The sequence below is a fragment of the Paenibacillus sp. J22FR83 genome (assembly GCF_059691955.1).
Genome location: NZ_JCAUAM010000010.1, coordinates 173015 through 334629, shown reverse-complemented (window position 1 = coordinate 334629; position 161615 = coordinate 173015). Strand labels below are relative to the sequence as shown.

The following is a 161615-nucleotide window of genomic DNA, read 5'->3' as shown; positions in this document are numbered from 1 at the left end:
TGTTCTTTTTTTCGTTCTTTGGAGCCGTATGGGGGTGAGAACCTCTGAGGGGTTCGCCCGCGCGGACGGAGCGTAGCGGAGGAGCACGGCGTCTGAATCTACCGCTAAAAGTCCTCGTTGAGTAAACTTCATCAGCCATTTAAATCAGGATTCGGACATCCCTTGTCGGGTTGCCATCCAAGTGTCAGCCTAGAGGCTCCAAGACATGTCATCGGACATGTTCTTTTTTTCGTTCTTTGGAGCCGTATGGGGGTGAGAACCTCTGAGGGGTTCGCCCGCGCGGACGGAGCGTAGCGGAGGAGCACGGCGTCTGAATCTACCGCTAAAAGGCCTCTTTGAGTAAACTTCATCAGCCATTTAAATCAGGATTCGGACATCCCTTTCATGGGTTGCCATGCAAGTGGCAGCCTATTGGCTCAACCACTACGCAATAAAAACCCTCTTTTAGCGGTTTTGTATTTTGCCTTGAAATACCTCTTACACCTTTAGCGTTGATTATTAATGAGACAAATTTGCATATTAATACGACATTTCATTACCGAGGTAACAATCTAGTAACATTCGGTAAAATTGATACCCAAAAGCTCAATCAATAACGAATAAAAACAAAAACTGCCAAGGTAAATTCCCCTGACAGCTATTATTAGTTAATGAGCTTGACTTATTTTCTTAAGTTCCTCAATTGAAAGTCCTGTTAATTCCGAAACGGACTCCATGTCCATTCCTTTTGCCAGCATTTTATTAGCTACTCCAAGTTTTCCTTTTAATTCGCCTAGTTTTTCTCCTTCTTCTCTCGCACCCTCCATAGACGAAGCTTCATCATGTAAAGCCTTTTGTCTCATTTCGTAAAGTCGACGAGATTCCGCATCTTGACTGAGAAACTCCAAAACTGTCATTGCTTTACCAAGTTCAGGTTCCTGCATTTTGAGCACCTCCCAATTTTCAGTATTGTCGCTTTTAAGAAAAAGCAACCAATTCAATAACCCTCCAGTAGTTGTTGTCCTTTGATAACTCAGTTTGGAAAGTTCTAGAAAATGAATTTCTAGGTCATCTAATAATGGAACGCCAGAAAAATCTTCTCGCAAATGAAAAACATTATGATAACGTTCATTAGGTATAATGGAGAAGTTAAGAATATTAATGGTTACGCACTTCTTAAGCTTCTTATAGGATTGTCCTTCTTCAAGTTGACTCGCATATTGCTTACTCCAATAATACAAAGTACGCTTCTCATTGTCATATCGATTGAATAACTGCATTTCAATATTAATCAGTTTGCCATCTACAGTTTTTGCTTGGATGTCAAATATGGATTGCTTATCATGAGGTGAATCTTTATCAGTGTATGGATTCATAAGTACGATTTCGGTAAGTGGCTGCTCACCTGCTTCTTGAAAAGTATGATTTAGGAAAGCCAACAGTAAATCTTTATTTTCTTCGCTCCCGAATATTCGTTTAAAGACAAAATCGTTCTTAGGGTCAAGTAAATCTCTCATACAAATCCCCCATTCATATGGATTAATTATAACATGAAGCTACTGACAGTTGTATGTATATAAACTTCCGGCCAATATCCTTGAGCATATACCATTATTTTGCTAGAATAGCGTCAATATATTTGCCATAAATATGATAAACATAGATAGAAGATCATAATAATTAGTAATTTTCTTGTATTGGCACAAGAAGGAGTTGCCCCTTGAATAGAAAAGGCATAAAAATAACTGTGATAAGTATGATGATCGTCACACTGCTAGTTGCTATTGGCTTGATGTTCCCTACTTGGACGCCTGCTATTAAAGGCGACAACAGCATAAGTTTACTAGAGCAAATTGAGATCAATGGTACAGGGCATGAAGTAATGATCAGGGGCAGTGACAAGCACAATCCGATCATAATTTTTGTTCATGGTGGTCCAGGCTGTTCTGAAATTCCGTATGTTCGGAAATATCAAGATTTGCTTGAGAGAAATTTTACAATTGTACACTATGATCAACGAGGCAGTGGGAAATCTTATCATTTCTTTGAAGACTACTCCAATTTATCAACAGACTTGCTTGTAGATGACTTACTTGAGCTCACGGATTACGTAAAAGAATTGCTGGGACAAGAGAAGTTGCTGCTAATTGGCCATTCTTTCGGTACATATATCGGAATGAAAGCTGCGGCTAAAACACCAGATAAATTTGTTGCTTACATCGGTATTGGGCAGGTGGCTGACCATGTGCAAAGCGAACTGGACAGTTTGGCCTATACGCTCGTACAAGCAAAGCAAACAGGCAATTTAGAAGATGTAGCACGATTAGAACATCTTCGTGATTCGATTGAACGGGGTAATCAATTAACGCCGAGAGATATGATACGGAAATACGGCGGAGCAGCTAGATTAATCAACGATAACAGGGATTATTACACAGGCTTTCTTCTTAATCGGGAATATAATTTACTTGATGTCATTCGTTATTTGAAAGGAGTTTCAATCTCGCAGCAAATCTTATTGGAGGAAGAGTCAAAAAAACCGCTTACAGACGTTGTCGATAGATTAGTGATTCCATTTTATTTTGTTATGGGTCAGTATGATTATATGACATCCGTAAATGCGGCAAAGAACTATTACAATACGTTGAAAGCACCCCAGAAAGAACTTGTTATTTTTAAAGAGTCCGCTCATTATCCACAGTTCGAGGAAAAAGAGTTATTTGCAGAATGGTTGAACACGACATGGCTTGAGCTGGATCTCTAATTATAATTTCAGAGCAAGTAATCCCCTACCCTCCATACATACAACAAATGGTTTGAGGAAAAGATCCTCAAACCATTTATTCAACAACCCATATGGGCTCATCATTAATCCCCGTTAAATGCCCTTTGCAATTCCGCGATATTGAACTTCTTCATCTTCATAAAAGCGTCCGTTAGACGAGCCCGCTGCTCCTCGGTGCCCCCAGTTAACATCTCATCCATGATGGCGGGAGATATCTGCCAGGACACACCGAATTGGTCTTTGAGCCAGCCGCACTGCTCAGCCTCAGGCACATGGGAGAGCTTGTCCCAATAGTAGTCAATTTCTTCCTGTGTCTCACAATTGACTAGAAGTGAAATGGCTTCATTAAATTGAAAATCGTGCTTGTACGCGCTGTCCATTGCCGTAAACCACGTATTTTCCAGCATAAAGTCGGAGAACATTACCGTTCCTTCCTGATCCGGTTCCACACCAGGACCATAGCGTAATAGAGCGCCAGGTTGAGAATGGCGGAAAACCGAAAGATAGAATTCACGGGCTGCCTCCGCCTTGCCGCAGTTGTTGCCCACGAATAACATGGAAGGGATAATCGCAGGACGAGGCTCTCCATACGGATTCGTCAGCATAAGCTGCCAAGACACACCATACTTGTCCTGAATCCAGCCATACCTTTTGCTGAATGGGTACTCACCAAGCGGCATAAGAGCGGTTCCGCCTTCAGACAGCTTGTTCCACACTTCGTCGATCATAGCTTCTGCATTCACGTCCCGAGAGGGATCGAAATTCACGATAAATGAGATTGCAGGATTGATCTTGAAAAGCGGTCCAGCAGAAATGGCCATAAATGGCTGTCCCCAAATTTGAAACGATACTAGGTCACAATCGCCTGAAGGTGTCTCATACAAAACCGTCGTGTTTGTGATGTTGGAATGAGGGAATACTGCGCAGTAAAATTCTGCGGCTTGTTTCGCTTCCTTGTCGAACCATAGGTGCGGCGTAATCAATGGCGTACTGCTACTTTTGGCATCCATATTCAAAACGAGCTCCTCCCTTGGAATAAAACTTCTTCCTAATTTTAACATAGATCTCTCAAAAATGGAAACAAACGTTCTGCCACCCCCTTCTCGCCCCCAGCTCCATCCATCTTTTCAACTCTACAAATCATGCATCGTCACTTCACTTCTAACTAAAAATCTTGCATTGATACCCGTCTGCCCAATTCCCTTGGATATGTAATAAGCTCCGTATTGTGTTGTATGTAGCCCCTTATATATGCCCATGCGAGGCAACTTGCCAGCATCTTTCAGTCTAAATAGAAATGGTAGATTAAATTGTTTCCCATGCAAATGTCCAGCCATTAAATAATCGTAGGGCTTATTTAAATCAAGAACAATGTTAGGATCATGCGTAATAACGACTTTAGGTCTAGTTAGATCAACATTTTGATACGATTTTTCTATGTCGCTTTTACCCGAATCATAATCATCAATGCCAATGAGTTCAATCTGATCTAAATGAACTGATTCATTTCTTAATACATGTAACCCATACTTTCTTAGCAAATTAATGACATCCATGACATTTTTTTGCTGATAATCATGGTTGCCGAGCACACAATAAATAGGTACATTGCAAATTGTCATAGCTCTTAGATACTTTTCAAGTTTGACGAGACTCCTGCGTTGTTTGGTAAAATCGCCTGTTATACAGATAAGGTTAGGTTTTTCAGTTTGGATAATTGATGCAATCTTAGTTGGACGGATTCTTAATCGTTCTACATGCAAGTCACTAATCTGAAGGATTTTCAAATGTAAATCCAGCGGATAATGGATCCGTTCAATTTTTAGCCATTGTGTAGGTAAGATCAAAAGCATATAACCCAATAGGATTAAAATCAGTACATAAATAACGATCATTTCTGCATTCTCCTCACATACAAGATTCATCATGATGAAGTAATATGTATTCAAAATAATTCAGAATATCCCCATGCACAGACGTATTTAATTGGGGAATACTCAACGACTACTCACAGGTTTGTGTAGCCGAAAGCAAGGTCATACTAGAACTTATTACATCTTAAGGAGTTTGAATACTTGTGGTAGATCGAATCGTATTAATATCCGCGTGGTTTGGAGCCATATTGCTCTTAGTTCTATTCACACCTCGAAATAAAATTAGAGAAGCAAATATCGTTTTCTTATTTAAACAACTCATCACTTGGCCGATTGGATTAGCTGTTGTCGAATTTCATTTGATTGAATATCCTGTTCGCGGATTTAAAATTGCAACGCAGACAAGCTTTTCTTTCGAATATTTTATCTTTCCTGCAACATGTGTGATTTATATACTAAGGTATCCAGAAAATAAAAGCAGACTGATAAGAATTGGTTGGCAGCTATTCTGGCCTACATGGATGACCATAATTGAAGTGATAATTGAGCGGTACACGAACTTAATCCATTACATCCATTGGGAATGGTACTGGACTTGGCTCTCCCTTTCGGCTACATTTTTAATATCTCATATTTATTATAAATGGTTCTTGAGAAAAGGGATTGAGAAAGCATCCACGTAAATGTGCAATCATCCCTTCATCCAAATCGTCTTCATGAAGGAGGTTGATTATGATTAAACGTTATCATCTTGCTTGTATGAGCCTAATCTTACTACTTGTACTACCCGCCTGCCTATGGTCTCAAGATTCAGAACCTTCCACCGCGACTTCAACTTCGATTGCGACATCGAATAGCATTTCGCTGAACGCAGTGTTCGCACCCAACAACTTCGATCATCCTGTAGGCATTGAGCATCGTGTCAACTCACCACAACTCTTATACATTGTCGAGCAACCGGGTAAAATCGTTAGTGTGAACGTTGAGAAACCACAAGATAAGCCCTCTCTCATTCTCGATATTACGGATCGTGTCAATGATAGTGGAAACGAACAAGGTTTGTTAGGATTGGCCTTCCATCCGAAGGATCCCACTTTGGCTTATGTCAACTATACGACGGAAACCCATACGGTCATCGCTCGCTACAAGACACTGTCTACCAATTCTGCCCTGCTGGATCCTGCTAGCGAGCAAGTGCTACTTACTTTTAAGCAACCTTATGCGAATCACAATGGCGGGCAACTCGCTTTCGGCCCAGATGGTTACTTGTACATTGCAACGGGAGACGGTGGCAGCAGCGGAGATCCGCAGAATAACAGCCAGAATCTTCAGTCACTGCTAGGCAAAATACTGCGTATCGACGTAGACAAGCAGGATACTGGTCTTCACTATGCAATCCCTGCCGATAATCCTTTTATTAGCCAGGGTGCTAAGGAAATCTATGCCTACGGACTACGGAATCCCTGGCGATTCAGTTTCGATACTGCTACTGGAAAGCTCTGGGCAGCTGATGTTGGCCAGAATCGATTTGAAGAAATTAATCTCATAGAAAAAGGCAAAAACTATGGGTGGCGTATTCAAGAAGGTTTCGAATGCTACGAACCAAAGACAGGCTGCACTAAAACTGGCTTAGAGCAGCCTCTGTTTACTTATGGTCGTGATCAAGGTGTATCGATTACGGGCGGTTATGTGTATCGGGGCGCGAAGCTCCCTGAACTTAATGGCTGGTATGTGTACGCAGATTACGGGACAGGAAACATTTGGGCGATATCTCAACTGAAAGATGGAACGGTCACGAACCGAACCTTACTCAAATCAGGTTTGAATATTGCGTCATTCGGAACGGATGCGGCAGGCGAGCTTTATCTTTGCACACAAGACGGAAAGATTATGAAGATAGTTTAGCTTCTCGAACGACACGAGGCAGAGCCAAGCCACGTATGTGGATTTCCTGCCCAGCACCAGCCCAGCTTTGGCTTTTTGTCACTAATCCATAGCGCAGTGACTCTCCGGTCGCCACAACGAGAACCGAGTAGTGAGAAGCCATTATTTTTGCGCAACCTATCAGGAAAATGGGTAATCACACTAATCCCCTCTTCCAAAGTGAGCGGAGAACGATTTTCTTGCGCTATGATAGCCAATGCTGCGTTTGGTGTCACGTTTAATGTGCTTGTGCCCGTATCAATATCCCACAATAGATAAGCCCTCCCCTTAGGGAGCTCAATTCCCTCAATAGGCTGAAAGCGATTAATCTCCTGGGTATCCATGACGCTGAACCCCTGCTTCCCTTCTCGTTCCACTGCCTGCATCGCCTGTCCAGGATCTAACCAATCACTCCTAATCACAATGACAAAAGGAATCTTACTTGCTTCAATATCCATTTGGACTGGACTCATTTCTGAAATCATATGCTCGAGCGGTTCTAATTCCTGTGTAAATTCAGCTACGGTTAATCCTACTAACGCAGGATATTCTTTATGAACAAGATTGCCAACTTGCCGTTCGAATTCTTCATTCAACATAAGTTCATGTGTCCCCCTTAAAGAAATGAAAGATCGTCACTTTACAACATAGCAAACAAATGTAACAAATGCACACTTCATTGTTGACGATTGGTTATATTTGCTATATGATCATTTTGTACCGATGAGTACAGAAAGAGTGATCACCACATGGTTCGACCGCGGGAGTTTGATGAACAGCATGCATTGGCTGCAGCCATGCAAGTTTTTTGGGAAAAAGGATATGAAGCGACATCCATGAGTGATTTGACTACTCAAATGAGCATTCAGCGTCCCAGTCTTTATGCAGCATTTGGGGGAAAGAAAGAATTGTTCGAAACTGTGCTTCACAAGTATGCAGACATGAGCCTCTCTTTTATTCACAAGAGGATGCAGAACGCAGTTTCAGTGAAAGAAGCGCTGCGCTTGTATTTCCAAGGGATCATTGAAGGTGTTGGTGGGAGTAATCCTGACTTAGGCTGCTTATGCATGAATACGATGGTGGAGCTTGCACCTCACGACGAAATTTTTGCTAACATTACGAAGGATTTCCAGGTGAAGCTAACCGAAATGATCCAACAAATTCTTGAAACGGGAATCCGAACGGGGGAACTCTCGCCTTCGTTAAATGCAGTTGCCGTATCGCGTTTATTGACGATTTCAGCTATTGGCCTTTCGGTTACGATGAAATCACGGCCAGAACGATCGTACGTTGATAGTGTGGTAACGGAGATATTAACTGTGCTCGAATGAGCATTTTTTTACCCATTTTGTACCGATTGGTATATAACTAGTATCATAGGAGGTAGACATGAAATGACGAAAAAAATTGCATTAATTACAGGAGCAAATAAGGGAATAGGTTTAGAAATCGGCCGCCAACTTGGCCAGCGAGGTATCCTTGTACTACTTGGAGCCCGTGATGTGCGTAAAGCAGAGAGCGCTGCGGAGCAGCTGCGTGCTGAAGAAATCGAAGCTTATCCGATCGAATTAGATGTGACGAATCATGCGCATATTGGGCAGGTTGTTGCGAAGATTGAGCAGGCATACGGAAGGCTTGATATTCTTGTTAATAATGCGGGCACTTATTTGGACCATGAAGGCAATAACACCGATGTCATGCGACGTACTTTTGACGTTAATATATTTGGTGCACATGCGTTAACCGAAGCGCTTCTGCATCTTTTGAAGGCGAGTCCTGAGGGACGCATTGTGAATCAATCCAGCATCCTCGGGTCGATGACCACCATTCTAACCAATGAGATGTATGCTGGTGCTGCTGCACCTGCGTACACGGTATCGAAAGCAGCGCTGAATGCGTGGACCGCGCAGCTATCCATTGCACTTCGAGGCTCCAACTTAAAGGTGAACGCTTGCCACCCGGGGTGGGTAAAAACAGACATGGGTGGCCCCGCTGCCCAGATGGAAATTCATGAAGGTGCTGAGACTGCTGTATATCTAGCGACATTACCTGCTGATGGTCCCTCTGGTGGTTTCTTTCATAAATCGGAGACACTGCCTTGGTAGATTCAGACATAGCTCTTGGCTTGGTTTAGATTGATTCTTGAATGGGCTAACGGACACACTCGATGATCGCATGGTGGGATTAGTTCAATTGCGCTTGTTGTGTCCGTTCCCCCTCTGTCATCTCTATCCCCATGCTCCCATCTTCTTCAACGTTGTCACCACTTCAATCAAAGCTCTGTAGCTTCTAACAACAGCTGTACTCGAACCGAAGTTCATCACGATATGCGTTTCGGTCTCTGGATGGCTGAACATATGCGTGCCGAGTATCCCACTGTGGCCCTGAAGCCTCGGTAAACCTCGGAGTAAGAAGAAAAACCCCTCGAAATGAAGCTCCATCATCCCCAAACCATATTGAATGCCATTCCGGAACTTATGTGTGAAAGTTGTCATCGCTTGTAAGGAAGCTGTATCCAGGCATGTTCCGTGCCAGAGCGCTTTTTGAAAAAGCAGCAGATCCTCAGGTGTTGTGACGATGCCTCCGCCTGCCCAATCGCAGCTTAAACATGGAAGGCGACTGATTTCTACCTTGTTCAACCAAATATCTTGAATAGGTTCTCCGGGTGTATGTTTTGGCTGCGAATAGAACATGAAATAGGAATCGTTCATTTGCAGTGGAAGAAAGATTTCATCATGAAGAACATCGTGAAAGGATTTTCCCGTAGTACACTCAATGATTCTTCCTAACAGGATATAACCGGTATCCGAGTAATGGAAACGCCCCTCCGGAGGTCCGAAGCTTCGTTGGTTGTTCCTCGAAAATGTAAGTAAACTCTCCGGTGACCATGATTCCTGCGGATTGGCAACAATTCGCTGAATGAACTTCGGCCTGTGGATGACAGGGTCCTCGAAATAGTCCGCCACCCCTGATGTATGCCCAAGAAGTTGTTTGACCGTCACTTGATTGCTGTAATCAACACCGCGATGTACGAACAGATTTTCCAACTCAGACGGTGGCAGAATAGTCGCAACAGGCGAATTTAACGTGAGTTCCCCTCTCTCTATCAGCTTCATAATTAACACGGCGGTAAACACTTTTCCAATACTTGCAGTATGAAAAGGTTGATTAGGAGCGATCGCTGCGCCATTGCTTGCTGATATTTGCCCTGCGGCATACCGATATGTAAATCCTCGGCTGTCCACCATTACTTGCACACCTGTCTGATGTCGACTGCTCTTGCTTACTTTCGTGAAGTAAGAATCAAGATGTTGTGAGACTGTCTCATGGCTCCATGACTTTCGTGCAAACATCGCGATGTGAATCCCCCTTAGAACCAATTGTATTCACCAATGAATAATGTTACTATTAGTAATATAACTAATCGTAATGTAGAGACATGTTGGATGTCAACAGGAATAAGGGGACTCGCTAAATGGAATTTGTCATTCTGGGTTTATTAATTATGAAGAATCAGACTGTGTATGAGCTTAATAAAGCATTTCAACAAGGCATTGCCTTGTTCTATAGTGCCAGTTATGGCAGCTTGCAGACGGCTTTAAAAAAATTGCTTCTTCAGGGTGATATTGGCTATGAGGAGGAAGTCGACCGCGGGCGCAACAAGAAGGTGTACGTGATCTCTGAGAAAGGCCGAGAAGCCTTCTTTACGTGGATGGGTTCAGAAATACCTACAAGCAGATTAGAATCGATAGCCTTAGCGAAAGTGTTTTTTCTGGGATTAATCGAATCCGATCAAGATAAACGTGCCATCCTTCAACAAATTATTATGCAGATTGAACAAGTTGAACAAGAACTCCAGCATATGGATGAAGGGCTCCAGAACATTCAAGTCCCAGAACCCTATGCAGCAATTCTTTCGTACCAAATCAAGACCCTCGATTATGGCATCCGTTCTCATACTTTTGCCAAGGAATGGTTCAAAGCCCTGCTTGCTGAGCTCCCTGCACATACACCATAACCAAGGGATAAATTTCTGTATCTCCTGCATATGTTTATATCTTTAACGCAAACTAAGATGTCTTGCTAACCCAAACAAACTTGGAGGAGTGATGTTCATGCGCGAGGGATTGATTCCTGCTGTTCTCGGAACTGTCGTTTCTGCATCTGGTGCTACTATGCTAAAAAGCAAATATAAGCTTCTTGGTGTTGGTGTGCTTGGCTTTGGGGTTGCTCATGTAATTCTAGGAGCAATTGATTTGGTGGAACATCGTTAGGTTGGTAAGATCAAGAGGGAGGTCCTTAGGGACTTCCCTCTTGCTAATTCAACTAATTGATTTTCAAGCACAAATAATTACGCTAACTTCGTTCCAAACTGCTTTACTTTCTCCAACCATTGGGCTCGCTTCTCAACTGAAGATGATTTTATCGGTCCAATCTCCGTTAGTCGTACAGGCGTAATTCCGCAGAACCGCAAGATATTATTTTTCATTACACGGTAACCTACATGCCTATTAATCCATCGACTGTACCATCCTGGTGTATCTGTTGTGACGATGAGATGGGCAGATTTCCCTACGAGCAGCTTATCCCATAGCGCAGACTTTTCACGATATTTGAAAGCGAAACCTGGCAAGAAGACTCGATCAATAAAACCCTTCATCAACGCCGGCATCCCTCCCCACCAGGTTGGATAAACGAAGACGATATGATCAGCCCAGCGTATGAGCTCTTGCGCATGTAACAAGTCTGCCTCAAGCTCTGTACGTTTCCGATAACCAAACTGCAGATTCGGATCAAATGTTAAAGCATGAATGTCGATGCTCTGAATTTCGGCCTTCGTGTGTGAAACCCCACCGATATATGCGTTCGTTAGGGCTGCACAGTAACTCAGTGGATCTGGATGTCCATTAATAATAAGAATATTCGATTTCAAGATGATTTCCTCCCTATTTGCGACTATAATCAGCATAGAATGATTACGGTTTGATTTGAATGATGAAACACGCAAACCAATTGCTGATTTACGCAAAGGAGAGATTTAAACTTGAAAAGCAAAGGTATTGCCATTTCTATGGTATATCCCATTATGAAGACGGTGGTGCAAAAAGGCTTTGATTCAGAGCAATTTTGTAAATATGCTTCGTTCGACGCAAGTCTTCTCCAGGATGTAGAGGCACGCATCTCAGGCCAAGAATTGGAGCGACTAACCATTGCCGCAGCCGAGTTTACGGAGGATTCCCATTTTGGTTTACATCAAGGTCAGATCATGGAATTCGCCGATATGGGCATCCTTGGCTATGTCATGATGCATTCCCGATCCGTCGTCGATGCATTAACGGCTTACCAACGATATAATGTGCTGCTCTGCAGTGGCTTTAATTTGGATTGGGACGTAGAAGGTGATGATGTACGGGTATCCATGTTTCTTCAGCATCCCGGTCAGGGAGAGATGTCCCGTCATTGTATTGAAGATATGGCAAGCTCATTATTTCGATTGATCAGCAGACTCAGCAACCGAGCAATTCCTCTACTGGAGGTAGCGTTTCATCATGAAGCAACAGCCGATCTAGCTCCCTATCAGCCCGTATTTGGACGCATCCCCCGCTTCGCCGCGCACAGCAATTATTTGCGTTTTAGCAAGGATGTCCTCCAGTATCCTGTCCTATATTCCGACGCTAAGTTACTGAGCATATTTGAGAATATCGCACAAGAAACGAGTCGAGAGCTTACACAATCTAGCCGATTTACGGAGCAAGTTATCCAGTGGATACGCACATCCATGCCTTCCTTTTTCCCAACTTTGCAACAAACTGCCGAATCCCTCCAAATGAGCGCACGAACCCTTCAGCATAAATTAAAAGAAGAGAATACAACGTACAACGATCTCACGATTCAAGTCCGCAAAGATTTAGCCATGGGCTATCTTCGCAAATGGGAGTTCTCCGTGGGTGACATCGCTTATGTACTGCATTTCTCAGAACCCAGCGCATTCCAAAATGCATTTAAGAAATGGACTGGCGTCACACCTGGTCAATATCGAGCCAATTTCCAAAGCAGAGAAGTGCGTTTGAATGGATGAATCGTGCTGCAATTATAGGGTATACACACACTACAGGGGTAAGAGTGCTGTTGCGGTCGGGCATCTGTTAGAAATGACGCTGTTAGGAGTTTGGTTCCTGTGGCGTCTTTGTTTTTGCCTATTTACAAACCGACGGTCTGTTTATATAATGAAGATAGAATAGAATTGGGGGAATTCCCCAGCAAGAAGTGGAGGATTAGACTTTATGAAGAATGAGGAACGCAGAGAAACTACCACACGTAAGCTCCTCGAAGCGACGAAACAGTTGTTGAGGTTAAAAAGCTGCCACGCCATCACGATGAAAGATATCATAGACCAATCATCACTTTCCAAAGGAGCTATCTTTCATTACGTGAAGAGTAAGGATGAAATATTTGCAATGGTGCTTCATGAACGACTCGAAGAAACGAATTCGAAATTTATGCGGGAGACGGAACATGCAACGAAGACTTTTGATGGACCGATGCAACGTATTTCTCAGAATCTCATCGCGCTAGAAGATCCCCATGAGATTACGAATAAAGTGCTCAAATACTTACTAGGCAAGGAAGAAGATCCGACTGTAGCGGACGTACTGCAGCACTTTTATGAACGATCCGTATCATTCGCCAAAAACTGGATCACGCTCGGCCAAGTTCATGGTGTCATTATGGCAAACATTGACCCTGAACAGACAGCTGAAATGTTCGTCCTGCTATCCTTGGGATTGCGCGTCCGCTCGTCTTTTGCTTCGACTACCGCGCAGTTCTCCACTGAGGTGTCTACATTTATGTCGACCATTTTGAAAAGCCAATCCAAATAATCTCTAAAGGAGGTACTCGCATGGCACCATTTGTTGCGTTGTTGTCATCTTTTCTTGTTTTGCTAGGAATAGGTTCTCTGGGGTGGTCCTATTTCGATGATTGGCACACCGCGCTGCAAGGCGCAGTCGCTATCATGTTTCTCCTTACAGCCTCTGCACATTGGGGCAAAAGACGACCAGATCTCATTCGCATGGTCCCTCCCTCGTTCCCAAGACCCGCCTTGATCGTAACGATTACCGGCTACTTAGAAATTGCCGGTGCCATCGGGATTCTCATTCCCGTGATGTCGCTGACTGCATCCATCTGTTTATTCCTCATGCTGATCGCTATGTTCCCCGCAAACATTTTCGCGGCTCGCAATAAATTGACGATTGGCGGCAAGCCAGTTCCTGGATTAGGGATTCGGGTTATGTTGCAGCTCGTCTTTATCGGAGCCGTTGTGTTGGCATCGCCTTGGTTTGGGAGTTAGATGCGTTACAGTTTCAGCTGCGATCCGCATGAATTCATCAGCATTTGTGTTACAATACCTAATAAAAAGGAGCTGCTGACATGCAAAAAATCTCTCCATTCCTATGGTTCGACGGCAATGCCGAAGAGGCAATGAACTTCTACACGTCCATATTCAGCGATTCCGAAATCGAAAGTATCCATCGTTCTGGGCCTGAGGGAAGAGTTATTTCAGGAACATTTGTGCTTGGTGGAGTGCGGTATATGGCATTAAATGGCGGACCACATTTCAAATTCACACCTGCCCTATCACTATACGTAAACTGCGAAACGCAAGAAGAAGTCGACACGTTGTGGGCAAAACTTTCTGAAGGCGGCCAGCCTCAGCGCTGTGGTTGGGTACAGGATAAATTCGGCCTATCCTGGCAGATCATTCCCAGCATCTTGGGGGAACTGCTCAACTCGACGGATCGCGTAAAAGCTGCCCGTGCGATGAACGCAATGCTCGGCATGCAGAAGCTAGACATCGCTGCGCTTAAGCAAGCATATGAGGGGTAAAATCCAAAAAGGAGCAAAGCACGTTTTGTGCTTTGCTCCTTTTTTGGCGTAAGAGCTGCCGCTGAGGAAAATCAGCGGTACAGCTCTTGCTCGCGCCCGGCGGCGGGCGGTTCCCAATCAGCGGTACAGCTCAGCTCTTGCTCTGCTCTAGCCCTTCCCCCCATACCCGCGTAAGGTGGAATGCCCAAAGATGCAAAAGTACAACCATTTTCGAGGAAAATGGCTGCATATCGATAAATGCGTGCGTATGAGCATCCTTTTGCGCCGAAATGCTCCAAGATGGCTAGTATTCACTAAAATAGATGCTTATTTGCAACTTTTTCAGATAGAGAGGTCATTTCGATTGAAAAGGTTGCACATTTGCAATTTACACTCTTCATAACGACTAAAGTGGCAACTTGATCCAACTAGTTTATGGAGAATTTCCACACAATGCGGCCTACTTGCGCTGAGCTTCGAAACCGTCGACTAACACCTTGAGTCCGAACAGGAACTCTTCATCCCAATTGACTGCTGTCGTATAGGGCAACAGTCGAACAAAATGGGGATAGTGCTCCGCGGACAACGACTGAATATGTGTTGCTGGGGTTTCGCCGATTGTGTCTACTGACTCAACTGCTTCTGCTCTTGCCGTTAAGCGATTCTCCTCTTCGACGAAGCTATAGATGTAGTTCTTAATCATACTGGCGAACCATGGAATGTGCGGATCACGGAAGCCTGATTGGGCAAATAATCGATATAGAAACTCGATATGCGCTAACCGTTTGGGGCTGCCAGCCATCGTTGCACTCATGATCGATATCGCATCTCGATACCGATGCAGCACGAGTCGGAAATGGATCGCCCACTCGCGAAGTTGCTCCTGCCAATCCAGACTTTCATCTGGCAATCTCACATCAGAACTAATTTGCTCGGCAAGCAGATGCATTAATTGCTCTTTGTCCTTGATATGGTAATACAGAGAAGCTGCCTTAACGTCTAGGGAATCAGCAATTTTTCGCATACTGATTGATCCTATCCCCTCATCACGCAACAGCGCTAGGACAGCTTGAATAATACGTTCACGATCTAGTGGGGTGTGTACATCGGATGCCCCTCGTCCTTCATTGGTCCCCTCCGTTTGTAGGGGATGAATTCGTCTACGCGCCATGTTCGACCTCCATTTTCTCTTGACAATTATACCACAATAAATTAATCTAACATCATTAAATAAAAATTCTAACAACGTTAGATAAAATGAAAGATGGTGTTCCTTTATGACCAACAACCTAATCGATCCTATATTCCGAAAAGCTGAAAGCCAGCTATCCGAATCATGGAAATCGGTATATGAGAATAAACAAACTGAACTCATTGCGATGTTTAACCAATACGGGGATCGTGCGTATGGTGTCTGGATCCAAGACTTCATGGCACATGTTATTGAACCTTTTCAAGAAGGAGGCTACCAGATTAAAGCTGGTTTTAATCGTCATAATTCGGTCGAGAACTGGGGCCCACCCGAAGAGCGTGAACGCTGCGCTTGGTACCTCATTCATGATCATGAAGGCAAGCCTGTCGGCACCTTGGTTCTTCAAGTCTATCATTCGCATCGATCCTTTTTCGTGCCACGGGCACCTCAGCTGCTTTTGCTGCAAGTTACGGAAAGAGAAGATATCTTATCTGCATTATCCCAAGCCACTACACGGGTTAGATGGGATCGTCCTGCAGTTCGCAATCTTTCTCAAACCTCTCACCAAACAACGCAATGGGAATACGCCACCGATGTCTCCTTGGCCGATTGTCTGGGAGCAACAATGTCTGAACATAGCAGCTGGTCACTAGATGAAGCGCTATCTCACTGGGGACGGTATGGTTGGGAACTTATCACTGTTGCGCCAGCGGATGGGAAAATGATCGCTTGTTTCAAACGCCCCGTTCACGCTATCTAATTTCCAACATTTGACGTGCTAATTTGCGATCCATTATGATAGGGGAGGTACTACCAAATAACTCATTGAGGTGATTCTATCGTGGCCATTCAATCAGATAAAATTTTCGTTAATTTACCTGTAAAAGATTTGGACAAATCGGTCGCTTTCTTTACTTCTATGGGATTCACGTTCAACCCCCAGTTTACGGATGAAAATGCAACTTGTATGGTGATCAGTGAACACATCTATGTCATGCTTTTGGTCGAGAAGTATTTCCAAACCTTTACGAAAAAACAAATTTCCGATGCTACGAAAACGACAGAAGTACTCGTTGCTTTAAGCTTCTCTAGTCGTGAAGAAGTCAACGAACTCATTGAGAAAGCCGTAGCCGCTGGAGGTACACTTTATAGTGACCCTAACGATCTCGGTTTCATGTATCAGCACAGCTTCCAAGATCTTGACGGCCATCAATGGGAATTGTTCTGGATGGATCCAAACGCTGCGAATCAATAAGCCTACCTGAGGTGGTGAGCGTATCTCACGCCTCTTTTTTTTTCCTTTCTGCTTTTTACCTTCCGCCTACTTTCTGCTCTCTGCTCTCATCCCCTCCGACTACTACCTTCCAACTCCCTGCTTCCCCACATCCCCCATCAAATGACCAAGCATATTCTTTGTTTTATACGGCATATTCTTTGAAATGCCACGCTGCCGCCTTCTCTCTCTAGCAGGATAACTGCCGTCATTGTATGATAGAGGGGATTCCTAATCCTAGAAGTTGAGGGCATGGTGTGACATCGATGAAACTTCGCAGTCCAATTAAGACTCTGCGCGGAAAGATTCTGATCTCCTTATTTTTCCTGATCATACTTCCCGTTGTGATCATTCTCTACCGATTCTATAAGTCATCCGAAGATATTGTGCAAATCCAGCTCAACCAATCCAATCAAGCCGCCGTATCCCAGAAAGCTACAGCCATGAACGAGATGGCCGTTCGCATGATCACTGCTTCCAGTTTGATTATTAACGATCCGGAAACGGAGAAATTCCTGAAAGAACCTGCAGATTGGTCGAATAATTATCTCTCCTTCATTCAGCTCACGAATCTGCACAAGAAAATGTCCAACGTCAAAGATCTTCTTCTCGACAGTACTACACAACTTGGGTTATATGACAATAGAGGGTTTACGCATACCACATGGTCTGCCGTTACACCAACGAAGATCGAAACATTCTACAAGGAAAGCTGGTATGAACCAACGCTTAAACGCAATGGCTTCCCCTACTGGACGGTTCCCTACTCGCTTCCTTCATCTACGAACAAGCAAGATTTAATCGTCATGACGAGACAAATTAATGGCGAATACACGAGTAATTATGGTGTCTTTTTCATTAGCGTACCAATTCCCGTTTTCTTCTATCCGAATGTCGAAATCCAGCACCAACAAGCTTCAGGTATAACCTCTGCCCTCATTGATGAAGACCAAAAGCTCTTAATCGGTGATCATGCCGCCGCAGATTTATTAGCCAATCATGCCCTCCAGCATGTGCGTACCAATGAAAATGGCATTCAAGAGGTGAAAATCAAAGACCAAGTCTATTTTATCAATGACGCTTACGTGCCACAGTTAGGTTGGCGGCTCGTCCAATTCATGAATCAGAAGGATTTCGCTACACAACTTAGTCGGGAAAAAGACAAATCCATCACTTGGGTTGTCGCTTGGTTCCTTTTATTTGCCATCGCTTTCATTGTTCTGATGCTTCGAGTAACGAGTCCTTTCAAGCAATTGGCCAAATCCATGACCAAGGTGGGCAAAGGGGAGTTTAATACGCTGGTTACGATAAAAGGCGAAGACGAGATTGCCATGCTCGGCAATTACTTCAATCGCATGGTGCTGCATCTGCAAGATCTCATTTCAGATTTATATGATGAGCAGCGCCGCAAGCAGAAAGCTCAGTTCCAGGCGCTTCAAGCGCAAATTAATCCGCATTTTTTACTCAACACACTCAACTCTATTAAATGGATGGCGCTGCTCTCTGGCGCAGATCATATCAGTGAGATGATTACCAAACTGGGGAAACTGCTGAATTTCACCATGCGGAATGAACAAGAATTCGTCACGTTGCAAGAAGAACTGGACTATTTGCAGGTCTACCTCTCGCTCCAAGAAATTCGGTATCATGATCAGATCACGTTTACCTATAGCATCCCTGAAACACTGCTGGATTGTGAAGTGTTGAAATTTACGCTGCAGCCTGCCGTAGAGAACAGCATTATCCATGGTAATCGGTTCCCGCTTCTTATCGAACTTCAAGCTGAAGAGGTTGGTGGGAATTTGCATATTGTGATGCAAGATAACGGAGTGGGCATGAGTATGGAGATGATTGAGAAGGTGGAGTCTTCCCTCAACCAGCCTCACGCGAAGTTCAGCGGTATCGGCATACGCAATGTGAACGAACGAATCAAGCTCCACTTTGGCATGCAATACGGTATGCAGATCTCAAGTGTGGAAGGCGAAGGAGTCCGACTACGATTGGTGCTGCCTTTGAAAAGGAGGAATACAGATGCTGAGAATTCTGATCGTTGACGATGAAATCCTTGTGCGTATTGGCCTTAAAACAATCATCCCTAGAGATAACGACGAGTTCCAGGTTATTGGAGAAGCTTCTAATGGATTGGAGGCTTTGAAAATACTAGAATCGCAAGCCTGCGATGCTGTACTTACCGATATTCGTATGCCGGAGATGGATGGGCTTGAATTATTGCGCCGAATTCGGGAACGCTGGCCAGCGATGCCTTGTCTTATTTTATCCAACCATAACGACTTCAACTATGTCCAGCAGGCATTACGCCTAGGCGCCATAGAATATGTCACGAAACTAGAAATTAACCCATCCGAGCTGATGGAGAAGCTGCGCGCAATCCGGGATCAATTGCATAAGGAGAGACAAGGCCAGAATGCCCGAACACAACTCGAGCAGAAAGTAAATCAATACAGTAATGAGGTCAAAGAAAAACGGTTGCGCGAGCTCCTCCAAGGTCATGTATCACGCGGAGAAATCGAACAAGTCTGGCATGAATTCCAGCTGGAACTTTTCACAGCGCCCTTGACTGCAGCCGCGATTCAGATCGATGCCTATGAGGAGTTAACGCAGAATAATCGCTTCCAGAGCGATCGACTTTTGACCTATACGGTGAAAAATGTTCTCAATGAGATTCTCAAGAAATATGGCAATGGAGAGCTGGTTGAGATGGCAGTTGGGAAGTTCTGCGTCCTGACAGGCCAAATGAACACGAACATGCTAGTCGAAATGCAGAATGCCGTACAGGTTTTTCTGAAAATCTCACTGGCCATTGGTGTTTCCCCTTCCTACGAGGATACCTTTGCGCTCCATCCCGCTTATGAAAAAGCAGATCATGCCTTAAGCTACCGATTCTACTATGGGGATTCCTGCATCGTTTACTATGATCATTTGCAGGCTGCACCTCCAACCTTATCTGAGCCATGGCAGGAAGAGGATTGGACGAAACGTATTGAAGAAGGCGACAAAATCAGCTTGCGCGAGAAAATTATGGCATGGACCGAGGAGCTCTGCCGCAATAAGAATATTCCCCCCGCCCTATTGCGAGAGCAGTGGCTGCGTTTGCTTCATATTTTCGCGCGTTGCTTGAAGGCAGAAGGCGGCGATATTTACTCGGTTACCCTGCATGAGCAGCAGTATCCCTACCATGTCATTCGCAATGCTGAAACCGTGCAGGCATTATCTACCTGGTTCATCGGATGGCTCCCCGTCTTCCTAGCCTACAAGCGCGAGCATGGGAAGGAGAAGTTCCGACCTGAGATTCAACTTGTGATTCGTCAGATTATGGAGAAGTATAATTTACCGCTCAAAGTAGCTGATTTGGCTAGCACCGTTGGGTATACCGAGAATTATTTGAGCATTTTGTTCAAAAAAGAAACTGGCAAAACGATCACTGATTATATGACCAATGTTCGCATGAAAAATGCCCGCGAGCTGCTCAAGAATCCAGATTACAAAATTTTCGAAATCTCTGAGCTCATTGGTTATGCCGATCCCAATCATTTCAGCCGCAGCTTTAAGCAAATGGAAGGCATGTACCCTACCGAATTTCGAAAGCTCGTCTTCGGTCATCGAACATCATAGAATAATGCTTACTTCGTAAAGAATACTCCGTGTCTTTTTGGGAAAAATTGCATTACGATTTAACTACCAAAAGAAAAGGGGATGAACAAATGAAAAAAGTATTTGGCATGGGGGCATCAATCGCCCTTGCTGTAAGCGTTCTCGTAACCGGTTGCTCCAAAACACCTGAAGCTTCACCTTCCGCAGCTGCGTCCGTCGCACCTGCAGCAACAGTAGCAGCAACTACTCCAACACCTGAAGCACAGAAACCAGTTACCCTTAAATTCTGGGGAGGCGTTCCGCCAGAAAGCGGACCACAAGATGCCGTTGATGCATGGAATAAAGCGAATCCTACGATTAAGGTCGAATATACACGCTATGTGAATGATGATCCAGGTAACCTGAAGTTGGAAACAGCCCTGCTCTCGAATACCGATGCACCTGACCTCTATATGAACTACGGCGATGCCTACATGACGAAACGACAAGCAGCAGGAATGGCGGAACCACTCGATGACCTTATAGCCAAAGGCGGCTTTGATGTTGAGGGAATTATCGGAGCGGCGAATATCAAGAAGTTCGCAGATGGGAAATATTATTATCTGCCAGCGAATAAGAACTTAGGTGCAGTACTTTTCAATATGAAAGCATTAGAAGCAGCCGGCGAGAAACTGCCAACCGCATGGACTTGGGATGATTTCAGTGCAATGGCCACCAAGCTTAACAAAGGAGCTATGAAGGGGACTATGCTAGATCCGGCTCTTGGGTGGTTCGGTGATACCGTCCTGCAAACGGCCAAACCGCAAGACTGGGTCATCGCTGCCGATGGTACATCCAACTTTAACAACCCAGCCGTGAAGAAGGGCTTGGAAATGCAGAAGAGCTTGGAAGACAAAGGCGTCATGATGAAGTATTCCGAAGCGGTTGCTGGTAAAATTACTGTACAGAATGAACTTCTGACAAGCAAAGCGGCTATGATGGCTTCCCAAATTTATATCATTCGTTATATTAAAGACATCAAGAGCTTCCCGCATGATTTCAAAGTCGCATTTGCTCCATATCCGCAATTCACTGCTGGGGGCAATATTAACCCAGGTGGCGGTATGGGTGATTACATGTCCATCAATAAAAACAGCAAAAACAAAGAAGCTGCTTTTAAATTCATCTCATGGTATTTACAAGAAGGTAATATGGCTATGGTTCCAGGCGGCCGGATCCCTACGAACAAAAAAGCCGATGCTGGTAAAATCGCCTCCATCCTCATTGGAGATGCGAAAGATCTGATTGACGAAGCTTCCTTGAAAGCGCTGCTGGCTGGCAACTACACATTCCCAACATCCTACAACGTACCTGTTCCAACCGAACTTAGAGCGATCTTCAAAGACGAGATGGAGAAATATCTGCTTGGTGCTCAACCAATTGACAAAGCCATAGAAACGATGAAAACGCGTGCCGACACGACGATCAAAGGCGCCAAAAAATAATACGCAGCACTTCGAAAACCTCTAGCATCTTCTTGCTGGAGGTTTTTTCAATGAAACTACAGAAAGGGTCACGTTCACGCTATAGGAATTCACTCACTCGCTTGGTAAAGTTACATTAACACATGATTTCGAAAGGGTGGCTTACGAATGAAAAGACATTTCTGGCATAACGCCAAATTCAGGGAAAACCTTGCTGGCTACCTATTCATTTTGCCCAACTTCTCGGGGTACCTCATCTTTATATTGCTGCCGATCCTATTCAGTCTTTATCTCGTATTCGTGGATTGGGAATATCTCAAAGGGTTCGCAGGCATCGAATGGGTCGGCTTCGATAATTTCAAAGCACTGGGCAGTGATCCCAAATTCGTGAAAGCGCTGAAAAACAACTTAATCTTCACCCTGGTCAGCGTTCCCGCTTCCATTCTCATAGGACTCCTGTTTGCTGTCGTTCTGAACAAATATGTGTTCTTCAAGCAAACATTGCGCACGTTGATCTTCCTGCCCTACGTCAGTTCGCTCGTTGCCGTATCCGTCATTTGGAGCATTATGTACCGTGCTTCCGATGGTCCAATCAACCAAGTGCTAAAATCCGTTGGCATTGATCATCCCCCAGGCTGGTTGTCGAGCCCGAATTCTGCTCTTTTTGCAATTATCATCATGCAGGTATGGGTAACGATTGGGTACGCCATGGTCATTTACTTAGCTGGACTGCAAGGCATTTCCAAGGATTTGTACGAGGCTTCCGATATTGATGGGGCTTCGAAAGTACGCCAGTTTTTCCAAATCACCATTCCGATGCTCACACCAACCACCTTTCTCGTTGCCATAACACTCATTATCGGCTCCTTCCAAATCTTCGGCCCCGTCAACATTATGACACAAGGCGGTCCTATAGATTCGACAATGGTATTATCCTATCACATCTACTTACTCGCATTCCGCTTCTACAAAATGGGTTATGCCGCTACCGTCTCTTGGGTGTTATTCGCCATCATCTTCGTCGTTACCATCATTCAATGGCAAAGCCAGAAACGTTGGCAGCAGCACTTCTAATTGGAAAGGAGATTCTACTGTGGAAACTACTATTGTATCTACGCAATCCTCACGGAAAATAGCCATTGCCAACATGAGAAAGGGCAGTTTCTGGCTTAAGCTCTTCGTCACTCTCCTCGTAGGCGCGATCTCCATCGTGATGATTCTGCCTTTCCTATGGATGATATCGACTTCCTTCAAAATTAATGGCGAAGTATTCCAATATCCGATTGATTGGATTCCGAATACATGGCACTTTGAGAATTATAAGAAAGTCTGGGCGGGCGCAGATCCCTTCTATTTATTCTATTGGAATTCGATTAAAATCACGGGCATTACCGTTGTAGGTAATCTATTGACGAGTTCCATGGCTGGCTACGCGTTTGCCAAGATACGCTTCAAAGGCCGCAACTTCCTGTTTCTACTCTATTTGTCTACGATGATGATTCCAGGTCAGGTTTTACTTGTCCCACGCTTTATCTTATTCGATCAGTTGCAGTTGATTAATACACACGCTTCCATTATTTTACCAGGTTTATTTTGGGTATTCGGCACGTTCTTGATGCGTCAGTTTTTCACTACCATCCCTGGTGAACTATTGGAGTCAGGGCGCGTTGATGGCGCCAGTTACTGGCGGACATTTTGGCAAATTTGTTTGCCCTTAACCAAACCTGCACTCGTCACGCTCTTAATCCTCTCCTTTACTTGGCACTGGAACGAGTATGAGAACCCTCTTATCATGCTGCGGGAGAAAGATTTGTACACGATACCACTTGGCTTAACGAGTTATGTAGAGGAGTTTGGTACGAATTATGTACTCACCATGGCAGCTTCCGTATCGGGGCTTGTTCCCCTGCTCATCGTCGTAGCAGTATGTCAAAAGTGGTTCGTAGAGGGCATTGCCAGCTCGGGATTGAAAGGCTAACTTCACATGCGAAAAAGCTATCTTCGTAGATTTACTACGGAGATAGCCTTTTGCATTTCTATTTCGGGTAATAAGAGAACCCCGGATATTTGACGACTGGCCATTTTTCCTTCCGCAGCGCATTCAATACTTCAGGGCCGACATTCAAATTCGTACCCACCAGCTCGCGAGGTGTAAGCGCCATCCATTGGTTTAGCGAGACATCCTCAAACCGATCACTCTTAAACATTTCCAGGAACCATAGGGATTGCGTACCGGTATTTTGTATATAATGTCCCAGTGCAAATGGCACATAACCAACATCACCAGCACGGTAATCGAACGTACGAGCATTACCATTCCCAGCGAAAACGGTCATACGCCCCTGACCCGTCAGATAGTACTGCCATTCATCATTATTCGGATGCCAATGCAACTCTCTCATTCCACCCGGTTCTATCTCAACAAGCGCTGCAGCAATATTTTTGGATATCGGAAAATTCGTTGAGTCAACGATTCTTACACTCCCTCCTGGCGTTTTAATCGGAGTTTGTGCGAGCAGTTGATGCTTAAAGCTTAGGGGAATGGTCCCGTAAGGAGACTGAACTTTCTGGCTATCAATGGGACCAGGAACCTTGTCTTGATAGATGTAGACTTGCTCTTTGGGAATGTTGTTAAAAGCACGGATAGGAACGCCAAAATTGGCAGATAGCACATCTTTCGGTGTTCGTGAGAACCAATCGGAGATGGATATCGTATTCAAATCCGAAAAGTTACCATCATCGAATACAAGCAAGAATTCACAGTGCTCTAATCCTTGAATGGAGTGTGGAAGTCCCGGCGGGAAGTACCATAGATCCCCTGGACCTACATCGGCAATATAATTCCGCCCCTCTTGGTCAATTGATGTAATTCGAGCTGAACCTACTATCATGTAAGACCATTCTGCTTGTTGGTGCCAATGCAATTCGCGAACACCACCAGGTGTCAAACTCATGTTTACCCCTGCCATCGTTGTCGCTATGGGTAATTCCCTGACCGTGACTTCTCGCGACCAGCCCCCGAAATTTAATTTCATCGATGTGTCTGAGAAAGAGAATTTCAAATTCGGAAGCAAGCCAGAATCTGTTATTGGCGGAACCAACATGTTAGGATTTTCCATATCCCGCATTATGTCCCGCGGACCCGTATCCATCCCACCGGCACCATCGGGTCGAATCGGCTGTGGCACATTGCCATACGCGGGTTGATTCCTATTCGGAGTATCCATGCGGTCATCCCCCTTTATTAAGGTGAACTACGTTGTAACTCATCCTAATTGGTATATGAGAGGATTTCAGCGTTCATTACTTTAGAATCACCGAAACACACACATAATTCCCTTGAGAATTGGAATAATAAACCTGCATACCTAACAAATAATAGAAGGAAATTTTGTATGGATATACAAAAGTTATTACGGAAGAGTAGGAGATCAGCACCTCCGCTGGCACCAACGGCTAGCCCGCCTCCCTCTTCAGTCGAATTCCCTCTGACATTATCCTTGGAGGAAAATAGAAAATGGATTGAGCAAAAACTTGCGAATTGTTCCGATATTTGCTATCTGCCTCGATTTTTTGGTGCCCAATTGCAATACGGAGCACTTGTTGTCTATTGCGATTCACTCATAAACGATAAAGAATTGATTTTTCTAAAGGACGTGCTTCAAGATCTTGTTTTTCAAGAGGCAGGCTTTGATGCAGCTACCATTGAACTGAACAAACTGATTTCATTCATTGAGAATCATGGTGTCTCTTCTCGAAACGTGACAATTATTGATCAATTGCCAACTGTAGAAGAGAATATCCTGCTTGGACAAGTTGTGATTTTGTTGGATCAGTGGAACAAGGCGCTGTGCTTTAATGCGCTTACTTTAGAATCTAGACAAATTGGCGAACCCATGAACGAACCGGTAGTTAGGGGACCTCAAGAAGCTACGGTGGAGAGCCTGAGAATTAATCTAGGATTACTGCGGAATCGTTTGAAAAGCGGTAATTTTAAGATTGAGAAGTTCGTGGCAAGCGGAGAAACACGGACCGAGATTGCCGTCGGTTATTTAGAAGGAACTGTAAACCCGCGAACCTTATCAGAATTTAAAAACCGTTTCGAATCTTCCATTCAAGAGGAAATTTTGGAAGTCGCCTATATCGAAGAATTAATTGAGGACTCTACGTATTCGCCTTTTCCACAATATCGACATACCGAACGTACGGATACGGCTGTTGCTGCTCTGCTTGATGGGAAAATCATTGTTCTTACCTCTGGTTCTCCGTCCATTATGATCTGTCCTGGTCTCTTTATCGAGTTTTTCCAATCGAGTGAAGATTACTACATTCGTTCCCTGTATTCCTCACTGATTCGATTACTTCGCCTATTCGCATTCATCATGGCTCTTACATTACCGAGCCTCTATATTGCTATCTCAACTTTTCACTCAGAGCTCATTCCCACTGTGTTGCTGCTAGCCATTCTAGATACCCGTGAGGGTATCCCATTCCCCGCGTTCATCGAAGCTTTATTGATGGAATTCTTCTTTGAAATCATGCGGGAAGCCGGTATCCGTCTGCCTAAACCCGTGGGTTCAGCTGTGAGTATCGTCGGAGCTCTTGTCATTGGGCAAGCAGCTATTGAAGCCAAAATCGCTTCCCCCATCATGGTCATCATCGTGGCATTGACAGGTATCGCTTCTTTCTCGTTACCCAATTACAATATGGCTATCTCTCTACGTATCTTGCGCTTTCCCCTCATGTTCCTTGCAGCAAGCTTAGGGGGATTCGGATTCATGATTGGCTTTCTGTTTATTTTTCTACATTTAGTTAGCCTACGCTCTCTGGGACAGCCCTATCTGACGCCATGGGCTCCTCTAATCATGAATCAATTAAAGGATGGATTCGTACGAGCTCCCTTAAAGGTTCTCCTTCGCTCACCGCGAAACCGACATCGGCTTAACCGTTCCAAAAAGTAACGGCATGACAGAGAAAGAAGGAAATACAACATGAGATGGTTAATGGTGACGACATTATCTGGACTGTTATTATTTTCTTTAACAGGCTGTTGGAACAAGGCTGAACTGGTCGAATACGCCTTCGTACAAGCGGTTTCGCTGGATCTATCTGACGAAGGCAATATCAAATTAACCACACTTTTCTACAAGCCAAGCGGCAGCAGTGCATTATCAAAGGGGACTAGTACGAAATCCTCGTTCACGATTAAGACAGAAGGCGAGAATGTTTTTGATGCTATTCGGGACGTCACCATCCACTTAGGACGAAAAGCCAAATGGGATCACATGCGTGCCGTTCTTGTAAGTGATGAGGTGCTGAAGACACATGATATAGGTGTTATCCTTGATTTTTTCAGACGAGATCATGAACCCCGACCAACCAATTTACTCTTAGTGACGAAAGGGAATGCCGGTGCGTATTTATCATTAGAACCGTTTATTGAATATACCTTAGGCCAACAATTGCGTTCAATGGATGAGGGATCTTCGCGATTCGCTGCTAAATCAATGAATCAGAACATCTTGAAAGTTATGATTCAAATGAAAAGCGAAACGGGCGTTGCAGAAATTCCTTACTTATATTTGGATGAAAAACGTGGGAGTGTTCCGAACATTGCCGGCGTCGTTGTCATCAAAAATCAAAAAATCGCTGATATTATTCCACCAGATGAATTAAAAGCCTTCCTTTTGCTCAATCATCAATTTCGAGGTGGTATTATCATTACGTCTTGTGAAGGGAACAATGGTGAGGGAGATCACGCGCTGCAGGAAGCATTCGAGATTTCCCAGGGAAGTACGAAAGTCACCACCTCACTTAAGAATGAAGCGGTAATCGTGAATATCAAAGCCAAGTTAACCGGAGCTGCTGGGGAATTAAGCTGTTCGAATACGAACACAGCCCAAGAAGAACTTGCTTACAAAACTCGTTTAAGTAACCAAATTAAGAATGAGTTTCTTACATTGATTCATCATCTACAATCAAAAAAACTAGATGCCCTCGGCATCGGCAACATGATTTATGCCAAAAATCCTCATCAATGGCTTGCATGGAAAGAAGATTGGGGAGATCGATTTGCAGACGTTCAATTTAACATCGAAGTTGATGTGACGGTTGCTAACTCAGGAATGAGCGGCGGTAAACCTCTAGTCAAATGAGTAACTGAAGATATCAACGAGAGGACAAGATTACCTATGATGCTAAAGCTGATACTCCTACTCATCACTTGTGTCCCGTTACTGCTATTTGATTTGGTCAATTTCAAAAAAGAAACTGCCCGCGCCAAACTTGTTTATGCCTTCTTCATTGCGATATCGCTCTATCTTGGCAGTATTTTTGTTTTAGAATTACGTTGGCCAATTCTCTATGATACAGCTGAATTCTTACTTGGCGAACCTGCTCGTCTGATTGTTGCGTTCTTACATGTCACTCCTCACTAACTGCAGTAATCAGGAAGATTAAGGAAAGGAGGGGCATACAATGAGAATTGATGAAGGAATAAGTTCTGGCCAAATGTCCGTCTTGTTTTTTATCTATTTAACAGGTTCTTCAATCATTAACATTCCTCAACCTTTAATTAGCTACGCCAATAATGGTGCTTGGCTATCACTTATCCTCTCCTACCTATTAAGCCTTAGTTTTCTAGGTTGTATCTTGTATATGCACGGAAAATACCCAGACTTGACCTTTATTGAATATAGTAAGAAAACGGTTGGCACATGGATGACAGTTCTCTTCGCAATCCCCTTCATTTCCTTTCAGTTCCATATGGCTACGGGTATTGTTATTGATATAGGATTATTCATGACCACAACGCTAATGCGAGAAACGCCCATCTATGTATTTAACTCACTCATATTTCTACTGATTTATGTTACTGTCAGAATGGGCATTGACGTCATGGCACGGATGTTTGTTTTACTTTCAGCTATGGTCATGGTGTATGTCATTCTCATTTTAGCTTTGGCAAGTTTCAACTATCATCCCTCTTACCTCTTGCCTGTCATTCCCTTTGGCTTCAAACCTATCTTACTTGGAAGTTATTTTTCTTACGGGTTTCCGTATGTTGAAATCTTTCTCTTCAGCATGATTCTTCCCTTTGTCTCCACAAACCAAAATAAACCACTGAAACGTGGTTTATTTCTAGCTCTATCCATCAACGCTTTAAGCTTGATTACTGTCACGCTATGCACCATTATGACCTACGGACCTATCGCTGGTGAGCGTAAATATGCGATGTTTCAGTTAGCTCGAACCATTGAATTTTACGAGTTATTTCAGCGTATTGAATCTCTCATCGGTATTTCACTGATTGTAGCCTCCTATATGAAAGCTGCAATCGTTATATTTGCCTTAAATTTGACGTTCACCCACTTGTTTAATTTACAAAATAACCGCTTACTCATCTTACCTATCACCATGATTTGCTGTTTGCTATCCTTTACTACCCCTGTGAAAGGAGAAGCTTTCTGGGGCAATTTAGTATCCTTTATCCATCCCTTGTGGGGAACTATCGGATACCTACTCCCTGTTTCGATCGTGATGCTAATTCATCTCGTGAAGCGGAAGAGCAAATCTGCTCTAACATCTAATAACTAGACACACTCTCCTAGAATGCTTTGCTTAACCATAAACCCGGATCTCAACTACCTCAGCACACGGGCAGCCATTCGTCGCCTCCACGACAAGTCGCAACCGATCCGTCGCTAAAGCTGCCTCCAACTGCAATCTACTTGACCGTTTACGGTTGTTCGTTACACGCTGTAGAAGCACCCAATCACCACCCATCCAAGCTTCCAGGCGATAGTCCTTCACTAACTCCGGTCTAACTTCCTCACTCGTCCTGAATGCGTGAAGATTAATTAAATCCTCGTGCACGTTATCATTAAAAGTTACTTGTAGATACCGCAGAGTTTGAGTTTCGTCCCAACTCAGTTCCACCCACTCCTCTTTCGTTGGCACCATCGGCTCCGACATCCATTGATGTGGCGCTCCATACGGTCGCAAATACCCATCCGTTACCTTATCCGCGGAGAACGCGTTCGTTTCTGACGAAAGTCGGAAACAGATTGGCTTGCGATCTACACCATTCTTCATACTCCACTGGACGACAGGCTGGTCCGGTTGATGATTCTCCAGCTTCGGATCAACAATCGGCTTCGCACCTCGTACGAAAGCAATTGCTCCCGTGTGCTGTTGATCAGAATGGTACACAACAACGTGTTTATTCGCTCTGATAATCACGAACGCATTCTGCTCCTCGTCAGGTTGCCAACACAGCGGGAAGCTAATCCACTGCTGTTCCCCAGCTTGCACTGCTGTCTGGGTCTGCATGATCATCGTCGCAGGCACATAGTTCTCGGCCCGCCCCGTCTCCCACAGCTCCACTTGCATCATCGTCGTTGCTTCACTCACGTCAACCAGCAGTTCGAAGCCCTCCAACTGCGGCGCAACTGGAAATAGAACTGCGACATCATCGCTTAATCGCCTAGGCTCCACAGCATGCGATACGCTCAGCTTTGTTAGCGTTGAGGATGCCTTCAGCTTGGCCATTCTCGCAAGATCCTGCCCATCTTCATTCCGAATGCCAATCAACGCCGCATCCTGCCTTAGCAGCACCTGTTGTAGTTCTTTCGTGTGGTGCTGATATAGCTCACGCGGTGTAATATGTTTCTGGACGCATAACGCCGCACCAGTTCCAGCCCCTTCTCCTATTACAGCGCAAGTCGCCATGACGCGTGTCGTTCCGAAGGCCACATGCGATGCGCTTATATTTCGTCCTGCCATCAGCATATTGGACACGTTAACGGAGTAGAGACTGCGAAACGGAATATGATAAATGCCATCCGCGTGCAGATGCTTGGAGCCGCTCTCCGTCGAATACATCCCCTGCGGCGGGTGCAGATCGATGGACCAACCGCCGAAAGCGACGGTGTCTTCGAACTTCTTTTGAGCCAGAATATCATTCTGATTCAGCATATAGTCTCCGATGAATCGGCGATATTCTCTTTTGCCAGGTAACGCCCCTACCCACTCTAGCGTCATATTCGCTGAATCGAATTCCCCTGAATTTTTGATATAATCCCAAATCCCATAAATAACCGACCATAATTCATCGCGAATGCGCTCGTTCTCATGCACAGTATCCAGCTCGCCGCCCCACTCAATCCACCAATAATGACAACCCGAATCGCCGCTTCGAATGACACGCTTGATCGGAATGGAAGTCGCCACGATGTCTTTGGCGAAGCTTGGCGCATGATATTTAACCGGGTGACCCACGTCTTTGGTATAAAATAAAATCGTACTCCCGAGTGTAATGTCATCTGCGATCTCAGGCGCCCACTCCTCTTGAAACTCTTCTCGTGCCTCGCGGCCGACACGAAATTTGGCACCCGCCAAGAATCCAACGAGGCCATCACCGGTACAATCTAGAAACACCTCGCTCTCGAAACGAATGCGCCGCTCCGAGCCCATCATCCAGCCTGTAACCGAACGAATGATTCGATTGCTTTCATCCCCATCCGCCTCCACTTCATGCACATCGGTGTTAAGGAAAAGCTGTATATTCGCCTCAGCGCGTACAGCTTCCAGCACGATAATATCCCAAAGATAAGGATTCCCATCGGGATTTTGGAACTGATTTTCTACGAACAACTCCCCCATAATCCCCGTTTCGCGTGCGTACCGATTAATGCCATGCGCCGTTGCACCACACACCCACACACGGACTTCACTTGACGAATTCCCCCCGAGTACGGGACGATTCTGAATCAATGCGACCGTCTGACCTAATCTTGCAGCGGCTATGGCAGCGCATACGCCTGACAGTCCGCCTCCAACGACCGTAATATCTTTAATTACGATTTCCTCTCGCATACGATAACCTCCATGGAAATTAGTGATTACCTTTATTTTAAAAGATTGGCAGCGCTTAAAACCATGCACACTATTAACATAAACTTATACAAAATTTCATTATCAAGCTATCTTCGAGGAAGCCTTTCCATTATGATGAAGAGACAAGAAACGAAAAAACATGAGAGGGGAAGGCCGGCATATGCAATCCTTCGAAGCATCAGGTGCACGACCTAAGCTGCTCAGTCACATGTACTGGAAAGAAAAGGTCGCCTTTCAACTTCACGAAGATGCGAATGAATGTTGGGTGCTATTTGCAGTAGAGAATGGGAGCTTCTCCTACCAGATTCAAGAACAAGAGGGGACAGCTTCCTTCGGCGATCTAATCGTATGTCCACCTGGGGTTATTTTTCGGAGGGAAGTCATTCAGCCCTTATCCTTTCACGTCTTGCTGCTGGATTGGGTCGATGAGGCCGATTGTCCACTGTCTACTTCCAACTCCATGCCATCAGGAAAACAAACCATTCACGATCTCCATCGGTTGTCCTCGAACTATGCCTACTTGAAAAAATGGTTTCAGCATGAAAGCACCGTCGCCTCGTCTCTGCGTCAACATGTGCTTACAGACCTCTGGATGCTGGTTGTGGAAGAGGCTTATTCGGCAAGCCCCGCATCGGCTTCTCCTTGGACATCTACTGGAACGAATAGCAGGGATGCTCTGATTGAAGAGGCTGCACAACGCCTGCGAGCACAAGCGGGTTCCACCTGCATTTTGAAAGATATCGCGAGTGAACTCGGTTTGACACAGGTGCAATTTACCCGTAGATTCAAAAAATCGACCGGCATTCTGCCGATCGATTACTTAACGGCACTCCGTATCCAGAATGTACAAAAACTGCTGCTCGATAGTGACATGACCCTCGTGCAAATTGCGGGGCAGTGCGGCTTTGAGAATGAGTTTTATTTGAGCCGTGTATTCAAAAAACGCATACAAATGACGCCATCTTCCTATCGCAAGTTACACCGCCTATGAAGGGCAGCATTCCATAACAAATGCATCTATACGAGAACCATTTAAGTTTAGTATGATACTAGCATCAATCTATTTAGAATGAGGGTTGGAAGTATATGACAGAACGACTATTGAAATTGCCCCAATGGACCGGATTTCTCATCATTTTGGCTATTCTATCCCTCGGCACCACACTTACCGCCTTCTCACCTCTGTACGCTAATGGAATTATTAATGTTGTTATCCCGATTTGCATTTTGTTTACCTTACGATCAGACTTCTTCGAAAAATTAAAACTATCAACCTTGGTCATTGGGAGAGTATTAGTTGTATTGACGTTCGTAGGATACTTCCCTAGTGAATGGCTAGTGCCAATTATCGTGTGGCTGCTGCGGATTAACATTTTGGAAGCGACATTGACTGATTGGAAGAACAAGAATTACTACAATGTCATTTCGGGACTTCTTCTAATCGCAACGTCATTCGTCATCACGGGAACATGGCTAGGAAGTTATTACATCACCGTTAATGAAGCCATGATTTTCTGGGCCATCGCTTATACGCTTTGGAACTGGGATTTTGTCATATACGAATTTAAGCAGCCCCTTGGATTTTATCATCTCGCTGTTTTGACTACTCCGCTGCTCATTGTTTGCCTTACTTTGAACCCAGGGCTATGGCTGATTATGCGTGCCAATTCATTAACGTTCGCGGGTATTATTCAAATATCAGGAAAAACGTATATCGAGTCTTATCTTGCAAGTCCTGCCATGATTACCTTTATTACCACTGTCAAAAAGCACCCCCTACAAATCAGCATCATGATGATTAACACGATACTGTGTCTCTTATCCGTTCTGCTCTCTTAATTTATTTGCGAAAGGTGGCACCCATCTATGAACGTTCTCATCTTTGGTGCAACGGGGATGGTCGGGCAAAGCGTGTTGCGTGAGTGTTTGCGTGATCCTCAAGTTAACAATGTCGTTTCGATTGGTCGAAGCGACACACAGCAGACTCATTCGAAGTTCCGTGAACATGTCCTCAAGGAAATCACCAATTTATCCCCATTAACGGATGAGCTTTCAAGTATTGATGCTTGTTTCTTCTGTCTCGGTGTTTCATCTGTAGGTATGAGCGAGGAAAAGTATCATGCGATCACCTACGATTTGACCATGTCGATCGCCACAACGTTGGTCCAAATCCAACCCAAGATGACCTTCGTCTATGTGACAGGTGCCAGTACAGATAGTACTGAACAAGGCAGCAGCATGTGGGCACGTGTCAAAGGCAAAACGGAAAATGCGCTCCTCAGGCTTCCATTCAAATCAGCCTTCATGTTCCGTCCTGGCGCGATACTGCCGAAAAACGGTGTTAAATCCAAAACCAAACTATACCAAACTTTCATCGTCATCTTAAGCCCAATTTTCCCACTTCTGCACAAATGGTTTCCGAATTCCGTCATCGATTCCGAGCAAATTGGCCGTGCCATGATCACTGTCGCGAGAAGTGGATATGAGAAGGCAATACTGGAGAGCACCGATATTCGTGAGGCTGCTGGGAGGACATCGGGTCTATAAATGTTCCCTAGTGCAATCGGCGGATTTCCATTATACTGATAGGTAAGAGACGAAGAACGTCCCTGTCCATTTCTAATATGGCACAGGGGCGTTTTTTTCATTTTCAAGAAGGGATTGATGCTATGAGTTTCGACCACGACCATGCTTCATGGATACAGAACCATTTGAACCAGAGAACCGGAGAACGTAGAGGCCGATTGGAGCGCGGACATCAGGAGGCAGAAAAACTATTCTGTCAGAGCGTCTGGTGGGAGCTCCGTGGCAATTTCGATGAGTTGCACCCCGAATTCGAAGTATTGGATTGGCGCGGACGTTCGTATTTCTGTGATTTTGCTTGGCTTACCTCCTTTGTGAAATTGATCATCGAGATCAAAGGATACGGCCCTCACGTGCGCGACATGGACAGGCAAAAATACTGCAATGAGCTTAATCGAGAAACTTTTTTGGCTGCGATGGGGTATCAGGTGATTTCATTTTCATATGATGATGTGGCCAATCGCCCTGAACTCTGCCTTACACTACTTCGCATGTTGATTAGTCGCTTTCAGACTAGCACCTCGCCTGTCCGCTTAGATAATGTGATGGAACGGGAAATCATTCGCCTTGCCTACACGCTCGCGCAGCCAATCCGTCCAATTGATGTAAGAACGCATCTATCTATCAACTACCGTTCGTCCGTCCGCGTGCTCCAGTCCCTCTGCGACAAAGGCTGGTTTATCCCGCACGCCGGAGCAGAAGGCAAACACGTCCTTCGGTACGAGTTAGTAAAACGGGAGCATATTCATTTGATGTGACGAGGTGACGGGTTGGGTTGGGTTGGGTTGGGTTGGAGTCTGGGAGGCGAGTGGCGGGGATGTGTGGAGTGGGAGCATGGAAGAACTGGTGGCGAGGTAGCTAGTTGCGATGTGTGACGAATGCGATAGATACTGGTGGATTATGAAAACGTGAGGGTAAGTAGTAGAGATGGTTGTGCGATGTGGTGGGATATGGAAAAGACTAGTTGCGTAGTCGCGGTAGCAGTGGCTGGTGGGTAAACCCTCTCCCCAAAAATGCAAATATACAACCTTTTCTCCTCAATCACCTCCAAAATTGGGAAATAAGTGCAAATAGGCATCCTTTTTATCGATTTTCTCGGATATCACGTTAAAACTCATCAAATAGATGCCTTTTTGCATCAATTTCGAATAATTGACCGAAAACCGTGTTCCAAAAGTGCTTTTTTGCATTTTTGACAATTAGAATTGAGGGCCAGCTATTCATTGGCGTTGCTTCCACACTTGCAGCTTCACCAGCATGTTATCTTGACCTGTATGTTATCATTCGTTGCTCCCAAGCTCTTTTACTTCACATATTCTCATTCCACTCCCGCTTCACCCTACTTTACTTTCCTCGTCTCATCCCATTCCCGCATCACCCTACTCTACTATCCTCAACTTTCTTCTCCAGCTCCCCCACGGCAAACCATTTACCCAGTTATCCCCCAGTCACTTAATTACCAACTACTCAATTCCCTTCCATATCCCTTCTCCTCATTCACCTAACACGGCCGTCTAGCGATACTTCCCCCGTTACCACTTGCCGCCTAATCCCCATCACAAATTAATTCTCCCCGCAACTTCTCATATTTTCTCTCCATGCTAATTGACATTGAATTTCAGGGATGTTATAAAGTTAGTGTATAGCACTCACAGTGTGCGAGTGCTAATTATCAACCTGGTACATATCGAAAGGAGATCTATCCGTGGAAAAGAAACAGTTTCAAGCCGAATCCAAGCGTCTTTTGGAAATGATGATCAATTCGATTTACACACAACGTGAAATCTTTCTAAGAGAGCTTATCTCCAACTCCAGCGATGCGATTGACAAAATTTACTACAAGGCGCTTACAGACGACTCGCTCGTTTTTGACAAAGATAGCTACTTCATCAAAATTACAGCTGATAAAGACAAACGTATCTTAACGATTCGCGACACGGGGATCGGGATGACGAAAGAAGATCTTGAGAACAACTTGGGGATTATCGCGAAGAGCGGATCTCTTGCTTTTAAGAAAGAGAACGAAAGCAAAGACGGCCACAACATTATTGGCCAATTCGGGGTAGGCTTCTATTCCGCGTTCATGGTCGCTGATCACATCGCCGTAACGAGTAAAGCTCTTGGCAGCGACACAGCTTACAAATGGGAATCCGATGGCGCAGACGGGTACACCATTGCACCAGCAGAGAAAGATTCAATCGGTACGGAGATTGTCCTTTCAATCAAAGCGAATACCGAAGATGATAACTATGACGAATACTTGGACGAGTATCGCCTGAAAGCGATTATCAAGAAGTATTCCGACTTCATCCGTTATCCGATCAAAATGGACATCACTAGCAGACGTCTACAAGAAGGCAGCGAGAGCGAATACGAGGACTTCCAAGAAGAGCAGCACGTGAACAGCATGGTGCCGATCTGGCGCAAAAACAAAAGCGAGCTTACGCCGGATGATTACGAGAAGTTCTACCATGAGAAACACTATGGCTTCGACAAGCCGCTTAAGCATATTCATGTGAGTGCCGATGGCGCGGTCGTTTACCAAGCAATCCTCTTCATCCCTGAAAACATGCCTTATGACTACTATTCCAAAGAATACGAGAAAGGCCTTGAGCTTTATGCTAACGGCGTTCTCATTATGAATAAATGTGCGGACCTGCTTCCTGATTACTTCTCCTTCGTAAAAGGGATGGTTGATTCCGAAAGTTTGTCACTCAACATCTCCCGTGAGATGCTGCAACACGATCGTCAGCTTAAATTAATTGCGAAGAATATTTCCAGCAAAATCAAAGGCTCGCTTCAAAGCCTCCTGAAGGACGAGAGAGAGAAATACGAGCAATTCTACAAGTCCTTCGGCAGACAGCTTAAATTCGGTGTTTACAGCGACTACGGCACGCATAAAGAGCTTCTGCAGGATCTATTGATGTTCTCCTCCTCCAAAGAGAAACAACTTGTTACATTGGACGAGTATGTTGCGAGAATGCCAGAAGATCAGAAGTACATTTACTATGCTTCCGGTGAGTCCATTGAACGCATTGATAAACTTCCACAGACGGAACTTGTCACCGATAAAGGCTACGAGATCCTTTACTTCACAGATGATATTGATGAGTTCGCGATCAAGATGATTATGACCTACAAAGAGAAGGAATTCAGATCAGTATCAAGCGGGGATCTGGGTATTGATGTAGAGGATAACGCCAACGATTCTGAGTCGGATAAAAAGGAAAATCAAGACCTTTTCGACTACATGAATGGTTTATTGGCAGGCAAAGTATCAAGCGTCAAAGCTTCCAAGCGTCTGAGAAAGCACCCAGTATGCTTATCCACAGATGGCGATGTAACCATCGAAATGGAAAAAATCTTGAACGCGATGCCGAATAACCCGAACGTTAAGGCAGAGAAAGTATTAGAAATCAACGTTAACCATGACGTATTTGCTTCCTTGAAGGATGCTTTTGAAAAGGATAAAGAAAAATTGAATCTCTACACAGCGCTCTTGTACAACCAAGCTCTTCTCATTGAAGGCCTGCCGCTGCAAGATCCGGTTGAATTCACGAACGATATTTGTAAAATCATGGTGTAATCCTTTGCATGTAGGCACTGCAACTTCCCTGTTGCGGTGCTTTTTTACGTAAGACGTATGTATGTTAGCACATATGCTTAGGACGCATCCGAAGGCGTTGCCGGTTCATCCGCCAGATATGCGTGAATAGCCTCTGGTCGATTATAAACATATGCGAGTAAACGAGCCTGATCAAGACCAAGCGCCTCTGCTACCTTAACAATATCCAATTCGTGTGAAATTTTACTTAATTTTGCGCTTTTGACGGACATATGCTTCAACCATCCTTCGAATTAATGTAATTAATAGCACGTTAAACCGAACATGTGATATAGTTTTCATAAGACGTTATCGGTTGATAAGGGCAAAACCGCTGAAAAGTGGTGACGCAAAGCTAAAGGGACTAAATTGGCAATGATATCCCATACCCCAATCCAATATGTCAGCCAGCTACCGCCTCCATCCGATAATGGCAGTTCGACAAAGGAGGAATTTCAACTTGAATAAAATGGTCATTGACGGCAATATGAACACAGACGTAAAACACTTAATCGACAACTTGCATCTACCTGATGATAGTATTATGGACATGTTCTCTTTTTCATTCAGTGGTAACGTATTAACATGCGATGAAGCCATCCGATTTATTCATTTTCTTCGAAGTGAATTGGACAAACGCACTCAATAACCGAATTATGCCTTATCGCTTTCAAAAATACAGTCGGTTGATGTCATTAGAATAATTTTTTTTCAAATACTCATGAGGGCGCGTCATGATTGACTTTCTCTGATGAAACAACGAAAGACAGCGCATTTGGCGCTGTCTTTTATTTATTTTTTGTCACATTTCGAAAAAAAACAAATCAATTCGTGTCACCATCTAATTGTCCCAAGCAAACTAGCTATTTCGAACATAATATATATGAAATACTAGGATTACTAGAGTAACACACAACTCTCCCTGAAAGGAGGACAACCATGAGCGAACACTTGATTCCCCTTCATTTAACGGCGACTAGTGTCGTGACAGGAAGTATTACGACTACAACGACTACAACCCTTATTCCAGCTGTCAAACGTTTCACGGCCAATGTCGTATTGGGAAATATTCTTGGAGGCGTGACGACGATCCTTTCCTCCAGCTTTCGAGATGACACAGGAGCTAACTTGGCAGCCAATAGCCTGACGGTTCCCGGCAGCAACGGGTATTACAATGTATTCGTGAATGGTGCCCTTCTCTTAGGCTACTTAACGACATTAACGACAGCTAGTTTAGTGATAAACACGGGACTCACTATTGGAGTGACAGTCTGCTTAGAAACATTATCGTTCACTGCTTCCTCCTCCTCTACCTCAACAACGAACAATTTGGTCGTGACGACAACAATTAATACGTATTAGCTCATAAGGTTAAAAGTAAACCAACAAATATAAAGCCGCGCCGCCTCATGAAATCATCCATGAGACAACGCGGCTTCTATTTCGAACATATGCTGCTTATTTATCGCGGAGCAGCCCGACGTCATGCTTTCCCAATATTTGCGTTAACTCCTTCAAAAACATGTTAATGTCTTTGAACTGCCTATATACAGAGGCGAAGCGAATGTAGGCCACTTCATCGACGGGGTACAATTGCTCCATCACAATTTCACCAATGCCAAGGCTATCGACTTCAGCATGTGCTGTCGTACGAAGCTGCATTTCGACTTCGGAGACGAGCATCTCTAAACGCTCCATGGAAACGGGCCTTTTTTCACAAGCACGAATTAAGCCACGTAAAATTTTCTCTCGACTAAATTCTTCCCGGCTTCCATCTTTTTTAATCACAATTAGCGGTGTTTCTTCTACCATTTCGAAAGTCGTGAATCTTCTCGCGCATTTCTCGCACTCACGGCGCCTCCGAATGGATTTATTCTCATTGGCAGACCTGGAATCAAGCACTTTCGTACCAGAATGGTCACAGAATGGGCATTTCATTCGCTTTCATCTCCTTTCTCACTTGGAAATATCATTACCAGATGTTACATGTCTTGAAGTTCGAGGTTCTGCACACAATAGATTTACCAACCGACAAGGAGGTGAACAGACATGAGTTCAAACAAAAGCAGTAATACTTTAGTCGTTCCACAAGCTAATGCAGCCTTGGATCAGTTGAAGTACGAAGTAGCTCAAGAGCTTGGTATTGCTATCCCACAAGATGGCTACTATGGCAACATGACTTCTCGTGACACTGGCTCTATTGGTGGAAGCATTACTCGTCGCCTGGTGCAAATCGCAGAACAATCTCTAGCAGGTCAATTCAAGTAATCTTGAAGAACACACGCTAATGACTCTGCAAAACAGGAAGTATTGGACTTTGCGCTCCATTCGGAGCTAGTCCAATGCTTCTTTGTTTTATTCGGAGCTAAACGCCTTCACCTTGCCATTGTTCCGTGTAAAGATTCGTGTACTTCTCATAATAATAGAGAACACGTTGCACATAATGACGAGTTTCACCGAAAGGGATATCACGGATCTTATCTTCCGAACCGTCCCAGACGTTGTTATTTTTCCACTTATTCACATTACCTTGACCCGCATTATACGCTGCGATGGCGTAGACCAAATTCCCATTATAATGCTTAATTAACCAATTTAGATACCATGATCCCAAATAAATATTAATATCGACACGAAGCAAATCTTCTTGTGTATGAGGCCCTAAATTCGAGGATTCAACAATCCAATCAGCGGTGTCTGGCATCAACTGCATGAGCCCTACTGCGCCTTTGTTTGATTCTAAATGATATTTATAATTCGTTTCGACGCGAATAATGGCAGCAATAAGAAAAGGATCTACATTGTGTTTCGCCGCGCTTTGCTTAATCTCCTGCTGATAGTAGATGGGATATAGCTTTCTGCCTATAATTGCGCTATTCATGAAGAGAATCATGACAAATGCGATCAACAGAAGAGCAAACATTCGTTTTTTTCGAAAGAACGTCATGCCAATCCCTTCCCTACCCAGAACAGCTCCACCCTCATGTTGGTTTCTTCCCAAGTCCCGCTATTATCAATTACGATATCGGCGAACTTTCGTTTCTCCTCAATTGACATCTGTGCGTCCAGTCGAAGCTGGGCCGTCTCTTCGGACAAGCCATCTCGCTGCATCAGACGTTCCAACTGCATGTGACGCGGAATATAAACAACCATGATCTCCTCAAACATCGAGACCAAATTCGATTCTATGAGTAAAGGAACATCGACCACCACCAGCTTGGTGGGGTAGTCCCGTTCATACAAAGTCATGAGTTCACGCATTCTCGCCCGGATGGGGGGATGCAGTATGCCTTCTAGCTGCTTTCTCGCTTCAGGCGATCCAAAGATCATTTCACCAAGCTTCTTACGCTGCAAAGATCCGTCGGGGCCAATCACCGCTTGTCCAAAATGAGCAGCAACCTGTTCAAGAACAGGGCTGCCAGGCTCCACGACATCACGAGCTATCTGATCGGCATCGATTAAAAGGGCACCACGGCTAACCAACATGCGGCTAACCGTACTTTTTCCACAGGCAATACCACCTGTTAAGCCGATATTCATAAGTGCTTCTCTCCTAAAGGTTCATTGTGAGTGAACTATAGCATTTTCAAAAGTCCCATGACAATAAGTACGCAGCCTGGGAGAATAGATAACTTCTTCATCCAGTTCATTTCGGCATAACGGAAACCAATCCGTAAGCCGACAGCCAGTAAAGATCCACTTGAAATCGAAATAACAGAAGCCGTCAATAACGGCACGAAACCGATAAGTGCAGCCCCAATTCCAGCTCCGAAGGCATCCAATGAAAGCGCTAAGCCAAGCAAGGTAGCCTCCGAGGCTGAAATATTGCCGGACTTATCTACATCCGCTATAGATGGCGTTCGCAGTATTTGAATCACAAGCCCAAACCGTTTCAACTCAATACTGAGAATCTCCTTGGTCCGCTGCAACGTGTCGAACGTCACCGGTTCCACATAACCCGAGTTGCGAATCTCTTCGTAGGGCATAGAGCTAACCATGGCTTGATCTGCCGCAGGAGCTTCTTGTTGCGTTTGGTTTTTCTGCCCTTGTCTCATTTGTACAAGAGCCCATACACCAATGCCGATTAAGATGATTGCCCCAATACGCTTGGCAACCATAGGTGACATGAAGGAAGACATCAAAACGCCGATCTGCATCGATGTAAAAATAATGATACCAGACCAAAGCGATATAATTCCAATTGAGATAAGTGGAATGCGGATTTTGCGTAATCCATACATCACACCAACACCGAAACCGTCCAAAGAAACTGCGAATGCCAAAATGAGCAGAGATATGACAGGAAGCATACAAACCCTCCTAAGCGTTTTACCCAACTAACAGGCCTTATGGGCTGTTACCTAGGCTAAGTACTCCATATCATATGGGGAGGGTACGCTTCTCGTGCCTATTTCTCAGACTTCTTTCGCGACCGCTTGGGCTTTAATGGTTGGCAAGTGAGACATAGGTGTGTCCCTCTGCCTCCCACGACGGTCTTCACAATTTCTTGTCCGCACGTTTTGCATGGCTGTGTTTGTCTGCCATAAATGTTCAATTGATGCTGGAAAAGGCCAATTTCGCCTTGTCCATTCACATAAGATTTAATGGATGATCCGCCAACTTCAACGGAATCTTGGAGTGTACGGATAATCGCTTCATGCAACAAACCGAGCTCTTTCTTACTCAACGAGGAAGCTTCCCGTTCGGGATGAATTCCTGCCAAGAAGAGGGACTCGTCTACATAAATATTCCCAATGCCCACGATATATGCTTGATTGAGCAGGAGCGGCTTGATCTTCGTAGCACGATGCCCAATCACCTTGCGAAATGCTTCAAGGGTGAAAGCTTCATCCAGCGGCTCAATACCTAGTTTCACCAAAGGTGGTTGCGTAAGCTCTTCGCCCTTCGGGAATAGATGCATCGTGCCGAATTGCCGCACATCCTTGTACCGCAGTTCACTCTCGTCTGTAAAACGAAACAACACATGGGTATGCAGCTCGAGCGAGTCATCACCTGCGTACAAGCCATATCGGCCTTCCATGCGCAAATGAGAAACCATCACATAGTCTGTGAGCACGAAGCGCAGAAACTTCCCCCTACGTTCAATCGTTTCAACGGTTTGCCCTTGCAAGAGCGTTTCAAACTGCTGAATGTCGTCGGGTTTCTGGATAATGCGAGGCAGCCTTACCTCAACACGGGCGATCGTTTTCCCTGTAATGAGCGCATTGAGTGTTCGTTTGACGGTTTCGACCTCGGGTAGCTCAGGCAAGGTGTTCACCTCCTTCTTGAAATTGGGAGCGGCAGTTCACGCCGCTCCCCACTTGTTACTTGGCATCATACCAAGTCAAACCGAAATCAACGTCCGCACGTAAAGGAACGTCCAGCTTCAAAGCAGACGCCATGACTTCTGGCACCAGTTCCTTCATCGTTTCAAGCTCATCCTCCGGCACTTCGAAAACAAGCTCATCGTGTACTTGAAGCAGCATGCGGCTCTTTAATCCTTCTTTCGCTAATCTGTCAGCCATTTGCACCATTGCTAGCTTGATAATATCTGCCGCGGTTCCTTGAATCGGTGTATTCATCGCAGTACGCTCTGCGAATGAACGTATATTAAAGTTCGAATGTGTAATTTCAGGTAACAAGCGTCGACGTTGAAGCAATGTCGTGACATATCCGTCACGACGAGCATCTTTGACGATGTCATCCATATATCGACGAACCCCTTGGAACACCGCGAAATACTGTTCAATGAACTGAGCGGCTTCCCGGCGGGTAATATCCAGGTTCTGAGACAGGCCGTAGTCGCTAATGCCGTATACGATTCCGAAGTTAACGGCTTTCGCTTGACGACGCATATTGCTGTCAACGGCACTTTCCTCCACGCCGAAGACGTCCATCGCTGTCTTCGTGTGAATGTCCATATTCTGAAGGAACGCTTCCTTCAGCTTCTCATCCTGCGAGATGTGCGCCAGCACGCGCAGCTCGATCTGAGAGTAATCCGCTGCAAGCATGTACCATCCTGGTTCGGATGGTACGAAAACCTTGCGGATCTTGCGCCCCTCCTCCAGACGAATCGGAATGTTCTGGAGGTTCGGGAATTGGGAGCTGAGGCGTCCCGTCGCGGCGATCGTCTGCCGGTAGTAGGTGTGCACCTTACCGGTCTCCGGCCGCACCTCTTTGAGCAGCCCCTCGACGTATGTCGACTGCAGCTTCGCTAGCGAGCGGTAGTGCAGGATCTGCCCCACAACTTCGTTGTAAGGGGCCAAACGTTCCAGCACCTCGGCATCCGTCGAGTAGCCGGTCTTGGTCTTCTTCGAAGCTGGCAGCCCCAGCTTCTCGAAGAGAACCTCACCGAGCTGCTTCGGTGAGTTGATGTTGAACTCGACGCCGGCGAGCTTGTAAATGCTGGACATGATCGTGTCCAGCTGCTTGCCAAGCTCCACGCCGAGCGTTTTGAGCCCTTCGGCATCGACGGCGATGCCGCGTATCTCCATCTCCGCCAGAACGGCGGAGAGGGGCAGTTCAAGCTCGTAGAAGAGGCGATGCATCTCGCCCTTCTCTAATTCATCGCGCAGCACGGGTACCATGCGCGCCATAGCCATCGCTTTGCGACCCACATGGTCGCTAAGCGCGGCAAGTTCCGGCAGGCGAAACTTCGCGCCTTTGCCGAACACATCCTCGTCTGCCTTCACAGATGGCAGACCGTACTTCGCTGACAAGGCGCTCAAGCTGAGATTCGAATCCGTCGGATCGAGGAGGTAAGCGGCCAGCAAGACATCGAAATCCACCCCTGCCAGGTGGATGCCCTGCCAGGCGAGCGCGAGCTGCGCGCGATGCAGGTCGAAGAGCTGCTTCTTCTTGGAAGGGTCGCTGAGCCAATCGCGCAGCGGTTTGCCTGCATCGCTTTGCAGCAGGTCAAACGGCACGTAATACGAGGTGTTGTCAGCACCATCATCGATAAACCAGACAACCCCAACCATCACAGCTTGATGAGGATTCTCTCCAACCGCTTCCACATGAATGGCAGCGTGATCATCTAATTTGTCAATCAACTCACGAATATTCGCTTCTGTAACCGCAACAGCTTCCAGACTCTCGACAACGAGATCTTCGGCCTCCACGCTAACGGCACCGAAATCCAGCTTCTCTAGCAGCGACTTGAATTCTAGCTTGCGAAACATCGTGGACAACGCTTGTCCATCAAAGCCATCATAGCGGAACGACTCCCATTCGGTTTCCATTGGAACCTCACGATAGATCGTCGCCAGCTCTTTACTCATAAGAGCGCTCTTCGCATGCTCCTCCACTTTTTCTTTCATCTTGCCTTTCAGACTGGCAGTGTTCGCCAACACGTCTTCCACAGTGCCAAAGTCATGCAACATTTTGAGTGCAGTCTTCTCACCTACGCCAGGAATCCCTGGGATATTATCAGACGTATCGCCCATCAGACCTTTCAAATCAATGATTTGATGCGGCGTAAGACCATATTTCTCTTTAATAGCTTCCGGATCAAAGCGATCCATTTCGCTAATTCCCTTGCGGGTAATCGCAACAGTAACCTGCTCAGAAGCAAGTTGGAGCATATCTTTATCCCCAGACACGAGAAGCACTTTCTCTCCTCTTGCATCTGCCGCTTTCGTCAACGTTCCGATAATATCATCTGCTTCATAACCAGACAGCTCAAACTGCGGGATTTTGAAAGCTTTCAGCAATTCTTTAATTAACGGGAATTGTTCGGAAAGCTCTGATGGCGTCTTCTGACGACCACCTTTGTATTCACTATATTCTGTATGCCGAAACGTAATTTTCCCTGCATCAAATGCAACAAGAAAATGAGTTGGTTTTTCTTCTTCAATCAATTTCAACAGCATGGTCGTAAAGCCGTATACCGCATTGGTATGTAAACCACTTGAATTGCTGAGCAGCGGCAACGCATAGAAAGCACGAAACGCGATTGAGTTCCCATCAATAATAATAAGCTTATCCATAAGTTCACCCCAATTTTAGACATACTTCCATAATCATAGCATACGAAATTAAAATAAAAAAACGGTTCCCTACATAAACATGTAAGGAGCCGATATTTTACAAGTCAGGACGGTCAGGTCTTCAGAGGGAGGTTCTCCGTATGAGTCCTTTTTTCTCACCCACACGTAAAAAGCTTATTTTTTTTGATATGAATAATACGATTCTTGATCGCAGACAATGCTTCGACTCCGCTTTCCTTGAAGTTATGCAGGATTTCACGGCACGGTGGGAAACAGAGGATTCGAAACTGACCGCGCAAGAGGCACTGCTTAGCTATAAGGCTGAGTGGAGCCGCCATCGCAAAACACCTATCCGAAGTCCCATCTCGCCAGACGAGTTGCGGCATATTTGTTTAATGAAAGCACTCCATCCCTATCCAATGGGAGTGAGTACCGCGTTCACGCGAAATTTTTTCCATCAAATCGAAGAGAAAGAAGACCATTTCGTCGCTTTATTTCCAGGGGTAGAAGATACACTAGAGGTGCTCTCGCGTCAATATAAGCTAGCCATTATCAGTAACGGGAATCGGAATCGACTGCAGCGTAATTTGGAGAAAATGAAGTTAACTTCCTGGTTCGACCAAGAGCGTTTGTTTACAACAGAGAATGATGGACCACGAAAGCCGCATCCTGCGATTTTTGAGGGAGCCCTGAAATCGATGAACACGGCTGCGAGCCAGAGTGTGATGGTTGGTAATTCGTGGCGTAACGATGTGGTAGGCGCTGCTTCTACCGGGATGGATGCGGTCTGGATTCACCCTGCTAATATTAAGAAAATCTCAGAGAGGCGAATCGGCAAGCAGAAAGTGATTATCGTTCGTTCATTTAAACAATTAATCTATACCTTTTGAAACTTTTCTGACATCTGTTAAATACAAGACTAGCCAATGGTTTGAAAACAATAAATACTGCCTTGATGCGATTTGGCTTTCTTCTTGAGCCCAGCCGCCGTTTGAGAAATATAGTCTAGTGAAATAGGGGACTCACAACTGCAGATGACCAAAGATAAGGACACCGTGACCCCTTCGCTTTTCACTTGCTGACCACTTCGATCCACGACATACTCCCATTCTTCGCCCTCATAGAACATACGGACTCCCGATTCGAACCGAAGGATGATTTCCTCACACAGGTGTTTCGGCGATAGTGAAGAGGATATTGCAATAAAATCATCACCGCCGACATGTCCGACAAAATCGGTTGGAGTTCCATAGAACGCGATCGCTTGCTGCATTAAATCAGCCATATATTGAATTAATTGATCTCCTTTTTGAAACCCGAAGCGATCATTGTACCATTTAAAATAATCCAAATCCGCATAAATCACATGGAAGGGTACTCTTGCCGTTATTCGTTTGTTCAATTCCCGATTAATTTGCAAATTCCCCGGAAGACCTGTTAACGGATTCGCGACGCGAGCTGACTCCATCTTCACATTCGTAATACTCTCTAATATCGTTCGTATGGAAGCGGCTCCAGCCATTTTCCCCTGACTTGTAATGATGACAAGATCGTATAAATGATGAATCGCACGTGAAGTTGCGAGCTGAGACACTTGCTCCACAGGCGTTAACTCGTCAACGATCAGTGGATAAGCATCCATTACGCTATCAATTGTGCGGTTCCAGTACAAGGAGTAGGCATATTGACCTGCTAAATGCTGGAATAGGCGCTCTCGCATCATAAGGCCGCGAGGTTCATCATCTTGGACAATGACAACCCCGACAGCCTCTTGATTCCTTTTGAAAAACTCCGCTATCTCAGAGATTTGCACTTTCGTATGGAACACGCCAACAGGTGTTTTTAGCTCGCCAATATGCCAAGTCATCGTGCCTCCTTGTACGTTGCGATGCTGCCATATGGTCATTTTATGTGTCTCTTGCACTGTCGCTACGGATGTAGACGGTCTCCCGAGTAAAAAGCCTTGCGCATAATGTACACCCATCTGAGTGACTTTAGCTAACTCCTCTACTTGTTCAATACCTTCAGCAATCAACGAAATGTTCATTTTCTGAGCAAATGTAACGAAGGTTTCGAGAATATAGGCTTTCACTTTATTCAAATGAATATTTTCAATCAGAGAACGATCGATTTTGATAAAATCAGGCTGCAGCTCGGCAATCGCTTGAAGTGAAGAATATCCTGCTCCCGCATCATCAATCGCGATTCGATACCCCTGTGTCCGATAATGAGCTAGAATTTTCTTGGCCAACGAGAAATCCTCGATGGAGCTTCTTTCCGTAATTTCGAACACGACATTATGAGGACGAAGTCCATATTTCTGCAGAATCTCGAGCGTTGTACCTGGAATAAAACTAGGATCCTCTAACACATGTGACGAGATATTAATAAATAACAATTGCTGTGCGTGTTCCAATATAGAGCCTTGTATGGCCTTCTCACGTGCTAGCCGTTCTAGACGATACAGTTCACCTTGTCCCTCCGCGTATTGAAACATCGCCAGCGGCGAATGAAAAGGACCATCCACTGGACCGCGAGTTAACGCTTCATACCCCATCACTTGCCCATCTTGCAAGGATACAATTGGTTGATATACGGAAGAAATCCGTTGTTCTTCTATCAAATTACGAAACTGTATCGCGACTTCTGACTGAGTAAGCATGTCCATCATCCTTATCTTTTTCTGCATTAATTCAAGTCTATCAGATCAAATGGCAGGTAAGATTAACCATATGTAAAATGTGTGTAAAGACTTTAAGAAAAAAAGAGGGAATTACACTTTTTCCTCGAAAAGGTGAGATATGGATTGTAGGTGCGTATAGCAGATCTTGTGCGGAAAGGACAACCGATGGAACAACAAGTAAAAATCTTGGCGGTAGATGATCGCTATGAAAACTTGCTGGCTCTGAATAGCATTCTGGCCTCTTCTTCCTATGACGTTATTTCATTACAATCAGGGGAGGAAGCACTTCGCTATTTATTAAAAGAACCTGCTGACCATATTGCGGTAATTTTGATGGATGTTCAGATGCCGGGGCTTAGCGGATTTGAAACCGTTGAATTAATAAAGCAACGCAAGGCTTGTCAAGATATCCCCATTATTTTCTTAACAGCCCTGAGTACCTCGATTGAGCATGTCTTACGAGGGTACCATGTGGGATCGATTGATTACCTATTTAAACCTGTTCATCCCAAAATGCTGCGCATGAAGGTAGATGGTTTCGTCAATATGCATCTAAACCATCAGAAGCTGAAAGCTCAAAGCGAGCTTTTACATAAACGCACATTGGATTTAGAAGAAACGAATCGCAAACTTGCAGAAGCTGAAGAGAAATTAATCGAGCAAAACTTACTTCTCGAGAATTGGGTGGAAGAACGTACCTCAGAGCTCGTCGATGCCCACGAGAAACTTATGAACTCGCAAGAGCATTTCAAAAAAATGTTCATCCTCTCCCCGTCCTTAATGGCCATTCGTCGATTACCGGAACTCACCTATCTGGATGTTAATGAGAGCTGGAAGCAGCATACAGGCTATGGAGACGAAGTGATTGGCACAGCCTTGAATATCATGCGTGATGATGCTAATAACCCCGCCAAATATGGCGATATTGTTCGGAATGAAAAGGTTCGCTACGTCACCAAATCTGGCGATATTCGAACTGCGCTGCTATCCACAGAAATTATCGATATCGAAGATGAAAATTGCTTGCTGCATGTCGCCGTGGATATTACGGAAAGTCTTCGATTCGAAACCGAAATGGCACGCCTTGCCCAATTAAACCTAGTGGGTGAAATGGCCGCAGGGATTGCGCACGAAATCCGGAATCCGATGACGACCATCCGCGGCTTTCTTCAACTCTTCCAAGAAAATGATCGCCATATGCAAAAAGAATATATCCCCATCATGTTAGAAGAATTGGACCGGGCCAACGATATTATTACGGAATATCTGTCCCTTGCCAAAAATAAGCAATCCTATCAACGTCCTGAGAATATCAATCGTATCATTGAAAGCTTATTGCCTCTCATTCAAGCAGAAGCGGTTATGTCAGGCAAGCATGTGAACGGACAATTCGGCTATTGTCCAGAGATACAGCTGGATGACAAAGAAATGCGACAACTTATTCTGAACATGTGTATGAATGGTCTTGAAGCCATGAACATAGGTGGAACACTATCCATTGAAACCTATCAGGAACCGGAACACGTTGTTCTCTTGATTGCTGACCAAGGTAGTGGCATTCGGACAGAGCATTTGGAGAAGCTTGGTCGCCCCTTCTTCACGACGAAGGATGAAGGAACTGGGCTTGGTTTAGCCATTTGCTACAGCATCGCTGCCAGACATCACGCTACGATTGAAGTGAGTTCGACCCCGAATGGGACAACCTTCATCATTCGCTTCCCGCTTCACGCCAAATGAGAAAGGGCCATCTCCTGAAGTAGATCACTTCTAGAGATGGCCCTTATTGCTATTACACGTTAAGATCCTTACGTTTTCCTGTAACCATATAGATGACGCCTTCACCGATATTCGTCGTATGATCTGCCACACGCTCTAAGAAGTGCGCAACAAATAACAGATGAGTCAATTGACGATTTCTGTGATAATCAGTTCCCATCAACCCCATCAGTTCCTGCATCACCGTACTGAATAACTTATCTACACGGTCATCTTTCTCGGCTAACGACGCTGCACGATGTACATCGCGTTCCGTGTAGGATTGCAGGCTCTCATGAAGCATTTCAATCGCGATCTCAGCCATTTGTGGAATAACTTCAAGCGGCTTCACCAGTTCTTCACCTGCGAAACGGATCGTGATCTTCGCTATATCTACCGCATGATCTGCGATACGCTCCAAGTCAGTTGCAATCTTAAGTGCGGTTCCAATAATTCGCAGGTCACTAGCCATGGGTTGTTGAAGTGCAATTAAACGTAAGCATAGCTCATCAATGGTCGTTAAATAGTCATCAATGAGATCGTCCTTCTGGATGACTTGCAGTGCGGTTTTCTCATCCAGCTTGGCAAGGGATTCTACGGATTTGAAAATTAAGTCCTCCACGCTTTCTCCCATTTGCTGTAATTCTTGTTGCAATAGTGCTAATGACTGATGAAACCCTGGTCTTGCATCCATGTCAATATCTCTCCCTTTATGTGTTTTAACCGAAACGTCCGGTAATGTAATCTTCTGTACGTTGATCATTAGGATTCGTGAAGATCTTATCGGTTTGATCAGTCTCAACTAAATAACCGTTCAGGAAGAAAGAGGTTCTATCGGAAATTCTCGCAGCTTGTTGCATGTTGTGGGTCACGATGATGATCGTATATTTCTCTTTTAAAGTTTGTGTTAATTCTTCTACCTTCAAGGTTGAAATAGGATCCAATGCCGAAGTCGGCTCATCCATTAACAGTACATCTGGCTCTACAGCGAGTAGACGAGCGATACATAAACGTTGCTGTTGTCCGCCGGATAATCCCATTGCAGACTTATTCAGTCGGTCCTTAACTTCGTCCCAAAGTGCAGCTTGTACGAGACTGCGTTCCACAATGTCATCTAGCACAGACTTTTTCTTGATGCCATGAATCCGCGGACCATAAGCGATGTTATCATAGATACTCATTGGGAATGGATTCGGGCGTTGGAATACCATGCCTACACGCTTACGGAGCGAAACGACGTCAGAATCTTGACCATAGATATTGTGTCCATCCACGGCTACATTTCCCGTAATCCGTACGCTATCAATGAGATCATTCATACGGTTTAAGGTACGTAGGAAAGTTGACTTCCCACAACCGGATGGTCCGATCAACGCAGCAATTGTTCCTGTTTCAATACTTAAATCTACGTCATGAAGTGCCTGATTATCTCCATAAAATAAATTTAATTTTTCTGCTTTAATTTTATACTTCGTCGCAATAGCCATATGTTATTTCCCCCCGGAAAGTCTTTTTTGTAAGATTCGACTTGGTATCGAAACCAGCAGATTAAAGATTAAGACAACGATTAGTAGTAGAGCAGCACTGCCTTTAGCAATTTCTTTCGCATCTGGAACGAGCGATTCTGCACCGATGTACCAGAGATGAACGGAGAGCGTTTCTCCCATTTTGAGTGGATTGAAATCTGGGAAGAAGCGTGAAACGGACAATCCGGCTGTGTAGATGAGAATGGCTGATTCACCAAGCGCACGACCGGCAATCAAGGTGATCCCCGTAATTAAATTAGGTAATGCTGCCGGGATAAGTACCTTGCGGATCGCCTGCCATTTGGTTGAGCCCAGAGCCAAGCTTGCTTCCCAGTAGGAGTCAGGCACAGTGCGGATGGCTTCTTCGGTAACCCGTACCATGACGGGTAGATTCAACAGCGCCACGGTCGCCGCGCCGCCAAGGATTGAGAATTTGAGCCCAAGTAAATTAGCGAATAATAGAAATCCGAATAGACCAAAAACGATGGATGGTACGGAAGATAGTGCCTCAACAGATATTCGGACGAGATCCGTGAACCAATTTTTTTGCGCATAAATCGCTAAGTAAATACCTGAGAATAAGCCGATAGGAATCGAAATCACAAGTGACAAGAACAAGACATAGAAGGAGTTGAATAGCTGCGGTCCTACCCCTCCGCCAGCTTTAATTTCTTCCGGTTGCCCGAAAATGAAATGCCAGGAGAGATAAGGTATGCCATCACCTAATATACGAACGAGAAACCATGCCAGGATCCCGATAATGATAACGCCTGATGACCAAAAGTATAGGGTCGCAATACGATCCGTTGTTTTACTTGTCATTTAAGTTCACTCCTCTTAGCTACGATACGAATGATGAGAATGAGAGATAAGGAGATGACAAGGAGAACCAACGCCATTAGGTAGAGCGCATTATTCCAAGTTGATCCGTAATTCGTATTTCCCATATCTTTGACGATCGCTGTTGTTAACACTGTGGTGGAGTCAAGCAACGATTTGGGCATTTGAGGTGAGTTTCCGATTACCATGAATACGGCCATCGTTTCACCAATTGCGCGGCCCATCCCAAGGATGATGGCCGTCAGAATACCAGGTCTTGCCGCTGGCAAGAGTACGCGCCACATCGTTTGCCACCGTGTTGCACCCAGTGCTAAGGAAGCCTCTTCTAAACGACCAGGAAGTGAACGAATGGCATCTTCGGAAATGGACAGAATAGTAGGGAGAATCATAATGGCTAAGATGATAGAGGCTGGTAAAATCCCGTAAGCCACATTACCTGTCATGCGGCCTAATGCTGGCACGATGACGGTCATCCCGATCAATCCATAGACAACAGATGGAATCCCAACGAATAAATCTGTTGCAGGACGCATGATCTCACGCATCCATTTAGGAGCAATTTTCGCCATAAACAACGCACCTGATAAAGCAAGCGGAACGGAGATAACAACAGCAACAAGTGTCATGATCAATGTGCTGTATAGGAATGGAAATGCACCGAATTTATTTTGACCAGGCGTCCAGTCGGTTGAGAAGAAAAATTCGAGAGGACTCACACCTTGAAAGGTCTTGACTCCTTGCATACCAACGAAAACAATGATAGAGAAAATGATGGCAGAAACCAATGCAGCACTGCCTACAAACAACCACCTCATTATTTTATCTTGTCGATGCTGTCTTTGGGTCCATTTGGTGATGACTGGACGATTCCTTCCGTCCGCTTTGGCGCTGGTTAGTTGATCTACTATGGAATTCACTTCGTGATTCCCCTTTCTCTGCATTAACACAAGACTTACTATTATCATAGAATATGAATGTCATTGGATCGTAAATGATTTGTTAAGGCAATGTAAAAGTTTCGCGGTGCTCATTCGACATAGAAAAAGAGCGCCCGCATGGATATGCGGACGCTCTTGGTGAGATATCTTATTTTTTCAACAGGTCAGCTGGTAAGAATTTCAAGTCACGAACTTGTTTAGCTTGGAACTCTTTGCTTTGAATATAAGCGATAAATGCTTTCGCAGGATCCTTAGCTTCACCTTTTGTGTACATATGCTCTACACCAAACAATTTGTACGTGCCGTTTTTAATGTTGTCTTCTGTGAAAGCTACGCCATCAATTTTCAAAGCTTTTACAGTGTCATCGATGTAAGGTGTATCGACATAACCAATAGAACCGGATTGACCTACAACCGCTGTTTTCATTGCACCACTATTTTCTTGTGTAATACCGTCTTTTGTGAATTCTTTGCCATCCAAAATAATTTGTTTAACAAGTGTACGGGAACCTGAGCTGTCCGGACGGTGAACAAGAACGATTTTCAAATCATTACCGCCTACTTCTTTCCAGTTCGTGATTTTACCCATGTAGATATCAGTTGCTTGTGCTTTCGTGATGTTGTCAACTGTCACATCTTTGTTCACGATGAAAGCAAAAGGTGCGATAGCAACTTGGTGGTCCACAAGACCTTTATCTTTATATTCAGCAGCAGGTTCTACGTCGGAGTTACCGATATCGGAAGTTCCGTCTGCTACGTTCTTAATTCCTGTACCTGAACCGCCAGCTGTAACGTTAACTGTTACTTTCGGGTTCTTCTCCATAAATTCTGTTGCTGCTTGCTTAACCAATGGAAGAAGTGCGCTGGAACCGGAAGCTGTTATTGTACCAGTTAGCTCTGTTTTAGGAGCATCTGTTGGCTTAGCAGAAGCAGAAGCTGCTGTCGTTGCTGCCGTTGTTGCTGCTGCGTTGTTCGTCTCTGTTTTTGCGCCGCAACCAACCAAAGTCCCCATCATTAATACCGCGGATAATGTAAATGTAATTCCTTTTTTCGACATGAAGTTAAACATAGTTAACATGTCCTCCTTTGAATGTATGTGCTGGATTTGGTTAAGTTCGATCCCCATCTACTTGTGTGTCGAACGACCTTACTTCCCTATGGTAACAAGCGAATGTAAATTACAAACCCACGAAACGTTAACGTAATGTAAAACTTTTAATTTACAAATCGTTTACATAGTTCGACGCTTTAGTTAATAGAAGTCCCCTATATTAATAAGTAATTAGACGAATAATGTCTAAGCTTGTCTATTTATAGGAGGTATACATATGGGTAAAATGTTGTTGTCCAACTTCTCGATGCGTGCAAAATTAATTGCAAGTTTCAGCGGCGTGTTGTTCATTTTCTTGGCCGTGGCCCTGTTCAACCTACATCAAGTGACGCAAATTAAGCAGCATATGACTGAACAAAACGATAAAGTAGAGCTCAAGGTGTTGGCTCTAGAACTTAAGAATTTGGTTCAGGAGATGAATATCATTGCTTCTGGTCTGGAGATCTCCAAGAAACCGGAATTCATTGAGAAGTACAATAGTAAACGTCAACCCTACAATGATTCCATCAAGAAGATTGGAGATACGGCCAGTACGCCCGATCAGCAAAAATGGCGAAGCCAGTTGATTCAAGCGTCCGTTGATTACATAAACAATTTCGATTCCGCAGCTAAAATGGTTCAGGACACCAGCATGAAGCCAACCGATCTACAGATTAATCTGTTGTACTTATATAGTGAATCCCAAGAGTTGAAGGATAACATCTTTGGTTTAGTTGATAAATTCTACATAACGTATGCTGACGGTGCTGCTGCTGCAATTGCAGACTCTTCCAAAGCGCTCAACAATAGCCGTACCATCATGTTAATTGCTTCTGCTTTCGTTTTCTTTCTTACCTTGGTTATCGCGTTTCTTATCATTACCTCATTCACGCGTCCGATTTCGGTTCTGCAAAGAGCCGTTGCACGTATTGCATCCGGCGATTTAACCCACACCATTAATTCCTCTGCCAAAGATGAGCTCGGGCAATTAAGTAATAACTTTGACCAGATGATACGACAAGTTCGCCTCATGCTTGGTGCAACCAAGGGCATTGCTTCATCACTATCTGCCCATTCGCATGAATTTCATCGCTTCTCCCAGCTGACGGCTTCGGCGAATTCCGATATTCTCAAAGCGATTCACGAGATATCGACCGGCGCAGACGAACAAGCGATGAAAACAGAGAGCAGCTCGATGCTCATAGCTGAACTAGAAGAAGAGATTCGCGATATCAACGCGTATACCCATGAAATGAAACGCAGCAGCGACGCAGCTGCCCTCGATACGCAGCAAGGTACTGCGTCCGTGCAAGCGCTCAAAGCGTCAACTGCGCAGTCGCAGCTCCTGCTGCAGAAGGTCGATGCGGCGATGCAGACGCTCAGCGCCAGCTCCAAGCAGATCGGCGCCATCGTGCGCTCGATCATGGAAATCTCAACGCAGACGAATGTCCTAGCGTTGAATGCCGCGATCGAAGCGGCCAGAGCCGGCGCGCACGGCCGCGGCTTCTCCGTGATCGCGGAAGAAGTACGCGAGCTGTCCCTCCAAACGAACGGATCGTCGAAGACGATCAGCGGTATCATCGGGACGCTGCAAGGGCAGATTCAAGAGCTGCAGCTTTCATTGGTTGATGCGCGTGAATCTGCACTCACGCAAAGCAGCCACGTGGAAATGACTTTCGGTTCCTTCAGTAGAATTGAACAATCGACCTTAGTCATCCGTGAGCAGATTGTACAGATTCATCAGAAAATCGAACAAGCCCAGTCCAAAAACAATCTCCTCGTCGATTCTGTTCAGTTCGTTGCTGCAATTGCGCAAGAAACAGCGGCAGGAGTCGAAGAGGTGAACTCGACCAGCATTGGGCAGGACGCTTCGATCCGTCGTATCGCCGAAGAGTCTGATGATATTCTGGAGCTGGCTCAACAGCTTTTTGAGGAAATTAGTAAGTTTCAGATTGTAGAGGATGTTCGTGAGGATGAAATCGTAGAAGTAGAGATCCCTTCTACAGAAGATCCAATCGTGGAACAAATCGTGGAACAAATTGCAGCGATTGAACAGGAATTGGTAGAACACGCAGTTGAACCGAAACGTGACGTACCTCAACAACAACCGGAACACAAAGAAGAGGAACAGCGTCAAGAAAAGAAAGAATTAGTCGGGGTTAAATAATATAGCGCCCTTTTGGGGCGCTATTCCTCTCTCAACCCTGCCGCAGTTACGGCGTGCAAGGCTTTAAGACCCAAAAAGGGCCCTAGTCTGCGGCCCTTTTTCTCATTTATTTCGCGATCTCATCTGTTGCTTTGATGTTACGGAGAATGCTCACTTCTACACGGCGATTCGTAGCCCGCCCCTCGGTTGTTGAATTATCAACGACAGGACGATACTCGCCATAGCCAACGGAGGAATACGAAGCTGGTTGGATCTTCGTGTTGACGAGCAACAATTTCATAAAGTTCACGGCACGCTTCGCGCTTAAATCCCAATTCGTCTCGAAGTCTGCCCGGTGAATCGGAATATTATCCGTATGTCCAGCCACCTCGACTTCATAGCCAGGGTATTGCCCCAACAAATTCGACATCGATGTGGCTAATTTTTGGGACTCCTGCTTGATGGTGGCCGATCCTGAATCGAACAGTGCTCGATCGCTGATTGTAATCGTCAACTTTTCATTATCGAGCTTGGTTGTTAACTGTTCACTCATGTTATTCTCTTTAATGAACGCATCCATGCTTTGCTTCAGTTCTTCCAGATCCTTCTCTTCCTTCTGAAGTTTAGCAGCTAATTGACTCTCGACCTTGTTCTCTTCTTTGGAAGGCGGGTTCTGATTCTTGAAATTATTTTTCGTAGAATTCGCAGCATCATCAATTGGAATTAAATTCGACATGGCGAAAGGTGCTTCGCCACCCGTGAACGCATTATTTAACGATCGCATAATGGAATCGTATTTCTTAGAGTCAAGTTGACTTGATGCAAATAAAATGATGAAAAGGGCCAGTAGTAAAGTCAATAAATCCGCATAGGGAATCAGCCAGGATTCATCGACGTGTTCTTCATGATCCTCATGCTTCTTTTTTTTACTCACTGTGCAGAAGCCCCCTCCGCACCTTCTTCATATGACGCACGATCTTTGTTCGCAACAAAAATCATCATCTTCTGCTTCACAGAGTTCGCAGACACACCAGACTGGATGGAAAGTAACCCTTCTACGACCATCAGCTTTATTTCAACTTCTTTCTTGGACTTCTGTTTCAGCTTGTTAGCAAAAGGGTGAAAAATAACATAACCCAAGAAAATACCAAACATGGTTGCAACGAAGGCAGCTGAAATCAAGTGACCCAACTTCTCGACTTCGCTCAAATTACCAAGTGCCGCAATAAGTCCGACAACGGCACCAAGTACGCCTAGTGTAGGTGCATATGTACCTGCTTGTGTAAAAATACTCGCATATTTCTTATGTCTTGTTTCCATTTCAGCAATATCTTCAAGAAGTACATCGCGCACGAAATCAGGGTCATTTCCATCGATAATGAGTCGCATGCCACTTTTCATAAAAGGATCAGAAAGCTCTTCTGCTTGTTTCTCCAAAGATAGCAGTCCTTCCCGACGTGTGATGCTCACCCAGTTAATAAACGTCTCGATCAATTCTTTCTTAGGCATTAGTTTCTGTTCAGTAAAAATAATTTTGAGTAAGGCCGGGATCTTTTTGATTTCTTCCATCGAGAAAGCAATGAACAATGCGGAAGCTGTTCCTCCGAAAATGATTAATGCAGCCGCAGGATTCAATAATGCCGCTAGACTTGCACCTTTTAGCACCATACCAAAGCCAATAGATACTGCAGCCAGCACGATTCCAATAATTGACGATTTTTCCATCCTTCATACACCTCTTCAAGTAATCGATTTATGTATTTCAGCTTGTTTGACCAAGCTTTCGACAATAACTGAGCCCTATATTCATAATATGATTAATTGCGATTTACCACAATCCTTTTTCGTTAATATATTAGGCAGAAAGGCCCACTTGTTCATCATTTCGTTCAAATTTGGTCGAATCCTGACGAGAAACGCTTCCCTTTTAATTAGATAAGGTTGCATTGAATTCCTTCTTAAATCGCTCTCTTTCGAAATTCAACTCTTGTGGTAAAATTGGTATGTCTTGGTATCCATTTTGGGAACGATAGGATTGAATAACTTCAGCATGCCACTGTAGGAGGAATGATTGGATTGGAAAAACGACCTTTTGGCCAGACGGGAGCCCATTTCCCAATACTAAGCTTTGGTGCACAGCGTATTGTCGATGAACATAATTGCACAGAGGAAGAAGCGATTCAGATTGTGAATCGTGCGATTGACGAAGGAATTACATACTATGACACAGCCCCGAGCTACTCGAAAGGGCAATCTGAAGAGCGATTAGGCAAAGCACTGGCGCTGCATAATCGTCGAAACGACGTATGGATTGCAACCAAAACCAATGACCGTACGCGAGACGGTTCCCTGCGACTGCTCGAAGACAGCCTGAAACGGCTGCAGACAGATCATGTTGAAGAGTGGCGCCTACATAATATTATGAAAATGGAAGAGCTCGATCAGTGCTTTGCCAAAGGCGGGGCACTCGAAGCTTTAATTGAAGCGAAGGAACAAGGCATGATCAAGCATATTTCGATCAGTGGACATACGAACCCTCATGTCCAATTGGAGGCGATTGATCGCTTTCCTTTCGATAGCGCACTTGTTGCGCTATCCGCTGCCGATCATCTTGTTTATAGCTTTGCTCATGAATTCCTCCCGAAGGCGAACGACCAAGGTGTTGCCATCATCGGAATGAAAGTCATGGCGCTGGGCCAATTGGCACCATGGTACGAGAAAGCTTTGCGCTACACATTGTCTTTGCCGATATCTACGGCTATCGTTGGAATGGAGTCTATGGAACAACTGGAGCAAAATCTCGCGATAGCCAAAAACTTCAAACCGATGAGCGATCTCGAGCAACTTGATTTCTTGAAGGAAATCATGCATTTAGCCAATCCAGATGTGCTGAAGTGGAAATCGACAGATTGGGTGTCTGGCGAGTGGTATGTGCGGTAGAAACTGAAAAAAGGGGCTACCCCCAAGTAGAAATTACCTACTTGGGATGTAGCCCCTTTTTAAGTGCTTGATACAACGCTAAGTATTATTCTTTAGAATCAAAATAGAAATGCTCTGCTTTCCATTTCTCCCCTAATTGGAGAATGCCATATGAGTAGCGAGGCTGTCTTCTTTTATCCGTAGGTGAACCTGGATTGAACATCATCGTCCCTTGTACATTTTGGAGAAATGGGATGTGCGAATGTCCAAAGATCACCATATCGGGCCGTTCAGCCTCGAATGCCTCCCGTGCTCTTTCTTCAGTCGTTTTACGAAAACCATCCCCATGAATAAGCCCGATTCGAAAATTCCCGAAGGTTAGTAATTTCCTTTTCCCAAACCGCTCTACAATTTCTTCCCCATCGTTATTCCCTGCCACCGACTCACATGGTGCGATCTGCTCGACAAGCTCAATGACATGCTCACTCACCCAATCACCTGCATGAAGGATAAGATCGACACCTTGTAAGCCTGCAATAAGTGCATTAGGCAGCTTCGTGGCACGGTAGGATAAATGCGTATCTGCGATAACCCCTATTCGCATCCCTTATACTCCTTCCCATTTCAACTAGTTATTAAGGATATACTAATCAGGAAAAAGTAGGAATGCAACTATATGTTGGGAGCGACACGCCCCCCCATGCATTTCACTTTACTGCGTAACCACAGCATCATCAAAGCTAGCGGTAGAAGAAGCCATGCGGTAACCAACTTTACCTGTGCTCAGCTCCATTGTTCCATTCGTATAGTTAATCAGCTGCGTCCCGTTCACAGAACCAAGGATATTGTTCCCGGTTACTTTCACGCTGAGGCCGTACCATGTGTTAATCGTAGAGCTGAACGAAACACTCGATAGTAAGGTCAACGTCCCGCTTACCTTTTTATATAGATCAAGGGTATTCGTACTGTTGTTGATCCGCAGCATATAGTAGTTGTTTGCATCTGTGACACGGAAAAGAATACCTACGTTAGCATACGCATTATTTAGTTTCACCCTCGAAGAGTAGGTGTAATTCGTCCATGCGCTCCCAGCAAAAGCAAGAGCCTCTCCCGTAACCAAGGACTGATTGAACACTTTGCTGCCGTCCGTGACAACGCTCCACGTTCCCCCGCTAGTCGTCCAATTACTGGATCCATTTTCGAAATTATCGCTAAATAGCGTAACTACGGGTTGGGAACTGATCCCCATACCTTCGTATGCGCCCCGATCTGTTACACCGCCCACTGGTACTGCACTACCCCAGTAATCCTTACCACCGTTACTGCTAATTGCAACACCACTGTCAATAGCAGGCGAGCCATTTTGCAGCTTATAGCCATCCAATCCTGTCAGACTTGATCCAGTACCCGGGTTAACGAATAGCGGATTAGAGATAAGCTTGTGCGCATCGCTCGGCTCAGAAGACGGGTGATTGCCATAAAAAACATTAGAATCAAAGACCGTGTTCGTACTGCTTCCCATAATATATCCGCCGCTGCCTAAGTTATAGATGATATTATTTTTGAAAGACGTATTACTCGCATAGCCACCCCAATCGTTGATCAATACGATCGTTGTGCCCACTCCCGACTTAACATAAATCGTGTTGTTATATATACTCGTATTGGTGACTGGACCTGCTAATTGAAAAATACGGGTACCATCGTTCTGGCTAATGTTATATCGCACAATCGTGCCATTGTTGAAATTACTTGTTCCGTTATTACAAATGAGGACAAAGCCGCCTTCGTTGTCGTGACTATAATTATATTGAATGATCGTGCGATTAGAGTCATAGTCAGAGTCAAATCCTTGACCGTCTAGACTTCCATGTGTACTATACGCTTCGTTGTATTGTACGAGCGCATCGTCCGTATTGAACGGCCAGATGGCGACCCCCTCGGCACCAGAACGCATATTCGCATGATGAACGACATTGTACTGGATAACGGGTGCCGAACTTACTCTAACCAGAATGCCATCACGCCCGATATCATACACGGTATTATATTGAATAAGCACGTTCGTAAAGCCCGACCAAGGACCAGAATCCACCATACCGCCCCGGTTCATCCAGCGGGAATGCGTCTGAATACCCGTGGAATCCACCGTGTACACGGTATTCCCTTCGATCCGGACGTCGTTCCACTTCGTGGATACGGAAGTTCCTAATGCCTGCACAGCGATGCCGCCGTTTTTCTTATCGGTATTGATCCCATTGACATCGTGTACAGTAAGATTGGAAATATGAATATAATTGGCCGTTCCATAATCCGAGGCAACCACATTGACACCTAATCGTTTGGCAGCGGTCGCCCCCTTATTCGTCACTTCCAAGTTCATAATTTCCCAGTACTCTTGATTGTACAAATAAACAGCCGATCCTCCGCTCCCATCCGCATTCATCGTAAGTCCGTTACCGTTAATGAGCGGTTTACTTCCGCTGCCGTAGCTTGAGATTGTAATTGGGCTGCCAGACACGCCTGAACCTTTCGGATATAACTGCCCGGTCCAAGTGCCTCCCGATTTAAACAGGATCTGATCGCCAGCTGTGAACGTTGTCGCATTCACCTTCGTCAAGCTTTTCCAAGCCGTTGCCGTGCTTTTCCCATCCCCGCTGTCATCCGGTCTCGAAGAGTCCACGTAATAGATTGTACCCGCAGCCATAGCGGATTTCGGCAAAGTTCCTAGGAAGGACAACAGAATCACGATGGTCGCAAAGATTGTTAGTAATTTTTTGGCAGAATTCATGAATGATTCCCCTTTTCTTGATTAATCACAAATTTTGTTAACGCTTTCACATTTTTTCATAGAAAATGCTGTTCCTCTTACCATTGAAGAACAACATCACAGGCAGTTCGCCTGATGATGCTATGTCTATCACCAGGCAAGTTTCCTTTATATGCGAGTGCTCCTCACTCACCTCCTTTCCAACTACTTCCGTGTTAACTGCAGATGTTCAACCTTTAACTCCAGACATCGCAACACCTTGAACAAAGTATTTTTGGGCAAAAATAAACAGAATAATCGTTGGCAGTACAGCAACAGCGGCACCGGCCATTTGCAGCGCATAGTCAGCGCCCGCTTCGGTCTGGAAGTAGGATAAACCAACCGTGAGCAGTTGTTTCTTCATGTCCGTAATGAATACAAAGGGCGAGGCGAAATCGTTCCACGTCCAGAGAAAGGTAAACAATACCATTGTGACAAGCGCAGGTTTGGCCAACGGTAAAATAATTCGGTAGTACACTTTGTAATGTGAACACCCATCGACAATGGCTGCTTCGGATATTTCTTTGGGAATACTAATGAAAAATTGTCTAAGCAAGAACAGGAAGAAGACATCAAAAGCTGCCGGTAGAATAATCGCCCAATGCGTATTATTCAAATGAAGGTACTTATACAACAAGAACCTCGCTACAATGGTCGTATCGGATGGAATCATCATCTTGGCAATCAAGATCATGAAAATCACATTTTTAAATCGGAATTCCAATCTTGCGAAGGCATAAGCCGCCATAGTTACAATCAGCCCTCTTAACAAAAGAACGCCTAGCACGACTTTAACGGAGTTTAAGTACCAGATGAAATAAGTTTTGTGTTTGAAAATGGTTTCGAAATTGCCCATAAACGGGTTGCTGATCAGAAGAGAGGCCGGATGCTCTGACATCTCCAGCGGTGTTTTCAGCGAAAATGAAATCATGAACAGGAACGGGATGATCATCACAAGGCCGATGAGAAGCATCACGTAGGTAAGCACTAGTTTCGGTTTTAATAATGTACCCATTTTTTTTGCCCCCTCCATTGGATGATCGTAATAACAAGAATGATGGCGAACAATAGGATCGCTTGAGCAGATGCAAAACTGTATTTGTTATAAGCAAAGGCTTCTTCGTAAATATTCAATGAAATGACACGCGACGAAGTACCTGGACCACCATTGGTCAAGTTTCGGAAAATGGCATAGTTTTGAAAAGATCCGATAATGTTGGTAATGACCAGAAAGAAAGTCGTTGGTGAAATGAGAGGCAGGGTCACACTCATAAATTTCTTAAATCGCCCTGCTCCATCGAGTTCCGCCGATTCGTACAAATCTTTGGGCACTCCTTGCAGAGCTGCCAAGTAAACGATAGTCGGGAAAGCGAGTGAATGCCATACTTCAACGCCAGCAATCGTTGGCAGCGAAGTGTGAATGCCTCCCAGCCACAATGGGGGATGTTCCACGCCTACAGCTACGAGCAGTTTGTTCACAACGCCATCATAGGGATTTAGCAAAATAGAAAACACAATCGCGATCGCCACGACATTCGTTACATATGGCAGCATAATCAACGTCCGTGCTAATGTTCTTAAGTGAAAAGTCGCATTAAATAACATAGAAAGCAGCAACGCTGCAATAATGACTCCTGGTACATAACAAATCATGAACAGGAAGCTTCTTCCAAAAGAACTTAAAGCAATGGGATCCTTCAAGACAGCGATATAGTTCGAAAGCCCGGCAAAGTGCAAGTCCGATAAGCTCTTAAAACTGTTGTAATCTAATACGCTAATGACGAAAGCGTAAAGCGTAGGCAGTAAATAAAAAAGTGCAAATCCCGCCACGAAAGGCGTGACAAACCAGAAAGCAACTTTTTCTTCATTCGTAATCCGCAGCATGCTCCATTCTCCTCTTTGTAGGAAGGAGGACACCACCAGGATGTCCTCCTCCAACACATCTCAATTATTGTTTGCTAGCCGCTTGAATCGCTTGGTCTTCTCTTTGTTTAATGGATTTAACAGCATCGTCCACTGACTTCTGTCCAGCAAAGAACAATTCGGATTCCTGCATAATAATATTGCTGTACTCACTCATCGCACTACCTAACAATTTCTCTTGTGTGAAACCAAGTCCATTATCAAGCAAGGCTTTGCGAAGGTCATCAGAAGTTACACTGCCTTGCGATTTATCTGCGATATTTTTCAGAACCGCATTCATTTCGTCTTTGCTCAAATTTTTCTGAGCCGGGAATTCGCCTCTTTCTTTATAGCTATTCTCAGCAAAGTAGGATAGGAAATCAAACGACTCTTTCGGATGCGCGGATTTCTTATTAATCGCAAGCGCGGAAGTAACCCCGATATTGTTATTACCTTTGCCGTCATCAGGTGTTGGCGGTTGAACGACGCCCCATTTCCAGTCACGCGGATATTTCTCGAAATTGTTCAATGAACCCAAGTACCATGTTCCGATGAAATGCATCGCATACTTGCCTTCTAAGAATCCAAGGTTAGACAGCTTCTTCGTTTTAAACTCAATCCAAGACGGCTGAATTTTGTGAACAGCACTCAGATCGTTGTACCATTTAAGGGCATCTTTAAATGCAGGATCATCATAGTTGGAAGTGCCATCTGCCTTATAACCTGCTACATTTTTTTGTCTAGCCTGCAAGTATAAGTAGTTATCAAAGGTAAGCATGTAGGAACCGTAGACACCTTTTTCCGGTTTCGTTAATTTTTTAGCTGTCTCAATGTATTGGCTCCACGTCCAGTTGCCTGTTGGGTAAGGAACACCTGCTTCATCAAATAGCTTTTTATTATAAAAGACAGCCCACATCGATAAATTCATTGGCAGATAGTACACTTCATCTTTGTATTTCGTGAGTGAATCTCCATAAATTTTATCAATATCGTAATTAGCCTGTTTCGCTAAATCTTTCATGGGATACAAGAAATCTCTAGATGCATACTTGTTCTGATCGATTGGATTCGAAAGGCCGATAATATCCGTCTTGTCGCCGGAGAGCATCGCAATGTCGATTTTCTTCATGGCTTCATCCAATGTTCCTGGCAAAATGTTAAGTTCCAGCTTGTTCCCCGTTTTGGTCTCCCATTGCTTCTTTAATTTATCGTTAGGAGTACCCTCTTCCCATTCCTTCTGACCTGCTGAAGTAATGAACATGGACAATGTTACGGGATCAGCCTTTTTGGGTGCCGTACTTGCAGAAGCTGCCGCTCCTGTTTCTTTCTTCGTCGTGGTAGCGCTACCACATCCGCTCAAAAGACTTAACCCAACAATTGACGACAAACTAATTAATGCCCAATTTCTCTTGAACCCCTGCATAAAAGCGCCTCCATTTTTCGTAATTCCGAATGTATTGTGTAGCTACGAGTTTCATTGTAGAGTGACTGGCGTCAAAAAAATAGGGGATGGTTTTTGGATTAGGTTTGATCTTTTTGACTGTTGTCGATTCTGATCGGAAGTTCTCTATAAGTTGCTTTACATGAAAAGAATGCGTGATTATTATAGAGTCAAAGGAGTGAGTCCGATGAACGATACTTATAAAATTATGATTGTTGACGATGAATTCGAGATTCGGGAAGGTTTAAACTCCTTTTATTGGGAACGCTTTCAGCTCCAGGTAGTTGGCCTAGCCGCCAACGGCAAGCAAGCCCTCGACCTGATGCAGCGCAGTGATGTCGATATCGTCCTCACGGATATTAAAATGCCCGTCATGGATGGCATTGAGCTTAGTAGAGCCATTTCGGTCCATTACCCTCATGTCAAAATTGTGATTTTGTCCGGATATAAAGAATTCTCATATGCCCGTGATGCCCTTCAAGCAGGTGTATCCGAATATTTGTTGAAGCCCGTGGACTTGAAGCACCTCAGTGAAAGCATGATGAAGTTAAAGCTTGTATTGGATACGGAACGGCAATCGTCGCAAAAGCTGCTAACCTATGAGAACCAGTTGGCGAATAGCCTGCCTGCTGCCAGAGATCATTTCTTCCAGTCATTACTTGAAGACTTCTTTCCTGAGTATCATGAGGCCAAAGAAAAGATGAGCTTATTAGAAATTGAAATGAACGCGACCTATTATTGTTGCGCAGCTGTGAAGTTCGAATGGCATGACCAAGCCGACGGTGGTCTAACCGATGTGAATAAGTTGGCAAAGGCTAACACGATGATTGAACGTCATCTTGAAGCAAGTCAATGTCATAGCTATATGCTCAAGAAAAAAGCTGGTGAACTAGCCCTCTTCTTGAATCTGAACGCGACAACGGTTCCACCACGTAAAACACTTTCCTTGCTTTTTGAGCACATCATCGTTGCCATTGAACAGGAACTGGGTTGTCGATCCATCATAGGTTTAGGTGAGGTTTATCAGAGTTTACTCTCTTTCCCTGATTCCTACAAGCAAGCGAGAAGCATTATGGAACGCCATATTTTCCGCGAAAGCAGCGGGTTGTTCCAATGGGATCCTGCCGACAGTCTTCACGTTGAACGCAAAGAATATCCCTATCCTTTTGAGACCAAACTTCTTGATGCGGTGCTTGAGGGGAATAGCGGTAACAGCACGCTGTATTTCCAACATTTCTGGGACAGTTGCGGCCTAGACTCCGAACGCGCAGAGCTCCCCCTGGTCTTGAAATACTTGACGCCACTCTTCACAATGCTAGAACGAAGATTAGATCTACATGGCGCTTCATTTGAAACGATGGCAAATCTTCACATGCCATTTACCGAATATGTAGAACAATTTCAAACCTTATCTCAATTGAAAATCGCACTGGATCGCTTAATTTCAGACATTACGCTGCAAATTAGAAAATTAAATGACGTCGTGCAAACGACTTCACATTCCGCAGTCCAACAAGTAAAAAAATATATCGAAGAACATAGCAGCGAAAAAATCACCTTAAATCAAATGGCAGATCTCGTTTATCTCAATCCCAGTTATTTCAGCATTCAATTCAAAAAAGAAACTGGCATTAATTTTATCGATTATTTGAAGAACTGCCGAATGGAAAAAGCGAAAGAATTGCTGCGCCGCATCGATCTCAAAGTATATGAAATCGGTGAATTAGTCGGCTATCAAGACCGTAAGTACTTCGCTACGACGTTCAAAAGTTACACGAAACTAACGCCGCTTGAGTACCGTCAATCCTTCATCACATACTGAAAGCGGTGTCTACATGGAACGTGTGAAACGGCTTATCAAAAGTTTTCTCTATCAACATTCGATTCGTAAGAAGCTGATGTTCTGTTCGATGCTGCTCACATTGATGCTAGCAACAACCTTTTATTGGTTATCCGAAGCCTTCGTAAGTCGTCTTATCGTGCAAGAAAAAGCGGAATACCAAGTGAATGAATTCAAGCAAACAGCCAATTACTTCAAATCACTCTTTGCAGACTTAGATGCCAATACGAACAAGTTGGTAAACACCACTTCGGTACAAACAGCGGTCAATGAACCGTTTCAGCAAAACGATTTCATCCAAATCGGACAACGGGTCCAGCGGTTGACGAGCGAAATTAACGATACGTTACTTTATCATGATTATATCGACAAAATCATGATTCTAGGTAACAACAATCTGGTTTATCTGTATGAATACGATAATGGCGGCAAATACGCGGGAACCGATTTTAGATTTACGCATTGGTTAAATGAAAGCGCAGCCTATCTCTATAAGCAGCAAGAAGGTGTTCCGTTTTATTACAACCCTTCGGATCAACCTCTCATCAAGAACAAGGACGAACAGACATTAGCGCTCATGCTCCATAAAAAAATAGCGTACTACCGTCCCATCCGGCTGGAAAATGAAACGATCGGTACGATGGTGGTGACGTTTAATATTCCCGAGTTTGCGAAGGAAGTATTCTATAGCTCTGATGTGGATGAGACACTTCAATTGCTGACCAATCAACACTTGCCTATTTGGAGCAACAAGCCTTTCAGCTTGGATGAAGAGCACTTCCCCTCCTCGCTGCAATCGGATGATACTTCATACAACATCATTCAAAAAAATGGAAGTAAAGTGCTGGTTACTCACTTTCAGCTATCTTCCTATCCATTTGAACTCATGAGCGAATTCCCAATTGCATCGATCTTAACAAGCCAGGATGGAACACATTCTTTCCTATTCTTTTTCGGGCTGGGCTCCCTTGTATTTGTCATGATCCTATCGTTCTGGTTTGCAGGAACATTATCCAAGCCGTTATTTGAATTATCACAAGGATTATCCGCTGGATTTGCTGCAATGAACGAACGCGAGCCGCTTGAACCACGCATCGTTTTCCCTAATTATCGCGTGCGTTCGAAGCTAATTGCATATTTTGTCCTAACCACCTTTGTACCCAACTTGCTGTTTGTCCTGTTACTGACTTACGTACATTATGACAACTATCAGAATAAGGTCATTCAACTTACGGAAAGTACGATCCAACAAGTTAAACGGAATATTAATTACAGTTTGAAGAATTACGACAGATTAACGCAGCAATTAATTTATCATCCTGAAATCCAGCAAACGATGCGCAAATCAGAAACGACTTCTTTACTGCCAACGGATAACATGATGCTTGAACTTCAATTCGGTAACATGAAGCAGCGGAAAAGAGAGTTTCTCTCGATGGAGCTCTACAATCAAACCCGTGAACGAATCTATACAGGGATGTACGCGGGCACTGTTCCAATATCGAAGACCGATCCACGTGTCTTTGAGAAGCTTGATCATAGTTCGGGAGAACTGCTGCTCATCGGTACCTATCGCAATCTGTATATGACACCGGTACTTACGTTTGCCAGGAAAATTAGCAGTTCCAGCGAGTCCAATCTCGGCTCACAGCTCGGTTATTTGATTGTCAATGTGGAACAGGACATGCTGAATAATATCTTTCGAACGATCCGTATCGGAGATTCTGGTTATTTCTTTCTGATGGATGCGAACGGCACGATTCTATCCCATGACAACGACGAACTTACTTCGCATGTACTTACGAAGGAAGACCCTCTCGTAGCAGCGATGATGCAACAGACGAGCGGTTCCTATTTCAAACATGCACATAACAAAAAGTATATGGTCTTCTACGACACCGCCTCTTACTTCGGGGTAAAAATGGTCGGTATTGTCCCTTCCGATGAATTGAAGAAGAAAGTACTTACCCTCGTGTGGTACAGTGCAGCTTTCTTCGTTGTATTCGGCATTCTGATTATGCTGATCGCAACATTGATCTCCAGTTTAATTAGCAAACCGCTGCGAAAGCTGCAAGACTTGATGCACGAAGTAAATGAGGGCAACTTTGAAGCACGAATGAATCACAAAGGCCGAGACGAAATTGCCAGTCTAGCTCGCCATTTTAACAATATGATCAAGCGTTTGAACGAGTTAATTACCGAAAATTATCAATCGAAACTGCGTGAGAAAGAGCTCCTGTTCCTGGAGAAAGAAGCCCAGCTTCATGCCTTGCAGCAGCAAATCAATCCACACTTTCTGTACAACACACTGGAGTCCATCAAATGGATGGCTTTCAGACAAGGCGCCAACGAAATCGTTGAAATGACAACTGCATTGGGACAATTTTTCCGAGGCAGCATTAGTAAAAAAAGCGGTTTAGTTCGGATGTCAGAGGAGCTTGACCACCTGGAGCAGTACTTACGGATTCAAAAAATAAGAGCAAGAAATCGTTTCATTGTCATTTGGGATGTCTCAACCGAATTGCAACATTTCCTAACGGTTAAATTGATTTTGCAGCCTATTGTAGAAAATGCGATCATCCACGGCCTCGATACAATGGAAGCTGACGGTTTATTGATGATTAAGGGCTATATCGATGGAACCCATATGCATATTGAGATTCTCGATAACGGCACAGGAATGACGGAGGAACAATTACAGCGTTTGCGATTAATTGAAGAGGAATCACGAGAAACCAATCAATCTGGTATCGGATTAATTAATGTGCTCCAGAGATTGCATTTATATTTCACTGATCGTTTTACTTGGGATATCGATAGCAAGCTAGGAGAAGGAACACTCGTGCGCCTCCACTTGCCCTTACTTTCTGAGGATGAGGGGTGAAGAGTAGCATCCTTACACCAACATGAAAACAGCCGCCCCACTTTACGTGGGACGGCTGTTCGTCTGTGCGCGGCTAATCCAATTGGCGGACTTGCACGCCCTTGTCTCGAATGCGATCTAGCGATTCCTTGCTTGTGAGCCGATCTGTTATGACATGTTGAATGTCCGACCAACCCGCAACTTGTGTTAGCGCCTGCGTGCCGAACTTACTATGGTCTGCGAGCAAATACGTTTCATCAGCAATACTAATCATTTTGCGCTTAATCAGCGCTTGAAGTTCATTCGATTCGCTGATGCCGCGCTGTACGTGAACCCCTTTGCAGGAGAGAAACAGTTTGTGCGCATGGTACATATCCAAGGATCGCTCGGATAATGGACCTACGTAGGATAGGGACTTCGGAGAAAGCAAACCACCTGTGGAGATGACTTGAATCCGCTCTTTACCGCTAACCTCCAAGGCAACCTTCATCGAATTGGTGATGATCGTAATCGCCATGTCGGGAATCATTTTGGCCATATACCAAGCCGTGGTACTCGCATCGAGAATGATGCGGTCCCCCTCCCCAATATGTGAAATCGCTTCTTTCGCAATGCTATTCTTGAAATCCGCGTGCGCCGTCTCCCGCTCCAAGAAAGGAACTTCGGTCTGCGCTTCCTTCACGCTCACAGCGCCGCCATGGCTGCGCATGAGCTTGCCATCGGCTTCTAACCGATCCAAGTCACGTCGAATCGTTTCTTCCGTTACTTGGCACAGTTCACTCAACTCAGTTACGCGAATGCTTCCTCTTTCATTAACCAACTGAACGATTCTCTGCCATCTTTCTGCTACCAGCATCGTTACCCCTCATTTCACCGTCGATCGGGAGGCCACTTTAAGAAACGCTGCATACGCCGCCTGCCAACCCGCCTCATCCTGTGGATGATACGTCTTGACTGGGAACGAACTCCGAATCAGCTTTCTGGCTTCGCGCAAATTCGCGATAACCCCTAATGATATCCATTGTACTACAAGGTTACCTAAGGCACTACCCTCTACAGGTCCAGCCCATACTTCACGCTGTGTAGCACTCGCTGTAAACTGGCACAGCAGTTCATTCTGGATGCCGCCACCTACGATGTGAAGTCCGCGGTATGTTTTGCCTGAGAGCTGCTCCGTACGCTCAAGAATAAAGCGATATTTCAGCGCTAGGCTTTCCATAATGCAACGTATAATCTCACCGTCGGTTTGAGGCACAGCCTGATTGGTGTCACGACAATATTGCTGGATTTGCTTCGGCATATGAGCAGGATTTAAGAACATATCATCATCGGGGTCAATGAAGAATTGGAATGGCTTCACAGCTTCTGCCTGCTTCACGAGTTCCGCAAAGCCGACTGATTTCCCTTCCTTATCCCATGCACGTTTGGATTCATTAATCAGCCATAAACCCATAATGTTCTTTAATAACCGATTCGTTCCGAACACGCCGCCTTCATTCGTGAAATTCCAGGCTAGCGCTTGTTCTGTAAGAATGGGCGTCTCTGTTTCTGTTCCTAACAGCGACCACGTTCCGCAACTTAGGAACGCGAAATCATCATGGAGCGCAGGAACGGCAACAACCGCAGATGCAGTATCATGTTCACCAACAGCGATGACAGGAATGGAAGGAACATCCAATTCCTCGCAGACAGCTGGACTTAGTGAACCGACACGCGCACCCGAAGCGACAGGTGGCAAGAAGATATGTGCAGGAAGTCGTAATTGCTCGATGAGCGAAGCGTCCCAAGTGAAACTCGAGGCATTAAACAACTGCGTTGTTGTCGCATTCGTGAATTCACTATGCTTTTCACCCGTCAGGAAATAGCGAAGCAGGTCTGGAATCATGAGAAACGTTGCCGCGCGGTCAAGTAATTCCGGATTGTTCTTCTGGATCGCATACAGCTGGAAGATGGAATTGAATTGCAAGAACTGCAGCCCTGTAAGGGCATACAGTTTTTCACGGCCGACAATATCCATGACTTCGCTCATGATGCCATCTGTGTGATGATCCCGGTAATGATACGGATTTCCTAATAGCTCGCCATTTGCAGCTAGTAGACCGAAATCCACTGCCCATGAATCAATTGCCAAGCTTTCAATATGCGAATAGCCAAGATGCTTGGTTTGTAAAATACCTTGCTTCAGCTCATGAAGCAACCGTAAAATGTCCCAATGCAGGTGGTTGCCCACCTGCACAGGATCATTGGAGAAGCGGTGAATTTCCTCGATCGTGATCCGGCCCGCTTCAGAATCAAGGCGCCCGACGATCGCTCTGCCGCTGCTTGCTCCCAAATCAAAGGCTAGAACTGTCGATGGATTACTCACCAGCTTGCACCACCTTTGCCACGCGCATTGATTTTCTCGTCGTAGCCGCTTGCCAAGTAAGCTTTCATCGGGTCAACTGGAACACCGATTTCCTCACGAACTGCTTGAAGTAGAGGCGTTACATCGAATTCAAATGCTTTACGAACCGCATCTTCGGCACCAAGAACATCTTGATTCGCTTGTGCAGCACGAACTTCTTCAAGGTTAATCAGAAGCGCTTTCGCGTATTGCGTTTGTACGTTAAGTACGGAACGCAGCATCGCTGGGATTTTACGCTCAATGTTATGACTTTGGTCGATCATGTAGGCGATATTGTCAGCAGCTTGACGAATCTGTGGATTCTTATCGTTAGCAGCATCAATGATTTGGTAGAAAATCAGGAACAATTCATACGGATTCACAGACCCAACGATCAGATCGTCATCCCCATATTTACGGGAGTTGAAATGGAAACCGCCAAGTTTATTTTCATCCAACAAGTACGTCACGATGTGCTCGATGTTCGTTCCTTGCGGGTGATGACCTGTATCCACAAGCACTTCTGCTTGCGGGCCCAATTTGTTCGCCAAATTGAACGCCATCCCCCAGTCAGCTAGATCAGTGTGGTAGAAAGCTGGCTCGTAGAATTTGTACTCAATCAACATACGCATGTTGGGTGACATTGCATTGTACATTTCTTTCAGTGACTCGTACATCCATGCTTTACGAGCGCGAATGTCCACTTGTCCTGGGTAGTTGGAGCCATCAGCAAACCACAAGCTCAACACGTCGGAGCCGACTGTTTTGGCAATGTCTACGCACTCAAGCAAGTGATCCGTCGCTTTGCGGCGAATTGCTGCGTTCGAGTTCGTTACACTTCCGAAGATGTAATCATCTTCTTGGAAAAGGTTCGGGTTCACCGCACCGATGGAAACGCCTAGATCAGAAGCGTGTTGCTTCAGTTTCGCATAGTCATCCACTTTGTCCCACGGGATGTGGATCGCAACCGACGGGCAAACACCCGTCAGTTTGTGCACTTGCGCAGCATCTTCGAATTTCTCGAAGGGATTACGCGGTACGCCTGTTTGTTGGTAGACTTTGAAACGTGTACCTGAATCTCCGTAGCCCCATGAAGGTGTTTCAACTTTCAATGCTTTCAGCTTTGCTTTCACTGCTGCTATATCAATGCCTCTTAGGGCTTGTTGCTCTTCGAATAATGCGTAGGCTTTGTCGCTCATCGGTTTGTTGCCTCCTATTAGTTGAATTAGCGCGTGAAGGCAGCAGGTACGCCACCATCAACTGTAATCATACAGCCCGTTGTTTTAGCTGCTTTGGACGATGCGAAGTACACGATCGCTTCTGCTACATCTTTAGGGAAGATGTTAACAAGCAACGTCGTTCTTTTACGGTAGTGCTCTTCCAATTGATCCGGTTCGATCCCGTAAGCAGCCGCACGCTCATTGCGCCAGCCGGAGTTCCAAATCGCGGAACCTTGCAAAATTGCGTCTGGCAATACGGAGTTCACGCGGATTCCGAATTCGCCGCCTTCAGCCGCGATGCAACGCGCCAAGTGAATCTCAGCCGCTTTGGCAGTGGAGTATGCGGAAGCATTTTTACCAGCAAATACGGAGTTCTTGGAGCCTACGAATACCATGCTGCCGCCGATTGTTTGCTTTTTCATAATTTTAAACGCTTCTCTAGCTACCAAGAAATACCCTGTGCTAAGCACGTTCATGTTCAGGTTCCACTCTTTAAGCGATGTTTCGTCAAAAGGACTGGAAGTCGCAAGACCTGCATTATTCACGATAATGTCAATACCGCCGTAGCTAAGGATGGATTCGCGGAATGCTGCTTCCACTTCTTCTTCCTTCGTTACGTCCATGCGAACAGCAATGGCTCTGTTTTCGCCATATTGTTCGTTAAGTTCTGCTGCAAGCTTCTGTGCACCTTCAAGGTTAAGATCAGCAAGTACAACATGCGCGCCATCTTTCAAGAATTGACGAGCGGTTACACTTCCGATACCACCAGCACCACCAGTGATGAACGCGATTTGACGTGAGAATTCAGCTTCAGCAGGAGCAAGTGTTAATTTGTAAAGCTCAAGCGGCCAGTATTCCACGTTGAAGGACTCGTTTTCGCTTAGGGATACGAACGTTCCAAGAGCTGTAGCACCTCTCATAACGGAAATCGCACGGTGGTAAAGCGCGCCGCTGATTTGCGCCATTGCCCAGCTTTTGCCTGTGTTGATCATCCCGATCCCTGGAATAAGGATAACACGCGGAGCAGCTTCATTGATAACGTCGCCTTCATTTTTGTTACGGTCAAAATAAGCTTTGTACTCTTCTTTGTAAGCTTCGATGCCGGCTGTTAGTGCTTCTGTTAAGCTTGCTGCGTCGCCAGTTGTTGGATTCCAATCGATATATAGAGGCTTCATTTTGGTATGAACCAGGTGATCCGGGCAAGCTGCTCCCACTTGGGAAAGAACTGCTGCATCACGGCTGTTTACAAATTGAAGCACATTGTCTGCACTGTCAATGGTAAGGATCATTTTCTTCTCGTTGCTTACGGCACCGCGAACGATTGGCAGAACTTGAGCCAAAAGATCTTTGCGTGCTTCGCCACTAAGTGTTTCGTATTTGGAACCGCCATATAGGTTCGCTTCGTTCACGCGAGCTTCGATGAAGCTTGCTGCTTCATTAATGATAGCGATTGTTTTCGCGTAGCTTTCTTCGGACGTTTCGCCCCAAGTAACTAGACCATGTTTCTCCATTAGCACAAGCTCAGCCTTCGGATTTTTGCGAACGCCATCTGCGATCATTTTGGAAAGTGTAAAACCAGGACGTACATAAGGTACCCAAACGAAACGATCGCCATAAATTTCTTGGGCAAGCTCACGACCATTGTGTGCGCAGCAAAGCGAGATAATCGCATCTGGATGCGTGTGGTCAACGTTTTTGAATGGTAAGAACGCATGTAAAAGCGTCTCAATGGAAGCACGCGGGTGCTTGCTGTCGATCATGCAGTTGGCAAGGTAAGCGACCATTTCTTCATCGGACATTTCGTCGCGTTCGATCAAAGGACGAATGTCTTCCATACGAAGACCTGTGAAATTCTTTGCTTTCATCGTGCCAAGGTCAGAACCGCTTCCTTTTACCCACATCACTTCAACATCGCGACCACGGAAATCTTTCTCGATCGTTTTGTACGACGTGTTGCCGCCGCCCCAGTTACATACAGCGCGATCTGTACCTAATAAATTGGAACGATACACAATTTCCTCTACGCCTTTCGATACTGCATTCGCTTTTGAAGATTCCCATAAATTCGCAACCATGTAAGTACCCTCCTAAGTTTTGTTTCCCATGTGTATGTGTTTGTTTTTGATGGTTTCATCTTAACATATCTTTGTTTATTTTTGAATAATTTTTTTTTTGTTTGTTTAAGTGTGGTGAAAATAATGAATTTTGCGTGATTTGTAGTCAAAACAAAGGGGATTGCTTGAATAGCAGGTGTATTCCGATGAAACGAGAAATCTCGGGACACATGACGCCACGTTTATCTTTGTATGTGTGGGATTATTCCTGAATCGGACTAGCGTGGCAATTACTCCAAATAACTGGAAAAACTACATCTAATTCTGCAAAAATCAGCATTTCTAGAACATTAACTGGAAAAACTACAGCTATTTTGGGCTGAATGGACTGATTTAAGTAAATTCCTCATTAATAACTACATATTTTCCATCTAAATCAATTTTCCGAGTGGAATGCTGTATTTTAACTGTATATTTTCCATTTATTTGGCTGGATGGATGTTCGGGAGTCTGCGTTGGGCACATTGTGATTCGAAGGTGAGCACGCGGCAATTGCTGATGGGGACTAGCTATCTGTGGTGTATGGAGTAAGTTCGGATTTGGTGAGTGGCTATGGTGTATGGAGTAAGTTTGGATTTATTGAGTGGCTATGGTGTATGGAGTAGGTTTGAATTTTGTTGAGTAGCTGTGGTGCAAGGGGCAAGTTAGGATTTGTTGAGTAGCTAAGGTGTACGGAGTGGGTTCGGATTTGTTGCTTATTGATCCCCTTGGCCCGATGCTCCAGCTGAGCAATAACTGGAAAAACTCCTTCTAATTCTGGAGAATTCACATCTACTAGGACATTAACTGGAAAACCTACAGCTATTTTCAGCTTAAATGGCTGATTCAAGTTAAAACCGAAATAATAACTACATATTTTCCATCTAAATCAATATTTCCGGCAAAAATGTGGCAAATAACTGTACATTTTCCATCTAAATGGCAGGAGGTTGGACGCCAAATGCCACTCATCAACTAGACTAAATGTCATCATCAAAAGCCCACTCATCCCCCCCACTGACTGTATCCCCAGGTAGGTCATCCTGCATGTCGCCGCTGTAATCCCCGGGCTCATCTTCGGCTACATTTTGCAAATCAAAAGCATTAATCGTTATGATCGGATAGGAATGATGCGCGGCGATTTGAGCAGCTTGCAATTTCATAAACTTCGGTGAACCTTCCGTCTCTTCATCATAGACCATTAGAATACCGTCAGAGTTTCGGAGGAGGAACTTGTCCCTCTCTTTGAACTGCCAAGGCCCCTCATATTTAGTCTTCGTTATACTGTTGACGTAATTGGCCCGCTGCATGACGCTAGCGTAGCATCCTTTTTTATCGTCGCTCCACTTCTCTTCTTGCTCCAAAAATGGCGTAATAACTGCCAGTTTCAACTCCGGATAGGTACGCTCTCTCAACTCTAGCACAGCCTCTGCCGCCCATAATTCTACTCCCCATTGTCCGCTCACAACAACCCATTCGAGTCCGTCATCGATTAAGGCGATGATCCGCTTTTGAATCGCTTTTTTGATAATCGGAATGCCAGGATGCTTCAATGAGAAAATGCCAAGTTCATTCGCTTTGTAGCCTGTAATCAGCACGCGTTTCAACGAGCTCACCCCTTTGTTGATCTTCTTAAAAGGTTAGCACAGATACTTCTAATTAGAAAGAAGCTCTTCGAACTCAATTTATGTCATATAACATTACACAAAATATAAAAATTCAATCTACAAACACCAATTTGACTGATTTTATCAAAAAAATGATTGAAATTATGATTATTTTACGATATTCTGATCTTAACACAAATATTAATGTAAACTTACTTGACATTAAAAGGAGCGGATTAGATTGAACATTGCACTCGTTGCACATGATGTGTACAAAAATTTACTCGTGGACTTCGTAATTGCTTATAAACATATTTTTCAAAAACACAAACTTTATGCAACAGGAACTACAGGAAAAAGAATTAGTGAAGCAGCAAAGTTGGATGTGATTCGACTCCGTTCAGGCCCATTTGGTGGGGATCAGCAGATTGGAGCTATGATCGCCATGGATGACATTGACTTGCTAATTTTCTTCCGTGATCCGATCTCAGCGCTAGGTCATGAACCCGATATTACAGCACTCCTTCGCCTCTGTGATGTACAACAGATCCCTCTCGCAACCAATCTTGGAACAGCAGAAATGCTGATCAGAGCTATGGAAAGCGGCTTCCTCTCTTGGCGCGAAGAAATTCGCAAATATGATTCCCCACGATTGAATGGTACGGAGAACAAATAATTGCTAAATTTCTTATGGTTCTAGCCTCACGACCAAGCCAGTCCACATTGATTTGAATATATTAATATCATCTCTTCTTGAAAGGATGATAGATTAATGGCAAGAGTCAAACAAGGATCTGGCGGCCCCGTACAGTTCAGACATCGCATGGAGGGCTTAACGTCACGCGTACAGAATCATCGGCATTCCTTCGGCAATTTAAGTGATATTGTAATCCCAGAGGATGGCAGACACCGTCACACATTCCAGGGCATTACAACAACAGCTGACGGGCATCGTCATTCCTATTCGGGCCGTACTGGCCTCAACATCGGTGTAGGCGTGAATCATTTTCATCGTTTTCAAATAGCAACAAACATTGCAGATGGACATCGCCACATCATTTCTGGAAGAACAACAGGTGTCATCCGTCTAGGCGTCGTAGTTGGACACAAATTAATCATTGAAAGTATCGTCCGTCAGAAAGTGTAAGATTCCCTCCAGCGAGACTTTCCGTACTCTTATAAAACAAAAGACTACTGAAAATAGATTTCAGTAGTCTTTTTGCACTTTTATTCGATTCAATATCCACTTATTTCCCTTTCAAAACCTCAACCAACCATGGATACGCCTGACTCCCGTTTACTTCATGAACACCATCATAGAGATGTACGCCAAATTGCTCGATCGCTCCTGCTAATTCATACTCTCGCTCTAAATAGGAAACCGCAAATTCCACCCCATCTACAGGAAAAATGGGATCCTGTTTCCCCGATGCAATGAACAACGGACGCGGCGCTAGCAAACCGATTAGTTCTGGAAGTTCCGCGAAGCCGAGCGCGCCAGGCAGATAGTTATCGATGCAATGCCGCACGCCCATGATGCTGCGCTTGAACGTATTAGTGAACGCACAAAGGACCGAGGCCTGAATGCGCTCATCTAATACGGCCGTGTAAGCGGCAAGCAGGCCGCCACCCGAAAATCCGAAGCAACCGATGCGACTCGCATCAACTTCCTCACGTGTCACGACGTAATCTAACACGCGCATCGCCTCATGCACACGAACCCCAGCTATAGACATCCCGTATAGCATAAAGTGAGAAGCAAGTGCCTGGCAGGAAGAGTTCCCAACTTGCCCATCCCTCTGGTCTTCCTCTAACCGCCGATCACCGAAGCCTAGAATTTCAGGAACTACTACGACGAACCCACGCCGCAACAACTCTAGGGCATAGTTGCCATGAAGATCCCAGTCCCCCTCAAGCTCAGTTCCATCAGCGTTCAATCCTACAATTTGCCTGCTCCCATAACCATGACCATGCAGCGCTAGTACGGCAGCACGTTGATGAGAATCTCCTTTGGGCAGCAGCACATAGACAGGAACTCGAAAACCCCAAAACGTACCGATTTCAATGCGTTCTCGGACATGATCCTCAAGCTCGACACGATCAAGAAGAACAGGACGAAGATCGTCCTGTTCTTCCATGGTCACCGCTAAGGAGTCCGCCAAGCGCTTTTTCATATGAGCTTTTGCATGTTCAGCCCATTCCGTTCGACTCTTCTCACGTTTCAACTCGAATGCGCGATAGAGCTGTTCCATGCTCGCATCAGGACTCCACATTTAGCTCAACCTCCGTCACAGGTTAAAATTTCACAAGCTTATCTACAGCAACCGGTTGCCCGGTACGTAATGAAATATTACCAGCAATACCTGTAAGAATGGACATCGCTCCGTCTACATGGGAAGCCGCGCGGTTGAAACGATCATCGGATGGCTTGTCGAAGATATCCTTCAATAGAATCGGATCGCCACCACCGTGACCACCAACGCCCTCTTCGATGTCAACTTGATACGGTGCCGCAAACATCGGGAATACCGTGATCGTTTTCGCTTTCAATGCACCTTCATCCGCTTTGTCGCCACCGGAATTCACGTAAGATTTCTCGACAACTTTCATTTCAATACGTCCCTTGCTGCCGTTAATATTCACATTGAAACCTTCCCAAGGTAAATACGCATTCAAGGAGTAAGTAAGAATCGCTTTATTTTTATATTTGACCATTACGCCCATCGTATCTTCAATAGAGATCCCGTCGCCGAATACGCTCTGATCACGTTGGTAACCATCCTCATGCTCCGCATCCAAATATAGACCTTTGAGATGCGCATTGGAATCCAAATGCAGCGCGAATGGATCATCTTTTGCATACTCGTTTCCGGTAGCACGTTGGTAGAACTTCGTTTCGCCGCGTTTCTCTGCGTTCGCTTTTCCGTAGAACATGAGATCTCCCATGGCAAAAACAGTCTCTGGCTGCGTCCCCAACCAGAAGTTAACCAAGTCAAAGTGATGCGTTGACTTATGCACAAGCAACCCGCCGCCATTGCGTTTATCACGGTGCCATCTGCGGAAGTAATCTGCGCCATGCTCTGTGTTGAGCAACCATTCAAAATGAACCGAGTGAACATCACCAATCGTTCCATCCATAATTAACTCACGAATTTTCGTATTGTGCGGCGCATAACGGTAGTTAAACGTTACGCGAAGCTGACGGCCTGTACGTTTAATTGCATCCAAAATTTCTTGACATTTCTCTTCATCAACCGTCATCGGTTTCTCGGAAATAACATCACAACCAAGTTCCATCGCGCGAATAATGTACGTGTGATGCGTACGATCCACAGTAGTTACGATGATTGCATCCGGTTTCTCTGTGCGAATCATTTCTTCGAATTGATCAGCTTTATACGTAGGAACAGCATGATACTCATACTTGCCAGCAAGCAAGTCATTCGTAAAGTTCATGCGTGTTTGGTTAATATCACAAATAGCAACAAGTTCAGATGTATCTTTAAAATCTTTTACCATGGAGCCATAGAAGAATTCTGCTCGTCCACCAGTACCTACAATCGCATAACGTGTTTTCATCTGTTATTGCCCCTCTCGCTTACAAAGTATTTCATCTCATATTGCAAGATTAATACAATATTTGTTGCGTTTCTATTCAAATATTACTTAATCACTTTATTTCCTTGCATATCTTGCTGTATGATAGAAGGACAGAACTTACACCAGAGAGGGTGTCGATGTTGTTTCATTACGAGATTGAACGAATTCGCAGAGATCAACCCTACACAATGCTAGTGAATCATTTCCATGACCATTATGAAATTTATTATTTACTCAGCGGTAAGCGCAATTATTTCATTCAAGACCGCGTCTATGCGATGCAGGAAGGCGATCTTGTACTGATCGATAAACATACCCTTCACAAAACACTAGACGCCGATGATCGTCCGCACGAACGCATCTTAATCAATTTCGAAGAGCGCTGGCTCGCCACGAAAGATGATGAAACTTACGCGATTGCGTTATCTCCTTTTCGCCCAAAACATTATATCGTCTCGCTTTCCGGCGCAAATCGCACGCTCGTTGAGAATCTACTCTTCAGCTTATTGCGGGAAAAACAACAAGAATTGCTCGGTTGGGTGCTAAATAGCAAAGCATTGCTCACGCAGCTGCTCATATTCTGCTCAAGACTCATGGATCAATCAGAGACATTAGATGAGCATCCGCAGGCATATAATCCTAAGATTTTTGAGATCGTCACTTATATCAATGAACATTTCAATGAAAGACTGACACTTGCACTGATTTCTGAGAAATTCCACATTAGTCCGAGTTATTTCTGCCGCTCATTCAAGGACACGATTGGCTTCTCGTTCGTCGAGTATTTAAACAACCTGCGTATCCGCGAAGCGCAACGACTATTGCGAGAAACCAAACTCAAAGTGATCCATATCGCTGAACAAGCTGGCTTCGACAGTGTCGCTCACTTCGGACGTGTATTCAAGCAGGTTACGTCACAGACTCCGCTCCAATGTCGGAAAATGATGCATCTGAGACCTTGATCAATTTACGATAATCGGTCGGTGTCATCCCTTTAAGCGCTTTAAACGTCTTAATAAAGTAACTCGGACTCTCAAAACCTACCTCACTCGCAACATCTATAATTTTGATCCTTGGATCTTCCAGACACTTCATCGCTTTCTCGACTCTATAGAAGTTGAGGTATGCGATAGGTGTCTTTTTGACGATCCCTTTGAAAAAACGGCAGAAATGCCCCTCACTCATCCCAATCAACCCTGCGAGCTCTGGAATCAGAATCCGTTGATGATAGTACTCATGCATGAATTGAAGCGCAGGCTTAATTCTTTCAATGCTGCTTGATTGTGCTGCGTTTCGCGGTAGATCAGCAGAAAGCTCACCATGTGGCAGCAGCTCAGCGAATATCGCGAGTAGATCCGATTTTATTTTCAGCTCATAACCAAGCGATTTATCTTCAAAATGTTGAATGATATCCACGAGCTTCAAGCTCACTTGCTGTTCCCACGATTCCGTTGAACGGAAGAGTCCCGGTAAGATCAATCGCTGCTCGATCCAGGGCTGTATGTATTTACTTTGGATCACATCATAGGCACTGCTGCTTAGAAGTTGCAAATCGAAAACGATGGCATGAAAATAGGCGGGAAGTTCACCTGCCGGGTAACATGCATGCAATTGGCCGCTCGGAATGAGCAATGCCTCACCTTGCTGAAGCTCAGTCAACGACGAACCTATATGAAACGACGCGTTTCCCTCTGTCATATAAATAAATTCAATTTCCTCATGCCAGTGATAGTTGAAGAATACATCATTGACTTTCTCGACTTGGTACACACTTAGCGGGAACATGAGATCGCCGTGAATTCGACCTTCATGCAAATCTTCCACATTCATAGCGTCATACTCCTTATATCAAAATTGTTATATATCCGCATCAGCATTCTGCAAGACAATCATAGCATAAAGCGATTACACTTTTAATCACAGGCATATTTCCAAATCAATATAATTATATGAATTTTTACAAGGAGCTGGTTGCTTTGAAATTTAGTGATGGCCAATGGATGACCCGCAAGGAGTATCAAATTATTAGTCCAGTTGAAGTACATGATGTGTATACAACTGATCGATCTCTTACTCTTTTCGGCCCGCCAAAACCGATCGTTGACCGTTCTGGTGAATTAGATACACCATTAATTGAAGTCAAATTAAGCTCTCCCTTGAAGGATGTTATTCGTGTACAAATTTATCATCATCGGGGAAAGAAACAAGTCGGTCCCTACTTTGCGCTCAATTCAGATGAGAACCACTCCCTCCATATAGAGGCAAATACCCATGAAGCCAGCTTAGCCAGCGGCAACCTAAGGGCCAGCATTCGAAGAGATCAACCTTGGCATCTGGCGTTTGATTATAACGGTCGCAAGCTTACTTCCAGCGGGCTCAAGGGCATTGGGTACGTAATCTCGGATAACGCTACAACTTATGTAAGAGATCAATTAGACCTCGGCGTTGGTGAGAGCGTTTACGGGCTCGGCGAGCGATTTACTTCTTTTGTCAAAAACGGGCAAAGCGTAGATATCTGGAACCGAGATGGCGGAACGAACTCCGAACAATCGTATAAAAATATTCCTTTTTACATCACCAATAAAGGATATGGTGTATTCGTCAATCATCCAGAGAATGTTTCCTTCGAGGTGGCTTCTGAGAAAGTATCTAAGGTGCAATTCAGTGTAGAAGGTGAGTATCTTGACTATTTCTTGATTGGCGGAGCCAATCTGAAGGAAGTATTGGGCAACTACACGACATTAACTGGAAAGCCTGCGTTGCCGCCAGCTTGGACATTCGGACTCTGGCTAACTACCTCCTTCACAACGAATTACGACGAATCCACTGTGACTAGTTTCATTGACGGTATGGCTGAGCGTGAACTCCCGCTTCATGTCTTCCATTTCGATTGTTTCTGGATGCGCGAATTTCACTGGTGCGATTTCGAATGGGATACGCGAATTTTCCCGGAGCCCGAGCAGATGCTGCAGCGTCTCAAGAACAAAGGTTTGAAGATCTGCCTATGGATCAATCCCTATATCGCGCAGCGTTCCCCGATGTTTGAAGAGGGCATGAAAGCCGGTTACTTATTGCAAAAACCAAACGGAGATATTTGGCAGTGGGATATGTGGCAGCCTGGTATGGGTATCGTTGACTTTACGAATCCTGCTGCTTGTGAGTGGTATGCTGCGAAGCTAAGAAAGCTTGTCGATATGGGTGTTGACTCGTTCAAGACGGATTTCGGTGAGCGCATTCCAACGGATGTCGTCTACTATGACGGTTCTGATCCTGTCAAAATGCACAATTACTATACCCAGCTGTACAACAAAGTGGTATTCGATGTATTGGAAGAGAAGCTTGGCAGGGGCGAAGCTGCCTTGTTCGCACGTTCCGCGACAGCCGGCGGACAACAATTCCCTGTTCACTGGGGCGGTGATTGTACCGCGACCTATGAATCAATGGCAGAAAGCTTGCGAGGCGGATTATCCTTAGGGCTCTCTGGATTCGGATTCTGGAGTCACGATATCGGAGGATTCGAAAGTACCTCCAGCGCTGACCTCTATAAACGTTGGGCTGCATTCGGACTGCTGTCCAGTCACAGTCGGCTGCATGGCAGCCGTTCTTACCGCGTGCCGTGGATGTACGATGACGAAGCGGTTGATGTTCTGCGCTTTTTCACGAAGCTCAAAATCAGATTAATGCCTTATATATTCCAAACAGCTGTTGACGCCTCCAAACTCGGCTTGCCATTGATGCGCGCAATGCTGCTGGAATTCGGTGATGATCCGACGTGCGATCACTTAGATCGCCAATATATGATTGGGGATTCGCTACTTGTCGCGCCAATATTTGATGAATCTGGCATCGTGTCCTACTATTTGCCTGCAGGAACTTGGACGCATTTGCTAACAGGAGAAGTTGTAGAAGGCAATCGTTGGTATAAAGAGTATCATAGTTATATGAGCATCCCTCTCCTCGTTCGAGCTAACACACTGTTAGCGATCGGGACTGTTGATGAAAAGCCAGATTACGATTACATGGCAAGGAGCGAGTTCCACCTCTTCGAATTGGCAGACGGACAAGAGGCCGTTTCACGCGTCTATCATCCGACAACGAAAGCTGAGTTTACACTCACGGCGCATCGTGACGGGCAAGTCATTCAGTTCACGCCTACAGGCAGCCCAGCTGCATGGAGCCTAGTACTTAGAGGCATTACATCGGTAACCCATGTTGATAATGGGACACTTTCCTCGCACCAATATGGTGTGAAAGTTACCGCGATCAATGCAAACTCCGCTATCTTCTTAACGATTTGATCACATGTAAATGGACTTCCCTTTCACTTCAGATGTGAGGGGGAAGTTTGTTTATGGGTGGTGGGTTGCTCAGCCAGTTACTAAGCTAGTGGATGCGCGCGAAAATCAGCAGATGTGTGCTTGGAACCACCTAACTAGGTTCTTAGCAGCAGCAATGATTCATTTAACTGGAAAAACTACAGTTATTTCGAAGATAAATCTCCAAATTTTCCATTTAGATGGAAAATATACAGCTAAATTAACCAGATTGGGTCACATTAGCTAATTCCCACTGATTTAACTACATAAAATCCATCTATTTCACATTTCCGTGAAATAACGATGATATTAACTGTATAAAATCCATTTATTCGCAAAACCTCCCACTACTACCTCAACAAATTAAGTTTCTTTATCATCCACCCGCTGGAAGGCGGTAGTCGGCGGGCTGAGGGCTTTTAACACAATTCTATCTACTCTCACGCTAAACCAGACCTTTCCACTTCTCACAAACGTTCCGCCGCTCCCTCAACAAATTAATCTCTTCCTCACCCACCTGCTGGAAGGTTGGCGGGTTACTGGGTGCTGGGTTGCTTGGTTGCTGGGTTGCTTGGTTGGCGCCTAGCGAACTAGTCTCTACTCACACAATTCTATCTACTCTCACGCTAAACCAGACCTTTCCACTTCTCACAAACGTCCCCATTACTCCCTCTTCTCCTCTCCCGCCTCTCCACTGACTACCCACCGCTAGCCTTTCAAACAAATAAAAAAAACCTTCGTGCAAGCTCACGCTCACACAAAGGTTCGTTAGTTAGAAACTGAAATATTGCTTCGCATTGTTGTAGGAAATGCCTTGAACCAACTGCTTCAACAGTTGCTCGTCGTTCGGGAACTCGCCCGCTTCAACCCACTCACCGATCATGTTGCAGAGAATGCGGCGGAAGTAGTCATGACGCGTGTACGACAAAAAGCTGCGGGAATCCGTTAGCATCCCAACGAAACGGCCAAGCAAGCCGAAGTTGCCTAGGGATTTCATTTGGGAGATCATGCCATCACGCGTATCATTGAACCACCATGCTGCGCCCAATTGGATCTTGCCAGCGATGCCATCGCCTTGGAAGCTTCCCATCAAGGAAGCAAGAATCTCGTTGTCGCGCGCGTTCAAGGAATAGAGAATCGTACGTGGCAAGGAATCCGCTACTGCAAGAGCGGACAACAGTCCTGTTAACGCACCAGCAACAGGACTATCACCAATGGAGTCGAATCCTGTATCTGGACCTAGCTTAGCGAACGCTTGTCCATTGTTGTTACGGGACGCGTTGATATGATACTGCATCGCCCAATCTAATTTCTTGTAGATGCCGCCAAGGAAGATGAGCGTGAATGCTTTGTACTTCTTCTCGTCTTCCAAGCTAACAGATTGACCAGCAAGACCTGCCGCGAAGATCGCGTCAACTTCTTCTTTAGTCGCTGCCGCAAAAGGAACATAATCGAGAGCATGGTCAGATACTTTACAGCCAACAGAGTCAAAGAACACTGCGCGGCTTTCTAAACCAGCCAATAAATCATCATAGGTGCGAATTGGTGTGCCTACTGCTTTTTCAAGCTGTGCAATCCACGGAAGGAACGTAGCGCGATTAATTTCGAGCGCCTTGTCCGGACGGTAAGAAGGCAATACTTGCGTATCGAATCCTTCAATGTCTTTGATAAGGATGTGGTATTCCAAGGAATCCACAGGATCGTCCGTTGTACAAATAACCGTTACTTTGGAGTTTGTGATCAGGTCTCTCGCGCGGGATCCACCTTCAGCCAGCTTGGCATTCACTTTTTCCCAAATTGCTGGAGCATTGGCCTCATTAATGATATCGTACACGCCGAAATAGGTTTGAAGTTCCATATGGGACCAGTGGTACAACGGATTGCCAATCGCCATAGGAAGTGTGGATGCCCATGCGACAAAGCGATCATAATCACTAGCTTCACCTGTAATCTTGGACTCTTCAATACCGTTGGCACGCATCATCCGCCATTTGTAGTGATCACCATATAACCAAGCTTCGGTGATGTTGTTAAATTGTTTATTTTCATAAATTTCCTTAGGACTTAAGTGGCAGTGATAGTCAATAATCGGCAGTTCTTTCGCATATTCATGAAAAAGATGTACGGCAGTTTCATTGTTCAATAAGAAATTTTCGTCTAAAAACGTTTTCATAAAGAAATTTCCACCCTTCTCAAGCTGAATGATCTGCCATCTATATTAGCAAAAAATCAGCTCAGAAATCTTGCGATTTCGTGCTTTTATTTCATAAAATATGCATATCTTGACCTCGAGAAGGGGTCCTAGCAATTAAGGGAGTGGATTTTTAACATTTGAATTCGTTTCAATTTCTTCTGGAATCGCTTCTGTTGCCCCCGGAACATGACGGGATTTGAAATTTACCCCCTCCGAAGAAGAAATGGAGATATGGACCGAACCAGACAATACGTGCGCGCGAATTAATATTGGCTGATTATAATCATTTCTGAAACTAAAGTCAGGCCCTCCCCAATTCACCGTAGCATCTCTTCCATGTGGGACATAAGGGACCGATCGGCTGTGGGAGTATCTTTCGATAATGGTAAGACCTGCACGATCAACTGCATTAAAGAGTGTTGAAGATATTTGGCAAATACCGCCGCCGATTCCCTCGGAGAATTCTCCCCGTACAATCACCTTTGCTGACATATACCCCTTGCCCGGAGTTCGAACACCTACAACACGGTTGAATGAAAACGTCTCATTCGGCTGCACAACATAATTATTGATCGCCTTCGTGGCTAATTTGAGATTCGTTACGCGATGACTATTGCGAGAATTAAAATAGGTAACATAATAGCCAATGGGGCGGACTCGTATGCTGGCAAGCAGTTCACTATCTACTTTTGGATACAAAGTTTGCAGCGGTAATGCCACATTCATCGGTCCCTCTGAATAGAATTGACCATAGAATTCATTGAGAAAAGCGCGTCGATTCAGCCGAGCGCCTGCAACCTCTTTCACAATGCCCCCGCTGTCACTTATGGTGGCGTTTATCGGCTTTCGGTAAATAGATTTGTCTATTTGCTCGGCAAGCCGATCTAACTTCTGTGTATCAACCAACGGAACATCCAAGAGATGGGTCGCAACTGATTCTCGCTTAATCTGAGCCATCTTCTCTCCATTCGGGTTATCTGATAATTGAAAAGGCAATTCTTTGGGCTGGGCAAGCAGCAACAAGCCCAATAGCCATTCATAGCGCATGAACGCAATTCACCTCCTGCCACTAGTGTAAACAAATGTCAAAATTCCATGCAATGACATCACAGATACATTGTGAAACCCATCATATCTCTAACGGTAAAAATTATTTGACAGTCGACGAACAGAAGGATACACTTCAAGCAAGAAGGTGAAAAAGGAGGATTTTTCTAATGACGTTTGAGCAAAATCTTGAAAAATATGCAGAGCTTACGGTACGCGTAGCGCTCAACATTCAATCCGGTCAATCGCTTTGGATTAATGCGCCAATTGGGCACCCCGAATTCGTAAGACTCATCACTCGTAAAGCATACGAAGCTGGCGCTAAGCATGTACATATTGAATGGCAGGATGAAATCTGCACCCAAATCCGCTATACGCACGCCCCCGCTGAATCATTCAATGAATACCCAGCATGGCGTGCGCAAGCACTAACCGAATTAGCTGAGAACAACGGTGCCTACTTATGGATCGACGCGGACAACCCAGAGCTATTGAAGGATGTGGATCCTGCACGCATCTCAGCGAATGCGAAAGCGGCAGGTCCTCTGCTGGTCAAATGGCGTGAATACATGTCCTCTTACAAAATGACATGGTCCATCATAGCTGCCCCTTCCCTAGCTTGGGCGCAAAAGGTATTCCCTGATCTTGAAGATCAGGCTGCCGTCTCTGCCCTGTGGGATGCGATCTTTGAAGCTACCCGTGTAGATCAAGTAAATCCTGTTCAAACGTGGCAGGATCACAACGCTACGCTACGCAGCAAACGGGAACAATTGAACCAGCAGCAATTTCACAAAATCCATTATCGCGCTCCTGGCACAGAACTTACTGTGAAACTTCCACCGCAGCACATTTGGCGAGGCGGTTCCGCGACGAACGAAAGGGGTGGCTTCGATTTCAACCCGAACATCCCGACAGAGGAAGTGTTCATTTCCCCGAACCGTTTGGGAACCAATGGGACCGTGCGCAGCTCCAAACCGCTGAGCTACCAAGGCAGCTTGATTGATAATTTCTCGATCACCTTCGAGCAGGGTCGTGTCACTCACTACACAGCGGAGCAAGGTTATGAATCCCTACAAGCGATGATCGAGATGGATGAAGGCGCACATTACTTGGGCGAAATCGCGCTTGTGCCGCATGTCTCTCCCATTTCGAACACAAATTTAATCTTCTTCAACACACTCTATGATGAAAATGCTTCAAACCATCTGGCCCTCGGCCGCGCCTTCCCGACTTGTATTGAAGGCGGTACGCAGATGTCCAAAGAAGAACAACTGCAAGCAGGACTGAATGACAGTCTCATTCATGTCGACTTCATGATCGGTTCCGCCGAGATGGATATTGACGGTGAACTCGCTGATGGCACCATCGTGCCGATTTTCCGTCAAGGAAACTGGGCGTTCTAATCGAAAAGAGGGTCCCCTGAGCCACTGCTGTGGCGGGGAACCCTCTTTTTTGCGTTTAGTTGAGTTCATTTTTCAATAGCTCAATTTTGCGAATTCGATTTGCATCTCTTTCACGTACAATGAATGTCCAATCCTGATACTCCCATTGTTCACCAATCTGTAATTCGGACTGCTTACTGTATAGCCAACCACCGATTGAATCCACATTCTCGTCGATAATGTCAAGTCCCAATCTAGCATTTAACTCAATAATCAAGGCATTGCCGTCGACTACATAGTGTCCTTCCGCTAGCTTGTCAATTTCTTTCATTTCATCTTTATCGAATTCATCACGAATCTCTCCGACAATTTCCTCGAGAATATCTTCAATCGTAATCAATCCGGACGTTCCGCCATACTCATCCATTAGTAAAGCTATATGTACGTTTTCACGCTGCATCTTTCTGAGCAAGGACTTCACAGGCATTCCTTCGGGAATGGTCATGATCGGTTGCAGCAAGCCTTTGAAATTAAAATCTGGATTCGAGATGTAACTTAAGAAAAATTGCTTCGTATTCACGAAACCAATGATATGATCTTTGCTCTCTTTGGCAACGGGAAAACGCGTGTATTGCTCTTTGATTATAATGTTCATATTCTCTTCCAATGGCTTATCCGCATAGAGACAAATCATATCCGTACGCGGCACCATGATTTCACGGGCCAACAATTCATCGAAGGAGAAAATGCGATTCACAAATCCATACTCGGTCTTATTGATTTTTCCACTTTCGAGGCTGTCTGATAAAATAATACGGATTTCCTCTTCGGAGTGAGCCTCTTCGTGTTCGCTTGCTGGTTTGACGCCAAATATGCGCACAAGCTGTGTAGCTGAACCATTTAGAACCCAGATGAACGGATACATCACTTTATAGAAAAAAATAATGAATGGAGCTGTTAGAATGGAAATCGCTTCCGCTTTCTGGATGGCTAACGTTTTGGGCGCTAGTTCACCAAGAACAACATGGATATAGGTAATGGATAAAAAAGCAATACCAAACGATAAAATGTGTGAGAGTGTTTCACCTACACCAATGCCTTCGAATAAGGGACCGAGGATCTTCTCGACCGTAGGCTCACCTAACCAACCAAGACCTAGAGCCGTAATTGTAATCCCGAGTTGACACGCGGACAAATAGCCATCCAGATTGGAGGTAACGGTTTGAACAGCTAGTGCATTTTTCTTGCCTTCTGCAACCATTTGATCTACGCGGCTTGGACGAATCCGAATTACGGCAAATTCTGTCGCGACAAAAAAAGCGGTAAGAACAATCAGTACTGCGATTAAAACCAAATTGATTAACATGGTAACCTACCTTCAGCGTTTAGTTTATCACTCTAAGTTTAACTTTCTTGGTCGAACTAATCAATTTCTGCGAATTGTACGCAGCTATTAAAAGGAATTTACCCAAGAACAAAGAAATCATAACTTCATATCCTATAATAGGATGGTTACACACAGATTAGGAATGTTAGTCAAAGGAGTGTGGGCCGGAGGATTTATTGTCACAATCATCCATCAGAAGGAGTTGATCCGATGAGTATCCCACCGAAAATAGCTGCAATCCGTGTCAACTTTGATCTAGGAGCAGGTCGCCGAGGTGCAAGTCATGGACCTAACGCCATTTTTGAAGCAGGACTACTTCCCGCCTTACAACAAATGGGCTATAGCATTGATCATGTTTCAGATTTAGATCTGACTGAGAAACTAACACCCTTAGATGCACATGTGGATATCACAAATCTCAAGTATTTCGCAGAAGTTCTTGATATAAATACGCGATTGGCCCAACAAATATCTGACGTCGTGGCCCAAGATTATTTCCCACTTGTTATCGGTGGCGACCACAGTATTGCCATTGGCACAATCGCAGGCTTAGCTTCTCATTACAAGCAATTAGGGGTCATTTGGATTGATGCCCATTCGGACTTAAACTCACCAGAAACAAGCCCTTCGGGTAACATACATGGCATGTCACTTGCGGTTAGCCTGGGCATTGGGCATCCCTTATTAACCCAGATCAACGGGATCTCCCCCAAGGTGAAACCTGAGAATATCGTGCTCATCGGAGCCCGTTCGTTGGATGAAGGCGAGAAGAAGCTGATTCGTTCGCTGGGCATCAAATGTTATACGATGTATGATATTGACCGCAAAGGGATGGCCCATGTGATGCAAGAAGCGATTGATTATATTAAAATAAGAACAGATGGCGTTCATCTTAGTTACGATGTTGATTCCATAGATCCCATCGAGGCACCTGGGACAGGAACAACGGTCAAAGGTGGTCTTCATTTCCGCGAAGCTCACCTCGCTGTGGAAATGCTGCATGAAGCCGGCATTGTCACGTCTGCTGAATTCGTTGAGGTCAATCCGTTACTGGATGAAAGTAACAAAACCTCTGAACTCGCCCTAAGCCTTATCAGTTCATTCTTCGGTGATCAAATTTTATAATCGATTGTGTAGGAGGGAATCATCATTCCAATTATCAAAGGGGCAACACCTATCTTCCGAATGTTTGATGAGACGAAAGCCAGGGAATTTTACCTTGATTATTTAGGGTTTACTGTGGCTTGGGAACACCGTTTTGAACCTGATATGCCCCTTTACATGGAAATCACCTTGGATACACTCACGATCCATTTATCCGAACATCACGGGGACTGCACGCCTGGAGCAGCGATTCGCGTAGAAATGGCAGATATCGAAGACTTTCACAGCCAATTGACAGCGCTAAAATCGAAATATTCTCGCCCCGGCATCCACAAGACACCTTGGGACACACAAGAAGTCACAGTGACTGATCCTTTTGGAAATCGAATTATCTTTTTTGAAAGACAGATACAATGACGCACCAATACCCCCGTTCTCATCCATTGAGATGGGGGTATTATTCGTTGTTGCCTTAATCTGCGGGGCGCAGCAGTCTGTCGCCAGCGATACCTGGCGTGGTCATTTGAATCGGATTCAAGATTTCTTCAATCTCTTCCTTTGTCAGAAGTCCTCTTTCCAAAATGAGTTCCTTTAACGTTAGACCCGTGCGCACCGCCTCTTTCACCAACTGCGCGGCGACTTCGTAGCCCAGATGCGGATTTAATGCGGTTACGATACCGAAGCTTTGTTCCACGTAATTCTTACACCGTTCACGGTCAGCTTCTAGACCTTCTATGGCGAAGCGCTCGAATACGCTGGCTGCGTTTCGCAATATTTTGAGTGATTGCAAGAGATTGAAGGCTAAGACTGGACCCATGACGTTCAACTCGAATTGTCCCGCTTCACAAGCAAGACAGATCGTATGATCATTGCCAATGACTTGGAAGGCCACTTGATTGACAACCTCAGGCATCACCGGATTTACTTTACCTGGCATGATGGACGACCCTGGCTGTCTAGGCGGGAGCTTCAGCTCACCTAGTCCTGCGCGCGGTCCGGAAGCCATCATACGGATATCATTGCATATTTTGGAGAGGTTCACCGCGCATACTTTGAGCGATGCAGATAGCTCGGTGTATGCATCCATGTTTTGTGTGCCATCGACGAGATGTTCCGAGATTTCAACAGGAATACCAACAGCTGTTTTCAAATGGAACATCACGCGCTCCACATATTCCGGCTTGGCATTGAGACCTGTACCAACGGCAGTTGCTCCCATATTAACGATGAGAAGCCCTCGCATCGCTTGCTTGATACGATTGATATCGCGCATCAATACTCGCGCATAAGCGCCAAATTCCTGACCCATTCGGATCGGCACGGCATCTTGGAGGTGTGTTCTCCCCATTTTGATCACATCATCGAATTCAATTTCTTTCCGTGCGAAAGCACTTTGTAAGGAAGTTAATGCTTCTATTAATTGCTCCGACAAGCGGTAGGCAGCTATCTTGATCGCGGTTGGAATGACATCATTCGTCGATTGAGACATATTCACATGGTTGTTCGGGTTACAATGGAAGTAGCTTCCTTTGGACTCACCCAAAATTTCTAGAGATCGATTGGCCAGCACTTCGTTCATATTCATATTGATCGAGGTACCTGCTCCACCTTGAATCGAATCAACGATAAATTCCTCTACGAGGCTTCCCTTGCTCACTTCTTCTGCTGCTTGTACTAAGGCTTCACCAATTTTCTTAGGCAGCATGTGGGTGTCCATATTCGCTTGTGCCGCTGCACGCTTCACTTCTGCTAACGCTGTTATGAGCTCAACATGAATGGTAACGCCTGTGATCGGGAAATTTTCAATTGCTCTCATCGTTTGAATACCATAATAGGCATGAGATGGGACTTGCTTTTCTCCTAAAAAGTCTTTCTCGATGCGATACGTCATTCGACTACCATCCTTTTTCACTTCATTTTTATTCTCAAAACGGAAGTTCGGAACAACCCGGTACGGCCATAAGTCCATGGTTATTTTTTGCTTAAAAATGAGGGATATGCACAGATTGCAAATTCTCGCCTATTTTTCAATTATATACGCAGGAAGTCATCGTACGCTAATCTAGAATACAATGAAGTACAACCTGAAGAAGCTAGGACCTAATGACAGGAGGAATTCCCATGGATAATCAGAGCTCCTATATCATTAAGCAAACAGAAAAATACGGTGCACGTAATTACAACCCACTGCCGCTGGTGATCTCCAAGGCCGAAGGTGTTTGGGTGGAGAACCCCGAAGGTCAGCGATTTATGGACATGCTGAGTGCTTATTCTGCTCTGAATCAAGGACATCGCCATCCACATATATTGAATGCACTAGTTGAACAAGCAGGCAAAGTTACGTTAACCTCAAGAGCTTTTCATAGCGAGATCCTTGGACAGTTCTATGAGAAATTGGCGTTATATACAGGTAAACCGATGATTTTACCTATGAATACGGGGGCCGAAGCGGTTGAAACCGCGATTAAAGCGGTACGTCGTTGGGGCTATGATGTCAAGGGGATACCCGCTGATCAAGCTGAGATTATTGTGTGCGAAGGCAATTTCCATGGCCGAACCGTGACGGTTACATCCTTCTCCTCGTCTCCGGAATATAAGCGCGGGTTCGGCCCTTTCACGCCGGGATTCCGGATGATTCCATACGGAGATGTTGATGCGTTACGTGAGGCCATTGGGCCGAACACGGCCGGGTTTATGGTTGAGCCTATACAAGGCGAAGCTGGGATTGTCATCCCGCAGGAGGGCTTCCTGCGGGACAGCTATGAGCTCTGCAAGGCGAATCAGGTGTTGTTCGTCGCGGACGAAATCCAGACGGGATTCGGCCGCACGGGCCGCCGCTTTGCCAGCGACTGGGAAGGCGTCACGCCGAACCTGTATGTGCTGGGCAAAGCACTTGGCGGCGGTGTTTTTCCGATCTCGGCCGTGGCCGGAGATCGCGAGGTCCTTGAGCTGTTCGAGCCGGGCTCGCACGGCTCGACGTTCGGGGGCAATCCACTCGGCTGCGCCGTGGGGATTGCTGCACTTGAAGTGCTCGAGCAGGAACAGCTCGCAGAGCGTTCCGATGCACTGGGGGCTTATTTCCTGAAGCGGCTTCAGGAAATCGAGAACCCGCTCATTCAAGAGATTCGCGGCCGCGGCTTATTCATCGGGATCGATTTGACGGTCCCGGCCCGGCCATTCTGCGAAGCATTGAAGGATAAAGGCCTGCTGTGCAAGGAAACACACGAGCACATCATTCGCTTGGCGCCTCCGCTTGTCATCACGAAGGATGAGTTGGATTGGGCTTGGCAGCAGCTACACGAAGTGTTGCGAGTGGTGTGAGATGGGGTGGCCTGACGGGCGAGATAGTCGATTATTTCGACTATCTGTGGGGTGACGCGGCCTGGCGGGCAGTTGATAGTCGATTATTTCGACTATCTCTGGGGTGGCGCGGCCTGGCGGGCAGCAGATAGTCGATTATTTCGACTATCTCGGGGTGCCGCGGCCTGGCGGGCAGCAGATAGTCGATTATTTCGACTATCTCGGGGTGGCGCGGCCTGGTGGGCAGCAGATAGTCGATTATTCCGACTATCTCGGGGGTCGCGAGGCCTTTTGGGCAGCAGATAGTCGATTATTTCGACTATCTCGGGGGTGGCGCGGCCTGGCGGGCAGCAGATAGTCGATTATTTCGACTATCCATGTATTGACAACTTGTTACACTATGTGCCTCTTTCGTCGCTACAAACTAACTTATTAGAGTAGGTGCCACTTAAGTAGCTAAATTGTAACTTGTTGTAGTAGGTGGCTCTTTTAGTAGCTATATTGTAACTAGTTGGGGTACCTCAGGTGGCCACCATAGTAGGTAAACACAACTTATGGAGCTCGCCCCCACGACTACAGTAGAATATTTAGTCCGATTTCTCCGAACTAAATCGAGAATTTCTCGCTACGAACGGCAAATAGTCCGATTATACCCACTTAAATCACCTTTTTCCCTGTGAAGGGGATGGTTTGGGTGATTTAGATGGGTTATTTCGGACTAAATGTGTGTTGCTGTTGCGAATCGTCAGATTAAGTGGGCAAATTCGGACTAATACAGCTTACACGAGCCATTTAGACGAATGGCTAGTAGTTTCAGCAGCTCCGCAGTTGCAAGTCACTCCTTAACAAATACCAGCTCCCCAAACTGCTGTGGAACATGGAAATTGACTTTCCCCGTAGGCGACCAAGCGGAATAATGCCGAACGCCGTTGCGATCATCGTCGATACGGAAAACATTCCAATGCCAGACCGTTCCGGAGTGCGGCACCCCTGCGTCATCTAAATCCGCGAAGGGAATCCGCACTTCATACACCTGGGATCCATCGGGTCTTTCTGTTACCGTTGCTTGGAACCCCTCAGCAATCCACGAGGTATCGACTTGCATGTTCCCATCCAGCTTATTATGGATCAACGCATCGAACAACACGCCGCGCGGGCTGATTTCAAACTCGAAATACGTCGTGCCGCCTCCGAATGGGTCGATGAACACCTCTACAACATCCTCTTCATATAGAGGTTCGTCACGCTGTGTCATGTTTGCAACCACATGGTCATCCTCACATTCATACCGAATGTGCAGACTATCCGCAGTCCAGCATGCGCGAAAACGTGTTTCCAACCTCGGAACATCCGCGGACACCACATCACGCAAATAACCAACTTGCAACTCTTCCCAATTCACACGACTAATTTCATCTACATATCGACAAGTGTATCTCATCTGCATCCGTTTCCCCTTACTCTACCAAATTAATTCTTATAGACTATATTAATATCATGCTCCTTGGAAAGAAAGCTCGAAATTTGATCCCTTGCCTCGGACTTCACATCTTTCAACCAGGAAGCTTCTAATCGTTCTATCGTTTCGATACGTAAATCTTCATATTTACTCTTCGCTTTCTCCATTTCGCGCGACCGATTGGACGCATATAGAAATAATGAAATACATGCGAGCAGCAAGCCGCAAAGCAGTTTATTCGAAATGAGTAAATCCAATATCATGATGGCATTACCACCCGAACGAACGATGACTTGCTGGTATAACAGATAGACAACGAGCAATAAGACCGCTCCAGTCGCGATCGATAGCATGGGTTGCCTCTTTTTCATATGGTCCCACTTCATCTTTCTTTCTTGCAACTCTTTCAGTACGACTTCTGTATCATCACTGACATTTATCTTAGGCCCAATCACAGCATCTCCCCCTCGTTACCATGCTATGCTTGTCTATTGCTATTCTTTCCAAAAAAAAAGACCAAGAGCATCACTCTTCACGCCTCGCTGAAGATGCTCTCGATCTTGACTTTTATTTAGTAGAAGAGGTTTTTTCAATAATTCCGATTAAAACCGTTTCTTTCCTACAAGGAACTTTTTATTTCCCTTTTTAGCTGCTACCGGCACATGCTTGTAGCTTCGTACCATTTGTGTTTTACAAAGCGGGCAAGTTGGTAATGCTTCTGTCACGAATTCTTTGCGAACCCAAGCTTTACATTCTGTTGCTTTACATTTCCAAATCTCAATCTGTTCAACTTCCGGTTTCTGTTCTTCCGTTACAATACTCGTTGTTGTAGACATTTCAATTATGTGCTCCCTGCTTCGTAGATTAGACTACTTATTATTATACAGATCGGCCAAGATATCAAGTCTTTCCCGTGTTCAAAAGTATTTACCAGTGGTAGAATAGACAAAGCGATTGCAATTTAGACACAAAATACAAAGGCAGGAATATCGCATGGTTAATTTACTACGTGAATGGAAGGTTCAACTCGCAGGTTATAGCCGCAATATTAAGCTATTTTTCTGGTTTAATTTTGTTTGGAACTTAGGCATTAGCATGTTCGGACTTGTGTACAACCTCTATGTAAGAAGTTTGGGCTACGAGCAAACAATGGTAGGCAGCATCGTAGGGATGACCGCTTTGGCCGCGGCCATTATCCTCATCCCGGCAGGTATCATGAATGATCGCTTCGGTCCCAAACGCGTCATTTCTTTCGGTCTCATTTTTACCATTGCCGCATTGACCGCACGATCACTCATTCAAGTTCACGAAGGAATGCTGATTTCCGCCTTCTTAGGTGGCATGGCGCTAGCTGTCGTCTCCGCGACGATACTCCCCTTCATGGCCAACAACTCAACACCTGGGCAGCGGGTTCATCTCTTCTCCCTCAATATGGCGCTAGTTATGCTGGCCAATGTCATTGGTATCGCAATTGGTGGTGTGCTTTGTGATTTCTTCCAATTCTTAATTGGCTTCGACGAAATACATAGCTTACGGTATACCTTGCTCATTGGCGTCGCTATTGCAGCACTTGGTGTTATTCCTATGTCACTTTTTGAAAGGAGCGATATCGAGAAGGAAGACGATGCTCCGCACCGCCAATCTGTGAGCTGGAGAGCCACTTGGCGTGAGCACAAAACGTCGATTCAAGTCATCGCGATCTTCTGTTTACTCGGATTACTTTCCTCACTTGGCGGCGGAATGATCGTTCCCTATCTCAACGTCTATTTCGAGGATCGCTTTGAAGCATCCAAATCCGCGATCGGCATCATCGTCGCCTTAGGACAAGCGGCTACTGGCGTAGCCTTTCTAATCGGACCCATGATTGCTAAGCGTTATGGCGAAGTGAAATCGGTCGTGTATTTGCAACTGAGTTCGATTCCTTTTCTGCTCATCACTGCTTTTTCAGCCAACCTTTATTTATCGTCCGGTGGTTATTTGTTCCGCCAGGCACTCATGAACGCAGCCAATCCTTTTTACAATTCGATCAAAATGAGTTACGTCCATCGCTCGCTTCGCGGGCTTGCCTCAAGCTCTGGTGAAGCCGTATTCAACCTCGGTTGGTTTATTGCTTCTCCGATTAGTACAGGCCTTGTCTTCCGATACGGCAGTTATTTCGGATATGCCTACGCCTTTTGCATCACAGCCGTTGTGTACTCCGTCATTTCATTTTTATTTTATTTTTTCTTTGGTAAACAGCGATTCAAAACCTTAGAATAACCTATCGAAAAAAAGCTCCTTTCCTCGTTGACGAAGACGAAGGAAAGGCAATACAATAGAATGAGAGCGCATTCATAACTACTTCTCAGTGCTCAAAATGAAAAGTAGAATGCCAAGGGGGCCTTGCCTATGCGGAAAAAGCTCATTTTTAATGGACAAAGTATCGTCTTAACATGGTCAATTTCCTATATTGTCATCCTCCTGCTTCCTGTCGTCATTGGTTTATTAGTTTATGTTGAGTCCAACCGTACATTAAAGGAAGAAATCCAACAAGCGAATGATTCCTTGCTTAAGCAAGTCCGCGAAGTCATGGACAACCAATTCAAAGCCATGGAACAGCTCAACTTTGAAATCACATGGAATGTGAATGTACAAGAGTTGCTCTATTCGAATAAATATGAAAACTTTCCGAAAGATCTCCCTTATGATACCTATCAGATTGCAAAGAGCTTCTCTTTGTACAAAACTTCTTATCCATTGATCGACTCTTTTTATGTGTACTTGAACAAGAATGAGTCTGTCATTCTCCCAACAACCGTCCGTTCCAAAGATTTTGCATACGATACGCTTCACAGAAGCGATGCTTTCCCTTTCTCTTCCTGGCAATCAATTATAACACGGAGTAATTTCAAAGGATTCATCCCGATGTACCGCATTGGCGACGATAATAGCCTTCGCAAAACAGTTGCCTACATTAGCACTTATCCCATGGAACACGGCCAACCACTCGCAACGAATGTGATCATGATCGATCAATCACGCATTCTCGGTGCCATTCAGAATATGGAAATCTTCAATAAAGGCCACGTACTTATTCTTAATGAACAAAATCAAGTATTAGCTTCCAGTACGGAGGGCACGATGCCCGTCGATTTCCCATATGCCAACTTGGATCTTGCAACGAATTTTTATTTTAAAAGTAACGATGGCGAGAAATATGAAGTATTCAATATTCAATCACCTCGTTCCAAGCTCAAGTACGTCTCGATCATGCCCAGCACGACTTATTGGCAGAAGGCCTCACACATACGCAACCTGACTTACCTGAGTATGCTGATTAGCTTGTTAGGTGGCGGTATCCTGACCTTCTTCTTCCTTCGAAGAAATTACAATCCTGTTCGGCGCTTGGTACACGCTTTTTCTAAGAAACAGGTTCTCGAATCCGGCAAAACCTACAATGAATTTCATTTCATTCAGGAAGCCGTGGATAGCACATTAATTGAGATGGCTGATTTCAAAAGTAAAGTCGAGCAGCATCGGCATATTGTGCGATCTCATTTTGTAGAGAAACTCTTGAAAGGGAAATTGGATGGTAAAATACCTATCGCCGAAGCTTTAACAACTTTTGATATGAAGCTGGATCGGAAAGAATTTGCCGTCATGCTCTTCGTCACTGATAAAAGCGAAACGTTCTTCGATAGAATTACGAACACGTCTGACGAGGAGAAGTGGAAGCTGCTTCAATTCATCGTAAGTAATGTGGTTGAAGAATTAGTCTCCCAACAGCACCGCGGCTATGTGGCAGAAATCGATGATACCCTTGCGTGCTTAGTGAATCTGTCCATGGAAGATGGCCGCAGCGCCAAAGAGGAATTACTGCGGATTGCAGGTGAGGCTCAATCGTTCCTTGCTTCCACCTATGATATCCATCTTACGATCGCAATCAGTAACGTGAATAAGCACATTTCAAGTGTTCCGCAGGCTTTCTTGGAAGCCTTAGATGCGATGACTTACAAACTCGTCATGGGCGGTCATGAAATTCTCGCCTACCAAGATCTCAAGCCTCATACACACTGTGATAATCCATCAGGTTACTATTATCCAATGGCCGTGGAGCAACAATTCCTTAATGCCTTGAAATTCGGAGAACTGGCAGATGCTCGCCAAATTCTTCGCGAAGTTATGGAGAAAAATTATGAAGGCTTAGGCATTTCCGTTTCGCTAACCAAATGTTTAATGATGGGCTTAGTCTCGACGATCATGAAAAGCCTTAACGACACAGGCGGGATGCAGGAAAGCTTCTTTATTCGCAATCCGAAACAGCTCGATCGTCTCTTGAATGCGAAGACCGTCCAAGACATGGAGCTCCAACTCGATGATATGCTTGCGCAAGTCTGTGCATATACCGCTGCGAAGCGCCAACATGCGAATTCGATTACGAAACAGAAAGCGCTTCAACAGCTTGTGGAGCAAGTCAACACGTATATTGAACATAACTATACCGATGTGAATTTGAATGTAACGATGATTGGCAGCCATTTTGATCGCAAAGCTACGTATTTATCCAAACTTTTCAAAGATTACGTTGGTGAGGGTTTGTTAGATCGGATCAATAAAGTGCGGATTGAGAAATCCAAGCAATTGCTGCGAGGAAAAGAACAATCTGTTGGTGATGCTGCATATGGGGTCGGTTTCAACGATATTAATGCATTTATTCGTGTATTCAAAAAGGTCGAAGGAATTACGCCAGGTAAATATAAGGAAATGATTGAGAAATAATTATGAAATAATGGAAGAATTCAGGAGGGACAGATAGAGATTAGAGCGGGCAACCGCTCTTTTTTCATGAAAAATGGGCCTGATTATATAGAAATTGGCCTTTTTCACGAAGGAATTGGATATTTTGTAGATTCTTTCGATATTTATCTAGATGCTATTGGATATATTCGAGATTCCATTCATGTAAGCGCTACCATATAGTTAAGACATAGCACAGGCAACAACCATCACAGACTTCCGAAGCCTGTTTTACTGGTTCATTTCTATGAGAGTCAGCTCGTCTGCCAGCTTAATTGGCGAATTACCAGTCACGATTGTTGTCAGTAGGTTTGACACCAAACTTTGAGGAGGTCCACACATGAAAAGAAACAGTAAAAAAATGTTCACCATGTTGGTTACCACGTCTTTAATGGGAAGCTTAGTTGTTGCCTGTTCCTCCAATTCTTCTACGACAAGTACGGCAAGTCCAGCAGCGTCCGCAGATGCGACTAAAGCATCAACAGCACCAGCCGCAGGAGCAGCTGTTACGTATCCGCTCAAGACAGACAAAACCTTGACTTACTGGGGTGAAGTTACTGGGAATTTAACAGGTGTCAAAGGTACACATGCCGATACGCCATTTTTTCAAAATTGGCAAAAAGTCACCGGCGTTACTATGAAATTTACTGCACCGCCGACCAACCAAGCAGATCAAGCTATCAACGTCATGCTAGCAACTGGTGATTTGCCGGATATGATTGAATATGATTTCCAAGGTAAATTCCCAGGCGGACCTGAAAAAGCAATCAAAGACGGGTACATTCTCAAATTGAATGATACCATTGATAAATTTGCACCGAACCTGAAGAAATATCTCAAAGAACATCCCGAAATTGATAAGCAAGTTAAAACGGACAACGGCAGTTACTATGTATTCCCATTCATCCGTGGCGACGATTTGCTGCGCGTTTTCCAAGGACCTATCGTACGTAAAGACTGGTTGGATGAGTTAGGACTTCCTGTTCCTCAAACGATTGACGAGTGGTACACCACGCTCAAAGCCTTCAAAGAGAAAAAAGGTGCTACAGCTTCATTCTCTGTCGTTAGTGTTCCTAGGCCATTCAACGAATTGGCTAACGGTGCATTCGCAAGTGCTTTCGGTGTCACACGTGATTTCTACATGGATGATAAAGGCGCGATCAAGTTCGGTCCTGCCGAGAAAGGGTACAAAGACTTCCTTGCGACTTTCCACAAATGGTATGCGGAAGGTTTGATTGATAAGAACTTTGCAACGGCAGACAGCAAATCCCTAGATGCGAACATCGCGTCAGGAGCTACGGGTGTAACTGTAGGGAATGCAGGTGGCGGGATTGGTAAATGGCAGCCGCTTATATCAGCTAAAGATCCTAAAGGTGTGCTGATCGCCGCTCCATATCCCGTTCTCAAAAAAGGTGACATCGCGATGTACAGTCAAAAGGACCCTGCGAATGCACCCGGCGGATCTGTAGCGATTACAGCTACTTCCAAGAACATTGAAACTACCGCTAAGCTGCTTGATTATGGTTATTCGACCGAAGGCGCTCTATTCTTCAACTTCGGAACTCCTGGCGTTTCCTATAATATGGAAAATAACTATCCGAAATACACAGATTTACTTATGAAAAATCCGGATAAATTGGCTCCAGCACAAGCCATGTCCATGTATATCCGCGGTAACTACAATGGTCCTTTCATTCAGGATAAACGCTATATCGAACAATATTTGGCTTTGCAAACACAACGAGATGCTTTAACCACATGGTCCAAAACCGATGTAGATAAACACAAATTGCCGCCAATTACAGCAACACCGGAAGAAAGTACAGAGCTTGCTAAAATCATGACAGATCTGAACACCATTGTGGATGAAATGACGCTGAAAATCATCTTGGGAACTGAGCCGGTTGAAAGCTTTGACAAGTATATGGAGAAATTCAATTCCGTAAAATTGAACCGTGCCATCGAAATCAAGAAAGCATCCTTAGATCGTTATAACAAACGTTAGAATCTAACATGGGGATGAGGAGCACAAGCTCCTCTCCCATATATTTTCCATGTTCTCGACGAAAGGAGAGATATGATGCGTAAAACAGTGGAGGCTAACTTTTCTGTACGCTTCAAGCGCGATTTTCTGTTGAATAAATATTTATACCTGATGATGGTTCCCGTACTGGCTTACTACTTTATCTTCCACTATGCGCCGATGTATGGAGCCATCATTGCTTTCAAGGAATATACCCCCATCAAAGGGATTCTCGGCAGCCCATGGATTGGATTCCAAAACTTCCATGACTTCTTCACCAGTTATTATTTTTGGCGCATTCTCAAAAATACGGTTCTGATTTCGCTCTATACGTTATGTTTTGAATTTCCTGCCCCGATTATTTTAGCTGTTCTCATTAATGAACTGGCGAATAAAAGATTCCAACGTTTTGTGCAAACGGTTACTTATATGCCCTACTTTATCTCGCTAGTCGTCATTGCCGGAATGATTAAAGATTTTACGAATAACGGCGGTGTAGTGAATACGTTACTGACTTATTTTGGCGCGAATGATACAGCGATGCTGCAGAAGCCAGAGCTGTTTCGAACCATATACGTATTATCTGAAATTTGGCAAAAAATTGGCTGGGAATCCATCATTTATTTAGCAGCACTCATGGGCATTGATCAAGAGCAATATGAAGCTGCGAAAATGGACGGAGCCTCACGGCTCAAATCCATTTGGCACATCACATTACCTGGTATTCTTCCAACCATATCGATTATGTTCATTCTTCGAATGGGGAATTTACTCAACGTCGGCTTTGAGAAAATCATCTTACTCTACAACCCGAGTACCTACGATACAGCTGATGTTATCTCTTCCTTCGTTTATCGCAAAGGTTTGCTCGAATTTGGTTGGAGCTATAGTGCTGCTGTTGGTCTCTTCAATTCCGTGATCAATTTAGCGTTGCTCATTACGGCCAACAAAATTAGTAAACGAGTTAGTGAAAATAGCTTATGGTAGTGAAGGAGGGACTCTGATGAAAACGAGCTACTCAGACCGCGTGTTTTACGCTGTGAACCATGTTCTATTAATTTTGTTAGTGATTGTAACACTCTATCCGCTCATCTATGTCACTTTCGCTTCCATTAGCAACGGTGCGGAGCTTATCACCCATAAAGGCTTGCTTTATCGCCCATTGGGCTTTAGTTTGGAAGCTTATCAAAATGTATTTAAAAATCCATCGATCTTACAAGGCTACCGCAACACCCTATTTATTCTCGTCTTTGGTGTTACGACCAACCTTATTGTCACTGCGTTAGGGGCGTATGTACTCTCCCGTAAAAATGTTATGTGGAACAAAGTATTTATTTTCATCGTCATTCTCACGATGTTTTTCAGCGGTGGACTTGTTCCGATGTACCTTGTCGTGAAGGGCGTCGGACTCATCGACTCCTTGTGGGCCACCATTTTACCATTCGCCGTTAACACGTTTAACTTAATTATTATGCGTACCGCCTTTATGGCTGTTCCTGAGAGTTTGGAAGAGTCCGCCAAAATGGACGGCGCTAACCACTTCGTTATCCTATTTAAAATTATTATCCCGCTTTCCATGCCCGTTATCGCGGTTATGATCTTGTATTATGCGGTTGAGAAATGGAATGGATGGTTCTGGGCTTCGATCTTCCTGAAAGATCGTGAACTGTACCCGCTTCAGCTCACTCTTCGGGAAATATTAATAGCCAATAACACGGATATGATGTCTTCCGGTGCCAATGCTGCCGATCAACACCAGATTGGGGAAACGATCAAGTATGCCACCATCATGGTTGCCTCTGTTCCGATTCTGATCCTCTATCCGTTCGTTCAAAAGTATTTCGTGAAAGGCGTCATGATTGGCGCTGTCAAAGGGTAAACACCGCAAATGTCGTCTGCTCCGCTTTGGAGGGACGGCTTTTTTCGTTGTACAGCGACCTGAATATTTTCCTTCCTTAGGCAAGCGCATTGTCTGATAAGGCCCTTGTACATAGATTATAGGACAGTTTATTTTTTTACTTGGAAGGAGGAAACGCTATGCATATCGATCTTGGTTGCGGTCACCACAAGCATCTGAACTTCTACGGCATTGATCGCGTCCAGTTACCAGGCGTTGATTTGGTATGTGACATCAACGCGGGCATTCCATTGCCCGACAATTCCGTGGAATTTGTCATGGCTAGTCGCAGTCTTCCCTATATAACTGATTTGTTCGCTGTCATGTCTGAGCTTTATCGGATTTGTACGCACAAAGCGATTGTGTGCATACTCTCCCCTTATGCTCATCATTTCCGTCATATATCGAATCCCTATTTGAAGCACAAATTTGATGAATATACGCCTCGTTATTTGACGAATACCTTTCTTCAACCAGCAGGCAGTCCGATTTGCCCCCCTGTGCCTGAGTACCTTGAGCATATCGCGCCATTCGATTTCCGCCTCGTTCGCATGGAGTTCTTCTATGAGCCGCCTTTTTCAACAACGTTATATGAGCAGGACGAATTAGATATGCTGCAGTACGTGCAACCCAATCTAATAAGCGAGATTATGTATCATTTCGTGGTCGTTAAAAATGACATGCGAATTGATGATTGGCATCGCATCTGCCAGAAAAAGTATGATGAACCGAGCTGGGTCCCTTCTCTACGTCGTCAGAAATCACCCGACACGGAAGAGGTTGTCGAAGAGCTCGAGGTCATCCCCATCCCTCAATCAAAAAAGGAAACACCTGTGCTCCCGATGTCTAGCCATGCGTCGATTAAACCCTCAAAAAAACCAACCCAAACTCCTAAAAAGAAAACCTCCTCACGCAAGTAAGATTTTTCATTTGCTGTTATCATTTTTTCTTTTCTCTCATATCTTAAAACCATCGGCCTATTTTACTTTCCATCACCACACCGTTTACTCGAATCTGAGTAATGAACGGTTCAAATACTAGGGGGGTGACGATCATAGCTCTCGTCGTCAGGGCCACACTCAACGCAACTGGCGCGATTACGTTCACCGGAAATACACTTGGCCTAAGCCGTTCCAATACGGAAGGCGTACCGGGAACACAAGACAGCATCGGTGCTTTTACCACGACCAACACAGCCCTCAAATATGGAACATATCCATCAGGAACAACCAGTTTATATACGCTCAACAATTCCTCTGCCATCCTAACCCTTCCTGCTGGAAGTACCATTTTGTATGCTGAGTTGATTTGGGGCGGTTCTTATGTGAATGGCACGGTTAATTTAACCGCGTTTATTAACAATGCCGTCACGTTTACCACACCGGCAGGAACCAGCTCCATTACGCCAGACAATGCCACAAAGAATGAATTTGACTTAGGTGGCGGGGCACTCGGCTATGTCAGATCCGCTAACGTCACGACGCTCGTTCAACAAGGGATGGCTGGCACTTATACAACAGGAAATGTCGTTGGAACGATCGTAATTCCTGGTGATTCCACGGCCAACCATGCTGGTTGGACACTCGCTGTCATTTATCAGAACACCAGTTTGCCATTCCGGAATATGTCGCTGCGGGTGGGTGCTGTCCTTGTCCAATCGACATCTCCGCCAGTCAATACCACGATTACCGGATTCGCTACGCCAGTAACGGGTGCTCTAGGCGGCAGAGCCTTATTTAGCGCCCAGGAAGGAGATGCCAATCGAACCGGGGACCAAGCGTTATTCGGCCCGACAACCGGTTCATTAGTCGCATTGTCTGGACCCAACAACTTTGCCAATAACTTCTTTGCCTCCCAAATTAATAATGACGCAGGAAATCTGAACACCACAGGTACTTTCGGAAGTTCCAATCAAATAAATGGCGCACCAGGTACGAATATTAGTGCTGGACGGCAAGGTTGGGACATCACCAATATTGATGTTTCGGCGCGGCTCATTAACAATCAATCATCAGCTGTACTGCAATTAACGACCTCAGGGGACGCCTATGTCGTGAATGGCAATGGGATTCAGGTAGACATTAATGCGCCCAAAATTAATGTCACCAAAAGCGCGAACGTTGCTGGAACCGTCTTAGGAGATACCGTTACCTATACCGTTACTACGAGCAATACGGGAACTGCTAGTGCTGCTAGTATCGTCCTTTCAGATATACTGCCGACAGGTTCCACCTTTGTACCTGGGAGTGTCACCGTAGCTGGTATACCAAAGCCCACCTTCGATATTACGACAGGTGCTCCGCTCGGCTCGCTAGCTTTTGGCTCCTCTATTATCGTCACGTATAAAGCAACGATTACCAGTATTCCAACGCCTTCGCAGATCGGGAATACGGCGAATGCCGCCTTTACTTTCCAAAGTGTTGCAGGCGGTAATGTCATCACTGGCGTAATTCCGTCAAATACCGTAACAACGCCAATTTACGCGCCCAAAATTGGCATCGTGAAGTCTGCCAGCACCGCCAATGGCTCTGTGGGTAGTACAGTCACGTATACGTTGCAAGTCGCCAATACGGGAAATATCGGCGCTAATGTCACCATTACCGACAATATTCCCGCTGGTACGTCCTACGTGCCGAATAGCTTTCAAGTTAACGGCGTAACCGTCCCGGGAGCTAATCCCGTTACTGGTGTCAACATTGGAACCGTAGCCGCTGGCGGCACCTCAACTGTCACCTTCGCTGTTTTAATCAACACACTTCCTTCACCGCCACAGCTAGTGAACAAAGCCAATAGTACATACACGTTTCAACCTCCAGACGGTCGAACCATACCAGGTACTGCGGAATCGAATACCGTCACCATCCCTGTCCGACTGCCTAGCGTTGGAGCTGTCAAAAGCACGCTAGTCGTGGATGCTGTCGTAGGCGATACCTTTACCTACAGCACCGTCATCACGAACTCGGGTGTGGAGAGCGTCACGAATGTCATTATGACGGATATTGTTCCTGCTGGTGCTGTCTTTGTGCCTGGCAGTGTATTCGTAGGCAACGTTTCTAAGCCGACTGCCACCCCAGACGGCGGGATCGCCGTCGGCACCATTGGTGCTGGCAATTCAGTTACCGTCACTTTCCAAGTAACTGTCACTTCCTTGCCTGCCTCACAGCAGTTGGCAAATCAGGCAAGTATCTCCTATAGTTCAGGTACCTTTGCCGGAACCACGTTATCCAATACAACAACGACCCCTGTTTACAGGGCACAGGCTGCGATTAGCAAGTCCGTTAATAGTACAAATGCCACCGTCGGTGATACGCTCACTTACACGCTCACCGTGAACAATCAAGGAAATATTGCCATTCAACCCACCGTGGTTGATCTCATATCCCCATCAACCTCGTTTGTGCCTGGCAGTGTTACGATTAACGGCATCTCGAGTCCAGCTTCAAATCCTGCAACAGGAATTGCCACAGGGTCGCTGGCTCCATCTGGAACGGCTACGATTACGTTCCAAGTTATCTTGCAAAGCTTGCCTTCTCCACCAAGACTTACGAATTCTGCTACCGTAAATTTCACTTATCAACCGCCTGATGGACGCACTTTGTCCAGCAGTGCCACTTCCAATACGACTGACATTCCTGCCTCTGCTCCTAATGTAACAGTTAATAAGGCAGTGAACCTGTTATATGCAGCAGTTGGTGAAACACTGATTTATACGCTTGATATTCTCAATAATAGTGTTGTTACTGTGAACAATGTGGTGGTCAATGATTCGCTGCCGACCGGCGTTACATTCCAAGCCGGCAGTGTAACCGTTAATGGGGTTCCCAGATCTACAGCAGATCCCAATGTCGGTTTCACGCTGGGCAGCATAAGTCCAGGTGCCTCGGCACAGGTTGTTTTCAATGCTACTGTCACATCGGTTCCTAGTCCGCCTCAAGCTGTCAACCACGCCAGTCTTAGCTTTACCTCCGGATCTTTCTCGGGGGCTGCCTTCTCTAACTCTGTCACTACACAAGTGGAACAACCTATTCTGTCTCTTCTCAAGAGTGCGAGCGAGTCACTAGCCGTTATTGGTGATATTGTCACTTACACCATTGAAGCACGCAATACGGGTAGTATTGCAGCGGATGTCACTATTTTTGACAACATTCCCGCTGGTACTACCTTTATTGTGAACAGCTGTATTGTGGATAATGTCCCCCTGCCAGGCGTTGATCCAGTCAACGGTATTCCAGTGGGCACAATTCCTGTTGGCGGCGTGAAAATCGTTACCTTTGAGGTCGATGTCGTTTCTTTGCCAAGTCCACAACAGCTCGTCGATCAGGCAACAACCAGCTACACGTTTATGCTCACCGATGGCCGTACATTATCCGGAACAGGGAGTTCTAATACGGTGATCATTCCCGTATCCGCCCCTAACGTTACGGTGATGACAACAAGTAATGTCAGCTCTGCGATTCAAGGTGATACGGTTAAGTATACAATCGTCGTCACCAACCAAGGTGTTGCGAACGTCAACAATGTCGTTTTAACTAGCATTGCTGATGTAAGCACTTCATTCATTCCCGGAAGCGTCATCGTGAACGGTGTACCATCGCCGAACACGAATCCGTCCACCGGTATTCCAATCGGAACACTGGCTCCCAATACGCCGGTAACCGTGACATTTGAGGTGAAAATCACAATGCCAACGCCACAAATCATTAACCAATCTAGTGTCAGCTTTACATCCGGTACGTTCTCAGGCTCCTCCTCTTCCAATAATGTTGTCACACCCGTCACGCAAGCGAATCTGACGTTGCTGAAAACAGCCAACACATCGAATGCCACTGTTGGTGATACCGTCCTCTATAGCATACTTGTGACGAATACAGGCAATCTGGAAGCGAATGTGATTGTGACCGATACGATTCCAGCAGGAACCTCTTTCGTTGAGAACAGTGCGATTGTTGACGGTACACCTCAGCCAGGTGTTGATCCGATCACAGGCATTAATGCCGGTACGATTGCTGCAGGCAGCTCCAAGACAGTCTCCTTCTCGGTACTCATCAATACGTTGCCGAGCCCGCAAGTCATTAGCAATACCGGTACAGCTACCTATACCTTCTTTCCGCCAGATGGGCGTACGATAACGAGAACAGCGACATCCAACACCGTATCATTCCCAGTTTCTTCGCCTAACGTAGCTGTAAACAAAAGCACGCTATCTACAGCTCTCACTGTGGGAGATACCATCGTCTATAGTACCAGCATCATGAATAACGGGATTGTTCCCATTACGAATGTATCTTTCTCAGATCAAATTCCCGCTGGCGGAACCTTCGTTCCCGGAAGTGTTGTCATCGTGGGTGCACCGACACCTGTCGTTCCACCGAATCCAGCGACTGGTGTCTCCCTTGGCACAATTGCAGTTGGAGCTACTGTTACCGTATCCTTCTCGGTCCTTGTTACTTCAGTCCCAAGCCCCGCGGAATTTAATAATTTCGCATCTGTCACCTTCACTTCTGGCTCATTATCAAGCACTACCAATTCCAATACGGTTAACACGCCTATTTACCAACCTGTCGTTGGTGTGCTCAAAAGCGCGAACAGCACGAATGCCACTGTTGGCGACACCGTTGTCTACACGCTAAACGTCTCCAATACAGGAAACTACGCGGCTGACGTTACGATTTCGGACACGATTCCAGCGAGTACGACGTTCCTAGCTAACAGTGTCTTTGTTGGCAACGTACCTTGGCCAGGAGCTGATCCGGCGACAGGCTTTTCCATCGGTACAGTGGCTCCCAATACGACGGTACCGGTTACTTTTTCTGTCATTATCGATTCGCTGCCTAACCCGCAGGTCTTAACGAACACAGCGACAGCAAACTATTCATTTACGCTTCCGGATGGTCGTCCATTCAATCGCAGTGTGAATTCGAATACCGTTACGATCTCGGTATCATCGCCTGACGTTAGCATTGCCAAAAGTACAACGGTTACTGATGCTGTCGTGAACGATATCATTCCGTATAAATTCGTCATTATGAACAACGGGATTGCGCCCATTAATAATGTCGTATTCTCGGATCCGCTGCCTTCTGGAGAGGCTTTCATCCCTGGCAGTGTCGTCATTGTCGGCGCTCCAACGCCACCTGTTCCGCCGAATCCTGTGTCAGGTATTGCGCTAGGTACCATTGCAGTTGGTGCGACCGTTACGATTACATTCGATGTGAGAGTCACCTCCTTGCCTGACCCCGCCCAATTAAACAACTATGGGTCTGTAAGCTTTACTTCCGGAGCTTTCTCAGCGGTCACCTTCTCCAATACCATTACAACACCGGTCTATCAACCGATTCTAACCGCAGTCAAAAGCTCCAATTCAACAAACGCAACAATCGGCGATTTTATTATTTACACGATTAATGTCAAGAACTCAGGGAACATTGCAGCTGCTGTAACGCTCATTGACAACATCCCTAACGGTACAACATTCCAAACGAACAGCGTTGTTATTAACGGCATTACCCAGCCTGGAGCTGATCCTTCTGTCGGCATACCGTTCACTTCTCAACCAGGTGCTACGGACATCATTACCTTTGGTGTTGTGATTGTATCCCTGCCAACGCCTCAAACGCTCGTTAACACTGCAACGGCCAATTTCACATTTAGCCCTCCTGATGGGCGTATCATCGACGGATCTGTCACTTCGAACACTGTAACGATACCTGTCTCAGCACCGAATGTGTTGTTATCCAAATCCTCTCTTGCAACAGATGCTGTTGTAGGTGATGTTGTTCCTTATGAGGTTGTCATTACGAATAGTGGAATCACAACGATAAATAACGTACAGTTTTTTGATCCACTTCCAGCTTTCACAAGCTTCGTAACTGGCAGCGTGAAGATTAATGGGGTGACTGCACCTACTGCGAATCCAACGAATGGTATTTCACTTGGTTCCATTCCTGCAGGCAGCCAGATAACGGTCAGCTTCAATGTCACAGTTACGGCATTGCCTACATCTCAGCAACTTAGCAATCAATCGTCTGTCACCTTTACCTCGGGTGCTTTCTCTGCTTCAGCATTCTCGAACACGGTTATTATCCCTGTGTACCAGCCGATCCTTTCTGTACTCAAGGGCGCGAATACAACCAATGCTACTGTTGGAGATACAATCATCTATTCCTTAACACTTCATAATTCCGGGAATCTCCCAGCAGTTGCAACAGTGTACGATACGATCCCAACAGGTACCGCCTTTGTTCCAAACAGTGTTATTATCGACGGGGTAACACAACCAGGCGTAAATCCAGCCACAGGTATTGACGCGGGAACGATAGCTCCAGGTGCTTCAGTCGATGTCAAAATCACCTTGGAAGTGACCGTAGATGCGCTGCCATCCCCTCAACTGCTCTCTAACCAAGCGACAGCCAACTATACATTCTCACCACCAGATGGCCGTCTATTAAACGGCACTGTTCAGTCCAATATTTTAGTGATTCCTGTATCAGCGCCTAACGTAAAAGTAGTGAAAAGCACTGACGCCGTTGACGCTATTGTCGGCGATACAATCTTGTACACCATCGTCGTTACAAACAATGGTATTGAAACCGTCAATAACGTGGTGCTGACCGATCCGATCCCAACTGGAACCAGCTTTATCGTAGGAAGTGTCACTGTAGGCGGTGTTTCCAAGCCTGCGCTGAATCCGAGCACAGGTGTACCACTCAGTTCTATTCCTGCCGGTGGATCTGTTACGGTTACATTTGAGGTGACGGTCGTATGACGGCCGACTCCCACTCCACCAATCACCTTATTAATCAATCTGTCGTCAGATTTAGTTCGGGCACCTCCACCAGTCATTCCTACTCCAACATCGTAGATACGCCTGTGGTTGGTCCAATCATTACAGTGCTCAAAAAGGCAAACACCCATCTGGCCGTTCTCGGCCAGATCATCACTTATACGTTGTCGATCACCAATAAGGGTAACTTGGATGCACAAGTTACCCTTTTTGACAACATGCCCGAAGGTACAGCCTTCATACCAAACAGCGTCATTGTTGATAATATTCCATTGCCCATGGCTAGACCCGATCAGGGCATCCAACTAGGCATTATACATGTATGCCAAACCATTGAAGTCACCTTTCAAGTCATCGTCTTAGAAATACCAGCTAGTCGGCAACTGAAGAATCAAGCCACTACCGTGTATCATTTCCATACAGCTGGAGGGAGAGATGTTTCAGGAAGCTCGAAATCCAATACAATTATCATTCCGTTCAAAGAATCTCAAATAAAATTCACCAAACATGCCAGCTCTACTTCAACGTATGTTGGCGACACCGTCACCTTTTATTTCACCATCAAGAATAACGAAGCTTGTCCCATTCATCATCCTTTCTTTCAAGATGAATTACCTACTGGGGTTGCCTTTGTACCAGGAACTGTCAAAATCGATGGAGTTAGTTACCCGTCCGCAAATCCGAATGTAGGTATTAAACTTGGAGAGATCCCTGCGCATTCGGAAATCTCTCTTCAGTTTCAAGTGACTATCATGCATGTACCTACGTCCCACTGTTTTATCAATTCAGCTGTGCTCACGTATACCAACGAAGATGGCAAAGGGAAAATCGTTTCGAATACGATCTCCATTCACGTGTATGATCCTGCCCTGACTGTAGTTGAATCTGTGTTAGAACCTCAAGCTACGCTTGGAGATACATTAATGTACGAGATTACCATTACCAATCATGGCAATATTTCCACAGAGGTTCAGCTTTCCGATTTCATTCCTCAAGGCAGTTTCTATGTCGTTGGAAGTCTTACCATCAATGGCGTTCCCTATAGTCAGAAAGTTCTTCCAAGCTCCATTTCACTTGGCACGTTACAGCCTGGTGCGTCATTCCTGGTGAGATTCCAAATCACAGTTAGCTCGTTTGCTATTTCTCTAGATCAGAGACTGCTTATTAGTCAGGCTCATGTCCTATTTACCTATGTACTGCCGGATGGTCGCATCGTCTCTAATCAAATGCTCTCTAATCTAGTCAGTGTTGAGCTCCTACTGCCCATTGTGGATGTTCTACTCTCAGCTACGCCTCGTCAAGCTGAACCTGGTACAACGATTCATTATCAAATTCTAGTTGCCAATACTGGAAATTTAGCCGCGAATCAAGTGAATCTACTCGATTGGATCTCACAACTCAATACGCTTATTGCAGGATCCCTGCGGGTAAATGGCATTCTCATCCAAGAGGTCAATGTGAAACAGCCTTTGTTCCTAGGCAATCTACAATCTCGTTCCACCATTGAAATCACCTATGATGCGTCCATCATTCATCATTCCAATGTAAGACGTCTCACACTTCAAGTTCCTGCAACGTACGAGTACCAAGTGAATGTCCCTGTTCATAAAGGGACCGTGTTATCCAATGTAATCGTGATTAGAATTGATCATTCGGAGGAGTAACCGAGAAGCTGTTAGTCAAAAAAAGCAGCAGCCTAGGACGAGCAAATAGAGTCCTAGGCTGCTGCATGCTATTAGGTTTTCATTTCACAGACTGGAAGCACTAAACGTGTCTCCGCCTTCAATCGTTCCAGTGTCATAACCCTTATTGAACCAGTTCGCACGTTGTTGGGACGTACCGTGGGTGAAGCTTTCTGGCACGACGTAACCTTGTGCCTGCTTCTGCAGCCTGTCGTCGCCGACGGCACTCGCCGCACCCAGCGCTTCTTCAACGTCGCCCATCTCCAACAGGTTCATTTGCTGTTCGTGGTTCGCCCAAACACCCGCCAGGTAGTCGGCTTGAAGCTCAAAGCGCACCTGATACTGGTTATAATCTTTCTCGCTCAGTTTCTGCCGAAGCGCGTCTAGCTTCTTGGTCGTCCCCAGCAGCGTCTGTACATGATGTCCCACTTCGTGAGCAATGACATAGGCTATTGCAAAATCGCCCGGCGCTTGATACTTATCCTTAAGCTCTTGAAAAAAGCTGAGATCAATGTACAGTTTCGCATCTCCAGGACAGTAAAATGGCCCCACCGACGAAGATGCCGAACCGCAGGCTGACTGAACTTGTTCATTGTAGAGGACAAGCTTCGGATTGGTATAGGTCAAACCTTCCTTGCGGAACTCCTCTGCCCACACTTTCTCGGTATCCGCCAGCACCACAGAGACGAAATCCTTCATCTCCTTTTCCTGGGCAGATTCCGAGTAAGAGGTGCTTTGCTGCTGTGAGGTGCCCTGTAAGCCGCCAAGTAAAGCCTCGGTATTGCCACCTAGCAGCGTAATAATGATTACGATGACCAGCCCGAGTCCGCCTCCAATCATCCCCTTGCCGCCTGTCGACATGCCCCTGCGATCTTCAATATTCCCGCTTCCTTCTCTGCCTCTCCATTGCATACTTCATTCCTCCCTGGGTTCGTGAATTGCGTCTCCACTTAGCTGCCTGAAGACGCACAGATTAGAAATCACTTACCCAGAAATCCCTTGTTCCAAACAAAATGCCCGTTATTATTCTCTAACTTTAAACGCGACGCAATTTAGTTACTCGGCCATCCGAAATCCATTCAGCCACATACACATCGCCATGAGAGTCAGCACACACCCCGTGTGGAGAACTAAAACGATCGTCGCGATAATAGGTCTTCGCTAAATTCGGCCATCCCTGCTGCTTATATGCTTGCTGGTCTTCACCTAAATGAGCGACAAGCGTATCATCCTTGCTATCGAAAACGGTAACACGACTGTGAAGGTCAGGGAACAGCATGTAATCACCGGTAAAATAAAAACTGCACGGCATATCCATATCATTCGTAACGAATCGAATATGGTTGCCCTCAAGATCTACGACTTGAATGCGGAAGTTACCGCGATCCGCTACATAAAGCAGCGGCTCCTCCCCACCAAGCTTCACTGAGATGCCATGTGGACACTTAAATTTGCCAGGCTCACTCCCTGTTCCCCCAAAGGATGTGATATACTCCCCGTTCGCTGCATAACGATGAATCCAGTGTTGACCGTACCCATCGGTCACATAGATATCCCCATTCGGCGCTATAGCAAGGTCTGTCGGCTTGTATTTCTTCTCTTCATTGTATACTTCCGGAAGTTGTGGAGGTTGAATCTGTAGGACGATCTCTCCTTCTAGGGTTGTCTTTATAACTGTTCCTAGATTCACATCGGTCAGATAGAGGAATTCCTCGCCCTGTTCCACATGTAAATAAAAGCCGTGAGCACCATCTGCTATACCCGCTGCGGACCAGGAGCGCAGATATTCCCCAGACTGATTAAATACGGTAACATTCTCTTGTCCTGTGTGAAGGACATAGACATTGTCGTGCTGGTCTACAACGATCCCGTGCGTATATCCGAATGATTTTCCTTCGGGCAGCTTGCCCCACCCTTGTACAACTTCCGTCATAAATTGATGATTTCCTGTTTTCATATGAGGCTCCTTCTAATTAATTTAATTCGCTTTAGTTCTCAAATTACTTCCTTACCAATCCGTGAGGATCGATGACGAATTTCTTAGATGCACCACGATCAAACTCCGAGTAAGCTGCAGGAGCCTCATCTAGTGAAATCACAGTCGCATTTACCGCTTTGGCAATTTGCGCTTTGCCACTTAATATAGCCATCATCAGTTCCCGATGGTACTGCATGACCGGCGTTTGTCCGGTAACAAACGTATGGGACTTAGCCCAGCCAAGGCCGAAACGAATTTTCAACGTACCACTCTTCGCATCTGCGTCCACTGCACCAGGATCGCCTGTCACATAAAGGCCTGGAATACCAAGCTTTCCGCCGGCGCGAGTAACTTCCATAATGGAATTGAGCACCGTAGCAGGCGCTTCGCCATGTGCATGGCCATGGCCATGCGCCTCAAAACCGACACAATCGATAGCGGAGTCTACCTCCGGCACGCCCAAAATTTGATCGATTTGCTCGCCAAGGTTCGGATGCTCCTTCAAATTGACGGTTTCGCATCCGAAACTGCGCGCTTGAGCCAACCGCTCTGGATTTAAGTCACCTACAATGACCACTGCCGCTCCCAGCAACTGTGCTGAATGTGCAGCAGCCAAACCGACTGGTCCAGCCCCTGCCACATAAACCGTTGATCCTGGGCGCACGCCTGCGCTGACAGCACCGTGATATCCCGTTGGGAAAATGTCGGAGAGCATGGTCAGGTCAGTAATCTTCTCCATGGCTTGGGCTTTATCCGGGAATTTGAGCAACTGAAAGTCCGCATAGGGCACCATCACATATTCGGACTGTCCACCTACCCAACCTCCCATATCCACATAGCCATAAGCTGAACCAGGTCGATCCGGGTTCACATTCTGACATACGTTCGTGTTTCGTTCCTTACAACTACGGCACCTACCGCATGCAATGTTAAATGGAACGGATACGAGGTCGCCTTTCTTAATGAATTCGACATCGCGTCCAACCTCAATGACTTCACCTGTGATTTCGTGGCCGAGTACCAAACCGCTCGGAGCAGTCGTTCTTCCTCTCACCATATGCTGATCGCTTCCGCATATATTGGTTGTTACCACTTTTAGAATAACGCCATGCTCACACTTACGTCCGACATTAAGCGGGTTCACACCTGGTCCGTCAGACAGAACTAACCCTGGGAATTGAATATCTCTTACCTCTACTTTACCTGATTCAACATAGACTACGGCTCGATTTCCTGCCATAAACCATTCTCCTCTCATAACTCGGATGATATCACTTCTTCTTCGAATGAGGTCAATGAATTCTGGTTGCGCTTTCTATTTCTTTCTACATCGTACCTTTTCTATTTACATGAATCTTCTATTTTGCTAACCTATTTGTAGTGAAAACTAACTTTGTTTTTAGAAATGGGGCTTTACATGGCAGTCGAGGTTTTGGAAAACTCATTGCGCAGCATACTGACCAATCTGCATGTTGATGTAATCGTTTCCAAAGAACAATACATCTGCGATGATTGGGAACGTGACAACAAAGTCCATAGTTTTAACCGATTGTATTACATTGTGAGTGGCCGAGGGGTGTTGGAAACGGAAGGGGTAACGTACAACTTACATCCAGGCCAGCTTATACTACTTCCTTGCCATTCCGCTCAGAAGATTTCAATTGACAGTGGATTGAATTTCCATAAATACTGGTGTCACTTCACAGCACGTGTCGGGAATCGAGATTTGTTCGAGATGTATCGTTTTCCCGTGTGCATAGATAAGCTGGATTGCTCTGAGATCGAGGCTTGGTTCCAACACATGATCTTATCCAATGATGATCCATCCCCTGCTTCGATTCTCAAAGCTATAGCGTCACTTCTTAGTTTGCTGAGTCAATTCCTTGACCAGAACTTTGAGGAAATCGCCGATCCACTATCTGCAACACGTAAAATGCATTATGTACTTCAATATATCGAACAACATCTGGATCAGAAAATAACTGTCGAGCAGCTCGCTAGTATCGCTCATTATCATCCCAATTACTTCATTAAAGCCTTTCATACCACCTTAGGCTGTTCACCTATCCAATACATGAAGCGCTTGCGAATAGATAAAGCACGAAAACTGCTAGCTTCAGATCAACCTATTGGCAGCATCGCTCTTGCTGTCGGGATTGAGCAGCATAACTTCTCGACGTTATTTAAGACCTATACAGGCTTTTCCCCGCGAGAGTTCCGACGAATGCTGAAACATGAGGGGAAATCATCATGAAAAGCCGAGGCTGCAATAGCCTCGGCTTCATTAGTTATTTACGATCATTAATTGCTTTGATGATTTCCACAGGGATTTTGGGTTTGCGATCGTAAGTAAGCAACCCGTTGATCTCTTGTTCAACATCTGTCAATTGTGTATAGCAGTATCCTTGGACAACACCTGAGTTCAGGAGTGGACGAATGACAGCGCGCAGCTTTTGCTCATAGTCTTCGTCATTATCTGCACCCGAGTAGCCCCAGCCTTCCCACTCACTCTTTTTGTAGGCAATTCCACCAAATTCAGTGACAAGAATCGGCTGATCTTGATAAGGGAACCCTTCTACAAACAAACGTCGATTCGCCGGCATCGCATGAACAGCTTTCTCCTTGGAGCTGTAACGCTCCGTGAGGACTTCTTCTCTCCACTCATAATCATGAATGGCGAATAAATCGGTCGTCACTAGCTCCCATCCATCATTCGAAATAACGGGACGCATTGGATCCAGCGATTTGCTCAAATGATACATCGTCAACGCATGCTGCTGCTGCAATTTATCAATTTGGATGTTCGGGACACCCCAGCTTTCATTGAGCGGTACCCAGGCAATAATCGACGGGTGATTATAATCCCGTTCCATCGAAGCGACCCATTCTTTGGTAAATTGGCCTACATATTTATCCGAATACTCATAGGCATTCGCCGCTTCACTCCAAACAACAAGCCCAAGCACATCACACCAGTACAGGAATCTTGGATCTTCCAGTTTCTGATGCTTACGAGCTCCATTGAAGCCCATTGCTTTCGTAAGCTCAACATCTTGTTTGATCGCATCATCGCTCGGAGGAGTCAAATTTCCATCTGGGAAGTAGCCTTGATCCAGCACCATTTTCAGAAAATAAGGACGATTATTCAAGCACAACTTGCCATCCTCGATCGAAACCTTGCGCATACCGAAGTAACTTCCTACAACATCCTCAACCTCATTATCAACTAGCAGCGTGAACGTAACATCATATAAATTCGGTTTCTCCGGTGACCACCATCCGCCAAGCCCATGATCATTAAAATCATTCAAACGAATCTTCCGAGCACCCGTCCCGCTTCTAATGCCATAGACATCTTCAGAAACTAGCTCGCCTTTAAAAGAAATATCAACCTTTAGTTGGTATTTGGACGTCGAATTCGCGTCGATGCCATCAATTTCATATTTGATTTCGATTTGCTTTGCATCAATATCTGGCGTCATCTTCACTTTATCTAAGTAAGCGTTTGCCGAAACAGCCTCGAGCCACACGGTTTGCCAAATTCCTGTCGTTCTCGTATAGAAAATGCTAGCAGAATCCGCTTTCCAATACTGCTTTCCTCTCGGTAGCGTTACGTCTTTGCTGAAATCTACGGCCTTCACCACGAGTGAATTCGTCCCCGCTTGAAGCGCTTCCGTAATATCCGCATGGAATGGCGTATGGCCACCTTCGTGAGTCGCCACCAGGATGCCATTTACCCAAACCGATGCAAGGTAATCCACCGCGCCGAAGTGAAGCAGAATTCGTTTACCGGCAAAAGACTGCGGAATTTCAAGCTCGCGGCGGTACCACACGATATCGTGAAATTCATTAGAACCAATTCCGCTTAATTGGCTTTGAAAAGCAAAAGGTACTTGAATCGTCTTTGAGAACGCTTTATCCCCCCTGTGCCATTTCTCTTTCGTTCCTACGGAAGCATCATCGAACTCGAACTGCCATTCCCCATTTAAGTTAATCCAGCTATCTCGTACAAATTGCGGTCTAGGATATTCAGCTCTCGGTTGGTTGCTCATTGTAAAGGAAAACCTCCATTGGATAATTTATAAGTTAACTAAATAACGTGATAATTCCTAAACTCATTATGCAATCACTCCAAAATAAAGTCAATACATGTTATTCAATTAACTTTAAAGTTAACATAATTTCATTTTACATGGCTCACTTGTTACTTCTCACTTCCCCCTTACATTCACCTTGCTACATCACTTTCTATCTCCACATTTACCTCCTACTTCAACTAGCTACTCTTTCATTCCCCCTTCCTCCTCCCCCACACGTTTAACTGGAAAAACTACATCTATTTCAGCGATTTTCCTTCAATATTTGCATTTAAATGGAAAAAGTACATCTAATTCCCTCTAATTCTTGATTCCCAATCGAATAGGGTAAAATAAGCTACATAAAATCCAGTTATTCCTCCAAAAGCACGATTTTCACGGAATTTAGATGGAGAAATTCCAGTTATTTCGCGTCATAGGCGATTCTAGGCAGGCTACCATCGGCATTTCTTGACTGATGCAGCCAATATGCCAAGCGCACCAAAAGAACCCCCACATAGATTTCTCTACGTGAGGGTTCTCAAAGCAAACATTAGTCCATGTAGCCAGCCATGCCATTTTTCATCAAGTACTCCATCTCGGCTTCAAGAATCGTATCCACCGCAAGCTCGCTTAGCTTCACGTCTGGACGGCCAAGGATATGATCAATCAGATCATCACTGTCGATATCTACAGCACCTTTCGAACTTTGTTCTACTTTGGCGATATAGGCTTTCTCATGCTTCAGAACTAACTCAATTTGCTTGGGATCCGCCTTTGTCTTGCCGATGATGAATTGTAAAAGCTCCTGCTCGTTCACGCTTGCAGTCATTCTTCTCACTCCTATTCGATGTATGCCTCCTATTGTACCATAGATAGACAAAAAGAGACCCACAGCAACGGGCCGCGGGTCTAAAGGTTTATATTTTAAAAGGGGGTCGTCTTTTATTATAACCGACTAACATGTATGGCAGATGACGACTATATTTCTTTTATATTACAAATTTACATGAATGACGTAAGGGACGATGAACACCTCGTTATTTTGCTGAAACTGGCCCCAAATTTTGTAGATCCCTTTCTTCGGAAATACAATTTTGAACGCCGCGGTTGGCCCTGAAGTCGCTGCTGGATCCGTGGGATGCACATGGACGAAATCATTCCCATCCTCACTGATCGCAACGACATGTCCGACACTCCCCAGATAGGGCTGTAGATTCGTTACAGGAGTTTTGGCCGCCCCCGCCTGCTTAAACGAGAACACCATGTCCAGCTCCATGCCTGCCATGAGATGATCGAAAGCTAGGGTGACTTCCTTGTCACCGACCTGTTTCGTTAGACTTTTATCCGGGATCAGCTTAACCGCTTTCGGCACCTTCCCGTCAATGGTCACCCAATGGGACTGCGCACTTTCCCCTGAGCCCGTTGGCGTGAAATCCGCAATAAGCTGATAGTAACCTCCTGCTGGAAACGATGTTTGAATATCGAATCGACCAGCGCCTACATAAGTCGGATGCAAGTGTTCGAAGTAGGACAAATCCTTACTCACCACAATAAGGTGCATAAGTTTCTCGTGCATGACATCGAATTTCTCGATGGGGCGATTCCATTTATTTTGAACCAGTATCGTGATGTTGGATATTTCTTTGGGTACATTATGGGGTGAATCCACTGCAAAATGAGCAATCGCATCGCTCGTATGCTGATGTGTAACCGATGATGACATCGTCATACCCGACATCCCGGAGGTATCAGACATATCAACCGTCGTAGCTGACGAACCGCAAGCGGATAGGAGTAGTACGAAGCAAGCTAAGGGCAACAGCAATATCTTCATTCGGTTTTGTCGGATGAAACCGGTCCTGCAAGAATACTTAAACCGAGTGAGGACAGGGCACATAAGAAGATGGATCCGCCCCAAAGTTCTGGTGTCCAGTTCAACGTTTCGAATAATTTCAAATGTGCGAAATATAACCCCCAGATCAAGACCGGTAGTACAAAGAAGATGGCCTTATACCGCCAATCTGCCTTGTCCCGCTCTTTGATCTCTCGAAATAATAAATCGCCGATCACACCGCTAATTAGCAGGATGATAATTGAGCTATAGTCCCGGAACCCGTCCAGTACCGATAGGAACATCGACTCAAATAGAAAGAAGAACGTGACCGTCCCGAACGGAAGTTTCCATCTACGCAGGACGAACATCAATGGAATCACAAGAATCATCGTAGTAAGGAGGAAATCCACTACAGCTCTGCCAATGGCATCTTCCCCTCTGGCCATCCATAGATTCTGGCGAAAGGACCAGGCGTACATGAGGAAGAAGGCGAACACCGTAAAGGTTAGCCCTATGGAAGTTAACGCTGGCAACAATTGGCGAAATGTTGGTGCTGTACCCTTTTCAGCAGCGCTGATCGCACGGTAGGGACTTGTTAGTATCAGTAAGGCACCTGTCAGCAGCAGAAGATGCGTTGGGCTGAGCAGGGCTTCGATATTTTTCTCAATACCAAACACGGTATGCCAGTACATATCACCAAGTCCACCTACAAAGAACAGAATGACACCGGCGACACCGAGCTTGTAGCCAACGGGAATCGCTGCGAACCATGTAGGGGATTGCGCGCTGATTTTGTTCGAACGGATCATCATAAAGATCCACATCGCACAAGCCAAATAGCCAGAATAAAGAATCGCGTGCCACGGTGTAAAAAAAGTTTCTACGGCACCATGGTTATGGGCGAAACCATCAATAAACAAACCAATGATAAGCCACATGCCCATGATCATTGTAATCGAATGCTTGGACATCGTCGTGGTTGCTTGCGCCTTATTCACCGCTACTTGGACAGACACAACAATCAGCTCCTTATGAGATGGGTACATGTAATTCTTCCGAGGTGCTGAGTCCATCATATAACGCTTGCTGACGCAATGCCACATATAACTCTGCTTTGGTAGAATTATAATACGGTAATACGAACAATACACCTACGCCCAGCGCTAGGGTCCCAAGAATGAACCACCCAATAAACGATAGATCCAGTACAAACATCCGCCATTTATGGCCTCGTGTCATCTGATTACTGAGCTGCACGGCTCTTTTACGACCAATCGTCGGATTATCACCTAGAATATACGGGACCATGCTGTAGGCATAGGACTTTACTATACCTGGAATGATGAGCAATAAATACCATAAGAAATTCAGCAAAGCACTCCAGAACATGGCAGCAACCGTGCCTAAATATCGCCCTTTCCCAAATGCGTAAAGCAAATAGTTCATATTAACATCGCCTTGGGAGGCTTGTTTGAAATATTGCTGTGCATTCACTTTAAACGGATTCAATACGAAGATACTGAACGCTATCGCTGACAAACCAGCAATAATTGCGACAATGACGATGATAACAAGAATGAGTGCACCGACACCATCCGAAATGTCCTCCATGCCTAGATGCCAGTCTGAGAAGTTGAATGACGACGATGTTGACCCACTGCTCGAGCCCCAATTACTGCAACTCGGAACCCCGCCTCCAACAATGGCAAGCAGCAAGCTGACCAGAAATGCTTTCCAATAGGATGTGCGAAGTACTTGTTTGGCTCTGCTCTTCAACTCTTTACGTGACCAATTCACGCAATCCCTCCTCAAGTAAGTTCATATACACCATCTTATTTGATCTTGGAAAGTCATAGAACAGCACCTATCCTTCACTCATAAAAACATCTCATCTTAATGTCTTGCTCGTAATTACCAAATCCTTTGCCAAAAAGTGTTAAGCCACCTCGCCCACGTTTCGTATCCTCCGCACTTATTCGAAACACCCAGTACTTTGGATCAACACGCAGGTCCGTGATGCTGATATCCGAAAGACGTTGACCATCCATGAATGTCCCCCTATCCGTAATGCGAAGAACCTTCAGCAGCCCATACTGATTCACGTCCGAGTGCCACCATTCTGGTGTTAGCTTCCCCCTCGTCTCTCCATAGTCACCAGGACTTGTCCATACACCAAGCTGCGTTTCATTAAGCCTAAAACAAATATCGGATGGCCAGTTTTCGTTCACTTGAGGAGCCTCCGAGCCAATTTCCAGTGAAATTTCTATCTCCTTCAGATTGTCATCTTTCAACAAGTAATTGGGGACTTTATACTCGACAAATCCTTTGCCAAACCAGAGAATACCAGCCTCTACCCTTTCCGGATCCATAAAATACGCTGGATTATCATAGTTGCCAATGACCTTCTCGGTGGTAGCAAGCCCACACGTCGGCCACGCTTCATAATCGGTGAAATGTCCGATCGGCACGGACACTTCCTTGCATTTATGCAAGGAGGTTCTTTCTGGAGATAGCTTAATCTGCAAATAGGACGTATTCACGAAACAATATTTATAAGTTCCGCCGTTAACACGCCTCATCTTACTTCCTACAAGTCCTGCTTGCTCTAGCTTGTTAACATGGCTGCTGACAATGGCATTGCTGAGATAGAGCTCGGCTGCTAGTTCCTTAATGTGCATTTCCTTGATGAATAATTTATCTATGATTTTCAGGCGAACTTCACTCGCCAATGCCTCATACACTTGAAGCGAAGCAGCATCTGTCTTGAGATACATTCATTCACACCCTTTAGAATACGTAATTTTATTAATCCTGAAAAATAAGTATTGAAGACCAACTTCATTATCGTACATAATAAAGGTGAAATCAACAACATTAGAATTCATAAATAAGCTAATTCTAAATATAAGGAGCGATTAATCATGACTTTACGTTCACAAATGCTCATCGACAAAAGTTTTGTTCTAGCTCAAATTGACCCTCGTCTATACGGATCCTTCATCGAACATCTGGGCCGTGCTGTTTATGGCGGGATTTATGAACCCGGTCACCCTACGGCAGATGAGAATGGTTTCCGACTAGATGCGATGGAAGCTATCCGCGCGCTGCAAGTTCCGATTATTCGTTACCCAGGTGGCAACTTTGTTTCCGGATATAATTGGGAAGATGGCGTTGGACCTAAGAAAGACCGGAGACGATTGCTAGAACTAGCATGGTGGACAACGGAGACGAATGAAGTGGGCACGAATGAATTCGCTGATTGGGCGAAGTTAGTTGGTTCTGACGTGATGATGGCGGTTAATCTTGGCACACGCGGTATCGACGATGCTAGAAATCTGATTGAATACTGTAATCATCCTTCTGGCTCCTATTATAGCGATCTGCGCATTTCCCATGGCTATAAGGAACCGCATCGTTTCAAAACCTGGTGTCTGGGCAACGAAATGGATGGGCCTTGGCAGATCGGCACGAAGACCGCTGTTGAGTATGGTCGCCTCGCGAATGAAACGGCCAAAGTAATGCGTTGGGTAGATCCAAGTATCGAGTTAGTAGCATGTGGCAGCTCTTCGAGCGGTATGAGTACGTTTGCAGATTGGGAAGCGACTGTTCTGGATTTGAGCTATGAGAATGTTGATTATTTGTCGCTCCATGCTTATTACAATAATAATAGCAACGATACAGCCAATTTCCTGGCCTCATCGCTTAATTTGGATAGTTTCATTAGCAGTGTCGCAGCCATCTGTGATTATGTGAAAGCCAAGAAGCGCAGCAAGAAGAAACTTATGCTCTCCTTGGATGAATGGAACGTCTGGCATACCATTGGATCAAGTCGCGCCGAAGAGCGTTGGCAGATTGCTCCACCTGAATTTGAAGATGTATATACGCATGAAGATGCACTAGCTGTTGGTTGTTTCCTCATTACGTTACTCAAGCATGCGGATCGTGTCAAAATGGCCTGCATGGCGCAATTGATTAATGTTATTGCACCGATTACAACAGAAACAGGCGGCCCGCTCTGGCTGCAAACGACCTATTATCCATTCCTTCATGCTTCCGTCTACGGCAGAGGCACTGTCCTTCATACAGTCAATTCTTCACCTAAATATGATGCCAAAGATTATACAGATGTCCCTTACTTGGAATCGGTGTGCGTATACAACGAGGAGCAAGGCCAAATTACGGTTTTTGCCGTCAACCGCCATCTCTCCGAGACTATGGAGCTCGATCTGGATATCCGCAGCTTCGGTGATGTTAGCTTGATTGAGCACATCGTGCTAGAGCACGATGATTTGAAAGCCGTAAACACGAAGGCTAACCCACATCATGTTAAGCCGCATCATGGCGGTCTATCCGTCCTAGACAATGGACATGTCAAGAGTAACCTAGCCAAAGCCTCTTGGAACGTTATTCGCCTTCAAACTAAGCAAGGATAATGGCTGTCCATGCCTCATCATCGAAGCGGGTCCCTTAAGCGATATATGCGCGGGGACCCGCTTTTTTCATCTCTTACTTGTCGTGCGGACAGGCGATTATACGCCATTGACCGCCCTTCAAGTTTGGGCATACAATGAAGAGGAATCCCCCTATGAGAGGAACCTGTATCATGCGAAATAAAGTTGCTTGGGGGCTTACAGCCCTTCTAGGATTGGCAAGCTGTATCGCGATTCCCTTGCTTGTCATGAAGACCGACGGCAATATGCACGGTCCCAATTCACTTGATGCCATTGCCAGGCTGGATTCTCCTCTGGCTGTTGCTCCTTCTTCACGACCTAAGCAGCCAGATACCTTAACCTATTGGCTCAACCAAGAGAAGAAATCGGAACAAGCTGGACATGCTGAGACCGCCGCGGCCTATCGGAAGCGGATCAATGCCTACCATGCTGGTCTTCCTTCGGTACTTCCACTTACATCTAATTGGCCCAGTAACCAGGCCTCTTCAACAGATATGGAACTCTATCTCCGTGTTCCGATACAAGACCAAGCACTTAAACCAACAGCATCTCCCCTCCCTGTAACTTCCACGCTTGCCAAACATGAGCCTGCATCAGGGGTTTATATCGGCATGCTCGGGGCAGATCGGCGAGTTGGCTACGATGTCACGAAGATTGAAGATGTCTATGGCCGCAAACACGCGCTGTATTTGTCATATGTGGGATGGCGCAAGGTGCAGACCGATACCAATACCTATTTCCCCGCGCGAACAGCGGAAAGGGTGAAGGAACTTGACGGCGCACTTCAGATCGGATGGGAACCGCGATTTGGCTTAGACGACGTGCAGGATGATGAATATGTTCGCCGTTTCGCGCGTGAAGCGAAGGCCTCCGGCATCCCTATTTTCCTCCGCTACGCTTCGGAAATGAACGGAGCTTGGGTACCGTGGCATGGCGAGCCGCGGAAATATATCGAGAAATTCCGTCTGATTCATGACATTATGGCTGAAGAAGCACCGAATGTGGCCATGGTGTGGTCGCCTAACTTCTGGCCGCCAGATACGATTGATAGTTACTATCCAGGCGATGCCTACGTAGATTGGGTTGGTTTCTCCTTGTATAGCACGCCTTACTCATCAGAAAAAGAGCAGCTCCAAGGTACCGTGATCGATACCTTCGCTCCTCTCTATAAACGATATAGCCATAAACCTATTATGATTTCTGAGGGTGCTGTTGCTCATACGTATTTGCCAACTAACCAAGCTTACTGGAGCTGGGCAGAGAGCCAGTTGGGTTACATGTATGGCTACCTCCCGCGCTTGTTTCCTCAAGTAAAAGCAATAACTTACTTTAATTTCAGCCGAGCTCAGGCGGTTCGAACGAATGGAAGCTATGTCTATGACATCGGGGAAAATCCATTTATGGACGGATATTATCAACGGCTGATTGCATCCGATTGGTTTCTGAGTAAAGTAGAGCCAGGGGTAAATCCCATTCCATACCGCTATACACCTGTCTTGAGCAGTTCTCTTCCTACTGGCCAGCAGACCGCTCTTGTCTACCCTAAGCTGGTGCATGAAGAGGGGAAACCGCCGTTTGCAATAGCAATTTACCAAGGCAATCAACTCCTCGGTGCCAGTTATGAAGCTCCCTGGGAAATCGATATTAGCGTTGGGGCTGAATCGGCTTCAGCACCTTGGTATGTGGTCGCTTATAATGATCAGATGGAAGTGACTGCTATCACATCAGGCATTGAACCTATTGCTCGTACTAATCCTGTTATACCTTAATTGCCGAAATGATAGGATGGAATAATACGAATGTCCTTATCCAAATTCGTTAGCATCATGAAATTGCGATTAAAAGTAAAAATGCGTTTCACCTGATAGTACGACATGGTTACAGCCGTAAGGGCTTCGCTGAGTGAGAAGCGGAGCTCGGGCCTGTCCATTAACAATCTGCGCGATTCCCCCTCAAATTCAGGGCCGCTTGAGATGACTGCCAATTTCCCTCTACTTACTGCTTTCTCAATCGCCTTCAGAAAATATTCCGCCTGCTCATAACTATATTCATTACGCAGCCATTCGTGGAGATCGAATACAATGGAATTCGTCGTCATGTAATTACGTTCAAGATCATGCAAATCCAGAAACATCGATCGTGCTTTAATATATCGAGGGTCTTTAGGGTTCATTAGAGCAGCTAGAGCTGTTTCATCCAGAAAAATGGCATCCTGAATATTCAAGTGATCATCCATAGATCAGACCTCCTTAATCTTCTTGTTTGCAAATACCGTCCAAGTATAGCAGCGGGTTTGCTTCCTTTTGATCCACAGAGATGGGGGTTAGTTCGTAAGTCGCGCTTGCCAAATATTGCGCAATGAGTCCATTCACGATCGCTTCTACAGTGGTTTGCTGTAGATCAGCGGTTTCTTTCAGCTTATCCACATAGCGAGGGTCGAGCTCTATCATGTCTTCATCTTGTTCCGCATTTCTTGGAGAAATGAACTCGGATGCGGTGGACTTCGCTTTTTCGAATTGATTATGAATGAAGCGTTTGTAATTGTTCGCCATCGTAATTCACTCCTTATGCAATAACTGGTATACAAATTCGTCGAATTCCGTCGATTTCAGGGGGTAGTTACGTAAAAAGGCAACCGAACCCTTAAGGTCCGCTGCCTTCTCAAGTTTGCTATATTAGGCAAGCCGTATGCCAAAATACGTGAATAAAGCTTCTTTGTACGCTTCATCCGTCTCTGGCGAGTAGGTTTGCACGTCTGTAGCGCTGAATACACGGAACTCTTTGTCGGCAAGCGTATGCCTTCCTTCTGACGTGCGTATCGCAACGATTGGAACCTTGTTGAAAATTGAGTCCGGGGATTTTTCACACCAGAAACTCGCAAATAGATAGTCTTTGGGCAGCTGAGGCTCCTCTGTGAAAGAGTAGATGCGTTGCCACCCCTTCGTTTTCTGCTCACAAAGCACCCAGCCGTCCAGGGGATCTTTATCGAGTCGGTAGCTCTCATCACCTTGCTGTTGGACAACACCTTCGACGAATAGAAGAGGCCTGCGGGGAACGATTCCGCCCACTCCAACATCGCACAGGTAGTTGACTCCTTCAGCCTCTACCTTCAAGACATGGTGGCGCCTTTTGGGAGGTAGATTGGCCTCATCCCGCCAAAAGCGGGCAACCAAATCCGTCACCTTGTAGCCGAGCTCGCGAAGCAGCCAACCGAATAAGGCATTGGTTTCAAAACAATAGCCACCGCGCTGGCGTATGACAATCTTCTCGTAAAGATCCTCGGGATTAAGCGATAACGCTCTTCCCTCGAGAATATCTAGATTCTCATAGGGAACCGTGTGCAGATGCCGTTCCTGCAGATGGGCTAATGTCTTCGCACTGCCATCGAGCGAACCTTGAAAACCGATGCGGTCGAGATACTTCTCAATTTGATTGTTTGAATGCATCAAGGGGAAGACACCATCCTTAAGGGAGTTAGCTTGAATCATCTAAGGGTTAACGATTATCCTTGCATGTGAATTCGGCTGGAGATCTCTTGAGCATCCAGCTCGCGCATCGAGAGCTTACCACCGATCGATCTGAAGCTGCCAATAACGTCCTCATAGCCGCGCTCGATGTGCTCGACGCCTGTAATACATGTGCTGGCTTCCGCCGTGAAACCGGCCATCAGCATACAAATACCGGCACGCACATCCGTCGCGTGCACCCAGCCCCCTCGCAAGGGGAGCCCGCCGCGAATAAATGCTGATTCTTGGCGTATCTCTATTTCCGCGCCAAGCCGCCTTAGCTGTGGAACATGAGCGAACCTTTTGGGATAGACACGGTCGGTAACGATACTCTTGCCCTGAGCCTGCAATAAGAGCGCGGTCATGGGTTGTTGTAGATCAGTAGCAAAGCTTGGATACATGCCTGCACGAATGCGCGTTGCTTTCAGAGATCCATTCCCATAAGCGGTAATACTGTTTTCACCGCATTCCACATGCAGTCCGACTTCCTCTAGCTTCGCTAGACAGGAGCCAAGATGTTCCGGAATGACATCTTGAACAGTAATTTGTCCCCCATTGAGCCCTGCTGCCATTAAGAAAGCCCCGGCAATGAGTCTGTCTGGAATGACCGTGTGGATGCCCCCATTCAAGTAAGGAACACCTTCAATACGAATGCGATCCGTGCCTGCCCCATAAATACGTGCACCGAGCTGATTCAGGAATCTTGCCGTATCGCAGACCTCCGGATCCACAGCCGCATTGTGCAGCTGAGTTCGCCCTTTGGCCAACACAGCCATCATCATCGCATTCATCGTCGCACCGGAGGTAATGGTATCGAAGTAAATGTCCGCTCCCTTCAACTCTGCCGCTTCAACCTCATAGTAATCCTTGAAGATGCGGACTTGAGCGCCAAGCGCTTGGAACACCTTGATATGCTGATCCATCGGTCTTGAAACGAAATCGTCTCCACCCGGCAATCCGATCGTGACTCTGCCGAATTTGGACAGCAACGCGCCTACGAAATAATAAGACGCTCTATAGCTCGATGCTTTGCCGGGATCAATGATTGCACTGTGAATCCAGCGTGGATCTATCGTGACCTGTCCACCTGACTGCGTGAACTTAAGGCCGATATCTCGGCCTATATCCGCAATAAGACGGACATCATCTATGTGTGGAATTCCCTCTAATGTTACGATATTATCCGCCAGACAAGCTGCTGCAAGTAAGGCAAGAGAACTATTCTTGGCTCCAGGTATGCGTACCGTTCCGTTCAGTGGGCCTGAGTACTCCGTTTGTATATATTTCATGAAGGGTTCCCAACTTTCGTTATGACGATTTCAAATCGGATTCGAGCATATAACCCCCGCCGCGAATGGCACTAATGAGAAAGGTGTCTTTTCCGTACTTTTTGCGTACCCGATAAACCAAGGCGTTCAATTCGTCGAGAGACACATCCGAGAAACCGGCTGCCCCCGGCGATCTTTCCGGCCATACCTTGGATTTAATTTCCTCCAGCGGTACGAGTCGATTGGCATGCTCATGCAGCACACGAATCAATAAATATTCTTTCTCGGACATCGCGATCCGCTTGCCATCCACCACACACTCTCTTTTCTCCCAACTGATTTCCAATGGAAGTTTAGGAATTTCTAACTGTCTGGTGATGCTGAGCGGTTCGATTTCAAGGGTCTGATCGGCAAACATATAAGAGAAATGGATGACGGTCATCCCTTTGGCAAGCCTAATAATATCAAAATTGTTCAACGGATATGGGGTATGCGGTGTTAGCTGTACACCATTAATTTCAGTGCCGTGGCGACTTCCCAAATCGTAGAGCACCGCCTTGTCTTGCTCTTTGCGGATGATGATATGCTTTCGGGAAATAAAAGCGTTCGTAAACGCCAAGTCTGGCGTTAACTCATGCGATATCCTGCCGATGTTCGTTTCATCCTCATTCAAATTCACGCAAGTGCCCGCTCGATAGGGCTCACCACGCACAACATATAAGCATGCAAAGTTATCCAGTAGTGTCCCCTCCGTTTTTGCGCATGCAGCTTACCTCACTTCATGGGGAAGAACCCCATTAATTATCGTACCTCAAACTGACGCTGAATAAAACCCCTTCACACTGACGGATCACTCATATTTCAGTCATAATTTACCCTGCCTATTAACCCTCTGCTTCATATAAATTCGCATCCAGTGACTGAATAAATGGTGTCCATTCCTCTGTCGTATAAAGCAGAAGACGGTGCATCGCACGCGTACATGCGGTATAAAATAACTTTCGTTCACTCTCGCGATCGTACACGCGTGTGGATGCATCATAAATCAATACGACGTCGAACTCGACACCTTTGGCGAGATATGCCGGTATGATCATAATACCTTTTTCAAAGGTCAACGTTTCCTTCGTGATCAGCCGCATAGCCACAGAACCCGCAGACTGCAACGCTTCATAGGCTTCGCGACTCTCAGCTGCGGTCTTCGTAATAACGCCAATCGACGTGAACCCCTCTGCCTTTAATTCAGCTAGATGAACTAGCATTCGCTCAACTCTCTCTGCAGGGCTGCTCACCTTAATGAGACGCGGCTTCTGCTCACTCCGTTCAAAAGGTACAATTTCTACGTCAGGCAATAACGCCTTCGTAAATTCCACAATCTCGCGGGTGGAGCGATAGCTTCGAATTAAACGAATCAGATTCGTTTCCTCTTGGCCATATAGCCGAATTAGTGGCGAATCCACCTCGGATAGATTGGTCGCCTGCGGGAAGATCGCTTGGCTAAAATCGCCAAGAACTGTCATATTAGCACGAGGAAATAGCTGCTTGAGAAAGTAGAATTGGAAAGGGGAATAATCCTGTCCTTCATCGACAAATACTTGTCGTACATTCGTGTTCCTCCGCGTCCCCTCTACGAGCTCTTTCAAACACAAGAACGGTGCTGCATCCTCATAAAACAGTTCGCCTCGACTCAGCTGCTCCTTCGTTTGCCTGCAAATTTCCGTCCATTGTTCGGGTACCGCAGTCTCGTTCGTCATGCTTCGATACGCAGCCTCATCGCTGAATAATTGATCGTACAATCCGATGATATCGATAAATTTAAATCGCTTAACATCATTCCGCAATGGCTTATAGTGCCCGCTCACGATCATCTTCCGAAGCAGCTCTTCTATTTCCTGCATGGCAAAACCAATATCTTGATCTTCGTCTTCCCCCTTGCCAAGAAACTGCCCATAATCATCCAGCAGCTGCTCATTCATATGGAGGACTACTTCCTCCCCTTGCTTATACTTCTTGAGCAGCTCTCTGTAGGCTTCGGCGTATTGCTCGTTATCAAGGTAATCGAGTTCATCTTGTACCCAATGTGCTCTCTGTTCCTTGCGCTCGAGCGAAGTCAGCCTTTGCAGGATCCATTCCTGTAAAAGAAGGACTCGATTAGCTAGACGGATGGTAGGGTCATAGCTATAAAATTGCGTTTGGATCCCCTCCGCGGTTATCAACTCACGATCCTGGAATTGGATGCTCCGGAACAGCATGCCTTCTTTCACCAACCATACCGCGTATTGCTGCAAGGCATGGAGGAAAGCTTCGGATGCTTTATACTGAATTCCACTTCGTCGTGCTTCATACGCTTGCGAAGAGGGTGATGTCAGCATGTATTCGATCTGCTCGAATGGGCTTTCCAGCTGTAACGTGGATCCCAGCCAATACACCAAATATTCTTGTATGGTCGTTTGCTGCATATTTTCCTCACCTAGCTCGGGAAGAACAGTGGATACATAACTATTGAACATCGGATTGGGTGAAAAAGCACGATCTGGTCCGCTTTAAGCTTGTCGCGGTGCTTATATAACAGATAAGCAGCCCGCTGCAACGCGGCTGACGTCTTACCGCTGCCTGCCGCTCCCTGCACAATAAGCATACGCGTTTTATCGTTGCGAATGATGGCATTTTGCTCCTTCTGAATCGTCGCTACAATGCTCTTCATCTGCGAATCTGCTCCTTGCGCGAGCACTTGTTGGAGCAATTCATCGCCGATCGTTACACTCGTGTCGAACACACGCTTGAGTTGGCCGTCACCGATGTGATACTGCCGCTTCAGCGTCATTTCCCCTGCAACTCGACCTCCTGGCGTGTCATAGGCCGAAGCTCCGGGGGAGTAGTCGTAGTACATACTTGCGATAGGTGTTCGCCAGTCATACACCAGGAAGCTTAAGCCGTCAACGTCTACAAATGACGAAACGCCGATATAAATGGATTCGCTGAGGCTAATCCCCTCTTCTTGAAAATCTATTCGACTGAAATACGGCGACGGCAACAACCGCTTCATGCTCTTCAACCGCTGCATCCGCTGCTGGTGACTCCGTTCCCGCTCCGATAACAATGTTTCTTGCTGTCTGATACTATAGAATGCTTCCTCGAAATCTTCATGCGTGCTCGTGTTGATCGACACTTCTTCCCAGAAACGTTTGCGGAAGTCCGTCACCTGATCGCGCAGCCCGACAACTTCGGGTTCAATTTCTGCGATTGCAGAACGTAATTTATCTGTAACGAGGTCTAATCGTTCTTGTTCTTGCTGCCATTCGTTTGCCTTTATCATCTTCACGAACACGCTCCTTTGAGATCTTGTGTGAAAAAAATAAAATAATGTTTGACAACCTGCCGTTTTTCATGCTAAAATTTAATTAAAGATAAAATGTAATAACTATGCAATGAATATTAAATGAGGCCAATAGTCTTTGTATCTTAACATAAAGATCCTCGCGTGTAAATATAGGATTGAGCAAGAAGAACCGGCATTTCTGCCGGTTCTTCTTTTTTTTCATTTTAACCTGGAGTCCACCTCGGGACCTCCGATGTTGTTGTTTTGACTTAAAAATTTCATTAAATCATTACTCAGCTGCACAATCTCCTTGTTGGCATTATTCGCATAATCCGGCAACATCATATCCCTAACCATTTTAGTTCGCAGCCATGTCATAAAGAAAAGATTCAAAAATAAGTTTGGACATTTAAGCACTATTTTAAGCATTGGCGGATCAATTGAAACGCCAGCTTTTTGTATTTCCCTTAGATAAGCTTTTAAAGTGACTGTTATTTGGCTTGCCATCTTTCTGGTTCTGGCTGTTTTGTTGTCAGTTAACTGATTCTCAGCATACAAAACGCTCAACATGGCAATGTCTGACACGGAATGTGTGATTAGATATGCTAACATATCCTTTTTAATAACGTAGGGAAGTTTTGCTCTTTTAAATAAATTTGCAAGGTTTTCAGTGCGTTCTGTCACTTCACCGTTTATTTCTCCAAATGCAGTTGCCGCTATCATCTTTGGTAGAAATCGAGGATGCAATACGCCATCTTTAATCTGTCCGCCGAAGCCGGGAAAAGCCGGCAAAAGTCTATCCCCTACAATATCCAGCCACGAAGAAAATCCAATTGAATTATTAGTCATCGTAACTATATGTCTGCTTTGATTATTTTTTAGCGCTAACAACGCTGATTCGGACCGATCATAACGAACGGTAACGAAAATAAAATCGTATATATCGTCATTTTCGAGCGTATCAATGACATTCACTTGGATGGATCTAACTGTACCTTTTTCTGTATATTGCAGGCCATTTTCTCTTAATGATTTAAATCTATTAGAATGAGCAAACAGACTAACGTCAAACCCTGCTTCAATAAGCTTAATCGCGTACATGCTCCCGATGACACCTGCACCAAAAATTAAAATTCTAACTTGTTTTGCTGACATTCAAACCACTCCTACTTATTAACATTCCCTTTCGATTATCAAACAACATGTTGTATGATGTGATTATAAATTTTTACTATTCCTTGATCAACCATCAGTTTTTTAGTATTTGTCGGATTATTTTCTGTTTCGCCAACCTCTATTCAAAGGGGATTACGCCCTATTCTAAAGAATGAGTCTGTCATTCAAACCCAACCGATGTGTAGTACAGCTTTGAGAAAACTTCCCCCTGCTTCCGTATGGCGCTTCAAGATTAGATGGATTTTATGCAGCTATTCTCATTGAAAAAGCTGAACTATTCGAAATAACTGGATTTCATCCAGCTAATTCGGACCATTTAAGCAAATTGCCTCGAAATAAGTTAAATTAGCTGTACCTTATCCAGTTATTCCTGAAAAACCAGGATAAACAGCTGAAATAGCTGTACATTTTCCAGTTAATTGGTTCGTGCAGCTTCACGAAGTTATCTTCAGCTATTCTATGAGAGCCTCATCACCGCATATCAATACAAAAAGCACCCCAAAGGGTGCTTTTATCACGACTATAACTTAATTGAAATGAACTTTAACTCCGTCATCTCCTCAACCGCATAGCGGATGCCTTCCCGTCCAAAACCACTTTCCTTCACACCCCCATAGGGCATGTTATCCACACGGAACGTGGGGAAATCATTAATCATCACACCGCCTACTTCCAACTGCTGGGCAGCCTGCATCGCGGCACGAATATCATTCGTATAGATACCTGCTTGTAATCCATATCGAGATTGATTCACATCCTGGATGGCTTGATCCAATGAAGTGAACGAGGAAACCGTAACAATCGGCCCGAACACTTCTTCACAAGAAACAGGCTCGTCGGCAGCAACATTCGTCAGAATGGTGGGAGGGTACATGCGAGAATTCAACTCTTTGCCTCCCGTAATCACTACAGCCCCTTTGGACACTGCACTATCCACCCAATCTTGCATCCGACGAACATCCCTCTCACTAATTAGCGCAGACACATCCGTTGTCTCATCAAGTGGATCACCAATCACCAATCTCTCCACTTGTGCTTTGAATCGAAGCATAAAATCATCATGATGTGACGCATGTACAAATATTCGCTGAATGGAAATACAGACTTGACCACTATATGAAAAGGCACCGAGTACACAACGACTGACCAACTCATCAGTCAACTCATAGGCTTGATCTATGATTAAAGCTGAATTCGATCCTAACTCTAGGGTAACCCGCTTTAAACCCGCTTTGTTTTTCATCGCAATCCCGACTGCAGGGCTGCCCGTGAATGTGACTGCCTTCACCCGGGGGTCTCTCACGAGCTTCTCTCCCACCACCGAACCTGGCCCTGGAATAACATTCAATGCCCCTTTCGGAAATCCCGCTTCTTGAAAAATTTCTGCAAGCATCAAGGCGGAAAGTGGTGTTTGCCCTGCTGGTTTGAGGACAATTGTATTCCCCGCCGCAATCGCAGGACCGACTTTATGGGCTACCAGATTAAAGGGGAAGTTAAATGGCGTTATCGCCGCGATCACACCTAGCGGTTTGCGCTGGGTAAATGCAATGCGTCCTTCTCCGCCAGGCGCTGCATCCAACGGAACCGTTTCGCCATGAATTCGACTTGCTTCCATCGCAGCGAATTTATACGTTTGAATCGTCCGGGCGAGTTCACCTCGCGCGGTCTTGAGCGGCTTAGCCGCTTCCAAAGCTACTAGTCGGGAGAGCTCCTCTTTGCGTTTTTCCAACAATTCAGCAACTTTATATAAAATAGTCGTACGTTCGTGCGCGGGCATTTGAGCCATGATCGGTGCAGCTGCTTGTGCAGCTCCAATCGCTTCATCCGTTTCGGCTTCATTCGCATACCCCACGTCTGCAATCCACTCTCCTGAATAGGGTGAGTAAAGTGCTTCGTATCGAGCAGCTTCTTTCCATTGTCCGTTAATAAACAAATGCCTCTTCATCTGTACTCCCTACTTTCTCTCTTCGGCATATTGCTCAATTATAACATGTTGGATGATCTCAAGCCCTTCCGCAAGCTCTTCATCCGAAATGACAAGTGGGGTCAGAAAACGGATCACATTGCTGTGCACCCCGGCGCTTAGTAGGATCACGCCGGCTTCATAGCAGCCTTTTTGAATCGCCGCTGCATTCGCTTTATCTGGTTTTTTCGTATCAGGATGCACGAATTCAATCGCACACATCGCACCTAACCCTCTAACCTCCGCAATTTGTGGAATCGTCTTCTGCAAGTCCGTAAAGAAACTGCGGATTGTCTCACCGATAACGCGTGATCGTTCAACGAGATTCTCGCGTTCCATCTTCTCAATAACCGCCAGTGCCGCCACGCAACCAAGTGGACTGCCGCCATATGTTCCACCGATTTCACCTGGTGCAGGTGCATCCATAATCTCCGACCGCCCAGTAACTGCCGAAATCGGCAATCCTGCTCCAATGGATTTCGACATCGTTATCAAATCAGGTTCAATCTCGTAATACGTCGAAGCAAACATTTCTCCCGTACGTCCGAAACCTGTTTGTATTTCATCAGCAATGAACAAAATATGGTTTCTTTGGCAAATCTCATATACACCTTGCACAAATTCCTTCGGAGGCACGATAAAGCCACCTTCACCTTGGATCGGCTCCATAATGACTGCCGCTAACTCTTCTGGTGAAACTTCCGTAAGAAGGAAATCTTCAAATTGCCGAACACAAAAAAGCGCATAATCGATCTCAGACATACCTTGGGGGCGATTCAGCGGATACGGAAATTGTGCTTTATAGGTGGCTGGAGCAAACGGCCCCATCTGGAACTTATAGGGTCTAACCTTGCTTGTAAGCGACATGCCCAAGAGTGTCCGACCATGGAATCCTCGCGAAAAGGAGACAATGCCTGATTTCCCTGTAAATTTCCTCGCAATTTTCACAGCATTCTCAACAGCTTCTGCACCGCTATTCAGAAATATGGTTTTCTTCGGAAAGCTGCCTGGCGTGATTTGGGCCAATTTCTCAGCTAGGTTCAGATACGGCTCATACATAGCAACATGGAAGCAAGGATGAATATATTTTTCAAGTTGATCTTGAACAGCTCTGATAACCTCAGGCGGGCAATGCCCCACATTTAAGGTCCCAATGGCACCGGCAAAATCGATGAACACATTCCCATCCACATCGTAAATCAAAGCCCCTTCAGCCTTTTCAACAAAAATAGGCGTATTGTTGCCAACACCTCTGGGTACGAACGCTTGTCTTTTATCCATGAGTTCCTGCGTGCGGCCACCCAGTAATTTGGAGGGTACTGATGCAAATTTACGCGCGATGTGCATGTTCCTCTTCCCCCTTTGCTAGTTAGATAACTCCCATTATGATCTCTTTTATCCGACTACTTTCTCCTTTATTTTATGACTGAACTTATTGAAATACGTCAAATAAAATATTTCCGCACAAAATACGTCGGCGTACAACTCCATGCATGACAATAACTATTAATCAGATTGCTCCCATACGGTGAATACGACTTATCCTGCGGGTTATACAACTCCCAGAAACAGTCTGCACCCTCTGCAATCATGCCGCCCCAGTAGTAATTCATCTGCTCTAAAGCACGCTCTTGATTACCACTCAAGATTAACGCCTCAATCAGATGATGATACATATAAGGTGTATTCATCGAAATCGCATGCGGAAATTGAAGCATGTGTTCCAACAACTCTGCATTCTCAGCTTGACTTTTAATCTCAGCAAGAACCATCCAAATCTGAGATGCCCACGAAACTTGTGCGTCCACTCCGCTAATAAACACCTCTTTGTCCATATCCCACAAATGTGTTAATGCAGCAATGGATGTTGCTTCGACGTAACTTCTCAATTGTGCACTTTCCTCACTCAGATTCAACTCGTTAGCTAATACTAAGCCTCGCTTCAGACAATAGATTAGCACTGCCTGTGCGGATGTCTGTTTATTCAAATCAGGATGCCAATCAATAAAACACCACCAAGATGGATCATCTCTGACGATATGCTTCTCATCCAATCGACGCAATCCGATTTGCAGTTGCTCCCAAGCGACAGGCCATAGCTCTGTTAATGCTTCCTTGTCCTCACTTGCGATATAGTAGTCATAGAGTGTGGCTACAAATAAGAGTGAATAATCATACAGCAGCGTATCATCCACATGCGGATGAGGCTTCTCGAACACACAAGCGCCGACTTCCCCGCCCTCCAGCCTCATCCCCGCAAACAAATACAAGCAGCGTTTGACGAGATCATGATTACGAAACGTGTAATAGTTAGCCAATGCTTGAAGTCGCAAATCCCCAATCCACAGCCTACGATCACGCTTAGGCCCATCTTCAAAGACAGTTTGCATGCAATCAGCTAGCGTTCTGATACCGATCTGATCCAATTTCCGCAATTCAGGAGATACATGATCTGGCAACGGATCCAACATCGAAGGATCAGCTGATGTCACTGTCGTGCAAGTAATCTCCGAAAATGCCACCTTGTATTTGCGCGACGTATCGAGCACCACCACTTTCATATAGCGAAAACAATAGCGTCTTGGCAATGTAATCAGCGCTGGCAGTACGTCCACATAGATCGTTTCTTCTTGCAACCATGAGCGGCTTAACCAACCATCATACTGTTCAAATGGCTCCGCTACCTCACAGGGCATTTCACCAAAAATAAGTTTAAGCCCCAGCGGAGCATCAGGCGGGCTGCCAACAGCCTTAATCCCCAAAGTGACATACCCCACACGGTGATCGGCAAAATCCAGAATAAAGCTGTCATCCTTGCCGAATGACATCGTTTGGATCTCTTCCAAACGATGTTCCTTCCGCACGCTCCAGCCATGAAACGCTTGATCATCAGCATACACATCTACGGATCCTTCAGGCGTAATGACCGCCTCGTGTAGGGTTGGTCGTAATGCTTCTGCCCCTTCTACACATGCTTGATTGATATTCATCCTGCCATACACGCCCCTTATCCCTTAACTGAACCTGCCGTCATACCTGCTACAATTTTCTTATTGAAGAATATGAATAGCAGCAACGGTGGAATTGTGATTAATAAAATATTCATGAAAAGCAAGTTCCATTGCGTGACAAACTGACTTTGGAAATTATACAAGGTCAATTGTACAGTGGCATTTTTGGCCCCAGGAAAGAAATAGAGAGGATTCGTAAAGTCATTGAAAATGCCTACAGACGACGTGACAACGATCGTAGCTGTAACGGGTTGAAGCAGCGGAAGAATCATTCTGAAAAACAATTGCCCACCGCCACAACCATCCACAATCGCCGCTTCATCAATTTCTCTCGGAATGGCCGCCATAAATCCTTTGTACAGCAGCACGCAAAATGGAAATCCTAACGCGACTTCGACGAGGACCAGCCCTGTCATGGTTTTGAATAACCCAAGGCCATCCAGCACCCATATTGTTGGAACAATGGCAGGAGGAATAATTAATCCTGATAAGACGAAGAAATTAAGCCAAGGAGTAGCTTTATCCGACCTGCGCTGCATCACATACCCCGCCATCGAACACACCAGAATCAGCACAACGATGGAAAGTACCGTCAGCAATGTACTGTTATAAAAAGCGCGAAGCAGCATGTAATCTCTCGCGGTTATAACTTCCCGCATATTATCGAGGAAATGAGTGGTGCTAGGCCATTTTAAATTAAGAAGAGAGGACTCTTGTTTATCTTTGAGCGCATTCACAATAACGAAGTAAAAAGGGATCCAAAATAGGAGAATCGTCGCTCCAATCGATAAAGCCTCAAACCAAAAGTGTCTTCTTGTTTTCATACATTCACCTCTGAACGGTTGAGATACATGTATAGCGGGAAGGCAAGCGCCGTTACAACGATGAACAAAATTACATTACCCGCTGTAGCTAGCCCATAGAATCCGCCTTGATATTGTTTGTAAATAATAGAAGCGATCAAGTCTGTCGTAAATCCAGGTCCACCCTTTGTCATGGCCCACACCAGATCGAATGATCGTAAGCCGCCGATGAAGGATAAAATAATAACAGAATTCGTAGCAGGTCGACTCAGCGGAACGATAATGTTCCAAAACTTATGAAACGCATGCCCTCCATCAATCTGAAGTGCTTCGTAGTATTCTTCTGGAATTGAAAGGATGCCAGCAATATAGATGACTGTTGCGAAGCCTACACCTTTCCACACATCAACCATAGCAACGGAGAGCAACGCAATCTGCTTGCTTCCTAACCAATCAGGTCCCGTCACCCCAAATGCGGATAGGGTCGTATTAATCACCCCTTGTGTCGGATGCATTAACATACTGAAGGTAATTCCAACCGCAATCGTACTTAATAGTGTCGGAAAAAAGATGACCGATCTCAAATAGCTTTTAGCTCTTATTTTCGAAGTTAAGAAAACACCCAAGAGCAAACCTAGTACAACCTTCAACACACATGTGACGACAGCGTAGATGAGCGTATTCTTGAATCCAATCGTTAGCGCAGGTTCTTGAAAGAACGTAATGAAGTTATCGAGTCCAATAAATTCCCAATCCAGCAATGTCCATCTCGTTAAACTGAAGAAGAATGACATGATCGTTGGGATGATAAAAATGATGAAATATATGATCGCTGCGGGCAAAATGAATGCGTAGGTGTACGTTCGCTTCATTATTTTTGTCATCGCATTCCCACCTCTCCACAAATTAGGTCGGCCCTGCTTGGGAATCGCAAGGCCGACGCTATTTATTTGTCTATCTCTATATGACGATTACCAACCTTGAAGTCCCAACTGCTTTGCTTGTTTCTCAACGTCTTTATCATAGACAGCGGCATTTTCTTTTGCTGTTTTGAAGCCAGCGCCTACTTCAACCGTAATTTGCGGAAGACTCGGCCCTTTAACTGGAGATACGAATTCCAGCGCTGGTGCTGTTTTGCCTGAATCGAAGTAAGGAAGCATGTCTTTCACGACCTGAGCCACATTGTCAGGAAGCTTAATCCCTTTTACAACATAAGGGCCTGTTGGTTTAGAAACTGCTGCTGTCGCCGCCAAACCTTCTTGTGAAATGGAGAATTCAACAAGCTTTTTCGCTTCTGGGATATGCTTACTTTTGTTATAAATATACGCGCCGCCTGGCATCCATACCGTCAATCCATTGCTATCTGCACTATCACCTGGTTGTGCGAAGAATCCGATATCTTTCATTTTGTCCGGGAAATTCTGTTCAAGTGTCGGGATGGCAAATGTCAGCATGGGTAATTGTGCGCCTTTACCTTCTGCAAGCATTTTCAAACCTGTATCATAATTGGTTGCTGTCAAATCTTTGTTCATATACCCTTTCTTCGCTAATTCCTCCAACTTCTCAAATCCTCTTAACGCTGCCGGAGACTTCGCGAAGCTCGTTTTATTCGCTGTATAGTTTTCTGCAAATTTAGGATCCAGTGCCTGAACGTTATAGAAATCAGCGAGAACTACCAATTGCGAAGTCCAATCATCTTTGTACGGCGCGATTACAGGCGTTATATTCGCCGCTTTAATCTTCTCATTATTCGCAATTAATTCAGCCCAAGTCTTCGGTACTTTGAGACCAAGATCAGCGTACACTTTCTTGTTGTAGAACCAACCGCCGCCCATCGTAGCTCCGTTTGGTGCCCCATATATCTTACCTTTGTATGTGACAGTCGGTTTGAAGGAATCGATTACTGTTTGCATGTACGGTTCATTCGTTACGTCAAGAATGTTCTGATCGGGATTCAATGCTTGTAATAACGATCCGGAATTATAGAAGAAGACATCTGTCATCTCGGACGTTGCGAGACGTGTCTTAACTAAGTTATCTCCTTCGCCTCCACCTGGGCGCGTCTCGAGTTCAACATGAATGTTAGGATTTTTCTTCTCAAAAGCTTCAATTAACGCTTTGGCGCTCGTAACCGTATCCTGCGCATTATCGACGAGAAGTGAAATCGTCACTTTTTTAGCTGGTGCCACAGATGCAGCTGCGGTGCTTGCTGCCGTACTTGCAGCTCCGGTTGCTGCTGGGCTTGCCGAACTGCTTGTTGTTGTGCTATTGCCGCACCCTGCCAGAACTCCTATTAATACAGCCGTTGTTGTTGTAGCTCCAATAGTTTGTAACATCTTCATCTTTTGCCCTTTGACCATTGTGTCTTCATCCCTTTTCTAGTGATATTTGCTTTCTGTATGTATCGTAAGCGTTTTCGCAGATCTCAACAATCGCTGCATTCTTTGGTGATGTCGGCTTTTTTTGGGTTGAAATTCTTGGAGAATGATGTGAAGTCTGCGGGAAAACTTCCTTGCGCACTTTATTTGAGCGCTAGCTTGCGACGGCCAGCAGGGTACACTATGTGCGCAACTCCACATAACGTAACGGGCCCGCGGAAAACCGCAGGCCCGTTACGTTGTAGCAACTACTTTAAATCGTTAAATCTGAGCAGTAAAGCAACAGCTTCCGCTCTGCTCGTTGGATTCTCTGGAAGGAAGGCTCCTTCCTCGTTCCCCTTTACCAAGCCTATACCTGCCGCTGTACGAATCATGCGCTCAGCATATGCCGGAATCGCTGCATCGTCTGAGAAAACGACTGCAATGGCAGTTGATGTTTTGCTTGCCAGCTTCTGATTGAATGCTCTAGTCAAGAGAACGACAGACTCGGTACGTGTAATAAGCCGTTCTCCCTGAAATGCCCCGTCCTCATAGCCGGTTACTATACCAACCGAGTATGCAGCTTGGATCGATGCTTTCGCCCAGTCTGGCAGATCAACGAGATCGGTGATTAGTAACGGCTCCATGTTGCCTCTCAACTGCAATCCCAACACTCGGCTCACCAACACGACAAACTCCGAACGTGTCACAGGCTGATCCGGACGGAACGTGTGATCTTCGTACCCCTTAACGAATCCTATGCCAATTGCACGTTGGATCTCCGCCTCTGCCCAATGTCCCTGGATGTCTTGAAAAATGGCACTATCGATCTGCATCGTATGCTCGACATTCCCGGTCACAGACCGCTTTTCCAGCTTGGAGTCGACCAGCTTCACGCTTTCTACTTTCACCTTTGCTTCGCCTTGACCGATAGCTCTAAAGTGAAGCGAGTAGAAGATCAGACTCCCACTATCTCCTGCTGCCATACCGATCTTCGTGTGGGCCAGACGTATCCGGCCCCCTTCCACAAGCGGACTAACCCCGAAGCCAGTTATTTGTGTGTCTGCACCGACATAGGCTAGTCGCTCTTCGTCAAACGTCAACACTAATTCATAAGCATAAACGTCTTCGACTTGCAGGCCTCGCACTTCGAATTGAATCTCTTCTCCTACAGCCGCTTGAGGTGTAGAAAGAAGCTGCACCGTAGGTTCATCCGATGCACTAGCTTCCTGAACGCTCATCCAACTTAGCATGAGGCAAACAACCAAACAAAAGATAAATGAACGACTTGTCAATTGTCTGCTCTTTCTCATTGACTTAACCAGTCATTGAGAATCATTCTAGCCACAGCAGCCAAGACACGAATATCAATTTCGCCATTGTCGAAGAGATCTGCCGATTGAACCGTGCTCCATCCAGCATCCGATGAACGTATGCCATAATATTTGGAAAGCAGCGAAAGGTCGTTTAATGTAATTTGAGTCTGACCACTTACCAAGGTGATGATCTGTCCCGCAAATACTTGAAGAGCCTGATTCAACTGCGCTGTTGCTTGATCCACTTGTCCTTGGCTGATATAAGCATTGCTCTCACTCTGCAGGGAAGCTAGAATAACCTGTTGTAACGCACTGATGGCGCTTGCTGGATATTGCCCCAGTTTCGTCCCCGTTATAGCTTTACTAAGTTTGCTTTGTGCAGCTGTAATGGCTGTGTGCAGCGCAGTTTTCTCCGTTTGAACCGGCGCTTCGGGGTTCACTGCATTCCGGAAGACATCCGCTGCCGCAAGCAAAGCGTTAACAGCATCAGTAACCTGCCCAGCAGTCGAAGCCGGATTGTCTCGAACAACCTTGGCCGAGTCAACAGCTGCTTGCAGATTCGCCTTCGATCCTGCCACGTGTTGACCAGGCAGCGTGCCCTCAACCGCTGTATCATGGATTCCCTGTACCGTTTGAATCTGAGTAATCAACTCTGTTTTATCCGTATGAACAATGGTGAGTTGGGACGAAGTACCGGGTACATCTGACGATATCCCTTCATTTGCTACGGTCATGTAGGTGACCGACAATACCGTATTTCCAGCAGCCGCTCCCACCTTGGCTTGAAGACGAATCGTCATCACATCGCTAGAGGGATCCATAGTCTCATTCGCACTATCGCTTGCCATGATGATTAGAATTTGGCCAGCATCAGCTTTGACAGCAGTGCCTAGTACGACAAAGTGTGCAGGCGACGTTATGATGGAATTTTGCGCCAAAGATAAGCTGCCATCTGTATTCGTAAGCGTATCGAACTGGATTGTCGCAGGGTTGTACGCTAGAACAGTTTGCAGCGTCGTGAAGCGTGTCGGCAGATTATGAACACCGATCGTAACTTCGAAGTCTTGACCCGGATATACGCTGCTAGGGCCCACTAATGATGAGGAAAGCAATAATCCAGGTTGAATAGCAACACCTTGGATATCCAATTCATTAATTGTCCATCTCCAGAAACCGTCGTAACCTGTCTGAGTAATTCTCACATAGCGTGCCGATTGTCGCTCCCAGGTTGCTTTGATCTGTTGGGACAGTCCATTACCCGAAGCTGCATAGGTCCATGCTTGCCCATCCACGGACAACTCTACGGTGAAGCCACGCGCATAATCAAAAGTCGCATTAGCTCCAGCATCCATTTCCACTCCACTGGTCAGGTACACTTGGCCCATATCCAATTGGAACCATTCCCCGCCAACCTGTCCGACCGTTGTTGACCATTGTCGTCCCCAATCGCCATCCAAGGTAAATTCGGGCAAGGATCCGAATGCGGTTGAAGAAGCCGTCGCGTGCCAACCCGTTCGCGGAAGTTTCGGGTCCGCAGGCTCTAATTCTGGCCCAGCTGAAGGATCTTGATAGAGGATGCCCATCGGCGTGAGAGAATCCGACGCATCATACAGCGTTGTGTACGCACATCCTTGGTCGTGGGAACAATTGTCTCCAAACCATGCATATCGCTCCACGAAGTCTAATCCATCTAACATTGGCAGAAGCCGTTTCATGAATGTCGTAGCTAACGCTTGTGTCGGCGTCTGGTGGGTCGTACCGAAAGGAATGGCACCGATCTCCGTGATCCAGATTGGTTTGCCATATTGATTATGAATGGACGTCAGTGTATTCTTGAGCTTCGTCACGGCATCAGGATCCGTGAAGTCCGGGTAGAAGTGCACCGCGATGAAGTCCACCGGGTAATGCTTTGCGTTCATTTGGGTCATGAAATCACTGAGCCAAGATTTGCCGGCTGCGTAAGAATCATCGTACGTGTACGCCACTGCGGGGCTTCCCAATCTTAGCCCCGTCTCCATCAAGCGTGGCCATAACTTGATCGTATCTTCTACGCTAATATTGGACTGCACAACCAGTTCAGGCTCATTGTACCCAAGCAAGCTGTTAAATCTTCCACTGCTCTTGCCCGTCTTCAGCTTCGCAATGGCATCATCCGAGACTGCGCCAGGTCCCCAAAGCATGGGTACGTACTCTAGTCCTGCCACAGAACCTGCATAATCCACCGACCAATTATATGCCCATGCCAGATTCAAATCGGACAGTTTTGATGGTGCCGTGGACAAATATTTGATGGAGGATATCCCTTTTTTACCTGTCACAATAGGAAAAGGATCTTTGGCAGTAACTTGAACAGTCGTTTGCGCTGTAAGATTCCCATCCCTCGTCGTGACCGTAATAATCGCAGTTCCCGCATGAAGAGCAGTTACTCTTCCTGCTCCATCCACCGCTGCAACGGAGGGATCGCTGCTCGACCAGCTCACCGTATGGTCCGCAGCTTGCTCAGGTAGAATCGTGGCTGTTAACACAATGGACTCGCGTTCCTTCACTCTCCACGAAGTCTGGGAAACCGCGACGCCTGCCACTCCTCCAACCGAAGGGTATTCCGTCACCGTTTGGCGGTAGTTCGCCTGATTAGCCGTGGCTCCCTTTCCATTCACGACATGGGTAATCTCCCCATTGCCCGCTAAGAAGATCGATGTTGCGTGATGAATCTTCACTCCATCGGCATCTGGTACCTCGATTGCGCTATTCAGTTTCACACTAGCATCTCGGAAGTAGGAATAAACACCTAGCCCCCATGCTTCATGCGAAGTTACGGAATCAGCTACCTTATAGGATGCGTATCCATTCACCGTCCCACCTTTACTCATCCAAGTTGCTTGATCCGGAACCTCGTAGGGAATCTCGGATTGGTAGAAGTAGAGTCGGCCACCGTTGCCGTTCCACAAGGTCTGGTACTCGTTATGATGCTCATTGAAAAGACCATATAAAGTAACGTCATCCCCGTTCACGATCAATCCATTCGTCGAGTCGTTGGTCTGCCATCCCCCTGCACCCGTTCCATGATCCGCACGCCATATCCAGAAATGATCCCCAATGACCCCCTTGCTATGGATAACAAGATCCGCAGCAACACTTCCGGGATGCGCTCCGCCTACACGGAAGAATAGGTCATGCAGTGAGATCGGATTCGTCGAATGGTTATTGGTGCTACCCGCATTTCCAATCTCCAGTAAAGCGGGTATGTCCATACTGCCTGCATCGAACAGTAGACTTGCAATGATGACTCCATCCACATCTTCGACGGTCATGGCTTTCCGACCATTGTCGGGAATAAGTGTGGCAAAGCCAAGTCCCATAACGATTGTATTTGGGTTCGTGACCCGAATCGTGTCATTCAAGTGATAATTACCTGGCGTAAATAACAAATTCTTTCCTTCACTCAATGCCGCATTAATACTCGCCGCAGTCGCAGTCGAAGGATCAGCGATGTAGAATTCTGTCAGTGGCACCGAATGCCCTGGCGTCGATCCTGCTTGCCAACTTGCCCCTTGCGTATCCGTGTCCAAATCAGGGACGAACACTTGATAATGGCCTGTACCATCTACGTACAGATAAGGCTTCTCTCGAATAAGCGGTGTCTTCTCGACAACCGTATATGCAGCATCTGGGAATACACCTGCTGGCGGCCTTGAATCACCAACAAAAACCATATTCCAGAGCCCATTGGTCCATCCATTATATTCATTGTTTCTCGAGAACCATTGCTGTTGTGAGGCTGGTGCAATCGAACCCTCCACAATCGAGTCCGCAAGATAGCCACCGCTCGCATAACCAGCATTCCACGATGAATCGAAATCGAACAGATCTAGGGAACCGTTGATATGCATGCGCCGCATGGGTGCTGCTTGAGCTACAGCCCAACGAGCCGTGGAACCACTAGGCGGCGTAATGCTCATATTCTCGCTCGAGCGCCAAAAGTTGACCAACTCATTCCCATTGTTCCACTTGGCATCCACATTAACCGTCCCGTTGATGTTCACATCATCCGGATTCTGTCCTAAGCCAGATACTTGCGTATAGAAGCCAACCTTGACATTCACATTGGAATACGTCCCTGGCTTGAAGAGCATGGCGTGCCGGGCACTGCCGAACTCACTTCTCTCTTGGTTGGCAAAAATCGAATCGGCTACATTCTGAATATCGGCCGCCGACATGGACGGATCGAAGAGTTGGACGTTCGGTCCGAACGGATTTTCCACGGTCAATCCAGCTACATAGCTGGATAAGCCAGACTCTCCCGACGAGTCTATTGCGGCTATTTTGTAGAAGTAGGCTTTGCCTGCTTCCAGTCCAGCATCCGTATAGTTATTAGCGGTAAGAGCAGTGGCGTTAATCTTGTTGTACACACCATCATAGGTTGTAGAACGAAACAACTGATACCCTGTTGCACCTGAAACCTCCGTCCAAGATAGTGTGCAGGCATCTGGTGTGCAACGCGCCTCCAATCCAGGATCACCAGGAAAAGCGGCTTCTCCGTTCGCTAGCTTCACATCTGCAACCGTCCAAGGGGTGTCTGCACTTCCCGTTTGGAAAATATTTAGGAGACGCGCTCTCGTTTTGGGGATCGTGATTTTCGTAATCCCAGACTGCCCATTAACCTGTGCCAGCACCGATGACCAATCCGCGTCCGATTGAATGGTGTATTGACGACCATAATTGGGCGATGCCCCTGAATCAATATAGATCGTATCGACCTCCGTAGGCGTCTGCATGTCAATCTGGAGCACTAACCCCCAAGGAGATTGATGTTTGTTGCTTGTCCAGGCGGTGCTCGTATTGTTATCGAACAATGCTGACTTGATTACACGTAAATCTTGGTTACCGTCATCCAAAGTTGTCGTAATCGTCCAGCTCGACGTATCTAAGGAAGCGTTAACCAAACTTGCTGCACGTGTCCGCTCCCCTTGAGAAGCCATGATTATACATACAATTAATCCTGTACAAAACAGCCATTGACGCCAAGACCATCCTTTTCTATTACACTTGTGCATGCCATCTTCATCCCTTTCTGATCTATTTTGCTATTCGTACGTATCGTAAGCGCTTTCTAAACTTGCGGCAATTGCCGCATTCTTTGGTGACGTCGGCTTTTTTTGGGTCTTATTGGTGAAAAAGTCGTAGCTATGCCTCTCCGGGCTCATGACTAGCTTGTTAAAGATGAGTCTCCCGGCAGCATTAGTCCGAAATACCCCACTTAAATCGGCCATACCGACTCTCATACTAGAAAAATAGAGAAATAGGTGGGCAAAATCGGACTATTGGCCATTTTTCACTACAATAACTCAATTTAGTTCGGCGGAATCGGACTAAATCTGCTTTTCAGCCCATGCAAAGAAGCGGATCCCATAGGATCCGCTCCCACCACAAATTCCACCCTATCAACGCTGCTGCGCATCAATCGCTTTCTGCAGCTCTTCCATGTACGATTGCGCCGTCATCCTGTCGCCGCTAATCAGCAGCTGAGCATTATCCCAGGCGATAGATTGCGTCTTAGAATCAAAACCCGCTTCAAACCACAATATCGCTCGTTTAGCAGATTCAATCTTCTCTTGAACCATCTGTGTCAGTGGAGGCACCTGCGCAGGCATATGCTCCACTTTGAACCCTGTGATGAGTCCGTTATCTTTCATAGCCCGATCCCCATATTCACTAAATACGGTCTTCATCCATTCGCCCACCTTCGGATTGAATGCTGCCTTCGAGAACGAATTCGTTAATCCTGCGTTCATCGGGAACTCATCCAAAGTGCCAATGCCATCCTTCACCAAGGGGATATTAAAATAACCGATCCCATCCGCGCCAAGCTTATTACGAACAGGATTATTGAAATCTCGCAGTTCCCAACTACCCGAGTAGAACATGGCCGCTTGGCCTTGAAGGAATAAATCAATAGAAGTTTGCAGATCTATTTTATTCGCATCCCCTCCAAAGTAACCTCGCTTACTCATCTCATATACGGTCTGAGCAGCTTCGATGAACCCTGGCTCTGTTACTTTCATCACGCCATTCTCTACGCTTTCCATCACATCTGGCCCGTACTTTCGAACGGCATATCCACCGATTAACCTAGTAATCGGCCACTTCTCCTTCCCTGCAACCGAGAAAGGTTGAATGCCATTGTCAATAAAACGGTCAGCCGCTCGCAACATATCATCCCAAGTACGTGGCTCTTCCATTCCCAGCTTGGCAAACAGGGACTTATTGTACCAAAATCCTTCAATGTTGAGCTCCAACGGGAGCGCATAGAGACCTTCACCATGTGTTTGTTGTTTCAACAAATTCACGGCGACTGGATTTAATTTCTCATAGATACCTAAATCCTTGAACGTTTGCTCAAGGTCGAGCACCTCACCCTTCAAATTCCGAAGCGGTCTGCCGGACTCAAATGAAAACATAGTTGGCAAATCATTGCTGGCCGCAAGCAGTTGAATGCGTTGTCTCAAGCCTGATTGCCCTACATAGTAATACTCGAGCTTAACACTCGGATTTACCTTGGTATATTCCTCACTGATATCCGTAACTACCTTGACCGTTCCCTCCGATTCTAAGTTAGAGGTTAAATATCGAATCGTGGTCAATTCTTCGTCCTTCATCCCAGTTGTCGGATTTCCCCCTGAACTGCAGCCAACTATAGCCAGGCAAATCATCACGATGAGGACATGTATACGTAACCTTTTCATCCCCCTAACACAGCTCCCTCCGTTCGATTTATGATTTCCTGTGCGTCTCTCGATACTGGCCTGGTGTAACACCCGTGTACTTCTTAAACACTTCCGTAAAATGCCTGTAATGATAATAACCGACTTGTACACTTACATCATTAATGAGCAGTCCTTCATGCAGCAGCGTTTTGGCTTGCTCCATTCTCATTCTCGTCACAAATTTAATATAACTAATCCCCTTCGACTCTTTAAAAAGCAAGCTAAAATACGTGGCGTTCATCCCCACATGCTCGGCTACTTCTTTTAAGGAAATATCGCGCTGATAATTACGCTCCATATACTGCACAGCTTTGTCAACAGACGCATGTTTAATCCTCTGACGCGTATCGACCATCACCTGCATGATGCGAGTAATATGATCACGGAACCACTTCACTATGTCATCTAAAGTGGCTAATTGTCGCAATTGAACATGCGGAAACTGATCCGTATCCATGATAAGCGACATATCAACCCCAGCCTCTTTGGCTGCTTCCCAACCCAAATAAACGAGTTTGAGAATCTCCAATTCAAGCAATCTTTTCTCTAACTTTTTCGCTTCACAAGACGGTTTAAATTGTTCCAGTTGTTGATTTACACCCTTCGTATCACAGGTTCGTATGTAGAATACGAATAGCTCCTCCCACGCAGTCAAGCCATCGGGCAGGTCCCCGCTCTCCGCTAGATCCTCGTAACGAGTCCAGCCTTCTTCCTCCAGATACATCCCATATCGCAGCGCACTTTGAGCTTCTCTATAGCTCTTTGAAGCGTCGGCAAGCTCTAGATAGGTTCTTCCTGAGCCCATCGAAACACCGGCAGCGTTATCTGCCCATGTGTTCATATCAGCTTGAAATGATTCTGCATCATCCTTCACATGTAGAACAAGCTTCAAATATTCGTTGCCATTTCGCACACTAATCATCGGATAAACATCCTTTCCGCCAAACGCCACCCTATCTGATGAACTAGCCAAGACGGTAACTCCCACAATACGACTCGCTTCCATTCTACAAGTAGACAGGAATTTAGAGACGGCCTCCGGACCCATGAGCAATAGATCCAATGTCGCTTTCTCCATTAATTCCTTCTGTTTATCCATTTGTATCCGAACCTTGAGAAGGGCATCTTGGATCTTCCGAAGGGTAATCGGTTTCTCAATAAAATCGAGAACACCGATATTAATCGCTCGTTTCACGTATTCAAACTCATTAAACCCACTAAAGACAATACAAATCGTACCCGGCGCTTCTTTCGTAATGATCTCCAGAAGTTCCAGCCCGTCCATGCCTGGCATACGTATATCTGTGAAAATAATATCAGGACGCACCGAGCGAAATAGGGCTAGCGCTTCAATCCCATTGGCCGCCGTACCCACAAGTTCAATATCGTGCCCAGCCCAGTCTACCCTCGTTTGGAAACCTTGGAGCACGATGAATTCATCGTCAAAAACAACGGCTTTACGCATCCTGATCACTTTCCTTCCCTATGCCATGTAATCCGAATTTCAATCTTGGTGCCAACATTAGGCTCGCTTGTGAACGTAAAAGAACTTTGATTGCCATAGTACAACATCACACGTTCCCGAACATTCCGCAACCCATACCCTTGCTCAATTAACGATACATCAGCAATCCCAACACCATCATCTTCTACTGTAAAAATAATACCATCCGCGCCTTCCCTTTGCGCAGTCAATCGAATGGTGCCAGCACCGATCTTCGGCTCTAAGCCATGATAAATCGCATTCTCAACTAAAGGTTGAAGCAGCAATTTCAGAATATCAATCCCCATTAATGAAGGATCTACGTTCTCAATGTACGTAAAACGATGGTTAAATCGAATATTTTGGATCGTCATGTAGTGCTCAATATGCTTTAACTCTTTGAAGAAGGGGATCGTTTCCTTCCCTTTATTCAAGCTCAATCTGAAGCTCTCTGATAAAGAATCCGCCATTTGGGCGATATCCGGTGTATCGTGCATAATAGCCATCCAATAGATCGAATCTAACGTATTATACAGAAAGTGAGGCTTAATTTGCGCTTGCAGCGTGTTAAGTTCAGCTTCTCTTTCCTTCAATTGCGAATCAATCAGCCGTTCACCCAATTGCACATTCTCATTCGCCATCCGCTTAAAAGTTTCTCCAATTGCACCTACTTCATCCGCTTCGAAATTTCCAATCCATTGTTGTACCCCTGTCGACCACTCTAAGATCATCTTCTTCAATTGTAAAAGGGGACGTGTAATCGACCTTGCCAGCCAAAAGGCAAATAAGAGTGAAATGAAGGCAATTACTGCCGAAAGTATTGCGGTTGCTACGCCAATTCGATTCGATTGCTTAAGCAACTCTTTGGCTTCAATAATGTGCATGAATGTCCAACCTGTTGTTTGATTGGTATATGTCGTATTCAAGTACCCTGTATGTTCTAGGTTTTGCATCAAATTAGCTATACCTGCTTCTGTAGAAACATCATTCAAGCCCTCAAATTGTTTGACGTAAACCAGGCTAGCGCTAGAACCAGTCGGATTCATGACTAAAAAGGAGCTGTTATCGCTTTCATGAATAACCGTTTCAAACATACTCTTTTTAATATTCGTAACCAGTAGGCCAAGAGGCTCACTCTCTAAATTGTCGGGATCGCGCAGCAATTTCACACTGGAGAACGACTCTTTGGATGTGAAAGGATCTAGTACATTATAACTGAAGAAAACTTCTTTCCCCCTCGCCTCAATAACGGGATTATACCAATCGGTCTTCGCAATATTCATCCTGGTTTGGTTCGTTCCATAGAGTCCGGCGCTTTCCGATCTCCCATAACAAATCGAATGAAAATCCCGGTCAAATAAACAGATGGAATCGAAATATTGCGAATCCACCAGATTACTCGTCACAATATTTTCGAGTCGCTGTACGGTACGAACACCTATCGTTGAAGCAGCCCCGTTGCGACCGCTTTCCACTAACTGCTCTCTCAACTGCGTATCGGAAAGAACGACACGATTCATATTAATCACATTGCGCAGCAGCAAATCCGCGACTTCACTTGCCGTTCTCAAGTGGTTTTCATTCGTCTGTTGATGGTTCTGAACGAGCGTATCCTTCGCAATATTGTAGGACACGAGCCCGAGCACACATAACGGTATAACCGTTAGGGTAATCATCGCAACGAGGAATCGAGTGCGTATCTTTTTCGGTTGTAATTTTGCCCAAAATAATCGTACAAGCTTCATTTACATGACCCTCTTTTATGAAAGACTACATTTGCTATGTACATTCATCTTACATGAAATAGGTAACTACGGTAAGTCAGGTTTCTTTAGGGAAGTCCGATTTTTTTGGGGAATATATCTATGGAGGAGATTTCTTTCTTGCAAAGAGCTCCCCGCTTACGCACATCAGTAGTCAAAGATGCATAAAGGCATCTATTCCAGAGGAAAATGGGCTTGTATGGATGAAAAAGTGCAAAAAGGCATCTATTTCTGCATTTTCAGCGCTGTTTAGACGTATCCCTCTCAAAAGGATGCCTTTTTGCATTTATATACCCTATTCGAGGTAAATTCTATGGAAAAGGATGCTTTTTTGCACTTTTGGACACAAAAAGGCCCCCCGCCATAACCATGGCTCTGGGGACCCTTCGCTGAACTACCTATTTCTTTTTGGTAAACCATTCATTCATCGCATCGATAGCAGCCTTGCCACCCTTGGCGTTGAACTCTTGCACAAACTTATCAAACTCGCCTAGATCTCTTTTGCCCATAATGAATTTCAAGGCGTTCTCTTCTGTGTAGTTGCGCAGCTCTGTAAACTTGGTATCGTATGCTTCAATTGAAGGTGCGTATGCGGTTTCTTCACGATTCTGTTTGAATTTCAGCAACGGCTCATAGTACGGAAGGAATCCTTTGACCTTCAAACGCGCATTGAAACTTGGATCACTGTCACCGAAGAAGTACAATGTCCGCCAAGGAATATTGTTGCTCTGTTCTGGCGTCTGCACGATTTGCCCGTTATCCACCTTGTAATCCTGACCTTCAATTCCGTATGTCAAAAATTTATCCGTATCCCCATTCAAAATGTAATTGATGAAAGCGGCAGCGCCTTCCTTATTCTTAGCTTGCTTCGGAATAACGATGTAGTTTCCTGGGATACCTTCCTCTTGGAAGCCTGAGGCGCCATTCTTACCGCTAACTGGAGCGATATACTGCAAGGTTCCTCCGGTCTTCTTATCTTTGATTGAGGTATCAATCGTCAGCGCATCTCCCCAATACACCGTACCGAAAGCGGCAGTGCCGTTGATCATCTTATCCTTAATATCTTTATTGATAGCGAATTCTTGATCGATTAAGCCTTCGGAATACCATTTCTTCATGGTCGTGAGGTACTCTTTATATTCCGGCTGCAGCCATGCGAATTCTAACTTACCATTTTTATTTACCGTGGAAGTACCTACCCCGAACGCAGATGCGTAAGGCAGGAAGGATGCCATGAATGCTCCTGGATTGCCAGCAGCCCCAGTAAGAGGCGCCAAATTCTTTTTCTCTTTAATAGTCTTGAGCGTCGTATACATCTCTTCGATCGTAGTCGGTTCTTTCAAGTTGAGCTCCTTCAGAATGTCAGAGCGTTCCAGAAGACCGTTGCCAACTTTCTGGGCAACACGTACGGGGATGCCGTACATTTTACCATCCAGCTTGGAGGCATCGAGAATTTCTTTAGGCAGAAATGAAGATAGATTAGGAATATTAGTTGAAACCAACTCGTCAAGTGGCTCAAATGCCCCTTGCTGCGCTAACTTAAAGTAGTCAGATTTGCCTGGGATCCACATAATATCGGGGACATCACCTGAGGCTAAAATGATCGAAATCTTCTGGTTGGGATTGTCCTTCGGCAGTGATTCAAATTTCACATTGTACCCGGATTTCTCCTTCAGCACGTTGACCAACTTATTGTCGTTAATCGTGTCGTTGCCCTTGTATTGTTCCATGGCTGGATGATACATGCGCATCACTTTCAGTTCCTTGTTTTTAACCCCACCACTTGAACTTGTCGTCGCAGGGCTAGTGCTTGCAGGAGCTGCGTTATTACCACTACAACCTGCCACAAGTCCAACCAGCAGGACAGATGACATGCCCACAAGCGTTGCTTTTTTAATTTTCATTGAATATAACCTCCCCTAAATTGTTTATAAGAAATAACGGGTGTGCTCGCAGGTTGGCCATTACCCTTTGACTGCACCCAACATAACCCCTTTGACGAAATATCGTTGAATGAACGGATACACGAACAGAATAGGAACTACCGCACACAGAATGGCCGCCGCCCGGATCGTTTCCGGGGTGACTTCGCGAAATACATCATTCACAACCAGATCAGCTGATTTCTCATCGGTAACGAGTTGTAAGAGAAACATTTGTAACGGCATTAACTGCCGGTCGGTGATGTACATCATCGCTTGAAAGAAAGCATTCCAGTAACCAACTGCATAGAACATGCCAACGGTAGCCAGTGCAGGTACGGATAATGGCAGGTAAATGGAAGTCAGAATGCGCAAGTTCGACGCCCCGTCCATTCGGGCAGATTCCTCTAGCGAGTCCGGTACGCCCATGAAGAAGTTGCGGATCAGAATCATATTAAACGGTGCCAGCGCAGTTGGCAAAATGAGCGACCATAAAGAGTTGAGCAGTCCAACTTGTTTTACAACGAGATATGTCGGAATGAGTCCACCATTGAAGAACATGGTGATCACGAATAGTAACATCATAAAGCGCGTGTAGGGCAAGCCTTTGCGGGAAAGCGGATACGCTGCGAGCACCGTCAATGCCATGCTGATGATCGTCCCGACGATTGCAATGAAAACCGAGTTACCGAACGAATAATAAAATTGTTTATTTGAAAGCACGTATTCGAATGAAATTGTAGTTATGCCCTTGGGCCATAATAAAATGTCTTTGGCTAGTACATGTGCTTCGCTGCTGAACGCTTTGGCTGCCACATGGATGAACGGCAGAATCATCGACAGCGATATGAGCGAAAGAATGAACACGTTAATGTAGCTGAATACGGTTTCTCCTCTAGTACGAATCACACTAGCACCACCTCTCTAAGTTAGTAAATTCCTTCCTCACCCATTCGGCGGGCAAGCGTATTTGCAATAACTAACAGCACACAACCGATGACTGATTTAAACAGCCCCGCTGCGGTAGTCAGTCCGAACTGCATGGTCCCTAATCCCACTCGGAATACGTACGTATCAATGATATCACCGACATCGTATACGGTTGGGTTGTACATGACGAGCACTTGCTCGAAGCCGGCATCAAGTAAATGACCAATTCGGAGCAGTAGCAGAATAATAATCGTTGAGCGAATACTCGGCAATGAGATATGCCAAATTTGTCGAAGTCGTCCTGCCCCATCTACGGTTGCTGCCTGGAACAATTCTTCATTGATGCTAAGCAATGCCGCTAGGTAAATGATGGCTCCCCATCCGGCTTCCTTCCAAACATCGGTGTACACGAGAATCCAGCGAAACCATGACTCACTCGTTAAGAAGAAGATGGGCTCTCCGCCAAATGCTTGAATCAATTTGTTCACGATTCCGCTGCTCGGTGACAGTAAGTCGACTGCGATCCCGCCAATCACGACCCACGAGATGAAATGCGGCAAGTACGTAAATGTCTGAACCCAACGTTTGAAAATAGCAAGGCGAAGTTCATTTAGCAGAAGCGCGAGCAAGATTGGTGCAGGGAATCCGATGACCAGCTTCATCAAGCTGATTACGAGTGTGTTGATCACCACTCTCGGAAACTCATCGAACATAAACAACTCTCGGAAATACTGTAAACCGACCCATTTACTTGCTAATACCCCTTGCATAATGTTGTAGTCTTTAAAGGCAATGACGACTCCGTACATCGGTCCGTATTTGAACACTAGCAGGAACACCAGCGCGGGTAGAACCATTAAATAAAGATCCCAATACTTAAGCAGCGGATGGCGATTGGCTCGCTTGCTTGTCAGCACATGAGTTGTTGCGGAAGGGACTGCGGCTTTCATATCTTGGATCTCTCCTCTCCTAGTTGCTGGATTTGAACTTCTGTGCCCTCATTATATCCCGTGTCGATTTGAAAGCGTATACCAATCCTTTTACTATCATTGCAACTATTTTTACTTCCTGAATGAGAAAAGGCGGCATCCGCCGCCTTTTTAATATTTGTCCGCTAGTACGTGATGGGCGAATGGGAGACCCCCTTGCGCACAAATTTTGTGCGCTAGCTTGGGACGGATACCCAGGCCCTTATTTGTTAACCTCGCTCGGTTTAACGCCCCAGAACTTTTGGAAACTCTTAGAGAAATAGTTCATATGACGGTAACCAACCTGCTCCGAAGCATCAGATACCTTGACACCTGTGCTAAGCAACTCTTTGGCTCGCTCCATCCGAAGGCGCAGCACATAGCTGGAGAACGATTCCCCAATCGTTTCTTTGAAAATCCGACTTAAATACGAATAATTGATGTACATGCTTTCCGCTGCAAAATGTAAACTCAGCTCTTCCTTATGCAGATGCTCTTGAATAAATCGCATGACCTCATGTCCGGTCCGCTGCGAACTGGACTGCCTCCGCTGTGCGATTGCCATACTGATTCGGCCGGCCATCCGATTCAGCCATCCTTCAATCTGCTCCCGGGTAAGCAAAGAAGTGAACGACTCGAAGTCCTCGTAGTCGCTCTTCAGTGTACCACGCAGTGTCCAG

General features: G+C 45.5%; 131 protein-coding genes and 1 riboswitch (1 of these 132 cut by a window edge). Of the genes, 55 read left to right on the top strand and 76 right to left on the bottom strand.

The annotated features are described in order from the left end of the window. Positions 1-647: 647 nt before the first annotated feature. Complete coding sequence (locus tag AC58PV_RS19830; RefSeq protein ID WP_497434060.1) at positions 648-1496, bottom strand: Rpn family recombination-promoting nuclease/putative transposase; 849 nt, start codon at positions 1494-1496, stop codon at positions 648-650. A 239-nt stretch (positions 1497-1735) separates the two neighbouring features. Between AC58PV_RS19830 and AC58PV_RS19825 the strand changes: the two genes are divergently transcribed. Continuing rightward, the gene (locus tag AC58PV_RS19825) at positions 1736-2743 is read left to right on the top strand and encodes an alpha/beta fold hydrolase (RefSeq protein WP_497434073.1); all 1008 of its coding nucleotides are present in this window, start codon (positions 1736-1738) and stop codon (positions 2741-2743) included. A gap of 104 nt (positions 2744-2847) precedes the next feature. Here the strand turns inward: AC58PV_RS19825 and AC58PV_RS19820 are convergent, their stop codons facing one another. After that, positions 2848-3774, bottom strand: a complete 927-nt coding sequence (locus AC58PV_RS19820; protein WP_497434058.1) for a VOC family protein — start codon at positions 3772-3774, stop codon at positions 2848-2850. A gap of 123 nt (positions 3775-3897) precedes the next feature. Then, positions 3898-4659, bottom strand: coding sequence for a metallophosphoesterase (locus tag AC58PV_RS19815; protein WP_497434057.1), 762 nt, complete (start codon positions 4657-4659; stop codon positions 3898-3900). A 182-nt stretch (positions 4660-4841) separates the two neighbouring features. On the opposite strand from AC58PV_RS19815, the gene AC58PV_RS19810 reads away from it, so the two are divergent. Together AC58PV_RS19810 and AC58PV_RS19805 are read left to right on the top strand one after the other, a co-directional pair. Continuing rightward, a complete protein-coding gene (locus tag AC58PV_RS19810) occupies positions 4842-5321 on the top strand; it encodes a CBO0543 family protein (protein WP_497434056.1) in 480 nt (159 codons plus the stop codon). A 49-nt stretch (positions 5322-5370) separates the two neighbouring features. Next, the gene (locus tag AC58PV_RS19805) at positions 5371-6543 is read left to right on the top strand and encodes a PQQ-dependent sugar dehydrogenase (RefSeq protein ID WP_497434055.1); all 1173 of its coding nucleotides are present in this window, start codon (positions 5371-5373) and stop codon (positions 6541-6543) included. Here AC58PV_RS19805 and AC58PV_RS19800 read toward each other — a convergent pair. Then, the gene (locus AC58PV_RS19800; protein WP_497434053.1) at positions 6540-7160 is read right to left on the bottom strand and encodes a DUF5701 family protein; all 621 of its coding nucleotides are present in this window, start codon (positions 7158-7160) and stop codon (positions 6540-6542) included. The two genes, AC58PV_RS19805 and AC58PV_RS19800, sit on opposite strands and share 4 nt — an antisense overlap. Positions 7161-7310: 150 nt before the next feature. Here AC58PV_RS19800 and AC58PV_RS19795 point away from each other — a divergent pair, with 150 nt between their 5' ends. Together AC58PV_RS19795 and AC58PV_RS19790 are read left to right on the top strand one after the other, a co-directional pair. Further along, positions 7311-7892, top strand: coding sequence for a TetR/AcrR family transcriptional regulator (locus AC58PV_RS19795; RefSeq protein WP_497434052.1), 582 nt, complete (start codon positions 7311-7313; stop codon positions 7890-7892). 63 nt (positions 7893-7955) lie between these two features. After that, entirely contained in the window at positions 7956-8666 is a 711-nt protein-coding gene (locus AC58PV_RS19790) for an SDR family oxidoreductase (RefSeq protein ID WP_497434051.1), read from the top strand. Between the two features lie 123 nt (positions 8667-8789). Here the strand turns inward: AC58PV_RS19790 and AC58PV_RS19785 are convergent, their stop codons facing one another. Continuing rightward, complete coding sequence (locus AC58PV_RS19785) at positions 8790-9914, bottom strand: serine hydrolase domain-containing protein (RefSeq protein ID WP_497434049.1); 1125 nt, start codon at positions 9912-9914, stop codon at positions 8790-8792. Positions 9915-10036: 122 nt separating this feature from the next. Between AC58PV_RS19785 and AC58PV_RS19780 the strand changes: the two genes are divergently transcribed. Both AC58PV_RS19780 and AC58PV_RS19775 read left to right on the top strand, forming a co-directional pair. Then, positions 10037-10579, top strand: coding sequence for a PadR family transcriptional regulator (locus AC58PV_RS19780; RefSeq protein WP_497434048.1), 543 nt, complete (start codon positions 10037-10039; stop codon positions 10577-10579). A gap of 97 nt (positions 10580-10676) precedes the next feature. Next, entirely contained in the window at positions 10677-10835 is a 159-nt protein-coding gene (locus AC58PV_RS19775) for a hypothetical protein (protein WP_056616564.1), read from the top strand. Positions 10836-10912: 77 nt separating this feature from the next. On the opposite strand, the gene AC58PV_RS19770 is transcribed toward AC58PV_RS19775, so the two are convergent. Next, complete coding sequence (locus tag AC58PV_RS19770) at positions 10913-11530, bottom strand: NAD(P)H-dependent oxidoreductase (protein ID WP_497434047.1); 618 nt, start codon at positions 11528-11530, stop codon at positions 10913-10915. 75 nt (positions 11531-11605) lie between these two features. Here AC58PV_RS19770 and AC58PV_RS19765 point away from each other — a divergent pair, with 75 nt between their 5' ends. The 4 genes from AC58PV_RS19765 to AC58PV_RS19750 all read left to right on the top strand — a co-directional run bounded on the left by AC58PV_RS19765 (position 11606) and on the right by AC58PV_RS19750 (position 14448). Continuing rightward, entirely contained in the window at positions 11606-12640 is a 1035-nt protein-coding gene (locus AC58PV_RS19765; protein ID WP_497434046.1) for an AraC family transcriptional regulator, read from the top strand. 205 nt (positions 12641-12845) lie between these two features. Beyond that, positions 12846-13442 (top strand): TetR/AcrR family transcriptional regulator, encoded by a 597-nt coding sequence (locus tag AC58PV_RS19760; RefSeq protein WP_497434044.1) that lies wholly within the window; start codon positions 12846-12848, stop codon positions 13440-13442. A 20-nt stretch (positions 13443-13462) separates the two neighbouring features. Beyond that, positions 13463-13912: a DoxX family protein gene (locus AC58PV_RS19755; RefSeq protein WP_497434043.1), complete on the top strand. Its 450-nt coding sequence runs from the start codon at positions 13463-13465 to the stop codon at positions 13910-13912. A gap of 80 nt (positions 13913-13992) precedes the next feature. Then, positions 13993-14448, top strand: a complete 456-nt coding sequence (locus AC58PV_RS19750) for a VOC family protein (RefSeq protein ID WP_497434042.1) — start codon at positions 13993-13995, stop codon at positions 14446-14448. Between the two features lie 439 nt (positions 14449-14887). On the opposite strand, the gene AC58PV_RS19745 is transcribed toward AC58PV_RS19750, so the two are convergent. Then, positions 14888-15598 (bottom strand): TetR/AcrR family transcriptional regulator, encoded by a 711-nt coding sequence (locus tag AC58PV_RS19745; protein WP_497434041.1) that lies wholly within the window; start codon positions 15596-15598, stop codon positions 14888-14890. Positions 15599-15704: 106 nt separating this feature from the next. Between AC58PV_RS19745 and AC58PV_RS19740 the strand changes: the two genes are divergently transcribed. The 7 genes from AC58PV_RS19740 (at position 15705) to AC58PV_RS19710 (ending at position 23945) form a co-directional block, all read left to right on the top strand. Next, positions 15705-16379 carry a DUF6022 family protein gene (locus AC58PV_RS19740; protein ID WP_497434039.1) on the top strand — a complete coding sequence of 225 codons (675 nt, stop codon included), beginning with the start codon at positions 15705-15707 and terminating at the stop codon, positions 16377-16379. A gap of 81 nt (positions 16380-16460) precedes the next feature. Beyond that, positions 16461-16874, top strand: a complete 414-nt coding sequence (locus AC58PV_RS19735) for a VOC family protein (protein WP_068662639.1) — start codon at positions 16461-16463, stop codon at positions 16872-16874. A gap of 284 nt (positions 16875-17158) precedes the next feature. Then, on the top strand, positions 17159-18946 hold the full coding sequence (locus tag AC58PV_RS19730; protein ID WP_497434071.1) for a sensor histidine kinase: 1788 nt from the start codon (positions 17159-17161) through the stop codon (positions 18944-18946). Continuing rightward, the gene (locus AC58PV_RS19725) at positions 18924-20525 is read left to right on the top strand and encodes a response regulator (RefSeq protein ID WP_497434038.1); all 1602 of its coding nucleotides are present in this window, start codon (positions 18924-18926) and stop codon (positions 20523-20525) included. Before AC58PV_RS19730 ends, AC58PV_RS19725 begins: the two co-directional genes overlap by 23 nt. Before the next feature lie 89 nt (positions 20526-20614). Then, complete coding sequence (locus AC58PV_RS19720) at positions 20615-21988, top strand: extracellular solute-binding protein (RefSeq protein ID WP_497434037.1); 1374 nt, start codon at positions 20615-20617, stop codon at positions 21986-21988. A 147-nt stretch (positions 21989-22135) separates the two neighbouring features. Beyond that, positions 22136-23041 (top strand): carbohydrate ABC transporter permease, encoded by a 906-nt coding sequence (locus AC58PV_RS19715; RefSeq protein WP_497434036.1) that lies wholly within the window; start codon positions 22136-22138, stop codon positions 23039-23041. 19 nt (positions 23042-23060) lie between these two features. Then, entirely contained in the window at positions 23061-23945 is an 885-nt protein-coding gene (locus tag AC58PV_RS19710) for a carbohydrate ABC transporter permease (protein ID WP_497434034.1), read from the top strand. A gap of 58 nt (positions 23946-24003) precedes the next feature. Here the strand turns inward: AC58PV_RS19710 and AC58PV_RS19705 are convergent, their stop codons facing one another. Next, the gene (locus AC58PV_RS19705; protein ID WP_497434033.1) at positions 24004-25194 is read right to left on the bottom strand and encodes an oxalate decarboxylase family bicupin; all 1191 of its coding nucleotides are present in this window, start codon (positions 25192-25194) and stop codon (positions 24004-24006) included. 168 nt (positions 25195-25362) lie between these two features. Here AC58PV_RS19705 and AC58PV_RS19700 point away from each other — a divergent pair, with 168 nt between their 5' ends. The 4 genes from AC58PV_RS19700 to AC58PV_RS19685 are packed head-to-tail and all read left to right on the top strand — an operon-like array spanning position 25363 to position 29563. Continuing rightward, on the top strand, positions 25363-26928 hold the full coding sequence (locus tag AC58PV_RS19700) for a spore germination protein (protein WP_497434032.1): 1566 nt from the start codon (positions 25363-25365) through the stop codon (positions 26926-26928). 30 nt (positions 26929-26958) lie between these two features. Then, positions 26959-28122 (top strand): Ger(x)C family spore germination protein, encoded by a 1164-nt coding sequence (locus AC58PV_RS19695; RefSeq protein WP_497434031.1) that lies wholly within the window; start codon positions 26959-26961, stop codon positions 28120-28122. Positions 28123-28158: 36 nt separating this feature from the next. Next, positions 28159-28404 (top strand): hypothetical protein, encoded by a 246-nt coding sequence (locus AC58PV_RS19690; protein ID WP_497434030.1) that lies wholly within the window; start codon positions 28159-28161, stop codon positions 28402-28404. A 40-nt stretch (positions 28405-28444) separates the two neighbouring features. Beyond that, complete coding sequence (locus tag AC58PV_RS19685) at positions 28445-29563, top strand: GerAB/ArcD/ProY family transporter (RefSeq protein ID WP_497434028.1); 1119 nt, start codon at positions 28445-28447, stop codon at positions 29561-29563. A gap of 24 nt (positions 29564-29587) precedes the next feature. Here the strand turns inward: AC58PV_RS19685 and AC58PV_RS19680 are convergent, their stop codons facing one another. After that, positions 29588-31843 (bottom strand): FAD-dependent oxidoreductase, encoded by a 2256-nt coding sequence (locus AC58PV_RS19680; protein ID WP_497434027.1) that lies wholly within the window; start codon positions 31841-31843, stop codon positions 29588-29590. Positions 31844-32024: 181 nt separating this feature from the next. On the opposite strand from AC58PV_RS19680, the gene AC58PV_RS19675 reads away from it, so the two are divergent. From AC58PV_RS19675 to htpG, 5 genes are all read left to right on the top strand, one after another. Next, on the top strand, positions 32025-32855 hold the full coding sequence (locus tag AC58PV_RS19675; protein ID WP_497434026.1) for a helix-turn-helix domain-containing protein: 831 nt from the start codon (positions 32025-32027) through the stop codon (positions 32853-32855). 95 nt (positions 32856-32950) lie between these two features. Continuing rightward, a complete protein-coding gene (locus tag AC58PV_RS19670) occupies positions 32951-33703 on the top strand; it encodes a hypothetical protein (RefSeq protein WP_497434025.1) in 753 nt (250 codons plus the stop codon). A gap of 27 nt (positions 33704-33730) precedes the next feature. Beyond that, positions 33731-34411 carry an NAD-dependent epimerase/dehydratase family protein gene (locus AC58PV_RS19665; RefSeq protein ID WP_497434023.1) on the top strand — a complete coding sequence of 227 codons (681 nt, stop codon included), beginning with the start codon at positions 33731-33733 and terminating at the stop codon, positions 34409-34411. Between the two features lie 122 nt (positions 34412-34533). Next, a complete protein-coding gene (locus AC58PV_RS19660) occupies positions 34534-35205 on the top strand; it encodes a DUF559 domain-containing protein (RefSeq protein ID WP_497434022.1) in 672 nt (223 codons plus the stop codon). Positions 35206-36152: 947 nt separating this feature from the next. Beyond that, positions 36153-38033, top strand: coding sequence for a molecular chaperone HtpG (gene htpG, locus AC58PV_RS19655; protein ID WP_497434021.1), 1881 nt, complete (start codon positions 36153-36155; stop codon positions 38031-38033). Between the two features lie 77 nt (positions 38034-38110). Here htpG and AC58PV_RS19650 read toward each other — a convergent pair whose 3' ends face one another. Then, positions 38111-38284 (bottom strand): hypothetical protein, encoded by a 174-nt coding sequence (locus AC58PV_RS19650; RefSeq protein ID WP_497434020.1) that lies wholly within the window; start codon positions 38282-38284, stop codon positions 38111-38113. A gap of 81 nt (positions 38285-38365) precedes the next feature. Continuing rightward, positions 38366-38470, top strand: a riboswitch (cyclic di-GMP riboswitch). 41 nt (positions 38471-38511) lie between these two features. Between AC58PV_RS19650 and AC58PV_RS19645 the strand changes: the two genes are divergently transcribed. Beyond that, positions 38512-38700, top strand: coding sequence for a hypothetical protein (locus AC58PV_RS19645; protein WP_497434019.1), 189 nt, complete (start codon positions 38512-38514; stop codon positions 38698-38700). A 290-nt stretch (positions 38701-38990) separates the two neighbouring features. Further along, positions 38991-39413, top strand: coding sequence for a DUF4183 domain-containing protein (locus AC58PV_RS19640; RefSeq protein ID WP_497434017.1), 423 nt, complete (start codon positions 38991-38993; stop codon positions 39411-39413). 96 nt (positions 39414-39509) lie between these two features. Here AC58PV_RS19640 and nrdR read toward each other — a convergent pair whose 3' ends face one another. Continuing rightward, entirely contained in the window at positions 39510-39989 is a 480-nt protein-coding gene (gene nrdR / locus AC58PV_RS19635) for a transcriptional regulator NrdR (protein WP_056616650.1), read from the bottom strand. A gap of 111 nt (positions 39990-40100) precedes the next feature. On the opposite strand from nrdR, the gene AC58PV_RS19630 reads away from it, so the two are divergent. Next, a complete protein-coding gene (locus AC58PV_RS19630) occupies positions 40101-40319 on the top strand; it encodes an alpha/beta-type small acid-soluble spore protein (RefSeq protein ID WP_068662656.1) in 219 nt (72 codons plus the stop codon). A 97-nt stretch (positions 40320-40416) separates the two neighbouring features. On the opposite strand, the gene AC58PV_RS19625 is transcribed toward AC58PV_RS19630, so the two are convergent. The 5 genes from AC58PV_RS19625 to polA all read right to left on the bottom strand — a co-directional run bounded on the left by AC58PV_RS19625 (position 40417) and on the right by polA (position 46039). Continuing rightward, entirely contained in the window at positions 40417-40998 is a 582-nt protein-coding gene (locus tag AC58PV_RS19625; protein ID WP_497434016.1) for a lytic transglycosylase domain-containing protein, read from the bottom strand. Then, complete coding sequence (gene coaE, locus AC58PV_RS19620; RefSeq protein WP_497434015.1) at positions 40995-41591, bottom strand: dephospho-CoA kinase; 597 nt, start codon at positions 41589-41591, stop codon at positions 40995-40997. The genes AC58PV_RS19625 and coaE overlap by 4 nt, the downstream gene beginning before the upstream one ends. Before the next feature lie 35 nt (positions 41592-41626). Beyond that, positions 41627-42361: an MntP/YtaF family protein gene (locus AC58PV_RS19615; RefSeq protein ID WP_497434014.1), complete on the bottom strand. Its 735-nt coding sequence runs from the start codon at positions 42359-42361 to the stop codon at positions 41627-41629. A gap of 98 nt (positions 42362-42459) precedes the next feature. Continuing rightward, positions 42460-43320, bottom strand: coding sequence for a DNA-formamidopyrimidine glycosylase (mutM, locus tag AC58PV_RS19610; protein WP_497434012.1), 861 nt, complete (start codon positions 43318-43320; stop codon positions 42460-42462). Between the two features lie 55 nt (positions 43321-43375). Further along, positions 43376-46039, bottom strand: a complete 2664-nt coding sequence (gene polA / locus AC58PV_RS19605) for a DNA polymerase I (protein WP_497434011.1) — start codon at positions 46037-46039, stop codon at positions 43376-43378. 140 nt (positions 46040-46179) lie between these two features. Here polA and AC58PV_RS19600 point away from each other — a divergent pair, with 140 nt between their 5' ends. Beyond that, complete coding sequence (locus tag AC58PV_RS19600; RefSeq protein WP_497434010.1) at positions 46180-46929, top strand: HAD family hydrolase; 750 nt, start codon at positions 46180-46182, stop codon at positions 46927-46929. A 29-nt stretch (positions 46930-46958) separates the two neighbouring features. Here the strand turns inward: AC58PV_RS19600 and AC58PV_RS19595 are convergent, their stop codons facing one another. Next, positions 46959-48701, bottom strand: a complete 1743-nt coding sequence (locus tag AC58PV_RS19595; RefSeq protein WP_497434009.1) for a GGDEF domain-containing protein — start codon at positions 48699-48701, stop codon at positions 46959-46961. Positions 48702-48887: 186 nt separating this feature from the next. On the opposite strand from AC58PV_RS19595, the gene AC58PV_RS19590 reads away from it, so the two are divergent. Beyond that, positions 48888-50459: a response regulator gene (locus AC58PV_RS19590; protein ID WP_497434007.1), complete on the top strand. Its 1572-nt coding sequence runs from the start codon at positions 48888-48890 to the stop codon at positions 50457-50459. Positions 50460-50511: 52 nt separating this feature from the next. On the opposite strand, the gene phoU is transcribed toward AC58PV_RS19590, so the two are convergent. The 5 genes from phoU to AC58PV_RS19565 all read right to left on the bottom strand — a co-directional run bounded on the left by phoU (position 50512) and on the right by AC58PV_RS19565 (position 54850). After that, positions 50512-51171 (bottom strand): phosphate signaling complex protein PhoU, encoded by a 660-nt coding sequence (phoU, locus tag AC58PV_RS19585; protein WP_497434006.1) that lies wholly within the window; start codon positions 51169-51171, stop codon positions 50512-50514. A gap of 25 nt (positions 51172-51196) precedes the next feature. Next, the gene (pstB, locus tag AC58PV_RS19580) at positions 51197-51964 is read right to left on the bottom strand and encodes a phosphate ABC transporter ATP-binding protein PstB (protein WP_497434005.1); all 768 of its coding nucleotides are present in this window, start codon (positions 51962-51964) and stop codon (positions 51197-51199) included. A 3-nt stretch (positions 51965-51967) separates the two neighbouring features. Then, positions 51968-52825 (bottom strand): phosphate ABC transporter permease PstA, encoded by an 858-nt coding sequence (gene pstA, locus AC58PV_RS19575; RefSeq protein ID WP_497434004.1) that lies wholly within the window; start codon positions 52823-52825, stop codon positions 51968-51970. Then, a complete protein-coding gene (gene pstC, locus AC58PV_RS19570; RefSeq protein WP_497434003.1) occupies positions 52822-53760 on the bottom strand; it encodes a phosphate ABC transporter permease subunit PstC in 939 nt (312 codons plus the stop codon). Before pstC ends, pstA begins: the two co-directional genes overlap by 4 nt. A gap of 169 nt (positions 53761-53929) precedes the next feature. After that, entirely contained in the window at positions 53930-54850 is a 921-nt protein-coding gene (locus AC58PV_RS19565) for a phosphate ABC transporter substrate-binding protein (protein WP_497434001.1), read from the bottom strand. Positions 54851-55109: 259 nt separating this feature from the next. Here AC58PV_RS19565 and AC58PV_RS19560 point away from each other — a divergent pair, with 259 nt between their 5' ends. After that, positions 55110-57038, top strand: coding sequence for a methyl-accepting chemotaxis protein (locus AC58PV_RS19560; RefSeq protein WP_497434000.1), 1929 nt, complete (start codon positions 55110-55112; stop codon positions 57036-57038). 106 nt (positions 57039-57144) lie between these two features. Here AC58PV_RS19560 and motB read toward each other — a convergent pair whose 3' ends face one another. Then, complete coding sequence (gene motB / locus AC58PV_RS19555; protein ID WP_497433999.1) at positions 57145-57951, bottom strand: flagellar motor protein MotB; 807 nt, start codon at positions 57949-57951, stop codon at positions 57145-57147. Then, positions 57948-58742 carry a flagellar motor stator protein MotA gene (motA, locus tag AC58PV_RS19550; protein WP_497433997.1) on the bottom strand — a complete coding sequence of 265 codons (795 nt, stop codon included), beginning with the start codon at positions 58740-58742 and terminating at the stop codon, positions 57948-57950. Before motA ends, motB begins: the two co-directional genes overlap by 4 nt. Positions 58743-59084: 342 nt before the next feature. Here motA and AC58PV_RS19545 point away from each other — a divergent pair, with 342 nt between their 5' ends. After that, positions 59085-59957, top strand: a complete 873-nt coding sequence (locus tag AC58PV_RS19545) for an aldo/keto reductase (protein WP_497433996.1) — start codon at positions 59085-59087, stop codon at positions 59955-59957. A gap of 85 nt (positions 59958-60042) precedes the next feature. Here AC58PV_RS19545 and AC58PV_RS19540 read toward each other — a convergent pair whose 3' ends face one another. From AC58PV_RS19540 to AC58PV_RS19520, 5 genes are all read right to left on the bottom strand, one after another. Further along, the gene (locus AC58PV_RS19540; protein WP_497433995.1) at positions 60043-60540 is read right to left on the bottom strand and encodes a metallophosphoesterase family protein; all 498 of its coding nucleotides are present in this window, start codon (positions 60538-60540) and stop codon (positions 60043-60045) included. A 108-nt stretch (positions 60541-60648) separates the two neighbouring features. Continuing rightward, entirely contained in the window at positions 60649-62727 is a 2079-nt protein-coding gene (locus AC58PV_RS19535; RefSeq protein ID WP_497433993.1) for a 3-keto-alpha-glucoside-1,2-lyase-like domain-containing protein, read from the bottom strand. Positions 62728-62935: 208 nt separating this feature from the next. After that, the gene (locus AC58PV_RS19530) at positions 62936-63760 is read right to left on the bottom strand and encodes a carbohydrate ABC transporter permease (protein ID WP_497433992.1); all 825 of its coding nucleotides are present in this window, start codon (positions 63758-63760) and stop codon (positions 62936-62938) included. Continuing rightward, complete coding sequence (locus AC58PV_RS19525) at positions 63745-64629, bottom strand: carbohydrate ABC transporter permease (RefSeq protein ID WP_477569678.1); 885 nt, start codon at positions 64627-64629, stop codon at positions 63745-63747. The genes AC58PV_RS19530 and AC58PV_RS19525 overlap by 16 nt, the downstream gene beginning before the upstream one ends. Before the next feature lie 64 nt (positions 64630-64693). Further along, a complete protein-coding gene (locus tag AC58PV_RS19520; RefSeq protein ID WP_497433991.1) occupies positions 64694-66070 on the bottom strand; it encodes an ABC transporter substrate-binding protein in 1377 nt (458 codons plus the stop codon). Between the two features lie 205 nt (positions 66071-66275). Here AC58PV_RS19520 and AC58PV_RS19515 point away from each other — a divergent pair, with 205 nt between their 5' ends. Continuing rightward, on the top strand, positions 66276-67910 hold the full coding sequence (locus tag AC58PV_RS19515; protein ID WP_497433989.1) for a response regulator: 1635 nt from the start codon (positions 66276-66278) through the stop codon (positions 67908-67910). A 13-nt stretch (positions 67911-67923) separates the two neighbouring features. Further along, positions 67924-70812, top strand: coding sequence for a sensor histidine kinase (locus tag AC58PV_RS19510; protein ID WP_497433988.1), 2889 nt, complete (start codon positions 67924-67926; stop codon positions 70810-70812). Between the two features lie 73 nt (positions 70813-70885). Here AC58PV_RS19510 and AC58PV_RS19505 read toward each other — a convergent pair whose 3' ends face one another. From AC58PV_RS19505 to AC58PV_RS19485, 5 genes are all read right to left on the bottom strand, one after another. Next, the gene (locus AC58PV_RS19505; RefSeq protein WP_497433987.1) at positions 70886-71647 is read right to left on the bottom strand and encodes a DeoR/GlpR family DNA-binding transcription regulator; all 762 of its coding nucleotides are present in this window, start codon (positions 71645-71647) and stop codon (positions 70886-70888) included. A gap of 9 nt (positions 71648-71656) precedes the next feature. Next, complete coding sequence (gene rhaB, locus AC58PV_RS19500; protein WP_497434070.1) at positions 71657-73159, bottom strand: rhamnulokinase; 1503 nt, start codon at positions 73157-73159, stop codon at positions 71657-71659. Then, positions 73153-74373, bottom strand: a complete 1221-nt coding sequence (gene rhaI / locus AC58PV_RS19495; protein ID WP_068662681.1) for an L-rhamnose isomerase — start codon at positions 74371-74373, stop codon at positions 73153-73155. Before rhaI ends, rhaB begins: the two co-directional genes overlap by 7 nt. Before the next feature lie 26 nt (positions 74374-74399). Then, positions 74400-76469, bottom strand: a complete 2070-nt coding sequence (locus AC58PV_RS19490) for a bifunctional aldolase/short-chain dehydrogenase (protein ID WP_497433985.1) — start codon at positions 76467-76469, stop codon at positions 74400-74402. Positions 76470-77467: 998 nt separating this feature from the next. Further along, positions 77468-78094, bottom strand: a complete 627-nt coding sequence (locus tag AC58PV_RS19485; RefSeq protein ID WP_497433984.1) for an SLOG family protein — start codon at positions 78092-78094, stop codon at positions 77468-77470. 241 nt (positions 78095-78335) lie between these two features. Between AC58PV_RS19485 and AC58PV_RS19480 the strand changes: the two genes are divergently transcribed. Then, positions 78336-78770: a methylglyoxal synthase gene (locus tag AC58PV_RS19480; protein ID WP_497433983.1), complete on the top strand. Its 435-nt coding sequence runs from the start codon at positions 78336-78338 to the stop codon at positions 78768-78770. 96 nt (positions 78771-78866) lie between these two features. Next, the gene (locus tag AC58PV_RS19475) at positions 78867-79241 is read left to right on the top strand and encodes a YmaF family protein (protein WP_497433982.1); all 375 of its coding nucleotides are present in this window, start codon (positions 78867-78869) and stop codon (positions 79239-79241) included. Between the two features lie 100 nt (positions 79242-79341). On the opposite strand, the gene AC58PV_RS19470 is transcribed toward AC58PV_RS19475, so the two are convergent. Together AC58PV_RS19470 and AC58PV_RS19465 are read right to left on the bottom strand one after the other, a co-directional pair. Then, positions 79342-80367 (bottom strand): dienelactone hydrolase family protein, encoded by a 1026-nt coding sequence (locus tag AC58PV_RS19470; protein ID WP_497433980.1) that lies wholly within the window; start codon positions 80365-80367, stop codon positions 79342-79344. 22 nt (positions 80368-80389) lie between these two features. Beyond that, entirely contained in the window at positions 80390-81673 is a 1284-nt protein-coding gene (locus tag AC58PV_RS19465; RefSeq protein WP_497433979.1) for a Gfo/Idh/MocA family oxidoreductase, read from the bottom strand. A gap of 158 nt (positions 81674-81831) precedes the next feature. On the opposite strand from AC58PV_RS19465, the gene AC58PV_RS19460 reads away from it, so the two are divergent. Continuing rightward, positions 81832-82656: a helix-turn-helix transcriptional regulator gene (locus AC58PV_RS19460; protein WP_497433978.1), complete on the top strand. Its 825-nt coding sequence runs from the start codon at positions 81832-81834 to the stop codon at positions 82654-82656. Here the strand turns inward: AC58PV_RS19460 and AC58PV_RS19455 are convergent. Next, positions 82604-83524: an AraC family transcriptional regulator gene (locus AC58PV_RS19455; protein WP_497433976.1), complete on the bottom strand. Its 921-nt coding sequence runs from the start codon at positions 83522-83524 to the stop codon at positions 82604-82606. The two genes, AC58PV_RS19460 and AC58PV_RS19455, sit on opposite strands and share 53 nt — an antisense overlap. Positions 83525-83670: 146 nt before the next feature. Between AC58PV_RS19455 and yicI the strand changes: the two genes are divergently transcribed. After that, complete coding sequence (yicI, locus tag AC58PV_RS19450; RefSeq protein ID WP_497433975.1) at positions 83671-85992, top strand: alpha-xylosidase; 2322 nt, start codon at positions 83671-83673, stop codon at positions 85990-85992. Positions 85993-86782: 790 nt separating this feature from the next. Here yicI and uxaC read toward each other — a convergent pair. Together uxaC and AC58PV_RS19440 are read right to left on the bottom strand one after the other, a co-directional pair. Beyond that, positions 86783-88183, bottom strand: coding sequence for a glucuronate isomerase (uxaC, locus tag AC58PV_RS19445; RefSeq protein ID WP_497433974.1), 1401 nt, complete (start codon positions 88181-88183; stop codon positions 86783-86785). Positions 88184-88318: 135 nt separating this feature from the next. Next, complete coding sequence (locus AC58PV_RS19440) at positions 88319-89251, bottom strand: VanW family protein (protein WP_497433973.1); 933 nt, start codon at positions 89249-89251, stop codon at positions 88319-88321. Positions 89252-89421: 170 nt separating this feature from the next. On the opposite strand from AC58PV_RS19440, the gene AC58PV_RS19435 reads away from it, so the two are divergent. Then, entirely contained in the window at positions 89422-90654 is a 1233-nt protein-coding gene (locus AC58PV_RS19435; RefSeq protein ID WP_497433972.1) for an aminopeptidase, read from the top strand. Between the two features lie 55 nt (positions 90655-90709). Here the strand turns inward: AC58PV_RS19435 and AC58PV_RS19430 are convergent, their stop codons facing one another. After that, complete coding sequence (locus tag AC58PV_RS19430; protein ID WP_497433970.1) at positions 90710-91999, bottom strand: hemolysin family protein; 1290 nt, start codon at positions 91997-91999, stop codon at positions 90710-90712. Positions 92000-92230: 231 nt separating this feature from the next. On the opposite strand from AC58PV_RS19430, the gene rocF reads away from it, so the two are divergent. Both rocF and AC58PV_RS19420 read left to right on the top strand, forming a co-directional pair. Beyond that, a complete protein-coding gene (rocF, locus tag AC58PV_RS19425) occupies positions 92231-93145 on the top strand; it encodes an arginase (RefSeq protein WP_497433969.1) in 915 nt (304 codons plus the stop codon). Positions 93146-93175: 30 nt separating this feature from the next. Further along, positions 93176-93541: a glyoxalase superfamily protein gene (locus AC58PV_RS19420; RefSeq protein ID WP_497434069.1), complete on the top strand. Its 366-nt coding sequence runs from the start codon at positions 93176-93178 to the stop codon at positions 93539-93541. Positions 93542-93596: 55 nt separating this feature from the next. Here AC58PV_RS19420 and AC58PV_RS19415 read toward each other — a convergent pair whose 3' ends face one another. Then, positions 93597-95015, bottom strand: coding sequence for an aspartate ammonia-lyase (locus tag AC58PV_RS19415; protein ID WP_497434067.1), 1419 nt, complete (start codon positions 95013-95015; stop codon positions 93597-93599). A 230-nt stretch (positions 95016-95245) separates the two neighbouring features. Here AC58PV_RS19415 and AC58PV_RS19410 point away from each other — a divergent pair, with 230 nt between their 5' ends. Next, positions 95246-96445 carry an ornithine--oxo-acid transaminase gene (locus tag AC58PV_RS19410; protein WP_497433968.1) on the top strand — a complete coding sequence of 400 codons (1200 nt, stop codon included), beginning with the start codon at positions 95246-95248 and terminating at the stop codon, positions 96443-96445. 814 nt (positions 96446-97259) lie between these two features. On the opposite strand, the gene AC58PV_RS19405 is transcribed toward AC58PV_RS19410, so the two are convergent. The 3 genes from AC58PV_RS19405 to AC58PV_RS19395 form a co-directional block, all read right to left on the bottom strand. Beyond that, the gene (locus AC58PV_RS19405; RefSeq protein WP_497433967.1) at positions 97260-97865 is read right to left on the bottom strand and encodes a carbohydrate-binding family 9-like protein; all 606 of its coding nucleotides are present in this window, start codon (positions 97863-97865) and stop codon (positions 97260-97262) included. Between the two features lie 29 nt (positions 97866-97894). After that, complete coding sequence (locus tag AC58PV_RS19400; RefSeq protein WP_497433966.1) at positions 97895-98338, bottom strand: DUF2663 family protein; 444 nt, start codon at positions 98336-98338, stop codon at positions 97895-97897. A gap of 147 nt (positions 98339-98485) precedes the next feature. Then, positions 98486-98719: a cold-inducible protein YdjO-related protein gene (locus AC58PV_RS19395; RefSeq protein WP_056616791.1), complete on the bottom strand. Its 234-nt coding sequence runs from the start codon at positions 98717-98719 to the stop codon at positions 98486-98488. A gap of 157 nt (positions 98720-98876) precedes the next feature. On the opposite strand from AC58PV_RS19395, the gene AC58PV_RS19390 reads away from it, so the two are divergent. The 8 genes from AC58PV_RS19390 (at position 98877) to AC58PV_RS19355 (ending at position 116026) form a co-directional block, all read left to right on the top strand. Next, positions 98877-100142: an MFS transporter gene (locus AC58PV_RS19390; RefSeq protein WP_497433964.1), complete on the top strand. Its 1266-nt coding sequence runs from the start codon at positions 98877-98879 to the stop codon at positions 100140-100142. 129 nt (positions 100143-100271) lie between these two features. Further along, positions 100272-102641, top strand: coding sequence for a helix-turn-helix domain-containing protein (locus AC58PV_RS19385; protein WP_497433963.1), 2370 nt, complete (start codon positions 100272-100274; stop codon positions 102639-102641). Between the two features lie 358 nt (positions 102642-102999). Continuing rightward, on the top strand, positions 103000-104664 hold the full coding sequence (locus AC58PV_RS19380; protein ID WP_497433962.1) for a type 2 periplasmic-binding domain-containing protein: 1665 nt from the start codon (positions 103000-103002) through the stop codon (positions 104662-104664). 72 nt (positions 104665-104736) lie between these two features. After that, positions 104737-105669, top strand: a complete 933-nt coding sequence (locus AC58PV_RS19375) for an ABC transporter permease (RefSeq protein ID WP_497433961.1) — start codon at positions 104737-104739, stop codon at positions 105667-105669. A gap of 16 nt (positions 105670-105685) precedes the next feature. Then, the gene (locus AC58PV_RS19370) at positions 105686-106561 is read left to right on the top strand and encodes a carbohydrate ABC transporter permease (protein WP_497433959.1); all 876 of its coding nucleotides are present in this window, start codon (positions 105686-105688) and stop codon (positions 106559-106561) included. Positions 106562-106719: 158 nt separating this feature from the next. Further along, entirely contained in the window at positions 106720-107499 is a 780-nt protein-coding gene (locus tag AC58PV_RS19365) for a class I SAM-dependent methyltransferase (protein ID WP_497433958.1), read from the top strand. Positions 107500-107624: 125 nt separating this feature from the next. After that, positions 107625-114344, top strand: coding sequence for a CLIPPER-2 domain-containing protein (locus tag AC58PV_RS19360; RefSeq protein WP_497433957.1), 6720 nt, complete (start codon positions 107625-107627; stop codon positions 114342-114344). Beyond that, positions 114341-116026 (top strand): COG1361 family protein, encoded by a 1686-nt coding sequence (locus tag AC58PV_RS19355; protein ID WP_497433956.1) that lies wholly within the window; start codon positions 114341-114343, stop codon positions 116024-116026. Before AC58PV_RS19360 ends, AC58PV_RS19355 begins: the two co-directional genes overlap by 4 nt. Before the next feature lie 84 nt (positions 116027-116110). Here the strand turns inward: AC58PV_RS19355 and ypfJ are convergent, their stop codons facing one another. The 3 genes from ypfJ to fdhA form a co-directional block, all read right to left on the bottom strand. Then, the gene (gene ypfJ / locus AC58PV_RS19350) at positions 116111-116956 is read right to left on the bottom strand and encodes a KPN_02809 family neutral zinc metallopeptidase (RefSeq protein ID WP_497433954.1); all 846 of its coding nucleotides are present in this window, start codon (positions 116954-116956) and stop codon (positions 116111-116113) included. Positions 116957-117080: 124 nt separating this feature from the next. Further along, positions 117081-118001: an NHL repeat-containing protein gene (locus AC58PV_RS19345; RefSeq protein WP_497433953.1), complete on the bottom strand. Its 921-nt coding sequence runs from the start codon at positions 117999-118001 to the stop codon at positions 117081-117083. A gap of 43 nt (positions 118002-118044) precedes the next feature. Beyond that, a complete protein-coding gene (gene fdhA / locus AC58PV_RS19340; protein ID WP_497433952.1) occupies positions 118045-119262 on the bottom strand; it encodes a formaldehyde dehydrogenase, glutathione-independent in 1218 nt (405 codons plus the stop codon). A gap of 177 nt (positions 119263-119439) precedes the next feature. On the opposite strand from fdhA, the gene AC58PV_RS19335 reads away from it, so the two are divergent. Further along, positions 119440-120276, top strand: a complete 837-nt coding sequence (locus AC58PV_RS19335; RefSeq protein ID WP_497433951.1) for a helix-turn-helix domain-containing protein — start codon at positions 119440-119442, stop codon at positions 120274-120276. A 34-nt stretch (positions 120277-120310) separates the two neighbouring features. Here the strand turns inward: AC58PV_RS19335 and AC58PV_RS19330 are convergent, their stop codons facing one another. The 6 genes from AC58PV_RS19330 to AC58PV_RS19305 all read right to left on the bottom strand — a co-directional run bounded on the left by AC58PV_RS19330 (position 120311) and on the right by AC58PV_RS19305 (position 126709). Next, the gene (locus AC58PV_RS19330; protein ID WP_497433950.1) at positions 120311-122074 is read right to left on the bottom strand and encodes a glycoside hydrolase family 2 protein; all 1764 of its coding nucleotides are present in this window, start codon (positions 122072-122074) and stop codon (positions 120311-120313) included. Positions 122075-122651: 577 nt separating this feature from the next. After that, complete coding sequence (locus tag AC58PV_RS19325; RefSeq protein WP_068662757.1) at positions 122652-122930, bottom strand: hypothetical protein; 279 nt, start codon at positions 122928-122930, stop codon at positions 122652-122654. A 165-nt stretch (positions 122931-123095) separates the two neighbouring features. Next, positions 123096-123830 (bottom strand): DUF8832 domain-containing protein, encoded by a 735-nt coding sequence (locus AC58PV_RS19320; protein ID WP_497433948.1) that lies wholly within the window; start codon positions 123828-123830, stop codon positions 123096-123098. A gap of 101 nt (positions 123831-123931) precedes the next feature. Further along, on the bottom strand, positions 123932-124951 hold the full coding sequence (locus tag AC58PV_RS19315) for a hypothetical protein (RefSeq protein WP_497433947.1): 1020 nt from the start codon (positions 124949-124951) through the stop codon (positions 123932-123934). 13 nt (positions 124952-124964) lie between these two features. Beyond that, positions 124965-125732: a DUF975 family protein gene (locus AC58PV_RS19310; protein ID WP_497433946.1), complete on the bottom strand. Its 768-nt coding sequence runs from the start codon at positions 125730-125732 to the stop codon at positions 124965-124967. Between the two features lie 74 nt (positions 125733-125806). Continuing rightward, a complete protein-coding gene (locus AC58PV_RS19305) occupies positions 125807-126709 on the bottom strand; it encodes an ArsR/SmtB family transcription factor (protein ID WP_497433945.1) in 903 nt (300 codons plus the stop codon). A 147-nt stretch (positions 126710-126856) separates the two neighbouring features. Here AC58PV_RS19305 and arfA point away from each other — a divergent pair, with 147 nt between their 5' ends. After that, positions 126857-128368 carry an arabinosylfuranosidase ArfA gene (arfA, locus tag AC58PV_RS19300; protein WP_497433944.1) on the top strand — a complete coding sequence of 504 codons (1512 nt, stop codon included), beginning with the start codon at positions 126857-126859 and terminating at the stop codon, positions 128366-128368. Between the two features lie 170 nt (positions 128369-128538). Next, positions 128539-130155: a glycoside hydrolase family 26 protein gene (locus AC58PV_RS19295; RefSeq protein WP_497433942.1), complete on the top strand. Its 1617-nt coding sequence runs from the start codon at positions 128539-128541 to the stop codon at positions 130153-130155. On the opposite strand, the gene AC58PV_RS19290 is transcribed toward AC58PV_RS19295, so the two are convergent. The 23 genes from AC58PV_RS19290 to AC58PV_RS19180 all read right to left on the bottom strand — a co-directional run. Continuing rightward, positions 130152-130622 (bottom strand): type II toxin-antitoxin system VapC family toxin, encoded by a 471-nt coding sequence (locus AC58PV_RS19290; RefSeq protein ID WP_497433941.1) that lies wholly within the window; start codon positions 130620-130622, stop codon positions 130152-130154. The two genes, AC58PV_RS19295 and AC58PV_RS19290, sit on opposite strands and share 4 nt — an antisense overlap. Positions 130623-130635: 13 nt before the next feature. Beyond that, positions 130636-130938, bottom strand: a complete 303-nt coding sequence (locus AC58PV_RS19285) for a hypothetical protein (protein WP_068662764.1) — start codon at positions 130936-130938, stop codon at positions 130636-130638. Between the two features lie 123 nt (positions 130939-131061). After that, positions 131062-131832 carry an arylamine N-acetyltransferase family protein gene (locus AC58PV_RS19280; RefSeq protein WP_497434066.1) on the bottom strand — a complete coding sequence of 257 codons (771 nt, stop codon included), beginning with the start codon at positions 131830-131832 and terminating at the stop codon, positions 131062-131064. A gap of 56 nt (positions 131833-131888) precedes the next feature. After that, positions 131889-133181, bottom strand: coding sequence for a UDP-N-acetylglucosamine 1-carboxyvinyltransferase (gene murA, locus AC58PV_RS19275; RefSeq protein ID WP_497433940.1), 1293 nt, complete (start codon positions 133179-133181; stop codon positions 131889-131891). Between the two features lie 19 nt (positions 133182-133200). Next, on the bottom strand, positions 133201-133839 hold the full coding sequence (locus AC58PV_RS19270; RefSeq protein WP_497433939.1) for an FHA domain-containing protein: 639 nt from the start codon (positions 133837-133839) through the stop codon (positions 133201-133203). A gap of 205 nt (positions 133840-134044) precedes the next feature. Beyond that, on the bottom strand, positions 134045-135670 hold the full coding sequence (helD, locus tag AC58PV_RS19265; protein WP_497433937.1) for an RNA polymerase recycling motor HelD: 1626 nt from the start codon (positions 135668-135670) through the stop codon (positions 134045-134047). Then, complete coding sequence (locus AC58PV_RS19260) at positions 135631-136476, bottom strand: hypothetical protein (protein WP_497434065.1); 846 nt, start codon at positions 136474-136476, stop codon at positions 135631-135633. Before AC58PV_RS19260 ends, helD begins: the two co-directional genes overlap by 40 nt. A 222-nt stretch (positions 136477-136698) precedes the next feature. Next, complete coding sequence (locus tag AC58PV_RS19255; RefSeq protein ID WP_497433936.1) at positions 136699-137634, bottom strand: ketopantoate reductase family protein; 936 nt, start codon at positions 137632-137634, stop codon at positions 136699-136701. Positions 137635-138175: 541 nt separating this feature from the next. Then, positions 138176-139600, bottom strand: a complete 1425-nt coding sequence (locus AC58PV_RS19250) for an aldehyde dehydrogenase family protein (protein WP_497433935.1) — start codon at positions 139598-139600, stop codon at positions 138176-138178. 9 nt (positions 139601-139609) lie between these two features. Beyond that, positions 139610-140965, bottom strand: coding sequence for a 4-aminobutyrate--2-oxoglutarate transaminase (gabT, locus tag AC58PV_RS19245; RefSeq protein WP_497433934.1), 1356 nt, complete (start codon positions 140963-140965; stop codon positions 139610-139612). A gap of 98 nt (positions 140966-141063) precedes the next feature. After that, entirely contained in the window at positions 141064-142608 is a 1545-nt protein-coding gene (locus AC58PV_RS19240) for an alpha-L-rhamnosidase-related protein (RefSeq protein WP_497433932.1), read from the bottom strand. 17 nt (positions 142609-142625) lie between these two features. Further along, entirely contained in the window at positions 142626-143453 is an 828-nt protein-coding gene (locus tag AC58PV_RS19235; RefSeq protein WP_497433931.1) for a carbohydrate ABC transporter permease, read from the bottom strand. Continuing rightward, positions 143450-144316: a carbohydrate ABC transporter permease gene (locus AC58PV_RS19230; protein WP_497433930.1), complete on the bottom strand. Its 867-nt coding sequence runs from the start codon at positions 144314-144316 to the stop codon at positions 143450-143452. Before AC58PV_RS19230 ends, AC58PV_RS19235 begins: the two co-directional genes overlap by 4 nt. An 87-nt stretch (positions 144317-144403) precedes the next feature. Next, complete coding sequence (locus tag AC58PV_RS19225) at positions 144404-145792, bottom strand: ABC transporter substrate-binding protein (protein WP_497433929.1); 1389 nt, start codon at positions 145790-145792, stop codon at positions 144404-144406. 266 nt (positions 145793-146058) lie between these two features. Beyond that, complete coding sequence (locus AC58PV_RS19220; RefSeq protein WP_497433928.1) at positions 146059-147042, bottom strand: S-layer homology domain-containing protein; 984 nt, start codon at positions 147040-147042, stop codon at positions 146059-146061. Between the two features lie 56 nt (positions 147043-147098). Then, positions 147099-152159, bottom strand: coding sequence for a pectate lyase-like domain-containing protein (locus AC58PV_RS19215; RefSeq protein WP_497433926.1), 5061 nt, complete (start codon positions 152157-152159; stop codon positions 147099-147101). Between the two features lie 387 nt (positions 152160-152546). Further along, complete coding sequence (locus AC58PV_RS19210; RefSeq protein WP_497433925.1) at positions 152547-153848, bottom strand: ABC transporter substrate-binding protein; 1302 nt, start codon at positions 153846-153848, stop codon at positions 152547-152549. A 28-nt stretch (positions 153849-153876) separates the two neighbouring features. Continuing rightward, positions 153877-155334 carry a response regulator gene (locus AC58PV_RS19205; protein ID WP_497433924.1) on the bottom strand — a complete coding sequence of 486 codons (1458 nt, stop codon included), beginning with the start codon at positions 155332-155334 and terminating at the stop codon, positions 153877-153879. 5 nt (positions 155335-155339) lie between these two features. After that, the gene (locus tag AC58PV_RS19200; protein ID WP_497433922.1) at positions 155340-157097 is read right to left on the bottom strand and encodes a cache domain-containing sensor histidine kinase; all 1758 of its coding nucleotides are present in this window, start codon (positions 157095-157097) and stop codon (positions 155340-155342) included. Positions 157098-157513: 416 nt separating this feature from the next. Beyond that, on the bottom strand, positions 157514-159019 hold the full coding sequence (locus AC58PV_RS19195) for an extracellular solute-binding protein (RefSeq protein WP_497433920.1): 1506 nt from the start codon (positions 159017-159019) through the stop codon (positions 157514-157516). A 60-nt stretch (positions 159020-159079) separates the two neighbouring features. Further along, positions 159080-159946: a carbohydrate ABC transporter permease gene (locus tag AC58PV_RS19190; RefSeq protein WP_157264579.1), complete on the bottom strand. Its 867-nt coding sequence runs from the start codon at positions 159944-159946 to the stop codon at positions 159080-159082. A gap of 20 nt (positions 159947-159966) precedes the next feature. After that, a complete protein-coding gene (locus tag AC58PV_RS19185; RefSeq protein ID WP_497433918.1) occupies positions 159967-160917 on the bottom strand; it encodes an ABC transporter permease in 951 nt (316 codons plus the stop codon). Positions 160918-161158: 241 nt separating this feature from the next. Continuing rightward, positions 161159-161615, bottom strand: partial view of a response regulator gene (locus AC58PV_RS19180; protein WP_497433917.1) — the 3' portion only. It continues 1145 nt past the right edge of the window; only the last 457 of its 1602 coding nucleotides appear in the window; its start codon lies beyond the right edge, outside the window; its stop codon occupies positions 161159-161161.

Excerpts from the sequence above, each read along its gene's own strand:
- fdhA (WP_497433952.1), bottom strand. The coding sequence starts at position 119,262 with ATGGCAGGAAATCGAGCCGTAGTCTATGTTGAATCAGGTAAAGTAGAG.
- ypfJ (WP_497433954.1), bottom strand. The coding sequence starts at position 116,956 with ATGCAATGGAGAGGCAGAGAAGGAAGCGGGAATATTGAAGATCGCAGG.
- AC58PV_RS19260 (WP_497434065.1), bottom strand. The coding sequence starts at position 136,476 with ATGATAAAGGCAAACGAATGGCAGCAAGAACAAGAACGATTAGACCTC.
- AC58PV_RS19455 (WP_497433976.1), bottom strand. The coding sequence starts at position 83,524 with ATGAATGTGGAAGATTTGCATGAAGGTCGAATTCACGGCGATCTCATG.
- AC58PV_RS19630 (WP_068662656.1), top strand. The coding sequence starts at position 40,101 with ATGAGTTCAAACAAAAGCAGTAATACTTTAGTCGTTCCACAAGCTAAT.
- polA (WP_497434011.1), bottom strand. The coding sequence starts at position 46,039 with ATGGATAAGCTTATTATTATTGATGGGAACTCAATCGCGTTTCGTGCT.
- AC58PV_RS19465 (WP_497433979.1), bottom strand. The coding sequence starts at position 81,673 with ATGAAAACACGTTATGCGATTGTAGGTACTGGTGGACGAGCAGAATTC.
- uxaC (WP_497433974.1), bottom strand. The coding sequence starts at position 88,183 with ATGAAAACGTTTTTAGACGAAAATTTCTTATTGAACAATGAAACTGCC.
- AC58PV_RS19195 (WP_497433920.1), bottom strand. The coding sequence starts at position 159,019 with ATGAAAATTAAAAAAGCAACGCTTGTGGGCATGTCATCTGTCCTGCTG.
- AC58PV_RS19330 (WP_497433950.1), bottom strand. The coding sequence starts at position 122,074 with ATGAGCAACCAACCGAGAGCTGAATATCCTAGACCGCAATTTGTACGA.
- AC58PV_RS19285 (WP_068662764.1), bottom strand. The coding sequence starts at position 130,938 with ATGGCGAACAATTACAAACGCTTCATTCATAATCAATTCGAAAAAGCG.
- AC58PV_RS19205 (WP_497433924.1), bottom strand. The coding sequence starts at position 155,334 with ATGCGTAAAGCCGTTGTTTTTGACGATGAATTCATCGTGCTCCAAGGT.
- AC58PV_RS19730 (WP_497434071.1), top strand. The coding sequence starts at position 17,159 with ATGAAACTTCGCAGTCCAATTAAGACTCTGCGCGGAAAGATTCTGATC.
- AC58PV_RS19690 (WP_497434030.1), top strand. The coding sequence starts at position 28,159 with ATGATGCTAAAGCTGATACTCCTACTCATCACTTGTGTCCCGTTACTG.
- AC58PV_RS19615 (WP_497434014.1), bottom strand. The coding sequence starts at position 42,361 with ATGCTTCCTGTCATATCTCTGCTCATTTTGGCATTCGCAGTTTCTTTG.
- AC58PV_RS19335 (WP_497433951.1), top strand. The coding sequence starts at position 119,440 with ATGGCAGTCGAGGTTTTGGAAAACTCATTGCGCAGCATACTGACCAAT.
- AC58PV_RS19790 (WP_497434051.1), top strand. The coding sequence starts at position 7,956 with ATGACGAAAAAAATTGCATTAATTACAGGAGCAAATAAGGGAATAGGT.
- AC58PV_RS19230 (WP_497433930.1), bottom strand. The coding sequence starts at position 144,316 with ATGACAAAAATAATGAAGCGAACGTACACCTACGCATTCATTTTGCCC.
- AC58PV_RS19200 (WP_497433922.1), bottom strand. The coding sequence starts at position 157,097 with ATGAAGCTTGTACGATTATTTTGGGCAAAATTACAACCGAAAAAGATA.
- coaE (WP_497434015.1), bottom strand. The coding sequence starts at position 41,591 with ATGAATATCGGCTTAACAGGTGGTATTGCCTGTGGAAAAAGTACGGTT.
- AC58PV_RS19665 (WP_497434023.1), top strand. The coding sequence starts at position 33,731 with ATGAACGTTCTCATCTTTGGTGCAACGGGGATGGTCGGGCAAAGCGTG.
- AC58PV_RS19775 (WP_056616564.1), top strand. The coding sequence starts at position 10,677 with ATGCGCGAGGGATTGATTCCTGCTGTTCTCGGAACTGTCGTTTCTGCA.
- AC58PV_RS19650 (WP_497434020.1), bottom strand. The coding sequence starts at position 38,284 with ATGTCCGTCAAAAGCGCAAAATTAAGTAAAATTTCACACGAATTGGAT.
- AC58PV_RS19520 (WP_497433991.1), bottom strand. The coding sequence starts at position 66,070 with ATGCAGGGGTTCAAGAGAAATTGGGCATTAATTAGTTTGTCGTCAATT.
- AC58PV_RS19510 (WP_497433988.1), top strand. The coding sequence starts at position 67,924 with ATGGAACGTGTGAAACGGCTTATCAAAAGTTTTCTCTATCAACATTCG.
- helD (WP_497433937.1), bottom strand. The coding sequence starts at position 135,670 with ATGTTCAATAGTTATGTATCCACTGTTCTTCCCGAGCTAGGTGAGGAA.
- AC58PV_RS19805 (WP_497434055.1), top strand. The coding sequence starts at position 5,371 with ATGATTAAACGTTATCATCTTGCTTGTATGAGCCTAATCTTACTACTT.
- AC58PV_RS19225 (WP_497433929.1), bottom strand. The coding sequence starts at position 145,792 with ATGGTCAAAGGGCAAAAGATGAAGATGTTACAAACTATTGGAGCTACA.
- AC58PV_RS19475 (WP_497433982.1), top strand. The coding sequence starts at position 78,867 with ATGGCAAGAGTCAAACAAGGATCTGGCGGCCCCGTACAGTTCAGACAT.
- AC58PV_RS19370 (WP_497433959.1), top strand. The coding sequence starts at position 105,686 with ATGAAAACGAGCTACTCAGACCGCGTGTTTTACGCTGTGAACCATGTT.
- AC58PV_RS19740 (WP_497434039.1), top strand. The coding sequence starts at position 15,705 with ATGACCAACAACCTAATCGATCCTATATTCCGAAAAGCTGAAAGCCAG.
- AC58PV_RS19305 (WP_497433945.1), bottom strand. The coding sequence starts at position 126,709 with ATGTATCTCAAGACAGATGCTGCTTCGCTTCAAGTGTATGAGGCATTG.
- AC58PV_RS19530 (WP_497433992.1), bottom strand. The coding sequence starts at position 63,760 with ATGGGTACATTATTAAAACCGAAACTAGTGCTTACCTACGTGATGCTT.
- AC58PV_RS19295 (WP_497433942.1), top strand. The coding sequence starts at position 128,539 with ATGCGAAATAAAGTTGCTTGGGGGCTTACAGCCCTTCTAGGATTGGCA.
- AC58PV_RS19250 (WP_497433935.1), bottom strand. The coding sequence starts at position 139,600 with ATGAAGAGGCATTTGTTTATTAACGGACAATGGAAAGAAGCTGCTCGA.
- AC58PV_RS19785 (WP_497434049.1), bottom strand. The coding sequence starts at position 9,914 with ATGTTTGCACGAAAGTCATGGAGCCATGAGACAGTCTCACAACATCTT.
- AC58PV_RS19185 (WP_497433918.1), bottom strand. The coding sequence starts at position 160,917 with ATGAAAGCCGCAGTCCCTTCCGCAACAACTCATGTGCTGACAAGCAAG.
- AC58PV_RS19410 (WP_497433968.1), top strand. The coding sequence starts at position 95,246 with ATGGATAATCAGAGCTCCTATATCATTAAGCAAACAGAAAAATACGGT.
- phoU (WP_497434006.1), bottom strand. The coding sequence starts at position 51,171 with ATGGATGCAAGACCAGGGTTTCATCAGTCATTAGCACTATTGCAACAA.
- AC58PV_RS19240 (WP_497433932.1), bottom strand. The coding sequence starts at position 142,608 with ATGAATATCAATCAAGCATGTGTAGAAGGGGCAGAAGCATTACGACCA.
- AC58PV_RS19235 (WP_497433931.1), bottom strand. The coding sequence starts at position 143,453 with ATGAAAACAAGAAGACACTTTTGGTTTGAGGCTTTATCGATTGGAGCG.
- AC58PV_RS19505 (WP_497433987.1), bottom strand. The coding sequence starts at position 71,647 with ATGCTGGTAGCAGAAAGATGGCAGAGAATCGTTCAGTTGGTTAATGAA.
- AC58PV_RS19345 (WP_497433953.1), bottom strand. The coding sequence starts at position 118,001 with ATGAAAACAGGAAATCATCAATTTATGACGGAAGTTGTACAAGGGTGG.
- nrdR (WP_056616650.1), bottom strand. The coding sequence starts at position 39,989 with ATGAAATGCCCATTCTGTGACCATTCTGGTACGAAAGTGCTTGATTCC.
- AC58PV_RS19595 (WP_497434009.1), bottom strand. The coding sequence starts at position 48,701 with ATGCTTACTCAGTCAGAAGTCGCGATACAGTTTCGTAATTTGATAGAA.
- AC58PV_RS19695 (WP_497434031.1), top strand. The coding sequence starts at position 26,959 with ATGAGATGGTTAATGGTGACGACATTATCTGGACTGTTATTATTTTCT.
- AC58PV_RS19210 (WP_497433925.1), bottom strand. The coding sequence starts at position 153,848 with ATGAAAAGGTTACGTATACATGTCCTCATCGTGATGATTTGCCTGGCT.
- AC58PV_RS19395 (WP_056616791.1), bottom strand. The coding sequence starts at position 98,719 with ATGTCTACAACAACGAGTATTGTAACGGAAGAACAGAAACCGGAAGTT.
- AC58PV_RS19515 (WP_497433989.1), top strand. The coding sequence starts at position 66,276 with ATGAACGATACTTATAAAATTATGATTGTTGACGATGAATTCGAGATT.
- AC58PV_RS19430 (WP_497433970.1), bottom strand. The coding sequence starts at position 91,999 with ATGTTAATCAATTTGGTTTTAATCGCAGTACTGATTGTTCTTACCGCT.
- AC58PV_RS19215 (WP_497433926.1), bottom strand. The coding sequence starts at position 152,159 with ATGCACAAGTGTAATAGAAAAGGATGGTCTTGGCGTCAATGGCTGTTT.
- AC58PV_RS19460 (WP_497433978.1), top strand. The coding sequence starts at position 81,832 with ATGTTGTTTCATTACGAGATTGAACGAATTCGCAGAGATCAACCCTAC.
- pstB (WP_497434005.1), bottom strand. The coding sequence starts at position 51,964 with ATGGCTATTGCGACGAAGTATAAAATTAAAGCAGAAAAATTAAATTTA.
- AC58PV_RS19705 (WP_497434033.1), bottom strand. The coding sequence starts at position 25,194 with ATGGATACTCCGAATAGGAATCAACCCGCGTATGGCAATGTGCCACAG.
- AC58PV_RS19800 (WP_497434053.1), bottom strand. The coding sequence starts at position 7,160 with ATGTTGAATGAAGAATTCGAACGGCAAGTTGGCAATCTTGTTCATAAA.
- arfA (WP_497433944.1), top strand. The coding sequence starts at position 126,857 with ATGACTTTACGTTCACAAATGCTCATCGACAAAAGTTTTGTTCTAGCT.
- AC58PV_RS19390 (WP_497433964.1), top strand. The coding sequence starts at position 98,877 with ATGGTTAATTTACTACGTGAATGGAAGGTTCAACTCGCAGGTTATAGC.
- AC58PV_RS19560 (WP_497434000.1), top strand. The coding sequence starts at position 55,110 with ATGGGTAAAATGTTGTTGTCCAACTTCTCGATGCGTGCAAAATTAATT.
- murA (WP_497433940.1), bottom strand. The coding sequence starts at position 133,181 with ATGAAATATATACAAACGGAGTACTCAGGCCCACTGAACGGAACGGTA.
- AC58PV_RS19525 (WP_477569678.1), bottom strand. The coding sequence starts at position 64,629 with ATGCTGCGGATTACGAATGAAGAAAAAGTTGCTTTCTGGTTTGTCACG.
- AC58PV_RS19685 (WP_497434028.1), top strand. The coding sequence starts at position 28,445 with ATGAGAATTGATGAAGGAATAAGTTCTGGCCAAATGTCCGTCTTGTTT.
- AC58PV_RS19290 (WP_497433941.1), bottom strand. The coding sequence starts at position 130,622 with ATGGATGATCACTTGAATATTCAGGATGCCATTTTTCTGGATGAAACA.
- AC58PV_RS19625 (WP_497434016.1), bottom strand. The coding sequence starts at position 40,998 with ATGACGTTCTTTCGAAAAAAACGAATGTTTGCTCTTCTGTTGATCGCA.
- AC58PV_RS19490 (WP_497433985.1), bottom strand. The coding sequence starts at position 76,469 with ATGGTTGCGAATTTATGGGAATCTTCAAAAGCGAATGCAGTATCGAAA.
- AC58PV_RS19795 (WP_497434052.1), top strand. The coding sequence starts at position 7,311 with ATGGTTCGACCGCGGGAGTTTGATGAACAGCATGCATTGGCTGCAGCC.
- AC58PV_RS19545 (WP_497433996.1), top strand. The coding sequence starts at position 59,085 with ATGATTGGATTGGAAAAACGACCTTTTGGCCAGACGGGAGCCCATTTC.
- pstA (WP_497434004.1), bottom strand. The coding sequence starts at position 52,825 with ATGACAAGTAAAACAACGGATCGTATTGCGACCCTATACTTTTGGTCA.
- AC58PV_RS19435 (WP_497433972.1), top strand. The coding sequence starts at position 89,422 with ATGACGTTTGAGCAAAATCTTGAAAAATATGCAGAGCTTACGGTACGC.
- AC58PV_RS19535 (WP_497433993.1), bottom strand. The coding sequence starts at position 62,727 with ATGAATTCTGCCAAAAAATTACTAACAATCTTTGCGACCATCGTGATT.
- AC58PV_RS19770 (WP_497434047.1), bottom strand. The coding sequence starts at position 11,530 with ATGCTGATTATAGTCGCAAATAGGGAGGAAATCATCTTGAAATCGAAT.
- rocF (WP_497433969.1), top strand. The coding sequence starts at position 92,231 with ATGAGTATCCCACCGAAAATAGCTGCAATCCGTGTCAACTTTGATCTA.
- AC58PV_RS19750 (WP_497434042.1), top strand. The coding sequence starts at position 13,993 with ATGCAAAAAATCTCTCCATTCCTATGGTTCGACGGCAATGCCGAAGAG.
- rhaI (WP_068662681.1), bottom strand. The coding sequence starts at position 74,373 with ATGAGCGACAAAGCCTACGCATTATTCGAAGAGCAACAAGCCCTAAGA.
- AC58PV_RS19640 (WP_497434017.1), top strand. The coding sequence starts at position 38,991 with ATGAGCGAACACTTGATTCCCCTTCATTTAACGGCGACTAGTGTCGTG.
- AC58PV_RS19670 (WP_497434025.1), top strand. The coding sequence starts at position 32,951 with ATGACAGAACGACTATTGAAATTGCCCCAATGGACCGGATTTCTCATC.
- AC58PV_RS19320 (WP_497433948.1), bottom strand. The coding sequence starts at position 123,830 with ATGACGATGTCATCATCGGTTACACATCAGCATACGAGCGATGCGATT.
- AC58PV_RS19700 (WP_497434032.1), top strand. The coding sequence starts at position 25,363 with ATGGATATACAAAAGTTATTACGGAAGAGTAGGAGATCAGCACCTCCG.
- AC58PV_RS19820 (WP_497434058.1), bottom strand. The coding sequence starts at position 3,774 with ATGGATGCCAAAAGTAGCAGTACGCCATTGATTACGCCGCACCTATGG.
- AC58PV_RS19725 (WP_497434038.1), top strand. The coding sequence starts at position 18,924 with ATGCTGAGAATTCTGATCGTTGACGATGAAATCCTTGTGCGTATTGGC.
- AC58PV_RS19675 (WP_497434026.1), top strand. The coding sequence starts at position 32,025 with ATGCAATCCTTCGAAGCATCAGGTGCACGACCTAAGCTGCTCAGTCAC.
- AC58PV_RS19680 (WP_497434027.1), bottom strand. The coding sequence starts at position 31,843 with ATGCGAGAGGAAATCGTAATTAAAGATATTACGGTCGTTGGAGGCGGA.
- AC58PV_RS19815 (WP_497434057.1), bottom strand. The coding sequence starts at position 4,659 with ATGATCGTTATTTATGTACTGATTTTAATCCTATTGGGTTATATGCTT.
- AC58PV_RS19590 (WP_497434007.1), top strand. The coding sequence starts at position 48,888 with ATGGAACAACAAGTAAAAATCTTGGCGGTAGATGATCGCTATGAAAAC.
- AC58PV_RS19375 (WP_497433961.1), top strand. The coding sequence starts at position 104,737 with ATGATGCGTAAAACAGTGGAGGCTAACTTTTCTGTACGCTTCAAGCGC.
- AC58PV_RS19540 (WP_497433995.1), bottom strand. The coding sequence starts at position 60,540 with ATGCGAATAGGGGTTATCGCAGATACGCATTTATCCTACCGTGCCACG.
- AC58PV_RS19565 (WP_497434001.1), bottom strand. The coding sequence starts at position 54,850 with ATGTTTAACTTCATGTCGAAAAAAGGAATTACATTTACATTATCCGCG.
- AC58PV_RS19715 (WP_497434036.1), top strand. The coding sequence starts at position 22,136 with ATGAAAAGACATTTCTGGCATAACGCCAAATTCAGGGAAAACCTTGCT.
- AC58PV_RS19365 (WP_497433958.1), top strand. The coding sequence starts at position 106,720 with ATGCATATCGATCTTGGTTGCGGTCACCACAAGCATCTGAACTTCTAC.
- AC58PV_RS19220 (WP_497433928.1), bottom strand. The coding sequence starts at position 147,042 with ATGCTAAGTTGGATGAGCGTTCAGGAAGCTAGTGCATCGGATGAACCT.
- AC58PV_RS19760 (WP_497434044.1), top strand. The coding sequence starts at position 12,846 with ATGAAGAATGAGGAACGCAGAGAAACTACCACACGTAAGCTCCTCGAA.
- AC58PV_RS19755 (WP_497434043.1), top strand. The coding sequence starts at position 13,463 with ATGGCACCATTTGTTGCGTTGTTGTCATCTTTTCTTGTTTTGCTAGGA.
- AC58PV_RS19415 (WP_497434067.1), bottom strand. The coding sequence starts at position 95,015 with ATGACGTATCGCATCGAGAAAGACTTTTTAGGAGAAAAGCAAGTCCCA.
- AC58PV_RS19380 (WP_497433962.1), top strand. The coding sequence starts at position 103,000 with ATGAAAAGAAACAGTAAAAAAATGTTCACCATGTTGGTTACCACGTCT.
- AC58PV_RS19780 (WP_497434048.1), top strand. The coding sequence starts at position 10,037 with ATGGAATTTGTCATTCTGGGTTTATTAATTATGAAGAATCAGACTGTG.
- AC58PV_RS19355 (WP_497433956.1), top strand. The coding sequence starts at position 114,341 with ATGACGGCCGACTCCCACTCCACCAATCACCTTATTAATCAATCTGTC.
- gabT (WP_497433934.1), bottom strand. The coding sequence starts at position 140,965 with ATGCACATCGCGCGTAAATTTGCATCAGTACCCTCCAAATTACTGGGT.
- AC58PV_RS19830 (WP_497434060.1), bottom strand. The coding sequence starts at position 1,496 with ATGAGAGATTTACTTGACCCTAAGAACGATTTTGTCTTTAAACGAATA.
- AC58PV_RS19385 (WP_497433963.1), top strand. The coding sequence starts at position 100,272 with ATGCGGAAAAAGCTCATTTTTAATGGACAAAGTATCGTCTTAACATGG.
- AC58PV_RS19745 (WP_497434041.1), bottom strand. The coding sequence starts at position 15,598 with ATGGCGCGTAGACGAATTCATCCCCTACAAACGGAGGGGACCAATGAA.
- AC58PV_RS19825 (WP_497434073.1), top strand. The coding sequence starts at position 1,736 with ATGATGATCGTCACACTGCTAGTTGCTATTGGCTTGATGTTCCCTACT.
- AC58PV_RS19720 (WP_497434037.1), top strand. The coding sequence starts at position 20,615 with ATGAAAAAAGTATTTGGCATGGGGGCATCAATCGCCCTTGCTGTAAGC.
- AC58PV_RS19325 (WP_068662757.1), bottom strand. The coding sequence starts at position 122,930 with ATGACTGCAAGCGTGAACGAGCAGGAGCTTTTACAATTCATCATCGGC.
- AC58PV_RS19660 (WP_497434022.1), top strand. The coding sequence starts at position 34,534 with ATGAGTTTCGACCACGACCATGCTTCATGGATACAGAACCATTTGAAC.
- AC58PV_RS19470 (WP_497433980.1), bottom strand. The coding sequence starts at position 80,367 with ATGTGGAGTCCTGATGCGAGCATGGAACAGCTCTATCGCGCATTCGAG.
- AC58PV_RS19405 (WP_497433967.1), bottom strand. The coding sequence starts at position 97,865 with ATGAGATACACTTGTCGATATGTAGATGAAATTAGTCGTGTGAATTGG.
- AC58PV_RS19255 (WP_497433936.1), bottom strand. The coding sequence starts at position 137,634 with ATGTCAGCAAAACAAGTTAGAATTTTAATTTTTGGTGCAGGTGTCATC.
- AC58PV_RS19280 (WP_497434066.1), bottom strand. The coding sequence starts at position 131,832 with ATGCATTCAAACAATCAAATTGAGAAGTATCTCGACCGCATCGGTTTT.
- motA (WP_497433997.1), bottom strand. The coding sequence starts at position 58,742 with ATGGAAAAATCGTCAATTATTGGAATCGTGCTGGCTGCAGTATCTATT.
- AC58PV_RS19440 (WP_497433973.1), bottom strand. The coding sequence starts at position 89,251 with ATGCGCTATGAATGGCTATTGGGCTTGTTGCTGCTTGCCCAGCCCAAA.
- AC58PV_RS19600 (WP_497434010.1), top strand. The coding sequence starts at position 46,180 with ATGAGTCCTTTTTTCTCACCCACACGTAAAAAGCTTATTTTTTTTGAT.